Annotated in this window: 167 protein-coding genes, 3 tRNA genes and 2 pseudogenes; 104 read left to right on the forward strand and 68 right to left on the reverse strand. The window is 63.2% G+C overall.

What is annotated here, in order from left to right; genetic code table 11:
• Positions 1 to 12: 12 nt before the first annotated feature.
• Positions 13 to 89 (reverse strand) — tRNA-Met (locus tag N430_RS16220).
• Positions 90 to 297: 208 nt separating this feature from the next.
• On the opposite strand from N430_RS16220, the gene dinB reads away from it, so the two are divergent.
• A complete protein-coding gene (gene dinB / locus N430_RS16225; RefSeq protein WP_165837361.1) occupies positions 298 to 1,356 on the forward strand; it encodes a DNA polymerase IV in 1,059 nt (352 codons plus the stop codon).
• 33 nt (positions 1,357 to 1,389) lie between these two features.
• On the opposite strand, the gene N430_RS16230 is transcribed toward dinB, so the two are convergent.
• The 3 genes from N430_RS16230 to N430_RS16240 form a co-directional block, all read right to left on the reverse strand.
• Positions 1,390 to 2,343 (reverse strand): hypothetical protein, encoded by a 954-nt coding sequence (locus N430_RS16230; RefSeq protein WP_110637220.1) that lies wholly within the window; start codon positions 2,341 to 2,343, stop codon positions 1,390 to 1,392.
• A gap of 20 nt (positions 2,344 to 2,363) precedes the next feature.
• Positions 2,364 to 4,079 carry a proline--tRNA ligase gene (locus N430_RS16235; protein WP_110637218.1) on the reverse strand — a complete coding sequence of 572 codons (1,716 nt, stop codon included), beginning with the start codon at positions 4,077 to 4,079 and terminating at the stop codon, positions 2,364 to 2,366.
• A 160-nt stretch (positions 4,080 to 4,239) separates the two neighbouring features.
• On the reverse strand, positions 4,240 to 5,514 hold the full coding sequence (locus N430_RS16240) for an OprD family porin (protein WP_110637216.1): 1,275 nt from the start codon (positions 5,512 to 5,514) through the stop codon (positions 4,240 to 4,242).
• A gap of 740 nt (positions 5,515 to 6,254) precedes the next feature.
• Between N430_RS16240 and N430_RS16245 the strand changes: the two genes are divergently transcribed.
• Positions 6,255 to 6,674: an HIT domain-containing protein gene (locus tag N430_RS16245; RefSeq protein WP_110637214.1), complete on the forward strand. Its 420-nt coding sequence runs from the start codon at positions 6,255 to 6,257 to the stop codon at positions 6,672 to 6,674.
• 1 nt (position 6,675) lies between these two features.
• Positions 6,676 to 6,882, forward strand: a complete 207-nt coding sequence (locus tag N430_RS16250; RefSeq protein ID WP_110637212.1) for a SlyX family protein — start codon at positions 6,676 to 6,678, stop codon at positions 6,880 to 6,882.
• A gap of 39 nt (positions 6,883 to 6,921) precedes the next feature.
• Here the strand turns inward: N430_RS16250 and N430_RS29845 are convergent, their stop codons facing one another.
• On the reverse strand, positions 6,922 to 7,515 hold the full coding sequence (locus N430_RS29845) for a cold shock domain-containing protein (RefSeq protein ID WP_110637210.1): 594 nt from the start codon (positions 7,513 to 7,515) through the stop codon (positions 6,922 to 6,924).
• 277 nt (positions 7,516 to 7,792) lie between these two features.
• Between N430_RS29845 and N430_RS16260 the strand changes: the two genes are divergently transcribed.
• From N430_RS16260 to N430_RS16350, 18 genes are all read left to right on the forward strand, one after another.
• Positions 7,793 to 8,266 carry a Dps family protein gene (locus N430_RS16260; RefSeq protein ID WP_110637208.1) on the forward strand — a complete coding sequence of 158 codons (474 nt, stop codon included), beginning with the start codon at positions 7,793 to 7,795 and terminating at the stop codon, positions 8,264 to 8,266.
• 150 nt (positions 8,267 to 8,416) lie between these two features.
• The gene (locus tag N430_RS16265; RefSeq protein WP_085675670.1) at positions 8,417 to 8,743 is read left to right on the forward strand and encodes a ribbon-helix-helix domain-containing protein; all 327 of its coding nucleotides are present in this window, start codon (positions 8,417 to 8,419) and stop codon (positions 8,741 to 8,743) included.
• Positions 8,744 to 8,835: 92 nt separating this feature from the next.
• Positions 8,836 to 9,057 carry an FmdB family zinc ribbon protein gene (locus N430_RS16270; protein ID WP_027919960.1) on the forward strand — a complete coding sequence of 74 codons (222 nt, stop codon included), beginning with the start codon at positions 8,836 to 8,838 and terminating at the stop codon, positions 9,055 to 9,057.
• 94 nt (positions 9,058 to 9,151) lie between these two features.
• On the forward strand, positions 9,152 to 10,927 hold the full coding sequence (gene aspS / locus N430_RS16275; protein ID WP_110637206.1) for an aspartate--tRNA ligase: 1,776 nt from the start codon (positions 9,152 to 9,154) through the stop codon (positions 10,925 to 10,927).
• Positions 10,928 to 11,036: 109 nt separating this feature from the next.
• Positions 11,037 to 11,783 (forward strand): YebC/PmpR family DNA-binding transcriptional regulator, encoded by a 747-nt coding sequence (locus tag N430_RS16280; RefSeq protein ID WP_027919958.1) that lies wholly within the window; start codon positions 11,037 to 11,039, stop codon positions 11,781 to 11,783.
• Between the two features lie 140 nt (positions 11,784 to 11,923).
• Positions 11,924 to 12,448, forward strand: coding sequence for a crossover junction endodeoxyribonuclease RuvC (ruvC, locus tag N430_RS16290; RefSeq protein WP_060510186.1), 525 nt, complete (start codon positions 11,924 to 11,926; stop codon positions 12,446 to 12,448).
• A 109-nt stretch (positions 12,449 to 12,557) separates the two neighbouring features.
• Positions 12,558 to 13,175 carry a Holliday junction branch migration protein RuvA gene (ruvA, locus tag N430_RS16295; RefSeq protein WP_110637204.1) on the forward strand — a complete coding sequence of 206 codons (618 nt, stop codon included), beginning with the start codon at positions 12,558 to 12,560 and terminating at the stop codon, positions 13,173 to 13,175.
• A complete protein-coding gene (ruvB, locus tag N430_RS16300; protein ID WP_110637202.1) occupies positions 13,172 to 14,218 on the forward strand; it encodes a Holliday junction branch migration DNA helicase RuvB in 1,047 nt (348 codons plus the stop codon). The genes ruvA and ruvB overlap by 4 nt, the downstream gene beginning before the upstream one ends.
• Before the next feature lie 125 nt (positions 14,219 to 14,343).
• Complete coding sequence (gene ybgC / locus N430_RS16305; RefSeq protein WP_051099709.1) at positions 14,344 to 14,796, forward strand: tol-pal system-associated acyl-CoA thioesterase; 453 nt, start codon at positions 14,344 to 14,346, stop codon at positions 14,794 to 14,796.
• A 2-nt stretch (positions 14,797 to 14,798) separates the two neighbouring features.
• Positions 14,799 to 15,494 (forward strand): protein TolQ, encoded by a 696-nt coding sequence (gene tolQ / locus N430_RS16310; protein WP_110637200.1) that lies wholly within the window; start codon positions 14,799 to 14,801, stop codon positions 15,492 to 15,494.
• Positions 15,495 to 15,508: 14 nt separating this feature from the next.
• Positions 15,509 to 15,961, forward strand: coding sequence for a protein TolR (gene tolR / locus N430_RS16315; protein ID WP_008090221.1), 453 nt, complete (start codon positions 15,509 to 15,511; stop codon positions 15,959 to 15,961).
• The gene (tolA, locus tag N430_RS16320; protein WP_110637198.1) at positions 15,961 to 17,037 is read left to right on the forward strand and encodes a cell envelope integrity protein TolA; all 1,077 of its coding nucleotides are present in this window, start codon (positions 15,961 to 15,963) and stop codon (positions 17,035 to 17,037) included. Before tolR ends, tolA begins: the two co-directional genes overlap by 1 nt.
• A gap of 17 nt (positions 17,038 to 17,054) precedes the next feature.
• Entirely contained in the window at positions 17,055 to 18,335 is a 1,281-nt protein-coding gene (gene tolB / locus N430_RS16325; RefSeq protein ID WP_152955760.1) for a Tol-Pal system beta propeller repeat protein TolB, read from the forward strand.
• A gap of 55 nt (positions 18,336 to 18,390) precedes the next feature.
• Positions 18,391 to 18,888 carry a peptidoglycan-associated lipoprotein Pal gene (gene pal / locus N430_RS16330; RefSeq protein ID WP_023381906.1) on the forward strand — a complete coding sequence of 166 codons (498 nt, stop codon included), beginning with the start codon at positions 18,391 to 18,393 and terminating at the stop codon, positions 18,886 to 18,888.
• A gap of 6 nt (positions 18,889 to 18,894) precedes the next feature.
• Entirely contained in the window at positions 18,895 to 19,710 is an 816-nt protein-coding gene (gene ybgF / locus N430_RS16335) for a tol-pal system protein YbgF (protein ID WP_110637196.1), read from the forward strand.
• Between the two features lie 159 nt (positions 19,711 to 19,869).
• Complete coding sequence (gene queE, locus N430_RS16340; protein WP_079229347.1) at positions 19,870 to 20,517, forward strand: 7-carboxy-7-deazaguanine synthase QueE; 648 nt, start codon at positions 19,870 to 19,872, stop codon at positions 20,515 to 20,517.
• Positions 20,518 to 20,533: 16 nt separating this feature from the next.
• The gene (gene queC / locus N430_RS16345; RefSeq protein ID WP_110637194.1) at positions 20,534 to 21,208 is read left to right on the forward strand and encodes a 7-cyano-7-deazaguanine synthase QueC; all 675 of its coding nucleotides are present in this window, start codon (positions 20,534 to 20,536) and stop codon (positions 21,206 to 21,208) included.
• Positions 21,209 to 21,269: 61 nt separating this feature from the next.
• Positions 21,270 to 21,345: transfer RNA gene (locus tag N430_RS16350), tRNA-Lys, on the forward strand.
• A 91-nt stretch (positions 21,346 to 21,436) separates the two neighbouring features.
• On the opposite strand, the gene N430_RS16355 is transcribed toward N430_RS16350, so the two are convergent.
• The 4 genes and pseudogenes from N430_RS16355 to N430_RS16365 all read right to left on the reverse strand — a co-directional run bounded on the left by N430_RS16355 (position 21,437) and on the right by N430_RS16365 (position 26,025).
• Positions 21,437 to 22,396 (reverse strand): cation diffusion facilitator family transporter, encoded by a 960-nt coding sequence (locus N430_RS16355; protein WP_110637192.1) that lies wholly within the window; start codon positions 22,394 to 22,396, stop codon positions 21,437 to 21,439.
• Between the two features lie 143 nt (positions 22,397 to 22,539).
• Positions 22,540 to 23,295 carry a methyl-accepting chemotaxis protein gene (locus N430_RS29990; RefSeq protein ID WP_371922779.1) on the reverse strand — a complete coding sequence of 252 codons (756 nt, stop codon included), beginning with the start codon at positions 23,293 to 23,295 and terminating at the stop codon, positions 22,540 to 22,542.
• Positions 23,296 to 23,397: 102 nt separating this feature from the next.
• Positions 23,398 to 24,606 (reverse strand): annotated as a pseudogene (locus N430_RS29995) (HAMP domain-containing protein); the annotation flags it as partial.
• Positions 24,607 to 24,672: 66 nt separating this feature from the next.
• Positions 24,673 to 26,025, reverse strand: a complete 1,353-nt coding sequence (locus tag N430_RS16365; RefSeq protein ID WP_110637188.1) for an APC family permease — start codon at positions 26,023 to 26,025, stop codon at positions 24,673 to 24,675.
• A gap of 467 nt (positions 26,026 to 26,492) precedes the next feature.
• Here N430_RS16365 and N430_RS16370 point away from each other — a divergent pair, with 467 nt between their 5' ends.
• A complete protein-coding gene (locus tag N430_RS16370; protein ID WP_110637186.1) occupies positions 26,493 to 28,001 on the forward strand; it encodes a YdgA family protein in 1,509 nt (502 codons plus the stop codon).
• Between the two features lie 216 nt (positions 28,002 to 28,217).
• Positions 28,218 to 29,276 carry a quinolinate synthase NadA gene (gene nadA, locus N430_RS16375; protein ID WP_016711984.1) on the forward strand — a complete coding sequence of 353 codons (1,059 nt, stop codon included), beginning with the start codon at positions 28,218 to 28,220 and terminating at the stop codon, positions 29,274 to 29,276.
• A gap of 123 nt (positions 29,277 to 29,399) precedes the next feature.
• Here the strand turns inward: nadA and N430_RS16380 are convergent, their stop codons facing one another.
• Positions 29,400 to 30,836 (reverse strand): M48 family metalloprotease, encoded by a 1,437-nt coding sequence (locus N430_RS16380; RefSeq protein WP_110637184.1) that lies wholly within the window; start codon positions 30,834 to 30,836, stop codon positions 29,400 to 29,402.
• A 118-nt stretch (positions 30,837 to 30,954) separates the two neighbouring features.
• On the opposite strand from N430_RS16380, the gene N430_RS16385 reads away from it, so the two are divergent.
• Entirely contained in the window at positions 30,955 to 31,194 is a 240-nt protein-coding gene (locus tag N430_RS16385; RefSeq protein ID WP_110637182.1) for a sulfurtransferase TusA family protein, read from the forward strand.
• Between the two features lie 19 nt (positions 31,195 to 31,213).
• Positions 31,214 to 32,284, forward strand: a complete 1,071-nt coding sequence (locus tag N430_RS16390; protein WP_110637180.1) for an AI-2E family transporter — start codon at positions 31,214 to 31,216, stop codon at positions 32,282 to 32,284.
• 119 nt (positions 32,285 to 32,403) lie between these two features.
• Here N430_RS16390 and N430_RS16395 read toward each other — a convergent pair whose 3' ends face one another.
• Positions 32,404 to 32,877 carry a peroxiredoxin gene (locus N430_RS16395; protein WP_110637178.1) on the reverse strand — a complete coding sequence of 158 codons (474 nt, stop codon included), beginning with the start codon at positions 32,875 to 32,877 and terminating at the stop codon, positions 32,404 to 32,406.
• 11 nt (positions 32,878 to 32,888) lie between these two features.
• Positions 32,889 to 33,449 (reverse strand): glycine cleavage system protein R, encoded by a 561-nt coding sequence (locus tag N430_RS16400; protein WP_013973793.1) that lies wholly within the window; start codon positions 33,447 to 33,449, stop codon positions 32,889 to 32,891.
• Between the two features lie 260 nt (positions 33,450 to 33,709).
• On the opposite strand from N430_RS16400, the gene dapA reads away from it, so the two are divergent.
• The 5 genes from dapA (at position 33,710) to N430_RS16425 (ending at position 37,411) form a co-directional block, all read left to right on the forward strand.
• A complete protein-coding gene (dapA, locus tag N430_RS16405; RefSeq protein ID WP_110637175.1) occupies positions 33,710 to 34,597 on the forward strand; it encodes a 4-hydroxy-tetrahydrodipicolinate synthase in 888 nt (295 codons plus the stop codon).
• 15 nt (positions 34,598 to 34,612) lie between these two features.
• Positions 34,613 to 35,731, forward strand: coding sequence for an outer membrane protein assembly factor BamC (gene bamC, locus N430_RS16410; RefSeq protein WP_110637173.1), 1,119 nt, complete (start codon positions 34,613 to 34,615; stop codon positions 35,729 to 35,731).
• Positions 35,732 to 36,490, forward strand: a complete 759-nt coding sequence (locus N430_RS16415) for an MBL fold metallo-hydrolase (protein WP_103446262.1) — start codon at positions 35,732 to 35,734, stop codon at positions 36,488 to 36,490.
• Positions 36,491 to 36,519: 29 nt separating this feature from the next.
• The gene (gene purC / locus N430_RS16420; protein WP_011535129.1) at positions 36,520 to 37,230 is read left to right on the forward strand and encodes a phosphoribosylaminoimidazolesuccinocarboxamide synthase; all 711 of its coding nucleotides are present in this window, start codon (positions 36,520 to 36,522) and stop codon (positions 37,228 to 37,230) included.
• 91 nt (positions 37,231 to 37,321) lie between these two features.
• Positions 37,322 to 37,411 (forward strand) — tRNA-Ser (locus N430_RS16425).
• A gap of 71 nt (positions 37,412 to 37,482) precedes the next feature.
• Here the strand turns inward: N430_RS16425 and N430_RS16430 are convergent.
• Both N430_RS16430 and N430_RS16440 read right to left on the reverse strand, forming a co-directional pair.
• Complete coding sequence (locus tag N430_RS16430) at positions 37,483 to 39,126, reverse strand: hypothetical protein (RefSeq protein WP_256592141.1); 1,644 nt, start codon at positions 39,124 to 39,126, stop codon at positions 37,483 to 37,485.
• A 1,013-nt stretch (positions 39,127 to 40,139) separates the two neighbouring features.
• On the reverse strand, positions 40,140 to 40,757 hold the full coding sequence (locus N430_RS16440) for a LysE family transporter (protein ID WP_110637167.1): 618 nt from the start codon (positions 40,755 to 40,757) through the stop codon (positions 40,140 to 40,142).
• Between the two features lie 317 nt (positions 40,758 to 41,074).
• Between N430_RS16440 and N430_RS16445 the strand changes: the two genes are divergently transcribed.
• Complete coding sequence (locus N430_RS16445) at positions 41,075 to 41,266, forward strand: DUF4223 family protein (protein ID WP_085675695.1); 192 nt, start codon at positions 41,075 to 41,077, stop codon at positions 41,264 to 41,266.
• A 76-nt stretch (positions 41,267 to 41,342) separates the two neighbouring features.
• Here the strand turns inward: N430_RS16445 and N430_RS16450 are convergent, their stop codons facing one another.
• The 5 genes from N430_RS16450 to N430_RS16475 form a co-directional block, all read right to left on the reverse strand.
• Positions 41,343 to 42,212 carry a LysR family transcriptional regulator gene (locus N430_RS16450; RefSeq protein ID WP_110637165.1) on the reverse strand — a complete coding sequence of 290 codons (870 nt, stop codon included), beginning with the start codon at positions 42,210 to 42,212 and terminating at the stop codon, positions 41,343 to 41,345.
• A 60-nt stretch (positions 42,213 to 42,272) separates the two neighbouring features.
• Positions 42,273 to 43,325, reverse strand: a complete 1,053-nt coding sequence (locus tag N430_RS16455) for a proline racemase family protein (protein WP_110637163.1) — start codon at positions 43,323 to 43,325, stop codon at positions 42,273 to 42,275.
• 241 nt (positions 43,326 to 43,566) lie between these two features.
• Positions 43,567 to 46,005, reverse strand: coding sequence for a TonB-dependent siderophore receptor (locus N430_RS16465; RefSeq protein WP_110637160.1), 2,439 nt, complete (start codon positions 46,003 to 46,005; stop codon positions 43,567 to 43,569).
• Between the two features lie 291 nt (positions 46,006 to 46,296).
• Complete coding sequence (locus N430_RS16470; RefSeq protein WP_110637159.1) at positions 46,297 to 47,262, reverse strand: FecR domain-containing protein; 966 nt, start codon at positions 47,260 to 47,262, stop codon at positions 46,297 to 46,299.
• A 4-nt stretch (positions 47,263 to 47,266) separates the two neighbouring features.
• Positions 47,267 to 47,797, reverse strand: coding sequence for a sigma-70 family RNA polymerase sigma factor (locus N430_RS16475; RefSeq protein ID WP_110637157.1), 531 nt, complete (start codon positions 47,795 to 47,797; stop codon positions 47,267 to 47,269).
• 333 nt (positions 47,798 to 48,130) lie between these two features.
• Here N430_RS16475 and mqo point away from each other — a divergent pair, with 333 nt between their 5' ends.
• Entirely contained in the window at positions 48,131 to 49,768 is a 1,638-nt protein-coding gene (gene mqo / locus N430_RS16480; protein WP_110637155.1) for a malate dehydrogenase (quinone), read from the forward strand.
• Between the two features lie 51 nt (positions 49,769 to 49,819).
• Here the strand turns inward: mqo and N430_RS16485 are convergent, their stop codons facing one another.
• The 5 genes from N430_RS16485 to N430_RS16505 are packed head-to-tail and all read right to left on the reverse strand — an operon-like array spanning position 49,820 to position 52,499.
• Positions 49,820 to 50,263 (reverse strand): hypothetical protein, encoded by a 444-nt coding sequence (locus tag N430_RS16485; protein ID WP_110637153.1) that lies wholly within the window; start codon positions 50,261 to 50,263, stop codon positions 49,820 to 49,822.
• A 26-nt stretch (positions 50,264 to 50,289) separates the two neighbouring features.
• Positions 50,290 to 50,610, reverse strand: a complete 321-nt coding sequence (locus tag N430_RS16490) for an AzlD domain-containing protein (protein ID WP_110637151.1) — start codon at positions 50,608 to 50,610, stop codon at positions 50,290 to 50,292.
• Positions 50,589 to 51,290 (reverse strand): AzlC family ABC transporter permease, encoded by a 702-nt coding sequence (locus tag N430_RS16495; protein WP_256592142.1) that lies wholly within the window; start codon positions 51,288 to 51,290, stop codon positions 50,589 to 50,591. Before N430_RS16495 ends, N430_RS16490 begins: the two co-directional genes overlap by 22 nt.
• The gene (locus N430_RS16500) at positions 51,287 to 51,769 is read right to left on the reverse strand and encodes a GNAT family N-acetyltransferase (protein WP_103446304.1); all 483 of its coding nucleotides are present in this window, start codon (positions 51,767 to 51,769) and stop codon (positions 51,287 to 51,289) included. The genes N430_RS16495 and N430_RS16500 overlap by 4 nt, the downstream gene beginning before the upstream one ends.
• Positions 51,753 to 52,499 carry a 2OG-Fe dioxygenase family protein gene (locus N430_RS16505; RefSeq protein WP_110637149.1) on the reverse strand — a complete coding sequence of 249 codons (747 nt, stop codon included), beginning with the start codon at positions 52,497 to 52,499 and terminating at the stop codon, positions 51,753 to 51,755. The genes N430_RS16500 and N430_RS16505 overlap by 17 nt, the downstream gene beginning before the upstream one ends.
• A 204-nt stretch (positions 52,500 to 52,703) precedes the next feature.
• Between N430_RS16505 and N430_RS16510 the strand changes: the two genes are divergently transcribed.
• The 3 genes from N430_RS16510 to N430_RS16520 all read left to right on the forward strand — a co-directional run bounded on the left by N430_RS16510 (position 52,704) and on the right by N430_RS16520 (position 54,986).
• On the forward strand, positions 52,704 to 53,573 hold the full coding sequence (locus tag N430_RS16510) for a LysR family transcriptional regulator (protein ID WP_110637147.1): 870 nt from the start codon (positions 52,704 to 52,706) through the stop codon (positions 53,571 to 53,573).
• Between the two features lie 157 nt (positions 53,574 to 53,730).
• A complete protein-coding gene (locus N430_RS16515; RefSeq protein ID WP_110637146.1) occupies positions 53,731 to 54,369 on the forward strand; it encodes a hypothetical protein in 639 nt (212 codons plus the stop codon).
• Positions 54,369 to 54,986 (forward strand): metalloregulator ArsR/SmtB family transcription factor, encoded by a 618-nt coding sequence (locus tag N430_RS16520; protein ID WP_110637144.1) that lies wholly within the window; start codon positions 54,369 to 54,371, stop codon positions 54,984 to 54,986. Before N430_RS16515 ends, N430_RS16520 begins: the two co-directional genes overlap by 1 nt.
• A 102-nt stretch (positions 54,987 to 55,088) precedes the next feature.
• On the opposite strand, the gene N430_RS16525 is transcribed toward N430_RS16520, so the two are convergent.
• On the reverse strand, positions 55,089 to 55,424 hold the full coding sequence (locus N430_RS16525) for a helix-turn-helix transcriptional regulator (protein ID WP_110637142.1): 336 nt from the start codon (positions 55,422 to 55,424) through the stop codon (positions 55,089 to 55,091).
• A gap of 48 nt (positions 55,425 to 55,472) precedes the next feature.
• On the opposite strand from N430_RS16525, the gene xenA reads away from it, so the two are divergent.
• Complete coding sequence (gene xenA / locus N430_RS16530) at positions 55,473 to 56,564, forward strand: xenobiotic reductase XenA (protein ID WP_110637140.1); 1,092 nt, start codon at positions 55,473 to 55,475, stop codon at positions 56,562 to 56,564.
• Positions 56,565 to 56,595: 31 nt separating this feature from the next.
• Here xenA and N430_RS16535 read toward each other — a convergent pair whose 3' ends face one another.
• From N430_RS16535 to N430_RS16555, 5 genes are all read right to left on the reverse strand, one after another.
• Positions 56,596 to 57,843 (reverse strand): FAD-binding oxidoreductase, encoded by a 1,248-nt coding sequence (locus tag N430_RS16535; protein WP_110637138.1) that lies wholly within the window; start codon positions 57,841 to 57,843, stop codon positions 56,596 to 56,598.
• A gap of 2 nt (positions 57,844 to 57,845) precedes the next feature.
• Positions 57,846 to 59,423 (reverse strand): aldehyde dehydrogenase (NADP(+)), encoded by a 1,578-nt coding sequence (locus N430_RS16540; RefSeq protein WP_110637136.1) that lies wholly within the window; start codon positions 59,421 to 59,423, stop codon positions 57,846 to 57,848.
• A gap of 147 nt (positions 59,424 to 59,570) precedes the next feature.
• Positions 59,571 to 60,518, reverse strand: a complete 948-nt coding sequence (locus N430_RS16545; RefSeq protein WP_110637134.1) for a dihydrodipicolinate synthase family protein — start codon at positions 60,516 to 60,518, stop codon at positions 59,571 to 59,573.
• Between the two features lie 43 nt (positions 60,519 to 60,561).
• Complete coding sequence (locus N430_RS16550) at positions 60,562 to 61,488, reverse strand: 4-hydroxyproline epimerase (protein WP_110637132.1); 927 nt, start codon at positions 61,486 to 61,488, stop codon at positions 60,562 to 60,564.
• A gap of 23 nt (positions 61,489 to 61,511) precedes the next feature.
• Positions 61,512 to 63,122, reverse strand: coding sequence for an APC family permease (locus N430_RS16555; protein ID WP_110637130.1), 1,611 nt, complete (start codon positions 63,120 to 63,122; stop codon positions 61,512 to 61,514).
• A 286-nt stretch (positions 63,123 to 63,408) separates the two neighbouring features.
• Between N430_RS16555 and N430_RS16560 the strand changes: the two genes are divergently transcribed.
• Positions 63,409 to 64,191 carry an AraC family transcriptional regulator gene (locus N430_RS16560; protein ID WP_110637128.1) on the forward strand — a complete coding sequence of 261 codons (783 nt, stop codon included), beginning with the start codon at positions 63,409 to 63,411 and terminating at the stop codon, positions 64,189 to 64,191.
• Here the strand turns inward: N430_RS16560 and N430_RS16565 are convergent.
• Positions 64,179 to 65,066, reverse strand: coding sequence for a LysR family transcriptional regulator (locus N430_RS16565; protein WP_110637126.1), 888 nt, complete (start codon positions 65,064 to 65,066; stop codon positions 64,179 to 64,181). The two genes, N430_RS16560 and N430_RS16565, sit on opposite strands and share 13 nt — an antisense overlap.
• Before the next feature lie 140 nt (positions 65,067 to 65,206).
• Between N430_RS16565 and moaB the strand changes: the two genes are divergently transcribed.
• Positions 65,207 to 65,746, forward strand: a complete 540-nt coding sequence (gene moaB, locus N430_RS16570; RefSeq protein WP_110637124.1) for a molybdenum cofactor biosynthesis protein B — start codon at positions 65,207 to 65,209, stop codon at positions 65,744 to 65,746.
• Between the two features lie 83 nt (positions 65,747 to 65,829).
• Here moaB and N430_RS16575 read toward each other — a convergent pair whose 3' ends face one another.
• Positions 65,830 to 66,729: a bestrophin family protein gene (locus N430_RS16575; RefSeq protein WP_110637122.1), complete on the reverse strand. Its 900-nt coding sequence runs from the start codon at positions 66,727 to 66,729 to the stop codon at positions 65,830 to 65,832.
• Positions 66,730 to 66,749: 20 nt separating this feature from the next.
• Positions 66,750 to 67,754 carry a GTP 3',8-cyclase MoaA gene (gene moaA / locus N430_RS16580; RefSeq protein WP_110637120.1) on the reverse strand — a complete coding sequence of 335 codons (1,005 nt, stop codon included), beginning with the start codon at positions 67,752 to 67,754 and terminating at the stop codon, positions 66,750 to 66,752.
• 354 nt (positions 67,755 to 68,108) lie between these two features.
• On the opposite strand from moaA, the gene N430_RS16585 reads away from it, so the two are divergent.
• Positions 68,109 to 70,439, forward strand: a complete 2,331-nt coding sequence (locus tag N430_RS16585; protein WP_110637119.1) for an FdhF/YdeP family oxidoreductase — start codon at positions 68,109 to 68,111, stop codon at positions 70,437 to 70,439.
• Between the two features lie 100 nt (positions 70,440 to 70,539).
• On the opposite strand, the gene N430_RS16590 is transcribed toward N430_RS16585, so the two are convergent.
• A complete protein-coding gene (locus N430_RS16590) occupies positions 70,540 to 71,001 on the reverse strand; it encodes an Lrp/AsnC family transcriptional regulator (RefSeq protein WP_110637117.1) in 462 nt (153 codons plus the stop codon).
• A gap of 125 nt (positions 71,002 to 71,126) precedes the next feature.
• Between N430_RS16590 and N430_RS16595 the strand changes: the two genes are divergently transcribed.
• Complete coding sequence (locus N430_RS16595; RefSeq protein WP_110637115.1) at positions 71,127 to 72,311, forward strand: PLP-dependent aspartate aminotransferase family protein; 1,185 nt, start codon at positions 71,127 to 71,129, stop codon at positions 72,309 to 72,311.
• A gap of 106 nt (positions 72,312 to 72,417) precedes the next feature.
• Here N430_RS16595 and N430_RS16600 read toward each other — a convergent pair whose 3' ends face one another.
• Positions 72,418 to 72,654 carry a YdcH family protein gene (locus N430_RS16600; RefSeq protein WP_103446325.1) on the reverse strand — a complete coding sequence of 79 codons (237 nt, stop codon included), beginning with the start codon at positions 72,652 to 72,654 and terminating at the stop codon, positions 72,418 to 72,420.
• A 117-nt stretch (positions 72,655 to 72,771) separates the two neighbouring features.
• Here N430_RS16600 and N430_RS16605 point away from each other — a divergent pair, with 117 nt between their 5' ends.
• The 5 genes from N430_RS16605 (at position 72,772) to N430_RS16625 (ending at position 77,390) form a co-directional block, all read left to right on the forward strand.
• Positions 72,772 to 73,137 (forward strand): 5-carboxymethyl-2-hydroxymuconate Delta-isomerase, encoded by a 366-nt coding sequence (locus tag N430_RS16605; RefSeq protein WP_110637113.1) that lies wholly within the window; start codon positions 72,772 to 72,774, stop codon positions 73,135 to 73,137.
• Positions 73,138 to 73,304: 167 nt separating this feature from the next.
• Positions 73,305 to 74,942, forward strand: coding sequence for a phosphoethanolamine transferase (locus N430_RS16610; protein ID WP_110637267.1), 1,638 nt, complete (start codon positions 73,305 to 73,307; stop codon positions 74,940 to 74,942).
• 89 nt (positions 74,943 to 75,031) lie between these two features.
• Entirely contained in the window at positions 75,032 to 76,165 is a 1,134-nt protein-coding gene (rnd, locus tag N430_RS16615; protein ID WP_110637111.1) for a ribonuclease D, read from the forward strand.
• Positions 76,162 to 76,455, forward strand: a complete 294-nt coding sequence (locus tag N430_RS16620) for a YcgL domain-containing protein (protein WP_110637109.1) — start codon at positions 76,162 to 76,164, stop codon at positions 76,453 to 76,455. Before rnd ends, N430_RS16620 begins: the two co-directional genes overlap by 4 nt.
• A 2-nt stretch (positions 76,456 to 76,457) precedes the next feature.
• The gene (locus tag N430_RS16625; RefSeq protein WP_110637107.1) at positions 76,458 to 77,390 is read left to right on the forward strand and encodes a D-2-hydroxyacid dehydrogenase; all 933 of its coding nucleotides are present in this window, start codon (positions 76,458 to 76,460) and stop codon (positions 77,388 to 77,390) included.
• A gap of 107 nt (positions 77,391 to 77,497) precedes the next feature.
• Here N430_RS16625 and N430_RS16630 read toward each other — a convergent pair whose 3' ends face one another.
• Entirely contained in the window at positions 77,498 to 78,091 is a 594-nt protein-coding gene (locus N430_RS16630; RefSeq protein WP_110637105.1) for a nitroreductase family protein, read from the reverse strand.
• 146 nt (positions 78,092 to 78,237) lie between these two features.
• On the opposite strand from N430_RS16630, the gene N430_RS16635 reads away from it, so the two are divergent.
• The gene (locus N430_RS16635; RefSeq protein ID WP_060510309.1) at positions 78,238 to 78,687 is read left to right on the forward strand and encodes a YcgN family cysteine cluster protein; all 450 of its coding nucleotides are present in this window, start codon (positions 78,238 to 78,240) and stop codon (positions 78,685 to 78,687) included.
• A gap of 40 nt (positions 78,688 to 78,727) precedes the next feature.
• Positions 78,728 to 79,936, forward strand: coding sequence for a hypothetical protein (locus N430_RS16640; RefSeq protein WP_110637102.1), 1,209 nt, complete (start codon positions 78,728 to 78,730; stop codon positions 79,934 to 79,936).
• 122 nt (positions 79,937 to 80,058) lie between these two features.
• Here the strand turns inward: N430_RS16640 and N430_RS16650 are convergent, their stop codons facing one another.
• Complete coding sequence (locus N430_RS16650) at positions 80,059 to 80,382, reverse strand: DUF2892 domain-containing protein (RefSeq protein ID WP_110637099.1); 324 nt, start codon at positions 80,380 to 80,382, stop codon at positions 80,059 to 80,061.
• Between the two features lie 262 nt (positions 80,383 to 80,644).
• Between N430_RS16650 and gabP the strand changes: the two genes are divergently transcribed.
• From gabP to N430_RS16685, 6 genes are all read left to right on the forward strand, one after another.
• Positions 80,645 to 82,042 (forward strand): GABA permease, encoded by a 1,398-nt coding sequence (gene gabP / locus N430_RS16655; RefSeq protein WP_110637097.1) that lies wholly within the window; start codon positions 80,645 to 80,647, stop codon positions 82,040 to 82,042.
• Between the two features lie 375 nt (positions 82,043 to 82,417).
• A complete protein-coding gene (locus tag N430_RS16665; RefSeq protein ID WP_110637095.1) occupies positions 82,418 to 83,134 on the forward strand; it encodes a GntR family transcriptional regulator in 717 nt (238 codons plus the stop codon).
• A gap of 60 nt (positions 83,135 to 83,194) precedes the next feature.
• The gene (locus N430_RS16670; RefSeq protein ID WP_110637093.1) at positions 83,195 to 84,514 is read left to right on the forward strand and encodes an FAD-binding oxidoreductase; all 1,320 of its coding nucleotides are present in this window, start codon (positions 83,195 to 83,197) and stop codon (positions 84,512 to 84,514) included.
• A gap of 182 nt (positions 84,515 to 84,696) precedes the next feature.
• On the forward strand, positions 84,697 to 86,025 hold the full coding sequence (locus N430_RS16675) for an MFS transporter (RefSeq protein ID WP_110637090.1): 1,329 nt from the start codon (positions 84,697 to 84,699) through the stop codon (positions 86,023 to 86,025).
• Positions 86,026 to 86,100: 75 nt separating this feature from the next.
• Positions 86,101 to 86,994, forward strand: a complete 894-nt coding sequence (locus N430_RS16680) for a dihydrodipicolinate synthase family protein (protein WP_116583646.1) — start codon at positions 86,101 to 86,103, stop codon at positions 86,992 to 86,994.
• 13 nt (positions 86,995 to 87,007) lie between these two features.
• The gene (locus N430_RS16685; protein WP_110637084.1) at positions 87,008 to 88,498 is read left to right on the forward strand and encodes an aldehyde dehydrogenase; all 1,491 of its coding nucleotides are present in this window, start codon (positions 87,008 to 87,010) and stop codon (positions 88,496 to 88,498) included.
• Positions 88,499 to 88,586: 88 nt separating this feature from the next.
• Here N430_RS16685 and N430_RS16690 read toward each other — a convergent pair whose 3' ends face one another.
• Both N430_RS16690 and N430_RS16695 read right to left on the reverse strand, forming a co-directional pair.
• On the reverse strand, positions 88,587 to 89,057 hold the full coding sequence (locus N430_RS16690) for an RNA methyltransferase (protein ID WP_079229290.1): 471 nt from the start codon (positions 89,055 to 89,057) through the stop codon (positions 88,587 to 88,589).
• Positions 89,058 to 89,131: 74 nt separating this feature from the next.
• Positions 89,132 to 89,503, reverse strand: a complete 372-nt coding sequence (locus tag N430_RS16695; protein ID WP_060510327.1) for a YajD family HNH nuclease — start codon at positions 89,501 to 89,503, stop codon at positions 89,132 to 89,134.
• A gap of 132 nt (positions 89,504 to 89,635) precedes the next feature.
• On the opposite strand from N430_RS16695, the gene N430_RS16700 reads away from it, so the two are divergent.
• Positions 89,636 to 89,914 (forward strand): hypothetical protein, encoded by a 279-nt coding sequence (locus N430_RS16700; RefSeq protein ID WP_110637081.1) that lies wholly within the window; start codon positions 89,636 to 89,638, stop codon positions 89,912 to 89,914.
• A gap of 159 nt (positions 89,915 to 90,073) precedes the next feature.
• Here N430_RS16700 and N430_RS16705 read toward each other — a convergent pair whose 3' ends face one another.
• Positions 90,074 to 92,116: a S9 family peptidase gene (locus N430_RS16705; protein ID WP_110637079.1), complete on the reverse strand. Its 2,043-nt coding sequence runs from the start codon at positions 92,114 to 92,116 to the stop codon at positions 90,074 to 90,076.
• A 91-nt stretch (positions 92,117 to 92,207) separates the two neighbouring features.
• On the opposite strand from N430_RS16705, the gene N430_RS16710 reads away from it, so the two are divergent.
• The 3 genes from N430_RS16710 to N430_RS16720 are packed head-to-tail and all read left to right on the forward strand — an operon-like array spanning position 92,208 to position 94,027.
• Positions 92,208 to 92,708, forward strand: a complete 501-nt coding sequence (locus N430_RS16710; protein WP_110637076.1) for an MFS transporter — start codon at positions 92,208 to 92,210, stop codon at positions 92,706 to 92,708.
• Between the two features lie 14 nt (positions 92,709 to 92,722).
• Positions 92,723 to 93,496 carry a class II glutamine amidotransferase gene (locus N430_RS16715; RefSeq protein ID WP_110637073.1) on the forward strand — a complete coding sequence of 258 codons (774 nt, stop codon included), beginning with the start codon at positions 92,723 to 92,725 and terminating at the stop codon, positions 93,494 to 93,496.
• Between the two features lie 9 nt (positions 93,497 to 93,505).
• Positions 93,506 to 94,027, forward strand: a complete 522-nt coding sequence (locus N430_RS16720; RefSeq protein WP_110637070.1) for a DUF2937 family protein — start codon at positions 93,506 to 93,508, stop codon at positions 94,025 to 94,027.
• 133 nt (positions 94,028 to 94,160) lie between these two features.
• Here the strand turns inward: N430_RS16720 and N430_RS16725 are convergent, their stop codons facing one another.
• Positions 94,161 to 95,072, reverse strand: a complete 912-nt coding sequence (locus N430_RS16725) for a LysR family transcriptional regulator (protein WP_110637068.1) — start codon at positions 95,070 to 95,072, stop codon at positions 94,161 to 94,163.
• 129 nt (positions 95,073 to 95,201) lie between these two features.
• Between N430_RS16725 and N430_RS16730 the strand changes: the two genes are divergently transcribed.
• Genes N430_RS16730 through N430_RS16745 form a run of 4 tightly spaced genes read left to right on the forward strand, consistent with a single transcriptional unit; the run spans position 95,202 to position 98,874 of the window.
• The gene (locus N430_RS16730) at positions 95,202 to 96,488 is read left to right on the forward strand and encodes an MFS transporter (RefSeq protein WP_110637065.1); all 1,287 of its coding nucleotides are present in this window, start codon (positions 95,202 to 95,204) and stop codon (positions 96,486 to 96,488) included.
• Positions 96,489 to 96,497: 9 nt separating this feature from the next.
• On the forward strand, positions 96,498 to 97,277 hold the full coding sequence (locus N430_RS16735) for a 5-oxoprolinase subunit PxpA (RefSeq protein ID WP_110637062.1): 780 nt from the start codon (positions 96,498 to 96,500) through the stop codon (positions 97,275 to 97,277).
• Positions 97,274 to 97,960, forward strand: a complete 687-nt coding sequence (pxpB, locus tag N430_RS16740) for a 5-oxoprolinase subunit PxpB (protein ID WP_110637060.1) — start codon at positions 97,274 to 97,276, stop codon at positions 97,958 to 97,960. Before N430_RS16735 ends, pxpB begins: the two co-directional genes overlap by 4 nt.
• Positions 97,957 to 98,874, forward strand: a complete 918-nt coding sequence (locus N430_RS16745; protein WP_110637057.1) for a biotin-dependent carboxyltransferase family protein — start codon at positions 97,957 to 97,959, stop codon at positions 98,872 to 98,874. Before pxpB ends, N430_RS16745 begins: the two co-directional genes overlap by 4 nt.
• Before the next feature lie 113 nt (positions 98,875 to 98,987).
• Here the strand turns inward: N430_RS16745 and N430_RS16750 are convergent, their stop codons facing one another.
• The 3 genes from N430_RS16750 to N430_RS16760 form a co-directional block, all read right to left on the reverse strand.
• Positions 98,988 to 100,166 carry a VWA domain-containing protein gene (locus N430_RS16750; RefSeq protein ID WP_110637054.1) on the reverse strand — a complete coding sequence of 393 codons (1,179 nt, stop codon included), beginning with the start codon at positions 100,164 to 100,166 and terminating at the stop codon, positions 98,988 to 98,990.
• Between the two features lie 13 nt (positions 100,167 to 100,179).
• Complete coding sequence (locus tag N430_RS16755; RefSeq protein ID WP_060510353.1) at positions 100,180 to 101,025, reverse strand: MoxR family ATPase; 846 nt, start codon at positions 101,023 to 101,025, stop codon at positions 100,180 to 100,182.
• Positions 101,026 to 101,135: 110 nt separating this feature from the next.
• The gene (locus tag N430_RS16760; protein WP_110637051.1) at positions 101,136 to 102,209 is read right to left on the reverse strand and encodes a DUF748 domain-containing protein; all 1,074 of its coding nucleotides are present in this window, start codon (positions 102,207 to 102,209) and stop codon (positions 101,136 to 101,138) included.
• Between the two features lie 135 nt (positions 102,210 to 102,344).
• Between N430_RS16760 and cysK the strand changes: the two genes are divergently transcribed.
• From cysK to N430_RS16780, 4 genes are all read left to right on the forward strand, one after another.
• Positions 102,345 to 103,319: a cysteine synthase A gene (gene cysK / locus N430_RS16765; protein ID WP_110637048.1), complete on the forward strand. Its 975-nt coding sequence runs from the start codon at positions 102,345 to 102,347 to the stop codon at positions 103,317 to 103,319.
• Positions 103,320 to 103,491: 172 nt separating this feature from the next.
• The gene (locus N430_RS16770; protein ID WP_110637045.1) at positions 103,492 to 104,427 is read left to right on the forward strand and encodes an aspartyl/asparaginyl beta-hydroxylase domain-containing protein; all 936 of its coding nucleotides are present in this window, start codon (positions 103,492 to 103,494) and stop codon (positions 104,425 to 104,427) included.
• A gap of 176 nt (positions 104,428 to 104,603) precedes the next feature.
• Positions 104,604 to 104,768, forward strand: coding sequence for a hypothetical protein (locus N430_RS29465; protein WP_158288788.1), 165 nt, complete (start codon positions 104,604 to 104,606; stop codon positions 104,766 to 104,768).
• A 116-nt stretch (positions 104,769 to 104,884) separates the two neighbouring features.
• The gene (locus N430_RS16780) at positions 104,885 to 105,766 is read left to right on the forward strand and encodes a DMT family transporter (RefSeq protein WP_110637042.1); all 882 of its coding nucleotides are present in this window, start codon (positions 104,885 to 104,887) and stop codon (positions 105,764 to 105,766) included.
• Positions 105,767 to 105,769: 3 nt separating this feature from the next.
• On the opposite strand, the gene N430_RS16785 is transcribed toward N430_RS16780, so the two are convergent.
• Both N430_RS16785 and N430_RS16790 read right to left on the reverse strand, forming a co-directional pair.
• Positions 105,770 to 106,228, reverse strand: coding sequence for a DUF4265 domain-containing protein (locus N430_RS16785; RefSeq protein ID WP_110637039.1), 459 nt, complete (start codon positions 106,226 to 106,228; stop codon positions 105,770 to 105,772).
• A 13-nt stretch (positions 106,229 to 106,241) separates the two neighbouring features.
• Positions 106,242 to 107,117 (reverse strand): DMT family transporter, encoded by an 876-nt coding sequence (locus N430_RS16790; protein ID WP_110637036.1) that lies wholly within the window; start codon positions 107,115 to 107,117, stop codon positions 106,242 to 106,244.
• A gap of 224 nt (positions 107,118 to 107,341) precedes the next feature.
• Between N430_RS16790 and aceK the strand changes: the two genes are divergently transcribed.
• The gene (gene aceK, locus N430_RS16795; RefSeq protein WP_110637033.1) at positions 107,342 to 109,051 is read left to right on the forward strand and encodes a bifunctional isocitrate dehydrogenase kinase/phosphatase; all 1,710 of its coding nucleotides are present in this window, start codon (positions 107,342 to 107,344) and stop codon (positions 109,049 to 109,051) included.
• A 116-nt stretch (positions 109,052 to 109,167) separates the two neighbouring features.
• Here aceK and N430_RS16800 read toward each other — a convergent pair whose 3' ends face one another.
• Entirely contained in the window at positions 109,168 to 110,028 is an 861-nt protein-coding gene (locus N430_RS16800; RefSeq protein WP_110637029.1) for a DUF6279 family lipoprotein, read from the reverse strand.
• A 130-nt stretch (positions 110,029 to 110,158) separates the two neighbouring features.
• Here N430_RS16800 and N430_RS16805 point away from each other — a divergent pair, with 130 nt between their 5' ends.
• Positions 110,159 to 110,995, forward strand: a complete 837-nt coding sequence (locus N430_RS16805) for a S1 RNA-binding domain-containing protein (protein WP_110637025.1) — start codon at positions 110,159 to 110,161, stop codon at positions 110,993 to 110,995.
• Here the strand turns inward: N430_RS16805 and N430_RS16810 are convergent, their stop codons facing one another.
• Together N430_RS16810 and N430_RS16820 are read right to left on the reverse strand one after the other, a co-directional pair.
• A complete protein-coding gene (locus N430_RS16810) occupies positions 110,996 to 111,376 on the reverse strand; it encodes a hypothetical protein (protein ID WP_060510375.1) in 381 nt (126 codons plus the stop codon). It abuts the gene before it with no gap.
• A 174-nt stretch (positions 111,377 to 111,550) separates the two neighbouring features.
• Entirely contained in the window at positions 111,551 to 113,020 is a 1,470-nt protein-coding gene (locus N430_RS16820) for a nitrous oxide reductase family maturation protein NosD (RefSeq protein WP_110637023.1), read from the reverse strand.
• Positions 113,021 to 113,242: 222 nt separating this feature from the next.
• Between N430_RS16820 and N430_RS16825 the strand changes: the two genes are divergently transcribed.
• The 3 genes from N430_RS16825 (at position 113,243) to def (ending at position 115,070) form a co-directional block, all read left to right on the forward strand.
• Positions 113,243 to 113,422 (forward strand): CsbD family protein, encoded by a 180-nt coding sequence (locus N430_RS16825; RefSeq protein ID WP_110637020.1) that lies wholly within the window; start codon positions 113,243 to 113,245, stop codon positions 113,420 to 113,422.
• 161 nt (positions 113,423 to 113,583) lie between these two features.
• Positions 113,584 to 114,537: a YihY/virulence factor BrkB family protein gene (locus N430_RS16830; RefSeq protein WP_110637017.1), complete on the forward strand. Its 954-nt coding sequence runs from the start codon at positions 113,584 to 113,586 to the stop codon at positions 114,535 to 114,537.
• Complete coding sequence (gene def, locus N430_RS16835; protein WP_110637014.1) at positions 114,534 to 115,070, forward strand: peptide deformylase; 537 nt, start codon at positions 114,534 to 114,536, stop codon at positions 115,068 to 115,070. Before N430_RS16830 ends, def begins: the two co-directional genes overlap by 4 nt.
• On the opposite strand, the gene N430_RS16840 is transcribed toward def, so the two are convergent.
• Positions 115,025 to 115,474, reverse strand: coding sequence for a GNAT family N-acetyltransferase (locus N430_RS16840; RefSeq protein ID WP_110637010.1), 450 nt, complete (start codon positions 115,472 to 115,474; stop codon positions 115,025 to 115,027). The two genes, def and N430_RS16840, sit on opposite strands and share 46 nt — an antisense overlap.
• Before the next feature lie 276 nt (positions 115,475 to 115,750).
• Between N430_RS16840 and N430_RS16845 the strand changes: the two genes are divergently transcribed.
• Positions 115,751 to 116,008, forward strand: a complete 258-nt coding sequence (locus tag N430_RS16845) for a DUF2790 domain-containing protein (protein ID WP_054885703.1) — start codon at positions 115,751 to 115,753, stop codon at positions 116,006 to 116,008.
• Positions 116,009 to 116,072: 64 nt separating this feature from the next.
• On the opposite strand, the gene N430_RS16850 is transcribed toward N430_RS16845, so the two are convergent.
• A complete protein-coding gene (locus N430_RS16850; RefSeq protein ID WP_110637007.1) occupies positions 116,073 to 117,434 on the reverse strand; it encodes a PLP-dependent aminotransferase family protein in 1,362 nt (453 codons plus the stop codon).
• A gap of 77 nt (positions 117,435 to 117,511) precedes the next feature.
• Here N430_RS16850 and N430_RS16855 point away from each other — a divergent pair, with 77 nt between their 5' ends.
• The 9 genes from N430_RS16855 (at position 117,512) to N430_RS16895 (ending at position 122,978) form a co-directional block, all read left to right on the forward strand.
• A complete protein-coding gene (locus N430_RS16855) occupies positions 117,512 to 118,477 on the forward strand; it encodes a threonine dehydratase (protein WP_110637265.1) in 966 nt (321 codons plus the stop codon).
• A gap of 47 nt (positions 118,478 to 118,524) precedes the next feature.
• A complete protein-coding gene (locus N430_RS16860) occupies positions 118,525 to 118,779 on the forward strand; it encodes a type II toxin-antitoxin system HicA family toxin (RefSeq protein ID WP_110637003.1) in 255 nt (84 codons plus the stop codon).
• The gene (locus tag N430_RS16865; RefSeq protein WP_079229264.1) at positions 118,776 to 119,108 is read left to right on the forward strand and encodes a type II toxin-antitoxin system HicB family antitoxin; all 333 of its coding nucleotides are present in this window, start codon (positions 118,776 to 118,778) and stop codon (positions 119,106 to 119,108) included. Before N430_RS16860 ends, N430_RS16865 begins: the two co-directional genes overlap by 4 nt.
• A gap of 74 nt (positions 119,109 to 119,182) precedes the next feature.
• The gene (locus tag N430_RS16870) at positions 119,183 to 119,830 is read left to right on the forward strand and encodes a LysE family translocator (protein ID WP_110637000.1); all 648 of its coding nucleotides are present in this window, start codon (positions 119,183 to 119,185) and stop codon (positions 119,828 to 119,830) included.
• Positions 119,831 to 119,840: 10 nt separating this feature from the next.
• The gene (locus N430_RS16875; protein WP_110636997.1) at positions 119,841 to 120,317 is read left to right on the forward strand and encodes a GyrI-like domain-containing protein; all 477 of its coding nucleotides are present in this window, start codon (positions 119,841 to 119,843) and stop codon (positions 120,315 to 120,317) included.
• 102 nt (positions 120,318 to 120,419) lie between these two features.
• Positions 120,420 to 120,845 (forward strand): nuclear transport factor 2 family protein, encoded by a 426-nt coding sequence (locus N430_RS16880; RefSeq protein WP_110636994.1) that lies wholly within the window; start codon positions 120,420 to 120,422, stop codon positions 120,843 to 120,845.
• 43 nt (positions 120,846 to 120,888) lie between these two features.
• Positions 120,889 to 121,233 (forward strand): YciI family protein, encoded by a 345-nt coding sequence (locus N430_RS16885; RefSeq protein WP_110636991.1) that lies wholly within the window; start codon positions 120,889 to 120,891, stop codon positions 121,231 to 121,233.
• A 21-nt stretch (positions 121,234 to 121,254) separates the two neighbouring features.
• Entirely contained in the window at positions 121,255 to 121,740 is a 486-nt protein-coding gene (locus tag N430_RS16890; protein WP_110636988.1) for an SRPBCC family protein, read from the forward strand.
• Positions 121,740 to 122,978 (forward strand): RNA polymerase sigma factor, encoded by a 1,239-nt coding sequence (locus N430_RS16895; protein ID WP_110636985.1) that lies wholly within the window; start codon positions 121,740 to 121,742, stop codon positions 122,976 to 122,978. The genes N430_RS16890 and N430_RS16895 overlap by 1 nt, the downstream gene beginning before the upstream one ends.
• 114 nt (positions 122,979 to 123,092) lie before the next feature.
• On the opposite strand, the gene N430_RS16905 is transcribed toward N430_RS16895, so the two are convergent.
• Together N430_RS16905 and N430_RS16910 are read right to left on the reverse strand one after the other, a co-directional pair.
• Positions 123,093 to 123,563 carry a MaoC family dehydratase gene (locus N430_RS16905; protein WP_054885695.1) on the reverse strand — a complete coding sequence of 157 codons (471 nt, stop codon included), beginning with the start codon at positions 123,561 to 123,563 and terminating at the stop codon, positions 123,093 to 123,095.
• 33 nt (positions 123,564 to 123,596) lie between these two features.
• Positions 123,597 to 124,541, reverse strand: coding sequence for an alpha/beta hydrolase (locus N430_RS16910; protein ID WP_110636982.1), 945 nt, complete (start codon positions 124,539 to 124,541; stop codon positions 123,597 to 123,599).
• A 210-nt stretch (positions 124,542 to 124,751) separates the two neighbouring features.
• Between N430_RS16910 and fadD2 the strand changes: the two genes are divergently transcribed.
• Both fadD2 and fadD1 read left to right on the forward strand, forming a co-directional pair.
• On the forward strand, positions 124,752 to 126,440 hold the full coding sequence (fadD2, locus tag N430_RS16915) for a long-chain-fatty-acid--CoA ligase FadD2 (protein WP_110636979.1): 1,689 nt from the start codon (positions 124,752 to 124,754) through the stop codon (positions 126,438 to 126,440).
• Positions 126,441 to 126,797: 357 nt separating this feature from the next.
• Positions 126,798 to 128,495: a long-chain-fatty-acid--CoA ligase FadD1 gene (fadD1, locus tag N430_RS16920; RefSeq protein WP_110636976.1), complete on the forward strand. Its 1,698-nt coding sequence runs from the start codon at positions 126,798 to 126,800 to the stop codon at positions 128,493 to 128,495.
• 108 nt (positions 128,496 to 128,603) lie between these two features.
• Here the strand turns inward: fadD1 and N430_RS16925 are convergent, their stop codons facing one another.
• Together N430_RS16925 and N430_RS16930 are read right to left on the reverse strand one after the other, a co-directional pair.
• Entirely contained in the window at positions 128,604 to 129,911 is a 1,308-nt protein-coding gene (locus N430_RS16925; protein ID WP_110636973.1) for an FAD-binding oxidoreductase, read from the reverse strand.
• A 30-nt stretch (positions 129,912 to 129,941) separates the two neighbouring features.
• Positions 129,942 to 131,306 carry a glutamine synthetase family protein gene (locus tag N430_RS16930; RefSeq protein ID WP_110637263.1) on the reverse strand — a complete coding sequence of 455 codons (1,365 nt, stop codon included), beginning with the start codon at positions 131,304 to 131,306 and terminating at the stop codon, positions 129,942 to 129,944.
• A 522-nt stretch (positions 131,307 to 131,828) separates the two neighbouring features.
• Between N430_RS16930 and hrpA the strand changes: the two genes are divergently transcribed.
• Together hrpA and N430_RS16940 are read left to right on the forward strand one after the other, a co-directional pair.
• Positions 131,829 to 135,734, forward strand: a complete 3,906-nt coding sequence (gene hrpA / locus N430_RS16935; RefSeq protein WP_110636969.1) for an ATP-dependent RNA helicase HrpA — start codon at positions 131,829 to 131,831, stop codon at positions 135,732 to 135,734.
• Positions 135,735 to 135,909: 175 nt separating this feature from the next.
• Positions 135,910 to 137,031, forward strand: a complete 1,122-nt coding sequence (locus N430_RS16940; protein ID WP_110636966.1) for a beta-ketoacyl-ACP synthase III — start codon at positions 135,910 to 135,912, stop codon at positions 137,029 to 137,031.
• Between the two features lie 130 nt (positions 137,032 to 137,161).
• Here the strand turns inward: N430_RS16940 and N430_RS16945 are convergent, their stop codons facing one another.
• On the reverse strand, positions 137,162 to 138,406 hold the full coding sequence (locus N430_RS16945; RefSeq protein ID WP_110636964.1) for a putative porin: 1,245 nt from the start codon (positions 138,404 to 138,406) through the stop codon (positions 137,162 to 137,164).
• Positions 138,407 to 138,667: 261 nt separating this feature from the next.
• Between N430_RS16945 and N430_RS16950 the strand changes: the two genes are divergently transcribed.
• Complete coding sequence (locus N430_RS16950; protein ID WP_110636961.1) at positions 138,668 to 139,795, forward strand: GNAT family N-acetyltransferase; 1,128 nt, start codon at positions 138,668 to 138,670, stop codon at positions 139,793 to 139,795.
• 154 nt (positions 139,796 to 139,949) lie between these two features.
• Here N430_RS16950 and N430_RS16955 read toward each other — a convergent pair whose 3' ends face one another.
• From N430_RS16955 to N430_RS16970, 4 genes are all read right to left on the reverse strand, one after another.
• Positions 139,950 to 141,782, reverse strand: coding sequence for an ABC transporter ATP-binding protein (locus tag N430_RS16955; RefSeq protein WP_110636958.1), 1,833 nt, complete (start codon positions 141,780 to 141,782; stop codon positions 139,950 to 139,952).
• Positions 141,783 to 141,844: 62 nt separating this feature from the next.
• On the reverse strand, positions 141,845 to 142,402 hold the full coding sequence (locus tag N430_RS16960; protein WP_110636955.1) for a peptidylprolyl isomerase: 558 nt from the start codon (positions 142,400 to 142,402) through the stop codon (positions 141,845 to 141,847).
• Positions 142,396 to 143,208, reverse strand: a complete 813-nt coding sequence (locus N430_RS16965) for an alpha/beta fold hydrolase (RefSeq protein WP_110636952.1) — start codon at positions 143,206 to 143,208, stop codon at positions 142,396 to 142,398. The genes N430_RS16960 and N430_RS16965 overlap by 7 nt, the downstream gene beginning before the upstream one ends.
• 13 nt (positions 143,209 to 143,221) lie before the next feature.
• Entirely contained in the window at positions 143,222 to 144,145 is a 924-nt protein-coding gene (locus N430_RS16970) for a LysR family transcriptional regulator (protein WP_027918709.1), read from the reverse strand.
• Between the two features lie 48 nt (positions 144,146 to 144,193).
• Here N430_RS16970 and N430_RS16975 point away from each other — a divergent pair, with 48 nt between their 5' ends.
• From N430_RS16975 to N430_RS16995, 5 genes are all read left to right on the forward strand, one after another.
• Positions 144,194 to 144,508 (forward strand): 3-phosphoglycerate kinase, encoded by a 315-nt coding sequence (locus N430_RS16975; protein ID WP_110636949.1) that lies wholly within the window; start codon positions 144,194 to 144,196, stop codon positions 144,506 to 144,508.
• Positions 144,509 to 144,618: 110 nt separating this feature from the next.
• Positions 144,619 to 145,218: an FMN-dependent NADH-azoreductase gene (locus N430_RS16980; protein WP_110636946.1), complete on the forward strand. Its 600-nt coding sequence runs from the start codon at positions 144,619 to 144,621 to the stop codon at positions 145,216 to 145,218.
• Between the two features lie 321 nt (positions 145,219 to 145,539).
• The gene (locus N430_RS16985) at positions 145,540 to 146,415 is read left to right on the forward strand and encodes a carboxylate/amino acid/amine transporter (RefSeq protein WP_110636943.1); all 876 of its coding nucleotides are present in this window, start codon (positions 145,540 to 145,542) and stop codon (positions 146,413 to 146,415) included.
• 1 nt (position 146,416) lies between these two features.
• Entirely contained in the window at positions 146,417 to 147,352 is a 936-nt protein-coding gene (locus N430_RS16990; protein WP_110636940.1) for an AEC family transporter, read from the forward strand.
• A 191-nt stretch (positions 147,353 to 147,543) separates the two neighbouring features.
• Complete coding sequence (locus N430_RS16995; RefSeq protein ID WP_110636937.1) at positions 147,544 to 148,905, forward strand: cytosine permease; 1,362 nt, start codon at positions 147,544 to 147,546, stop codon at positions 148,903 to 148,905.
• Between the two features lie 49 nt (positions 148,906 to 148,954).
• On the opposite strand, the gene N430_RS17000 is transcribed toward N430_RS16995, so the two are convergent.
• Complete coding sequence (locus N430_RS17000) at positions 148,955 to 150,256, reverse strand: mechanosensitive ion channel family protein (RefSeq protein WP_110636934.1); 1,302 nt, start codon at positions 150,254 to 150,256, stop codon at positions 148,955 to 148,957.
• Between the two features lie 105 nt (positions 150,257 to 150,361).
• Between N430_RS17000 and N430_RS17005 the strand changes: the two genes are divergently transcribed.
• Complete coding sequence (locus tag N430_RS17005) at positions 150,362 to 151,723, forward strand: DEAD/DEAH box helicase (protein ID WP_110636930.1); 1,362 nt, start codon at positions 150,362 to 150,364, stop codon at positions 151,721 to 151,723.
• A gap of 172 nt (positions 151,724 to 151,895) precedes the next feature.
• Here the strand turns inward: N430_RS17005 and N430_RS17010 are convergent, their stop codons facing one another.
• On the reverse strand, positions 151,896 to 152,168 hold the full coding sequence (locus N430_RS17010) for a hypothetical protein (protein WP_110636927.1): 273 nt from the start codon (positions 152,166 to 152,168) through the stop codon (positions 151,896 to 151,898).
• A 156-nt stretch (positions 152,169 to 152,324) separates the two neighbouring features.
• Between N430_RS17010 and N430_RS17015 the strand changes: the two genes are divergently transcribed.
• From N430_RS17015 to N430_RS17035, 5 genes are all read left to right on the forward strand, one after another.
• The gene (locus N430_RS17015) at positions 152,325 to 153,089 is read left to right on the forward strand and encodes an SDR family NAD(P)-dependent oxidoreductase (RefSeq protein ID WP_110636924.1); all 765 of its coding nucleotides are present in this window, start codon (positions 152,325 to 152,327) and stop codon (positions 153,087 to 153,089) included.
• 97 nt (positions 153,090 to 153,186) lie between these two features.
• The gene (gene eutH / locus N430_RS17020; protein ID WP_110636921.1) at positions 153,187 to 154,419 is read left to right on the forward strand and encodes an ethanolamine utilization protein EutH; all 1,233 of its coding nucleotides are present in this window, start codon (positions 153,187 to 153,189) and stop codon (positions 154,417 to 154,419) included.
• Between the two features lie 86 nt (positions 154,420 to 154,505).
• Complete coding sequence (locus tag N430_RS17025; RefSeq protein ID WP_110636918.1) at positions 154,506 to 155,309, forward strand: LuxR C-terminal-related transcriptional regulator; 804 nt, start codon at positions 154,506 to 154,508, stop codon at positions 155,307 to 155,309.
• A gap of 142 nt (positions 155,310 to 155,451) precedes the next feature.
• Positions 155,452 to 155,847, forward strand: a complete 396-nt coding sequence (locus tag N430_RS17030) for a transcriptional regulator (protein ID WP_103446386.1) — start codon at positions 155,452 to 155,454, stop codon at positions 155,845 to 155,847.
• Positions 155,848 to 155,953: 106 nt separating this feature from the next.
• Positions 155,954 to 156,880, forward strand: coding sequence for a DMT family transporter (locus tag N430_RS17035; protein WP_110636915.1), 927 nt, complete (start codon positions 155,954 to 155,956; stop codon positions 156,878 to 156,880).
• 67 nt (positions 156,881 to 156,947) lie between these two features.
• On the opposite strand, the gene N430_RS17040 is transcribed toward N430_RS17035, so the two are convergent.
• A complete protein-coding gene (locus N430_RS17040) occupies positions 156,948 to 158,117 on the reverse strand; it encodes an MFS transporter (protein ID WP_110636913.1) in 1,170 nt (389 codons plus the stop codon).
• Positions 158,118 to 158,223: 106 nt separating this feature from the next.
• Here N430_RS17040 and N430_RS17045 point away from each other — a divergent pair, with 106 nt between their 5' ends.
• The gene (locus tag N430_RS17045) at positions 158,224 to 159,117 is read left to right on the forward strand and encodes a LysR family transcriptional regulator (RefSeq protein ID WP_110636910.1); all 894 of its coding nucleotides are present in this window, start codon (positions 158,224 to 158,226) and stop codon (positions 159,115 to 159,117) included.
• Positions 159,118 to 159,241: 124 nt separating this feature from the next.
• A complete protein-coding gene (locus N430_RS29850; RefSeq protein ID WP_256215799.1) occupies positions 159,242 to 159,370 on the forward strand; it encodes a PA1414 family protein in 129 nt (42 codons plus the stop codon).
• Positions 159,371 to 159,552: 182 nt separating this feature from the next.
• Here N430_RS29850 and N430_RS17050 read toward each other — a convergent pair whose 3' ends face one another.
• Entirely contained in the window at positions 159,553 to 160,932 is a 1,380-nt protein-coding gene (locus tag N430_RS17050; RefSeq protein ID WP_110636907.1) for a sodium:solute symporter, read from the reverse strand.
• Positions 160,933 to 161,064: 132 nt separating this feature from the next.
• Positions 161,065 to 162,015, reverse strand: coding sequence for an agmatinase (gene speB, locus N430_RS17055; RefSeq protein WP_008090804.1), 951 nt, complete (start codon positions 162,013 to 162,015; stop codon positions 161,065 to 161,067).
• Positions 162,016 to 162,239: 224 nt separating this feature from the next.
• Between speB and N430_RS17060 the strand changes: the two genes are divergently transcribed.
• The 5 genes and pseudogenes from N430_RS17060 to N430_RS17075 all read left to right on the forward strand — a co-directional run bounded on the left by N430_RS17060 (position 162,240) and on the right by N430_RS17075 (position 166,270).
• The gene (locus tag N430_RS17060; protein ID WP_110636905.1) at positions 162,240 to 163,133 is read left to right on the forward strand and encodes a LysR family transcriptional regulator; all 894 of its coding nucleotides are present in this window, start codon (positions 162,240 to 162,242) and stop codon (positions 163,131 to 163,133) included.
• Positions 163,134 to 163,271: 138 nt separating this feature from the next.
• Positions 163,272 to 163,568 (forward strand): annotated as a pseudogene (locus N430_RS30000) (PAS domain-containing protein); the annotation flags it as partial.
• 234 nt (positions 163,569 to 163,802) lie between these two features.
• Positions 163,803 to 164,831, forward strand: coding sequence for a methyl-accepting chemotaxis protein (locus tag N430_RS17065; RefSeq protein ID WP_371922780.1), 1,029 nt, complete (start codon positions 163,803 to 163,805; stop codon positions 164,829 to 164,831).
• Between the two features lie 165 nt (positions 164,832 to 164,996).
• A complete protein-coding gene (locus N430_RS17070) occupies positions 164,997 to 165,593 on the forward strand; it encodes a tRNA-uridine aminocarboxypropyltransferase (RefSeq protein ID WP_110636899.1) in 597 nt (198 codons plus the stop codon).
• 449 nt (positions 165,594 to 166,042) lie between these two features.
• Positions 166,043 to 166,270: a hypothetical protein gene (locus N430_RS17075; protein ID WP_110636896.1), complete on the forward strand. Its 228-nt coding sequence runs from the start codon at positions 166,043 to 166,045 to the stop codon at positions 166,268 to 166,270.
• 456 nt (positions 166,271 to 166,726) lie between these two features.
• On the opposite strand, the gene N430_RS17090 is transcribed toward N430_RS17075, so the two are convergent.
• The 3 genes from N430_RS17090 to N430_RS17100 form a co-directional block, all read right to left on the reverse strand.
• Positions 166,727 to 168,079, reverse strand: a complete 1,353-nt coding sequence (locus tag N430_RS17090) for an HlyD family type I secretion periplasmic adaptor subunit (protein WP_110636893.1) — start codon at positions 168,077 to 168,079, stop codon at positions 166,727 to 166,729.
• A 139-nt stretch (positions 168,080 to 168,218) separates the two neighbouring features.
• A complete protein-coding gene (locus N430_RS17095; protein WP_110636890.1) occupies positions 168,219 to 170,354 on the reverse strand; it encodes a type I secretion system permease/ATPase in 2,136 nt (711 codons plus the stop codon).
• A gap of 75 nt (positions 170,355 to 170,429) precedes the next feature.
• Positions 170,430 to 171,803, reverse strand: a complete 1,374-nt coding sequence (locus tag N430_RS17100) for a TolC family outer membrane protein (RefSeq protein WP_110636888.1) — start codon at positions 171,801 to 171,803, stop codon at positions 170,430 to 170,432.
• A gap of 468 nt (positions 171,804 to 172,271) precedes the next feature.
• On the opposite strand from N430_RS17100, the gene N430_RS17105 reads away from it, so the two are divergent.
• A partial coding sequence (locus tag N430_RS17105; protein ID WP_133248856.1) for a retention module-containing protein occupies positions 172,272 to 173,461 on the forward strand: 1,190 nt, incomplete at its 3' end.

Below are 173,461 nucleotides of genomic sequence, written 5' to 3' on the forward strand. Positions count from 1 at the left end.
TTTTCTCGAATCTGGTTGCGGGAGCCGGATTTGAACCGACGACCTTCGGGTTATGAGCCCGACGAGCTACCAGGCTGCTCCATCCCGCGCCTGTGAGATCGAATTCTACGGATTTCCTTGCCCATGTCAAGCGATATTGTAGAAAACCCTTTTTCGTTCAATCCCTTAGCGTCCATGCCTGGCTGCGGCTCAGGCGCGACGGGGCTTTCAAGCCGATTATCGAAGCAGGCTGTCTCAGCGTCAGCGGCATGCGCTACTATCTGTATGAATTTACAGTGGTGGCCGTCATCAATGTCTTTGCGCAAGATCATCCACATCGACTGCGATTGTTTTTACGCCGCCATCGAGATGCGTGACGACCCGCGCCTGGCCGGTCGCCCCATGGCGGTGGGCGGTTCGCCTGACCGTCGCGGGGTGATTGCCACCTGCAATTATGAAGCGCGAGCCTATGGCGTGCGTTCAGCCATGTCATCCCGGCATGCCCTCAAGCTGTGCCCGGACCTGGAAATCGTCAAGCCGCGCTTCGAGGCCTACCGGGAAGCTTCTCGCGAGATTCACGCCATTTTTCGCGACTACACCGAGCTGATCGAGCCGTTGTCGCTGGATGAGGCGTACCTGGATGTCAGTGAAAGCCAGTGGTATGCCGGCAGTGCCACGCGAATCGCCGAGGACATTCGCCGACGGGTCGCCCGCACTTTGCATATAACCGTTTCTGCAGGGGTGGCCCCGAACAAGTTCCTGGCCAAGATCGCCAGCGACTGGCGTAAGCCCAATGGCATCTTCGTTATTACCCCGGAGCAGGTCGAAGCCTTCGTGGCTGCCTTGCCGGTGGCCAAATTGCATGGAGTCGGCAAGGTGACTGCCGACAAGTTGAACCGCTTGGGTATCGACACCTGTCTTGACTTGCGTGAGTGGTCGCGGCTGGCGCTGGCACGTGAATTCGGCAGTTTTGGCGAGCGGCTCTGGGGGTTGGCGCGAGGGATTGACGAGCGTGCGGTGCACAACGATAGCCGCAGGCAGTCGGTCAGCGTGGAAAACACCTACGACAACGACCTGCCAGACCTGGCCAGTTGCCTCGAGCGGTTGCCTGAGCTACTCGAAAGCCTCAACGAGCGGATTGCCCGCATGGACAGCAGTTACCGACCGGACAAGCCGTTCGTCAAGGTCAAGTTCCATGACTTCAGCCAGACCACCATGGAGCAGGCAGGGGCGGGCAGGGACCTGGAAAGTTACCGTCAGTTGCTACGCCAGGCGTTCGCCCGAGGTGGCAAGCCGGTGCGCTTGCTGGGAGTGGGGGTGAGGCTGCGGGATTTGCGCGGGGCGCATGAACAACTGGAGCTGTTCCCAGGCAATTAAAGAGGGGCCGTAAAAACGGCCCCTTCTTTATAGTTACTGCACGCCTGGATCAGCGACCAACCGACCAGTGGCCTTGGTCAGTGCTGACAGGAACTCCTGTTGCAGCTCAGGATCGTTACGTGTCAGCTCGACCAGGCTCTGCTCCATCTCGCTGGCTTCTTCTTCCAGGCCCAGCTCGGACAAGCGCTTGACCCGGTGTACCCACTGGCCGACATCATCATCCTCGAGGTCATCGAAGATCAGCTCATGGGCTTCGCGCAGCTTGTTGCGCAAGGTAGCGCTGACCAGCAGGCTGGCATCGCCACGCACCGCGTTGTCCTCATCGACCACTTGCAGGTGCAAGGTGCCGACGTGGTTCAGGTGCTGCTCCGAGAACGGGCTGTCCAGCAGGTTCAGGCGCAGCACGCCGTTCCTGTCGGTAGTCAGTTCGTGGGTCATCTTGCCCGCCTTGACTTCGACCAGCCGCTCGCTCCAGGGCACGCTGGTGAGCTCCTCGCGCTTGTCCTTCTGCACTTCGCTGATGCCCGCCAGGTTCTGCTGGGCGCGGCCATTGGACGGCGTGTTCATGAACGGGTTGAGGCCATCCATGCCATAGCTCAGCCAGTCGTGAGTCATGCTCTGCGGCAGGTTGCCGAGGGCGAACACGTTGACCACGTTGGCGCCAATCCCGGCCACTACGGCTACCGCACCCAGCGGGATCTCGTAGATTTCCCGCCACGGTTGATACGGGGTGTAGCGGTCGTAGCGGCGGGTGACCTCGTATTCGGTGACCTCGAAACGCTTCTGCTCGTGGATGCGCACACGCCGTTGCGGAAGCTCCATCACCTTCGGCTCGCCAACATCGATCTGCAAGGTGTGTTCGAGCAACTTGCGCTCGACACGCTCCTCATGATCGCTGCGCTGGGACATCTGGTTGGCGCAACCGCTGGCGAGCAAGGCGCCACACAGTGTGGCGCCCCCCAGGGTAAAGGTACTTCGCTTGGACATGATTACTCGTGCATTGATTATCAGCGGCGAACGCGGGCCTGCAGGAAGGTCAGCACTTCATTGAGCGGCAGCGGGTGAGCTTCCGACTCGGTGCGGTGCTTGTACTCCAGGTTGCCGTCGGCCAGGCCGCGGTCGCTGACGACGATGCGGTGTGGAATGCCGATCAGCTCCATGTCGGCGAACTTGATGCCGGGGCTGGTCTTCTTGTCGCGGTCGTCCAGCAGCACCTCGTAGCCGGCCGCGGTCAGTTCGGCGTACAGCTTGTCGGTTGCTTCGCGGACGACTTCGGTTTCGTAACGCAGAGGTACCAGGGCGATCTGGAACGGTGCCAGGGCGTCGTTCCAGATGATGCCTTTGTCGTCGTAGCTCTGCTCGATGGCGGCGGCGACCACACGGGACACGCCAATGCCGTAGCAGCCCATGGACAGGACTACCGGCTTGCCGTTCTCACCCAGTACCTGGCACTTGAGTGCCTCGCTGTACTTGGTACCGAGCTGGAAGATATGGCCAACTTCGATGCCGCGCTTGATCACCAGGGTACCCTGGCCGTCCGGGCTTGGGTCACCTTCGACGACATTACGCAGGTCGGCGACTTGTGGAACCGGCAGGTCACGCTCCCAGTTCACGCCGAAGTAGTGCTTGTCGTCGATGTTGGCGCCGATGCCGAAGTCGCTCATCAGGGCGACCGAGCGGTCGATCACGATTTCCAGTGGCAGGTTCAGCGGGCCGAGCGAGCCGGCACCGGCACCAATGGCCTCGCGCAGTTCGGCGTCGGTGGCCATGACCAGTGGGTCGGCAACCTGTTCCAGCTTGGCGGCCTTGATTTCGTTGAGCTCGTGGTCGCCGCGGACGATCAGGGCGACCAGCTTGCCTTCTTCGGCGCCGCGCACGATCAGGGTCTTGACGGTCTTTTCGATCGCCAGGCCGTGGTTTTCCACCAGTTGGGCGATGGTCTTGGCTTCCGGGGTGTCGACCAGGCGCAGTTCCTCGGTAGGAGCAGGACGCACGGTTTCACGCGGGATGGCTTCGGCCTTCTCGATGTTGGCGGCGTAATCGGAGCTGTCGCTGAAGATCACGTCGTCTTCGCCCGACTCGGCCAGGACGTGGAATTCGTGGGAGTAGCTGCCACCGATGGAGCCGGTATCGGCCTGCACTGGGCGGAAGTCCAGGCCCAGGCGGGTGAAGACGTTGGTGTACGCCTGGTGCATGCGGTCGTAGGTTTCCTGCAGGGAAGCCTGGTCGGCATGGAAGGAGTAGGCGTCCTTCATGATGAATTCGCGGCCGCGCATCAGGCCGAAGCGTGGGCGAATCTCGTCACGGAATTTGGTCTGGATCTGGTACATGTTGAGCGGCAGCTGTTTATAGCTGGACAGCTCGTTGCGGGCCAGGTCGGTGATCACTTCTTCGTGGGTCGGGCCGACGCAGAAGTCGCGCTGGTGGCGGTCTTTCAGGCGCAGCAGTTCAGGGCCGTACTGTTCCCAGCGGCCGGATTCCTGCCACAGCTCGGCAGGCTGGATGCTGGGCATCAGCACTTCCAGGGCGCCGGCGGCGTTCATTTCCTCGCGCACAACGTTTTCGACCTTGCGCATCACCCGCAGGCCCATCGGCAGCCAGGTGTACAGGCCGGAGGCCAGTTTGCGGATCATGCCGGCACGCAGCATGAGCTGATGGCTGATGACCACTGCGTCGGCAGGGGTTTCTTTCTGGGTGGCGAGCAAATATTGACTGGTGCGCATGGTTAGCCGTGTCGATTGCCTAAGACGTTGAAATAGCCCCGCATTGTACGGGGGCGAAACGAAGGCGTACAGAATGCCCCAGGGCGTGGCAGTTGTCAGCCAAGAAAAAGCCCGGCAAGTGTGCCGGGCTTTTTCAGGTGCGGGGCACTATAAGCCAGGCTTACAGGATGCTCAGCGGGTACTCGACGATCAGGCGCAGTTCGTCGATCGAGCTCGAACCGTAGTACACGCCATCGCTGGAGCGGTAGGTGGCCTGACGCACGCGGAAGCTCAGGTCTTTGGCCGGGCCTTCCTGCAGTACGTACTTGACGTCTACGTCGCGTTCCCATTCCTTGCCATTGCTGGTGGAACCGGTGTTGGCATCGCTACCACGCACGTAACGGGTCATGAAGGTCAAGCCTGGTACGCCGAACTCGGCGAAGTTCAGGTCGTAGCGAGCCTGCCAGGATTTCTCGTCTTCAGCGTTGAAGTCGGAACGGGCCACGGAGTTGGCCAGGAAGATGGTACCGCCACCGTCCACGCCGTAACCGTAGTCACCGTCACCGTGGACCTTCTGGTAGGCCAGGGTGAAGGTGTGAGCGCCGATGTTGTAGGCGCCCGACAGGCTGTAGGCCTGGTTGTCGAGCTTGGTCACGCCATCTTTCTCGGCGCGCTGCAGGCCTTGGCCATCGCTCTTGGTGTCATAGATGTTGAAGTCGAACACCAGACCTTGTTTGTCCGAGAGCGGCAGTGCCCAGTTGACGTTGGCATAGTACTTGCGCCAGTAGTCTTCGACCTTCGAGTAGTACAGGCTGGTGGACAGGTTGTCGGTGAAGGCGTAGGTGCCACCGATAACGTCTGCCTCTTTCAGGTGCAGGCTGTCATGGAAGGTCTGGGACTGGGCGTTCAGCGCGGTGAAGCGACCGGCGTTCAGGGTCAGGCCCTTGATTTCGTTGCTGGTGATCAGCGCGCCTTGGGCTACTTCTGGCAGCAGGCGGCTGTCATCGGTCGCGAACACTGGCATGGCGGTGAATTGGTCGCCGACTTTCAGTACGGTATCGGACATGCGCAGTTTGACCGCACCACCGCCTTCGGAGAACTCGTCCTGCGCACGGCCGTCAGCGTCAGTCGGGAACTGACCGGTGCTGTGGCGACCCTTGCCGCTGTCCAGTTTCACGCCGAGCATGCCGATGGCATCGACGCCTACGCCGATAACGCCCTGGGTGAAGCCCGACTCGTAAGTGCCGAGGAAGCCGAGGCCAGTTTCTTCTACGCGGCTCTGGGTGCCTGGCTCGTTGTTACGGAAGTCGCGGCTGAAGTACAGCATGCGAGTCTTGACGTTCAGCTTGCTGTCTTCGAGGAAACCCTTGGAATCGTCCTGGGACGAGGCAACGGCCATCTGCGAGGTCCCTGCCGCAACGGCCAGGGCGATCATGCTCCACTTCATCACGCGCATCGTGATTTGCTCCTTTGGTTTTTAGGAAGAGTACCGCTGCGCCCAAGTCTTTTAGTTATATGGGGCAGCTCTTTCTTGTTATGTCGGCGGAAATGTATAGCACGCTGACTGTTGTTGGCGATATGGCAAAAATCATCCTTTCGGGAACTTTATGGCCATGTCGCTTTTAGGTATTTCCATGTCGCAAATCACGTCCCGATTAACCGGGTCGTACAACGCCAGCGCTGTTCCACTGCCGTAACGATTCTGTAACTACAGATTCTGGCTATGGAAACTCCCTGGTGTACCCAAACTCGCTGTTGTTATTTGTCGCGTCACCGGTCAATGCAGGTGTCGTGCCGACTTGGCGTGAAGAGAATGCAACAAGCGTGCTCAAAATTAACAACGGTTCATGAAATTTTCACAAAGGCTGCTGCCAGAGCTTGGAAAGTGCCGAAAACACGGGGCGGGAGTTGTCTGATGGTGTGCCAACTTCAATGCACAGGCTAAAAGAAAAAGCTGCCATAAAAGTCAACGTGTTACCGACAACTGTTGATCCTGAGTCATTGATGTGGGTAGAAGCGTAGTGCCGCACACTTTTGTGGCCTCATTTTGGTGCGAAAAGTAGCGCTGTGTTACCGCCGTTGTGCAAGTCATGAAGATTCATGGGCTTAAAGCGTGCAGTTACGCGTCTGGCAGCATGCTGGAGCGGGCGAAGCAGAGTATCCTTGGCGCATAGGCTTACTTGTTGGAGATTAATCGTGTTTGATATGGATTCTCGTTTGCAGCAGGACTCCCTGGTGTTGGGTGACTTTCCGCTGTGCCGTCTGCTGCTCAGCAAGGATGCCAATTACCCGTGGTTCATCCTGGTGCCCAAGCGCGCAGGGGTGAGCGAGTTGTTCGACCTGAGCCAGGAAGACCAGGCGCAACTGTGGAAAGAAACCACCTACCTGGCCGAAGCGCTCAAACGCGAGTTCGCGGCTGACAAGATGAATGTTGCCACCCTGGGTAACGTTGTCAGCCAGCTGCACATGCATGTCATCGTCCGCCATCACGGCGATGCAGCGTGGCCCGCACCGGTCTGGGGCAAGGTGCCGGCTGTCGGGTATGCGCCAGAGCAGGTGGATGCCATTCGTCAGCGTCTGCGTGCGCTGCTGAACCACGATTACCAGGAGGCCTGACATGTCGGCAGAGTTGCGCATCATCGAGCTGGAAACCCGTCAGGCGTTCCAGGATGACACGATCCAGGCGCTGAATGATGTGGTGGTCGAGCAGGGACGGGTCATCGAGCGTCTGCAACTGCAGATGGCCGAGCTGATCAAGCGTTATGAAGAGATGGTAGGGCAGTACGGCAGTGAAGGAGAAGAGGCGCCGCCACCTCATTATTGATGAGTGGCCGCCCTGGGCTTGCCCCAGGGCGGCGCAGGGTCAACGGCGGTTTACCGCGACCACGTCTTCGGCCTGCAGGCCTTTGTCACGGTGCATCACCGAAAATTCCACGCGCTGGCCTTCGACCAGGATGCGATGGCCCTCGCCGCGGATCGCGCGGAAGTGGACGAAGATGTCGTCGCCCGAGTCGCGGGAAATGAAACCGAAGCCCTTGGAGGTGTTGAACCACTTCACGGTGCCGGTATCGCGCTTGCTGGCTTCCAGTGGCGCACCTTGGCTGGCGCGCGCCTTCTTGCTGCTGCGGGCGAAGCCAGCCACCAGGTGCAGGGTGACGGCCAGTGCGGCGCAGACCAGCGCCGCCAGGTTGCCCATTTCCGGGCGTGCCAGCAGGGTCAGGGTCTGCAGGACCACGGCCACCACCAGCAGGGCGCAAGCCAGGTATTGCAGCTGTTGCCGCGCGCCGCGGTAATACAGCGGCACGACCGGGGCAAGCAGCAGGTTGAGCAGACCCAGCAGGGCCAGGTAGACCGCGTCGGGTTGCTGCAGGAAGGGTGTTGCGTCGGGTTTGAGGCTGGGCATGAGCGATAGCAGCAAAGCCGCAACGCCCGTCACCAGATGGACGATCTTGAACATGGGTTGGCTCACAGTTGATAAGGCCGATCACAGGAAGAGCTGGCGGCACGGTGCGCATGAGGTGTAAAGCGCGAACACGTGGAGGCCAGCCTATGCACCCGGCAATGACAGTCTGCACGGGTGGCACCGTGCCTATTTAACAGCAAAGGCGGTGGCTTCTCAAACCGCAGGCGGCAGGTGCCAATGGGTTGCCCTGTGTCATGGGCGCGTTGCGCCAGGTGTTGATACAGTGTGTAGGGCCCGCTTGATCATCAAGCCTTATGGAAAGGGGAACTTCATGGCAATCGATATCGGTATCAGTGAAGAAGATCGCAAATCCATCGTCGAAGGGCTTTCCCGCCTGTTGTCGGATACCTACGTGCTGTATCTGAAAACCCATAACTTCCACTGGAACGTCACCGGTCCGTCGTTCCGCACCCTGCACCTGATGTTCGAGGAGCAGTACAACGAACTGGCGCTGGCAGTCGACTCGATCGCCGAGCGGATCCGCGCGCTGGGCTTCCCGGCGCCAGGTTCGTACGCCTTCTATGCACGGCACTCCTCGATCAAGGAGGAAGAGGGTGTGCCGCATGCCGATGAAATGATCCGACAGCTGGTACAGGGTCAAGAGGCCGTGGTGCGCACTGCCCGCAGCATCTTCCCGGTGGTGGACAAAGTCAGCGATGAGCCGACCGCTGATCTGCTGACCCAGCGCATGCAGGTGCATGAAAAGACAGCCTGGATGCTTCGGGTGTTGCTTGACGGTAATTGATCGGCTAATTGTGTAGGACGTGTCTGAAGGCCCGGCTGAACCCATTCCAGTCGGGCCTTTTCGTTTGTACAGGAAGGCTTTGCCGCTGCTTTGGCTGCCTCGCTCAGCGCTTTATTGGGCCCCAGTTGATTGAACTGAGGAAGTGGCGCGATGCAAGCAATCAAGCGTGCGGTGAGGGTGGGGCACTGGCCTGGCAAGCAGTGCATCGACCCGTTCAAGGCCGATTTCGACATGTTGCAGACTCAGCCCGTATCGCGTTCGGTGCGGTTGAACGGTTTTTCCACCTGCCTGCGCCTGGAGGCGGTGTATTGGGGTATCCTCGAGCAGATAGCCGCAGCGAATCAGTGCTCAGTCAGTGCCGTGTTGTCATATGTCGATCGCGAAGTGCACCTGCGCCAGGGGGGCGTGCGCAACTTCAGCGGGTTGATCCGGGTGATCTGTGTCGCCTGGTTGCGCGATCCACCGAGTGCACGCTGATCGCCCGGCGGGCTGCGCAGTGTCGGTTAACCATATATAATCCCGCTTTTTGCTGCCCCGGCAGCCAGCGTTGTGGTTGACGAGAGACGTTCATGCCCCTTTATGACTATCAATGTGCTTCCTGCGATCACCGGATGGAGGCGCTGCAGAAGATCAGCGCCGCGCCGCTGACCGACTGCCCGGCCTGTCAGGCGCCGGCATTGAAGAAACTGCTGTCGGTCCCCGGTTTTCGCCTGAGTGGCAACGGCTGGTACGAAACCGACTTCAAGACCGGGGCGAAAAAGAACCTGGCAGGCGGCGACAAGGCCGACTGAGTTGAATTGCAGTAGCCGGGTCTTGCAGTATTAGCCCTCCGGGCGGCCAAGGCCTCCAACGAATACACGAATCACGAGAAGCGAAACCACCATCATGATGCGCAGCCATTATTGCGGCCAACTGAACGAGAGCCTGGACGGCCAGGAAGTCACCCTTTGCGGCTGGGTCCATCGTCGCCGCGACCACGGCGGGGTGATCTTCCTCGACATCCGTGACCGCGAAGGCATGGCCCAGGTCGTGTTCGACCCGGATCGCGCCGAAACCTTCGCCGCCGCTGACCGCGTGCGCAGCGAGTACGTCGTGCAGATCACCGGCAAGGTGCGCAAGCGCCCGGACGGCGCAGTGAACGCCAACATGGCGTCCGGTGCCATCGAGATCCTCGGCTACCAGCTGAACGTGCTGAACGAAGCGGAAACCCCGCCGTTCCCGCTGAACGAGTACTCCGACGTCGGCGAGGAAACCCGCCTGCGCTACCGCTTCATCGACCTGCGTCGCCCAGAAATGGCCGACAAGCTGCGCCTGCGTTCGCGCATCACCAGCAGCATCCGTCGTTTCCTCGATGAAAACGGCTTCCTCGACGTCGAAACCCCGATCCTCACCCGTGCCACCCCAGAGGGTGCGCGTGACTATCTGGTGCCGAGCCGTACCCACGCGGGCAGCTTCTTCGCCTTGCCTCAGTCGCCTCAGCTGTTCAAGCAACTGCTGATGGTTGCCGGTTTCGACCGCTACTACCAGATCGCCAAGTGCTTCCGCGACGAAGACCTGCGTGCTGACCGCCAGCCGGAATTCACCCAGATCGACATCGAGACCAGCTTCCTCGACGAAGCCGAGATCATGGGCCTCACCGAGAGCATGATCCGCAAGCTGTTCAAGGAAGTGCTGGACCTGGAATTCGGCGAATTCCCGCACATGACCTTCGAAGAGGCCATGCGCCGCTACGGTTCCGACAAGCCTGACCTGCGTATTCCGCTGGAACTGGTCGACGTTGCCGACCAGCTGAAGGATGTCGACTTCAAGGTCTTCGCCGGCCCGGCCAACGATCCGAAGTGCCGCGTTACCGCCCTGCGCCTGCCAGGCGGCGCCAGCATGCCGCGCAGCAAGATCGACGAGTACACCAAGTTCGTCGGCATCTACGGTGCCAAGGGCCTGGCCTACATCAAGGTCAACGAGCGCGCCAAAGGCGTCGAAGGCCTGCAGTCGCCGATCGTCAAGAACATCCCTGAGGCCAACCTCAACAACATCCTCGACCGCGTAGGCGCTGTCGACGGTGACATCGTGTTCTTCGGTGCCGACAAGTTCAAGGTTGTCAGCGAGGCCCTGGGCGCGCTGCGTATCCGTCTGGGTCACGACTTCGAGCTGCTGACCTGCGAGTGGGCGCCGATGTGGGTCGTCGACTTCCCGATGTTCGAAGAGAACGAAGACGGCAGCTTCACTGCGCTGCACCACCCGTTCACCGCGCCGAAGTGCACTCCGGAAGAGCTGGAGGCCAATCCGGCCACCGCGCTGTCCCGTGCCTATGACATGGTGCTGAACGGTACCGAGTTGGGTGGTGGTTCGATCCGTATCCACCGCAAGGAAATGCAGCAAGCGGTATTCCGCCTGCTGGGTATCGAGGCTGCGGAACAGGAAGAGAAGTTCGGCTTCCTGCTCGACGCCCTGAAGTTCGGTGCACCGCCTCACGGTGGCCTGGCCTTCGGCCTGGACCGTTTGGTCATGCTGATGACCGGCGCCCAGTCGATCCGTGAAGTGATCGCGTTCCCGAAAACCCAGAGCGCTGCGTGCGTCATGACCCAGGCCCCTGGCATGGTCGATGCCAAGGCCCTGCGCGAGCTGCACATCCGTCTGCGCGAGCAGACCAAGGTCGAGTAATCGGCCCCGGGCGCATCCCGGCGGGTGCGCCCCGGCGCTTCGGCGCAGTATTCCCACGTTCCGCCCTTCGGGGCGGAACCTGTTTCTGTTTCAAGGATTCGGAGTCGTTATGGCTGGTCATTCCAAGTGGGCGAACATCAAGCACCGCAAAGAGCGCCAGGATGCCAAGAGAGGCAAGATCTTCACCAAGTGGATCCGTGAGCTGACCGTCGCTGCCAAGCAAGGTGGTGCCGACCCAGGCTCCAACCCGCGCCTGCGCCTGGCGCTGGACAAGGCCCTGGGCGCCAACATGAGCCGTGACATCATCGATCGCGCCGTGGCCCGTGGTGCCGGCACCAACGAAAGCGACAACGTCGAAGAGCTCAGCTACGAAGGCTATGGCCCGGGTGGCGTGGCGATCATGGTCGAGGCCATGACCGACAACCGCAACCGGACCGCCGCCGCCGTGCGCCATGCCTTCACCAAGTGTGGCGGCAACCTCGGTACCGACGGCTCGGTCGCCTACCTGTTCGAGCGCAAGGGCCAGATCAGCTTCGCCCCAGGCATCGACGAAGATGCCCTGATGGAAGCCGCGATGGAGGCCGATGCCGACGACGTGGTGGCCAACGACGATGGTTCGTTCGAGGTGTTCACCTCGTTCAACAGCTTCTACGCCGTGCGTAACGCGCTGGAAGAGGCAGGCTTCAAGGCCGCCGACGCGGAAATCGTCATGCAGCCGACTACCAGCGCCGAACTGGACCAGGAGGGCGCCGAGAAGGTGCTCAAGCTGATCGACATGCTCGAAGACCTGGACGACGTGCAGAACGTCTACTCCAATGCGCAGATCTCCGACGAGATCATGGAAAAACTCGGCTAAGGTTCTTCCGTTGGCCTTGAAGGCCTGTTCGCGGGCAAGCCCGCTCCCATAGGTATTGCATCAGGCTCGGGTTTGATGCGCTTCCTGTGGGAGCGGGCTTGCCCGCGAATAGGCCGGTACATTTTGAACATGCAGGCGCTATGACTCTGATTCTTGGTATCGACCCCGGCTCGCGCATCACCGGCTACGGTGTGGTCCGCCAGACCGCCCGTGGTTGCGAGTACGTGGCGTCGGGCTGTATCCGTACCGGCAGCGGTGAGCTGCCTGAGCGGTTGCAGATTGTTTTTCGCGGTGTCAGCGAGATCATCGCCCAGCACGGCCCGGTGACCATGGGCATCGAGCGGGTGTTCATGGCGCGCAACGCCGATTCTGCGCTCAAACTGGGCCAGGCTCGCGGTGCAGCTATCGTTGCTGCCGCTGAAGCCGGCCTGGAAATCGCCGAATACAGCGCCAGCCAGGTCAAGCAGGCCGTCGCCGGCAGCGGCGGGGCGAATAAAGAGCAGGTGATGCTGATGGTCATGCACCTGCTCAAGCTGACCCAGAAGCCACAGATCGATGCCTCGGACGCTTTGGCCATCGCCCTGTGTCATGCCCACACCCGCTCCAGCCTGGTGCCCCACGGCCTGGCTACGGCACGGCGGCGCGGCGGGCGCTTGCGTCTGTAAGCGCTTCATGCGCTGATACACATTTTGTCCGGGTGAAACGTTCACCCGTTGAATTTGCTGATAGGGTTGAGCGGTCTTCGACCGGCTCCCCGAGAGGAAGGATCGGAACGTGATTGGACGTTTGCGCGGCACCCTGGCGGAAAAACAGCCGCCGCACCTGATTATCGACGTCAACGGCGTGGGCTACGAGCTGGAAGTGCCGATGACCACCCTTTACCGCTTGCCCAAGGTCGGCGAGCCGGTGACCGTGCACACCCATCTGGTGGTGCGCGAAGACGCCCATCTGCTTTACGGCTTTGCCGAAAAGCGCGAGCGCGAGCTGTTCCGCGAACTGATCCGTCTGAATGGCGTGGGCCCCAAGCTGGCGCTGGCGCTGATGTCCGGCCTGGAGGTGGACGAGCTGGTGCGCTGCGTGCAGGCTCAGGATGCTGCGGTTCTGGTGCGCGTGCCTGGCGTTGGCAAGAAAACTGCCGAGCGCCTGTTGGTCGAACTGAAGGATCGCTTCAAAGCCTGGGAAACCTCTCCGGCCATGTTTACCCTGGTTTCCGATGGCCCGCTGCCGTTGGCCAGCGAGTCTTCCGCCGAGGCCGATGCGGTCAGCGCCCTGGTGTCCCTGGGCTACAAGCCGCAGGAAGCGAGCAAGGCCATTGCCGCAATCAAGGACAAGGCCGGCCTGAGCAGCGAGGAACTCATTCGTCGCAGCCTTAAAGGGATGATTACCAAGTGATCGAAGCCGACCGTCTGATCGCCGCCAGTGGCCGCGACCGTGAAGAAGTCCAGGACCGTGCGATCCGCCCGTTGCGCCTGGACGAGTACATCGGCCAGCCGGTGGTGCGCGAGCAGATGGCGCTGTTCATCCAGGCGGCACGCGGTCGCGGCGAGTCGCTCGACCACACGCTGATCTTCGGCCCGCCCGGGCTGGGCAAGACCACCCTGGCCAATATCATCGCCCAGGAGATGGGCGTATCGGTCAAGAGCACCTCGGGGCCGATCCTTGAGCGGCCGGGCGACCTGGCAGCGATGTTGACCAACCTCGAACCGCACGATGTGCTGTTCATCGACGAAATTCACCGCCTGTCACCAGTGGTCGAGGAAGTCCTGTATCCGGCCATGGAAGACTTCCAGCTCGACATCATGATCGGCGAAGGCCCTGCGGCCCGGTCGATCAAGCTCGACCTGCCGCCCTTCACCCTGGTGGGCGCCACCACTCGCGCCGGTATGCTCACCAACCCCTTGCGTGACCGTTTCGGTATCGTCCAGCGCCTGGAGTTCTACAGCGACAAGGACCTTTCGACCATCGTCAGCCGCTCGGCCGGCATCCTTGGCCTGGCCATCGAAGAGCAGGGCGCCTATGAGATCGCCCGTCGCGCCCGTGGCACGCCCCGGATCGCCAACCGCCTGCTGCGCCGGGTGCGCGACTACGCCGAGGTGCGCGGCAAGGGCCAGATCACCAAGGCTGTAGCGGACATGGCGCTGAACCTGCTGGATGTCGATGAGCGCGGTTTCGACCATTCCGACCGCCGCCTGTTGCTGACCATGATCGAAAAGTTCGACGGTGGCCCGGTGGGCGTGGATAACCTGGCGGCAGCCATCAGTGAAGAGCGCCACACCATCGAGGATGTGCTCGAGCCCTACCTGATCCAGCAGGGTTACATCATGCGCACGCCGCGCGGCCGTGTGGTCACTCGGCATGCCTACCTGCACTTTGGCTTGAATGTGCCTGGCAGCCTGGGAGGCGCAGGTGAATTTTCCGAGCCAGGCGATGAATGACAGATCAAAACCGACTTTTCGTGGTCCTACCGCTGGCATGCCGATGGCGCGCTGGCAATTCGACATTAATGAAGAAAAAACAGTTGCCGCAGCGGATTGGCAAGCTGAGGAGTAAGCACTAGAGTATGCGCGCGCAAAATGGCCTGGAACCGTTCGCACACCGTTGTCGCGTCTATTACGAGGATACCGATGCCGGTGGCGTGGTGTATTACGTCAATTACCTGAAATTCATGGAGCGCGCGCGCACCGAGCGCCTGCGGCATCTGGGCTTTTCCCAGTCGCAGCTGGCCGAGGACAACCTGCTGTTCGTGGTTCATTCCAGCGAAGCCCGCTATCACGCGCCGGCACGCCTGGACGACGAGCTGAGGGTCACCGCGCAAGTACTTGAACTCAATCGCGCCAGCCTGCGCTTCGTGCAGCAGGTCTGGCGGGAAAAAGATGAAACGCTGCTCTGCGAAGGGCAGTTCCTGGTGGCCGCCGTGCGCGCCGACACTTTCAAACCCCGAGCCATACCCCCCCAGCTGCGCGACGCCTTTGCGGCGGACGGCTCGGGTAATCAATCGAACGCAGGAGAATAAGCGTGGAAGCTAACGTCGTCGACCATACCTCCATGTGGAGTCTGGTCAGCAATGCCAGCGTGGTGGTACAGCTGGTAATGCTGACCCTGGTGGCCGCCTCGGTCACCTCATGGATCATGATCTTCCAGCGCAGCACCCTGCTGCGCGCCGGTCGTCGTGCGCTGGATGCCTTTGAGGAGCGCTTCTGGTCGGGTATCGACCTGTCCAAGCTGTACCGTCAGGCAGGCAGCAACCCGGACCCGGATTCCGGTGTCGAGCAGGTCTTCCGTGCCGGCTTCAAGGAATTCTCGCGCCTGCGCCAGCAGCCGGGCGTCGACCCGGACGCGGTCATGGAAGGCGTGGCCCGTGCCATGCGCGTGGCCATCTCGCGTGAAGAAGAAAAGCTCGAGCAGAGCCTGCCGTTCCTCGCCACCGTCGGTTCGACCAGCCCGTACATCGGCCTGTTCGGTACCGTGTGGGGCATCATGAACTCGTTCCGCGGCCTGGCCAGTGCCCAGCAGGCCACCCTGGCCACCGTGGCCCCGGGTATCGCCGAGGCGCTGGTCGCCACGGCCATCGGCCTGTTCGCGGCCATTCCGGCGGTTATTGCCTACAACCGTTTCGCGGCGCGCAGCGAAGTGCTGATCGGCCGTTACTACACCTTCGCCGACGAGTTCCAGGCGATCCTGCACCGCAAAGTGCACACCAGCGAAGAGTAATCAGGTAGAAGCCCATGGCCCGAGTTCGCCACAAACGCAAGCCCGTCGCCGAGATGAACGTGGTGCCCTACATCGACGTGATGCTGGTGCTGCTGGTCATCTTCATGGTGACGGCGCCCATGCTCAACCAGGGCGTGAAGGTCGACCTGCCCAAGGTTTCCAGCGAAGCCTTGCCGCAGGACAACAACGTCCAGATCCTCACCATCTCCATCAAGGCCGACAAGACCTACTACTGGAACCTCGGCAGCGAAGTCGATACCGACAAGCAGATGGACAAGGCCATGACCTTGCCGGACATGACCAGCGCAGTGACCAAGATCATTGCCGCGGGTCGCGACCAGGGCAAGCAGACCCAGGTCTTCATTCGTGGCGACAAGGCTGTCGACTACGGCGCCGTCATGGGCGCCATGGGCGGGTTGCAGAAGGCCGGTGTCGGTAACGTTGGTCTGATTACCGAGGCGCCCTGATGCAACAGCGAGAGCCATCCGCCTCGGAAAGCTACTTCTGGCCCACTGTCTGGGCCATCGGCCTGCATGTGCTGGTGTTCGCCCTGCTGTTCGTCAGCTTTGCCATGACGCCTGAACTGCCGCCTTCCAAGCCGATCGTTCAGGCTACCCTGTATCAGCTCAAGTCCAAGAGCCAGGCGACCACCCAGACCAATCAGAAGATTGCCGGGGAAGCGAAGAAAACCGCCTCGCGCCAGACCGAAGTCGAGCAGCTGGAGCAGAAGAAGGTCGAGCAGGAGGCCATCAAGGCCGCGGAACAAAAGAAAGCCGACGCCGCTCAAAAGGCTGAAGAAGCACGCGAAGCCGCCGAAGCCAAAAAGGCCGAGGAAGCTGCGAAAGCTGCCGAAGCCAAGAAAGCCGCCGAGTCCAAGAAAGCCGAAGAGGCGAAGAAGGCCGCCGAGAAGCAACAGGCCGACATCGCCAAGAAGAAGGCCGAGGAAGAGGCGAAAAAGCAGGCCGAGGAAGAAGCCAAGAAGAAAGCAGCCGAGGAGGCCAAGAAGCAGGCCGCCGAGGACGCGAAGAAGAAAGCAGCCGAGGACGCCAAGAAGAAAGCGGCGGCCGAGGAAGCGAAGAAGAAGGCAGCTGAAGAGGCCAAGAAAAAGGCCGCTGCAGATGCTCAGAAGAAGAAGGCACAGGAAGCGGCCCGCAAATCGGCGGAAGACAAGAAAGCTCAGGCCCTGGCCGAGTTGTTGTCCGACACCACCGAGCGGCAGCAGGCCCTGGCTGACGAGCAGGGTGACCAGGTGGCCGGCGACTTCGACGACCTGATCCGTATGCGCGCGGCCGAGGGCTGGGCACGTCCGCCTTCCGCGCGTAAAGGCATGACGGTGACCCTGCAGGTCAACATGTTGCCGGATGGTACCGTCACCGGTGTCAGCGTGATCAAGTCCAGTGGCGATGGTCCGTTCGACAGTTCTGCGGTGGCTGCTGTGAAGAACATTGGTCGTTTGACCGAGATGCAGGGTATGAAGCCGAGCGATTTCAATCGTTATCGTTCGTTCAAGATGACATTTACACCTGAGGATCTAGCGTTGTGATTAAACTCCTTCGAGGAATGCTGGTCATGCTCTGCTGCGTGGCTGGCATGGCCATGGCAGAGGAAAAGAACATCCTGGTCACCAGCGGCAGCGATCGGGCCACGCCCATCGCGGTAGTGCCGTTCGGTCTGCAGGGTGGCAGTGTGCTGCCAGAAGACATGGCCGACATCATCGGCAACGACCTGCGCAACTCGGGCTACTACTCGCCGATTCCGCGTCAGAACATGATCAGCCAGCCGACCCAGGCCAGCGAGGTCATCTTCCGTGACTGGAAAGCGCTGGGTGCCCAGTACGTGATGGTTGGCAGCATCGTGCCATCGGGCGGTCGCTTGCAGGTGCAGTACGCGCTGTTCAACGTCGCCACCGAGCAGCAAGTGCTGACCGGTAGCGTGGCGGGCAGCACCGACCAGCTGCGCGACATGGCGCACTACATTGCCGACCAGTCGTTCGAGAAGCTCACCGGCATCAAGGGTGCGTTCTCTACCCGTATGCTGTACGTGACGGCCGAGCGTTTCTCCACCAACAATACTCGCTACACCCTGCAGCGTTCGGACTACGACGGTGCCCGTGCAGTGACCCTGTTGCAGTCGCGTGAGCCGATCCTGTCGCCACGCTTTGCGCCGGATGGCAAGCGTATCGCCTACGTTTCGTTCGAGCAGAAGCGCCCGCGCATCTTCGTGCAGAACATCGACACCGGCCGCCGCGAGCAGGTGACCAACTTCGAAGGCCTGAACGGTGCGCCAGCCTGGTCGCCGGATGGTTCGCGCCTGGCGTTCGTGCTGTCCAAGGACGGCAACCCGGACATCTACGTGATGAACGTGGCCTCGCGCCAGATCAGCCGCGTTACCGCCGGCCCGGGCATCAACACCGAACCGTTCTGGGGCAAGGATGGCAACACCCTGTACTTCACCTCCGACCGTGGTGGCAAGCCACAGATCTACAAGCAGTCGGTCAGCGGTGGTGGTGCCGAGCGTGTGACGTTCGTGGGTAACTACAACGCCAACCCGAAACTCTCGGCGGACGAAAAGACCCTGGTAATGATCCATCGCCAGCAGGGCTTCACCAACTTTAAAGTGGCGGCACAGGACTTGCAGCGCGGAAGTGTAAAGATTCTCTCGGAAACGAGTCTTGATGAGTCGCCCACTGTTGCGCCTAACGGCACCATGCTAATCTACGCCACCCGCCAGCAGGGCCGGGGAGTCTTGATGCTCGTGTCGCTTAACGGCCGTGTGAGGCTCCCACTTCCTACCGCTCAAGGCGAAGTCAGAGAACCGTCCTGGTCCCCTTACCTGAACTGATTGCGGCGTAATACGTTTTTGCTTAACACACTGGGGTTTCATTAGGAGTTTCACGATGGAAATGCTGAAGTTTGGTAAATTTGCTGCGCTGGCTCTGGCCATGGCCGTAGCTGTAGGTTGCTCCTCGAAAGGCGGTGACAACGCTGGTGAAGGCGCTGTTGACCCGAACGCTGGCTACGGTGCCAACACTGGCGCTGTTGACGGTTCCCTGAGCGAAGAAGCCGCCCTGCGCGCAATCACCACCTTCTACTTCGAATACGACAGCTCGGACCTGAAGCCAGAAGCCATGCGCGCTCTGGACGTTCACGCCAAGGACCTGAAAGCCAACGGCAACCGCGTTGTCCTGGAAGGCAACACCGACGAGCGCGGCACCCGCGAGTACAACATGGCTCTGGGTGAGCGTCGTGCGAAAGCCGTTCAGCGCTACCTGGTTCTGCAGGGTGTTTCCCCTGCTCAGCTGGAACTGGTCTCCTACGGCGAAGAGCGTCCAGTTGCCACCGGCAACGACGAGCAGTCCTGGGCTCAGAACCGTCGCGTAGAACTGCGTAAGTAAGTTCTTATGCGTATGTGCCGTCGTGCTGTAACCGTCCTCGCACTCAGCCTGCCGCTTTCGGCGTGGGCTGCGGTTCCTGTAGTTGATGACAACGGGGGTGCTTACCCACCTTCCGGTTATGGCACGAGCGGCGCCTATGCCGGCGCAGGGGCTTCGACCCCTGCCTCGGCACAGGGCCAGCTGTTCATGCAGCTGCAACAGATGCAGGATCAACTTTCCCGCCAGCAAGGCATCATCGAAGAGCTGCAGAACGATGTGTCGCGCATGAAGCAGGAAAACCTGGAGCGTTACCAGGATCTTGATCGTCGCATCAACAGTGGTGGCGCGCCTGCCGCGACCCCCGACAATTCCTCCACCGGTGGTGCATCCAATGCCGCCGCCGGTGCAGCAGCAGGCGCCGCTGGTGCCGCTGCACAACAACCGGCCGCCAGCAGCGAGCCCGGTGATCCGGCGAAAGAAAAGCTCTACTACGACGCCGCTTTCGACCAGATCAAGCAGAAGGACTTCGACAAGGCCAGCCAGGCGTTCAACGCCTTCCTGCGCAAGTACCCGAACAGCCAGTACGCCGGCAACGCCCAGTACTGGCTGGGTGAGGTGAACCTGGCCAAGGGCGACCTGCCAGCGGCCAGCCAGGCCTTCGCTCAGGTCAGTCAGAAGTACCCCAAGCACAGCAAGGTGCCAGATTCGCTGTACAAGCTGGCTGACGTCGAGCGCCGCATGGGCCACACAGACAAGGTCAAGGGCATCCTGCAGCAGGTCATCACCCAGTACCCCGGCACTTCCGCCGCGCAGCTGGCGCAACGCGACCTGCAGAAGCTCTAAGTTGCACCTTTGCAAGAAACCCGCGCCTGCCGCGGGTTTTTTCGTTAGAATCACTGCCCTTTTTTTATAAACACGCTGTAGCGGATAACGCCATGTCGAGTCCGCGACAGTGCCTGACGGAGGCGGACAGCCTGTTTAGCTGTCACGCCCGTGGCGAGCATGCAAGACACATTACGCATCACCGAAGTCTTTTACTCTTTGCAGGGTGAAACACGAACGGCTGGGCTGCCCACGGTATTCGTGCGCCTGACCGGTTGCCCCCTGCGCTGCCAGTACTGCGACAGTGCCTACGCCTTCACCGGCGGTACCATTCGCACCCTCGATTCGATCCTTGAGCAGGTGGCCGGCTTCAAGCCGCGTTACGTCTGCGTCACCGGCGGCGAGCCATTGGCCCAGCCGAACGCCTTGCCACTGCTGCAGCGTCTGTGCGATGCCGGCTACGAGGTCTCGCTGGAAACCAGCGGCGCTCTCGATATCTCGGGCACCGATGTGCGCGTCAGCCGTGTGGTCGACCTCAAGACCCCAGGGTCCGAAGAGTCGCACCGCAACCGCTACGAGAACATCGAGCAGCTGACCCGCAACGATCAGGTCAAGTTCGTCATCTGTTCCCGCGAGGACTATGACTGGGCGGTGTCCAAGCTGATCCAGTACAACCTGGCTGAACGTGCGGGCGAAGTGCTGTTCTCGCCCAGCCACCACCAGGTGAGCGCTACTGACCTGGCCGACTGGATCGTCGCCGACAACCTGCCCGTACGCTTCCAGATGCAGCTGCACAAGCTGCTGTGGAACGACGAACCCGGACGTTGATTGAGGAGTGAAAGAGATGACTGAGAAACGCGCGGTAATCCTGCTGTCTGGCGGCCTCGATTCGGCCACGGTTGTGGCCATGGCCAAGGCCGAAGGTTACAGCTGCTACAGCATGAGCTTCGACTATGGCCAGCGCCATCGCGCCGAGCTGAATGCCGCTGCCCGCGTCGCCCGTGACCTGGGCGTGGTCGAGCACAAGGTCATTGGCCTCAACCTCGATGGTATTGGCGGCTCGGCCCTGACCGACAGCAGTATCGATGTGCCAGAGACCCCGGGCGAGGGCATTCCGGTGACTTACGTGCCGGCCCGCAACACCGTGTTCCTGTCGCTGGCCCTGGGTTGGGCGGAAGTGCTGGAAGCGCGTGATATCTTCATCGGTGTCAATGCGGTGGATTATTCCGGCTACCCGGATTGCCGTCCGGAGTTCGTCGAGGCGTTCGAGCGCATGGCCAACCTGGCCACCAAGGCGGGTGTCGAAGGGCAGGGCTTCCGCATCCAGGCGCCACTGCAGAACATGAGCAAGGCACAGATCGTGCAGGCAGGTATCGCCCGAGGCGTGGACTACAGCCTGACGGTTTCCTGCTACCAGGCCAATGATGAAGGCCAGGCCTGTGGCAAATGCGACAGCTGCCGCCTGCGTGCTGATGGTTTCAAGGCGGCGGGTGTCGCAGACCCGACGCGCTACTTCTGACAAAAGGTTGGCTCGAGTATTGATTTCCCGTTAAAAATCAGTATTATACGCGCCATCCAACGGGTCGTTAGCTCAGTTGGTAGAGCAGTTGGCTTTTAACCAATTGGTCGTAGGTTCGAATCCTACACGACCCACCATATGCAGTAAGACAAAGCCCGCAACCAGTCATGGTCGCGGGCTTTGTCGTTCATGGCTGGCCGTTGCCGGGGCGCAGGGCGCCCCTGCTGATTATTCAGCCCACTCTGGGTCACCGGTGAACACCACGGTAATCCAGCGATCCGGGCCTTCGCCGCCTACCGCATCGCCGATCTCATTACGCCATGCGTCCCATTCATCGATGGTTTTCGCCGCCATGGTCTTCGGCACGATGAAGTACAGTTCGATCTCCCGCGAGCGCCCGACCTTGGCCACATAGGCCCTGTACGACTGCAGGCCGTGCCGCGCCACGAACTCGCGCGCCACTTCGTCAACGTGCAATTTCAAGTCGCCTGGCGTCACCAGGAAGATCTCCGACAGCGCCTGGCGCACGACCGACAGCGGCAGCGGAATGATCACCAGGCACACCAATGCCAGTACCGCCGGGTCGATGTACGGCGATACCCACTCCCACTGTGTGCCCTGCACTGCGTAGCCGAAGCAGAACGCGATCAACAGGGCGGCGGTGATGCTGGCCGACATCACCCAGCCTTTGACGTCCATGCGCACGAAGTCCGACTTCAGCTTGCGGTTGGCACGGTCCTCGACCACGGCGATGGTCGCGCAGGCGATTACGGTCAGCAGCGCATAGACCATGGCGATGCCGAACTCCAGGTGGCGTCCGCCCTGCAGCAGGCTGCTGACAGCGTTGATCAGCGCGTAGATGGCGACGCCGCTGAGCAGGATGCCGTTGAGTGCCAGGACCATCGGCTCCAGGTGCCAGAAGCCCATGGTGAAGCGCTCGCGCAGCTTGCGCGAGAGTTGCAGGCTGGTGGCGTGCGAGGTGATCAGCTTGACCACCACCAGCGACAGGCCGCTCATGCTGGCGTCGACCAGCGAATAGACGCCGTCGAAGACGATCGAGAACGAGCCGGAGGCCAGGCCGAAGCCGATGCCAATGGTGGCGATGAACAGGGTGACGGCGATCGAGGTGCGTAACAGGCCCTGTTCGCTGGTGATGTCGAAGAAAGAAGAACGGGTTGCGGTTTGCATGTGTTTTGCTCGGTCAATAACGATGTTGCTGTGTTGGCTGTGCCGGCCTCTTCGCGGGTCAAGCCCGCTCCTACAGGTATCGATGTGCCCTGTGGGAGCGGGCTTGTCGAGGCGTCGAACCGCCGCGAAGAGGCCCTTGCAGGCTAGACGCGAAACTGCTCCATCAGCGCCTGTTGCTGGTTGGCCAGTCGATTGAGCGCCTGGCTGATGCGTGCCGATTCATCGGCCTGGCCCGACAGCGACTCGGTCACGTCGCGAATCCCGGCCACGTTGCGGTTCACTTCCTCGGCCACCGCACTCTGTTCCTCGGCTGCCGAAGCAATCTGCAGGTTCATGTCGCTGATTACCGCCACGGCCTCACCAATACGCTCCAGCGCCGGTAGCGCCTGCTCCATGCGCGTGGCGCTGGCCTGGGCCTGGCGCTGGCCTTCATGCATGGCGCCGACCACGTCCTGGGTGCCTTGCTGCAGCCCTTCGATCACCAGGCGAATCTCTTCCACCGATACCTGGGTGCGCTGGGCCAGGCTGCGCACCTCGTCGGCAACCACGGCAAAACCACGCCCGGCTTCGCCTGCGCGTGCGGCTTCGATGGCGGCGTTAAGGGCCAGCAGGTTGGTCTGCTCGGCAATCGCGCGGATCACCTCGAGCACCGAGCCGATCTGCTCGCTACGGTGCTCAAGTGCACGGGCCTCGTCCATGGCGGTGTCCATGCCGGTTGCCAGTTGGTCGATGGTCTGGCGGGTGCTGGCGATCAGCTGCAAGCCTTCACGGCTGGCCTGATCGGCACCGCGTGCAGCCTGGGCCGCCTGGGCGGCGTTGTGGGCGACATCCTGGGCGGTGGCACTCATTTCGTTGGCGGCGGTGGCGACCTGTTCGATTTCCCGTTGCTGCTGCTGCATGCCATTGCTGGTCTGGCTGGCGATGGCGGCAGACTGGTCGGCGGTGCCGCGGGCTTCGAGCAGCGAACCTTTGACTTGAGCGATCACTGGTTGCAGCTTGTCGAGGAAGCGGTTGAACCAGCCTGTCAGCTGGCCCAGTTCGTCCTGGCGGGCGTAGTCCAGGCGGCGGGTCAGGTCACCTTCGCCGCTGGCGATGTCTTCCAGGCGGGCGGCTACGGCGAGGATCGGCCGGGTCACGCCACGCGCAGTCAGCCAGACCAGCAGCAGGCCGATGATGGCGGCGCCCAGGCCGATCAGCAGGCTGGTCAGGTTGGCGCTCTGGTTGTGGCTGTCCAGGCGCTGGTTGAGGGCCAGGGCCGGCGCTTGCAACACTGCCTCAGGCAGTTCCAGTTGTACCTGCCAGGGGTTGGCATCAGGAATCGGCGCAAACGGCCGTGTCACGCGCAGCAGGCCCTGATCCACCTCCTTGTCCAGCGGCTGGCCCAGCTTGCTGGCGTCACGGCTATGCCCGGCGAGCAGGCCGGCAGCGCTGACGATGCTGACCTGGCCCTGGCCGTCGAACAGCTCCTGGCGGCCATCCAGGCTCAGTTGCTGGAGGTTGTCCAGGCCGATGTCCAGGCCGACCACGCCGACCACCTTGCCGTTTTCCAGCAGGGGCAGGGCGATGCTGGTCATCAGTACCTGATGGCCATTGACGTCGTCGAGGTAAGGCTCGAGCACGCAGGCCCTGGCGGTTTCCTGCGGGCAGGTCAGCCAGCGGTTCTTGGCCAGGCCATTGGTGCCAGGGCTGTTGTCGTTCAGCATCGATTCGGGCATCGCCTCAAGGTCCAGGGTGCCTGGGCGAGGTTGCGACCAATACAGCGAGAAGCGCCCGCTTTCGTTGCTGCCGCTGGCCTCCTGGCCGATGAACTGGTTATCCAGGTGGTCGAGCGCATTGGGCTGGAACACCAGGTACAGGCCGATCACGTCCGGGTTGCCGGCGAGGCTGGCGTGGGCCTGGCGGGTCAGCTCGGCGCGCAAGTCACTACCGCCCCTGGCCTTGAGCACCTGGACCAGGCGAGCGAAGCCGTTGCCGTACTGGTAGGCATCCATGAAGTAGCGCTGGATGCGCATCGCCTGGGTCTCGGCATGGGCCTGCAGGCGCAGGCGCGCACTGTGTTCGAGCATTTCCGTGCTGGCCTGGTTGACCAGCACCGCGCTACGCCGGGACTGGGTCAGTGAGCTGGCGACCAGCAAGGCGACGATGGCCAGCAGGCACAGGCCGGCGAGCAGGGTGATCTTCCACTGGATGGACAGGCGACGCAGCAGCATGAGGGCTTTCCTTATCGTTCAACAACAACGCCCGCGTTCAGGCGCGGGCGTTGTCGGTGGCTGGAGTCAATCAGCGACGAAGTTCGGTGGCGAAACCCGGAAGGCCTTGGTCAGCCAGGCCAGGTGCAGCAGCCCGGCCAGTGCCCAGAGGCCGCCGAAGATCAACGAATGCTCGTTGAGGTCAAGCCAGAGCTTGGCGATGATGCAGAAGCCGATGGTCGGCAGCACCAGGTACTTCATCTTGTTGGCCAGTCCCTGGCGATTGCCCTCGCGCAGGTAGCAGTGGCTGATCACCGACAGGTTGACGAAGCTGAAGGCTACCAGCGCGCCGAAGTTGATGATCGAGGTGGCGGTGACCAGGTCGAAGAAGATGGCCGAGAGGGCGATCACGCCGACCACGGCAATGTTCACGATCGGGGTCTTGTAGCGCGAGTGCAGGCGGGCGAACACGCTGCTCGGGATCACATTGTCGCGGCCCATCACGTACAGCAGGCGCGACACGCTGGTCTGCGAAGCCAGGCCCGAGGCGATGGTATTGATCACCGTGCAGGCGATGAAGATCGACTGGAACAGCTTGCCACCGACATACAGGGCGATTTCCGGCAATGCCGCTTCCGGGTCCTGGAAGCGTGCGTTGGTCGGGAAGTACGCCTGCATGAAATACGACACGGCGATGAACACCACGCCGCCGATCAGGGCGGTGAGGAAAATCGCCCGCGGGATGGTCTTGCCCGGGTCCTTGGTTTCTTCGGACAGGCAGGTGACGGCGTCGAAGCCCAGGAACGAGAAGCACAGGATGGTTGCGCCGGCAGCCAGGGCGCTGAGTTGCGTCTGCGAGTCGGCGAACGGCAGCAGGCTCCAGGTCGTTCCCAGCCCCTCGCCCTGATCCAGGCCGCGAACGCAGAGGTAGATGAACACCGACATGATCATCAGCTGCACGACCACGAACAGCAGGTTGAAATGCGCGACCAGGTTGATGCTGCGCATGTTGATCAGGCTGATCAGGGTGACGAAGCCGGCCACCCACATCCACGCCGGCACCTCGGGGAACATGGCCGAGAGGTAGAGCTTGGCCAGCAGCGCGTTGACCATGGGCAGCAACAGGTAGTCCAGCAGCGAAGACCAGCCGACCAGGAAGCCCACGTGCGGGTTGATGGCGCGTTGGGTGTAGGTGTAGGCGGAGCCGGACTGCGGGAAGCGGCGGACCAGTGTGCCGTAGCTCACTGCGGTGAACAGAACGCCGGCCAGGGCCAGCAGGTAGGCGCTGGGAACGTGGCCGTTGGTAACGCCGGACACGATGCCGAAAGTGTCGAACACGGTCATGGGCGTGAGATACGCCAGACCGATGATGACTACGTGCCAGAGGCTCAGGGATTTACGGAATTGGCCGTTGCCGGTGGCGTTGTGGTCATGCTGCATGCTGGTGTGGCTCCATGTTGTTCACCTTTTTGTTTGGAGCAGAGATAGGCGCGTGCTAGGCGCCGGCGTCAGGCTGGCAGTGCCTTGGCGAGGAGGTTGAAGCGTGCGGGCAGGGGCATCCGAGCATCATGACGGCGCGACTTTTTCTTCTTCGTGGATCGGGCGCTGGGCGAGGTGGTGAAAATAAAAAACGATTGGTAGGAAGGCGTCAAGTTAAACATGACAAGATGTTGCCGAATTGAAATATTTATCGGGTAAAAAGCCTAAATGTTCGCTTTTTGCGCGCTTTTTTGCGGTTTCGATCGACTTGAATGTTCGTAAAAATTAACGATTGTCGGACATTCTTCCAAATCCAGCCTTTCTGCCTTGGCGTGGGCACCACGCTGTCGCGGCGATGATATCCTTTTGCACCCCTTGCAGCCGTCTGGCTGCGAATCCGCCCATATGGACATCGATCGGTTCTATTCATGAAGAAATCAGTAGGCATCCTTTCCGGCCTGGCTATCGCCATCGCCGTCGTGACCACCGCTGGCGCCTGGTACACCGGCAAGCAACTGCCTGGGGAGCTGGAAAATGCTGTCAGTCGCAGTAACGAGCAGCTCAAGAAGGCGTTGGTCAACTATGGCGGCAGCATGACTGTCGAGCTGGTGTCCCTCGATCAGCACTTCTTCAGCAGCACTGCGCAGTATCGGCTCAAGGCCAAGGACATCAACCTCGGCCATGGCGAAGTGCTCAGCTTCGACCTCGGCATGACCGACCAGATCGAGCATGGCCCGTTCCCGTGGTCGCGGGTCAAGGCGCTGAAGCTGGTGCCGGTGCTGGCCGCGAGCAGCAGCAGCCTGCAGAAGGATGACCTGACAGCGCCGTGGTTCGCTGCGGCAGGTGAGCAGTCGCCGATCAGTGCGCATACCAGCCTGGGCTTCTCCGGCAATGTCGACAGCAACATCACCGTGGCACCGCTCAAGCACACCGAGGCCAATGGCAGCAGCCTGGACTTCTCGGGCATGTCGCTGGAGGTCAGCGGTGATCAGGAAGGCAAGGCGTCGAAGTTCCATGGCAGCGCGGATCGCTTCGTGATGAAGCTGGTCGGCGAGGACCATCCGCCCGCCACGCTCGAACTCTCGGGCTTGAAGGTTGGTGGCAACCTGGCTGCCAGCAAGTATGACGCCGTGTACGTCGGCAACGTCGACCTGCTGCTGGCCGAGGCCAAGGCGACCTTGGGTGACAAGCAGCAGGTGCTGGTGCTCAAGGGTCTTGAGCAGAACCTCCTGCAGACCCTGGACGGCCCGGACACCGTGGGTGGCCGCGTGGACTACCGGGTTGCGGACATCACTTGGGATGGCCGCGCAGTCGGTAACGCGCAGATGGGTGTGACCGTCAAGTCGCTCAATGCACCGGCCTTGCAGTCGCTGTCGAAGTGGTACCAGGCCCACCTGCCGGAGTTCGAAGCGGCTCAGGCTGCCGGGCAGCCGGTGCCGGAAATCCAGATGGATGAGGCGGAAAAGGCCCGCTTCCACGGCGACCTGCAACAGTTGCTGGCCTCCAAGCCCAAGCTGGCCATCGAGAACCTGGCGTTCCGTACCGCCAATGGCGAGAGCCGTTTCGACCTGTCGATGGACTTCGCCAGCCCGGCCTCGTTCGACCTGCCGCCTGACCAGTTGAGCAAGCAACTGATCACCGAGGTGAAGAGCAAGCTGTCGTTGTCCAAGCCGATGATCGGCGACCTGGCGACCTTGCAGGCGCTGCTGGAAGGGCAGACCGATGCCCAGGCCATTGCTTCGCAATCGAGCCAGACTGGGGAGATGGTCGGCATGATGGCGGTGCAGAGCGGCATGGCCACCGTGCAGGGCAACGATGTGGTGTCGAGCCTGCACTATGCCGATGGCATGGTCGACTTCAACGGCAAGAAGATGACCGTCGAAGAGTTCGCCATGCTGCTGGCGGCACATTTTGCCGCCATGCAGCCACAGGGCTGATGTGATGCCCGTGCTGGCCTCTTCGCGGCCAGCACGGGCATCACAAAAACCGCTTTTGAATTCCCCAGATTGTCTGTAGCCTTCGGCGTCCGATAATAATCCGCGCCCGCAGAGGGCCGTGGCGGCACGCCTGCCGTCCGGCACCCCTAGCCGATCTGCCAGGGCCGGGTGATACACTCGATTTGACGCGCACGCGCGCCTGCAGGTCCAGCGATCATGACCCAGATTTCCGAACGCCTGTTGGTTCAGGCCCACCTTGACGCCAAGCAGCCCAACCCGCTGACCGCCGAGCAGGAGGCCGAATACCGTGCGGCCATCGCTGCCGAGCTGAAAGCGCAGAATGCCGTGCTGGTAGCCCACTATTACTGCGACCCGGTCATCCAGGCGCTGGCTGAAGAGACCGGCGGCTGTGTGTCTGACTCGCTGGAAATGGCCCGTTTCGGCAAGAACCACCCGGCCGAGACGGTGATCGTCGCCGGTGTGCGCTTCATGGGTGAAACCGCCAAGATCCTCACCCCGGAAAAGCGCGTGCTGATGCCGACCCTGGAGGCCACCTGCTCGCTCGACCTGGGCTGCCCGGTCGAAGAGTTCTCGGCCTTCTGCGACCAGCACCCTGAGCGTACCGTGGTGGTTTATGCCAACACCTCCGCTGCGGTGAAGGCGCGGGCCGACTGGGTGGTGACCTCGAGCTGCGCGCTGGAGATCGTCGAAAGCCTGATGGACAACGGCGAGACCATCATCTGGGGCCCGGACCAGCACCTGGGTCGCTATATCCAGAAGCAGACCGGTGCCGACATGCTGCTGTGGGACGGTGCCTGCATCGTTCACGAAGAATTCAAGTCGCGCCAGTTGGCCGACATGAAGGCGCTGTATCCGGATGCCGCTATCCTGGTGCACCCCGAGTCGCCGGAAGCGGTGATCGAACTGGCCGACGCGGTGGGCTCCACCAGTCAGCTGATCAAGGCGGCGCAGACCCTGCCGAACAAGACCTTCATCGTCGCCACCGACCGCGGCATCTTCTACAAGATGCAGCAGCTGTGCCCGGACAAGGAGTTCGTCGAAGCGCCGACAGCCGGTAACGGCGCGGCGTGCCGTAGCTGCGCGCACTGCCCGTGGATGGCGATGAATACCCTGGAGCGGGTGCTGCATTGCTTGCGTAACGGTGGGGACGAGATTTTTGTTGATCCGGCGCTGGTGCCGAAGGCGATCAAGCCGCTGAACCGCATGCTGGACTTTACCCAGGCGGCTCGACTGAAGCTCTCCGGTAACGCCTGACGCAGCTGGGGCCGCTTTGCGGCCCTTTCGCGACACAAGGCCGCTCCCACATGTTCGGCGTGCGCTGGACCTTGTGGGAGCGGCCTTGTGTCGCGAAAGGGGCGCAAAGCGCCCCCCAAATTATCAGCGGCCCATCATTTCCTGAACCATGCGCTTCTGCTCCATGATCTCGCGCTGGCGCTGGTCGATCTGCGATGCCAGCGGGAAGTTGCTGCCCGCACGACGCTTGGCGTAGTCCAGTTGCTGTACCGCCTGGTCGAAATCCCCCACCAGGGTGAAATACTCCGCGCGCGCCCGGTGCAGGCCGATGGTGTTGCCCGACAACCCGCGCACTTCCGCCATGTCGTACCAGACGTCCGGGTCATCCGGCCGGCTCTTGAGCAGGTCGTCCAGCACCTTCTCCGCCTCGGCCGGCTTGTTCTGCTTGACCAGCAGGTCGGCACGCACCTGTTTCAGCGGGTAGTTGCCCGGGTACAGCCCCTGCATGCGCTCGGCGCGCTGCTGGGCGTCGGCGAGGCGGTTGTTGGTGATGTCCAGGTCAATCTGCGCCAGGTTGTAGGTGATGTCGTTAGGCGCCTTGGCCAGCAGCGGCTTGAGGTTTTCCCGCGCTTCGTTGAGTTGGCCACCCTTGATCTGCGCCAGGGCCAGGCCATAGCGCGCAGCGTCCAGTTTCGGGTCTTCGTCGAGCTGGGCGCGGAAACGCTTGGCTGCCAGGCCTGGGGTGCCCTCGTAGGTGAGTGCCACGCGGGCGCGGATCAGCTGGTAGCGCTGGCTGTCCTCGACGCCACCCTTGGGTGCCTGTTCGGCACGGTTGCGGGTGTCGGCGATACGCGACTCGGTCACCGGGTGAGTCAGCAGGAATTCTGGCGGCTTGGCATCGAAGCGGTACTGGCGCGCCAGGCGCTCGAACATGGTCGGCATGTTGCGGGGGTCGTAGCCGGCCCGTTCCAGGTTCTGGATGCCGACGCGGTCGGCTTCCTGCTCGTTCTGCCGCGAGAAGCGCCGTTGCTCCTGGATCGCTGCCGCCTGGGTGCCGGCGATCATGCCGATGCCGGCATCGCCAGCGCCGCCTGCCGCCAGCACGATGCCGGCCAGCAGCGCGGCCATCATCGGCAGCTGCATGCGCTGCTGGGCCTCGACGCCGCGGGCGAAGTGGCGTTGCGACAAGTGTGCGAGTTCGTGCGCCAGCACCGAGGCGTATTCGCCTTCGGTCTGGGCATTGAGGAACAGGCCGCCGTTGACGCCGACAATGCCGCCAGGCGCTGCAAAGGCGTTGAGCTCGCGGCTGTCGATGAGGATGAATTCCAGGCGCCGGTCCTGCAGCTGGCTGGTTTCGGCCAGCCGGTACACGGTGGTTTCGACGTAGTCCTTCAACTGCGGGTCATTGAGCTGGTTGACCTGGCCACGCAGCAGGCTCAGCCAGGCGCGGCCGAGGTCATGCTCCTGCTTGGGTGAAACGATCGCGGAACTGGCGTCGCCCAGTGACGGCAGGTCGTCGGCGTGGCCGGGAAGGGCCATCAGGCAGGCCAGCGCCAGCAGGGTGGGGCGCAGTAGATTCATGCAGAAGCTCGCGTCGATGAAAAAGCCTTACTGTAGCCGGGTCGCGCGGAGCCGACCAGTGGCGGTATGCTACCGAGCTTTTCCCAAGACTATCTGCCCGGCTCTGGAGACGCGCCCGATGAGTGACACCCTGACCTGCGACGCCGAACTCGACGCCAGCGGGCTGAACTGCCCGCTGCCGCTGCTCAAGGCGAAGATGGAACTCAACCGCCTGGCCAGCGGGGCGATCCTGAAAGTCATTGCCACCGATGCCGGTTCCCAGCGCGACTTCCGCACTTTCGCCCAGCTTTCCGGTCATACCCTGCTGCAAGAAACGGCCGAGGCCGGTACCTACACCTACTGGCTCCGCAAGGCCTGAGCCAACCCAAGGATCGTCAATGTTCAAAGTGCTTCGCGACTGGATAGAGCGCTACTTCTCCGATGAGGAAGCAGTGGTGCTGGCGGTCTTGCTGTTTCTCGCGTTTACCGCAGTGCTCACCCTCGGCGGCATGCTCGCACCCGTGCTGGCGGGCATGGTCCTGGCGTTCCTGATGCAGGGCCTGGTCAACGCCCTGGAGCGCGTGCGCGTGCCGACCCGGCTGGCGGTGATGTTGGTGTTCGCGCTGTTCATGGGCGCACTGGCGGTGTTCATGCTGGTGCTGGTGCCGCTGCTCTGGCACCAGCTGATCACGCTGTTCAACGAACTGCCGGGAATGCTTGGCAAATGGCAGTCACTGTTGCTGCTGCTGCCGGAGCGTTATCCGCATCTGGTGTCGGATGAGCAGGTGTTGCATGCGATCGAGTCGGTGCGCGGCGAAATCGGCAAGTTCGGCCAATGGGCGCTGACCTTCTCGCTGTCGAGCCTGCCACTGCTGGTCAACGCGATGATCTACCTGGTGCTGGTGCCGATCCTGGTGTTCTTCTTCCTCAAGGACCGCGTGCTGATCGGGCGCTGGGTCAGCAGTTACCTGCCGCGTCAGCGGACCTTGCTGAACCGCGTGGGTAGCGAGATGAACCGGCAGATCGCCAATTACATTCGCGGCAAGGGCATCGAGATCCTGATCTGCGGGATTGCCACCTATATCGCATTCATCAGCCTGGGTCTCAATTACGCCGCGTTGCTGGCGCTGCTGGTGGGGTTGTCGGTGGTGGTGCCTTATGTTGGCGCGGTGGTGGTGACCGTGCCGGTAACGCTGATCGCGCTGTTCCAGTGGGGCTGGGGCGACCAGTTCATCTACCTGATGACGGTATACGCGATCATCCAGGGGCTGGATGGCAACGTGCTGGTGCCGCTGCTGTTCTCCGAGGCGGTGAGCCTGCACCCGGTGGCGATCATCTGCGCAGTGTTGCTGTTTGGCGGGCTTTGGGGGTTCTGGGGAATCTTCTTTGCGATCCCGCTGGCGACCTTGATCAAGGCCGTGCTGGATGCCTGGCCCAGGCAGGAAGCCAGCGTCTCACCGATGCTCTGATGCAGCTGGGGCCGCTTTGCGGCCCTTTCGCGACACAAGGCCGCTCCTACAGAGGAACGTGATCTCCTGTAGGAGCGGCCTTGTGTCGCGAAAGGGCTGCAAAGCAGCCCCTATCAATCTCAGCCTTTATTCAAGGCCTGCGCAGCCGCCAACACGGCATCCACATGCCCGGGCACCTTCACCCCACGCCATTCCTGGCGCAGCACACCGTCCTTGTCGATCAGGAAGGTGCTGCGGTCGACGCCCATGTATTCCTTGCCATACAGCTTCTTCAGCTTGATCACATCGAACAGCTGGCACAGGGCCTCGTCCTTGTCGCTGATCAGCTCGAACGGGAAGCCTTGCTTGGCCTTGAAATTCTCGTGCGACTTGATGCCGTCGCGCGACACGCCGAACACCACGGTGTTGGCGGCGGCAAAGGCGTCATGCTGGTCGCGGAAACCCTGGCCTTCGGTGGTGCAGCCCGGGGTGCTGTCCTTCGGGTAGAAGTACACCACCACCTGCTGGCCCTTGAGTTCGGCCAGGCTGACGGTCTGGCCGCTGGTGGCCTGGGCCTGGAAGTCGGCGACGGGTTGGTCGAGTGCTACTGCCATGGTCGATTTCCTTACATGGGGTTCTGTGGACGCCACGGCTCGATCAGCGCATCGAGGTTCAGGGCATCGGCGAAGTCCAGGAACTGGTCGCGCAGCCAGCTGATCTGCGTGCCGGCCGGCAGGATCACGGTGAACTGGGCGTTGAGCATGCTGCTGCCGGTCTGCGGCGCCAGGTAGGTGTCGCAGGTCATGGCTTCGAGCTCGACGCGGTGGTCGAGGAAGAATTGGCACAGTTCGTTGATGATGTCCGGACGATAGGCGGCGCTGACGTAGGCCACGTAGGGCAGGGCCTGCGGGCGCACTTCCTGGTCGGCGCTGCGCACCACGTCGAGGGTCAGGCCGTGTTTTTTGCCCAGGCCCGGCAGCATGGCTTCGAGGCGCGCCAGGGCGTCCCAGCTGCCGCCTACCTGCAGCACCAGGGCGCTGGTCTCGCCGTGGCGGCTCAGGCGCGAGGTGACCACCGCGCAGCGGTTTTCGAATGCGGCGCGGCTGAGGACGTTGGCCAGCTCCATGGGGTTTGGGCCCAGGGCGCTGATGACAAGGAATTGTTCGCGGACGGTGGGGGTGGACATGCAGCATTCCTAAAGCGATGAGCGGTCGGTGCAGGACGGGCGAAAGCCTCCTGTCGGCAGGGCCCGGGGCTCGCATGCGAGGACGTGGACGCTGGCCGGGGAGCAGGGTCGACGGCCCGGCGGGCCGCGCTGCACCGATCAAAGGATCAAGGGTAGCGAAATAAGGCGCCGAGGGGAATGCTCCGCCCGCCTGCTTCGCTTGTGCAAGGCCGATGCCCCCAGTACCATTACCGCTCTCTTTTTCCGGCAGGAGCAGTTACATGATTGCGGGCAGTATGGTGGCGTTGGTCACACCCATGGATGCACAAGGGCGTCTGGACTGGGTCAGCCTCGACAAACTTGTAGACTTCCACCTGGAAAACGGCACCCACGCGATCGTCGCTGTCGGCACCACCGGTGAGTCGGCCACGCTGGATGTCGAAGAACACATCCTGGTCATCAAGCACGTGGTCGAGCGCGTCAAGCGCAGCAACAAGCCGATCCCGGTGATCGCCGGCACCGGTGCGAACTCCACCACCGAAGCCGTGCACCTGACCCAGAACGCCAAGAATGCTGGCGCCGACGCCTGCCTGCTGGTCGTGCCGTACTACAACAAGCCGACCCAGGAAGGCCTGTACCAGCACTTCAAGCATATTGCCGAAGCCGTCGACATTCCGCAGATCCTCTACAACGTGCCTGGCCGTACCTCCTGCGACATGCAGGCCGACACCGTGATCCGCCTGTCGAAGGTCAAGAACATCATCGGAATCAAGGAAGCCACCGGCGACCTGGCTCGCGCCAAGGCCATCCTCGATGGCGTCGACAAGGACTTCATCGTCATGTCCGGTGATGACCCGACTGCAGTCGAGCTGATCCTGATGGGCGGCAAGGGCAACATCTCCGTCACCGCCAACGTCGCCCCGCGCGAAATGGCCGACCTGTGCGAGGCCGCCCTTGAGGGCAATGCCGAGAAGGCCCGCGCAATCAACGAAAAACTGATGCCGCTGCACAAAGACCTGTTCTGCGAAGCCAACCCGATCCCTGTGAAGTGGGCGCTGGTGGAAATGGGCCTGATGCACAAAGGCATTCGCCTGCCACTGACCTGGCTGAGCGAAGGTTGCCACGAAAAAGTCCGTACTGCCTTGCGCCAGTCCGGCGTACTGGTTTAAGAGGAAGTACACCGCATGAAGCGACTGGCTGGTCTTTCCGCGCTCGCCCTGATTATTTCCAGCACCAGTGGGTGTGGCTGGCTGTGGGGCGAGGATGGCTATTTCCGCGACCGCGGCAGCGATTACCTGCAGGCGCACCCGACTGCGCCGATGCAACTGCCGCCGGACGCCGGCAACGTCAAGCGCCTTGACCCGTTGCTGCCGATCCCGCGCAACGTTGCCGACGATCGCGCCACTGGCGAGTTCGAAGTGCCGCGTCCGCAACCGCTGACCGCTGGCGCCGAAGCCAGCGACTACACCCTGCAGCGCAGCGGCAGCAGCCGCTGGGTCCTGGCCCAGCACTCGCCGGCCGAAGTGTGGCCGGTGGCGCACCAGTTCTTCGAGGACAATGGCTTCCGCATCGCTGAAGAACGCCCGCAGACCGGTGAATTCAACACCACCTGGCAGCGCTTCGACGAACTGTCGGCATCGCTCGGCCAGCGTCTGTCGAGCACCGCCAGCAGTGGCGACAGCGAAGTGCGTGTCCGTGTGCGCATCGAGCCTGGCGTGCAGCGCAACACCTCCGAGGTGTACATCGTCAGCGTCGAACGCCCGGCCGGCAGCACCGCCGACACCGCGTTCCCGTCCACTTCGGCCAACACCGGCGCCGACGCGCTGCTGGTCGACGAAATGCTGGCCAGCATGAGCCGCAGCGCCGAGAAGGGCGGTTCGGTATCGCTGTTGGCTGCGCGCGACTTCGATGCCCCGAGCCGTGTCAGCCTGAGCGAAGACGGCAGTGGCAACCCGGTGCTGTTCCTCGGTTCGGACCTGGACCGTGCCTGGTCCGGCGTGGGCCGTGCGCTGGAGCAGAGCGGCCAGTGGCGTGTCGAGGACATCAACCGCAGCCTGGGCCTGTACTACATCAACCTGTCGGAAAAGCCTGAAGACAAGCAGAACGAGCCTGGCTTCTTCAGCCGCATGTTCGGCAGCGCACCGACCAAGGAAGAGCGTGAGGCCCGCGCCGAGCGTTATCAGGTGCGCCTGAGCAAGGTCGGTGAGAGCGTGCAGGTTACCGTCGAGAAGAACATCAACACCGTGGCCCCGGCCGATGTCGCCCGCCGCGTGCTGAGCGCCATTCAGGACCACCTGGGCTAAGTGCGCTTCGCGGTACTCGGAAGCGGCAGCCAGGGAAATGGCACGCTGATCGCCAGTGGTGACACGTTCATCCTGGTCGATTGCGGTTTTTCCCTGCGTGAGACCGAGCGGCGCCTGGCGCTGCTCGGGGTGTCGGCGGCACAACTGAGCGCCGTGCTGGTCACCCACGAACATGCCGACCACGTGCATGGGGTGGGGTTGCTGTCACGGCGCTACAATGTACCGGTCTACCTCAGCCAAGGCACATTGCGCGGCATGCGCAAGCCGGTGGAGGTGGCCGGTTTTCTCGCTTGTGGCGAGCGGCTGCAGATCGGTGGCCTGGAAGTGAGCGCGGCGCGGGTCGAACACGACGCCTACGAGCCGCTGCAGTACGTGTTCAGCGACGGCAAGCGGCGTTTCGGCATGCTCACCGACCTGGGTTCGTACGATGCGCTGCTGCTCGAGCGCTACCAGGGCCTGGATGCACTGCTGATCGAAGCCAACCACTGCCGCGACTTGCTCGCACGCGGCCACTACCCGGCTTTCCTCAAGCAGCGGGTGGGTGGCATGCAAGGACATTTGAACAACCACCAGGCCGCGCGCCTGGTGCAAGAGTTGGGCTGGAACAACCTGCAGCACCTGGTGCTGGCCCACCTCAGTAGCAAGAACAACCTGCCACACTTGGCCCGCCAGTGCTTCGTCGACACCCTTGGGTGCGACCCGGACTGGCTCCAGGTGGCGAATCAGGAACACGGGCTCGACTGGCGCGAAATCGCCTAGCCCAACACCTCAGCAAGCGGAGCCCAATCATGGAAAAACGCGACGAACTCTACCGCGGCAAGGCCAAATCGGTTTACAAGACCGACGACGCCGACCGCTTGATCCTGCTGTTCCGTAACGACACTTCGGCGTTCGACGGCAAGCGCATCGAACAGCTCGACCGCAAAGGCATGGTGAACAACAAGTTCAACGCCTTCATCATGCAGAAGCTCGAAGAAGCCGGCGTGCCGACCCAGTTCGACAAGCTGCTGGGCGACAACGAGTGCCTGGTGAAGAAGCTGGACATGATTCCGGTCGAGTGCGTGGTGCGCAACTACGCCGCCGGCAGCCTGGTCAAGCGCCTGGGCGTGGAGGAGGGCATCAAGCTGGAGCCGTCCACCTTCGAGCTGTTCCTGAAGAACGACGAGAAGGGTGACCCGTTCATCAACGAATCCCACGTTGTCGCGTTCGGCTGGGGCACCGCCGAGCAGCTGGTCGAGATGAAGAAGCTGTCGCTGAAGGTCAACGAAGTGCTGAGCAAGCTGTTCGATGACGCCGGCCTGCTGCTGGTCGACTTCAAGCTGGAGTTCGGTGTGTTCCACGGCCAGATCGTCCTGGGTGACGAGTTCAGCCCGGATGGCTGCCGCCTGTGGGACAAAGAAACCCGCAAGAAGATGGACAAGGACCGCTTCCGCCAGGGTCTGGGCGACGTGATCGAAGCCTACGAAGAAGTTGCCAAGCGCCTGGGCGTGCCGCTGTAAGCCGCACGTTCACGCAAGCGTCTGATACCACGCGATTTTTTTTGAAAAAAGATTTGCGTTTCAAGAAAACGCTGGTATGATGCGCGGCATTGGAGAGATGCCGGAGTGGTCGAACGGGACGGATTCGAAATCCGTTGTACTGGCAACAGTACCTAGGGTTCAAATCCCTATCTCTCCGCCATACAAGATGAAGCCCCGCAGATTAACGTCTGCGGGGCTTTTTCGTTTTCAGCGTTTTATTTTCGCTTCAACTCACCAAGGCGTTGGTTCCAGCGCGCCAACCCCGGTTGGGGTAGTGCTGCCTTCGCCATTGCGCAGGAACGGCAGGTGCCAGAAGTCATTGGGCACAATCTCGTCCCCTGGCTTGACGTTTTCCGGGAAGATGAACTCGAACACCGGTGCCACGTACTGGCCGGCGGTCAGCCCGTTGGCCACGGTCAGGCGGCTGGCGTTCTGCAGGCAGCTATCGACCCCAGGTTGCGGGAGGGTGTTGGTGGGTACGCACAGTGAGCGAGCGACCACCCGCAAGGTACGGCTTGGCTGGCTGAGCAGGCCGGTCGGTGCCTTGGACGCACGCAACCGTGCGCGCTGTGGTTGGGCGCCAACATTTTGCGTGGTGATCCCGCCGGAAGCACCGGCGCAGGTAGCCGCCAGCACAGTGGCCGGGTCACATTCGCCAGTCATTTCAAACGGCGTGATCCAGCGGTTGCGTTGCACGCCGGTGGCAGGGTCGACATCGATCAGGTAGATGTCCACCGGGGTCTTGACGTCGGTGGTCTCGGCCTCAAGGAAGATGCGGTCCTGGGTTTCCTGAGCCGCGCCGTTTACTGCGACCAGGGCCGGGTCAGCAGTGCCGACGCCGAATTCGCCAATGGCCAGGTAGCTGGGCTGGGAACCCGGCTGGGTGTAGATGCCGAGGTTTGCCTCGATGGTGTGGGCAGAAATGAAGTCCGGCACACCGGCCGTGGTCGATTTGAACAGCGTGCCGGAATAAGTGATGAAGTCGCCGACTTCGAACGGTACTTGTTGCGTCGGGTCCGGATCGGTTGCGGTCCGGGTCGGGTCGCTGAAGCGCTTCATGACGAACTGGCTGCAATACAATTGGCCTGCCTTCGGTGGTGTCAACTCACCTGAGGCTGGCAGCGCCACTCCGGCCTGGGCAAAGTTGCGGCAGTTGTTGGTGGTGGTCGGCGTCACCACTTTCGGCCGGTTTTTCTGTGGGCAGAGCGGGTCGTCACCAGTACGCGGGACGCACATCGGGTAACCCGTGGCCGCGTGAATGGTCGGGTTGGCGTCATCCACCGAGAAGCGCGCATCGGGGCTCTGGGCCCGGCCGAAACGCCCGTTGGGGTCGTTGATCTGCAAGACAGTCGGTTGCGGCGAGTTGGTACTTGTTACTTCAATGTTGCCGGTGGTCTGGTCAATCCTGCTGATATAGCCACTGCCGACCTGGGCCGATTGCTGGGAGACAAAGATCAGCCCGGCAATTTGTTTGCCGGCCACGGTGTTGCCGACAACATGTATTTCAAATGATGGGTAAGTGGCCGGCAGTTGTTTAAGGCCCAGCGGGCCACCGTGTACGAAGTCCGCCCAGTTGAGTGTGTTGGCGGGCATCTGGATGACCGAATTGCAGGGGACAATAATAGTTGTGCCGTTGACGACGACCGTACCGCCTAAACGGTCCGGGCTACTGGTATTCGGGCAGTTGCTGTTGCTGCTGTCGACCGTCATGTCCTGAATGAAACCGGTGATGTCGAAGCCGTGAATGGCCAAGGGGTCGACAAAGATCGGGTCAGGTAACGTGGGCGTAGTGAAGGGTGATGGAGTGCCCTTCACCGGCTTGTCGGTACCGCCCTTGGCCCAGGCATCGCCAGGCCCGGCAATACTTAATGCCATAGCAGCGACTACAGCTCCGGCAAGCAGTGCCGGGCGAGCGAAGAGCGTGCTGAGCCGCGTTTGGGTGGGCGCTACGGCTGAAGTTCTGACTCCTGCAGATGTGCTCATAATGGTCTCCGAAATGCTGCCAGCCTCTTTGCACGCATTCGACCTACCGAGGTTAGGGCTCGTGTTGCACGGCTTGTGCAACAACTACGGAGCGACACGGATATCGAATAAACAGCTCGACCTGAAATACCGGGTTACCGGACTTCCGACGATCTCGAGCGGCGATGTTCTGGCCGGTTCCGGACATGCATGCAAGAGGTCGTTCCTTGAGCCGTAATCGTCAAAGCACGGGTTGTGCCATAGCTGAACTGGCGTAGAGAGCCCCGAAAAACTGTTTCTAATTGTAAAAACGTTATTTGGATCTGAATTATTTGTGAAATGGTCAACCCACGTTTGGGTAAGCATTGCCAGATGTGGGTATTGGGCCCTGATCAGCAATACGGTTGACGGACGACTCAGCTTTGATCGAGATTGCCGGCGAGGGCTCAATAAGAGCAGGACTGATCTGGACCATGGCGCAATCGGCAGATCAGTGTGGATTATGCGAGTCGCCACTCGTACGGTAGCGGTAACCGGCAACAATGGTTAGCTTCCGACCCCTTTCAGGGTTTTTCCTGGACGTGCTAAGCAAGCGCTGCGACTACCAGCACTCATGACTTCCTGAAAAGGCACCTATGGTGCCTTTTTTGCTTTCAGCGTACCGATTCGGGTGGCATTGCGGCGAAAGCACTGCACATCCCCTCGCGCCGCGCACAATAGCCAAGCGATAGCCGTCGCGAGTCTGATGAAACTCGCACAGGACCTGGGCACCTGGGCTGATGATAGTGGCCACGAATGCTGGTACATCCTCAATGCAAGAGCAGCCCCATTTCGGCAGCTCATGGGCATGCCCGGCCCAAATGTGGTTTACGCCAAAGCCGCTGTTGCTTTGTGACCCCCGGCGATTGAGCGTTTTTTGCCAAGCTTCAGCGCATCGCCGCCAGCTTGATGCCGAACCCGACCAGGCAAGCCCCGGCCACCCGCTCGAACATATTGGCAATCCGTGGATTGGCGCGCATGCGCTCCGCCAGCAAGTGCGTCAGCACCACGGCAATCAACCCATAGAGGAAGGTCACCACCGCCACGGTGGCAGCGAGGAAACCGAAGGTCACCAGCCCCTGGTGCTTCACCGGGTCGACGAACAGCGGGAAGAAAGCCATGTAGAACATGATCGCCTTGGGGTTGAGCAAGGTGATCATCATGGTCTGGCGCAGGTAGTGGCCGCTGTCCATGCGGCTGGCGCGGGGAGCGCCGCCGGGTTTGCTCAGCAGCATGCGCAGGCCCAGGTAGGCCAGGTAGGCGGCACCGGCCCACTGCACCACGTGGAAGGCGGCGGGGTAGGCGGCCAGCAGGGTGGCGACGCCGGCCACGGCCAGCCACAACAGCACCTGGTCACCGAGGATCACCCCGCAGGTCGCTGCCATGCCGGCCTTGATACCGCCCTTGCCGGTGGCGGTGATCAGGGCGAAGTTGCCTGGGCCGGGGATGGCCAGGACGATGATGAAGGCGATGACGAACGCGCCGTAGTCGGTGACACCGAGCATGGGGAACTCCTGTTGGGCAGTGCGAAGGCAGGCACGTAGCCTATCGCGCTTTGCATGGCTCGTAAAAACATAGGGGCCGCATGGCGGCCCCAATCACAGGTTATTCCTTGATCTCGCGATCAAGGCGCAAAGACCAACCCCACCGTGCTGTGGAGTTCACGTTTTCAGCACGTGGGTGGCCCGTCGATGTGAGGCACTTCACGGGCACGGCGCATTGGGTCGATGGCTTATTGCGACTTGGATCCAATGCCTGGGTTCTGTATCATCCCGCCGCCATCAGAAAGATGGCCGAAGATGAAGCATTTAAAGGACTTAGTATGAAAAAGCTGTTCAAGGCCACTGTCGCCGTTGCTGTAGTTTCCGGCGTTGCCCTGCTGTCGGGTTGCACTGGCCAAGTCTATAACGCGCAGAAAAACTGCTCGTACGACTACCTGTTCCACCCTTCGGTTTCCATCTCCAAGGTCATCGGTGGCTGCGGCCCGATCGACAAGCTGCCTCAGCAGCAGTAAGCCTGGTGATCCCCAGATCTCGCCGCTAGCGGCCTGATCCGAAGCCCCCGGTCATGCAAATGGCCGGGGGTTTTTGTTAGCTGAAATGTTTGCCCTGGGTGTAGAAGGGGATCGATTGCAGCCCCTCGACCGCTTTCAGCGTTTCCGGCGAACGCTCACGCAAGGTGGAGAACGCCAGGTAAGTACGCACACTGAGCGCCGGCGCAGCGGCCACCACATGCAGGCGCCCCTCGGCGAGCAGGTCCTTGACCATGAACTGCGAGAAATACGCCGAGCCGCCGTGCCTGAGGATGTAGTCGAGGGCGATGGTTTCCTGGGTAATCGACAGGCGATGACGCCGGGCTCCAGGGAAGGCCGCATTGTGCTGGTCGGTGAACGAGCGGCCCCAGCTGATATACACGTACCCCTCGCCATGGCCCTCGAACACGGTGTCGGCCTGGGTTGACACCAGCTGCAGCGGTTCTTCGAGGAAGGGTTCGAGGACCACGTCTGGCCAGTGGTGCGGTTCGTAAAGGATCGCCAGGTCCAGCAAACCCTGGCGCAGCTCGTTCATCAGCAGGAGCGAGTAGTCCGAATGCACTTGGGTGGCCACCCGTGGCTGGTGACGCTCCATCCACGCCACCCAGTCGGCAGTGATGTTACCCCAGTGGTTCATCGGCAACCCCAGGCTGACCGTGCTGCGCATGTCGGTGGGCAACGCCACGTCTTGCTGGGCGCGCTCCCAGGCACTGATCACCGACACGGCGTGGCGGTAGAACAGATTGCCGCCGGAGGTCAACGTCACGCCATGCCGGCTGCGGCTGAACAGCGGGCGATTGAGGCGGTCTTCGAGGGCCTTGATCCGGGCGCTGACCGAAGACTGGGTGATGTGCAGGCGTTCGGCAGCCTTGTGGAAGCTGCCGCTGGCGGCCACTTCGATGAAGGCCCGCAGGTGCTCGATGTTCATGAGAGGCGACCGTCGTCAAAAGGCGAGCCGGCTGGCCCGACTCGCCGATAGTAGCGGCACTCAGGCCCAGATGTCGCCGATGGTAAAACCTTCCGGGAACGGGTCGTCGTGGTCGAGGACGAAGGTGTTCAGGCCGTAGATCCAGCTCTTGCCAGTGATGGTCGGCACCACGGCTGGCTTGTCGCCAATGCGGGTTTCGTCGATCAGGCGGCCGGTGTAGACATTGCCCAGCAGCCCTTGGTGGCGGAAATCGCGGTGCAACGGCAGTTCGCCCTTGGCGTGTAGCGTGGCCATCTTCGCCGAGGTGCCGGTGCCGCACGGGCAACGGTCCAGCGCGCCGGTCCAGGTGGCCGGGTCGTCCCAGGAGAATGCGCCGCTGGCCATGGTCACGGCATTCTTCCAGTCGGCGTTGGGGTCTTCGCTGGGGCCGGACAGCTGGGAAATGGTGATGCCGATGCCAGGGTAGTCGGGGTGGGCGACTGGTAACTGCTCGATGGCAGCCTGGCGGATCATCGACGATACCCGGGCGATTTCGCCGCCATGCTCGGGAATCAGCTCAAGGCCCTTGAACTGGCGCACATCGGCGATCACGTAGAACATGCCGCCCCAGCCCACGTCCACGCGGACCTTGCCCAGGTGCGGCACATCGATGACGGCGTCGATGTGCGCCGCGAATGCTGGCACGTTCTGGAAGGTGACCGCCTTCACCTTGCCGCCCTCGCATTGCGCCTTGATGCGGATCAGCCCGGCCGGTGCCTCCAGCACCAGCTCAGTCAGTGGCTCGCGCATCGGCAGCATGCCCATTTCCAGCAGCACGGTGACCACCGAAATGGTATTGCCGCCGGACATCACCGGGTACTCGATCTGCTCCATGATGATGTAGCCGGCGTCAGCCTCGGGGTGGCTGGGCGGGACGATGATGTTGCAGCAGTGCGCCGGGTAGCCGCGCGGTTCGCGCAGCATCAGCTTGCGCAGTTGGTCGTCGTTGGCTTCAAGCCATTTCATCTTGGCGTGCACGCTGTCGCCGGGGATGTGCGGGATGCCGCCGGTGATCACGCGCATGGGCGTGCCGGCGTGGGTGTCGACGGCGTGGATGGTGCGTTTGAATGACATGCGGGGCGGCCCTTTATTGTGGTGATTGAGCGGGGTCTGGGCCGCAGGATAAAAGGGGCTGGGTGGGGCTGTAAGGCGAATAATTCCGATCGGGTGATCGGTTTCTTCAATGGCAATTGTGGTTGCCTGTACCGGCCTCTTCGCGGGCATGCCCGCTCCCACAGGTACAGCACTGGCCTCAGGCCTGGTGTGATCCCTGTGGGAGCGGGCGAGCCCGCGAAGAGGCCGGTACAGGAGACCGCTACCAGCGCAGTGAAACAGTGCCTAGCAAGGTGCGCTCTTCACCCCAATAGCAACGCCCGGCGTTGTTGCAGCCTGCCACGTATTCCTTGTCGAACAGGTTGCGGGCGTTGACCTCGACCGACCAGTTGTCGTCGATCTCATACCCGACCTTGGCATCCACCAGCGTCACATCACCGGTATCGAGCTTGCCGTACAGGCTGGCCGGCGTATAGGCAAAGGTGCTGTCGAAATGCCGCACACCACCGCCAACCGAAAGCCCCTTCAGCAGCCCGTCACGATAGCGGTAGGTACTCCACACTGACGCCTGGTTGCGCGGCACGCCGGTCATCTGGTGGTCTTCATACAGCGACCCGGCCACGTCCTTGGTGATGCGTGAATCGGTGTAGGTGTAGGCGGCAGTGAGGTTCAGGTTCTCGCTCAGGTCGCTGTTGAGCTCCAGCTCCACGCCCTTGGCACGGCTGGCGCCGATCTGGCGGTAGTCGCCCACGGCCGCGTCGTACAGCACGTCGTCCTTCTTGCGCAGGTCGTACACCGACGCGGTAAACGCGGTGTTCCAGCCCTTGGGTTCGTACTTGATGCCCACTTCGTACTGCTCGCTGGTGGTCGGGTCCAGCGGGCCGCTCTTGCTTTCGGTCTGTTGGGTCGGGGCGAAGGCCGTGGAGTAGCTGAAGTAGGGCGACAGGCCGTTGTCGAACTGGTACATCACGCCGGTCTGCCAGGTGAACTTGCTGTCCCAGCTGTCCATGTCGGCTTCGGCGTTTAGGGTACCGGCCTTGTTGCGGAACTGGCTGTTGACCCGGTCCAGGCGCCCGCCGAGCAGCAGCACCCAGTGGTCGACCTTGGTCTGCAACTGGCTGTACAGGCCGTACATGGTCTGTTCCAGGAGCGCGTTCTGCACATGGAACGGGGTGCTCGGCTTGCCGTTCCACACCGGGTTGAACACGTTGATGGTGCCGCCGTTGCCGGCGTCCCAATCCTGGTTGAACGAAGTGCGGTCCAGGCTCGCGCCCAGCAATAGCGTGTGTTCGAAAGCGCCGTCGATGAAGTGGCCTTCGAACTGGTTGTCCAGCGAGTAGGCGATGGACTTGTTGTAGCGGTCGTAGGCCTGGTTGCTCAGGGTGGTGCCGAAGCCGCCGTTGTTGAGGTTGCCGGGCCACATTTCCTGGCGGTCGATGCGGGACTGCAGGTAGCGCGAGTTCTGGCGCAATTGCCAGGTGTCGTTGAAGCGATGGCTGAACTCGTAGCCCAGGCTCCAGGTTTCGCGCTCGAAGTTGTCCCAGTCCGGGTTGCCGGACAGCTGGTCCTTGTCGATCTTGCCGTTGGGGTTGTGCAGCAAGGTGCCGGCGGCAGGGTAGCCCAACTCCATCAGCGTACGGTCGCGCTGGTAGGTGGCCAGCACGGTCAGGCTGTTGAACTCGTCGAAGTTCAGGGTCAGCGACGGTGCGAGGTACAGGCGGTCGTCGGGCTGATGGTCGATCTGCGTGTCGGACTTGCGGCCCATCATCACCAGGCGACCGAGGATGTTGCCTTCGTCGGTCAACGGGCCGGAGACATCGACCCCGAGCTGGCGGCGGTTGTACGAGCCGTAGCTCAGCTGCACTTCACCACGGGCGTCGGCGGTCGGCTTTTTGCTGACCAGGTTGACCACACCGCCCGGGGCGTTTTCGCCATACAGGATCGAGGTCGGGCCGCGGAACACTTCCACCCGTTCCAGGCCGTAAGGCTCGCTGCTGGTGTCATAGCGGTTGCCCTGCACCCGCAGGCCGTCGCGCAACAGGCCATAGCCGTAGTCGGTGGCGTTGAAGCCGCGGATGAAGAACAGGTCGCCGGCTTGCCCGTCACCGCCGGCGAAAGGTGGCGAGAAGATGCCCGGCACGTAGCCCAGCACTTCGGTGAGGGTCTGCGACTGCTGGTCGTCCATGCGCTGGCGGGTCACCACCGAAACCGAACGCGGCGTGTCGGCCAGGGCGGCACCGGTCTTGCTGGCGGTGTTGCTGGCAACGGCACGGTAGCCGTTGTCGCTCTGGCCGTTGCTGGTGAGCAGGGCGGCGTTCACCGTGGTGGCATCGAGTTGCAGCGCGCTGCCGTCGGCGGCCGGTTGCAGCACATAACCAGCATTGCCCTGGGGCACGGCCTGCAGACCGGAGCCCTGAAGCAGGCGGGCCAACCCTTGGGTGACGCTGTAGCGGCCTTGCAGGCCCTGGCTTGTCTTGCCGGCGGCCAAGGCGTTGCTGCCGGCCAGGTAGATGCCGGCCTGGCTACTGAACTGGTTGAGCGCACCCGCGAGCGAGCCGGGGGCGATGTCGAAGTTCATCTCGGCACTGGCTGCCTGTGCGGCATGCGCTGTTGTGGCAGGCAGCATCAATGGCGCGACTGTGCAGAGCGAAAGCGGCGCGGCTAGCGCCAGGCGGAACGCGGGGTGGAGGGGCTTCGGCATGCTGGTCCCTGAAATCGATACGTTGGGTTGTGAGGTGTCGTATGCGGGGTAAACCGAACGAAACGAGAAAAAGGGAACCAAGTTCGAAATTTTTTATTTGTTCTCACAGGACTGAACACAACGCGTTGACCACGCCAAGCTTGTGGGAGCGGCCTTGCGTCGCGAAAGGGCCGCGAAGCGGCCCCGGCGATATCTGCGTTGAAGCCGAAATCCTGGGGCCGCTTTGCGGCCCTTTCGCGACGCAAGGCCGCTCCCACAAAGTCCAGGCATCCTGCACGACAGCGCGATCAGTCAGGCGGGCTCCACACTCACCCACCAGGGTGTGAGCCGCTGCACACGGACCGGTAAAGCCGCCTGCAACAAGGCCAGTGCGCGGTCGGTGTCGTCGAGCGGGAAGGCGCCCATCACCGATAGCTGCGCCACCGCCGGATGCCAACCCAGATGACCATGGCGATACCGCCCCAGCGTCTGCAGCAACTGCGCCAGCGGCATGTCTTCGGCGTTCAGGCGCCGGTGGATCCACGACTCGCCGGCACTCTGCGCCGGCCGTGTGTCACCCATGCCCTGGGCGCTGAACGCCACCTGTTGCCCAGCCTGGACAATACGGCGTTCGGCACTGCCTGCGGTGCACACCTCGACGGCGCCGGCGTAGACGTCCAGGCGGGTGAGTTCATCTTGCTGGCACACCGCGAAACGGGTGCCCAGGGCCTGCATGCGGCCCTGGGCGGTATCGACGAAGAACGGGCGGCCGGCATCGTTGGCGGTTTCCACCAGGATTTCGCCAAAGCGCAGGTGCAGCACCCGGGCCTGCAGGGTGAAGTCCAGGTCCAATGCGCTCTGCGCGCCGACCCACAACTGGCTGCCGTCGGCCAGGCGGGTTTGCCGGGTTTCGCCGATGCCCGTGGCCAGGTCGGCGCTCCAGCCTTGCAGCGGCGCCCCATGCCAGGCACGCCAGCCCAGCAGTGAGCTGGCGCCCAGCACCAGCAACGACTTGAGCCCGCTGCGGCGCGTCATGCGGCGTGCATCGTGCTCGCGCAGCACCCTGCCTGCCACATTGCCCTCAAGCTGCAGCGGAGCAAAGCGCTGACCAACCCGTTGCACGTAAAGCCAGGCGGCCTGGTGGTCGCCGTGCTGGTCGAGCCAGGCCTGCCATTGCAGCTGCAATTGCGGGGCGACGTCTTCATCCTGCAACTGCACATACCAGTGCGCGGCTTGCTGCAGGCTGGCGTGGCTGAGTTTGTGTGTCGCTTGGGTCATGGCCTCACTCCACCAGCAGGCCGTCGAGTTCGGCTTCGAGGATGGCGCAGTGCAGCAACGCCTGGGCCAGGTACTTCTTGACCATGCGTTCGCTGACGCCGATGTGCACGGCGATATCGCGGTAGGCCAGGCCGTCGATCTGTGCCATCAGGAACGCCTGGCGCACCTTGCCCGGCAAGCGCTGCAGCATTGCGTCGACTTCATGCAGGGTTTCGACGATCAGTGCGTGCTGCTCGGCAGAGGGCTGCAGGGCAGGGGGCTGCAAGGCCAGGTGTTCAAGCCAGGCGTGTTCCAGCTTCTGCCGGCGCCAATGGTCGATGCACAAGCCGCGTGCGATGGTCGCCAGGTAGGAGCGTTCCGCCGACTGGCCGTCGAACTGGCGCGGCCGATGCAGAATGCGCACGAAGGTGTCCTGCACCAGGTCGGCGGCATCCGGCCGGTTGCCAAGGCGTCGATAGAGAAAGCCCAGCAGCCAGCGCGAATGGCTCTGGTACAAGGTATGGATCGAACTGTTCAGCTCAGGAATCGAAACCACGGCGGCATCCGGCGCTAGCGCGTATTGGGTGCGAATGAGAAGTGCTCGCAATACTAGGGGCGCTTGAACGATACTGCAATGGCTTCTCTCGGCGCTTGGCCAGCATGAGACAACCTGTCGTCTTGCCTATTGCCGCGCAATTTGTTTGTGCTGGCATTTCGGTTACAATCGGCGAAACGATTCAGCCTTGTCGGTCAATTCGACAAAATCCTGAGTCGTTTTCTGGTTCTCTGGCTGCTGAACAATCATCTACAACAAGCCTGCGCTGAAGAACAAGGAACCCTCTGGGCCAGCCACAGGCCCTACCTCCGTTCTACTGACTGGAATTGATCAATGTTCAAGAAAGCTGGCAAGACCTTGCTGGGTCTGGCTGTCGCTGCGAGCTTCATGCAAGCGCACGCCGCAGAAACCAAGAAAGTCGATGTGCTGCTGGTCGGCGGCGGCATCATGAGCTCCACCCTGGCCGTGTGGCTGCACGAGCTGGAGCCAAGCTGGTCGATGGAAATGGTCGAGCGCCTGGACGGCGTCGCCGAAGAAAGCTCCAACGGCTGGAACAACGCCGGTACCGGCCACTCCGCGCTGGCCGAGCTGAACTACACCCCGGAAGACAAAGACGGCAAGGTCAACATCTCCAAGGCCATCGAAATCAACGAAGCCTTCCAGATCTCCCGCCAGTTCTGGTCGTGGCAGGTTCGCCAGGGCGTGCTGAAGAACCCGCACTCGTTCATCAACACCACCCCGCACATGAGCTTCGTCTGGGGCGATGACAACATCAAGTTCCTCAAGAAGCGTTACGACGCGCTGCAGGCCAGCCCGCTGTTCCGCCCGATGCAGTACTCCGAGGACCACGCGCAGATCGCCAAGTGGGTCCCGCTGATGATGGAAGGCCGTGACCCGAACCAGAAGCTGGCGGTCACCTGGACGCCTATCGGCACCGACGTCAACTTCGGCGAAATCACCCGCCAGTTCGTTGGCCACCTGCAGACCCAGAAAGGCTTCGACCTGAAGCTGTCCAGCGAAGTGCAGGACATCACCCGCAACAAGGACGGCTCCTGGCACGTCGAGTACAAGAACCTCAAGGACGGTACCGAGTCGGCTACCGACGCCAAGTTCCTGTTCATCGGTGCCGGTGGCGGCGCGCTGAAGCTGCTGCAGAAGTCGGGCATTCCAGAAGCCAAGGAATACGCAGGCTTCCCGGTGGGCGGTTCGTTCCTGGTGACCGAGAACCCGACCGTGGCCATGCAGCACATGGCCAAGGCCTACGGCATTGCCTCGACCGGCGCACCACCCATGTCGGTACCGCACCTGGACACCCGCGTGCTGGACGGCAAGCGCGTGATCCTGTTTGGCCCATTCGCCACCTTCTCGAGCAAGTTCCTGAAGAACGGTTCGTACCTGGACCTGCTCAGCAGCACCACCACCCACAACGTGTGGCCGATGACCAAGGTCGGTATCGACCAGTACCCGCTGGTCGAGTACCTCGCTGGCCAGCTGATGCTGTCGGATGACGATCGCTTCGAAGCCCTGCGCACCTACTTCCCGAACGCCAAGAAGGAAGACTGGAAACTGTGGCAGGCCGGTCAACGCGTGCAGATCATCAAGCGTGACGAAGAGAAGGGCGGCGTGCTGAAGCTGGGCACCGAAGTGGTGGCTTCCCAGGACCGCACCATCGCCGGCCTGCTGGGCGCCTCGCCAGGTGCTTCGACCGCCGCGCCGATCATGCTGAACGTGCTGGAAACCGTGTTCAAGGAGAAGGTCGCCACCCCTGAGTGGCAGGCCAAGATCAAGGAAATCGTACCGAGCTACGGTACCAAGCTGAACGACTCGGCAGCGGCCACCCAGAAAGAGTGGAACTACACCGCTGAAGTGCTGCAGCTGGAGAAGCCACCGGTGATCGACGACAGCGTCGGCACCACCGTGGCGCCGAGCAAGCCGGTTGAAAGCAAGCCAGAGAACGACATGGCGCTCTGATCAGGCGATGTTGCTTCGAGAAAGCCACGGGTGACCCCCGTGGCTTTTTTTTTATTGCGCTTTCGGCAAGGCGCTGTCGATGGCAAGCTCCTGCAACACCTCGCTCAGGTCGAGGTCCACCGCCAGCGCCAGGAAACTCACGTCACCCTCGTCACTGACGGGAAACACCTTCGCCTCGGTGGCGGCCTTGAGTACCACCTGGTCGCCGTGCGTGACGTGCAGTTCCGAACCATCGGGCATTTCCAGCTTCAAGCTGCCGGAGGTGGCGAACAGCAGCAGGTCGTTGCCCGGGCTCAAGTGAGCGGCCGCATGCAGATGGCGATATTCGGCGATCCAGCCATCGCGCAAGAACGTCTTGCTCAAGGCGTAGGCCAGCGAGCATTCCAGCGACAGGTCAGCCATTTCGTCGATGACCCGGTCACGTGGAACCTTGGGCATCAGGCGGGAAAATTCACTCAGGTTGGTCAGGGTGACTTTCCGGCGAACAAGGCTCATAGCGGTTTCCTTTTCAGATCCGGGCCTCAAGCCAGCAGCGTGATCGCCACGTGTCCGGCGACGCCGGCGCACACGCTGTAGATCAGGCTCCTGGACCAATAAGCGACGATGATCACTGGAATCGCAGCCAGCAGGTCGGCATTCAGGCCGATCAGCGAGCCATCCTTGGCCACCAGCAGGGCGGGTACGGTGATGCTGGCGATGATTGCCACCGGCAGGTATTCAATGACGTCATTGAACAGCTTGGGGGACTTCTCCATCTTCAGCAGAAACGGGGTCGCGCGGGTCAGGTAAGTGATGGCAGCCATCAGCATCACCGCTGCGATCAGGTAGTTCTTTTCAGGCATAGCCCTGCTCCACAGCCAACGGCGGTTGCGATGAATACGTTCAAGGGCGAGGGCGCAAACATGTTCAGCAGGCAGGTGGTCACGATCACCACCAGGGCGATGACGGCTTTGGTGAAGGTGCTGCACAGCGATATCAGCACGAAGATCATCATGGCCGTCAGGGCATAGTCCAGCTTGAACTGGGAAAACCGGTTCAATGCATCCGATGCCACCGCGCCAAACACCGCGCCAGCGATCCAGCTGGCATGGCAATAGGTATTGAACTGCAGCAAATAACCCGGTGAGGTCGGCTTGCCGTTTTCCAGGCGTTGGCTATGAAAAGCAAACGACTCATCGGTCAGGCCGAATGCGTACAGCAACTTCTGCGGCTTGCTGATCGGCAGTTGTGCGCTGCGTTTGGACATGTACATCGCCATCAGCATATGCCGCGAATTGATCAGCAAGGTCGACAACGCGATGGTGATCAGCGGTGCGCTGCTGGTCATCAGTGCCAGTGCGGCGAACTGCGCCGCACCGGCGTAGACGAACAGGCACATGGCGGCCGGCAGCCACAAGGGCAGGCCGGCGTTGATGCACATGACACCAAACACGAAACTGACCACGAAGTAGCCGGTAACGATCGGCAGGGCGTCGACCAGGCTTTCCTTGCGCGAGGTGGTTAGCAGTACCGACGAGGTCACAGGTCGACCTCGCAGGTGATTTCACCACGGGTTTGCAGGAAGCCTTGCTTCTGCCAGAAGCTCAGTGCGTTGGTGTTGTCATTCTCGACGAACAGAAACACCCGACGAATACCGTGCTGGCGGAAGTCGCTGAGTATCGAGTTGGCCAATGAGGTGCCGATCCGGCTCTGCCGATAGTCCGGCGCCACCGCCATGTGATTGATGGTGCCCCGTGTGCCCATCAAGCCCCCTGCGACCGCACCGACGATGGTGCCGGTGTGGTTCTCGGCCATGTAGCAATAGGTATGCTCCGAGCCGAGCAAGCCTTTGAGCAGCCCTTCGTCCTGCCAGTCGCAGAACGAGGTCTCCTCGAAGCGACGGAAGAAGTCGACGATCTTGCGGGCATGGAAAGGCGTGGCTTTCTTGATGCTCAGGCCATTGATGTGTTCACTGGGAAACAACTTCGGCACCGGGCCGATGTAACTAGTCGATAATGTCATGCTCGCTGCCCGGTCGAGAGAAGGAAATTGCAATGATCTGCCGATAGCCCATTTCCGAAGGGCTCGGGTTGATCGCCGGAGTGACATAGTGTTGCAGTTCGCGGTCGAGGAAGTAAGTAGTATCGAGAATGTTCAGGTAGGTGCCGGAGTCGATCACATTCGACTGTTTGTCGTAGATGTTGCTGGTAGCACCCTCGACGTTGTGACGGCCCCAGAAGTGCACGCCGCTGAACGGATAACCGTCGCAGTGAATACCTTCAGGGGTGATTTCGATCTGCGCCCCCGGTTTGATCTCGATACGGATCTGGTGCACTTGGCACTGCCAGGTGACCGTGTGCAGTTCTTCAGGCAATACCGCCTTGTACACGTCGAAATCCAGGCGAATCAACGCGCGCAGAATCGGTGAGTTGAACACATCGGCACTGATGTCATCGAAATGCCGTGCCATGCCACCGACATAGTTGTTGTGCGCTTCGGATTGTTCGTAGGCGCGGTGATTGAGTTGGCAAAGTTCGCCGGTGACCGGGTTGAAGTCGAAGTCGCTGTAACGGCGATAGCGGGTGCCTTTTTCGGCCTGGCCGTAATAACGGTCGACGCCCATGGTTTCCCAACTTTTGGAAAACTCGACAAACTCATTGAAGCCCCCGTTCAACGCATAATCGCTGCCCAGGACGTTAACGGTCTTGTTTTGTCGCAGGGCAGTATCGATGTTTCTATTCAGTGTCAGCATGGCAAATCTCTTTTTATGTAAAAGCTGCCAAAAATCTAACAGTTGAATCGTTCGCCGAAACTTCACTTTTTTTTGACGTGCCTCAACCATTGCTTGCTACCCAGACGGCGTGCACCGTTATCGGGCAGACAGTGCCGGCGGTTGTGCGATATCCTCATGCCTTTCGTTGACGGCCTGCGTCAACGGAACGGGGAGGGAGAGTGAATGGACATCAAGGTGCTTAAAAACATCGTGACCGTAGCCCGCACGGGCTCGATCACCGATGCGGCCGAACAGGTACACGTCACGGTCCAGGCCTTGGCTGCTCAGTTGAAAAAGCTCGAAGATCATTGCGGTTTCAAGTTGTTCGACCGGACCAACAAAGGGGTATCGCTGACCCAGGAGGGCATGGGCATCCTGCCGCATGTCCTGGAAATCGTGCGTTCATCCGAGCGCATGCAGCTGAAGATCAATCAGCTGCGCCAGAGCCGCAACCAGCGCCTGCCGTTGCGGGTTGCCTTGAACAGCACGCTGTCGATGGAAATCAACCAGCAGATCATGGGCGCCGTGGTCAGCAAGTTGTCTGGCTACAGTCCGATCTTCAGTTGTTCGGAGTCGCCCGACAACCTGGTCAAGCTGGCCAAGGACGAAGCGGACATGGTGGTGGTGCTGGGCGACAGCATGGGCGAGAACTACCATTCGGTACCGCTGAAGGGCTTGCGCATCGAAGTCGTTGCCTCGTCAACCAGCAATGACCGCTCAGCGCCTTGCGCGGTGATCAAGCCTCTGCCGGAATGCCCGTATCATTCGATCTTTAACCGCTTTGCCGAGCGCCGGCCAGGCATGCTGGACGGGGCAACCGTGTTCCATTCCGGCAGCGAGATCGTCAGCGTGTCGATGATCAAGAGTTTTGGCGGCGTGGGCGTGCTGTCGCGGGCGGTTGCCGAAGCCAACGACCTGTTCATCTGGCCGGGTTTCTCCGACTTTCTCGATGTTTACCTGGTCATGAAAGAACCGTGGATCATCGAAGAGGAGTTCCCGCTGTTCTGTGCGGTCCCCACACCCATCCGCAGCCTGGACGCCATCAGCGCCTGACCTTGCAGCGCCGGGCGCATAAGCCACGGGAAGTCTCCCGTGGCTGTTGTCTTCAATGGGCAAACCATTGATCGGAATTCCGCCGACGGCCGAATAAAAACATATTTTGATGCTTAAATTAATCTTGTCAGTCGATCCCCTCCAGGAGGGTGCCGTCATGAACATCAAGATTGCCGCCTTGTTGCTGCTCGCCCTGTGCGCCCAGCCGGCATGGAGCCAAAGCTACTCCTCCGCAACCCCCGCCGCCAAACCCGCCGAATCCGCTGCGATGACCACGCGCATGGCCCTGCGCGACCTGTGGGTCGAGCATATTTTCTGGGTTCGCAACTATGCCGTCGCCAACCAGACGGGCAACGCCAAGCAGGCCACAGTCGCGGCCAATGAAGTGGTCAGTGATGCCACCAGGATCGCCAACAGCATCGCCCCGCTGTACGGCCAACCCGCCGCTGACCAGTTGTTCAAGCTGCTCGCCGGCCACTGGGGCGCGATCAAGCACTACAGCGATGCCACCGTGGCCAAGGACAAGAAAGGGCAGCAAGCCGCCGTCAATGACCTGGGCAGCAATGCCAAGGCCATCTCCGCCTTCCTGGCCAAGGCCAACCCGAACCTGCCGGAGCAGACCCTGCTGACCTTGCTCAGCGCCCACGGTGGCCATCACGTGGCGCAGATCGACCAGCTGGCGGCCGGTGACTACGCGGGCGAGGCGCGCACCTGGGCGATGATGCGCGAGCATATCCTGACCTTGTCCGACGCCCTCACGGCGGCGCTGGTCAAGCAGTTCCCGGACAAGTTCTGATGCTCGAAGGCCTTGGCCGTACCCAGCAGGACCTGCTCCACGCGTTGCTGCATCAGCCGGCCGGCATGAGCATCGACGAGCTGGCGCAGGCCCTGGCCGTTACCCGCACGGCGGTGCGCCAGCACCTGGCCGCGCTGGAGCGTGACGGCCTGGTCAAGCGCGGCGCCACCCGGCCCACCGGACGTCGTCCGGAGCAACTGCACCAGCTGACCGAACATGGCCGCGAACTGTTCCCTCGGCAGTATCCGCTGCTGGCCAACCTGCTGATTGGTGAAGTGGCGGGCTTGATGGGGCAGGAGGCATTGCTGGCGCTGATGCGCCAACTGGGGCACAAGCTGGCGACGGACATGGAAGCTGAGGTGGTGGATGAGGGGCGGATTGTCGAGCACATGAATGCGGCGGGGTATGAGGCCGAGGTGTTCTTCCGTTCTTCAGGCGAACCGCAGATCGTCGCGCACAACTGCGTTTTCCATCATCTGGCCAAGGCGCATCCGGTGGTGTGTGAGCTGGACCTGGCCTTGATTGGCACACTTGGCGGCGCCGAGGTCAGCCATGAGGAATGCATGCTCAGGGGAGGGCAGGTGTGCCGCTTTGCACTGCGCAAGGATCAGCATTGAGGTTGCCTGTACCGGCCCATTCGCGGGCACGCCCGCTCCCACAGGCTTGACGCTACTCCTGTGGGAGCGGGCTTGCCCGCGAAGAGGCCGGCACAGGAAAAATCAGTTCTGCCGCAGAATACAATCCAGCAACCCAGGAAACCGCTCGCCCAGCATCTCGCTGCGCAGCGAATTCATGTGGGTGGTCCCGACATTGCGGGTATGCACCAACCCCGCATCACGCAACACGCGAAAATGGTGCGACATGCTCGACTTCGGCCGCCCGCCATCGAGCTCGCCACAGCTGGCCTCGGCCACGCCGGCCAGGTGGCGGACGATGCCCAGGCGCACCGGGTCGCTCAGTGCGTAGAGCACGCGCTCGAGAATCAGGTCTTCAGGGTTGGGGTGTTGGTAGGCTCGCATGGCCGACATGATAACGGGGGTTTCATCAATTGCCATAGTTCGATTATGATCGAACAATCGTATCCAGATGATCCGGAGCTGCCCATGTCTGCCCTGTTCCAACCTTACACCCTCAAAGATGTCACTTTGCGCAACCGCATCGCCATCCCACCGATGTGCCAGTACATGGCCGAGGACGGCATGATCAACGACTGGCACCATGTGCACCTGGCCGGTCTGGCCCGGGGCGGTGCCGGCCTGCTGGTGGTCGAGGCCACCGCGGTGGCGCCGGAAGGGCGCATCACCCCCGGTTGCGCCGGGATCTGGAGCGACGCCCATGCCCAGGCCTTCGTGCCGGTGGTGCAGGCGATCAAGGCCGCAGGCTCGGTGCCGGGCATCCAGATTGCCCACGCCGGGCGCAAGGCCAGCGCCAACCGCCCGTGGGAAGGGGATGACCACATCGCCGGCGACGATGCCCGTGGTTGGGAAACCATTGCGCCGTCGGCCATCGCCTTTGGCGCGCACCTGCCGAAAGTACCGCGCGAGATGACCTTGGACGACATCGCCCGGGTCAAGCAGGATTTCGTCGACGCCGCGCGCCGTGCGCGTGATGCAGGTTTCGAGTGGATCGAGCTGCACTTCGCCCATGGCTACCTGGGGCAGAGCTTCTTCTCCGAGCACTCCAACCAGCGCACCGATGCCTACGGTGGCAGCTTCGACAACCGCAGCCGCTTCTTGCTGGAAACCCTGGCCGCCGTGCGTGAGGTCTGGCCGGAGAACCTGCCACTGACCGCGCGCTTTGGTGTGCTGGAATATGACGGCCGCGATGAGCAGACCCTGGAAGAGTCGATCGAACTGGCGCGTCGGTTCAAGGCGGGCGGGCTGGATCTGCTGAGCGTCAGCGTGGGTTTCACCATCCCGGAAACCAGCATTCCTTGGGGCCCGGCATTCATGGGGCCGATTGCCGAGCGTGTACGTCGTGAGGCGGGCTTGCCGGTGACTTCGGCATGGGGGTTCGGCACGCCGCAGCTGGCCGAGAAGGCATTGCAGGCCAACCAGCTGGACTTGGTATCGGTGGGGCGTGCGCACCTGGCCGATCCGCACTGGGCGTACTTCGCGGCGAAGGAATTGGGGGTGGACAAGGCCTCCTGGACGTTGCCGGCACCTTATGCCCACTGGCTTGAGCGCTATCGCTGAGTCGAGAAGGGGCCGCTATGCGGCCCCAACCTCAAAACCGATCCAAGCGATATGCCGATGTCTTCGCCCCGGCCGACTGCTCGGCCAACCGCCCCACCCATTCCGCCGTCACCGCTGCCTGGGTCAAGCCCAGATGCTGGTGCCCGAACGCCAGCAGCACCCGCCCATCACACACCCGGTCGATCACCGGCAACGAGTCCGGCAACGACGGCCTGAAGCCCATCCATGGCGTCGCGCCTTCAACGCTCAGGTCCTGCCGGAACAAGCCCTTGCTCAACCGGTGCAACTGCCACGCCCGCTGCATGCTGGGCGGCGCATCGAGGCCGGCGAACTCCACCGTGCCGGCCAGGCGTAGCCCGTCAGCCATGGGCGTCATGATGAACTTGCGCTCCAGCGAGGTGACCGCGAACGGCAGGCGCTGTTGTTCCTGCGGCAGCATCAGGTGATAGCCGCGCTCGGTGTCCAGCGGTACGCGCTTGCCGGTCAGTGCTGCCGTCAGCTGTGCAGAATGCGCGCCGCAACTGAGCAGCACCTGGCGCGCCTTGAACGTCCCCTGGTCACTGGCCAGGCTGACCCCGTCGCCGTGCAGTTGCCCACCTGAAACCCGCGCCTGGACGAAACGCACACCGCTGGCCCTGGCCGCCTCGAACAGCGCGCAGACCACCCGGTACGGATCGATGAAGTGCCCGGTACGCGGGAAGAACAAACCACCCAACAGCGTAGGGTTTAGCTGCGGTGCCGCGTTGCGCACGTGCTCGGCCGACCAGAAATCCACCGCCACATCCTGTTGCTGCATGCGCGCCTGCAAGGCTTGCAATGCGTGACGCGACTCGGGCCGCTCGAACACCAGCAACGAGCCATCTTCCTTGAACAGCTCGCTGCGCCCGATCGAGCCCAGCAGGCGCTGCCAGGCGCCCAGGCTGCCTTCGTTCAGCGCCCGGATACCGGCCACGCTGCGCTGGAATGGCGCCGGGCGCAGGTTGAGCAGCAGCCGGGTGAACCACGGCATGGCCTTGGGCAGGTACTTCCAGTCCAGGCGCAGCGGGCCCATCGGGTCGAGCAGCATGCGCGGCAGGCGCTTGAGGATCGACAGGTCGGCGATCGGAAACACCTGCTCGGTGGCCAGGTGCCCGGCGTTGCCGTAGGAGGCACCGTGGCCGGGCGCCTGGTGATCGAGCAGCAGCACCCGACGGCCCTGGCGGGCCAGTTGCAGGGCGCAGGCCACGCCGACGATGCCGGCGCCGACCACGGCGATATCGGTTTCAGGGGTGTCGACCATGCTCAACCTTCCCGTTTACCGTCGAGCAAGCGCCGCAGTTGCAGCGGGTTGCCGTGCTGGAGCGCCTGCGGCAACAGGGCATCGGGGAAGTCCTGGTAGCACACCGGGCGCAGGAAGCGCAGGATCGCCGCCGTGCCGACCGAAGTGGTGCGGGCATCGGAGGTGGCCGGGAACGGCCCGCCGTGGACCATCGCATCGCACACCTCGACACCGGTCGGCCAGCCGTTGACCAGGATGCGCCCGGCCTTGCGTTCCAGGGTCGGCAGCAGGGCGCGGGCGCTGTCGATATCGGCATCGTCCAGTTGCAGCGTGGCGGTCAGCTGGCCCTCAAGGTGCTCGGCCACCTGGCGGACCTGCTCGTCGCTGCTGCAGGCCACCACCAGCGAAGCAGCGCCAAACACTTCGGCCTGCAACGCTGGGTCGCTGAGAAACGCTTCGGCCTGGGTCACGAACAGCTGTGCCTGGCATTGGTTCGGCCCTTGCTGCGCCTGGCCGCTGGCGGCAACCGTAGCGTTGGCGTTGTGGGCCAGGGCGTCGACGCCAGCGGCATAGGCGCTGGCAATGCCCGGAGTGAGCATGGTCTGCGCGGCGGCCTGGCGCACGTGCTCGCTGGCCGCCTCGATGAAGCGCTGCAGCGCCGGCCCCTGGCGGGCGATCACCAGGCCTGGGTTGGTGCAGAACTGCCCGGCGCCCTGGGTCAGCGAGGCGACGAAGCCTTGCGCCAGTTTTGCGCCACGGGCCCGCAAGGCGGTGTCGAACAGGAACACCGGGTTGATCGAACTCATCTCGGCGTACACCGGAATTGGCTCTGGGCGTGCCTGGGCCGCCTGGCACAGGGCAATACCGCCGCTGCGCGAGCCGGTGAAACCGACCGCCTTGATGCGTGGATCGCTGACCAAGGCGATGCCGACTTCGCGGCCGGCACCATACAGCAACGAGAACACGCCTTCAGGCAGGCTGCAGTGCTTGACCGCGCGGGCCACGGCCTGGCCGACCAGTTCGCTGGTGCCGGGGTGCGCGGCGTGGGCCTTGACCACCACCGGGCAGCCAGCAGCCAGTGCCGAGGCGGTGTCGCCTCCGGCTACCGAGAAGGCCAGGGGGAAGTTGCTGGCGCCGAACACTGCCACCGGGCCCAGGGCCACCTGGCGCTGGCGCAGGTCGGCGCGTGGCAGCGGTTGGCGCTCGGGCAGGGCGTTGTCGACCCGCACATCGAGCCATTCGCCGCTGCGCACCACCCGTGCAAAGGTGCGCAGTTGCGTGCAGGTGCGGCCACGCTCGCCCTGGATGCGCGCCTTGGGCAGGCCGCTTTCGGCGACGGCGCGGTCGATCAGTGCATCGCCCAGCGCTTCGATTTCGCTGGCGATGGTTTCGAGGAAATGGGCGCGCTGTTCCAGCGAGGTTTCGCGGTAGGCGTCGAACGCCGCCCAGGCCAGTGCGCAGGCCTGGGCCACGTGTTCGCCGGTGCCGCCGGCGTAGGCGGGTTCGAGGGCCTGGTTGGTGGCCGGGTCGATGGCGCGGATCGCGTCGCGGCTGCCGGGTACGGCGCGCTGGCCGATCAGCAGGTTGCCTGTCAGGGTCATGGAGCCTCCTTCGGAATCAGTTTCTGGATCGGGGGGCGCTTTGCGCCCCTTTCGCGACGCAAGGCCGCTCCCACAAAGGACCTGTGTACGCCGGTCAATGTGGGAGCGGCCTTGTGTCGCGAAAGGGCTGCGAAGCAGCCCCGGGGATCAGGCCAGGTTCTGCTCGGCCGACCAGCTTGCGTACCACTTGCGGAACAGCGCGTACTGCTGCTCGGCATAGTTGCGCTGGGCATCGGTGAGTACGTCGGTTTCGTTGAAGTGCAGGCTGTATTCGGTGTCGCCGTTGAGCACCATCAGGTGCTTGTAGTACAGCACCAGGTCGCAGCCTTCATCGAACGACGACAGCACCGCCAACGCCGCCTCCAGTTCACGTGCCAGGCGGCGGGCCTTGGCGTCACCTTTGGCGGCCTGCTTGCTGAGGCTCACCAGCTGCAGCACTTCACGCGGCAGGGCGTTGCCGATACCAGTGATGGCACCGGTGGCGGCGCAGTTGACGAAGCCATGCACCACCTGGGTATCGACACCGACCATCAGGGTCACGTCGTCATCCTTCGAGGTGATGTGCTCGGCGGCGTAGCGCAGGTCGGCACCGCCGCCGAACTCCTTGAAGCCGATCAGGTTGGGGAACTCGCGGCGCAGTTCGAAGAACAGGTCGGCGCGGGTGGCGAAGCCGTAGTAGGGGCTGTTGTAGATCACCGCCGGCAGCTTCGGTGCGGCGGCGAGAATGGCCGAGAAGTGGTGCTTCTGGGCGATCAGCGAAGCACCGCGGCTGAGCACGCGGGGGATGACCATCAGGCCGGCGGCACCGACCTTGGCCGCGTGGGCCGCATGGGACACGGCCTCGCGGGTGTTCACCGCACCGGTGCCGACGATGGTCGGGATGCCGGCGGCCACCAGGCGGGCCACGCCTTCCTGGCGTTCGGCTTCGGTCAGCAGCGGCCAGTCGCCCATCGAACCGCAGTAGACCACGGCGCTCATGCCGGCTTCGATCAGCTCGCGGCCCTTGCGCACCAGGGCGTCGAAGTCAGGCTTGCGCGCGGCGGTGCACGGGGTCATCAGGGCAGGCATGGTGCCGGTGAAGATGTTGTCAGTCATTGTTGTCACTCCTGGCGATATTCAGTGGTTTAAAAAGCCGGGTTCAGATGCCCCAGGCGAATGGATCCTGTTCGTCGATCAGCAGGGTGCTGTCGGCGGTCATGTAGGCGCGGCCGGTGATGAACGGGCGAATGTGCTCGCCGTCGCGCTCGTAGCGGCCGTGGAACTGGCTGCCGGTGATGCTGGCCTGGACCCAGGTCTGGCCTGCTTCGAGCTTGCCGTCGGCGGCCAGGCAGGCCAGCTTGGCGCTGGTGCCGGTGCCGCAGGGCGAGCGGTCGTAGGCTTTGCCCGGGCACATGACGAAGTTGCGGCTGTCGGCATGGGCGTCGTCGGCAAACAGCTCGACATGGTCGATTGGCGCACCGTGCTCGCCGGTGATGCCCTGGGCTTCGAGGGCTTTGAGCATGGCCCAGGTGTACTCGGTGAGGGCTTCGCGGTTGTCCAGTTCGATGCGCTGGCCGTGGTCGGAGACCAGGAAGAACCAGTTGCCGCCCCAGGCGATGTCGCCGCGCACCACGCCATGGCCAGGCACTTCTACCGCCACCTGCTGGCGGTAGCGGTAGGACGGCACGTTGCCGACGGTGATGGCGCCGTCTTCATGCAGGGTGGCGCTGACCTGGCCGACCGGGGTGTCGATCTTGTGCACGCCGGGCTCGATCAGGCCCAGGTGCTGCAGCGAGGCCACCAAGCCGATGGTGCCGTGGCCGCACATGTTCAGGTAGCCGGCGTTGTTGAAGAAGATCACCCCGCAAGTGGCGTCGGCCGACACCGGTGGGCAATACAGTGCGCCGACCAGCACATCGTTGCCGCGTGGCTCCAGCAGGCAGGCGCGGCGCCATTGATCGTGCAGCTCGCGCAGTTCGTCGCGCTGCTCGGCCATGCTGCGCCCCTGTAGTTGCGGGAAGCCTTTCATCACCAGGCGGGTCGGTTCGCCGCCGGTATGCGAGTCGATGACGTGAATCTGTTTCATGGGCTTGTCCATTGCTAAGAGGATCAGGAGGCGACGGCAGGGCGGCCGCTGTAGGTTTCAGCCGAGGCTTCGCTTTCGTCCTCGCCTTCCAGGCGCACCAGGTGAGCCGGCACGCCGGTAGCCGCGCCCCAGTAGTAGATGCCCAGGGCGCAGACGGCCACGGCCAGGGTGTCGAACGGGTGGTCGAGCACGCCGAGGCCGCCGAAGCTGCCCAGCCAGGACAGCAGGATGGTCACGGCGTAGAAGCCGATCAGCCAGGCCGACGAGCGCACTTGCTGGGCCAGCGACAGGTGCTGGGTGGGGACGAAGCGGCCGCACAGCAGGTACAGCACGAACATCACGATCTGCAGGGCCAGCAGCCAGGACACGGTGCTCCAGCCGGACCAGTAGACGATCAGTGCGGCGATGATGAACGACAGCGGGCCGAGCACGCTCATGCCCTTGACCCGGAATGGGCGCGGCATGTCAGGAGCATTGCGACGCAAAGCGGCGACGGTGACCGGGGCCACGGCGTAGCTCAGGACCAGCGCGGCGGACACCACGTTGATCAGCGCCTCCCAGGAGGGGAACGGCAGGGTCCAGAACACCGACAGGCCGAAGGTCAGCCACAGTGCCGGGCGCGGGATGCCGGACTCGGCGTCGATGCGGGTGAAGTACTTGAAGAAGGTGCCGGTCTGCGCCCAGCCGTAGACCACGCGCGGGGTGGCGTTCATGTAGATGTTGCCGCAGCCGCTGGGCGAGATCACCGCATCGGCCACCACCAGGTAGGCCAGCCAGCCGACACCCAGGGCCAGGGCGATGTCACGGTAGGGCAGGGCCAGTTCCTTGGTCACCGCGGCCCAGCCGTTGGTGAGCATTTCGGTCGGCACGCTGCCGAGGAAGGCCAGTTGCAGCAGGGCATAGATCGCGGTGGACAACAGCACCGAGAGGATCAGCGCGATCGGGATGGTGCGCTGCGGGTTCTTCACCTCGCTGGCCACCGAGATGATCGGCGTCAGCCCCAGGTAGGCGAAGATGATGCCACCGGCCGACACCGCCATTTCCACGCCAGACAAGCCGAACGGGGCGAAGCCCTGGACCTCGAAGTTCTCTGGTTTGAAGAAGGTGAACAGCACGCCGATCACCAGCAGCGGCACGATGAACTTGAACACGCTGACCAGGTTGTTGGCCTTGGCGAAGGTCTTCACGCTGCGGTAGTTGAGGAAGAAGAACAGCCCCAGCAAGGCGAACTGCACCAGCCAGCCGAGCACCGTCGGGTCGCTGGAGCCGACCTTGGTCAGACCGGGGAACCACGCCGCGGCGTACTGGCGCGAGGCGACCACTTCGATGGCGATCAGGCTGGAGAAGGCGATCAGGGTGATGAAACCCATCAGGTAGCCGAGCAGCGGGCCGTGGGAGTACACCGGGTAGCGCACCACGCCACCGGCACGCGGCAGGGCGGCACCGAGTTCGCAGTAGACGATGCCCAGCAACAGCACGGCGAAACCGCCGAGGAACCAGGAGAGGATGCCGGCCGGGCCGGCGATGGCCGAGACGTGGCTGGCGGCGAACAGCCAGCCGGAGCCGAAGATGGCGCCGAGGCCGATGAAGGTGAGGTCGAGCAATGACAGCTGTTTCTTGAATTTGCCTGACATGGGTGCGCCTTTTTGTAGGTTTTGGATAGGCAGGTCTGATGTCACGTGGTGCGGCTTTTTACGGCCGCGCTCTTGTAGGTATTGGGCGGCTTGCGTGGGGCATAGAGTGGACCTGAACGGGGCGGGGGTTCTTGATGGTTTTCTGCAGGCAGGATGACGAAATCGGCACAGTTGCAGAAAAGAGTGGCGGGTATGCAAGTTGGATGGGTAGGCTGCAGGCCTTGATGCATAAGGCTTTGGAGATTCATGGGTATTGACGGCCCTTTCGCGGGCAGAGAACCTGAAGATGACTGACACCCCCCTGGCAACCCTGTACCAGTCCCTCGACCAGCACCGCCCAGCCACCCTGGAGGCACTGCTGGCCGGTGTGTCGCTGCTACTGCCGATCCTCGACGCCATCCCCAACGCCGCGATCTTCATCAAGGACCCGGCCGCTCGCTATGTGCTGGCCAACACCACCCTGGTCCAGCGTTGTGGCCTCAAGCGCCTGCAGCCGCTACTGGGCAAGACCAGCGCCGAGGTGTTCCCGGCGCAACTGGGCCCCGGCTACACCGAGCAGGATCGCCGTGTACTGAAGGATGGGCTGGTGCTGGAGGATCAGCTCGAACTGCACCTGTACGGCAGCCGTGAACCGGGCTGGTGCCTGACCCACAAGCGCCCGCTGCGTAATCCGGCGGGCGAGATCATTGGCCTGGTGGGCATCTCCGTCGACCTGCAGTCAGCCGCCGACACCCACCCCGCCTACCAGCGCCTGGCGGCCGTGGACGAGCACATCCGCCGCCATTTCCACCAGCCGATCAGCATGAATGAGTTGACCCGCATAGCCGGCATTTCCGTGGCGCAGCTGGAGCGCTACTGCAAGCGGGTGTTCCACCTCACCCCACGGCAGATGATCCACAAGGCGCGCCTGGAGCACGCCCACCAGCTGTTGCATTCCGATTTGCCGATCACCGAAGTGGCGCTGCGCTGCGGCTACACCGACCACAGCGCGTTCAGCCGCCAATTCAAGCAGCTGACTGGCTTCACGCCCCGGCAATATCGCCAGGCGACGGCGAGTCAGGTGGGCTGAAACAGCGCCTTGGCTTCGGCGAAGCACTGCTCGGCAATCGCCGAGCGCGGCTCGCTGCGGCGCAGCAGCAGGCCGACCGGGCTGTGAATGCTGGCGTCGGTGATGGGGATAATGCGCATGTGCTCGCTGAGGTCTTCCAGGCCGCAGCCCAGCGGCATGATCGCGCAGCACACGCCGGTGTTGATGGCCTGTACCAGCTGGAAGGTCGAGTCGCTTTCCAGCACGGCATTGGGCTCCAGGCTGCGGCTGCGGAAGCTCAGGTCCAGCGACTGGCGGTAGTGCATGCCCTTGCTCAGCAGGCCCAGGGGAATGTCCGCGAGTTCGTCCCAGCGCAGGCTGTCGGTGTCGAACTGGAAGTGCTGGGTGTCGAACAGCAGGCCCATGGTGGTGGTGCCCAGCTCGATCACTTCGAAGAAGTTGGCGTTGACCTGGTCGAGGTAGCAGATGCCCAGGTCGAGCTGGTTGCGGCTCAGGCCGTCCATGATCTGCTCGGTGCTGTGCGAGCTGAGCTGGAACTGCAGTTCGGGGTACTTTTCGCGCAGTGGCAGCAGCAGGTGCATGGGGTTGAAGCTGGCCAGCGGCACGGTGCCCAGGCGCAGGCTGCCGACCACCTGGCCACGGCAGCTGGCGGCCTCGGCCTGCAGGCCGTCATGGGCGGCGAGCAGGGTGCGGGCCCAGGCCAGGATGCGCTCGCCCGCCTCGGTGAAACCCTCGAAACGCTGGCCGCGCTTGACCAGCACCAGGTCCAGTTCGTCCTCCAGGTTGCGCAGGCGCATGGACAGGGTCGGCTGAGTGATATGGCACAGCGCCGCCGCCTGGCCGAAGTGGCGGGTCTGGTCGAGGGCGATGAGGAACTTGAGCTGCTTGATGTCCATGGAAGTGCCTGGCGTCTGGTTGTGCAGACCTTAACCCACGTCTGCGATAGATGTCATTGATCGGCCGGTTCGCCATTTCGATTGGACGCTTGTCTGGCTTGCCTCTAGCGTGACGACAATGCCATTCAAGGAGCTTCACCGTGCGCGTCCAACCCGATGCGGTCTTCGTACCGCTGAACATCGCCGTGCTGACCGTCAGCGATACCCGTACCTACGACAACGACACCTCCGGCGAGCTGCTGGCCAGCCGCTCGGTGGAAGTCGGCCATCGCCTGGTGGCGCGGGCGCTGCTCAAGGACGACCTGTACAAGATCCGCGCCCAGGTAGCGACCTGGATCGCCGATGACGACGTGCAGGTGGTGCTGATCACCGGTGGCACCGGCTTTACCGGGCGTGACAGCACGCCGGAGGCAGTGCAGTGCCTGCTGGATCGGAGCGTCGATGGCTTTGGCGAACTGTTCCGCGCCTTGTCCATTCTCGATATCGGCAGCTCGACCGTGCAGAGCAGGGCGCTGGCAGGGATTTCCAACGGCACCCTGGTGTGCTGCCTGCCCGGCTCGACCGGCGCTTGCCGTACGGCCTGGGAAGGCATTCTGGTGGAGCAGCTGGATGCGCGGCATCGCCCCTGTAATTTTGTGAAGCATTTGAAACTCATCGACGCCTGCGAAAGCCGCGGTTAGCCTGCCCCGGCCTCTTCGCGGGCACGCCCGCACACAGGGATCACGCCTTACCTGTGGGAGCGAGCGTGCCCGCGAAGAGGCCATCAGCTCAGTACATAGTCTACTGGCAGCAACACCGGTGGCAGCGGCTCGACCCCCAGGGCACCCAGCACATCCCGCTCAACCGTCCTCACCATGGCATCCATCGGCAGGTCGTTCTCATCCCGCCCGAACGGGTCTTCCAGTTCGTTGCCAATTGCATCCAGCCCGAAGAAGGTGTAGCCGACGATGGTGGTGAACAGCGGCGCCAGCCAGCCCAGCGGCTCGGCCAGGGCAAACGGCAGCAGCAGGCAGAAGATATAGATGGTGCGGTGCAACAGCAGGGTATAGGGGAACGGCAATGGCGAGCCCTTGATCCGCTCGCAGGTGGCCTGCACCTCGGTCAGCCCGGCCAGGCGTTGTTCCAGCAGGGTATAGCGCCATTCGCTGATCTGCCCCTGCTCTGCCAGCCGCGAGCAGTGGCTGCCAATGTCGCGCAGGATGCCATCGCACACGTTGTACTCAGCCACCGGGGCCGCTGCGTTCAACCACGGGCGTGTGGCGTTCACTTCGTTTTCGTTGCGCAACCGCGCATTCAGCCCGTGGGCAAACCCGCACAGGCTGCGCAGCAGCTCGGCGCGCAGTGTCGGGTCGGTGATCACCAGGCTTTCGCGGATGAACGAACGGGTTTCGATGATCAGCTTGCCCCAGGCCTTGCGCCCCTCCCACCAACGGTCGTAGCAGGCGTTGTTGCGAAAGCTCATGAAGATCGACAGCGACAGCCCGAGCAGGGTGAACGGCGTGGCGCTGACCGGGTAGAAGAATGCCGGGAAATGCCGCTCGACCAGCACGATCAGCGCGGCCAGCAAGGTCACCATCAGGCAGCGCAGGGCAATGCGCTTGACGATCGAGCCCTTGAGGGTGAAAAGCACGCGCAGTACATCGGGGCGGGGGTGGACGATCATGGAAATCCAGAGGCGGCCGATCAGCCGCCGGTCATGTTCATGAAGCGCAGGATCTGCACCTCGCCACCGACCTCGAAATGATGGCGGTAGGGCTTGAGGTGCAGCGAGTCGCGGATGGCCTTGTCCAGCCGTGCAGCATCGCCGGGGTGGGCACGCAGTACCTGCTTGAGGTCCATCGAGTGTTCGTTGCCCAGGCACAGCAGCAGGCGGCCTTCGACGGTCAGGCGCACGCGGTTGCAGGTGGCGCAGAAGTTGTGGCTGTGCGGCGAGATGAAGCCGACGCGGGTGTGTGACGCTTCGGCCAGGCGCCAGTAGCGCGCCGGGCCTTGGGACGATTCGGTGGATTCGATCAGGGTGAAGTGCTCCGCCAGGCGCTCGCGCACTTCATCGCTGGAGCAGAACGACTCGCCGCGTTGATGTTCGTCGATCACCCCCAGGGGCATTTCTTCGATGAAGGTGATATCCAGCTCGCGGTCGATGGCAAAGCGCACCAGGTCGACCAGCTCGTGGTCGTTGCGGCCCTTGAGCACCACGCAGTTGAGCTTGGTGCGCTGGAAGCCGGCCTGGCGCGCGGCGTCGATGCCGGCGATCACCTGGTGCAGGTCACCCGTGCGGGTCAGTTGCTTGAAGCGCCCGGCGTCGAGGCTGTCGAGGCTGATGTTCAGGCGGGTGACGCCGGCGTCGAACAGCGGCTGGGCCAGGCGCCCGAGCTGCGAGCCGTTGCTGGTCATGCACAGTTCACGCAGGCCGGGCAGGGCGGCAATGCGCCCGCACAGGTCGACGATGCCCTGGCGCACCAGCGGCTCGCCACCGGTCAGGCGGATCTTGCGGGTGCCCAGGGCGACGAAGCGCTCGGCCACCTGGAACAGTTCTTCGAGGCTGAGGATCTGCTGGCGCGGCAGGAATTGCATGTCTTCGGCCATGCAGTACACGCAACGGAAGTCGCAGCGGTCTGTGACCGACATCCGCAGGTAGTCGATTTTCCGGTTGAAGCCGTCGATCAGGGCCCGGCTGTTCTGTTCCACGTTGGCGCTCGAAAGGAAATGGGGGCTACAGGATCCAAGCTATCGCCTGTGGCCAGCCCCGTCAAATTGCTTTCCCCGACCGTTTCATCAATGCCCTCTATCACGGCTGCAGGCCCCATTTTTAAAGGGTTGTAACTGCGTCTAGGCCTTCGTGGGCACGCCCGCTCTCACAGGGATTGCGCAGGTTTCGAGTGCGGTGATGTACCTGTGGGAGCGGGCGTGCCCGCGAAAGCCGCGGCGCGGTGCCAGCCCATGATCGAAATTGCTTATCAAGGGGTAAGACATATCGATTGGACGGCTCTATCGCTGGGTCCATACGCTGGAAGAAAGCATCGAAGCGTGAGGATTGACCGCATGAGCCAGGACCAACACATCAGGGACTACAAGGGCCCCGCCGCCGGCTGGGGCGCACTGAAGAGCGTGACCAAGAGCTGGCTGGGCAGCGAAAACGCCTTCAAGAACCTGCGGGCCATGCTCAAGACCAACCAGAACGGTGGCTTCGACTGCCCAGGCTGCGCCTGGGGCGAGTCGCCGGAAGGCGAAATGGTCAAGTTCTGCGAAAACGGCGCCAAGGCGGTGAACTGGGAAGCCACCGGCCGCTCGGTCGACCCGGCATTTTTCGCCAAGTACAGCGTCAGTGCGTTGCTCGACCAGACCGACTACTGGCTTGAATACCAAGGCCGCCTGACCCACCCGATGCGCTACGACGCGGCCACTGACCACTATGTCGAAACCAGCTGGCAAGAAGCCTTCGAGCTGATCGCCCAGCACCTGCGTGCCCTCGACTCGGCCGATCAGGCCGAGTTCTATACCTCGGGCCGGGCCAGCAACGAGGCAGCATTCCTCTACCAGTTGTTCGTCCGCGCTTACGGCACCAACAACTTCCCCGACTGCTCGAACATGTGTCACGAAGCCAGCGGCGCCGGCATGTCGGAAACCCTCGGGGTGGGCAAGGGCACCGTGGTGTTCCACGACCTGGAGCTGGCCGACGCGATCTTCGTCATCGGCCAGAACCCTGGCACCAACCACCCGCGCATGCTCGAACCGCTGCGCGAAGCGGTCAAGCGCGGTGCCCAGGTGGTGTGCTTCAACCCGCTCAAAGAGCGTGGCCTGGAGCGCTTCCAGCACCCGCAGCACCCATTCGAGATGCTCAGCAACGGCTCCGAGCCGACCACCAGTGCCTACTTCCGCCCGGCCCTGGGCGGCGACATGGCGGCTATGCGCGGTATCGCCAAGTTCCTCTTGCAGTGGGAGCGTGAAGCCCAGGCCAAGGGCGAGCCGGCGGTGTTCGACCATGCCTTCATCGCCGAGCACACCAGTGGCCTCGACGACTACCTGGCGGTGGTGGACGGCACCTCCTGGGAGCACATCGTCAAGCAGTCGGGCCTGACCCTGGCCGAGATCGAGTTGGCCGCGCGCATGTACCGCAAGGCCGAGCGGGTCATCATGTGCTGGGCGATGGGCGTCACCCAGCATCGCCATTCGGTGCCGACCGTGCAGGAAATCGTCAACCTGCAGCTGCTGCGCGGCAACGTCGGCAAACCCGGTGCCGGCCTGTCGCCGGTGCGCGGCCACAGCAACGTGCAGGGCGACCGCACCATGGGCATCGACGAGAAGCCCAAGGCGGCCCTGCTCGATGCCATCGAAAAGCGCTTCAAGTTCCGCGTGCCGCGTGCCCACGGGCACAACGCGGTGCTGGCGATCAAGGCCATGGAAGAGGGGAAAGCCAAGGTGTTCGTCGCCCTCGGCGGCAACTTCGCCCAAGCCACGCCGGATACCCCGCGCACCCACGCGGCGCTGCGCAACTGCGCGCTGACCGTGCAGATCTCCACCAAGCTCAACCGCTCGCACCTGGTCACCGGGCGCGATGCGCTGATTCTGCCGTGCCTGGGCCGTACCGAGATCGACATGCAGGCCGAGGGGCCGCAAGGCGTGACGGTGGAAGACACCTTCAGCATGGTGCATATCTCCAACGGCCAGCTGCGCCCGCGCTCTGCGCACATGCGCTCGGAGCCGTGGATCATCGCCGGCATGGCCAAGGCCACCCTGGGCAACCAGCCGATCGACTGGGAGTACGCGGTCGCCGACTACAACCGCATTCGCAGCATGATCGCCGACGTTATCCCGGGCTTTGCCAATTTCAACGAGCGCCTGCAGCACCCGGGTGGCTTCCACCTGGGTAACAACGCGGCGGATCGAAACTTCCGCACGGCCACTGGCAAGGCTCGCTTCATGCCCCATGCGCTGCCGGAGGAGCTGGTCAATGCCAAGGTGCTGGCACGCGGTGACAAGCCGGACCTGATCCTGCAGACCATGCGTTCGCACGACCAGTACAACACCACGCTGTACGGGCTCGATGACCGTTATCGCGGGGTGTTCGGCCTGCGCGAGGTAGTGTTTGTCAGCGAAGCGGACATCCGCCGTCTGGGCTTCGAGCCGGGCGAGCAGGTGGACCTGGTGTCGCTGTGGGAGGATGGCGTGGAGCGGCGGGTTTCTGGCTTCCGCCTGGTGCCTTATGACATTCCGGATGGCCAGGCGGCGGCGTATTACCCGGAGACCAACCCGCTGGTGCCGCTGGAGAGTTATGGCGAGGGGACGTATACGCCGACGTCCAAGTTCATTGCGATCAAGCTGGAGAAAGCCAAGGCCGGGAACCGGATCGAGGCGGTGCTCGCTTCGGATTGATAGGCTGCCTGAGCCGGCCTCTTCGCGGCTGAAGCCGCTCCTACAGGCATCTCGATACCCCTGTGGGAGCGGCTTTAGCCGCGAAGAATCCAGCGCCGATTCAGGATCGATGCACCGGAAGGGCCGTGGTGTACTTCATCTGCTCCATGGCAAAACTGGAGGTGATGTTCGACAGCCCATCGGTGCTGGTGATCAGCTTCTTGTAGAAGCGGTCATACGCCGCGATGTCGCCCACCACCACCCGCAGCATGTAGTCCCAGTCCCCGGACATGCGGTAGAACTCCATCACCTCCTCGAACCCCTTCACCGTCGTCGCAAACTGCTCCAGCCAGGCGCTGTCGTGGCGCTGGGTCTTGAGCTGGACGAACACGGTCAGCCCCAGCCCCAGGCGCTCGGGGTCCAGCAGGGCGACGCGGCCGAGGATGTAGCCTTCTTCTTCCAGGCGCTTGACCCGCTTCCAGCACGGCGTGGTCGACAGGTTGACCGCTTCGGCCAGGTCCTTGAGCGAGATCGAGGCGTCGCGTTGCAGCAGGGTGAGGATGTGTTGGTCGAAACTGTCCATGGCAGGGCAAAACCATCGAGAAAAATTTTCCCCAGATTACCTCAGGCCTAGGAAATTTTCCTGAATTGCCCTGGCATTGCCGCCACGCCAGGTTGTTGCCATAGTTGCAGGCTTGAATCCTGCCAATGGGCCCGACCATGTCCGACAAGCCGCGTAATTTCGCCACCCGTACCATTCACGCCGGCGAGCAGTCCAGCGTTGCCGACAACGCCATCTTCCCGCCCATCTACACCGCCAGTTCCTACATCAAGCGCAGCCTCGACGATAATCCCGAATACGCTTACAGCCGTGTCGGCAACCCGACCCGGCATGCCTATGAAAGCTGTGTTGCTGCGCTGGAGGAGGGCGTCGGTGCGGTGGCCTGTGCATCGGGTGTGAATGCCACCGCCACGGTGCTGGAACTGCTGCCCAAGGACGCCCACGTGGTGGTGATGAATGGCGTCTACGGCGGCACCTTCCGCATCCTCGAGGACTACCGCGGGCGTACTTCGGGCCTGACCACCACCTATGTCGACCTCAATGATGTCGAGGCGGTGGCGGCCGCGATCAAGCCAGAGACCCAGCTGATCTGGATCGAGTCACCGACCAACCCGTTGCTGCACCTGGTGGACATCAAGGCGGTGTGCGACCTGGCCCGTGCCCGCGGCATCCTCACCTGCATCGACAACACCTTCTGCTCGCCATGGAACCAGCGCCCGATCACCCTCGGCGTGGACCTGGTGATGCACTCGGCGAGCAAATACATCGGCGGCCATTCCGACCTCACCGGGGGCGTGGTGGTTGCTGCCAATGACCAACTGCTGGCGCGGCTGCGCAAGATCAGCATGGCGGTAGGCGCGATCCAGGGGCCGTTCGACTGCTACCTGGCCCTGCGCGGGCTGAAGACCCTGGATGTGCGCATGGAGCGCCAGTGTGCCAATGCGCTGCAGGTGGCGCGCTTCCTTGAAGGCCACCCGCAGGTCGAGCAGGTGTTCTACCCGGGGCTGGAAAGCCACCCGCAGCACGACCTGTGCAAGCGGCAGATGCGCGCTGGCGGAGCGGTGGTGGCGATGAAGGTCAAGGGCGCTGACCGGGCAGCGCTCAACCGGCTGGTCGAGGCCCTGCAGATCTTCGTGCTGGCCGACTCGCTGGGCGGCGTGGAGAGCATGATCAACCACTCCTGGAGCATGTCGCACAACTCGTTGAGCCCAGCGCAGAAGGGCGAGATGGGGATCAGCGAGAACCTGCTGCGGTTGTCGGTGGGGATCGAGGATTACCGCGACCTGATCGAAGACCTGGATGGCGCGTTGAAGGCTTCAGCGGCGGTGTAAGGGCTGCTGGCCCTATCGCGAGCTGCGCTCGCTCCTACGGGGCATGTGTAATCCTGTAGGAGCGAGCGCAGCTCGCGATTAGGCCAGTGAATTCAATGAAGGACTATCAGGACTTCGGCGGATGAATGATCCGTTCGATCTTGTCCTTGAGCAGCAATCTTTCCTTGCGCAGGCGGTTGACCGCCTCATCGTTGGTGCCGTTGGCCTCGGCGGCCAGCACCTCCTTGTCCTTGGTGTTGTATTCCTTGTGCAGCTTGTGAAGGTCCTGGTCCTTGTCTATGAGCGCCTGGAATGCGTCAGCGGTAACGTGCAGGTCAGCGAGCAGATCATGCGGAACTGGCATTTCTTCACCTCTGTCAGGGTTGTCGGTAAGGTCCTGACCTATGAGGATAGCCGCCTTTGCGCAGGTGGGGGACTGGGGTAGGCTGTCGCATCCTTTCCCGTGCCTGGAGCCTGCGCCATGCCTCACCTGAACCTGGAATACAGTGACAACCTGCTCGAGATCAACGTCGATGTGCTGTTGCTGCGCCTGAACCACACCCTGGTCGGCAGTGGCCAGTTCGCCGACGAGGCCGACATCAAGAGCCGGGCTCAGGCCTTCAGCCAGTACCGAGTGGGCACCGCGCCGGGTGAGCGGGCTTTCGCCCATGTGCGCCTGGCAATCCTCAGCGGGCGTTCGCCCGAAGTGAAGCAGCAGTTGTCGAACGGCTTGCTCGAGGTGCTGCGCGAAGCGATTCCGGCCAAGGCCGGTGTGGACATCCAGCTCTGCGTCGAAGTGCTCGACATCGACCGCGAACCCTATGCCAAGGCGCGTCTGCGCGGCTGAACAAACGCTGAATGAAGTTAATTTAATGTAAAAAAATGCATCGGCTTACGAATTTGTTACCGTCTTTTTCACGAAAAATTGATGGTGCGCTTTCTAGAGTTCGCCCGACTTTCCCACGGTGCCATCTGGCCTGGGGGGTTGATAACCACTCTTGATTGCGAATGCCGATGCTCAACTTCAAATCCCTGCGGACTGAATGGGTCACGCTGTTGGCCAGCGTTTACCTGCTGGTCGGTCTCAACATGTTCCTCTGGGGGCACCTGCAAGAGGTGGTGCCTGCCGGGATGTCGGGGCTCTGGCTGAGCCTGGCGTTCGCGGTGCTGATGCTGTTCGCGTTCAACCTGGTGTTGACGCTGTTCGCCTTTCGTTATGTCTTGAAACCGTTATTGATCGTGTTGTTCTTGAGTGGCGCGAGTGCCGCTTACTTCATGAACCAATACGGCGTACTTATTGACGCTGGCATGTTCCGCAACATGGCCGAGACCAATGTTGCGGAAGTGCGCGATCTGATGTCGTTCAAGTTCGCTGCCTATATTCTGTTGCTCGGCGTATTGCCGTCGGTATTGCTGTGGAAGGCGCAGATCGCCTACCGCCCGTGGCACCGCGAACTGCTCGGCAAGCTGGTGGTCAGCGGCGCCTGCGTGGTGGCGCTGGGCTCGGTGGCACTGGTCAACTATCAAGGGCTGTCGTCGCTGTTTCGCAACCACCACGAACTGCGCCTGATGCTCACCCCGAGCAATGTCGTTGGCGCAACCATCGGTTATGTCAACGAGCGCGTCGGTACTGCAGCGCGCCCGTTCCAGAACTATGGCGAAGATGCCAAGCGTGACGCGGCCTGGCAGAAGCACGAGCGCAAATCGCTGACCGTGCTGGTAGTCGGTGAAAGTGCGCGGGCCGATCACTTCGGCGTGCTGGGCTATGACCGCGATACCACCCCGAACCTGGCCAAGGAACAGGGCTTGGTGAGTTTCTCCGATGTGCATTCCTGCGGTACCGAAACCGCCGTCTCGGTGCCGTGCATGTTCTCCGGCATGAAGCGCAAGGAATACGACGCCCGCGTGGCGAAGAACCGCGAAGGGCTGCTGGACATCCTCCAGCGTGCCGGCCTGGCCGTGCAGTGGCGCGACAACCAGTCGGGCTGCAAGGGCACCTGCGACCGCGTGCAGTTCATCGATGTCAGCAACCTCAAGGATCCGCAACTGTGCGCCAGTGGCGAGTGCCATGACGAAATCCTGCTGCAGGGCCTGGGCGAGCTGATCGACAACCTCGACAAGGACACCGTGCTGGTATTGCACCAGATGGGCAGCCACGGCCCCGAGTATTTCAAGCGCTACCCTAAAGACGGCGAGCGCTTCACCCCGGTGTGCCAGAGCAACGCGCTGAACCAGTGCAGCGAGCAGGAAATCATCAACGGCTATGACAACACCCTGGCCTACACTGACAAGGTGTTGTCGTCGCTGATCGATACCCTGCGCAGCAAGCAGGACAAGGTCGACACGGCGATGATCTACCTGTCCGACCATGGCGAGTCGCTGGGCGAGTACAACCTGTTCCTGCACGGCACCCCGTATGCCATTGCCCCGGAGCAACAGAAGCATGTGCCGCTGCTGACCTGGTTCTCCGACAGCTACAAGGAGGACTTCGGCATCGACACCGACTGCCTGGCCAAGCTCAGCGATGCACCGTTGTCGCATGACAACCTGTTCCATTCGATGCTGGGCCTGCTGCAAGTACGCACCGAGGTCTACCAGCAGTCGCTGGACATGTTTGCCAGCTGCCGGCCGTGGCTGGCAGCCCAGCGTTGAGGCCGTTCATCTAAACCAGGGATGGCGCAGGTTTCACCAGCAGGGCCCGCGCCGTATATACTGCGCGCCAATGTTTGTGGGAGAGCCTTGTGGCCATCGAAATTCACTGGATCCGTGACGACCAGACCCTGGCCGAACACTGCCGCAAGTGGCGCGAACTGCCGTTCGTGGCGCTCGACACCGAGTTCATGCGGGTCGACACCTTCTACCCGAAAGCCGGTCTGGTGCAGGTCGGTGACGGGCAGCGGGCTTTCCTCATCGACCCGCTGCTGATCGGCAACTGGCAGCCGCTGGGCGAACTGCTCGACGACAGCAACGTGGTCAAGGTGCTGCACGCCTGCAGCGAAGACCTTGAAGTGCTGCTGCGCCTCACCGGCAAACTGCCGCAACCGTTGTTCGACACCCAGCTGGCCGCCGGTTACCTGAACCTGGGCTTCTCCATGGGCTATTCGCGCCTGGTGCAGGAAGTGCTGGGCATCGAGCTGCCCAAGGGCGAAACCCGTTCTGACTGGCTGCAGCGCCCGCTGTCGGAAACCCAGGTCAGCTACGCCGCCGAAGATGCCGTGCACCTCGCCGAACTGTTCGCCGCCTTGCAGCCACGCCTGTCCGGCGACAAGTACGCCTGGGTGCTGGACGATGGCGCCGAGCTGGTGGCCGCGCTGCGCCGTGAAGTCGAACCCGAGACCTTGTACCGTGACGTCAAGCTCGCCTGGAAGCTGGGCCGCCAGCAACTGGCGGTGCTGCGCGAACTGTGCGCCTGGCGCGAGCGCGAAGCGCGCAGCCGTGATGTGCCGCGCAACCGCATTCTCAAGGAACACTCGCTGTGGCCCATGGCCAAGAGCCAGCCGGACAACCTGTCGGCCCTGGCCAAGATTGAAGAAATGCACCCGCGCACCATCCGCCAGGACGGCGCTTTCCTGCTCGAACTGATCAAGCGCGCCGGCAACCTGCCGTCCGAGCAATGGCCACAGCCCTTGCCTGAGCCGCTGCCGATCGAAGCCGCCGGTATCCTCAAGCGCCTGCGTGCCATCGGCCAGGCCGAAGGTGAGCGCCTGGGGATCGCCCCGGAGCTGATGCTGCGCAAGAAAACCCTGGAAGCCCTGCTCAAGAGCGGCTATCCGAACGGCCCTTATCAACTGCCCGATTCGCTGCGCGGCTGGCGCCGTGAGCGGATGGGCCAGGCCCTGCTGGATGACCTGGCAGGTGCCGGAGACAAGCAATGAAACGTATCTGCTCGATCTACAAGAGCCCACGCAAGAACGAAATGTACCTGTACGTGCTCAAGGCCGATGGCCTGGAGCGCGTGCCTGAGGCGCTGCTGCCCTTCTTTGGCAAGCCGGTGCACGCCTTCGACCTGGTGTTGACCCCGGAGCGCCAACTGGCCCGCGAGGACATCGCCAAGGTGCTGGAAAACCTCGAGACCCAGGGTTATCACCTGCAGATGCCACCGGCCGAGGACGAGTACATCGAGCACTTGCCCGAAGAGCTGCTGCGCCGTAACGACCCGGTTTGATCATGCGTGTACTGATTGCTGAGCATGATCATGCTCGATACGCCGAACTGCTGCGCGAAGCCATGCCGGACCTGGAAGTCCTGACCAGCGGCGACTCCGCCGAACTGGCCCGCCAGGCGCCGCAGTGCCCGGTATGGCTGGGCCAGCCGGATTTGCTGGCGAGCTTGCTGCGCCAGGGCCACAAGCCTGAATGGATGCAGTCCACCTGGGCCGGCATCACGCCATTGCTGGCCGAAGGGCTGCCGCGTGACTACCGCCTGACCCGTGCCGTAGGCATCTTCGGCCAGGTGATGGCCGAGTACATGCTGACCTACATGCTCGGGCATGAGCGGGAAGTGCTGTCGCGCCTGGTCAGCCAGGTGGAGCGTCGCTGGGATGACCGCCCGGGGCGTACCCTGGAAGGGCGCAAGGTGCTGATCGTCGGTACCGGCGATATCGGCCAGCGGGTGGCCGAGTTACTCGTGCCGTTTGGCGTGACCCTTTACGGTATCGCCAGCAGCGCACGCGAGCAGGCGCCGTTCGTCGAAGTGGCGGGGCTGGCGGATTTGCCGCGCATGGTCGGGCAGGTGGATTACGTGCTCAACTTGCTGCCGGACACACCGGCCACCCATGACCTGTATGACGCAGCGCTGTTCCAGTGCTTCCAGCCCACGGCGCTGTTCATCAATGCCGGGCGTGGCGCGGCGGTGGTCGATGCCGACCTGGTCGAGGCGCTGAAGCAGGGGCATCTGGCCGGGGCGGTGATCGATGTGTGCCGGCAGGAGCCGCTGCCGCAACGGCATCCGTTCTGGACTGCCTGGGGCTTGTTGCTGACCGGGCACAGCTCGGCGCCCACCTCGCCGGCGGCGATGGTGCGGTTGTTTGCCGGGAATGTGCGGGCGTATGCAGAGGGGCAGGGGTTGCGCGGCGAAGTCGACTTCGCCCGGGGTTACTGACCTCTTTTGCCTGTGCTGGCCTCTCGCGGATAAATCCGCTCCTACAGGGCGCGCGGCCTTGTAGGAGCGGATTTATCCGCGAGAGGCCAGCACAGGCGACACAAGCCTTACAGGCTGAAATCACCCTCAGTCGCCAGCTCGCTCAGCGGCCGACGCGGGCTCGGCACTTCACGCGCCTGCAGCGCCTCGTCCAGGCTGGCCTTGTCGCCCAGCTTGCCGATCGCCACCATGGCATGCAGCTCATAGCCTTCCGGAATCTTCAGCTCCTGGCGTGCCAGTGCCTGGTCGAACCCGGCCATGCCGTGGGTGTGCCAGCCGCTGATACTGGCCTGCAGCGCCAGGTGGCCCCAGGCGGAACCGGTGTCGAAGGTGTGCCACAGCGCCGGCTTTTCTTCGCTGGCGCCAGGTGCTGCGAAGGTGGTCTTGGAAATGATCAGCACCAGCGCCGACGCCTGCTGTGCCCAGCTGCGGTTGAACGGCACCAGCAGGCTCAGGTAACGCTCCCAGCTCGGCGTATCGCGGCGCGCATACAGGAAGCGCCAAGGCTGCGAATTGTAGGCCGACGGCGCCCAGCGTGCCGCTTCGAGGAAGCTCAGCAGGGTCTCTTCGCTGATTGGTTCGGCGGTGAAGGCGCGTGGCGACCAGCGGTTGATGAACTGCTCGTTGATGGCGTAATCGGCAATGCGGGGGGTGGCGCTCATGGCTGCTCCTGCAAGTGGATGGCAAAGCACGCACGCTACTGCGTCCGCCTGGCACTGACAAGCGGTCTGGCGTTGCCGAAGGCCAGGCTCTAGACTGGCGCCGCCGCGCACCGCGGCCACCAAGATGACTGCAGGAAACCCGTGTGATGATCGCTGACAGCGCGCCGTTCTGGCGGCGCAAGACCCTCGAACAACTCAGCCCGCAAGAGTGGGAGTCGCTGTGTGACGGCTGTGGCCTGTGCTGCCTGCAAAAGCTCGAGGATGAAGACGACAACAGCGTCTATTACACGCGCATCGCCTGCAAGCTGCTCGACCTCGATACCTGCCAGTGCAGCGACTATCCCAATCGCTTCGCCCATGTGCCCGATTGCATCCAGCTCACCCCGGGCAAGGCCGACCAGTTCAAATGGCTGCCGAGCACCTGTGGTTACCGCCTGGTCAGCGAGGGCAAGGACCTGCCCGAGTGGCATCACCTAGTGTGCGGTGACCGCAAGCAGGTGCATGAACAGCGCATCTCGCAATCGGGGCGTATGCTCAGTGAACATGATGTGGACGAAGACGACTGGGAAGACCACCTGATTTTCCGCGCCAGCTGAACGGCGCACCCGTCGCCTCTGAGGAACAAGGAGTTTCGCTATGCGTTGCCAGCTGTTGTTGCTCCTGGGGCTTGTGGCCTGTTCGCCGGCCTGGGCAAAAAAAGTCGACCTCGATTACCAGGTGCGCTTGCTGCCTGCCAATGGCCAGGCCGAAGTGCGCCTGACCCTGGCCGAAGGCAGTGCCGTGCGCAGCCTGGATTTCGACCTGGGCAAGGCCGACACCTACAGTGGCTTCCAGGCCGATGGCCAGTGGCAGCAACAGGGCGAACGCGGCGTGTGGCACCCGGCGACGGGCAAGACCAGCCTCAGCTACCGGGTGAAGCTGGACCAGAAACTGCGCAGCGGCGCCTACTCCTCACGCATCACCCCGCATTGGGCGCTGTTCCTCGGCGATCAGCTGGTGCCGCCTGCGCGCCTCGACCAGCAGGACGGCACCGAGCTGGTGGCACGCCTGACGGTCGACTTGCCTGAAGGCTGGAAGAGCATCGAAACGTCCTGGCCACGCATCGGCAAGGACAAGTTCCGCATCGACAACGTGTCCCGCCTGTTCGACCGCCCGACCGGCTGGATGCTCGCGGGCGACCTTGGCAGCCGCCGCGCCCGCCTGGGTGAGACCGACGTGACCGTGGCCGCGCCGGTAGGGCAGGGCATGCGGCGGATGGACAGCCTGACCTTGCTGACCTTCGTCTGGCCGCAATTGCAGGCGGTGTTCCCGCGCAACCCGGCCAAGCTGCTGCTGGTGGGGGCCCGCGATGGCATGTGGCGCGGGGCGACGGTGGCGGAGAGTTCGATCTACCTGCACAGTAGCCGGCCGATGGTCAGCGAGAATGGCAGCAGCCCGCTGTTGCGCGAGCTGGTGCAGCTGTTTGCGCAGATTCGGGTGCGTGACAACAGCGACTGGCTGGGCCAGGGCTTGACCGAGTACTACGCCACCGAGCTGTTGCGCCGTGCCGGTGGCATCAGCGATGACCGTTACGAGGTATGGCAGGCGCGCTTGCAGAAGCAGGGCGGCCAGGTCACCCAGCTGCGTGCCGAGCACGCCAGCCCGGCGCAGGTGGCCCGCGGGGTGATGGTGTTGCAGGCGCTGGACAAGGAAATCCGCATCCATACCCAGGCTAAACGCTCGCTGGATGATGTGACCAGGGCGTTGATGCGCCTGCCCAGCGTGAGCACCGAAGAGTTCGTGCAGATCAGCGAGAACGTATTGGGGCGCCGGTCCGACGTGCTGCAAAGCAAAGCCCTGCGCTAGCCTGCACCGGCCTCTTCGCGGGCACGCCCGCTCCCACAGGTACCGCACAACTCTCAGGACCTGTGGTGATCCTGTGGGAGCGGGCGTGCCCGCGAAGAGGCCGGGACAGGCCAGCCCAAGACTCAGCCACCCGTCACTGTCACCCCCCGGGTAGCCGCCTCGGCACTGGCCTTGAGCACCTCCAGCTCCGCCGCACTGCGCTCGATATCCGAACGCAAGCGGTGATACTCCTTCCGATGCTTCTGCCACCAGGCCTTGGTCGAGCAGTGCCCGCTGAGCCCACGGGCCACCGCCAGGCCACCGACCACCATCTGCAACAGCCCGATCAGCCCGCCGTGGCGTAGCCCCTTGCTGAGCATCAGCGCCCCACCAGCCAGCGACCCTGCGCGTTCCAGGCCATGAACATTGTGCTCCCGCGACCCCGGAGCGTTATGGATATCGAGCATGGCTTGCCCTCCTTGTGGAATGTAAGCAGCTGACCTGCAGCTTGCCGCGAGCGTTCATTCGTTGTGCCGGGCGGTCGCGAAGGCTCTGCAATGGGCATTCCGTCCGTCTCAATGTCCGGTCTGGTCAACTGCCTGGCGGATAGGGGCAACTGACGCGGGCGCCCGCAGGATTAACTTGTCCCCGCGCGAAGCTCATCCACGCTGGGTTTCGACCCAGGAGCTTCACGTCCCCCTCCACAAAAGAACAAAAGCAGGGATCAGGATGACAATGACAAGCGCGATTGGCGCCGGCAATCAGCTGGCGCAAGGCTTCAAGCAACGCCATGTGACCATGCTCTCCATCGCCGGGGTGATCGGTGCCGGGCTGTTCATCGGCTCCGGGCACGCCATCGCCGCCGCAGGGCCTTCAGCCATCGTCGCCTACGCACTGGCCGGTGCGCTGGTGGTACTGGTGATGCGCATGCTCGGCGAAATGGCGGTCGCCAGCCCCGACACAGGCTCCTTCTCCACTTATGCCGACCGCGCCATCGGGCGCTGGGCCGGGTTCACCATCGGTTGGCTGTACTGGTGGTTCTGGGTACTGGTCATCCCCATCGAAGCCATCGCCGCCGGCGTGGTGCTCAACAACTGGTTCCCGCACATCGATGCCTGGTTTTTCGCCCTGAGCATGACCGTGTTGCTGACCGCCACCAACCTGTTCAGCGTGGCCAAGTACGGTGAATTCGAGTTCTGGTTCGCCATGCTCAAGGTCATCGCCATCGTCGCGTTCATCGCCCTGGGCGCCGCAGCATTGGCCGGGGTGTTGCCGGGCCGTGAAGTCAGTGGCCTGCCACGTCTGCTGGAGGAGCAGGGCGGGTTCATGCCCAACGGCTGGACGGCAATCATCGGCGCCTTGCTCACCACCATGTTCAGCTACCTGGGTACCGAAGCGGTGACCATCGCCGCGTCGGAATCCAAGGACCCGGCGCGCAACATCGCCAAGGCCACCCGCTCGGTGATCTGGCGCATCAGTGTGTTCTACCTGCTGTCGATCTTCGTGATCATCTCGGTGGTGCCGTGGAACGACCCGCTGCTGCCGGTGCAGGGCTCCTACCAGCGTGCGCTGGAAATCATGCACATCCCATATGCCAAGCTGCTGGTGGACATGGTGGTGCTGGTGGCGGTGGCCAGTTGCCTGAACTCGTCGATCTACATCTCTTCGCGCATGCTCTATTCGCTGAGCAAGCGCGGTGACGCACCGGGCTTCATTCAGCGCACTTCCCAAGTTGGCGTGCCCCGTGCGGCAGTGATCGGCAGCACGCTGATCGGCATGCTGGCGACCATCGTCAACTACTTCGCGCCAGCCGAGGTGTTTGCCTTCCTGCTGGCCAGCTCCGGCTCGATCGCCTTGCTGGTGTACCTGGCCATCGCCTTCTCGCAGCTGCGCATGCGCGCCATCCTGCAGCGGCAGAACGTCGAGATCGCCTTCAAGATGTGGCTGTATCCGTGGCTGACCTATGCGGTGATCGGCTTCATCGTGTTCGCGCTGGGCACCATGTTCGTGATGCCGCAACACCGGATGGAGGTGTCACTGACCCTGGCCTTGGCGCTGGTGATCCTGGTGCTGGGCGTGATTACCAGCAAGCGGCATGAGCGGCGAGAGGCGTTGGCTGCGGCCTGATTCGGAGTGAAGCGAACAAAGCCATCTGCCTGCAGATGGCTTTTTTGTTTGTGCCGGCCTCTTCGCGGGCAAGCCCGCTCCCACAGATACAGTACAGTCCTCCCGAGCTGCGCGGTCCCTGTGGGAGCGGGCTTGCCCGCGAAAGGGCCGGCACATTTTGCACATTTGTCTGATCTGGATAATTACCTGTCCGGTTTGGCAATGCAGCCTCGAGGGTGTTTAATCTCACCTCTGGAAAGCCCTCAAACCCCTTGAAACACGGGCTCTGAGAGATTTCACCGTTCATCGAAAATGCTGTAGACACATTGTCTAACAGTGCCATATAGTCGTTATACAAATAGTAGACATCGCTCTATGACAACAAAGAAGGCCGCCATGAAAGCCACCGTCCAACCACTCGCTGCAGAAGTGCCGCAGGACCGCAAAGCCGTCCTTGCCGAAGCGCTGCGCCGCCGGATCCTCAGCATGGAACTGGCCCCGGGCGCCGTGGTGGACGAACTGGCGTTGTGCGACGAGTTCGGCCTGTCGCGCCCCCCGGTCCGTGAGCTGCTGCGCCAGATCGCCGCCGAAGGCTACATCGAGCTGGAAGCCAACCGCGCACCTCGCGTCGCCGCCATGAACCACGAGTCGCTGCACAGCTTCTACGTTGCCGCGCCGCTTATCTACGTTGCCACCACCCAGCTGGCCGCCACCTACGCCAGTGCTGATGAAATCGAAGTGCTCAAGGCCATCCAGGCCAAGTTCCGCCAGGCCATCGAAGAGCGCGACGTGGAAAACCGCGTGCTCTACAACGACGCCTTCCACCTGGAAATCGGCAAGATGGCGCACAACGATTACCTGATGCCAAGCCTGCGCCGCCTGCTCATCGACCATACCCGCCTGGGCAAGATTTTCTACCGCCATCCGACTACCGACGACATGCAGCGGGACCTCGAGATCGCCTGTGAGCAGCACGAACAGATCATCGAGGCCATCGAGCGCCGTGATGCGCCAACCGCTGGCCAGCTGGCCCGCGAGCATATGGAGCTGTCGCGTCGGCGCATGGCCGAATACGCAGCACCGCAAGGGCTGGATGTACCGATTCAGATATGAATTACCCGGTCGTCGCCACCCGCGCTGACCACCCGTCGAAACAAGAACCAGGTTAGTGACATGACAAGAATAAGTTCGTTACCTGCCGATGATGCCACCTGTGGCTGGTATCACCTGAGCAAACCTCGCACGCCAAGGCCGGCCCACAGTGGCCACAGCCAGGCGCGCTGGGTGGTGGTCGGCGCCGGCTTCACCGGCCTGGCCGCTGCGCGGCAGCTGGCAACGAACTTCCCTGACGACGAGATCGTACTGATCGAGGCCCAGGAGGTCGGTTTCGGCACCTCCGGGCGCAACGCCGGTTTCGCCATCGACCTGCCGCACGACATCGGCGCCGAGGACTACATCGGCGACATCGACATTGCCAAGACCATCCTCAAGCTCAACCTGGGTGGCCAGTCGTACCTCAAGGAACTGATCGAGCGCTATGACATCGAGTGCCAGTTCCGCCATTGCGGCAAGTACCAAGCCGCCATCGAAGACCGTGGCATCGCTGTGCTGGATGCCTACCGCCGTGGCCTGGACAAGCTCGGCCAGCCTTACGAAGTGATTGAAGGGCGCGACCTGCCCGAGCACATCGGCACCCACTTCTACCGCAAGGGCCTGTTCACCCCGGGCACGGCACTGCTGCAGCCTTCGGCGCTGGTCAAAGGCCTGGCCGACAGCCTGCCAAGCAACGTTTCCCTCTACGAGCACACACCGATCACCGACGTCGAGTACGGCGACAAGGTCGTGCTGCGCCACGCCAATGGCTCGATCACGGCCGACAAGCTGGTGCTCACCACCAACGCCTTCGGCATGAGCTTCGGCTTCCTCAAGGGCCGCATGCTGCCGGTGTTCACCTACGGCAGCATCACCCGCCCGCTGACCGAGGACGAACAGGCACGCCTGGGTGGCAAGCCCTTCTGGGGCGTGATCCCGGCCGACCCATTCGGCACCACCATGCGCCGTACCGTCGACAACCGCCTGCTGATCCGCAACAGCTTCAGCTACAACCCGGACGGGCGCAGCAACCGCAAATACCTGGAGCGCTTCGTCGAGCGTCACCGCGAATCCTTTGCCCGGCGCTTCCCGATGTTGCCCGGCGTGAACTTCGAATATACCTGGGGCGGTGCACTGGCCTTGTCGCGCAACCACATGGGCTTCTTCGGCAAGTTGGCGCCGAATGTGGTGGGCGCATTGTGCTGCAACGGCCTGGGCGTTACCCGTGGCACCGTCACCGGCAAGTTGCTGGCCGACTGGCTGGCGGGTGACAAGAACGAACTGATCGAGTTTCTGCTCAATGCCCCCGGGCCTTGTGCGAACCCGCCGCAGCCCTTGGTTTCCTTGGGCTTGAACGCCAACCTGATGTGGGGGCAGTTCCGCGCTGGCAAGGAAAGCTGACCGTTCTTTGAAGTAGACAGCAAGCAACTTGATGCCGGTGGTTATTTGCCGGCACGGGCGCCCTTTGCCCGAATTTGATGATCGAGATGCGTAGTCCGGTCACCCGGGGCTGAATGTGGTTTTCAGTTTCGCGGATGCGCTCGCCTTGAATATGTGCAAGCAAGAAGTGGTAGGAACTAACAATGACAAGTCCGAATCATTCGATTGAAGAAGTACCGATCAACAACTTCCACCAGTTGCTGACCTTGCGTTCCGGTGGCGGTTCGTTCGTCGATGGCTACGTGCTGAGCATCATCGGCGTGGCCATGGTGCAGATGTCCGCCGGCCTCAACCTGACCAGTTTCTGGCAGGGCATGATCGCCGCCTCGGCATTGATCGGCATCTTCTTCGGTGGCTTCTTTGGCGGCTGGCTGACCGACCGCCTGGGCCGCAAACGGGTGTTCTTCGTCGGCCCGGTCCTGTTCATGCTGGCTTCGGTCGCGCAGTTCTGGGTGGAGTCGGCGCTGGCCTTGTTCCTGTTGCGCTTCGTCATCGGCATCGCGGTGGGCATCGAATACCCGGTGGCGACTTCGCTGTTGGTGGAGTTCCTGCCCAAGAAGAACCGCGGCCCACGCCTGGCCACCCTGACCGTGCTGTGGTTCGCCGGCGCCGCCACGGCCTACATGGCCGGTGAAGCGATCCTGCGCCACGGTGGCGACGATGCCTGGAGGCTGGTGCTGGCCAGTGCCGCAGTGATTGGCGCACTGCTGTTCGCCATCCGCCTGGGCACCCCGGAATCGCCACGCTGGCTGATCAGCAAGGGCCGTTCGGCCGAGGCCGAGCAGGTGATCAAGCAAGTCTACGGCAACGGTTTCAGCCTGAAGAACCTGCCCGAGGAACCCAAGACCCGCAAGCTGTCGTTCCTCAGCCTGCTGCACTCCGGCTACGGCAAACGCATGCTGTTCGTCACCATGTTCTGGACCTGCTCGGTGATCCCGGTGTTCGCCGTCTACGCTTTCGCTCCGAAAGTACTCGGTGCGTTGAACCTGAAAGGGGACTGGGCGGCGATCGGCTCGGTGGCCATCACCTGCCTGTTCGTGGTCGGCTGCATCATCGGCACTCGCCTGCTGAACACCCTCGGCCGGCGCACCACGCTGCTGCACAGCTTCTTCTGGTCGGGGCTGGCACTGCTCGGCCTGGGGGCCTTCAGCAACGGCAACGAGATGCTCATCCTCGTGCTGTTCGGCGCCTACGCCTTGTTCATCGGCGGTGCCCAGGTGCTGCAGCTGGTCTACCCGAACGAACTGTTCCCCACCGAAATTCGCGCTGGCGCCGTGGGCGTAGGCACCTCGATGTCGCGGATCGGCGCCGCCGTCGGCACCTGGCTGGTGCCTATCGCCCTGGACAGCTATGGCATCGGCGCAACCATGTATGCCGCTGCCGCGGTGACGTTCGTCGGCCTGGCCTTCTCGGTTGCCCTGGCCCCGGAAACCCGTTCGCTGAACCTGCAACAGGCCGCTTCGCTGGGCTGAATTGACTGACAACCCGCCACGGCGTCGATCCGTCGTGGCCTTTACAACACTGATCAACGCACTGGAGAACCTACCGTGAAATTCGAAGGCATCTACACCCCGGCAATCACTCCGCTGGCTGCGGACGGCTCGATCGACAAGGCGGCGTTCGCCGAAGTGCTCGAATACCTGGTCGAGTCGAAGATCCATGGCGTCATCATCGGCGGCTCCACCGGCGAGTACTACGCCCACACCACCCAGGAGCGCATCGAGCTGGCCGCCCAGGCCAAGGACGTGCTCAACGGCCGCCTGCCACTGATCGTCGGCACCGGTGGCATCCGCACCGAAGACGCCGTGGCCTTCGCCCAGCACGCCAAGGAAATCAAGGCTGACGCGCTGCTGGTCGGCACCCCGCCGTACGCGCTGCCGACCCAGCAGGAAATCGCCCTGCACGTCAAAGCGGTCGACGCCGCCGCCGGCCTGCCGATCATGCTCTACAACTACCCAGGCCGCATGAGCGTGAGCATGGGTGAGGAGTTCTTCGACGCCGTGGCCGACGTGAAGAACATCGTCGCCATCAAGGAAAGCTCCGGTGACATGGCCCAGCTGCACCGCCTGGCCATCAAGCGCCCGAACATCCAGCTGTCGTGCGGCTGGGACGACCAGGCCCTGGAATTCTTCGCCTGGGGCGCCAAGAGCTGGGTCTGCGCCGGCTCCAACTTCATCCCGCGCGAGCACGTGGCCCTGTACGAGGCCTGCGTGATCGAGAAGGACTTCGACAAGGGCCGCAAGATCATGGCCGCCATGATGCCGCTGATGGACTTCCTCGAAGGTGGCAAGTTCGTCCAGGCGATCAAGAACGGCGTTGCCCTGAACGGCCTGAAGACTGGCGGCGTGCGCAAGCCACTGTACGACCTGGATGACGCCGAGAAGGCCGAACTCAAGCGCGTGGTCAGCGAACTGAAGGCCACCATCGCCCAGATCAAATAAGGAGGCTGGAAAAATGGCTGAATTGCTGAGCAAGGAACAATACGCGGCCATCGCCGCCGACCTGCAGCTGCGCACCAAGGCGTTCATCGACGGTGAATTCCGCGATGCCATCTCCGGTCGCACCTTCGTCACCACCAACCCGGCCACCGGCAAGCAGCTGGCTGAGGTCGCCGCCTGCGACGTCAACGACGTCAACGTTGCGGTGGCGGCGGCCAAGCGCGTGTTCGAAGAGGGCACCTGGTCGAAGATGCAGCCGAACGACCGCAAGCACGTGCTGCAGAAGTTCGCCCAGCTGCTGGAAGACAACGCCCACGAGCTGGCGGTGCTGGAAGCGCTGGACAGCGGCAAGCCGGTCAGCGAGTGCCAGACCGTCGACGTGCCGGAAACCATCCACACCATCCGCTGGCACGCCGAGCTGATCGACAAGATCTACGACGCCACCGCCCCGACCGGCAATGCCGCCGTGACCATGGTAGTGCGTGAAGCCATTGGCGTGGTTGGCCTGGTACTGCCGTGGAACTTCCCGCTGCTGATGCTGGCCTGGAAGATCGCCCCGTCGCTGGCCGCCGGTTGCTCGATCGTGGTCAAACCGGCCAAGGAAACCACCCTCAGCGCCCTGCGCGTGGCCGAACTGGCCCATGAGGCGGGCATTCCTGCAGGCGTGTTCAACCTGGTACCTGGCGGTGGCCGTGAAGTCGGCGAAGCCATTGGCCGCCACATGGACATCCCGATGGTCAGCTTCACAGGTTCCACCGATACCGGTCGCCTGTTCCTGAAATACGCTGCCGAGTCCAACCTCAAACGCATCGTCCTGGAGCTGGGTGGCAAGAACCCGGCCGTGGTCATGAACGACTGCGAAGACCTCGACGAAGTGGCCCAGTTCGTCACCGCCGGTGCGTTCTGGAACATGGGTGAGAACTGCTCGGCGTCCTCGCGCCTGATCGTCCACAAGGACGTCAAGGACGAGCTGCTGGGCCTGATCGCCAAGCACTTGAAGGACTGGAAGCTGGGCGACCCGCTCGACCCGGACAACCGCCTGGGCGCCATGGTCAGCAAGTCGCACTTCGAAAAGGTGAAGTCGTACCTGGAATACGCTGCCGAGCAGAAACTCAGCATCGTTCAGGGTGGCGAGACCGAGGAAGGCGTGTTCGTGCAGCCGACCATCGTCGACAACGTTGGCCGCGACAACAAGCTGTTCGTCGAGGAAATCTTTGGCCCGGTGCTGAGCGTGACCAGCTTCGAGACCATTGACGAGGCGATCGAGCTGGCCAACGACACCGTCTACGGTCTGGCTGCCTCGGCCTACACCGGCAGCCTGCGCAACGCGCTGCGCCTGTCGCGTGAAATCCGCGCGGGCGTGGTGACGGTCAACTGCTTCGGCGAGGGTGATGTGACCACGCCGTTCGGTGGCTACAAGGAGTCTGGCTTTGGTGGGCGCGACAAGTCCATCTGGGCCCACGATCAGTATACGGAGCTGAAGACCATCTGGATCAACGCTTCGTGATCTGAGCAAGACCGGTGCTGTTCTGACGGAGCTCAGCACCTGGCCGCCCTTGCAGTTTTACTGCATGGGCGGCTTTTTTATTTGTCTTTTATTTGAACTTGGGCCCAGAGCGGGTATTCAGCCCCTTGGCCATGCGGTCATACAGCACCACATTCACCGTCGCCGCCAGGTTCATGCAGCCTTCGGTGGGGATGTAGATAGTCTCTTCACACCAGCCCCGCACTTCCTCGCTCAACGAGCCATCCTCAGGCCCGAAGATATAGATCGCCCGGTCCGGGTGGGTGTATTCAGGCAGCGGCCGTGCGCCGTCAACCAGCTCCACCGCTACTGGCGTGCAACCCAGGGGAATGATGCGTTGCAGGTCGTCGATGCCGATCAGCGGAATGTCGTAGTGCACCCGCTTGGTGTCGGTGACGAAGTCACGCGCGCGTTCATAGCGCTTGCCGGTGTAGAACACCGAGTTGACGCCGTAGCAACCCGCTGCGCGCATCACCGAACCGACGTTCTCCGCAGACTTGGGGTTGAACAGGCCGATGCAGCTGTACCGTTTGTTTGCCACGTGCCGGGGCCTTTCGCGAAAAAAAGAGCGCGATTATACGGGCTTGCCGGCGACGAGGGGGATAGTGCTGACGGTCAGTCCTTTTTCAGCATGCCCGCCAGCCCGGCGAACGGGTTGTGGGTAGCCTTGGCGATGCTCGGGGTGCTGGTGGAGCCTTCGCTGAAGTACTGCTGGTCGGTGTAGCGCGAGTGCTCGTTGTCGTGGCAGTACAGGCACAGCAGCTCCCAGTTGGAGCCGTCCTGCGGGTTGTTGTCGTGGTTGTGATCACGGTGGTGCACGGTCAGCTCGCTCAGGCGCTTGCCGGCGAACTCGCGGGCACAGCGGCCGCACACGTGCGGGTACATTTTCAGGGCCTTGTCGCGGTAGCCCATCTCCTTGTCGCGCTTGGCGTCGGCGAGGATGCGATCGAGGCGGGCGGTGGCGGCGGAGGTGGAAGCCGAACTCATGGTGTTTCCTTTGTTCTGATCAGGCAGATGACGGTTATGCCATTGAGTCTAGCGCGCTTGCAGGGCAGGCGGACAGGCGAAAACTCGAATATCGGCGTAGCCTGTAGAGAGGTTCCCGACAGGAGGTTGCTGATGTTCCACGCGATCCTCGCTGCGCTGCTTGTCGCCGCCATGCCCCTGGCTGAAGCGGCAGGCACGCCACCACGGCTGAACACCCCGGTACCCGGTGCGCCGGGCACGCCGACGCCCACGCCTTACCCGCAGATCACCCCGAGCACGCCGCCCAAGGCCTACGACAGCACTCCGGGCGCGCCGCTGCTGCCGCCGATGCCGGTACCGGGGCCGCCCAAGGACCAGGACTTGCCCGGCCTGCACCAGGAACCGGTAAAACCGCCTGCGCAGGATGATTGACTGAAAGTAATGGATTGGCTGCACGATCCTGGGGCTGCTTTGCAGCCCTTTCGCGACGCAAGGCCGCTCCCACAGTTTCAGCGCAGTATTCAGGGCATGTGCAGTACCTGTGGGAGCGGCCTTGCGTCGCGAAAGGGGCGCAACGCGCCCCCGGCATTTTCAAGCAATACCCAACTCGCCGAAGACAAACGCATATTCCAGCGCCACATCGCGCAGCCCCTGGTACCGCCCGCTCATCCCGCCATGCCCGGCACCCATCTCGGTCTTGAGCAGCAGCAGGTTGTCGTCGGTCTTGCGCGTGCGCAAACGGGCGACCCACTTGGCGGCTTCCCAGTACTGCACGCGGCTGTCGTTGTAGCCGGCCACCACCAGCATGGCCGGGTAGGCCTGGGCGCTGACATTCTCATAGGGCGCATAGGCCTTGATGCGCGCGTACACCTCGGGCTCCTCGGGGTTGCCCCATTCGTCGTACTCGGTGACGGTCAACGGCAGCTCGGGGTCGAGCATGGTATTGAGCACGTCGACGAACGGTACCTCGGCAATGGCACAGCGGAACAGCTCAGGGCGCAGGTTGAGCACCGCGCCCATCAGTAGGCCACCGGCGCTGCCGCCGCTGATGGCCAGGCGCTCTGGCGCGGTCACGCCCTCGGCGATCAGGTGTTCGGCGCAGGCGATGAAGTCGCTGAAGGTGTTGTGCTTGTGTTCCTGTTTACCGGCGCGGTACCAGGCTTCACCCAGCTCGCCGCCGCCGCGCACGTGGGCGATGGCAAAGGCCACGCCGCGTTGCAGCAGGCTCAGGCGGGCGTGGGAGAACCACGGGTCGAGGCTTTCGCCGTAGGCGCCGTAGCCATACAGGTAGAGCGGCACGGTCTTGCCCAGGTCTTGGCGGCGGCGCACCAGGCTGATCGGTACCTGGGTGCCGTCTGGCGCGGTGGCCCACAGGCGCTGGCTGACGTAGTCGTCGGCATCGAACTGGCCGAGCACCGGCGTCTGCTTGAGCACTTCCTGGGCGCCCGTGGCCAGCTCCAGCTGGCGCACCTGGGCCGGGCGGTTGAGCGCCTCATAGCGCAGGCGCACGCGGCGGCTGGCGAACTCCAGGCTGTCCTGCACGTACAGGCTGTAGGCCGCATCGGGCAATTCGACTCGGTAGGGGGCCAGGCCCTGCGGGCGCACTTCGATGATTGGCAGGCCGCCTTCACGCAGGCTCAGGGTCAGCGCGTCGGCATTCAGGCTCAGGCCTTCGAGCATGATGTCGTCGCGGTGCGGCACCAGCACCTGCCACTGGTCGCGGCTGGGCACCGGGGTGGCCGGGGCATGGCAGAGAGCGAAGTTGATGCCGTCCTGATTGGTGCGGATGAACCAGCGCCACTGGCCGTCGAGCTGGCCGTGGTCGGGGAAGTACTCGTGGCCCTCGACCCGTGGCGCCAGGCAGGTGAATGGCGCCTGTGGTGTTTCGGCGTCGAGTACCCAGGCCTCGCTAGTGGTCTTGCTGTTGAGCAGCAGCACCAGCTGGCGCTCGGAGCTGGTGCGGTAGCAGTGCAGGAAGAAGCGGCCGTCGGGCTCTTCGAACACTGTGGTCGCGTCGGTCTCGCCAAGGGTGTGACGGCGCAGGCGCCAGGGGCGGTGGGTGTCGTCCAGCTCGGCGAAGAACAGCGTCTGGCTGTCGTTTGCCCAGGTCATGCTGCCGTCGCAGTCGTCGAAGGGCAGGGCGGTCAGGTTGCCGCTGGTCAGGTCCTTGACGTACAGGCTGTAGATTTCGTCGCCGCTGGTATCGAGGCTGTAGGCCAGCAGGTGGTGGTCCGGGCTGACACTGAACGCGCCCAGCGAGAGGAAGCCGCCGTTGGCCAGGGCGTTGGGGTCGAGCAGCAGTTGCTCCTGGCTTTCATCGACTGTGTTGGAATCGTCCGCCGGGCGTGGGCAGCGGTAGTGGCGCGGGTATTCGTCGCCCGCGGTGGTGCGTGTGTAGTAAAGGTACGGGCCCCAGGGCGAGGGCAGCGACAGGTCGGTTTCGAGGATGCGGCCCTTGATCTCTTCGAACAACTGCTCGCGCAGCGGTGCCTGGTCGGCCAGGCAGGCTTCCTGATAGGCGTTTTCCGCTTGCAGGTAATCGAGCACTTCCTGGGTGTCGCGCTGTTGCAGCCAGGCGTAGGGATCAGTGGCCTGGTCCTGGCGGGCAATGGGGGGCTGAGGCTTGGTTGGCATCGGGGATCTCTTGACCGGGACAGGGAGACGCTGTCTGCGCCCTGAAAAGTGTTTATCATAGGCATCTCTTTGCCTGGCTTGCACGAACACCATGATCGAGAACGACTACACCTTCGCCTGGGGCCTCTACGCTGTCGCCGCCCTGGGCTGCCTGCTGGTGGGCTTCAAACTCACCGGCTGGATGTGGCGCTGGCTGCGTGAACCGCTGCGGGTGATCCTGGCGGTGCTGCTGCTGACCCCGACCATCGTCGACCCGGTCAAGGACAGCTTTGCCCCGGCGATTGCCATCACCGCCCTGGACCTTGCGTTCAAGGTCGGCAACAACGCCTGGCGGGCGATTTCCGATTTCGCCATGTACGGCATGATCGCCTTCGCCTTGTACATCGTCTTCGTGCTGATCCGCTGGCCGCTGGAAAAGCGCGCCCGCGAGCGCCGCGCGCAGGCTGAAGCCGCCGCCCAGCGCCGTGCCGCCGAGGACACTGCAGTCACGGCTGGTGCGCCAATGGCCGCCGAGCGCCATGACCGTTACCGCGACGACCCGCCACCGGCCGCACCGAGCGGTGGCCGCGGCCGGGTCGAGCCACGCCTGTAAGCGGAGACACCCCCATGTGCGAACTGCTGGGCATGAGTGCCAACGTCCCCACCGACATCGTCTTCAGTTTCACCGGCCTGATGCAGCGCGGCGGGCGTACCGGCCCGCACCGCGACGGCTGGGGCATCGGCTTCTACGAAGGGCGCGGCCTGCGCCTGTTCCAGGACCCGGCCGCGAGCAGTGAATCGGAAGTCGCCAACCTGGTGCAGCGCTACCCGATCAAGAGCGAAGTGGTGATCGGCCATATCCGCCAGGCCAACGTCGGCCGGGTGTGCCTGTCCAACACCCACCCGTTCGTCCGCGAAATGTGGGGCCGCAACTGGTGCTTCGCGCACAACGGCCAGCTCGGCGAGTTCAAGGGCGAAGCGACCTTCTATCGCCCGGTGGGCGATACCGACAGCGAAGCAGCCTTCTGCGACCTGCTCAACCGCATCCGTGCGGCTTTCCCTGAACCGGTCGAAGTGGAACAGCTGCTGCCGGTGCTGGTCGAAGCCTGTGCCGAGTATCGCAGCAAGGGCGTGTTCAACTGCCTGCTCAGCGACGGCGACTGGCTGTTCTGCTTCTGCTCGACCAAGCTGGTACACATTACCCGGCGTGCGCCGTTTGGTGCCGCCCGCTTGAAGGATGTCGACCTGATCGTCGATTTTCATACCGAAACCACGCCCAACGACGTGGTCACGGTGATCGCCACCGAGGCCTTGACCGAGAACGAGACCTGGCGGCGCTACGAACCCGGCCAATGGGGCCTGTGGCGGCACGGCGAGTGCGTTGTGCAAGGCCAGAGCTAAGGACGCTGCATGTTCAGAAGTTACCTGCGGTTGCTGCTGTTCACCTTCGGCCTGCTGGCCGGTATCCAGGTGCCTGGGCTGGTCAAGGACTACAGCCAGCGGGCCGAGGCGCACCTGTTCGAATCGCGCCAGGCGCTGGATGGCTTCAAGCAGACTGCCGAGCGCTTCTTCAACGGTGATCTGCAGGCCTTGGTGCGGCATTACCGGACCAGTGACGACCCGGTGTTCCTCAGTGATGCCAACAGCATCGAAAGCCTGCTGATTCGTAATCAGCTGCTGGAAGACGAATGGCAGGCGCTGCAAGGGTCGTGGCTGAGCCGCACCTGGCATGTGCTGGTGCAGCCGGAGCCGCAGCTGCGCGAAGAGACGCTCAAGGGGTACAGCTACCAGATTTTGCTGGTGCCCGAGGCGATTGGCTGGGGCGTCGGGGCCGGGTTTGTGCTGGCCTTTGTGGTCGAGAGCCTGCTGCTGGGGATTGGCTGGGTGATCCTTGGCGGGCGGCGCGGGGCGGTGAAAGAGAGCTGGCGCTGATTTTTTGTTGCTTGTACCGGCCTCTTCGCGGGCATGCCCGCTCCCACAGGGATATCGCCGCCTTTGAGCCCTGTGCAGTACCTGTGGGAGCGGGCGAGCCCGCGAAGAGGCCGGTGCAGGCAGTACAAAGCTGTCAGACCAGCACAATCCGCTGCCCACCCACATCCCGGGCATACCGCTCCAGCACCTGCCGGCACACGCCGACCACCTCATCCACCAACGCCACCCCGGTCTGCCACGCCACCACCAACTCCAGGCTCGGCGGTGGCTGTAGGCCTTCCAGCAGCACCAGCTCACCCCGGCTCAACTCCGCATCCACCAAGGCCGGTGGCAAGGCGCCAACCCCGAAGCCATCGCGCAGCAAGCGGGTGATAGCCGCCACCGAGTTCACGCAGTTCAACCGCGGTGTCTCGGCCCCGGCACCCTGCAGCAGGCTGAGCACCTCCTGGTGCGGCCGTGAGTTCTTCGAGAAGGTGACAATCCGCTCGCGGCCCAGCTCGGCCAATGAAGCGAAGTCGCGGTGGTACACCGAGCCTGCCGCCACCACCCAACCCATGGGGTAGCGCGCCAGGTCCTGGCTGCGGATCGATTGTTCGCGCAACAGGTCGGTCTGCAGGATCACGTCGAGAAACCCCTTCTGCAGCTGCTCGCGCAGGTTCAGCGCGGTGTCGGCGACCAGTTCGATCTCCACCTGCGGGTAACGCTCGGTCAGTTCCGCCACCAGCGCGCTCATCCAGGTGTGGATCACCGTGTCCATTACCCCGACGCGAATGCGCCCGACCTTGGCCCGGTCGCTGTCTAGCGACTGCTTCATGGCCTTGGCCGTGTCGAGCATGCGCTCGGCATACTCCAGCACCTTGCTGCCTTCCGGCGTCAGGCTGACACCCCTGGAGTCGCGCAGCAGCAGTTTCACCCCGAGGTCGGCCTCCAGCGCGGCAATGCGGCTGGACACCGAGGCCTGTGTGGTGAACAGCTTCTCGGCGGTAAGGCGGAAGCTCTTGAGGCGGGCGACCCAGACAAAGGTTTCGAGGAAGCGAAGGTTCATGATCAGTTTTTCTTGTTCCAGACCGGCGGTTTTTCTCGTTGGACGCAGGCAGCACGGCCTCTGAACATGACGCCCAGGCCGCGACGCTCGACGTCGCCCATAAAACAATACCAACAAGCCGAGGCAAGCATGAACCCAAGCGGCGTGCAGCAGCAGGTGCAATCCCCCCCTTCGACCGGCCCGTTCGCCTGGTACCGCGACATCGACCAACAACAACGGCGCACATTCTGGAGCTGCAAGATCGGCTATGGCCTGGACGGCATGGACACGCAGATGCTCAGCTTCGTCATCCCGACGCTGATCATGCTGTGGGGCATCAGCACTGCAGAAGCCGGGCTGATCCACACCAGCACCCTGATCGCCTCGGCCGTCGGTGGCTGGGTCGCGGGCATTCTCTCTGACCGCATTGGCCGCGTGCGCACCTTGCAGCTGACGGTACTGTGGTTCGCCTTCTTCACCTTCCTCTGCGGTTTCGCCCAGAACTACGAGCAGCTGCTGATCGCCCGCACCTTGATGGGCTTCGGTTTCGGTGGCGAGTGGACCGCCGGCGCCGTGCTGATCGGCGAGGTGATCCGGGCCCAGGACCGCGGCAAGGCGGTGGGCATGGTGCAGTCGGGTTGGGCCATTGGCTGGGGGCTGACGGCGATCCTGTATGCGCTGCTGTTCTCCTGGCTGCCAGCGGAACAGGCCTGGCGCGCGCTGTTCCTGCTGGGCCTGGTGCCGGCGATCTTCGTGATCTTCGTCCGCCGACTGGTCAAGGACCCGGAGGTGTATCGTCAGGCCAAGGCTGGGGAAACCGCCGAAGCGCCGTCGCATTTCTACGAAATCTTCGCCCCCGGCATGCTCTGGACCACCGTACGCGCCTCGCTGCTGACCACCGGCGCGCTGGGTGGCTACTACGCCATCACTTCGTGGCTGCCGACTTTCCTCAAGAACGAGCGCGGCCTGAGCGTGCTGGGCACGGGCGGCTACCTGGCCATGGTGATTGTCGGGTCCTACATCGGTTATGTGGTCAGCGCGTACCTGTCCGACCTGCTGGGGCGCAAGAAGAACTTCATCCTGTTCGCCGTGGGTTCGTTCATCATCGTGCTGCTGTATACGCAGATGCCAGTCAGCGACGGCGTGATGCTGTGGCTGGGCTTCCCGCTGGGCTTCTTCGCCTCGGGCATCTTCAGCGGCATGGGCGCGTTCCTGACCGAACTGTTCCCGACCCGGGTGCGTGGTTCGGGGCAGGGCTTCTGCTACAACATCGGCAAGGTCATCGCCGCCTTGTTCCCGCTGCTGATCGGCCTGCTTGGCGAGAAGATCCCCCTGGGCCTGGGCATCGGCGTGTTCTCTGCGGTGTCTTATGGCGTGGTGATCGTGGCAGCGCTGAGCTTGCCGGAAACACGCGGCAAACAACTTCAGGCGCGCTAAGGTAGGCCTATGAACATCGACACGGGAGCACGTCAGGTGAAACCCCTGCTACTCAATTGCGACATGGGCGAGAGTTACGGCAGCTGGCGCATGGGCCTGGATGCCGAGGTGATGCCCTACATCGACTGCGCCAACATCGCCTGCGGCTACCACGCCGGCGACCCGAGCATCATGCGCCGCACCGTGGCCATGGCGCTGGAGCACGGCGTGACCATCGGCGCGCACCCGGCCTATCCGGACCTGGTCGGCTTCGGCCGCCGCTCCATGGCCTGCAGCCCTGAAGAAATCCGCGACCTGCTGCATTACCAGATCGGTGCCCTGGACGGCATCTGCAAGGTGCTCGGCGGCCGCGTGGCCTATGTGAAGCCCCATGGCGCACTGTACAACGACATGATGGCCGACCCGCTCAAGCTGCGCACCGTGCTGGAAGCCGTGGCGGCCTATGGCAATGGCCTGCCGCTGATGCTCATGGCCACCGCCGACAACCGCGCGGCCCAGGCCCTGGGTGATGAAATCGGCGTGCCGCTGTGGTTCGAAGCCTTCGCCGACCGCGCCTACACCGCCAGCGGCCACCTGGTCTCGCGGCGCCTGCCGGGCGCGGTGCACCATGACCCGGCGCTGGTGGTGGAGCAGGCCCTGCGCCTGGCCCGCGGTGAAACCCTGGTGGCGGATGATGGCAGCGCGTTGCAGCTGGCCGCCAGCACCCTCTGCGTGCATGGCGACAACGACAGTTCGGTGGCGGCCGTGCGGCAGATCCGCCAGGCCCTCGATGCGCTGGAGGCGCGATGAAGCTGCGTATCGAAGTCGTGGCCATCGACAGCCTGATGGTGCGCTTGTTCGACCATATCGACGAAGCCAACATGCCGTGGATGCTCGCCGCCAGCCAGCGCCTGAGCGCGGCGCTCGGCGAGCACTTGGTCGATCTGGTGCCTTCCTACACCACGCTGATGGTGCAGTTCGATCTGCCACCGGGCGAGGCGCGGGCGCTGATCACCCAGGCGCTGGAAGGCTTGCAGCCGGACACCGGTAGCGCTGGCCGGCGCCATGAAATCCCGGTGTGGTACCACGCCAGCGTCGGCCCGGAATTGCCTGTGCTGGCAGCGCGCAGCGGGCTGAGCGAAGCCGAGGTGATCCGCCTGCATAGCGAACGCGAGTACCCGGTATTCGCCCTGGGCTTCGCCCCCGGTTTCGGCTTCATGGGGCTGGTCGACGAACGCCTGGCCAGCCCGCGCCTGAGCACCCCGCGCAAGCGCGTGGCAGCGGGCAGCGTTGGCATCGCCGAGCGCCAGACTGCGGCTTACCCCGCCGTGTCGCCGGGTGGCTGGAACCTGATCGGGCGCACGCCTGTGCGGCTATTCGACCGCGAACGCGATGGCTACAGCCTGCTGCAGCCGGCGGACCGGGTGCGCTTCGTGGCGATATCGCGTGAGGAATTCCTGGCCCTGGGCGGCGATGTGGAGGCGCAAGGATGAAGCAGTTGAAGATCGAGGCCAGTACTGCGCTATGCCAGTTGCAGGACGCCGGGCGCTTTGGCGTGCGGCACCTGGGCGTGACCCAGGGCGGGGCGCTGGACTGGGTGGCGATGCACTGGGCCAACTGGCTGCTGGGTAACTCGCTGGGGGCGCCGGTGGTCGAGGTGGCGCTGGGTGGTTTTGCGTTGGTGGCCGAGCAGGATTGCGTGCTGGCGCTGGCCGGGTCCGACCTGGAGGCACAGGTGGATGATCAACCGTTGCTACCGTGGCGCAGCTTCGTTCTGGTTAAAGGGCAGCGCTTGACCCTGAAGCAGCCAAAGCAGGGTGTGCGGGCGTATCTGGCAGCTCCGGGCGGGTTTGTCGGCGAGGATGTGCTGGGCAGCTGTGCCACGGTCGTGCGCGAGGAACTGGGAGGGATCGATGGGCGAGGGGCAGCGCTGGGGAAGGGGCAGATGCTCTCCTTTGCCGGTGGTTCGCCGGCCTTGCGCGAAGTCCCGGTAGCGATGCGCCCGAGTTATGCGGTCAAGCCGGTGCTCGACCTGGTCATGGGCGCGCAGATTGGCGACTTCAGCGGGACCAGCCTGTTCGAGGCGTTCAACCGTGACTGGACGCTGGACAGCCGGGCCGACCGCATGGGTATCCGTTTGCTTGGGCCGGAGCTGGTCTATCAGGGCGCGCCGATGATTTCCGAAGGGATTCCGCTGGGGGCAGTGCAGGTGCCGCCGGACGGGCAGCCGATCGTGCTGCTCAATGACCGGCAGACCATTGGTGGCTATCCGCGGCTGGGGGCGTTGACGCCATTGGCGTTGGCGCAGTTGGCGCAGTGCATGCCGGGGGCGGTGGTGCGGTTCAGGGCCGTTGTGCAGGAAGAGGCCTGGCGGGAGCAGCAGGTTTTCCTGGGCCGTTGGTTGTAAGGCTGCTGGCCCTTTCGCGGGCACGCCCGCTCCCACAGGAGATAGTGGTAGCTCAAGCAAACGCTATCCCTGTGGGAGCGGGCATGCCCGCGAAAGGGCCGGTCCAGGCTCCATCACTTGGACAGGTAACGCATCCCTTCTTCCAGCCCCTGCAAGGTCAGTGGATACATCTTGTCCTCGATCAGATCCCGCACCAGGTGGGTCGACGCGGTGTAGTCCCAGGCCTGTTTGGGATACGGATTGATCCAGATGATCTTCCTGAATTTCTCCTTGAAGCGCTGCATCCACACATACCCGGCCTCTTCGTTCCAGTGCTCGACACTCCCCCCCGGCTGGGTGATCTCGTACGGCGCCATGGCCGCATCGCCGACGAACACCACCTTGTAGTCGTCGCCGTACTTGTGCAACAGGTCGAACGTGGAGAAGCGCTCCGAGGTGCGGCGCAAGTTGTTCTTCCACACCGACTCGTACACGAAGTTGTGGAAGTAGTAGTACTCAAGGTGCTTGAACTCGGTCTTGCAGGCCGAGAACAGCTCTTCGCAGACCTTGACGTGGGCGTCCATCGAGCCGCCGATGTCGAACAGCAACAGCAGCTTCACCGTGTTGCGTCGCTCCGGGCGCATCTGGATGTTCAGCAGCCCGGCGTCACGCGCGGTGTGGTCGATGGTGCCGTCGATGTCGAGCTCTTCGGCGGCGCCTTCACGGGCGAACTTGCGCAGCCGGCGCAGGGCCAGCTTGATGTTGCGCGTGCCCAGTTCGACCTGGTCGTCGAGGTTCTTGTATTCGCGCTGGTCCCAGACTTTTACCGCCTTGCCCTGGCGCTTCCCGGCTTCGCCGACGCGGATGCCTTCAGGGTTGAAGCCGCCCGAGCCGAACGGGCTGGTGCCGCCGGTACCGATCCACTTGTTGCCACCGGCGTGGCGCTCCTTCTGCTCTTCGAGGCGCTTCTTGAACTCCTCGATGAGTTTGTCCAGGCCGCCCAGCGACTGGATCTGTGCGCGTTCCTCGTCGGTGAGCGAGCGTTCGAATTCCTTGCGCAGCCATTCATCGGGGATCAGCGCCTCGATATGCTGGTCGAGGTTTTCCAGGCCCTTGAAGTAGGCGGCGAACGCACGGTCGAACTTGTCGAAGTGGCGCTCGTCCTTCACCAGGATGGCGCGGGCGAGGTAGTAAAAGGCGTCCATGTCGGCAAACACCACGCCTTTTTGCAGGGCGTGGTGCAGGTCGAGCAGTTCGCGCACCGAAACCGGCACCTTGGCCGCGCGCATTTCATTGAACAGGTTGAGCAGCATGGCCCGGCTCCTGTCAGCGGTTGCCGCGCCGGCTCATGAAGGCCAGGCGTTCGAGCAGCTGCACGTCCTGCTCGTTCTTCACCAGGGCACCTGCCAGCGGCGGAATGGCCTTGGTCGGGTCGCGTTCGCGCAGCACGGCTTCGCCGATGTTGTCGGCCATCAGCAGCTTGAGCCAGTCGACCAGCTCGGAGGTGGACGGCTTTTTCTTCAGGCCCGGTACTTTGCGCACGTCGAAGAACACGTCCAGCGCCTCGCTGACCAGCGACTGGCTGATATTCGGGTAGTGCACGTCGACGATCTGCTGCAGGGTGCTGCGGTCAGGGAAGGCGATGTAGTGGAAGAAGCAGCGGCGCAGGAAGGCGTCGGGCAGCTCTTTTTCGTTGTTGGAGGTAATGATGATGATCGGGCGCTGCCTGGCCTTGATGGTCTCGTCGATTTCGTAGACGTAGAACTCCATCTTGTCGAGTTCCTGCAGCAGGTCGTTGGGGAACTCGATGTCGGCCTTGTCGATCTCGTCGATCAGCAGGATCACCCGCTCATCGGCTTCGAAGGCTTCCCACAGCTTGCCTTTCTTCAGGTAGTTGCGCACGTCGTGGACCTTGTCCACGCCCAGCTGCGAATCGCGCAGGCGGCTGACCGCGTCGTACTCGTAGAGGCCCTGGTGGGCCTTGGTGGTGGACTTGATGTGCCAGGTGATCAGGCGTGCGCCGAACGAGGCCGCGAGCTGCTCGGCGAGCATGGTCTTGCCGGTGCCGGGCTCGCCCTTGACTAGCAGCGGGCGTTCGAGGGTGATGGCCGCGTTGACCGCCAGCTTCAGGTCGTCTGTGGCGACGTAGTCGCGGGTGCCTTCGAACTTCATGGGTCTGTCCTCTGCGGGGTGCCTATAGTTTGCCAACGACTATAACGCGGGCCCAGGCAGCTGGAAACGCAGACCGGGTATTCAGTCCCTGAATGGCCCGTCACGCAGGCTCAGTCGGAACTGGGCGGGGACTGCTCATAACGTGCATTGAACGCCTGGATGAAGCCATTGCGCAGGATCTGCAGGAACGCCTCGAAAGCACTGATGTTCTGCTGGTGCACGCTCCCGTTCAGATCGACCCGGGTAGCAAACTGGTTTTTCGGCTGGTTCTTCAGCACCGTCTCACTGGCACCCACCAGCGCCTCCCAGATCGAGCGGAAAATGCCCTTGTTCTTGTTCTCCACGTCCTGCTGCCAGTCGAACACATCGACATCGCGCAACAACGGCTTGATGTAGCCGTGCAGCCGGCCCTGTTCGGCCTGGGCCTCGATCACCAGGTCGCCGTGCCCGGCATTGAAGTCGAACTTGCCGTAGGCGCTGGAAAAGTCGTTGAGCCTGCGCAGTTCGATGCCGGTGGCGCGCAGGCGGAATTCGAAGTCGTCGAAATCACTGAACGGGTCGAAGGTGGCGCGGCTTTCGACCTTGGCATCGCCCAGCAGCAGGGCAGTGGCGTCGAAGCTGGCATCGCGGTGGCCCTTTTGGTCGCGCACATTGGTCAGGTTGCGAATGTCCGCATCGAGTTGCGTGGCTTTGAGGTCGACCGGTGGCTTGGAGTTGAAGTTGCGGAAGGTGAGGGTACCGTTTTCGATATGCACTTCGTTGAGGGTGATGGGCAGCAGCTTTTCCAGCTGCTGGCGCCAGTCGGTGCCCCGGCCGGTCTGCGAGGCCTGCTTGCTGCCGCCGTCAACGAAGTTGAGCTCGGGGCGCAGGAAGCTCACCTTGGCCACCACGGCCTTGTCGTAGATCAGCGAATGCCAGCTCACCGACAGGTCGATCAGCGGCGCATCCAGCAATGGCACCGGGACCTTGCCGGAGGTCTTGACGATCTTCAGCCCGTTGATCTGGTAGGCGCCACGCCACCAGGCCAGGTCAACGTCGGCCACCTGGCCGCGGTACTCACCCATATGGGCAAGCTTGTCGTTCAGGTAGTCGCGCATCAGATAGGGCAGGGCCACCTGCAGGGCCACCAGCAGCACGATCAGGCTGGCCAGACCAATCATCGGCCAGCGGTAGCGAGCTTTCATCGCAAGGCTCTCCGCAGCGGGTTGCACGGTTGACCGCAGGCAAAGCCCGGGAGTTCGAACAGGCTTTACTGGCCACCGGGGCGGGCTTACCCTTTAAGTCTTTCCCTGCTGTTTCTCATGTTCAAGGACCCTGCCATGAGCCGTATCTACGCAGACAACGCCCACTCCATCGGCAACACGCCGCTGGTGCAGATCAACCGTATCGCCCCGCGTGGGGTGACCATTCTGGCCAAGATCGAAGGGCGCAACCCGGGCTACTCGGTCAAGTGCCGGATCGGCGCAAACATGGTCTGGGACGCCGAGAGCAGCGGCAAACTCAAGGCGGGCATGACCATCGTCGAGCCGACCTCGGGCAACACCGGTATCGGCCTGGCGTTCGTTGCCGCCGCCCGTGGTTACAAGCTGATCCTGACGATGCCGGCGTCCATGAGCCTGGAGCGCCGCAAGGTGCTCAAGGCGCTGGGCGCAGAGCTGGTGCTGACCGAGCCGGCCAAGGGCATGAAGGGCGCCATCGAGAAGGCCAACGAAATCGTCGCCTCCGATCCTGCCCAGTACTTCCTGCCGGGCCAGTTCGACAACCCGGCCAACCCGGCGATCCACGAGAAGACCACCGGGCCTGAAATCTGGAACGACACCGACGGCGCGGTCGATGTGCTGGTTGCTGGTGTTGGCACCGGCGGCACCATTACCGGCGTGTCGCGCTATATCAAGCACACCCAGGGCAAGTCGATCCTGTCGGTGGCGGTCGAGCCGGTGGCTTCGCCGCTGATCAGCCAGACCCTGGCCGGTGAAGAGCTCAAGCCCAGCCCGCACAAGATCCAGGGCATCGGCGCCGGTTTCGTGCCGAAAAACCTCGACCTGTCGATCGTCGACCAGGTCGAGACCGTGACCGACGAAGAGTCCAAGGCCATGGCCATCCGCCTGATGCAGGAAGAAGGCATCCTCTGCGGTATCTCCTGTGGCGCGGCCATGGCAGCAGCAGTGCGCCTGGCCGAGAAGCCGGAAATGCAAGGTAAGACCATCGTCGTAATCCTGCCCGACTCGGGCGAGCGTTATCTGTCCAGCATGCTGTTCAGCGACCTGTTCAGCGAGCAGGAAAACCAGCAGTAATCCGCCCGGCCGCTGATCCGGCGCAACATTCGGCGACCTGGTTTATTGCAAAATCTTCATGAGTGAGATCCCGCCCAGGTTGTTTTTACCGGGGCGGGATGGGTTTATGATGGCCGGATGATTTTTCTGGGAGCAGGCAGCGCTGGCCTGCTTCCACTCCAAGGAGTGATGCATGACCTTTTCCTTCCTCGCCAAGGCAGGTGTACTGCTGGTGTTCTTCGGCAGCGTGCTGTACGTGCACCTGCGCGGCAAGGCTCGCCTGCCGGTACTGCGCCAGTTCGTCAACCATTCGGCGCTGTTCGCACCTTATAACAGCCTGATGTACCTGTTTTCCGGTGTGCCGTCCAAGCCCTACCTGGACCGCCAGCGTTTCCCCGAGCTGGACGTGCTCAAGGACAACTGGCAGGTGATCCGCGAGGAGGCCATGCGCCTGTTCGACGAGGGCTACATCCGTGCTGCCGAGAAGGACAACGACGCTGGCTTCGGTTCGTTCTTCAAGAAAGGCTGGAAGCGCTTTTACCTGAAGTGGTACGACAAGCCGCTGCCGTCTGCCGAGGCGCTGTGCCCGAAAACCGTCGAGTTGGTCAGCAGCATTCCCAATGTGAAGGGTGCGATGTTTGCCCTGTTGCCTGGCGGCAGCCACCTGAACCCGCACCGCGACCCGTTTGCCGGTTCGCTGCGCTACCACCTGGGCCTGTCGACCCCCAACTCTGACGCCTGCCGTATCTACGTCGATGGCGAGGAATACGCCTGGCGTGACGGCGAGGACGTGATGTTCGACGAGACCTACGTGCACTGGGTCAAGAACGAAACCGACGTGACCCGGGTGATCCTGTTCTGCGACATCGAGCGCCCCCTGAGCAGCCCGCTGATGACCCGCATCAACCGCAAGGTCAGTGCCTTCCTCGGCCGCGCCACCGCGCCGCAGAACACCGATGACGAACGTGTGGGCGGGATCAACCAGGCGTATGCCTGGAGCAAGCGCTTCAGCAACAAGATCAGTACCCGCATGAAGCAGTTCAAGCGTGCCAACCCCAAGGCCTACCGCATCCTGCGGCCGGTGCTGGCGGTGGTGGTGGCTTACTTCCTGTATCGCTGGTTGTTCTGATAGCAGGGCTGGCCTCTTCGCGGGCACGCCCGCTCCCACAGGGATTGCACAGAACCTAATGCTTGTGCAGTACCTGTGGGAGCGGGCTTGCCCGCGAAGAGGCCGGATCAGGCTATTGCCCAACCCTGAATTCACCGCTATATTCCGAAACACTTCTCTTCCCTGAAGACCCGATCATGCCAGCCATCCCTTCCACCGCAAGCTTTGCCATCGCGCCAGTCGCGGGCATGGTCGTGCGTGGCAGTCAGCAGCCGGTCATGATCAGTCACTACCCACCACCACGTGTCAGTGGCGTCGTAGGCGGCGTAGCTCCGCCTCCTTGCGTGGTCGTGCTGGGCTGATCGGCTTCTGGCCGCATCCCTTCGCACCCGCAACCTACTGAACACGGTCGGCACCTTCCCTCGCTGAAGTTCACGCCCGCCGTCTGGCTTACTCGCCTTACATCAGGTGGCAATACATGTCTGTCTTCAACAAAGCATCCGTGGCCTCGGCGGCCACCACCAGCCTGTTCGTCCTGCTCTGGAGCAGTGGCGCGATCGTTTCCAAACTCGGCCTGGCCCATGCCAGCCCTTTCGCCTTCCTGCTGCTGCGCTCGGCGCTGGCCCTGACCGGCCTGCTGCTGATCGGCCCGTTGCTGGGCCTGCGCTGGCCGCGCACACGGGGGGCGATCCTGCGTGCCCTGGGCACCGGTTGCGTGCTGCTTGGCGCCTACCAGATCTTCTACCTGCTGGCGCTCAATACCCACGTCACCCCGGGCGTGATGGCCACGGTGATGGGGGTGCAACCGATCCTCACCGTGGTGCTGATGGAGCGCCAGCGTTCCTGGAGCCGCTTGTTCGGCCTGGGCCTGGGGCTTGGCGGGCTGGTAATGGTGGTCTATCAGGGCATCAACCTCGGCGGGGTGTCGCTGCTCGGCATGCTGTTCGCCTTGCTGGCGCTGGCCAGCATGACCTTCGGCTCGATCCTGCAGAAGCGCATCACCGACAACCCGATGGGCACGCTGCCATTGCAGTACATCGCCGGCTTCGCCATGTGCGCCGTGTTCGCGCCGCTGCAACCGCTGCATGTGGAGTGGACCGGTGGTTTCGTTGGTGCGCTGCTGTGGATGGGGCTGGTGGTGTCGCTGCTGGCGACCCTGCTGCTGTACCGGCTGATCGCCAAGGGTAACCTGGTCAATGTCACCAGCCTGTTCTACCTGGTGCCGGCCGTGACTGCAGTGATGGATTTCCTGATCTTCGGCAACCGTCTGGCGCCGTTGAGCCTGCTGGGCATGGGGCTGATCGTGGTCGGCCTGCTGTTCGTATTCCGCAAGCCGGCGGCGCGGTTGGCTGAGGCGTAAGGCCTAGCGAAACTCTTCGGGGATGGCGTGGCGCAACACGCCTTCCTCGAAGTCCAGGGTGCCGGCTTCGCGCTGGGTCAGCAGGTAGTAGAGCAGGGTGTCGGCCGATTGCGTTGCCGGCACTTCGACTGCCAGCATCCTGACCGCCTTTTCCACCTCGCAGGTGCAGCCGAATTCGGCCAGGGCCGCGTGCACCTGCTCCAGGGTTTCCGGTGGCCTGACGACGACCCGGAACACCGACGCTCCGGCGCTCTGCTGCAAGGCGTCGAACCAGGCCTGGTCGCCTTCGTGGCGAATGCTGATGATGTCACCGGGGGCGATACCGTAGACGTGGAAGGGGATGCTGTCGACCCGATAGCCCCCAGCGACCGCCTGTGTCCACAAGCCTTCCACCGAGGCTGGCGGGTAGCCGCTTGCGTCCTGTTCCAGGCGGAACAGCACCTTCTTGAATGTGTCGCTCATGGTCCGCATCGCCTCACGTGCGCGCCGGGCGCAGTACCAGCCACAGCGCCAGGGCAATCAGCACACCGCCATATACATGGGCCATCGACAAGGGTTCATCGAGCAGCCACGCTCCCCACAATACACCGAACACCGGGATCAGGAAGGTCACGGTGCTGGCCTTGACCGGGCCGATTTCGGCCAGCAGGCGGAAGTACAGGATATAGGCGAAGGCGGTGCATAGCAGGCCCAGGCCCAGCAGCGACAGCCATACCTGCCAGCCGCCCCAGCTTGCCGGAGGCTGGGTCATGGCGCTCCAGGCGAACAGCGGGCTCAGCATCAAGGTGGCGCCGAGCATGCTGCCCAGGGCCGACAGGCGGCTGTCCAGGCCGCTGATCCAGCGCCGCGCGAGGAAGCCGGCGAAACCGTAGCAGGTGGTGGCTGCCAGGCAGGCCAGGGCACCTTGCACCAGGGCCATGTCCAGTGCTACCGGGCCGGCGCCGCTGAGGATGCCGACACCGAACAGGCCCAGGAAGATGCCGCCGAGCTTGGGCAGGGTCATGGCTTCGCGGAAGAACAACGCGCCGATCAGCACGCCCATCAGCGGTGTGGTGGCGTTGAAAATCGCCGAATAGCCGGCGGGCAGCACTTGCGCGGCCACGGAGTAGAAGGTGGCCGGGATGCCCGAGTTGATCATGCCCAGCACCAGGCAGGCGCCAAGCTTTCCGTCGAAGTTCCAGCGCACCCGGGTGGCGGCTAGGATGGCGATCAGGCCCAGGCAGGCGATGGAGACGCGGAAGAACGCGGTAGGGACGGTACCCAGCTCCGGGGCGATGATGCGCATGAACAGGAAGCTCGCCCCCCAGACAGCGGCAAGGGTCAGCAGGCGGGCTAGGGCGATGGGGCTCACAACGGTCTCCGGGTACAGGGCAGGGCGCGAGTGTACGTGACTCGCCTGGGCGATTCTTGTGCTTTCTTGCGCTGTAAACCTGTACTGGCCTCTTCGCGGGCACGCCCGCTCCCACAGGGATATCACAGCGTTCAGTATTGTGGAGATCCTGTGGGAGCGGGCGTGCCCGCGAAGAGGCCAGCACAGGCTAAGCTCATAGCTCACCCAGCCTTGAGGTGTTGTGCATGACCCAGCATTGGCCCGCCGGCGAGATCGCGCGGATGATCCTCGACGGCTTCGACGACTACCGCGAGCACTTTCGCCGTATCACCCTCGGCGCCCGCGAGCGCTTCGAGCAGGCGCGCTGGCAGGACATCCAGCGGGCGTCGGCAGTGCGGATCAACCTGTATGAACAGAAAGTCGGCGAGGTCAACGCCTGGCTGCGCGACGGTTTCGACGAAGAGGTGCTGCTGGATGTGGAACAGTGGCCGCTGGTGAAAAACGCCTACATCCGCCTGATCGACCCACGGCTGGACGACGAGCTGGCGGAGACCTGGTACAACTCGCTGTTCTGCAGCCTGTTCAGCCATGACCAGATCAGCGACGGTTGCATGTTCATCCACACCACCCGGCCTTCGATCCGCACCCATGAGCGCGCTGCGCAGACCCGCACCTACACGCCCGGCGGTAGCCTCAAGGGGCTGCTGCGGGCCATTTTCGCTGACTATGCCTTTGCCTATGGCGATCTCGAAGGCGATGTGGCACGTCTTGAAGAACAACTGAAGGACTGCCTGCCAGACTGGGTGTGCAAGGACCCGGCCCTGGCCGTGGAGCTGTTCGTGCCGGTGTTGTACCGCAACAAGGGCGCCTATCTGGTCGGCCGCCTGTACAACGCTGATGAGCAATGGCCGTTGGCGATTGCACTGCTGCACCGGGAAGGCCATGGCATCGAGGCCGATGCGCTGATCACCGACGAGGCCGAGGTGTCGATCATCTTCTCGTTCACCCGCTCGTACTTCATGGCCGACGTGCCGGTACCGGCAGAGTTCGTCAACTTCTTGAAACGCATCCTGCCGGGCAAGCACATTGCCGAGCTGTACACCTCGATCGGTTTCTACAAGCAAGGCAAGTCGGAGTTCTATCGCGCCCTGATCAACCACCTGGCCGGCAGCGACGACCGCTTCGTCATGGCCCCCGGGGTGCGCGGCATGGTCATGAGCGTGTTTACCCTGCCGGGCTTCAATACTGTGTTCAAGATCATCAAGGACCGCTTCTCGCCGTCCAAGACCGTCGACCGTGCCACGGTGATCGACAAGTACCGGCTGGTGAAAAGCGTCGACCGGGTGGGGCGCATGGCCGATACCCAGGAGTTCGCCGATTTCCGCTTCCCGCGTGGCAAGTTCGAGCCCGAATGCCTGGCCGAGTTGCTGGAAGTGGCGCCCTCGACCGTGGCGCTTGAAGGCGACACGGTGCTGGTCCGCCACTGCTGGACCGAGCGGCGCATGACCCCGCTCAACCTATACCTGGAGCACGCCAGCGAAGGGCAGGTGCTCGAAGCGCTGGAGGACTACGGGCTGGCCATCAAGCAACTGGCGGCGGCGAACATCTTCCCGGGTGACATGCTGCTGAAGAACTTCGGTGTTACCCGGCATGGGCGGGTGGTGTTCTACGACTATGACGAGATCAGCTTCCTGACCGAGGTGAATTTCAGGCACATCCCGCCGCCGCGCTACCCGGAGGATGAGATGTCCGGCGAGCCGTGGTATTCGATCGGGCCGCACGATGTGTTCCCTGAAGAGTTCCCGCCGTTCCTGTTTGCCGATATCGGCCAGCGCCGGTTGTTCAGCCGCTTGCATGGCGAGTTGTATGACGCGGACTACTGGAAGGGGCTGCAGGCGGCGATCCGGGAAGGCAAGGTGATTGATGTGTTTCCCTATCGGCGCAAGGGGCGGTGATCCTGTTTCGCCAGGCCCGGCCTCTTCGCGGGTAAACCCGCTCCCACAGATCCTCCACTGGCTTCAGTATGTGGGAGCGGGTTTACCCGCGAAGAGGCCAGACCTGCTGTTCACATTCAGCTTTTCAGGCACTTCATCTCACTGAAGTCTGTCCTCACCTTGGCCAGCCGCTCCTGCAGGAACTGCCGCTGCGTGGGCGTGCTCAAGTGCATCAGGTCCACAATCAAACTGCGCGCCTGCTGCTCGCTATTCTGATAGGCCGCCCGGTACTCCGGCGTCCACAGGCTTTCCTTGCGTTGCAGCAAGGTCGCCAGGCGCGGCTCGAAGCTGGCGTCGTTGCGCTGGTTCATGGCCAGCATCAACTGTTGCTGCCAGTGCTGGCGGTTGGCGATCCACTGGCGGTTCTGGTCACCCAGCGCCTGCGACCAGACCTGCACACGCTGGCGCTGGGCGGCGTTGAGCTCGCCGAACCAGTTGGTCAGGCGCTTTTCCATGCGCTCGGTGCGGCGTGCAATCTGTTTGGCCACGGGGGTGTCGACGTATTCCTTTTGCCGCTCGCTGATATCGTCGCGGAAGGCATCACGCATTTCCGTGACTTGTTTATCGCTCATGCCGCGCAGTAGCTCGGTGGCCGAGGGCGTAATTTCTTCGGCCACCCGGCCGATCGCCTGGCGCGCCTCGACGGTGCGTTGCTGCAAGGCCTGGTCGGTCACCTGGTCCTCGGCGACCATGTCGCGCACCCGGTCGAGCCAGTCGAGGTAGCCTGGCAGCTGGGTCTTGCAGTGCCAGGCCAGGTGCTGTTTGAGCCGTTCGTCGAGCAATGTCTTCTGCTCACGGTTCATCGCCAGGTAGTCACCCAGCGACCAGGGCACCAGGCGGTCGAGGTTGCGATAGGCCAGGTCGATACGGCTGCAGGCCGCCAAGGCAACGGCGCAGGCGATGGTGATGAGCAGGGCTTTGGACAGGCGTACAGGCATGTGCAGGTCCTGGCTGTGGCCGGCTGATCGGTAGACGCAAGGGGGACGGCGCGGTTCCGCCGCATCAGCGATCAGGCAGCGCAGTGGCTTCAGGTGTAGAATAGCCGCCTTGTCTTGAGGAACATCGGAAATGGCTCTGCTTGGGCGTTACAACAGTTTGCAAATCGTGAAACACGTGGAATTCGGCCTGTACCTGGATGGCGGCTCCGACGGTGAGATCCTGCTGCCAGGGCGTTACATCCCGAAGAACGCCGAAACCGAGATCGACGACTGGCTGAACGTGTTCCTCTATCTGGATAGCGATGACAAGCTCATTGCCACCACCGAGAAGCCCAAGGTGCAGGTTGGTGAGTTCGCCAGCCTCAAGGTCAAGGACATCAACGGTGCCGGTATCTTCCTGGACTGGGGGCTGCCCAAGGACTTGCTGATGCCGTATTCCGAAGAAGCCCGGCAACTGAAAATCGGCGATTATTGCGTCGTGCATGTCTACCTGGACAAGCGCACCCGCCGCATCACCGCCACTTCACGCCTGGACCGCTACCTGGACGTTACCCCGGCTCAATACCAGGTTGGCCAGCCGGTCGAATTGCTGGTGGCTGGCGAGACGCCGATGGGCTTCAAGGCCATCATCAACAACCGCCACTGGGGCCTGATCCACAAGAACGAGGTGTTCAAGTTCCTGCGTTCGGGCATGCACGTGGAAGGTTTCATCAAGGAAGTGCGCCATGACGGCAAGATCGCCCTGAGCCTGCAGCCGGTCGGCAAGGCGCTGGGCGATGACCTGCAGGAGCGCATCATGGCGCGCCTGGAGGCCGAAGGCGGGACGCTGGCGGTGAGCGACAAGAGCGCCCCGGAAGTGATCAGCCAGATGTTCAACGTCAGCAAGGGCAACTTCAAGAAGGCCATTGGCGGGTTGTTCAAGCAGGGCCGCATCGTCATCCATGACGATCGCATCGAAAAGGCCTGATCAGGCCTGCACGAAGGTCCGGAAGTCCAGCTGCTCGCCACCCGGGCGGGTGTCGCGCAGCAGCGAGTCGCGGTCGGCGCTCAGGGCCAGGCTGATGGTCGAGCGGCGCTTGCCGGGGTTGCGCACTTCCATCTGCTCCTGGTGAGCACGGAGGAAGTTGACCGGCACCTTCAGGTGTTGCAGCTCGTCGCTTTCCGGGGTGTGCAGTAGCAGGTTGACCCAGTCGGGCTGGCCCTTGCGCAGCAGTGCCACCGGCACCTCGAACCACCACAGGTTGCGCTTGCGGTCGAGGATGGCGAACAGGGTGTTGGCGCTGGTCAGCACCGGGTTGGCCAGGGCCTGGTTGCGGCGGGCGATGGCGGCGGGTTTGTCGAGTTTCATGCAGGTTCCTGCGGGTTGACGCTTGATTAGGGCTGCATTGTGAGGGGTGGCACCCGGCCTAGCAAGGCTTGAGGGCCTCTTCGCGGGCTTGCCCGCTCCCACAGGTACAGCGCATGCCTCGGGCTGTGCGCAATCCCTGTGGGAGCGGGCAAGCCCGCGAAGAGGCCAGTTGCCTTAACGGCTAATCGGCCTGCTCAACTCGGAAGTAGCGCCATCCGCAGTGGTCACCGTCGCCGTAAAGCTCTTCAGCCCGCCGATATTCCCCAGCACCTGGGCAAACCGCGCCTGCCCCTGCTCATCACTGTTCACCAGCACATCTCCCAGATATTGCTCTGCCTCGGTCCCCTCTGCCTGGGCATTGCCAAACACCTCGATGCGCAACAGGCTCGACACCGGCCCCTGCACCTCGCCTCGCAGCACATTGCCGTCCAGCGCGATCAGCCGTGGCGGTTGCTGGTTGTGGTTGGGCAGCGGCTGGCACGGCTTGGGCTCGCCCTTGGCATCGCAGATGATCGCCTGATCCTTCTTCGGCAAATCTGCGCCGACGCCACGCGAGCCTACATACAAGGCATGGGCTTGGGCCGGTACGCCGAACACGATGGCGCCGGTGCGCTGGTTCGGCACGCACGAACCACCGGCCTCGCAGCGGCGGATGTCCTGGCTGTTGCCCCAGATGCGGTTGCCGCTCAGGCGCGTGGCGGTGACGTCAGGTTCCGGGCGCAGGGCCACGCCGATGCGGTTGCCGTGGATCAGGTTGCCGTCGAGGATGTTGCCTTCGCCGGTGACGCTGACGCCGATCGAGTTGCCGCTGAAGGTGTTGGCGCCGAGGTAGTTGCGCTTGCCCCAGTTGATCTGCAGGCCGTCGGAGTAGTTCTCGAAGCGGTTGCGCACCACGCTGTTGTCGTTGCCCAGCAGGATCTCGATGCCCTGGGACGGCTCGGGGTTGGCCGGGGTCGAGCGGAACAGGTTGTCGGCCACCAGGTTGAATGCTGCGCCACGGGTCAGTTCCAGGCCATCGCCGTTGTCGATCAGCTGGTTGCGCAGCACCTTGTTGTTGACCGTGGTGGTGGCGGTCGGGTTGCCGGCACCATCGTCGCCCGTGAGCATGATGCCGGCGCCGCCTTTGTTGGCGACGATGCGGTTGTCTTCGATGACGTTGCCGCTGGCGCGGTTGACCAGGATGCCGATGCAGAAGTTGCGCACCTCCAGGCCACTCAGGTGCACGCCCTGGGTGTCACGCAGTACCAACCCGGGGTTGGTGGTGGTGCGTACGTTGGTGCCGAACTGGCCGGGCAGGGCGCCGGGGCAGGTGCGCACGCCCTGATCCTTGATGTAACCCGAGCCGTCGATAGCGATGTATTGACCGTCACGGGCCCAGGGCAGGCCGCTGATCTGCACCGGGCCCTTGATTTCCGGCAAGGCGCGGGCCGGGCGAATCACATAGGGCGGCTTGCCTACGGCAGCGATCTCGATGCGGTAGTGGCCGGGGTTCTGGTTGCTGGTTTCGATGGCCCAGCGCAGGGTGCCGGGTTGGCCATCGTCGGCATAGCGCTCGACCTTCAGGGTTTCGCTGGCCGGTACGGCGGCCAGGGCAGGCAAGGGCAACAACGGCAAGAAAGCCGCAAGCAGGGGCATCAGACGCATGGGGCAAATATCCGGAAACTGTTGTTTTTATACGCAGGTTGGCAGCGATTCTAGGGCAGCCGTCGGGCCTTGAGCAGTGAGGTTGGCCTATTCGGTGCGGTATTCGCCCGCTGATTCGCCGTTCGGCTTGGGCCAGGCAAATTGATTGAAACTCTTTCGCAAGGTCCCCGGTCCACCGACTGTCGACACGGTCCACGTGTCTCCATTTGCAGGAGATTTGCCATGAGCGGCACCAAAGACAAAGCGAAAGGCCTGGCCAACGAAGCGATTGGTAACATCAAGCAGGGCGTCGGCAAGGTGACCGATAACGACAAGCTGCGGGCAGAAGGCAAGGCCCAGGAACTGAAGGGCGAGGCGCAGCAGATCAAGGGCAACGTGAAGGATGCTGTGAAGAAGCCTTGATCTGAGGTGGCCTGTTCCGGCCCTTTCGCGCCGAACCGCCGCGAAGAGGCCGGAACAGCTTCAGGCATTTTCTTCTGGCATGTCCGGGAGCAGTACATCATCGGCGTGGTCTATTAGACTTACCCGTTGTACTCAAGAATCAAGCGGCGAAAGGAGACGCTATGATTTTCCCCGACCTGCGCGGCCTGCCCCTGCACCGCGTGCTGGTACGCACCGTCAAGGAATTCCTCGACGACGAGATGTCGACCTATGCGTCCGCGCTGGCCTACCAGATGCTGTTTTCGCTATTCCCGTTCCTGCTGTTCCTGATCGCCCTGATTGGCTTCCTGCACCTGCCGGACTTCTTTTCCTGGTTGCGCCTGCAATCGGAACTGGTGCTGCCGCCTCAGGCCCTGGAGCAGGTGAACCCGGTCATTGACCAGTTGCAGCAGTCCAAGGGCGGGCTGCTGTCGGTGGGTATCGTCATCGCCCTGTGGACCGCTTCGGCCGGCGTGCGCCTGATGATGAGCGCCATGAATGCCGCTTACGACGTGCCCGAGGGACGCCCGGTGTGGAAGCGCATTCCACTGTCGATCATCTACACCATCGGCATCGCCGGCATGCTGCTCTCGTCAGCTGCGTTGATGGTGCTGGGGCCGCAGGTGATGGAGTGGATCGCTTCGCAAGTCGGCCTGCAGGAAGTGATCGTCACCATCTGGACCGTGCTGCGCTGGCCGGCGATCATCATCCTGATGATGGTCGCGGTGGCCTTGATCTATTACGTGATGCCGGATGTGAAGCAGAAGTTTCGCTTCATCACCCCCGGCTCGGTGCTGGCGGTAGTAGTATGGATCATCGCCTCCCTGGGCTTTGCCTACTACGTCAAGACCTTTGCCGACTACAACGCCATGTATGGCAGCATCGGTGCGATCATCGTGCTGTTGCTGTACTTCTACATCTCTGCCGCCGTGCTGTTGCTGGGGGCGGAAATGAATGCGGTGATCGAGCACATGTCGAGCCAGGGCAAGAACCCGGGCGAGAAGGATTTCGAGGGCGTCAAACCTCAGGAAACCATCACCGTGCTCGGCCATGAACACCCGGTCGAGCCTGAACCGACCGAGCCGAACCCGCGATGATCCGTGACATTCTCAAGATGGGCGACGAGCGCTTGCTACGCATTGCCCCACCCGTGCCTGAACATCTGATCGGCAGCGCCGAGCTGCAGCAGCTGATCGATGACATGTTCGAAACCATGCGCCATGTCGGCGGCGTGGGCCTGGCGGCACCGCAGATCGGTATCGACCTGCAACTGGTGATCTTCGGCTTCGAGCGCAGCGAACGTTACCCGGATGCCGAACCGGTGCCGCAGACCATTCTGCTCAACCCGGTGATCACCCCGCTGACCACGGAGATCGAGGACGGTTGGGAAGGCTGCCTGTCGGTGCCAGGCCTGCGTGGTGTGGTGCCACGCTACAAGCACATCAGCTACGAAGGTATCGATCCGCAGGGTAATCCGATCAGCCGGTTTGCCGATGGTTTTCATGCGCGGGTGGTGCAGCACGAATGCGACCACCTGATCGGCCGCCTCTACCCCTCGCGTATCCAGGACTTTGCCAAGTTCGGCTACACCGATGTGCTGTTCCCCGGGCTGGATGACAGCGACGATTGAGCCCGCACCATGGCCAGCAGGCTTTTGCTGCGCTGGTAGCGTTGCAGGCGCGAGGCCAGGGCTTCGGGCAGTTGCTCGGTGATGCTGAAGCCAAGGCGCTGGTAATAGGTTGTGAGGTCGGGGTGGCAGAACAGCCAGGTCGGGCCACTGTGCCCGGCCAGTGCCGCCTCGACCAACTGCGCGGCCACGCCACGCTTGCGCTGCTGCGGGGCGACGAACAGCCCGGTGAGCCAGTGGCCGTCGGCGACGGCACTGAGGCAAAGGCCGGCAACGATCCCGTCGCTGCGCGCCACCCATGATTCACCATCATTGGCTGCGCGCATGCGCGAACCCTGCTGTTTGTAGAAGTGTTCGAGCAATCGACGCTCGGGGCCGATGAGCAGGGTGCAATGCAGGGCAGTCATGGGATGTACCTGGAGCGGATGGCTCTAGCCCGGTGATTCCAGGCTATCGAGCCGTTTGGCTTTGTCGCAGATTGTTGCAAATCCTGCAAGGGTGAATGTCCGAGTTCAGGGTTCAACTATTCCCGGCCAGGAGTAGAATTTTACCTATTCCCACTGGCAGTAGACGAAGCGGGATCGGTACTTCGTGTCATCTTCGCAGTCGATGACAACTTCTCCGCGCCAATGACGGCATCAGAAGTCACGCGATCAGCTGGATTGTTTTAAAGGCCAAACCCCATGAAACCATTACTGATTCTTGCACTGGTCGGTATGTCCTCGTTCGCCCTCGCCGATGAGGCCAAACCGGTCTCCAGCGAGCCTGTGGCCCAGCAGTACGACTATTCCATGAACCTCGACATCAAACGGGTGATCAACCTGTCGACCATCCCCAATGTCTGCGAAGTGGTACCTGCGACCATGACCTATGAAGACCATCATGGCCAGGTGCATACCATTCAGTACCGGGCGATGGGCGAAGGTTGCCAGCAGGGGTGATCGCCCTACGTCAGCGGCCTCTTCGCGTTGAGCCGTAGCGAAGAAGCTGCTTGCGTCCCCTGTTTCATCGGCCCGTCAGTACCTTCTGTACCACCTCCAGGCCTTGTTTCAGCTCAGCTCGGCTACCTGCTGCCGACAGGCTGATGCGCACGGCCTGCACTTCGATCGCGCCAATGGCAAACACACTGGCCGGGACGATCTCCACACCTTGCTCGCGACATTGCCTGACCACCGCCTCGGCGCCCTGTGGCGTGCCCAGCCACGCGTGGGGCGAAGGTTGCCCGGTATTGTGCAGTCCATCACCCAGCAGTCTGCGTGCCAGGCGCCATCGCTCGGTAATTTCCGATTTCTGCCAGGCGAGCCGCCGTGCAGCGGTGCCATCTTCGATCCATTGGCAAGCGATATCCAGGCTCAATGGCGACACCGACCAGTGGCTGGCCTGGGCATGCGGGTCAACCTGTGCCAGCAGCTTCGGGCTGGCCGCAATCCATCCCAAGCGCAGGCCAGCTGCCACTGTCTTGGACAGGCTGTTGATGTAAATCGCCTGCTCGCCCAGTAGTGGATAGAGCGGCGCTTGGTCACTGAATGCGCCATACACATCATCCTCGATCAGCAACAGCCCCAGGCGTTTGACTACCTCGGCAATTGCCGCGCGGCGAGTATCCGTCATGCAGGCGCCCGTGGGGTTGTGCAGGGTCGGTGTGGTCACCAGCACGCGGGCACCGCTGGCGCGCGCCACACGGTCCAGGTCATCGGGCCGCAGGCCTTGGTCGTCAAGTGCCACACCATGCACCGGCAGGCGCAGTTGCCGACAGGCCGCCTTGATGCCCGGTGCGGTCAGGGCCTCGAGCATGACCGGCTCGCCAGCCTGGCAGAACGACTGCAGCACCAGTGTCAGCGCTTGCTGGGCTGCACCACACAGCAACAGCTCGTCCGCTGAAAGGGCCAGGCCGCGGTTTGCCATCCACTGGGCGCCACGAATCCGCCCAAGCAGCAACTGCTCGGGGCCCAGGTAATGATCGAGCAAGTTGTTGTCGGGGCGTTTCAGCAGGCTGCGCAAGCTGTCTTGCAAGTCATGGTTGTGCGGGTCGGCTACCGGGACGTTGGTCGACAGGTCGATCAGCGGGCGCTGCCCGTCGTGATGCTTGATGCGGAACAACGTCGCTTCCTTGCTGCCTGCCAGCACGTAAGTGCCGCGGCCCACTTCGCCAGCCACCAGGTGGCGCGCGGCAGCTTCGCGGTAGGCCTGCTGGGTGGTACTCGGGTTGAGGCCCAGTTTCCAGGCCAGCCGGCGTTGCGGGGGCAGGCGGTCACCCACCTTGAGGGTGCCGCTTTCGATGGCTTGGGCAATGGCATCGACCAAGGCGAGATATCGGGGTTGGTCATCGTCGACCAGCTGCGGGATCCACACGAAATTGCTACCCATGCAATATAAGGTTGTACCCATACAATGCCCGGCGCTTAGGATCGGATCAACCACCTACCGAAGAAGGGATGATCGCCATGTTCGACCTTGTTGCCCTGCGCGAAGCCGCCGATTTCGTTCACCAGCACGTTCCGCCAACACCTCAGCGCGCCTGGCCGCTGCTGGCCGAGCGGGTCGGGTGCAAGCTGTGGGTCAAGCACGAAAACCATGCCCCCACCGGCGCCTTCAAGGTACGTGGCGGGTTGGTGTACGTGCGGTCGCTGCTGGCCACCGGCAAGCCACCGCGGGGCCTGGTCACCGCCACCCGTGGCAACCACGGCCAGAGCATGGCGCTGGCCGCGAGCCAGGCCGGCGTGCCGCTGGTGATCGTGGTGCCCGAGGGCAACTCGAAAGAGAAGAACGCCGCCATGCGCGCACTGGGCGCCGAGCTGGTGGAGCACGGTGTCGACTTCGACGTGGCCCGCGAAGAGGCGGCCCGCCTGGCGGACGAACTGGGCTACGACATGGTGCCGTCGTTCCACCCTGAGCTGGTGCGCGGCGTGGCCACCTATGCCCTGGAGCTGTTCGAAGCCGTGGCCGACCTGGATTGCGTGTACGTGCCGATCGGCATGGGCTCGGGCATCTGCGGGCTGATCCAGGCGCGCAACCTGCTGGGGCTGAAGACCGAAATCGTCGGCGTGGTGTCCAGTGCGGCCGATGCCTATGCGCAGAGTTTCGAGCAGGGCCGCATCGTCACCACGGCCACGGCCGATACCTTTGCCGATGGCATGGCCTGCCGGGTACCGCACCCGGATGCATTTGCCCTGGTTCGCGAGCATGCTGCACGTATCGTGCGGGTCACCGACAGCGAAGTGGCAGCGGCCATGCGCATCTATCACGAAACCACCCACAACACCGCTGAAGGTGCCGGTGCTGCGGCGCTGGCGGCGTTGCTGCAAGAGCGCGAGCGCCAGGCCGGCAAGCGCGTGGCCGTGGTGCTGAGCGGGGCCAATGTGGATCGCGAGCGTTATGCGCAGGTGCTGGCGTGTACTGAAAAATCCTGAATGGATATCGGGGAAAAAGTGCTATCTTAATTTGATAGCATTTTCCGATGAACACTCGATACCGAAAAATCTACGACGCTATCTTCAGGACGCCCACCACGGCCTCATTGGCGTTTGCCGAGGTTGAAGCGCTGGTGCTTCACCTCGGCGGGCAAGTGCTGGAGCGACAAGGCTCCAGGGTCAAGCTGGTGCTTGGCGGCCAGAGCTGGAGGTGCCATCGCCCCCATCCCGGCAAGGAAGCCAAACGGTATCAGATTGAAGAAGCCCGCGAATTCTTGCTGCGGGCAGGAGTCAGCCTATGAGTTGCATGCGCTACAAGGGCTATGCCGCCCGTATCGAATACGATGAGCGTGACGACATTTTTGTGGGGCGTGTGCTGGGCATGCGCGACATCATCAGCTTTCACGCAAGCTCGGTGCCAGAGCTTCATGAAGCCTTCCGTGGGGCGCTGGAGGATTACCTGGCCGATTGCGCCGAGCAGGGCATCACCCCGGAGAAACCCGCGTCTGGCAAGGTCATGCTGCGCATTCGCCCAGAGGTGCATGCGGCTGCCAGTGTTGCCGCCCGCGCTGCCGGCAAAAGCCTTAACCAGTGGGCCGATGAGGTGTTCGAGCAGGCGGCTCTGGCTTGATCGAACACCCTTCCATCCCATGACTGCTCGTGGCAGGCTCTACGGCGCCTGATTGCCCTGACTTCGAGTGTTCAATGCCATTTTCCAACGGTTTCCTCCTCAGCCTGTCGTTGTGCCTCGATATCGGCGTGGCCAACATCGCCATGATCACCCTGGCCATGCAGCGTGGTTTCTTCCAGGGATTCTGGCTCGGCCTGGGGACCTGTGTAGGCGACCTGGTCTATGCCATTGCGGCGCTTGCCGGCATGACCGTGCTGCTGCAGTTCGAGAGCGTGCGCTGGACCTTGTGGCTTGGCGGTTCGGCGTTGCTGGTGTGGTTCGCCATCAAAATGCTGCTGGCTGCCTGGCGTGGCGGGCACATGGAGGCCGGCGCGCAAGTGGTGGTGGAGTCGGGCTGGCGCGAGTTTCTGCGGGGCATCTTCCTGGCCATGTCGTCGCCCAGCGCCATCCTTTGGTTCGCGGCGGTCGGCGGCGTGCTGATAGCCCGCTCCGGCGGTGGCAGCCTGCTGGACGCAGGGCTGTTTCTTGGGGGCTTCTTCGCTGCCGGGCTGGTCTGGTGCATGGGCATTTGTGGCATCGCCAGCCATGGCGGGCGTTTGCTGGGGGACCGCCTGCTGACTTGGTCGTACCTGCTGTCGGCGGCGATTTTCTGCTATTTCGCGGTGTATGTGATCATCTCGGGCTACCGTGAATTCATTCTCGCCAGCCCACCGCTTACCTGAGGCAACGGACATGACGCTGCAACCCATCTCCCCAGCGCGCTACGAAGACGGCCGTCAGCTCAACCTGGCCGGTTTGGCCGAACGTTTCAGCATGAGCGACCTGAGTGGGTTGCCATTGCTCTGGCAACGCTTCGCACCGCACCTTGGGCATGTGCCCGGGCAGCGCGATCATGACAGTTATGGGGTCTGCTACAACCCCGACGAGCAGGGCGGTTTCGACTACCTGGCAGGTGTGGAAGTCAATGCCGACCAACCCATGCCCGACGGGTTCAGTACCTTGACGCTGGCACCCCAACATTACGCAGTGTTCGAGCACCATGGCAGCTTGCAATGCCTGAAGGCGACCTTCGATGGCATCTTCCAGTGGCTGCCACAGTCGGGTGAGCAGCAGGCCGATGCGGCCCTGTTCGAGCGCTACCCGGCCGGGTTCGATCCTGCCGACCCTCAGGCAGTGATGGAAATCTGGGTTCCCCTGCTGCGGAAATAATTCCGGCAGCCTGTCGATCTGCGCGACTACCGTTCGACCATGAGCTGAAGGTACAAGACATCCTTGTGCCGAAACGCTCATGAACGATCGGAGGAACACCCGATGAACACGGCAGCCGAAAACGAAATCCGTCAGCTTATCGAACGCTGGATGCAGGCCGTGCGTGACCGTGACATTCCCGCCATCACCGCGCCCTACGCCGACGACATCGTCGCCTTCGATGCCATCCAGTCACTGCAGTTCAAGGGCAAGGCCGCCTACCAGGCCCATTGGGAAATGTGCATGAGCATGTGCCCCGGGCCCATGGTCTTCGAGCTTGCCCAACTGACCGTGCACGCTGACGGTGACCTGGGCCTGGCGCACTGGCTGAACCGCTGCGGCCCAGGGGATGACGAGAGCCAGTGCGGCTTCATGCGTGCCACCGTCGGGTACCGCAAGGTCGGCGGCCAGTGGCAGGTGATCCACGAACACTGGTCGGCACCGTTCGACATGGAAACCCAGAAAGCACTGTTCGATCTCAAGCCTTGATCGGCTATCGCCAAATGCACGTTGCCAACGCCTGGAGACGACCATGAAATACCTGTGCCTGGTCTATTGTGACGAAGGGCTGTTGCACAGCCTGCCCGACAGTCCGGAAGACGCCGAATGCCTGGCCTACGCCGAATCGCTGCAGAGCTCCGGGCGCATCATCGCGGCGGAGGCGCTGAAAACCGTGCAGACCGCCACCACCGTGCGCATGCGCGCCGGGCGGATGAGCATCACCGATGGCCCGTTCGCCGAAACCAAAGAGCAGCTCGCCGGCTTCTACCTGGTCGATGCCCGCGACCTCAACGAGGCGCTGAACATCGCCAAGGGCATCCCGGCGGCGCGAGTCGGCAGTGTCGAAGTGCGGCCGGTGCGCGAACTGCAACCCTGACAGCAACGGAGAACAACCAGCATGACCCTTGTCCAACCCGCGTCCGCCCAGCACGAGCTGTCCATCAGCCGCTTGATCGATGCCCCGCCTGCCAAGGTGTTCCGTGCCTGGACCGAGCCCGAATGGCTGATGCAGTGGTGGGGACCGCACGGCATGACCACCCCGGAATGCGAGATGCAGCTATGGGTCGGCGGCCTTTTCCGTACCCTCATGCGCGCCCCGGATGGCTCCGAGTTCCCGACCCAGGGCGTGTTCCTGGAAATTGCCGCCCCGCGCCGGCTGGTGTTCACCGATGCCTTCGGGCCGGGTTGGGTGCCGTCGGACAAGGCCTTCATGACGGCGGTGATCAGCTTCGACGAAGAACACGGCAAGACCCGCTACACCGCCCGTGCCTGGCACTGGAATGCTGCCGACAGCCGCGCCCATGAAGAAATGGGTTTCCATCAGGGCTGGGGAGAGAGCCTGGACCGCCTGGTGGAGGTCGTGACCCAGCGGATGCCTGACTGATGGCGGAGCTGGCGCAGGTACGTGCCGAAGTCGAAGCGGTGTACCGGCGTGATTCGCGGCGCATCCTGGCGACGCTGATCCGCCTGCTGGGGGATTTCGACCTGGCTGAGGAGGCCCTGCACGATGCCTTCTTCATCGCCGTCGAGCGCTGGCAGCGCGATGGCATCCCGGACAACCCGCGGGCTTGGCTGGTCTCCACCGGGCGGTTCAAGGCCATCGACGCATTGCGCCGGCGTGCCCGCTTCGACCGCTCCCAGGCCGACCTGATCATGCTGATCGAAGGCCAGGGGCAAGACCCCAGCGAAGAGGAGCTGCTGGCCGATGACCGCCTGCGGCTGATCTTCACCTGTTGCCACCCGGCCCTGGCGGCCGATGCCCAGGTACCACTGACCCTGCGCGAAGTCTGCGACCTGACCACCGAGCAGATCGCCCGGGCCTTCCTGCAAAGCCCCGCGACCATCGCCCAGCGCATCGTCCGTGCCAAGGCCAAGATTCGCGATGCCGGCATTCCTTATCAGGTCCCGGAGCTGCATGAGCTACCCGAGCGCCTGGAGAGCGTGCTGAGGGTGATCTACCTGGTGTTCAACGAAGGCTATTCGGCGTCCTCGGGCGAGGCGTTGCTGCAACAAGACCTGAGTGACGAGGCGATCCGCCTCGGGCGCCTGCTGGTGCAACTGCTACCGGACGCCGAGGCGGTGGGATTGCTGGCGCTGATGCTGCTGCAGGCATCGCGGCAACGCGCGCGCAGCGATGCCGAGGGCAACCTGTTGCTGCTGGACCAGCAGGACCGCAGCCTGTGGGACCGCGAGCTGATTGCCGAAGGTTGCCAGCTGGTGCGCCTGGCCTTGGCCAGTCGCGCTTTTGGCGCCTACACCGTGCAGGCGGCGATCGCCGCCGTGCATGCCGAGGCGGTGACGGCTGAAGAGACTGATTGGGCGGAAATTGTCGGGCTATACGATGTGCTGCAACGGCACTGGCCGTCAGCCGTGGTGGCGCTCAATCGGGCAGTGGCACTGGCCAAACGCGACGGGGCGCAGGCGGGGCTGGACGCGGTGGAGGCGATTCTGGCAGCGGGAGAGTTGCGCGACTATCACCTGGCCCATGCGGCGCGGGCGGAGATGCATCGGCAGCTGGGGAATGTCGAAGAGGCGCGAGTGGCCTGGCAGCGGGCGCTGGAGTTGACTAGCCAAGAGCCGGAGCGGCGGCATATCGAAAGGCGATTGCGCGAACTGATGTAGAGGCTTTGCCGGCCTATTCGCGGGCACGCCCGCTCCCACAGGTATTGCGCTGCCCTCGATAGCTGCATCAATCCTGTGGGAGCGGGCTTGCCCGCGAAGAATCCAACATTGATATCAGCTGGCGACGAAGTTCGGCGGCGATACCAGCTCGACGGTCTGTTGCTTGCGCGGCGCGAGGATCTCGGCCACGCCCTCGACCACCAGCTCATCGTTCTGGTTGTACACGTTGGTGGCGATACGCACCTTGAACTTCGGCAGTTTCTCGAGGATTTCCAGGCGCACGGTCAGGGTGTCGCCGATCTTCACCGGCTTCTGGAAGCTCATCTGCTGGCCCAGGTAGATGGTGCCAGGGCCAGGCAGGGTGCAGGCCACTGCGGCGCTGATCAGGGCACCGCTGAACATGCCGTGGGCGATGCGCTCCTTGAACATGCTCTTGGCGGCGAATTCGGCATCCAGATGCACCGGGTTGTGGTCACCGGACATGGCGGCGAACAACTGGATGTCACGTTCTTCGACGGATTTCTCGTAGGTGGCCTTCTGGCCGACTTCAAGGGCTTCGTAAGGCGTGTTGGTGACCTGGGTCATTGGGTTTCCTTAAGGGGCGGGCGAGGGCGCCTATCATTCACTGCGGGCAGGGCGGCCAAGGGCCAGCGCTTGCGCTAACCAAGCGAGGATATCAGCGGTGACCTCGTCACGGTTGAGTTCGTTGAGTACTTCGTGCCGCGCCTCAGGATAGACGCGCAGCTGTATATGTCGATTACCGGTCGCACGCAGGGCGTCGGCCAGATGGGTGAGACGCTTGCCGGCACTCACCGGATCACATTCACCGCCAATCACCAGCATGGGCAGGTTCGGGTCGATCTGCGCGAGGTTGCGCGCCTGGCTGATCTGCGCCAGCCCGTGAAGCAGGTCGAGCCACAGCTGGTTGCTGCAGCGAAAGCCGCACAGCGGATCGTTGACGTACTTGTCCACTTCCGCCGGGTCACGGCTGAGCCAGTCGAACGCCGTACGGGGGGGCTTGAAGGCGTTGTTGAACGAGCCGAACGACAGCCACTCGATCAGTGCGCTCTTGCCCAGTGGCCCCTGGCGCCAGGCTTCCAGCCGTGCAATCAGGCGCGCCGCCCGATACAACGTGGCGGGCTGGAAGTTGGAGCCGCTGAGGATTGCCCCGTGCAGGCTGGCGCTGTGGTGCATGAGGTAGGCCTGGGCAATGTAGCTGCCCATGCTGTGGCCGAACAGGAACAGCGGTGTGCAAGGGAACTGCTGGCCGATGTGCTGGGCCAGCAGGCCAAGGTCGTTGACCACGGCATTCCAGCCATGTTGCCGGGCGAACAGGCCGAGGCTGCCCTGCTCGGCGGTGCGCCCGTGGCCGCGCAGGTCCGCTGCCAGCAGGGCGTAGCCGGCATCGCAAAGGGCCTGGCCCAGGCGCTGGTAGCGACCGCCATGCTCGGCCATGCCATGCGCCAGCAGCACCACGGCCTTGACCGGTGTGGCCGGCAGCCATTGGTGCACGTACAGCCTGCAATGCTCGCTGGCAGGCAGCCAGAAGGCGTCATGGGGCATGGCGAATCCTTTGCGCGATGGTGACCCGCTCAGTGTATGCACAACCGGCCGAATTGCAGGAAGGGCACAAATAAGATTCACAATGTTAATGGCGGCACTTGGCGTATATGCCACCTCGGGCATACCTGCTAACGTCGATTCAACGCCTTTTTGCCATCAGGCAAACGGGACAAGGAATCCCTACGGGCTCAGGCAGAGGAACAATAATAAATGCAAGCCGACTTCTGGAATGACAAACGCCCCGAGGGCGTGCCTTCCACCATCGACCTTCACGCGTACGCTTCGGTCGTCGAGGTGTTCGAGCGCAGCTGCAAGCGCTTTGCCGAGCGCCCGGCGTTCAGCAACCTGGGCTTGACCCTGAGCTACGCCGAGCTCGAACGCCATTCGGCAGCGTTCGCCGCCTGGCTGCAGCAGCACACTGACCTCAAGCCGGGTGATCGCATTGCGGTGCAGATGCCCAACGTCCTGCAATACCCCATCGCCGTGTTTGGCGCCCTGCGCGCCGGGCTGATCGTGGTCAATACCAACCCGCTGTACACCGAGCGCGAAATGCGTCACCAGTTCAAGGATGCCGGGGCCCGCGCACTGGTGTACCTGAACATGTTCGGCAAGCGCGTGCAGGAGGTGCTGCCCGATACCGGCATCGAGTACCTGATCGAGGCGAAGATGGGCGACCTGCTGCCTGCAGCCAAGGGCTGGCTGGTCAATACCGTGGTCGACAAGGTCAAGAAGATGGTCCCGGCCTATCATCTGCCCCAGGCCATTTCGTTCAAGCAGGTACTGCGCGAAGGCCGCAGCCTGACGCACAAGCCGGTGCCGCTGTCGCTCGATGACATCGCCGTGCTGCAGTACACCGGCGGTACCACGGGCCTGGCCAAGGGAGCCATGCTCACCCACGGCAACCTGGTGGCCAACATGCTGCAGGTGCTGGCCTGCTTCTCCCAGCATGGCCCGGACGGGCAGCGGCTGATCAAGGAAGGGCAGGAGGTGATGATTGCACCGCTGCCGCTGTACCACATCTATGCCTTCACCGCGAACTGCATGTGCATGATGGTGACCGGCAACCACAACGTGCTGATCACCAACCCGCGTGATATCCCCGGCTTCATCAAGGAGCTGGGCAAGTGGCGTTTTTCCGCGCTTCTGGGGCTGAATACCTTGTTCGTTGCGCTGATGGACCATCCAGGCTTCCGTCAGCTGGACTTTTCGGCACTGAAAGTCACCAACTCCGGCGGCACGGCACTGGTCAAGGCCACTGCCGAGCGTTGGGAAACACTCACCGGCTGCCGTATCGTCGAGGGCTACGGCCTGACCGAAACCTCGCCGGTGGCCAGCACCAACCCCTACGGCCAGCTGGCGCGGCTGGGCACGGTGGGCATGCCGGTGCCGGGCACGGTGTTCAAGGTCATCGATGATGACGGCAACGAACAGCCGCTGGGTGAACGCGGCGAGCTGTGCATCAAGGGCCCGCAAGTAATGAAGGGTTATTGGCAGCAACCGGAGGCCACGGCGCAGGCGCTGGATGCCGAGGGCTGGTTCAAGACCGGCGATATCGCGGTGATCGACCCGGACGGCTTCACCCGCATCGTCGACCGCAAGAAGGACATGATCATCGTCTCCGGTTTCAACGTGTACCCCAACGAAATCGAGGATGTGGTGATGGGCCATCCGCAGGTGGCCAACTGCGCGGCCATCGGTGTGCCGGACGAGCGTTCGGGCGAGGCAGTGAAGTTGTTCGTGGTGGCGCGTGAGGGTGGGGTGAGCGTCGACGACCTCAAGGCCTACTGCAAGGCCAACTTCACCGGCTACAAGGTGCCCAAGCACATCGTGGTGCGTGAGTCGCTGCCAATGACCCCGGTGGGCAAGATTCTGCGCAGGGAATTGCGCGACATCGCTTGAGACCGCGCTGGCTTCTTCGCGGGCGAGCCCGCTCCCACAGAGACCGCACATGCTTGAAGGTTGTGTAGAACCTGTGGGTGCGGGCTTGCCCGCGAATGCTTCCGAGGTGCTCTGGCAGGCAGCTTACAGCCCGATTTGCGACATTTTGGTCAATTACTCTAAAAATGACTTGTATCGTTCATTGAGTCATTTTTGTGACCGCGAGGCCGGTCTTGGCCCCTAGGCGACCCCAATCAAAGCTGTTACTCTCGGCGCGCTTTCAGATGATTCGGTTTGCAACGAACCGCCATCGCATATCAATAATAAGCGCATCGACGCGCGAATCGAACTTCGCTGTTGCTGAAGGAGTGGGCTTCCATGATCGAAAATTTTTGGAAGGATAAATACCCAGCCGGGATTACGGCGGAAATCAATCCTGACGAATTCCCCAATATCCAGGCGGTACTCAAGCAATCCTGCCAACGCTTTGCCAATAAACCGGCCTTTAGCAACCTGGGCAAGACTATCACCTATGGCGAGCTCTACGCGCTATCAGGCGCTTTCGCGGCCTGGCTGCAGCAGCACACTGACCTCAAGCCGGGTGACCGCATTGCCGTCCAGCTGCCCAATGTCCTGCAATACCCGGTAGCGGTATTCGGTGCCATGCGCGCCGGCCTGATCGTGGTCAACACCAACCCGCTGTACACCGTGCGCGAGATGGAGCACCAGTTCAACGACTCCGGTGCCAAGGCTCTGGTGTGCCTGGCCAACATGGCGCACCTGGCCGAGAAGGTGGTGCCCAAGACCCAGGTCAAGCATGTCATCGTCACCGAAGTGGCCGACCTGCTGCCGCCGCTCAAGCGCCTGCTGATCAACAGCGTGATCAAGTACGTGAAGAAGATGGTGCCGGCCTACAACCTGCCGCGTGCCGTGCGCTTCAACGATACCCTGGCGCTGGGCAAGGGCCAGCCGGTCACCGAAGCCAACCCGCAAGCCAACGACGTGGCGGTGCTGCAGTATACCGGCGGTACCACCGGCGTGGCCAAGGGCGCGATGCTGACCCACCGCAACCTGGTGGCCAACATGCTGCAGTGCCGGGCGCTGATGGGCTCCAACCTGAAAGAAGGCTGCGAAATCCTCATCACCCCGCTGCCGCTGTACCACATCTATGCCTTTACCTTCCATTGCATGGCGATGATGCTGATCGGCAACCACAACGTGCTGATCAGCAACCCACGCGACCTGCCGGCAATGGTCAAGGAGCTGGGCAAGTGGAAGTTCAGCGGTTTTGTCGGCCTCAACACGCTGTTCGTGGCGCTGTGCAACAACGAGGCATTCCGCGCCCTGGACTTCTCGGCGCTGAAGATCACCCTGTCCGGGGGCATGGCCCTGCAGCTGAGCGTGGCCGAGCGCTGGAAGAGCGTCACCGGCTGTGCCATCTGCGAAGGCTACGGCATGACCGAAACCAGCCCGGTGGCGGCGGTGAACCCGGCCGAGGCCAACCAGGTGGGCACCATCGGCATCCCGGTGCCATCGACCCTGTGCAAGGTCATCGACGACGCCGGCAACGAGCTGCCGCTGGGCGCAACCGGCGAGCTGTGCGTCAAGGGCCCGCAGGTCATGAAGGGCTACTGGCAGCGTGAAGACGCCACCACCGAGATCCTCGACAGCGAAGGCTGGCTGAAGACCGGTGACATCGCGCTGATCCAGCCGGATGGCTACATGCGCATCGTCGATCGCAAGAAGGACATGATCCTGGTCTCGGGCTTCAACGTGTACCCCAACGAGCTGGAAGACGTGCTCGCCGCCTTGCCGGGCGTGCTGCAGTGCGCGGCCATCGGTGTGCCGGACGAGAAGTCGGGTGAAGTGATCAAGGTGTTCATCGTGGTCAAGCCGGGCATGACCGTGACCAAGGAGCAGGTGATGGAGCACATGCGTGCCAATGTCACTGGCTACAAGGTGCCGCGTTACATCGAGTTCCGCGATGCGCTGCCGACCACCAACGTCGGCAAGATTCTGCGCCGTGAACTGCGTGATGAAGAACTGAAGAAGCAGGGGCTGAAGAAGATCGCCTGATCTTCTGGATCTCGGCTGGCTTTACTGGCCTCTTCGCGGGCAAGCCCGCTCCCACAGGGTTTTGCAGTACTTGTGGGAGCGGGCTTGCCCGCGAAGAGGCCGGTGAAATCAGCGCAGCTTCTCAAGCATCTGGTAGTACCACATCCCCGCCGCCAGCAGCGGATTGCCCAGCAAGTCCCCCATCGGCACTCGCACGTGCTTGCACTGCGCAAAGGTGTCGAACTTCTCCAGCGTTCCAGTCAGTGCCTCGGCCATGATTTCGCCCATGATATGGCTGGTGGCGATGCCGTGCCCGGAATAGCCCTGGCAGTACCACACGTTGTCCGACAGCTTGCCCAGTTGCGGGATGCGGTTGACCACGATGCCCATCGCACAGCTCCACTGGAACTCGATCGGCACGCCCTTGAGCGCCGGGAAGGTGCGCTCGATGCACGGGCGCAGCTCGCCTTCGATGTCACGCGAGTCCTTGCCCGAATAGTTGGCGCCGCCGCCGAACAGCAAACGCTTGTCGGCCGTCAGGCGGTAGTAGTCGAGGACGAAACGGCAGTCGTACACCGCCAGGTCCTGCGGGTTGATCTGCTCCGCCAGATCGCCCAGCGGAGCGGTGGTGACGATGCCGCCCATGGCCGGGAAGATCTTGCCCTTGAGCTGGCGCTTTTCCAGCTTGTGGTAGACGTCACCGGCGAGCATCACCTGGCGTGCTTCGACCCGCCCGTGGGCGGTGACGACCGCAGGGCGCGGGCCATGGACGATGTCCAGCACTTCGGAGTTCTCGAAGATCAGCGCGCCCAGGCTGTGGGCGGCGCGGGCCTCGCCCAGGCACAGGTTGAGCGGGTGCAGGTGCAGGTTGCGCAGATTCTTCAGTGCGCCCAGGTACAGCGGGCTTTGCAGGTGCTCGGCGACACCCTTGCGGTCGAGCAACTGTACCTGGTCGCCCATGCCACGGCGCTCGGCTTCGGTCTGGAAGCTGCGTAGCTCCTCCATGTGCGAAGGTTTCATCGCCGCGTGCAGGTGACCGCGCTTGAGGTCGCAGTCGATGCCGTAGCGCTCGACCCGCTGCTCGATCACCTGATGCCCACGCCAGCGCAGGTGCCAGATGAAATCATCGACCTCGGCGCCCAGGTGGTTGCGCATCTGTGTGCGCATGGCCTCGTCACCCGACAGGCTGCCGGTGACCTGGCCGCCATTGCGTCCGCTGGCACCCCAGCCGATGCGGTTGGTCTCGACGATCGCCACCTTCAGGCCGCGTTCGGCCAGCTCCACCGCGGTGGCCACGCCGGTGAAACCACCGCCGATGATTGCCACGTCGACCTGCACCGTGCCCTTGAGCTGCGGGTACTCGGTGTGGTCGTTCAGCGAGGCGCTGTAATAGGACGGCGCGCGCTGGGCCGGGCCGTTGTTCAATGCTGCGTTCATGGGTGTTCCTTGTTCTGAATAGGGTAAGGCTCAGGCCTGGTGCAGGTACCAGCGCCAGTCCTGTTCGCTGACTTCGGCCATGAACTGGCGGTACTCGGCGCGCTTGACCTTCAGGTAGACGCCGAGGAACGCCTCGCCGAGCGCTTCCCGCGCCCAGTGCGAGCGCTCCAGTGCGTCGAGTGCGGTCAGCCAGTCGGTGGGCAGGTGTTCGGTGGCCTGGGCATAGCCGTTGCCTTCCACCGGCGCACCGGGGTCCAGCTGCTCGCGGATGCCACGATGGCTGGCGGCCAGAATGGCGGCAGCCGCCAGGTATGGGTTGGCATCGGCGCCACAGATGCGGTGCTCGACATGCCGGCTGTTGGCCGGGCCACCGGGTACACGCAGGCTGACGGTGCGGTTGTCGACGCCCCAGGTCGGCGCCAGCGGGGCATAGCTGTTGGCCTGGAAGCGGCGGAACGAGTTGGCGTTGGGGCAGAACAGCAGCAGTGAGTCACGCAGGTGGCGGAGCATGCCGGCCACCGCCTGGCGCAACAGCGGGGTGCCGGCTTTGTCTTCGCTGGCGAACAGGTTGTTGCCGGCGCTGTCGGCCAGGCTCAGGTGCATGTGCATGCCGGTGCCGGCGAGTTGCGCGAACGGCTTGGCCATGAAGCAGGCTTGCATGCCATGGGCATGGGCCACGCCCTTGACCAGGCGCTTGTAGCGCACGGCCTGGTCCATTGCTTCCAGGGCATCGCCATGCTCCAGGGTGATTTCCACCTGGCCCGGGGCATATTCCGAGATCGCCGTGCGCGCCGGAATGCCTTGGGCCTTGCAGGCGGCATACAAGTCGGCGAGGAAGGGTTCGATCTGTTCCAGTTCGCGCAGGCCGTAAACCTGGGTCGTGCGCGGCCGGCCACCGTCGTTGTCCAGTGCCGGTTGTGGGCGGCCCTGGGCATCGCGCTGCTGGTCGAGCAGGTAGAACTCCAGCTCGCAGGCCATCACCGGGTGGTAACCGTCAGCCTTGAGTGCTTCGATGGTGCGCAGCAATACATGGCGCGGGTCGGCGACACTGGCTGGCAGGCCTTCGCTCGGGTGCATGCTGACCTGCACGGCGGCTGTCGGCACACGGCGCCAGGGCAGGCGCACCAGGCTGCCTTCAAGCGGGTAGGCGCGGCAGTCGATGTCGCCGACATCCCAGACCAGGCCGGAGTTTTCCACGTCGTCGCCATTGAGGGTCAGGCCAAGGATGGTGCTGGGCAGCGGGCGGCCGCTCTGGTACACCGCCAGCAGTTCCTCGCGGTGCAGCAGCTTGCCGCGTGGCACGCCGTTGGCGTCGAGGATGAACAGCTCGAACAGTTCGATATCAGGGTTTTCGGCCAGGAAACGACTGGCGTGCTCTACAGGTGCAAAGTGCATGATGGGTTCGCTCACAGGCGCACAGGACCTGCGCGCAGGCGCGGTCCAGATGAGACTAACGGCCGTACGGCGGCCGGGTTTGGTCACAAAGGCGTGAGCGAAGCATCCGGTGGGCGTGCGTGGCGGCAATGCCACAGGGCCCAGAAGGCGAGAATGATGTGGACCAGCGGATTTTCACCGGCGCGGGACCGGGCCTTCGCTAGCGAAGGGCGGGACGACGGTGGGGCGATGGTCTGGACGGGAGTCATGCCTTTGATACTCACATGCGGCGTAAGGTTGATTAAAGCAGTGAATGGCAACCTTTACATCGCACCTGGCTAAACATTGTGCGGGCCTTTTCGCGGGCAAGCCCGCTCCCACAGGTACTTTGCAGGGATCAGCCACCACGCGATCCTGTGGGAGCGGGCTTGCCCGCGAAGAGGCCGGTACAGGCAGCAGAGAGCCGGCAAATCTGCGACAATCGCGCATCCTTCGAATGCCGATCATGAAAAAGCAGGCCCACCTGCATCACTAAAAAGCCCCATGACTGACCAAGCCATCGACAAACTGCTGCAAAACCTCGACCACGCCATGATCGCCGAGCGCCACCGCCTGCGCCGGCAGTTGCATGAACTGCGCAAGCGCCCCGACGAGGCCAAGCTGGCGCAGTGGGTAGAAAAGGTCCAGGCCTCTTGCGCCCAAGTCACCGCACGCCAGAACAGCGTGCCGCCGATCCGTTACGACGACAGCCTGCCGATTGCCGCCAAGCGTGACGAGATCAAGAAGGCCCTGGCCGAAAACCAGGTACTGGTGATCGCCGGCGAAACCGGTTCGGGCAAGACCACCCAGTTGCCGAAGATCTGCCTGGAACTGGGCCGCGGCAGCCATGGCCTGATCGCCCATACCCAGCCACGGCGGATTGCAGCGCGCAGCGTCGCCGCGCGGGTTGCCGAAGAGCTCGGCACGCCGCTGGGCGGGCTGGTTGGCTACCAGGTGCGCTTCGAAGACCAGAGCGATGCCAACACCCTGGTCAAGCTGATGACCGACGGCATCCTGCTGGCCGAAACCCAGCACGACCGTTTCCTCGAACGCTACGACACGATCATCGTCGACGAAGCCCACGAGCGCAGCCTGAACATCGACTTCCTGCTCGGCTACCTGAAGACCCTGCTGCACCGCCGCCCGGACCTGAAGCTGATCATCACCTCGGCGACCATCGACCTGGAGCGCTTTTCCAAGCACTTCGACAATGCGCCGATCATTGAGGTGTCCGGGCGTACCTTCCCGGTGGAAACCTGGTACCGCCCGCTGACCAGCGAGCAGGACGAGGAGGGTAACCAGATCGAGGATGACCTGACCGTCGACCAGGCGATCCTCGCCTCCCTCGACGAGATCGCCCAGCATGAACGCAGCGTGGGCAAAGGCCCCGGCGATGTGCTGGTGTTCCTCCCGGGTGAGCGGGAAATCCGCGATGCCGCGGAGATCCTGCGCAAGGCGCAACTGCGCCACACCGAGATCCTGCCGCTGTATGCGCGCCTGTCGCCGGCCGAGCAGCAGCGCATCTTCCAGTCGCACACCGGGCGCCGCGTGGTGCTCGCCACCAACGTCGCGGAAACCTCGCTGACCGTGCCCGGCATCCGTTACGTGATCGACACCGGTACCGCGCGCATCAGCCGCTACAGCTACCGCGCCAAGGTCCAGCGCCTGCCGATCGAAGCCGTGTCCCAGGCCAGTGCCAACCAGCGCAAGGGCCGCTGCGGCCGGGTCGAGCCGGGTATCTGCATCCGGCTGTACAGCGAAGAAGACTTCAACGGTCGCCCGGCCTTCACCGACCCTGAGATCCTGCGCACCAACCTGGCGGCGGTGATCCTGCAGATGCTGCACCTGCGCCTGGGCTCGATCGACGCCTTCCCGTTCATCGAGCCGCCGGATGGCAAGGCCATCAGCGACGGCTTCAACTTGTTGCAGGAACTCTCGGCGGTCAACCGCGAGAACCAGCTGACGCCGATCGGCCGCCAGCTGGCGCGCCTGCCGATCGACCCGCGGCTGGGCCGCATGCTGCTCGAGGGCGCCCGCCAGGGCAGCCTGCAGGAGGTGCTGATCGTCACCAGTGCGTTGTCGGTGCAAGATCCCCGCGAGCGCCCGCCGGAGCGCCAGCAGGCCGCCGACCAGGCTCATGCGCAGTGGAAGGACGCCGATACCGACTTCGCCGCGCTGGTCAATCTGTGGCGTGGCTTCGAAGAGCAGCGCCAGGCGCTGACGGCCAGTCCGCTGCGCAACTGGTGCCGCAAGAATTTCCTGAACTATCTTCGCCTGCGCGAATGGCGCGATGCCCATCGCCAGCTGTCGCTGATCTGCCGCGAGCTGCAACTGACGGTCAACAAAGAGCCGTCCGACTATCAGAAGGTGCACAAGGCGATCCTCAGCGGCCTGCTCAGCCAGATCGGCCAGAAGACCGAGGAAGGCGATTACCAGGGTGCCCGCCAGCGGCGCTTCTGGGTGCACCCGTCTTCGGGCATTGGCCGCAAGCGCCCGCAGTGGGTGATGGCCGCCGAACTGGTGGAAACCACCAAGCTCTATGCGCGCATGGTCGCCAAGATCGAGCCTGACTGGATCGAGCCGCTGGCGACCCACCTGATCAAGAAGAATCACTTCGAGCCGCACTGGGAGAAGAAGCGCGGGCAGGTGGTGGCCTATGAGCAGATCACCTTGTACGGCCTGATCCTGGTCGGCCGCCGCCCGGTGCACTTTGGCCCGATCGACCCGGTCACCTCGCGTGAGCTGTTCATTCGCGAAGGCCTGGTCGGCGGTGAAATCCAGTCGCGGGCCAAGTGCCTGGCTGCGAACAAGCGCCTGCTCGAAGAGCTCGATGAACTGGAGGCCAAGGCCCGTCGGCGCGACATTCTCGCCGATGAAGAAACCTTGTACGCCTTCTACGAAGCACGCTTGCCGGCGGAGATCCATCAGACCGCGACCTTCGATGCCTGGTACCGCATGACCAGCCAGAAGGACCCGAACCTGCTGATCATGCGCGAGGAAGACGTGCTGGCCCGCGAGGCCAGCGAAGTCACCGCCGCGCAGTACCCGGACAGCATGCAGGTGGGTGAACTGCGCCTGCCGCTGACCTACCACTTCGAGCCTGGTCACCCGCGTGACGGCGTAACTGTGCGGGTGCCGGCGCCGCTGTTGCCGAACCTGCCTGGCGAGCGCCTGGAATGGCTGGTGCCGGGCCTGCTGGAGGCCAAGTGCGTAGCCCTGGTGCGCAACCTGCCCAAGGCGCTGCGCAAGAACTTCGTGCCGGTGCCGGACTTCGTCAAGGCCTCGCTGGCACGCATGACCTTCGGCCAGGGCGCGCTGCCCCAGGCGCTGGGCCAGGAGTTGCTGCGCATGACCGGCGCACGGGTTTCCGATGAGGCCTGGGCCGAGTCGGTCAACCTGGTCGAAGGCCACCTGCGCATGAACATCGAAGTGGTCGATGGCCAGGGCAAGTTCCTCGGCGAAGGCCGCGACCTGGCCGAGCTGACCGCCCGCTTTGCTGCCGCCAGCCAGGCCGCGTTGGCCGTGCCGCGTACCGAGAAGAGCGAGCAGCCGGTGCAGGCCAAGGCCTTCAGCGAGGTCAAGCAGACCGCCCAGCAGAAGATCGCCGGCCTGTCGATGACCGTGTACCCGGCACTGGTGGAAGAAAACGGCACTGTCCGCGAAGGGCGTTTCTCGACCCAGGCCGAAGCCGAGTTCCAGCACCGTCGCGCCTTGCAGCGCCTGTTGTTGCAGCAGTTGGCGGAGCCCGCCAAGTTCCTGCGTGGCAAGCTGCCGGGCTTGACCGAGCTGGGCCTGCTGTACCGCGAGCTGGGCCGGATCGAGGCACTGGTCGAGGACATCCTGCTGGCCAGCCTGGACAGCTGCATCCTCGACGGCGAAGCCACGTTGCCACGTGACGGTGCAGCCCTGGCCGGGTTGGCCGAGCGCAAGCGTGGCAGCTGGGCCGAGCATGCTGAGCGCCTGGCCCGCCAGACGCTGGAAGTGCTGAAGCTGTGGCACGGTCTGCAGAAGCGCTTCAAGGGCAAGATCGACCTGAGCCAGGCGGTGGCGCTGAACGATATCAAGCAGCAGCTGGCCAACCTGGTCTATCCGGGCTTCGTGCGCGAAACCCCTGCCGTGTGGTTCAAGGAATTGCCGCGCTACCTCAAGGCGGTGGAACTGCGCCTGGAGAAGCTGGGCGCCCAGGTGCAGAAGGACCGGGTGTGGAGCGGCGAGCTGGGCAACCTGTGGGCGCAATACAAGGCGCGGGCCGACAAGCATGCCCAGGAAGGCAAGCGCGATGAGCAGCTGACCTTGTACCGCTGGTTGCTGGAGGAGTATCGGGTGTCGCTGTTTGCCCAGCAGTTGGGCACCAAGATGCCGATTTCCGACAAGAGATTGAGCAAGCAGTGGAGCCAAGTGGAAGGCTAACTACCTTGATTTGTGGCACACTTCAGGGAATTTGAGGGTCGCTTTGCGGCCCTTTCGCGGGCACGCCCGCTCCCACAGAGTCAGCGTACGTCTTTTAATTGGCACTAAAGTGCCATTAAGTTGCCATATTCCCAGCCAGCGCCTATGGCGATGGCCTTTGAGCAGAGGATCGATCGTGCATAACGTCGTGATCAGCGGCACCGGCCTGTATACCCCGGCCCAGAGCATTTCCAACGAAGAACTGGTGGCCTCCTTCAATGCCTGGTCGCAGCAGTACAACCAGGACAACGCCGCCGCCATCGAGCGTGGCGAAATCGAAGCAGCCCCCATGTCCGACGCCGCCTTCATCGAAAAGGCCTCGGGCATCAAGAGCCGCTTCGTCATGGACAAGGCCGGCATCCTCGACCCACAGCGCATGAAGCCGCGCCTGCCCGAGCGTTCCAACGACGAGCAGTCGATCCTCTGCGAAATGGGCGTGGCCGCTGCCCGCCAGGCGCTGGAACGCGCCGGTCGTACCCCGGCGGATGTCGACGGGGTGATCGTCGCCTGCTCCAACCTGCAACGCCCTTACCCGGCCATCGCCATCGAAGTGCAGCAGGCGCTGGGCATCGACGGCTTCGCCTTCGACATGAACGTGGCCTGCTCGTCGGCCACCTTCGGCATCCAGACCGCTGCCAACAGCGTGCAACTGGGCCAGTCCCGGGCGGTGCTGGTGGTCAGCCCGGAGATCTGCACCGGGCACCTGAATTTCCGTGATCGCGACAGCCACTTCATCTTCGGTGACGCGGCTACTGCAGTGCTGGTCGAGCGTGCCGACCTGGCCACCTCGGCACACCAGTTCGACATCCTTGGCACCAAGCTGAAGACCGCGTTCTCCAACAACATCCGCAACAACTTCGGCTTCCTCAACCGCGCGGCGGAAGAGGGCATCGACGCGCGCGACAAACTGTTCGTTCAGGAAGGGCGCAAGGTGTTCAAGGAAGTTTGCCCGATGGTCGCCGAGCTGATCGGTGAGCACCTGGGCGAAAACGACCTGCAACGGTCGGACGTCAAGCGCTTCTGGCTGCACCAGGCCAACCTCAGCATGAACCACCTGATCGTCAAGAAGCTGATGGGGCGTGAGGTGAACGAGGAGGAGGCACCGGTAATTCTCGACCGGTATGCCAATACCAGTTCGGCGGGGTCGGTGATTGCCTTCCACCTGTACCAGGATGACCTGGCGCCAGGGTCGTTGGGCGTGCTGAGCTCGTTCGGCGCGGGGTATTCAATTGGCAGCGTGATTCTGCGCAAGCGTTGATTGTCGCGTTAGTTGTCAGATCGAGGGGACCGCTTTGCGGCCCCCTCTTTTTTTGCAGGCAAAAAAAGGCGGGAAATGCCGGATGGGGTCGGCATTTCCCGCCTCAGAGTGAAGCAGAGGAGGGTGTCGCTTAGAACTTGGCTTCCAGGTCCACCTGCAGGGTATCTACGCTGGCGTTGCTGTCCGGCAGGTTGGAGTAGTCGGTCTTGGCCATCATGTAGGCCGCGCCGAGGGTGAAGTTCTTGTCGATTTCGTAACCGACCTTGAACTTGTGACCGCGCGAACCGGTGAAGCCGTTACCGAAGTCAGAGTCGGTGAACAGGCTGACTACGCCGTTACGCTGCACGTCGCGGTAGTTGTAGTCCAGGCTCCAGGCGCCGATCTTGGACTTCAGGCCTGCCAGCCAGGCAGTGTCCATGCCGTCGGTGCTTTCGGTGTTCTTGACGTACTGGCCGTAAGCCGACAGTGGGATGGCGAAGCCGGTGAAGTCGACCTGGCCGAAACCTTCAACCAGGTTGAACTCGTCGGTGGTGTTACCCAGCGAACGCAGCAGGGCCGAGGCCTTGTCGTTGTCGTAGCCGTAGAGGCTGGCACCGACGGTGACCTTGACGGTGTCAGCCGCGTTGAACTTGGTACCCAGCTGGGCCGCGTACAGCTGTGCGTCGTGCTTGTACTGCACGCCGTCGCCGTCGACGTTGTCCTTCAGGTTGTAGTGGCCGATGCTGCCGAACACTTCGGCTGGGCCGGCGTTGGTCTTGTAGGTGACGGCCACGCCTTCCGGGTTGATATCGCTGTCCCAGATGATGTCGCCCATGCTCACCCATGGCTGCATCATCTTGCCGCCGATCAGGTGCAGGTTAGGCACGGCAGTCGGGTGCCAGTCGAGGTAGGCCAGATCGACCCACAGCGATTTCTTCTCGAAGTAGTTGTCCAGGCTCTGGTTGGTCGAGCGGGCATCGGCGCTGCTGCCGGTGGCCACACGCACGCCAGCATCAACCTGCGGGTTGATCTCGCTGTAGAAGCCGACGCGGGCACGCACCCGCTCGCGGTCCTGGTTGGGGCTGCGGGAGATCGGGTTGTCGACGTTGACGTCTTCGTAACGCAGGCGCACATCACCCTTGATCTGGGTCTTGGCGGCCCATGCCACTTTTTGTTCGAAGGAGCTCATCCGGTCGGACTGAGCTTTCTGAGCGGCCTTTTCCTTGGTTTCCTGAGCCAGGTCGCCCTGCAGTTCGTTGTACTGCGCCTGGTTGATCGAGCCATTGGCGCGGAGCATTTCGAGCAGCTTGGCGTCGACGGCAGCACTGGCCGGAGTACTCATAGCCAGCATCATGCCGGTGAGGCTCACTCCGGTAAGTGTAGAAACAAGACGCATAAGGTTCTCCCTACTTAAAAGATTTGGGGAGGCTCAGCGCCCGCCCCCATGTTGGCATGTCTTCGGAAAGGGCCTGACTAGACAGGTTCTGGGGTTCCGGAAAACAGGCGCAAGTATTGCGGGGGCCAATGACAGATTAATGTCTAATTAGTGGCACTGCTGTTAAGTAATTGAGAATGAAAGGCGAAACGGGCCGATCCGCATTTGAGCGACGGGCCTCTGTTCGCCGATACTGATGGCCTTGCACAGTGAGTCGAAAACGTGACCAGTCTCTACAGCCTTGCCCATCTGCGTGACCTGCCAGCGGCGACCTGGGATGCCCTGGTCCCCCCTGGCCAACCGTTCCTGCGCCATGCCTTTCTCAGTGCCATGGAAGACAGCGGCAGTGTTGCCCGCAACACCGGCTGGGCAGCCGAACACCTGGTGCTGGAGCGCGACGGGCAGGTGCGTGCGCTGTTGCCGGCGTACCGCAAATGGCATTCGTATGGCGAGTACGTGTTCGACCACGGCTGGGCTGATGCCTGCGAGCGCGCCGGAATCGCCTACTACCCCAAGCTGCTCGGCGCCGTGCCGTTCAGCCCGGTCAGCGGGCCGCGTCTGCTGGCGGCCGACCCTGCCGATGGCCTGCTGGTGCTGCAGGCATTGCCCGAGTATCTGGGCAAAGCCGGGCTGTCCGGGGCGCACATCAATTTCACCGACCCACAACTGGATGCGCAGATGGCGGCATTGCCGGGCTGGATGGAACGGCTGGGTTGTCAGTTCCATTGGCGCAATCACGGTTATCGCGACTTCCAGGACTTTCTCGACAGCCTCAGCTCACGCAAGCGCAAGCAGATGCGCAAGGAACGTGAGCAGGTGGCGGGGCAGGGCATCGATTTTCGCTGGTATCGCGGTGATGAGCTGGACGAAGCGCAGTGGGACTTTGTTTTCCTCTGTTATGCCAACACCTATGCGGTGCGCAGGCGCTCCCCCTATCTGACCCGGGAGTTCTTCAGCCTGTTGGCCGAGCGCATGCCCGAGGCCGTGCGCGTGGTGATGGCGCGCCAGGGCGGGCGTGATGTGGCCATGGCCTTGAGCCTGGTCGGTGGCGACAGCCTGTTTGGCCGCTACTGGGGCTGCCTCGATGAGTTCGACCGGTTGCATTTCGAGACCTGCTTCTACCAGGGCATGGACTTTGCGATTGCCGAGGGGCTGCAGCGTTTCGATGCCGGGGCGCAGGGCGAACACAAGCTGATTCGCGGGTTCGAGCCGGTGCTGACGCGGTCGTGGCATTACCTGCTGCATCCGGGGTTGCGGCGGGCGGTGGAGGATTTTCTGCAGCAGGAGCGGGAAGGGGTGCGGGGGTATGCCGAGGAGGCAAGGGGAATGTTGCCCTACCGCCAAGGCTAAAGCCTGACGCAAATCCTTGTGGGAGCGGCCTTGTGTCGCGAAAGGGCCGCACAGCGGCCCCGGCAATTTCAGCGGAGAAACTGCAATCTGGGGCTGCTATGCAGCCCTTTCGCGACACAAGGCCGCTCCCACAAGAAGTGCGTGGCCGCGAGGTTCAGTCGACCCCGACAAACCCCCCGGTCTGGTGATGCCACAAGCGGGCATACAACCCCCGCTGTTCCAGCAGCTCGCTGTGGCTGCCACTTTCGACGATCCGCCCCTTGTCCAGCACCACCAGGCGGTCCATCCGGGCAATGGTCGACAGCCGGTGAGCGATGGCGATCACCGTCTTGCCCTGCATCAAGGTCTCCAGGCTTTCCTGAATGGCCGCTTCGACCTCCGAGTCCAGCGCCGAAGTGGCTTCGTCCATGATCAGGATCGGCGCATTCTTCAGCAGCACCCGGGCAATCGCGATGCGCTGGCGCTGGCCGCCAGAAAGCTTCACGCCACGCTCGCCGACATGGGCATCGAAGCCGGTGCGGCCCTGGGCATCCGACAACTGCGGAATGAACTCGTCGGCCCGCGCCCGGCGCACGGCTTCGTGTAGCGCCGCGTCACTGGCACCGGGGCGGCCATACAGCAGGTTGTCGCGGATCGAGCGGTGCAGCAGCGAGGTGTCCTGGGTGATCATGCCGATCTGTGCGCGCAGGCTGGCCTGGCTGACCTCGGCGATGTCCTGGCCGTCGATCAGGATGCGCCCGCCCTGCACGTCGTACAGGCGCAGCAGCAGGTTGACCAGGGTCGACTTGCCCGCGCCGGACGGGCCGATCAGGCCGATCTTCTCGCCCGGGCGGATGTCCAGGTTGAGCCCTTCGATCACGTTGGCGGCCTTGCCATAGTGGAAGTCCACGTCGTCAAAGCGCACGGCGCCGCGGCTGACCTTGAGGGGCGGCGCCTGGGGCTTGTCGGTGACGGTGACCGGCTGGGCGATGGTCTGCAGGCCGTCCTGGACCATGCCGATGTTCTCGAAGATGCCGTTGACCACCCACATGATCCAGCCCGACATGTTGACGATGCGGATCACCAGGCCGGTGGCCAGGGCGATGGCACCGACGGTAATCAGCGACTGGCTCCACAGCCACAGCGCAAGGCCCGTGGTGGTGACCACCAGCAGGCCGTTGAGGGTGGTGATGACCACGTCCATGCTGGTGACCACGCGCGAGGCCAGCTGGGTTTTCTCGGTCTGTTCGCGAATTGCTTCGCGGGCGTACTGCTGTTCATAGTCGGTGTGGGCGAACAGCTTGAGGGTGGCGATGTTGGTGTAGCCATCGACGATCCGCCCCATCAGCTTGGAGCGGGCGTCGGAGGAAATCACCGAGCGCTCCTTCACCCGTGGCACAAAGTAATACAGCGCGGCGATGTAGCCGACGATCCACACCAGCAGCGGCAGCATCAGACGCCAGTCGGCCTCGGCGAACAGCACCAGCGAGGTGATGGCGTAGATCAGCACATGCCACAGCGCATCCACCGCCTGCACGGCAGAGTCGCGCAGCGAGTTGCCGGTCTGCATGATGCGCTGGGCGATGCGCCCGGCGAAGTCGCTCTGGAAGAAATTCAGGCTCTGCTTGAGCACATAGGTGTGGTTCTGCCAGCGGATCAGGCTGGTCATGCCGGGGTTGATGGTCTGGTGCACCAGCAGGTCGTGCAGGCCGAAGAACACCGGCCGCAGCAGCAGGATCACCACCAGCATCCAGATCAGCTCGCCGCTGTGTTCGCTGAAGAAGTTGACGTTGGGCGTACCCTGGGCCAGGTCGATGATGCGGCTCAGGTAGCTGAACATCGCCACCTCGATCAGCGAGGCGAACAGGCCCACCACCAGCAGGGCGAGAAAACTCGGCCAGACCTGGCGCAGGTAGTACAGGTAGAACGGCCAGACCTGGCCGGGTGGCGACTCGCTGGGCGCGTCGCGGAAGATGTCGATCAGTTGCTCGAAACGGCGGTACAGCATGGGTGACAAGACTCCTGTGCTACCCGACCCCGGAAGGTTTCACGTCCCTGTGAAACCGGCGGTCAGTCGATGCGTTTGGCGGACTTGATGTACACCGGATCGGCCGGGACATCGCGCATGCCTTTTTTCACCGTGGTTGGCGAGTTGACGATCTGGTCGACCACTTCCATGCCCTGGGTCACTTTGCCGAACACGGCGTAACCGGCGTCGCGGCCCGGGTTGAGGAAGTCGTTGTCGGCGACGTTGATGAAGAACTGGCTGGTGGCCGAGTTCGGATTGGAGGTGCGTGCCATCGACAGGGTGCCACGGGTGTTCTGCAGGCCGTTGCTGGCCTCGTTCTTGATCGGGTCCTTGGTGTCTTTCTGCACCATCTGGTCAGTGAAGCCGCCGCCCTGGACCATGAAGCCCGGGATCACGCGGTGGAAAATGGTGTTGTTGTAGAAACCGCTGTCGACGTAGGCCAGGAAGTTCTTGGTACTGATCGGCGCTTTTTCTGCATTGAGCTCGATGGTGACCTGGCCGAAGCTGGTGTCCAGCTGAACGTGCGGGGTCTTGTCGGAAGCCATGACGCTGGTGGCGAAGGCGACCGAGCAGGCGGTGAGCAGGAGTTTTTTCAGCATGGGCTCAATGATCCTTGAGAGGTGGAAGCGGCTGCAAGGAACTGCAGCAGGGTCTGGTTGAAGACCTCGGGTTGATCGAGGGGTGTAGCGTGCCGGGAATCGTCGATGACCACCAGCCTGGCGTGGGGCATCAGGGCGACGTAGCGCTCTTTAAGGTGTATCGGCGTGTAATCGTGGTCGGCGGCAATCACCAGCGTGGGACAGCGGATCTGCCCGATGCGTTCCTGCACGCCCCAGTCGACGATGGCGTCGAAGCTCTTGAGGTAGGCGCGCTTGTCGTTGCGTGCCCAGCGTTCGGCCATCTTCTTGCGCAGCTCGGCCTGCCCCGGCTTGGGGAACAGCCGCGCGGCCAGGCCCTGGCCGACCGTCTCGACGCTGAGGATGCGCGCCAGGCCCCAGCGCTTGAGCCACCACAGCCAGTCGCTGCGGGTGCGACGCTTGACCTCGGGGGCGCTGTTGACGATGCACAGGCTGCGCAGCCATTGCGGGTGGTCCACGGCGAACTGGAACCCGATCATGCCGCCCATGGACAGGCCGACGAAGTGCACCGGGCCGGTCTGCAGGTGCTCGAGCAGGGCCAGCAGGTCTTCGCTGAAGGTGGCGATCTGGTAACCGTCGCGGGGCTTGTCGGAGCGGCCGTGGCCGCGGATGTCCATGAGGATCACCCGATAGTGGCGGCTCAGCTCGGGGACCTGCAGCTCCCAGTCCTGGCTGCTGGAGCCCAGGCCGTGCAGCAGCATCAGGGGTTCGCCCTGGCCATATTCCTGATAATGCAGCGAGCATCCTTCATGTTCGAAATAGGCCATGGGCGCGGTCCTCTCAGGCTTGTGGGGGGGCTGCGAAGGGCACGTCCAGCGGCGCGGTGTCGAAATTGCGCAGCAGGTCGATGAGAATCTGCGTGGCCGGGCCCAGGGTCTTCTCTTTGCTCGAATAAAGGTAGAACAGTGGGTGGCGGCTGCCACCCTGATCGAGCGGCAATGGCTTCAGCACGCCGTCGTGCAGCTCCCGTTCGATCATGTGCCGTGGCAACCAGGCAAAGCCCAGGCCGCTGCCGACGAAGGTGGCGGCGGTGCCCAGGCTGCCGACCGTCCAGCGCTGCTCGGCGCCGAGCCAGCCGACATCACGGGGCTGGGCGCGGCCGGAGTCGCGGATCACCACCTGCAGCTGGCTTTCCAGGTCCTGGAAGGTGATCTCCCGGCCCAGGCGGTGCAGGCTGTGTTCCGGGTGGGCGACGGCGACGAACTCCACCGAACTCAGCTCGGTGCCCAGGTAGCCGCCGATGCTGTAGCTGCTGATGGCCAGGTCGGCGATGCCTTCGTGCATCACTTCCTCGACGCCCGACAGCACCTCTTCACGCAGGCGCACCCGGCAACCGCGGCTCTGTGGCATGAACGCAGCCAGGGCGCGCACCAGGCGGGCGCTGGGGTAGGCGGCATCGACCACCAGGCGCACCTCGGCCTCCCAGCCTTGCTCCATATGGTGCGCCAGGTCTTCCAGCTGGCTGGCCTGCTTGACCAGGTGCCGCGAACGGCGCAGCAGCACGTTGCCGGCCTCGGTCAGCACGGCCTTGCGGCCATCGATGCGCAGCAGCGGCACGCCCAGCTGCTCCTGCATGCGCGCCACGGTGTAGCTGACCGAAGACTGCGAACGGTGCAGGGCTTCGGCGGCCTGGGCAAACCCGCCATGGTCGACCACTGCTTGCAGGGTCCGCCATTGATCCAGGGTCACGCGCGGCGCTTTCATGTTTGGCTCCTGTTGTCCTAAGCTGCGCTCTTTCAAGGAGAGCGCCCCATGAAGAAATGTTGTGCGGCAATTCTGATGTGCCTGCCCCTTGGGGCCATGGCTTACCCCATCGACGTGGAGAAGGAACTGACCGGGGTCAAGCTGGACTACACCACCTATGACACGGCCTACGACATCGGGTCCATTACCCTGAACAACTATGGGCAAGTGCCGGCAGCCTGCAAGGTGACCTTCCGCAACGGGCCCGAGGCACCGCGGGTGCGTCGGGTCAACGTACCGGCTGGCAAGCGTGTCGATGTGACGGCCAATTTCAATCGGCAGATCATCAAGCTGCGCATCGCGCTGGACTGCAAAGCGCAATAAAACGGATTAATCGATAGATTGAACCCACTTTTTACGCTTTTTTATCGATAGGTCAAGCCTTAATCTCACCTCCATCGAATCGCAACCCTTTATGCCGATGGAGGCACCCCATGTCCCGCGTACTGATCATCGAAAGCAGCGCCCGCCAGCAGGATTCCGTTTCCCGTCAACTGACCCGTGACTTCATCCAGCAGTGGCAGGCCGCGCACCCGGCTGACCAGATCACCGTACGCGACCTGGCGGTTAACCCGGTGCCACACCTGGATGCCAACCTGCTCGGTGGCTGGATGAAGCCTGAAGAACAGCGCAGCGCCGCCGAACTGGAGGCCCTGGCCCGTTCCAACGAGCTGACCGATGAAGTGCTGGCTGCCGACGTGCTGGTGATGGCCGCGCCGATGTACAACTTCACCATCCCCAGCACCCTCAAGGCCTGGCTGGACCACGTGCTGCGCGCCGGCATCACCTTCAAGTACACCCCGACCGGCCCGCAAGGCCTGCTCACCGGCAAGCGCGCCATCGTCCTGACTGCCCGTGGCGGCATCCATGCCGGTGCCACCAGCGACCATCAGGAACCGTACCTGCGCCAGGTGATGGCCTTCATCGGTATTCACGATGTCGACTTCATCCATGCCGAAGGCCTGAACATGAGTGGCGAGTTCCACGAGAAGGGCCTGAACCAGGCCAAGGCCAAGCTGGCCGCGGTGGCCTGAGCTTCAACGAATTCCCATCCCTGACACCTGTTGTAGCTCCTTTGGGTGTACCTGCCCGGCCTGATGGCCGGGCTTTTTTATGCCTGGCACACGCGATCTGCTTTTGCTTTATGTGGGAGCGGCCTTGTGTCGCGAAAGGGGTGCGAAGCGCCCCCAGGATCTCAGCGCAGTTGCACATATTGTTGGGGCTGCTCTGCAGCCCTTTCGCGACACAAGGCCGCTCCCACAAAGACCGAGTATCCAGCCACCCCACATTCCTCATGGTTGAATACACGCGCCGCAACCCGCTAAGGTCGCGCCCTTGATCCACGAGAGGCAACCATGGGCTACCTGATAATCGTCGCGCTGATCCAGGCGTTCTCCTTCAACGTGATCGGCGAATACCTGGCCGGCCACGTCGACAGCTACTTCGCCGTGCTCGCCCGTGTGGTGCTGGCCGGCCTGGTTTTCCTGCCGCTGACCCGCTGGCGCCAGGTGGAGCCGCGCTTCCTGCGCTCGATGCTGCTGATCGGCGCGCTGCAATACGGCATCACCTATGTCTGCCTGTACCTGAGCTTCCGCGTGCTGACCGTGCCGGAAGTGCTGCTGTTCACCATCCTCACGCCGTTGCACGTGACTTTGATCGAAGATGCCCTGAATCGCCGCTTCAACCCCTGGGCGCTGCTCGCGGCCCTGGTGGCCGTGGCGGGGGCGGGGGTGATCCGCTTCGACAGCATCAGCGGCGACTTCTTCATCGGCTTCCTGCTGCTGCAACTGGCCAACTTCACCTACGCCGCCGGCCAGGTGCTGTACCGCCACTTGGTCGCCCGTAACCCTAGCGACCTGCCGCACTACAAGCGTTTCGGCTATTTCTACCTGGGCGCGCTGATCGTGGTGTTGCCGGCGTTCCTGATGTTCGGCAATGCCCAGCACCTGCCGACCACCAACGTGCAGTGGTTGGTGCTGCTGTTCCTCGGCCTGTGCCCGACGGCCCTGGGCCTGTACTGGTGGAACAAGGGCGCGTGCCTGGTCTCCGGCGGCACGCTGGCGGTGATGAACAACCTGCATGTGCCGGTGGGGCTGCTGCTGAACCTGCTGATCTGGAACCGCGATGAGCCGCTTGGCCGGTTGTTGCTCGGTGGCGCGATCATCCTGGCATCGGTATGGCTGAGCCGCCTGGGTAGCCGTGCGCAGGCGCCTGTGACAGGCAAGGCCTGACATGCACACCATCTTCGTCATTGTCGCGCCGATCTTCGCCCTGATCCTGGTCGGCTTTCTGTGCCGCAAGACCAACAAGCTGGGCGACAAGGCCGCCGCCGAGATCAACAAGATGGTGGTCTGGCTGTGCCTGCCAGCGCTGCTGTTCAAGGTCACTGCCACGGCGACCTGGAGCGAGATTTGGCACCCGGGGTTCATCGTCGCCTTCGGCGCCGGAGCACTGGCGATGTTCGTCGTGACCCTGGCCTGGCGCCTGTACAGCGGCCACGGCCTGGTGGCGGCGAGCATCGACGGGCTCAGTGCGGGCTATGCCAATACCGGCTATATCGGTATCCCACTGTGCCTGCTGCTGTTCGGCCAGCCGGGGCTGCAACCGGCGCTGATCTCGTCGCTGATCGTGGTCTGCCTGGTGTTCGCGATTTCCCTGACGCTGATCGAGATCGGCCTGCAGGAAGAGCGGCAGATCGGCCGTGCGATGCTGCTGGTGAGCAAGGCCCTGGCGAAGAACCCGCTGGTGATTTCGCCGCTGGCGGGAGCGGGCTGGGCCATTGGCGGCCTGGGGTTGGCCGAGCCGGTGATGCATTTTCTCGACATGCTGGCGCTGGCGACCACGCCTTGCGCATTGATCTCGCTGGGGGCGTTCCTGGCCGAGAAGCGTACTGGTTCGCAGGCCAGCCCGTGGCCGCTGGTGGCGTTGAAGCTGGTTGGGCAGCCGGCGCTGACCTGGGTATTGGCGTTCAAGGTGTTCAGCCTGCCGACCATGTGGGCGGCGTCGGCGGTGTTGCTGGCGGCGCTGCCGACCGGTACCGGGCCGTTCATGCTGGCGGAGTACTACAGCCGCGAGGCGGGGTTGATTTCGCGGACGATCCTGTTGTCGACCGTGGCCTCATTGGTGACCTTGACCGGGCTGTTGTACCTGCTGGGGTATGCGGGGTAGCTACCGGCCTCTTCGAGGAGCAAGCCCACAATGACGGGGCGCTGATCCTGGCGTCGGTGTGGATGAGCCGCCTGTGTAGCCTGACGTTATCAAGCAAGGCATGGCGCAGCTAGCTAAGACGCGTTCGTTAATGAACCCAAACCTGGCCGGCGGCTACCCGATAATCATGAAAACAAAATCGGGAGACCGGCGTGAAGCTAGAAACGCGAAGTATCGAATTCGTCCCACACGCTGAGCGTTATGGCACGCCTAAACGGTTGTTCACCATCTGGTTCAGCTCCAACTTCCAGATTACCGCACTGATGGTCGGCACCCTGGGCGTTGCGTCGGGGCTGAGTTTTGCCTGGACCCTGCTGGGCCTGTTGGTCGGCAACCTGATCGGCACCGTGTTCATGGCCGCGCACTCTGCCCAAGGGCCGCACCTGGGCGTGCCGCAAATGATTCAGAGCCGGGCCCAGTTCGGTGTCCATGGCGCGGCGCTGCCTTTGTTGGTGATGGTCACGGCCGCTGTACTGTTCCTTGCTGCCAGCGGCGTGCTGATGCGTAACGCCGTGCAGGCACTGCTGCCCATGAGCGACGACCAGGCCATCGTGGTCGTCGGCGTGCTGACCTTCATCATCGGCTTTGTCGGTTACGAACTGATCCACCGCCTGGGGGCGTGGATGAGCCTGCTGTCCACGCTGGTGTTTGCCGGCGCACTGGTGCTGATCCTGCTGCACCCCGGTGACACGGCAGGCACCACGGCAGTGACGACGGGCTTTTCATTCACCGCCTTCAACCTGATCGTGGCCCAGGCCGCCTCCTGGACGTTGGGCTATGGGCCCTATGTGGCGGATTACTCGCGCTACCTGCCGGCCAACGTCAACCCACGCGCCACGTTCTGGGCCACCTATTGCGGTTGCGCGCTGGGCTCCTTCGCCATGATGGCGCTGGGCGCGCTGGTGGCTGTGCAATTACCCTCGGCACTGGGGCATGACCCTGCGACGGCAATTGCCGGGTTGTTTGGCCCTTGGGCACCGTTGGCACTGGCCGTGATTGCGCTGGGGGTGATCCAGTACAACGTCTTGTGCCTCTATAGCGCCTACATGTCATCGGTCACGATCTTTGGTGCCTTCAAGACCATCAGGCGCGTGACTGCGACGGCCAAGGCGCTGGTGATGGCGGGCCTGACTGCCGCGGCAACGCTGATTGCCATCGCTACCCAACACAATTTCGATACGTTCTTTGCCGACATCCTGATCGGCCAGCTGTACCTGTTGATCCCCTGGAGTGCGATCAACCTGGTGGATTACTACTGGGTGTGCCGGGGGCAGTATGACGTGGGGGCGCTGTACGATGCCAAGGGCCGTTACGGCTGCTTCAATCGTCGAAGCCTGGCGGTGTATGCCGTGGCAATCATCGGCATCATCCCGTTCATGAAGCTGTCGTTCTACACGGGCTTCGTGGCCGAGTGGCTGGGGGCGGATATCAGCTGGGCGATGGGCTTGATCCTGGCCGGTGCGCTGTACAGCATGGTCAACGCCCGGGAAAGCAAAGCGCTTTTGGCAAACTAGGCAACTGACTCGGCCCTGAGATGGGAAGGGGCTGTAACGCCCCGTAAGCTCAAACCTCGTTCATTTCTTCAAGGCGACGCGGCATCGGCTCGGGTGCCGGGCGCCCCGCCAGCCCTATGCGCATGTCATTGCCACTCGGCTGCTGATACAGACTCAAGCCAAACTCCGGCAACACCGCCAGCAGATAATCGAAGATATCCCCCTGAATCCGCTCGTACTCCGCCCACAACGTGGTGGTGGTAAAGCAGTAGATCTCCAGCGGCACACCTTCGGCCGTGGTTTGCATCTGCCGCACCATGCAGGTCATGTTCGGGTGCACGTTCGGGTGGTTCCTCAGGTAAGCCAGAGCAAACGCCCGGAACGTGCCGATATTGGTCAGCTTGCGGCGGTTGGCCGACAGTTCGGGCACGGGCCCCAGCGCCTCGTTCCAGGCCAGCAGTTCCTGGCGCTTGCTGGCCAGGTAGTCGCCAAGCAGGCTCACCTGAGTGAGGCGCTGCTCTTCGTCCGGGGTGAGAAAGCGTACACCCGCAGCGTCAATGAACAGACTGCGCTTGATCCGCCGCCCGCCCGACTGCTGCATGCCGCGGTAGTTGCGGAACGACTCGCTCATCAGGCGCCAGGTGGGGATGGAAACGATGGTCTTATCAAAGTTCTGCACTTTTACGGTGTGCAGGGTGATATCGACCACATCGCCATCGGCACCCACCTGCGGCATTTCGATCCAGTCCCCGACGTGCAGCATGTCATTGCTGGTCAGCTGCACACTGGCGACGAACGACAGCAGGGTGTCCTTGTACACCAACAGCAGCACCGCCGACATCGCACCCAGGCCCGACAGCAGCAACAGCGGCGAGCGGTCGATCAGGGTGGCGACGATGACGATCGAGGCGAAGATCCACAGCATCATCTTGGCCAGTTGCACGTAGCCCTTGATCGAGCGGGTGCGGGCGTGTTCGGTGCGGGCGTAGATGTCCAGCAAGGCATCGAGCAGGCACGACAGGGCCATGGTCATGAACAGCAGGGTGAAGGCCAGGGCGAGGTTGCCAAGGAAGTGCTGGCTGGTGTCGGACAGCTCCGGCACCAGTTTCAGGCCGAACTGGATGACCAGTGACGGGATGGTCTGGGCGAGGCGATGGAAGACTTTGTTGTGGCGCAGGTCGTCCAGCCACTTCAGTGCCGCCTGCCGGGCCAGCAGGCGGGCGCTGTGCAGCACCAGGAAGCGCGCCAGGCGCCCGAGCACCAGGGAAATCAGCAGCAGCACCGCCAGGCCGATAGCGGCGTGCAGCAGTGGATGTTGGTCGAGGGTGCCCCACAGGTCGAGGCTGTCACGCCAGATGCGTTGGATGTCCATAAGCTTGAAACCAGTCTTTTACAGCGAAACGAAGCGCTATTAGAGCGCGGAAGCCGACCAAGTTGCTAAAAGAAATTCGGCTAAAACGGCAGAAAACGTTACCCTATGCAACTGAATTTCCCGCACTTGCCTGAGGTTACCTCCGTGTTCTCCCAATTCGCCCTGCATGAACGCCTGCTTAAAGCCGTGGCCGAGCTTAAATTTGTCGAGCCAACCCCGGTGCAGGCCGCGGCCATCCCCCTGGCCCTGCAAGGGCGAGACCTGCGTGTGACCGCGCAGACAGGCAGCGGCAAGACCGCCGCGTTCGTCCTGCCGCTGCTCAACCGCCTGGTTGACCTGAAGGGCGGGCGCGTCGAGATCCGCTCGCTGATCCTGCTGCCGACCCGCGAGCTGGCCCAGCAGACCCTCAAGCAAGTGCAGCTGTTCTCGCAGTTCACCTACATCAAGGCCGGCCTGGTCACCGGCGGTGAAGACTTCAAGGAACAGGCCGCCATGCTGCGCAAGGTGCCGGACGTGCTGATCGGCACCCCAGGCCGCCTGCTCGAGCATCTGAACGCCGGCAACCTCGACCTGTCCCACGTGCAGGTGATGATCCTCGACGAAGCCGACCGCATGCTCGACATGGGCTTCGCTGAAGACATGGAGCGCCTGTGCAAGGAGTGCGAGAACCGCGAGCAGACCCTGCTGTTCTCGGCCACCACTGGCGGCGCGGCCCTGCGCGACATCATCGGCAAGGTCCTGAAAGACCCTGAGCACCTGATGCTCAACAGCGTCTCGCAGTTGGCCGAAGGTACCCGCCAGCAGATCATCACCGCCGACCACGACCAGCACAAGGAAGCCATCGTCCAGTGGCTGCTGGCCAACGAGACCTTCGACAAGGCGATCATCTTCACCAACACCCGCGCCCTGGCCGACCGTATCTACGGCCACCTGGTGGCCAAGGACGTGAAAGCCTTCGTGCTGCACGGCGAAAAGGACCAGAAGGACCGCAAGCTGGCCATCGAGCGCTTCAAGCAGGGCAGCTCCAAGGTGCTGGTGGCCACCGACGTGGCGGCTCGTGGCCTGGACATCGACGGCCTGGACCTGGTGATCAACTTCGACATGCCACGCAGCGGCGACGAGTACGTGCACCGTGTGGGCCGTACTGGCCGTGCCGGTGGCGAAGGCCTGGCGATCTCGCTGATCACCCACAATGACTGGAACCTGATGTCCAGCATCGAGCGCTACCTCAAGCAGCAGTTCGAGCGCCGGGTGATCAAGGAAGTGAAGGGCACCTACAGCGGGCCGAAGAAGGTCAAGGCCTCGGGCAAGGCGGTGGGTGCCAAGAAGAAGAAGGTCGACAAGAAGACTGGCGAGAAGAAGGCCGCTGCCAAGCGCAAGCCGACCGCCAAGCCACGGCCGAACGCGCCGCTGGCCAGCTCCGATGGCCTGGCGCCGCTGAAGAAGCGCAAGCCGGCTGCTGAGTAGGCTATTGCTTCTCAGGCCCACGCGCTCAGTGTGGGAGCGGCCTTGCGTCGCGAAAGGGCCGCAAAGCGGCCCCAGGCAATCTCGACTTGACGCATCAATCCGGAGGCTGCTCTGCAGCCCTTTCGCGACGCAAGGCCGCTCCCACAATTACCGCGTCTGAGGGTAGAGCGATTTAATCAGCCTTTTTCTCCGCTTCTTTCAACTCCTTGATCCGCTTGTCGATCAGTTGACATTTATCAGGCAAATCCTTGCTCGCCGTCCCCAGCTCCATCCCCTGGAGCTCATCATTGATCTCCTTGGCCTTCTGCGGGTTCTGCTCGGTCAACTGACTGACCAGCCCGGCCAGCTCCTCACGTTTCTGTGTAGCCTCCTCCGGCGTGCAAGCCCAGGCGGGCAGGGCGCAGCACAGGGCGGTGGCACAGGCGATGCGCAGCAGCGGTTTCATCCTTTCTACCTCCGGCGGTATTGATGCCCGGTGGAGGCACGCGCGCGGCGGTTGGTTCAGCGCCTGCGACCGGCGGCTATACCCCTGGGTATATTTACCGCAGCCATCCTCGGCTCTAGTTTGAGGCCACAACCACAACAACCGAGGAACACACCCATGGATCGATTGAAAGGCAAGGTGGCACTGATTACCGGCGGCGCAGGCGGTTGTGGCCTGGCCGCGTCGGAGCTGTTCGCCGCCGAGGGCGCCAAGGTGGTGATCCTCGACTTGCCGACCAGCCAGGGCGAAGCGGTGGCGGCACGCATCAATGCTGAAGGCGGGCAGGCACTGTTCGTCGCCGCCGATGTGTCGCAGGCCGACCAGGTGCACCGTGCCGTGGCCCAGGGCCAGGCACATTTCGGGGCGATCACCGTGCTGATGAACCACGCCGGGATCATCGCCGCCGGGCCGTTCCTGGAGACCAGCGAAGCCGACTGGGACCGGCTGATGAGCGTCAACGTGAAAAGCATGTTCCTGGTCACCAAGGCCGTGCTGCCAGGCATGCTCGCTGCAGGCGGCGGCAGCGTGATCTGCACTTCGTCGATTTCCGCCGTGGTCGGCACGCCGATGGAGGTGCTGTATTGCACCACCAAGGGCGCGTGCCACATGTTCGCCCGCGCCCTGGCCGTGGAGTACCGCGACCAGAACATCCGCAGCAACGCCATTTGCCCGGGCTTCATCGGCACCGCCCATGGTCGCCGCGAGCTCGACCTGCTGCGCGGTTATGGCGTGGATGCTTCCGACGAAGCGATCAAGACCATGCAGGGGCGCCTGTGCGATCCGAGCGAAGTGGCCAACGCCGCACTGTTCCTGGCCAGCGACGAGTCGAGCTTCGTCAGTGGCTCGCACCTGTTCGTCGACAACGCCTACACCGCGATGTAATACCCGGCCGGCAGCGCGCTGCCGGCTACCTACAAGAAGAACAGCTGCACCCTTCAATTCTGCCCCCAAGCCAATTCCAACAAGACAGAGGCAGCAGATGGAAAACATAGGTACTTACGTCATCTACGTGATCATGGTGTGCGCCGTGATCGGTGCGATCGCCTCGATCGTCAACGCAGAATCCGAGCTGGCCAAGGAATTCACGGCCGGCCTGCACAGCATCGGCCCGATCTTCATCCCGGTGGCCGGGATCATGGCCGCCATCCCGTTCATTTCCAGCTTCATCAGCCACGTCATCGGCCCGCTGTTCCTGGCCATGGGCGCTGACGCCGGCATCGCCGGGCCGATCTTCATTGCTTCGGACCTGGGCGGCTACCAGCTGGCCCAGGCGCTGTCGCACAGCCCGGAAGGCTGGATTCTCGGCCTGATCACCGGCTTCCAGTGCGGCTCGACGGTGATCTTCGTCATCCCGGTGGGCCTGGCCATGCTCAACAAGGCCGACCACAAGTACATGGCCCTGGGCATCATGGCCGGGTTGCTGAGCATCCCGATCAGCATCGTGTTCATCGCCATGGGCATGCAGGCCATGGGCCTGGGCGTGCGCCCGGACATCGCCACGGCAGGCGCCGCGACCCAGGCGCTGCACTTCACCTTGCCGACCCTGTTGCGCAACCTGTCGCCGCTGATCCTGTTCTGCGTGGCGCTTGCTGCAGCCCTGCGCTACTTCCCCAACCTGATGGTCAGCCTGTTCCTCAAGCTGGGGCAGCTGATGTACGCGGCAGTGACCCTGGTGCTGGTAGCCTCGATCGTCGAGTACTTCACCGGTGCCTTCACTTCGCTGTTTGGCGGCTGGGGCTTCGCGCCGATCATCGCCGACAAGGCCGACCAGTTCCGCGCCCTGGAGATCGCAGGCTACGTGGGCATCATGCTCTGCGGTGCGTTCCCGATGGTCTACCTGATCAAGCGCTTCCTGTCGCGGCCGATCGAGAAAGTGGCCTCGAAGCTGGGCCTGTCACCCGTGGGCGCCGCCGGCATCCTCGCGGCCTCGGCCAACATCCTGGCGATGTTCCGCCTGGTGGCCGACATGCCGCCGAAGGACAAGGTGCTGGTGATTGCCTTCGCCGTCTGTGCGGCCTTCACCTTCGGTGACCACCTGGCCTACTCGGCCAACTTCCAGCCGACGCTGATCGGGCCGCTGATCATCGGCAAGCTCGCCGGTGGCCTGCTGGGCATGGGCCTGGCCTACTGGCTTGCGGTGCCCAAGGCGCTGGAGCTGGGCCGCCAGGAGGAAGAGAGCGAACTGCTGCCTGCCAGCCCAGCGTTGCACTGACAGGGCCTGGCATCGTTCAATGCCGCTCGGGCTTCTACAGCCGGGCGGCATTCGCGTTTTCTTCCCACACCGCACAGGCCATCGCCATGAACAGCGACAACGCCGACCGCTTGGGCGCGGTCATCCGCAGCATCGGCAGCGACACCCTGGGCCCGGCCCTCGACACCGCGCTCAAGGGCGTGGTCGATTTCGACATGAGCTGCGCCTACCTGTTCCGCTTCAACCAGCCGGCGCTGCTGATCCACGACGGCTACCAGCAGCGCGTGGCCGAGCGCACGCTCAAGGCCTACTTGCGCGGTGGTTACCTGCTCGACCCGTTCTATGTCGCCTGTACCAACAACCACCCGTCCGGCCTGTGGCGCATGAGCGAACTGGCCCCGGACAGCTTCTTCGCCTCGGGCTTTTCCATCTCCCACGACATCCACCCCTGTGTTTCCTCGCACCACGGCAGCCTGATTGAAGAAATCGGCTTCATCGTCCCGGTGCGGTCACGTACCGCGCTGGTGTACTCGCTGATGCGTGGCTTGGACAAGGGCGCGTTCGAGGTTGAGGAAGCACAGCGGCTGGCAGCACTGACACCGGTGATCGATGCCATTTTCAGCCAGCACCTGCGCCTGGCCCATGCCGATGACCTGGCCGACCCGCAGGAGTCGGACAGCCAGCTGGAAGATGCCTTCGTCGACATCCTTCAGGGCCAGCTGACCGAAACCCAACGGCATGTGGCCAAGCTGATCCTGCAGGGACACAGCAGCCAGTCGATCTCCCGTGAGCTGGGAATCTCCGAAGGCACAGTGAAGGTGCATCGTCACAATATCTGGCAGCGGTTGGGGATTTCCGGGAATGCGGAGCTGTTTCGGTTGTTTATCAATTATTTAGTGAAGAACAGTTAGTGGCGCTTTTCTAGCTGATCCCCTTCAGCTAAGCGAAGATTTTTTTCGCCATGCTCAAGTCCTGCGATCTTTCGGAACGCCTGCGGCTGCCAACAGGTCCCAACCTGTGTACCCCCTTCGTCCACAGCAGGAGGCCATCTCCATGAGCAGCACCTACGACTGGGACCTGATCGAGCGTTTGCTGCACGAGGTGCAGAACGGCGCCGGTCACAGCTTCACGCCACGCCCCTATGCCGAGCAGCACGCTGCGGCGCTGGCCGCCAAGGGCCAACCGGTGGGTGATCTGGACCACCTGAAAACCCGTGCCTGCGAGTACGAAAAGCTGCTGTTTGAGCGCGGCTTCATCGAGAGCCGTGAGCAGGAGGAGGGCGGCAACGGCGAGAATTTCGTGCTCACCGAGCGCGGTTCGCGTTTGCTCAGCCTGATCGACAGCAGTATCCCTGGCTTCGAACACCCGCGTCAGGTGCTCGATGAGCAGGAGGATGGGCTGGACGAAACCACCTTCGAGCAGGTGTCGGCCAAGGCACAGATCGCTTGAGGTCGTTTTGAGGCTGGCAAGGGCAGGCCAGGAAACCCGATAATCGGTATTCCTTGACCACTGCCGAGCCCTTGCCGATGCCCTCGACCACCCAAAAGGCCCGCCCATGAGCGCGGCCCGCAAGAACCCCGACGCCTTTGCCTTCCAGGTGATGCTGGGCCTGTGCCTGATCTGGGGTTGCCAGCAGGTGCTGATCAAGACTGCGGCGGTGGATATCGCACCGGTGATGCAGGCCGCCCTGCGCAACTGCATCGCCGCCATGCTGGTGGGTTTGATGATCTGCTGGCGCGGTGGCTGGGAACAGGTGGGCAACACCTGGCGGGCCGGGCTCGTGGCCGGCGGCTTGTTTGGGCTGGAGTTCCTGTTCATCGCCGAGGGCCTGAAGCTGACCTCGGCGGCGCACATGTCGGTGTTCCTCTACACGGCGCCTGTGTTCACTGCACTTGGCTTGCACTTCATGCTCCCCAGCGAACGGCTGCGGTTGCTGCAGTGGCTGGGGATCTTGCTGGCCTTTGCCGGGATTGCGATGGCCTTCGCGGGGGGCATGTCGTTCGTCGAGATGGATGGGCGCATGCTGCTGGGCGATGCCTTCGGCGTGCTCGCCGGGCTGGCCTGGGGCGCGACCACGGTGGTGGTACGTGGCTCGCGCCTTTCGGAGGCCCCAGCAACCCTGACCTTGTTCTACCAGTTGGCGGTGGGCTTTGCCGGCTTGCTGTTGATCGCCCTGGTCAGCGGGCAAATCGGCGATGTGACCTTGACGCCGCTGGCGGTGGGCAGCGTGCTGTTCCAGGGGATCGTGGTGTCGTTCGTCAGTTACCTGACCTGGTTCTGGCTGTTGCGCAAGTACCTGGCCTCCAACCTGGCGGTGTTCTCGTTCATTACCCCGTTGTTCGGGGTGACGTTCGGTGTGGTGCTGCTGGGTGAGCCGTTGAGTGCGAATTTCGTGATCGGTGCGCTGATGGTATTGCTCGGCGTGATTCTGGTGAGTGCCGAGCCTTGGGTGAAGCAGCAGCTGCGCAAGTTTGTGGGTTGAAGGTTGCCAGTACCGGCCCCTTCGCGGGCTTGCCCGCGAAGGGGCCGGTACTGCAAACCTTGTAAGTTCAGGCTACCCGAGTTGCCGCCGGGCAACCCTGAAGGCTGCGGCCACTGGTGATCACCAGCACGCCCGCTACTCCCAGGCCCACCGCAGCCAACACAAGCGCCGCCTGCAAACTCCCGCTGTAATGGTTGCTCAACGCCGCCAGCAATGGCCCACTCAACTGCCCAAGGGCAAAGCATGCAGTCAGCAGCCCGGCATTACGCTGTGTGGCATGCGGCGCCAGTTCCCGCGAGCGCTGCATCACCAGCTGCATGCACGCCAGGAATGGCCCACCGCACAGCACCACGCCCAAGGTCAGGCCAACACCACCGCCCATCAGGCAGGCCAGTACCCCCAAGCCTTGCAACCACAGGGTGACCGTCAGCCATGCCGAAGTCCGGCCAGCCCGACGCAGGCTCACCAGCACCACACCGAGCGCCGCCGCCAGGCCGAACGCCGGCCAGAACAGGTCGGCCATCCAGTTGCCGCGAAACTGCTGGTTGGCCATCTGCGACAGGAAGGTGGCCGGCAGGATGTAGCCCACGCCGTACAGGGCATAGACCAGGCCCAGGCGAGCAATGCCGACGCTGCGGGTCGGGCCCTGCTGCGAGGCCGCGGGGAGCACGGCAGGTTGCAGGGCGCGAGGCAGCCAGGGGCGCACGGCCAGCAGCATGACCAGGGCCGCAACGGCATAGACCAGCCACAGTGCCGCTGAACCCAGCCCCAGCAGATGCGCAGCCAGTGCCAGCAAACCAGTCAGCGCGATGCCCAGCCCAGGCCCGGCGAACACCATCGCCCCCAAGCGCTGGCGGTTGTGGGCATTGGCCACTTGCTGGCTGAGGCTGGTGATCATCACCAGCACCCAGGCGCTTGCCACGCCGGTGCCGAAGCGCAGCAGCAAATGGCTCCAGAAGCCGTCCGCAGCCCAAGAGGCCAAAGTCAGCAGCACGCACAACCACAGGCCACCGTGCAGGCGCAGTTTCACCTGGTTTGGCCGACGGGCGTACATGGCGTCCACGGCGCCAAGGAAGTAACCCAGGTAGTTGGCAGCCGCCACCAGCCCGGCGGCGGTCAGGTCGAACTGGCCTTCGGCGATCAGTTGCGGCAGTTGTGGGGTGAGGGCGAAGCGGCCGATGCCCATGGCCATCATCAGGGCCACGGCGCTGGCCAGCAGTTGTACGAACGGCGACATGAGGACTCTCCTGCGCGAATTAATGCGATGAATGGCAGGTTAGGGCGAGTTGACTTTCAATAAAATTGAATAATGATGATCAAGTTGTTCTGTTTTGGAGAATTTCATGGAGTTCAGCCAACTGCGCATCTTCCAGGCCGTCGCCGAGGAAGGTTCGGTCACCCGCGCTGCCGAGCGCCTGCACCGGGTGCCGTCGAACCTCTCGACGCGCCTGCGCCAGCTTGAGGAGCAGCTGGGGGTGGAGCTGTTCCTGCGCGAGCGCCAGCGCTTGCAGCTGTCACCCGCCGGCAAGGTGTTGCTGGATTACGCCAGCCGCCTTTCGGCACTGCGTGACGAAGCCGTGGCGGCGGTGCAGGGCGGCCAGCCGGCCGGCGATTTCGCCCTGGGCACCATGTACAGCACGGCCGCGATCCACTTGCCGGCGCTGCTGGCGCGCTATCACCAGCAGTACCCGGCGGTGAACCTGCAGGTGCAGGCGGCCCCCAGCGGTGACCTGCTTGAAGGCCTGCTCAGCCATCGCCTGGATGCCGCACTGGTGGACGGCCCACCAAGCCTGGCCGGGCTGGATGGTGTGCCGCTGTGCGATGAAGTGCTGGTTCTGATTACCAGCCCGGAACACCCGGTGGTGCGCAGTGCCAAGGACGTGGCCGGCAAGGCGGTGTTCACCTTCCGCCAGGGCTGTTCCTACCGCATGCGCCTGGAAGCCTGGTATGCCCATGACCACACGCCGATGGGGCGAGTGATGGAAATCGAGTCGTACCAGAGCATGCTGGCCTGCGTGATTGCCGGCGCGGGGGTGGCCTTGATGGCGCAATCGATGCTCGACAGCCTGCCCGGGCGTGACCGGGTTAGCGCCCATCGCTTGCAGGCGCCATTCGATCACGCGGAAACCTGGTTGATGTGGCGCCAGGGCATGCGCGGGGCGAATTTGCAGGCCTGGATCGACGTGCAACAAAGCGAAACGATTAACCAGTCGTCGGAATACGCCGTTTCCACTTGATCCGCGTCAAACTAGCCCATATCTGTAGGAACAAGAGCATGCGTAGTACAGGACATCGGACTATGATCTGTATGAAACATCGCAGGATTGAATTGCCGTGAGGCTGACCCGTCAAGGGGGCATTATGAAAAACCAAATGTTCAACTGGCTCCACGACCTGGCCGTCGCTTTGGGGCTGATTCCACCACCCTTGCAGCCGGTGCCGATCCCGACTGATGAAGAGCAGCGCAAGCGCCAGCCGCGTCGTCGCTGAAATGAAAAAAGGCCGCAGCATCTGTCAGATGCTGCGGCCTTTTTGTTTCTGCTGTATTTGCATTGCCTGGGCCGGCCCTTTCGCGGGTGAACCCGCTCCCACAGGAATCGCACAAGGCTCAACGATGTGCTGACACTGTGGGAGCGGGCTTGCCCGCGAAGAGGCCCGCACAGGCTGACAAGTCAGGCCAGCTTCACTTCACCCACCGGCTTGCGCGACAGCACGCTCACCAGCACGAAGCTCACCAGGCCGACCGCCAGGCTGTAGTAGATCGGCGTGTTGGCATCCAGGCCGTCCTTGAACATGAAGAACAGAGCGGTGGCAAAACCCAGCGACATGCTAGCGATGGCGCCTGCGGTGGTGGCGCGCTTCCAGAAGATCGCACCGATCAGCGGGATCAGCATGCCGCCAACCAGCAGGTTGTAGGCCAGGGTCAGGGCACTGATTACATCGTTCACCGCCAGGGCGATGCCCAGCACCACCAGGCCGGTGATCAGGGTGAACAGGCGGCTGACGCCCAGGCTCGACTGCTTGCCGCCGCGCAGCTTGGGCAGCAGGTCTTCGGTCAGGGTGGTCGAGGCTGCCAGCAGGCCGGCACTGGCGGTGGACATCATGGCCGCCAGGGCTGCCGCCATCAGCAGGCCGCGGATGCCTTCCGGCAGCTGGCCTTTGATCATCTCGGCGAAGGCATTGTTCGGGTTGGCCAGGTCCGGCATCAGCACATGGGCGGACATGCCGATCAGGGCGCACGCCAGGCCGTACAGCACGCAGTACACACCGGCGGTGGTGCCGGCGCGCTGGCAGACCTTCTCGTCACGGGCGGTGAACACCCGCTGCCAGATGTCCTGGCCGATCAGGATGCCGAAGAAGTAGATCAGGAAGTAGGTGATGATGGTGTCCCAGCCGATGGTGGTCCAGCTGAAGCTGGCCGCCGGCAGCTTGGCTACCAGGGTGTCCCAGCCACCGGCCTTGTACAGGCACACCGGCAGCAGGATGAACATCAGGCCAACAGTCTTGATGACGAACTGGACGATGTCGGTGAGGGTCAGCGACCACATGCCGCCGATGGTCGAATAAACCACCACCACACCGCCGCCGAGCAGCAGCGACGCCCAGAACGGCAAGTCGAGCAGCACTTGCAGGACGGTGGCCATGGCCAGGGTCGAGGTCACGCCGATCATCAGCGCATAGGCCAGCATGATGGCCGCGCTGGCCTGGCGGGCCATCGGGTTGTAACGACGTTCCAGCACCTGGGTGACCGTGAAGATCTTCAGGCGCAGCAGCGGTTTGGCGAGGAACAGGTTGAGGGCGATGATGCCCAGGCCCAGGGCGGCACAGAGCCAGAAACCGGAGATGCCGTGGACGTAGCCCAGGCGTACGGTGCCGACGGTGGAGGCGCCGCCGAGCACGGTGGTGGCCATGGTGCCCATGTACAGAGTCGGGCCGAGGTTACGCCCGGCCACCAGGTAGTCTTCCTGGGTTTTCGCGCGCCGCATGCCATACCAGCCCAGCCCTAGCATGCCGACGGTATAGATCATTACAACAATGATGTCCAAGGCCATTGGGGGTCTCCCGATTATCTTTATTATGGCGAGATCGACCGCGCAGGCGTGTTCACGGCGCCCGGCGGTCTTGTCTTGTGTTGGCGGGCCTCTATGGCCCTCCCTCATGGCTCCTGCCGGGGTGTAGCGGTATCAGCGACGCACGACGCCCGGTAGCACGCAGAGCATCTCGAACAACAGGTTGGCGCCAAGCAGCGAGGTGTTGCCGGTGGTGTCGTAAGGCGGGGAGACTTCAACCAGGTCACAGCCGATCAGGTCCAGGCCGTGGCAGCCGCGAATGATCTCCATCGCCTGGATGGTGGTCAAGCCGCCAATTTCCGGGGTACCGGTGCCTGGGGCCCAGGCCGGGTCGATGCCGTCGATGTCGAACGACAGGTACACCGGGCCACCGCCGACCTTTTCACGCACTTCGGCCATCAGCGGTTCCAGCGACTTGTGCCAGCACTCTTCGGCCTGGACCACGCGGAAGCCCTGGCGGCGGCTCCAGTTGAAGTCGTCGGCGGTGTAGCCCTGGGCGCGCAGGCCGATCTGCACCACGCGGTCGCAATCGAGCAGGCCTTCTTCCACGGCGCGGCGGAAGGTGGTGCCGTGGGCGATCTTCTCGCCGAACATGTGGTCGTTGACGTCGGCGTGGGCATCGATGTGCACCAGGCCGATCTTGCCGTGCTTCTTGTGCAGGGCACGCAGGATCGGCAGGGTGATGGTGTGGTCGCCACCCAGGGTCATCGGGATGACATTGTGCTCGACGATCTCGTCGTAGGCTTCTTCGATGATGCGCACGGCGTCGAGCAGGTTGAAGGTGTTGATCGCCACGTCACCGATGTCGGCCACCGACAGCGAGTCGAACGGGGCGGCACCGGTGGCCATGTTGTACGGGCGGATCATCACCGATTCGGCGCGGATCTGGCGCGGGCCGAAACGGGTGCCGGAGCGCAGCGAGGTGCCGATGTCCAGCGGTACGCCGATGAACGCGGCGTCCAGGCCTTGGGCACTTTGCAGGTGGGGGAGACGGAGCATGGTGGCGATGCCGCCGAAACGCGGCATTTCGTTGCCGCCCAGTGGTTGGTGGAGAACTTTGTCCACGGTGGGCCTCATCAGTCGGTCGATTGTTCTGTTTGTTCGAACCTGTGCCGCCGCACGCCTTTCAAGTCTGGATCGCTGGCGGGCAGGGACATTTCGGCCAAGTCTGCGCAAGGTAGTGCGTGGGAAAAATCGCTACCGGCAAATACTTACTTCAGGAATTTCTGAACTAAAGGCCGCAGGAGCGGTTAGACTGCGCGCAAATACCCCTGCGGACCCGTTGCACCATGGCCTCGACCTTGCCCGACCTGAAACTGCTGCGCATCTTCGTCAGCGTGGTGCGCCACCAGGGGTTCGCCAATGCCCAGCGCGAGCTCAACCTGTCGACCTCGGCCATCAGTACCTACATGAGCCAGCTTGAAGGTGGCTTGGGTATCGTCTTGTGCCACCGTGGCCGCGGCGGCTTCAGCCTGACCAGCAAGGGTGAGCTGTTCCACCAGGAGACACTGCGCCTGCTGGCCGAGCTGGATGGTTTCGAACAATACGCCGCAGCGCTTAAGGGCGAGCTGCGTGGCACCCTCAACCTCGGCGTGATCGACTCCACCGTAGGCGACCAGGCGCTGCCCTTGGCCGAGGCCATCGGGGCCTATAGCCAGGAACACCCGGCGGTGCACCTGCACCTGTCAGTGTCCAGCCCCTACGAGCTGCAGCTCGGCGTGCAGGACAACCGATTGGACCTGGCCATTGGTGCGTTTTCCTCGCGCATGAGTGGCTTGCTTTATCAGCCGCTTTACCGCGAACAGCATTGGCTTTATTGCAGCAGCCGCCACTCGTTGTTTGCTGAGCGGCGCATCCCCGAACAGGTGGTGACCCAGCAACGCATGGTGGGGCGTGGCTACTGGAGCCAGGCCGAACTGGCCAGGCACGGCTTCAAGCACAGTGCGGCGACGGTGGAAAGCATGGAGGCGCAGCTGATCCTGATTCTCTCGGGCGCCTACATTGGCTACCTGCCCGAGCACTACGCCCAGGCATGGGTCGACAAGGGTGACCTCAGAGTGCTATCGCCGGCCACTTTCGGGTACCAGGCGCCATTCTCGCTGATCGTCCGCAGGGGGCGTAGTCGAGAGCCGTTGATTCAAACATTCCGAGATCTGCTCAAGAGCCAGTTGAATGTCGGTTGAAGGGTGAAATTTTGTAGGACAATCCGACTGGATGCCCTAAATAAAATTTCAAATTAGCCGCTAACCTTCCCACGCTCTGCTAGTTATTTAGTTGTGCTGCCCCTCACATCCCTCTTCGAAGGACCGTTCAAGATGCGCATGAACTTGCCCGTCACTGAGCACGAAAGAACTTTTACCCAAGAGCAGCGCCTGATCTCCACCACGGATCTCGACAGTCGCATCACCTACTGCAACGACGCCTTCGTCGCGATCAGCGGTTTTACCTACGACGAACTGGTCGGCCAGACGCACAACCTGGTGCGTCACCCAGACATGCCCCCCGCCGTATTCGGCCATATGTGGGAGACCATCAAGCAAGGCAAACCCTGGATGGGGGTGGTCAAGAACCGCGCCAAGAATGGTGATCACTACTGGGTCAGCGCCTATGTCACGGCGATCTATGAGAACGGCCGCATCAGTGGCTACGAGTCGGTGCGCTCGGTACCGACCCGCGAGCAGATCCGCCGTGCCGAAGCCCTGTACGCACGGCTGCGCGCAGGCAAGTCGCCGACGCCCTGGGCAGCCCGGTTCGGGCGCGGCCTGGCCAGTGGCGGGCCATTGATCGGTGCTGGCCTGTTGTCGGCTGCCGGCTATCTCTGGCTGCCACCTTATCTGGCTCTGGGTGTGCTGATGACCAGCTTGCTGGTGGCCTGGTACCTGATCGAGCGTCAGCAAAACCAAAGGATTCGCCGCACGCTTGCTGAACACCCGAAGGCGTTCACCAGCCCCCTGGTGGCCCTGACTTACAGTGACAATCCTGGCCTGCTGGGCCAGCTCGACCTCGCCATCATCAGTGAAGAAGCGCGCCTGCAAACCGCGCTTACCCGCCTGGTGGATGCTGGCGTCGGGGTAAAGTCTCGCGCCGCGCAATCGGCCGACCTGTCCGATGCCCAGGCGCAGATGCTCGACCGCCAGCGCAGCGAGACCGACCAGTCGGCCACGGCCATCGCGCAGATGGCCGCGACCATCCAGGAAGTCACCCACAACGTGCAAAGCACGGCGCATGCTGCAGGTGACGCCGACCAGTTGGCCCAGCAAGGCAGCGAGCTGGCGCAGCAGAGCCTGAAGGCCATGGGCAGCATGAACGAGGCGGTGAGTGACATCGGCCAGGCGGTCAATGCCCTGGCCGAGCAGACCCAGTCGATCGGCAGCGTGGTTGACGTGATCACCTCGATTGCCGAGCAGACCAACCTGCTGGCGCTCAACGCCGCGATCGAGGCGGCACGCGCTGGCGAGCAGGGCAGGGGCTTTGCCGTGGTCGCCGATGAGGTGCGTTCGCTGGCCCAGCGCACACGCTCCTCTACCAATGAGATCCATCAGATCATCGCCTCGCTGCGTGCCGGTGCCGAGCGGGCGGTGAGCACCGCCAGCCACGGCGAGCAGATCTCGCGGGACAGCGTGCAGAGTGTCGAGGCAGTGCAGACGGCGCTGGCCGGGATCGCCCAGGCGGTCAGCCGCATTACTGGCATGAGCCAGCAGATGGCCACGGCGTCGGAGCAGCAGAGCCATGTGGCCGAGGACATCAACCAGCAGATCGTGCGGATTGCCCAGCTGTGCGACCAGTCGGCGGGGCAGGCCAAGCAAGGGGCCGAGATCAGCCAGGACCTGGAGCGGATGGCCGAGTACCTGCATAGCCTGGCGGAGCGGTTCAACCGATAGATCCAGGTTTGCAGGCCCATTCGCGGGCACGCCCGCTCCCACAGCTACTGCACAAATTTCGCGCCCTGTGCGATGCCTGTGGGAGCGGGCAAGCTCGCGAATGGCCCGCAAAGCGGGCCCAAACTTCCGGCCTGTGGCAAAATTCTCCTACCAACGGAGAACCCCATGCCCAGACCCCGCTGCGAACGCTGCCAGCGCCCGCTCGACCATTGCCTTTGCCCGCTGATTTCCAGCCTCGACAGCCGCACCCGCGTGGTTCTGCTGCAGCACCCCAGTGAAACCAGTCACGCGCTCAATACCGCCCGCCTGGCCGCCCTGGGCTTGGTCAATGCCGAACTGCGGGTCGGGGAAGTCTTCGCTGATCTTGCCGAACTGTTGGCGACCCCAGGCTATCGCCCCGTGCTGCTGTTCCCGGGCGAGCAGGCGCAAGCGCTGACAGCCTACGGCGAAACGGACGACAAGCCGTTCATGTTGATCGTCCCCGACGGCACCTGGCGCAAGGCACGCAAGCTGCTGTACCTGAACCCGCTGCTGGAGGCGCTGCCCAGGGTGACGCTGGCGCAAGTGGCGCCTTCACGCTACCGCCTGCGCAAGGCGCCGGAGCCGGGGGCGGTGTCGACTATCGAGGCGGTGGTGCAGGCGTTGAATGTGCTGGAGCAGCCCGAAGGTTTCAATCAGTTGCTACGGCCGTTCGAGGCGCTGATCGAAGGGCAGATCAGGGCAATGGGCGCCGATGTGTTCGAGCGGAACCATTCTGAATGAAGGCCATTTCCTACAGGTTTAGTAGGCAATCCGGGTGGTTACACCGCTTGCGGTAAAGCCTTTGGAGAGATAAATTCCCTCTGTCGCGGCAAACTCCGCGATCGGGTTTGGCGACCCGGATAACTTGGCGTAACAGCGCCCCACACGATTGCAGGCGCTTTTTTTGCGCCCGCAGCCTCGTGCCATGGCGGCTGTGCGTGGGAGACCTTCGGGTCTGCCGGGTTCCAAGTTCCCGGTTCGCCAACCTGCGTACAGCTGCCACCCAATTGTTTGGCGACGATACGTGGTAGCTCCAACCTAACTTGGAGTTTCATGCATGCTTACCTTGAGCCCTGCCAGGATCCTCGCATTCGTTCTCCGCCGGCGTGATTTGCCAGCACTAGCCCACCACCGTTTCTGTCCGGTCTGTAGTCGATTTTGTTCCGCTTGCGCAGCGAGGAGGGGACTCGATGACTGATCAGGAGCTTCTGCTCAACATCCGAAGCTATGCCTGGACACTCGAACTGCTTGGCGAGGCGCTCGTTCAGCATGATGAAGTGCTGGAGTGTGAGCACAATCCTCAGCTGAGTTTTCGCAATACTGCGGGGATTCATCAGGCAATCCGTATTATCAGTCGATTGGCCAGTGAGCATTGTGGGAAGTTGAGCCAGTTGCAGGAAGACTTTGGTCCGGATTGAACGCTTTTGCGGTGAGAGGGGGCGAGTGAGGGCATCTAAGTGTATGCCTTGGCATCTTCAGCGCCTGTGAGATCGAGCGCCGCCCGCGCGGCGCATCGCGGGCAAGCCCGCTCCCACATCTGTTTCGGGCCAGTCACTCCTGTGAAGCCAACAGGGACCGCCTTGTTGGCATGGCAATGCATCTCGGTGGACGCTGATGCTGCTCCACCTGTCTCCAGTCATGCACCCAGGCGGTCAGTGGCGACCTCACAGGAGTAACTGGCCCAAAACAAATACTGCTCCACCTTTCTTCAGTCATGTACCAAGGCGGTCCCTGTTGGCGGCACAGGAGTGACTGGCCCGAAACAGATGTGGGAGCGGGCTTGCCCGCGATGCGCCGCGCGGGCGGCGCTCGATCTCACAGGCGCTGAGAATCTCAAGGCATGCACCTGGCAGCCCTCACACAATCCAAACCAGTCACCGTTCCCGCAGCGCCTCGGTCCGTGCCTTGAGCACCGGCTTGAGCAGATAATCCAGCACACTCTTCTGCCCGGTGATGATATCCACCGTGGCCACCATCCCGGGGATGATCAGCAACGGCTTGTTGTCCCCGCCCAGGTGGTTCTTCTCGGTCCGCACCTGGATCAGGTAGAACGCATTGCCCTTGTCGTCGGTGACGGTGTCGGCGCTGATCAGCTCCAGCTTGGCCTTGAGCCCGCCGTAGATGGTGTAGTCATAGGCACTGAACTTGACCATCGCCGGTTGCCCGGGGTGCAGGAAGGCCACATCCTGCGGCCGCACCTTGGCCTCGATCAGCAGGTTGTCCTCGATCGGCACGATCTCTACCAGGTCGCTGCCTGGCTGCACCACGCCGCCGATGGTATTGACCTTGAGCAGCTTGACGATGCCGCGCACCGGCGAGACCACGGTGGTGCGGTTGACCCGGTCGTCGATGGCGATGCTGGTGGCGGTGATCTTGGAAAGCTCGGTGCGCTTGTCGTTCAGCTCCTTGGCCGCGTCCGAGCGGAAGCTGGCGTCGGACTCCTCGATCTTGCTCTTGATCTCGGCGATCGCCGCTTCGGCGCGGGGGATGGCCAGGCTGGTGGCATTGAGCTGGCCGCGGGCTTCCACGGTGCGTTGCTTGAGGCGCAGGATCTCCACCGGGGAAATGGCGCCCTTGCTCACCAGCGGCGCCGACATGTCCGTCTCCTGCTGCAACAGTGCCACGGCCGAGCGGTACTGATCGACCTTGGAACGGAACTCGGCCAGCTCCTGGTTCTTCTGCCGCAGCTGCTCGTTGAGGGTCTGTTTTTCGCTGGCCAGGCGCCGTTGGCGCGAGCCATACAGGGCCGTCTCGTCTTCGGCGACCTGGGGCGCCTTGCTGCGCACTTCGTCCGAGAGCACGAACGGGCGGCCTTCGGCTTCCGCCGACAGGCGCTCGACCTGGGCGGTCAGGGCATAACGGTCAGCCTCGCTCTCGCCTTTGTTGGACTTGAAGCGGGTGTCGTCCAGGCGGAGCAGGGTGGCGCCTTTCTCGACCATCTGGCCTTCGCGCACGAAGATCTCGGTGACGATACCGCCTTCGAGGTTCTGCACCACCTGGACCTTGCTCGACGGTATCGCCTTGCCTTCGCCGACCGTCACTTCGTCGAGCACCGCCAGGCTGGCCCAGACCAGTGCCACCAGCAACAGCGCGGCGGCCAGCCACACGGTCAGGCGCGACAGGCGTGGCGAGTCCTGCAGGGTGGCGCCGGCCAGTTCCGGCATGTAGTCGCGTTCGGCCCGTTTGTCGGCGCCATGGTTGCTGCGGATGTTGTGGCTAAAGGACATGCCTACCTCACTTGTCTCAGTGGCAAGGCGCGGTCCCTGTGGGAGCGGGCTTGCCCGCGAACACCGGCAAAGCCGGTGCCACACACCGCGGTGTCTGCTTCGCGGGCACGCCCGCTCCCACAGGGTTGAGTATGTTGAGTCAAAGGGCCGAGCCGATACGGCCCTTGCGCAGGGCGTCGACAACCGAATCCTTCGGCCCGTCGGCGACGATCTTGCCGTTGTCGAGCACCACCAGCCGGTCGACCAGGCTGAGCATCGAGGTGCGGTGGGTGACCAGCAGCACGGTCTTGCCCGGCACCCAACTCAGCAGGCGCTGGCGCAGTTGCTCTTCGCTGCTGTTGTCCATGTGGCTGGTGGGTTCGTCGAGGATCAGGATCGGCGGCTCCAGCAGTAGCGCGCGGGCCAGTAGCACCGCTTGGCGCTGGCCGCCGGAGAGCAGCTGGCCGCGCTCGCCCACCGGGCGGTCGAAGCCGTTCGGGTGCTGCCGGGCCAGCTCGCTGACGCCGGTCAGTTCGGCCACTTCGAGCATGCGCGCATCGCTGATGTGGCGTGCGCCGAGGGTCAGGTTGTCGCGCAGGCTGCCGGCCAGCAGCGGCAGGTCGTGAGCCACGTAGCCGATCTGGCTGCGCAGGTCGGCGATGTCCAGTTGGCGCAGGTCGAGGTTGTCCAGCAGCACCTGGCCTTCGTCGGGGTGATGGAAACCCATCAGCTGGCGCCCGAGGGTGCTCTTGCCCGAGCCGCTGCGGCCGATGATGCCGATGCGCTCGCCGGGGGTGATGGTCAGGTTCACATCGTGCAGTGCCGGGCTCACTTGCCCTGGATAACGGAAAGTGATGTGGCTCAGCGCCAGGCCGCCCTTGAGCGTGGTGTGCTCCAGGGCCTGCTGGTCGAGTTGACGTTCCTGGGGCAGGGCCATCAGCGCATCGGTGCTGCGCATGGTCAGCTGCGCCTGCTGATAGCGGGTGATCAGCCCGGCGATCTGGCCGAGCGGGGCGAGCACCCGGCTGCCGAGCATGTAGCTGGCGACCAGGGCGCCGACGCTGAGGTTGCCGGCGATGATGCTGTACACCCCGGCAACGATGGTCGCCATGCCGCAGAACTGCTGGATGAACAGCGTGCCGTTGCTGGCCAGCGACGACAGGTTGCGGGCGTGGGCGTCGAGGCGGGCAATGGCGGCGTTGGTGTGCTCCCACTGGTACTGGCGTTCGCTTTCGGCGCCGCAGGCCTTGAGGGTTTCCAGGCCGCCGAGGGTTTCGATCAGCAGGGCCTGGCGCACGGCACCGAGGCTCAGGCTCTTCTGCACGGTGTCGCGCAGGCGGGCCTGGATGAACAGGGCAAAGCCCACTGCCAGCGGGAAGGCGATCAGCGGGATCAGTACCAGCCAGCCACCGAGCAGGCCGATCACCAGCAGCATCAGGGCGACGAAGGGCAGGTCGATGATGCTGGTCAAGGTGACCGCGGTGAGAAATTCACGCAGGCCCTGGAAGTCATGGATGCTCTGGGCGAAACCACCGATGGTGGCGGGCTTGGCCTTCATGGCCATGCCGGTGATGCGCTCGAACAGGGTGGCGGAGAGGATCAGGTCGGTCTTCTTGCCGGCCTGGTCCAGCAGGTGGGCGCGGACCATGCGCAGCACCAGCTCGAAGGCAGTGCCGATGAACAGGCCGGCAACCAGTACCCACAAGGTCGACAGCGCCTGGTTGGGCACCACGCGGTCGTAGGTCTGCATGACGAACAGCGGCACCATCAGGCCGAGCAGGTTGATCAGCAGGCTGGCCAGCAGGGCGTCGCCGTACAGCCAGCGGGAATGGCGCAGGGTGTCGCGGAACCAGGCGTTGACCCGCGGCAGCAGCGGTGAACGCACGTCTTCCAGGGTATGGCGAGGGCGGGCGAACAGGGCGTTGCCGCTATAGGCCTGTTGCAGTGCTTCACGTTCGACCCATTGCTCGCCGCCCTCAGCTTCGCAGGGCAGGATCAGCGCACGGCCGTCATCGCCCCAGCGTTGCAACACCGCGCTGCGGCCATTGTCGAGCAACAGCAGCACGGGCAGGTTGAGCGCCGAGATGTCATCAAGGGCTCGCTCCAGCACCCGCGCTTGCAGGCCGGCACGCGCCGCAGCCCGTGGCAGCAAGTCTACGCCCAGGCGCTGCTGGGCCAGGGGCAGGCCGCTGCACAGGCTGGCACGGCTGGCCGGGCGACCGTGCAGCCGGCACAGGATCAGCAAGCCATCGAGCAGTGGGTCATCGACATCCGGACGCGGTTGCGCGCTTTGCATACTGGTCACGATGGCCTACTCCCGCCAGGGTGGATGGGTTGCTGTGCAGGCGATCCGTGCCAGTGCGTGCGACGCTTAGCGCATCTCGGGCAATCTGGCTTCGGTCCGGACCTCGTTGTTGGCGATAGCCTCTGGTGGCAGTGAAATGCGTTGCTTGCTCAGCAGTTCACCCATGGTCGCCAGTACCCGGTACATCGAAAACTCTTCGGTGTAACGCACTTCGGTGTAGCGGCGGTTGGCGTTGTACAGCTCGTTTTCGCTGTCGAGCACGTCGAGCAAGGTACGCTGGCCCAGGCCGAACTGGTCCTGGTAGGCCGCGCGCACGCGTTGGGTGGTCTCGGCGTACTCACGGGCGGTCGGGGTCTGCTTGCGGGCATTGTTCATGGCGTTCCAGGACAGGCTGAGGTTTTCGGTCAGCTCGCGCAGGGCATTGTTGCGGATGTCCAGGGCCTGGTTGATCTTGTGCGCATCGGATTGCAGCCGGGCCTTGTCACTGCCGCCACGGAACAGGTTGTAGCTGAGCTCTACGCCGGCCTGCCAGTCGTTGTTGGCGTGGCCCGGCTCGCCGCCGATGTTGTTGTTGGCACCGGTGGCCAGCACCGCGTCCAGGCGCGGGTAGAACGGCGACTTGGCCACTTCGTACTGCTGCTCTGCGGCATTGACGTCGGCCTGGGCCGATTTGAGGTAAGGGTTGTTCTGGCGCATGCCTTCGCGTGCCTGGTCGAGCGTGCCGGGTATTTCCACCTTGATCGACTGTGGCCCTTCCAGCTCGTCAGGCACGCGACCGACCACGCTGTAGAAGTTGGCCTCGGCATCGGCAAGGTCGACTTCGGCGGTATCCAGGTTGTTTTCTGCCAGGGCGCGACGGGCGCGGGACTGGTCGAGGTCGGCGGTGCTACCAACGCCACGCTCGCTGCGCAGGCCGATCTGGTCGTTGACGCGCAAGTGCGCCTGCAGGTTGTTCTTGGCCAGGTCCACCAACTCTCGACGCTTGAGCACCTCCAGATACACCTCGACGGTGCGCAAGGCGACGTCCTGGGCGATGGCCTGGGTGTAATAGGCGCGCGAGGTCGCCACAGCCTCGGTGCGGCCTACCTCATTGGCGGTGTTGAAGCCGTCGAAGATCATCTGCCGCAGGCGCAGTTCCGACTGTGTGTAGTTGAGGGTTTCCTTGTTGTGGTTGCTCGTGCCGTCCGGGTTGAGGCCGCGGGTATTGAGGTTGTCCGAGCGCTGGCGCCCGTAACCTGCGACGAGGTCCACCGTCGGGTAGTAGCCACCACGGGCGAATTTCACATCCTCGTCGGCGGAAAGCTTGCTGTTGCGATTCGAGCTGATTTGCGGGTGGTAATCCACGGCACTCTGGATTGCCTCGTTGAGGGACATTGCCTCGACGTTCGTGCATGCCATGGCTACCAGCATTGCGCTGGCGAGGGGTGTTAGAACGCGCATGGGGGTACTTCTCCCTGGTCACAAAAATTCCTGCTTTTTCGCCAATAAAATGACGATATTTATAGTTCGAATCGTTTCACGTTTGTAACAACAGAGCTAAGAACATTTAACGCGCGAGCTAAGAATATTTTTTCATAACGCCTATGCGAAAAAAAACTTATGCGGTCTATGCAAAGCAAGACATTGTTTCATTCAGGTGGATTTGCGAGCCGCTGCAAGGCGCGGCTTACAGGCACTTCAGGATATTCCAGATTTTTTACAGCTAAGGACATGGATCGGATAGGTGAAAGCAGTATTTGGCGACAAAAAATTGGCATAAATTGATGGCCAACTTACATTATTCCTATCGCCAAAATAGTGCCTGAGAGAACGATTCTCACCGTTGAGATTTTTCGGACTCCTTGCCCACACCTGCCTGCGTAATGTCAGTGGCTGATGTAGCCGATCAGTTAGGGGAGGCGTGCGCTCATGGCTAAGTTAGTCGGTGTGGTCAGCAAGGTGATTGGTCAGGTTTTCGCAGTTGCCAGCGATGGTAGTCGGCGAGCCTTGATCGAAGGTGACCGCCTGTTCGCTGGCGAGCAACTGGAAACGGGGGCTGCGGGGGCCGTGGCAGTGCACCTGCAGAACGGTGCCGAGCTGACCCTGGGCCGTGACAGCAGCCTGGAGATGACCCCGGACCTGCTCGCCAGCCGGGCGCCCCATGCGCAGGGCCACGACGTCGCGCCAAGCGACGCGCAACTGAGTGATGTGGCGCGCATCCAGCAGGCGATTGCCGCTGGCGACGACCCGACCCAGAGCGCCGAGGCGACCGCCGCCGGGTCAGGCAGCCCGAGTGTTTCCGGGGCGCTGGGCGGTGGCCACAGTTTCGTCATGCTCGATGAAGTCGGCGCCCGTGTCGATCCCGTGGTGGGCTTCCCGACGGCAGGCTTCAATGGCTTTCCCGAGCTTGCCAACCGCGAAGTGGGCGGCCTCGACCCCAGCAATGGCAGTTCGCTCAACGGTCGGCCGGTTGGCGGCGGCAATGGCGGCACGGGGCCTACGGAGCCGTCCATCCCGACGGTAGACGAAAATCATCCAGTCACTTTGCTAGGCCTGAATATCGCCCCGGGTGAACTGAGCCTGAACGAGGCGAATCTGCCACTGGGCTCTGCCAGTAACGCCGCGGCGCTGACCCAGCAGGGCAGCTTTACCGTGGTGGCTCAGGATGGCGTGTTCAACCTCAGTGTCGGTGGCATCAACGTGGTGACGGGCGGTGTGGTGACCGGCGTTGGCCAGTCGATCACCACCGGCTTGGGCAACATCCTGACGATTACCGGCTATAACCCGAGCACTGGCGTGGTGAATTACAGCTACACGCTGACTGCAACCGGGCAACATATCGAGGACGATGGGGCCAAGTCGCTGAGCGAGCACTTGCCGGTGCTGGTCAGTGACAGTGACGGCGATGTCGCCCAGGGCTCGCTGGATGTGATCATCCACGATGATGCGCCGCAGGCTTTCGATGATGGCAACGTGGTCACGGCGACCGAGCAGCATGTCGAGCTGACCGGGAACGTGCTGACCAACGACGTGCAAGGCGCCGACCGCGTGGCCGGCGGCCCGGTGATCGCCGGTACGTTCACTGGCACCTACGGCACGCTGGTGCTGGCCACAGACGG

Source organism: Pseudomonas sp. CC120222-01a, assembly GCF_003097235.1.
In the GTDB taxonomy this organism is placed as follows: Bacteria; Pseudomonadota; Gammaproteobacteria; order Pseudomonadales; family Pseudomonadaceae; genus Aquipseudomonas.

Bases quoted from the DNA above. Each gene is read 5' to 3' on its own strand.
- cysK (WP_110637048.1), top strand. From the start codon at position 102,345: ATGAGCCGTATCTACGCAGACAACGCCCACTCCATCGGCAACACGCCG.
- N430_RS16720 (WP_110637070.1), top strand. From the start codon at position 93,506: ATGTTCAGAAGTTACCTGCGGTTGCTGCTGTTCACCTTCGGCCTGCTG.
- N430_RS16235 (WP_110637218.1), bottom strand. From the start codon at position 4,079: ATGCGCACCAGTCAATATTTGCTCGCCACCCAGAAAGAAACCCCTGCC.
- N430_RS16665 (WP_110637095.1), top strand. From the start codon at position 82,418: ATGAAAGCCACCGTCCAACCACTCGCTGCAGAAGTGCCGCAGGACCGC.
- N430_RS16770 (WP_110637045.1), top strand. From the start codon at position 103,492: ATGACCTTTTCCTTCCTCGCCAAGGCAGGTGTACTGCTGGTGTTCTTC.
- N430_RS17095 (WP_110636890.1), bottom strand. From the start codon at position 170,354: ATGCAAAGCGCGCAACCGCGTCCGGATGTCGATGACCCACTGCTCGAT.
- queC (WP_110637194.1), top strand. From the start codon at position 20,534: ATGACTGAGAAACGCGCGGTAATCCTGCTGTCTGGCGGCCTCGATTCG.
- mqo (WP_110637155.1), top strand. From the start codon at position 48,131: ATGTTCAAGAAAGCTGGCAAGACCTTGCTGGGTCTGGCTGTCGCTGCG.
- N430_RS16520 (WP_110637144.1), top strand. From the start codon at position 54,369: ATGCTCGAAGGCCTTGGCCGTACCCAGCAGGACCTGCTCCACGCGTTG.
- N430_RS16430 (WP_256592141.1), bottom strand. From the start codon at position 39,126: ATGGCATTAAGTATTGCCGGGCCTGGCGATGCCTGGGCCAAGGGCGGT.
- N430_RS16930 (WP_110637263.1), bottom strand. From the start codon at position 131,306: ATGCACTTTGCACCTGTAGAGCACGCCAGTCGTTTCCTGGCCGAAAAC.
- N430_RS16470 (WP_110637159.1), bottom strand. From the start codon at position 47,262: ATGACCCAAGCGACACACAAACTCAGCCACGCCAGCCTGCAGCAAGCC.
- N430_RS29465 (WP_158288788.1), top strand. From the start codon at position 104,604: ATGCCAGCCATCCCTTCCACCGCAAGCTTTGCCATCGCGCCAGTCGCG.
- N430_RS16695 (WP_060510327.1), bottom strand. From the start codon at position 89,503: ATGAGTTCGGCTTCCACCTCCGCCGCCACCGCCCGCCTCGATCGCATC.
- fadD1 (WP_110636976.1), top strand. From the start codon at position 126,798: ATGATCGAAAATTTTTGGAAGGATAAATACCCAGCCGGGATTACGGCG.
- N430_RS16925 (WP_110636973.1), bottom strand. From the start codon at position 129,911: ATGAACGCAGCATTGAACAACGGCCCGGCCCAGCGCGCGCCGTCCTAT.
- N430_RS16485 (WP_110637153.1), bottom strand. From the start codon at position 50,263: ATGAGCCTTGTTCGCCGGAAAGTCACCCTGACCAACCTGAGTGAATTT.
- N430_RS16625 (WP_110637107.1), top strand. From the start codon at position 76,458: ATGCGTGTACTGATTGCTGAGCATGATCATGCTCGATACGCCGAACTG.
- N430_RS16885 (WP_110636991.1), top strand. From the start codon at position 120,889: ATGAAATACCTGTGCCTGGTCTATTGTGACGAAGGGCTGTTGCACAGC.
- N430_RS17090 (WP_110636893.1), bottom strand. From the start codon at position 168,079: ATGTCCTTTAGCCACAACATCCGCAGCAACCATGGCGCCGACAAACGG.
- N430_RS16445 (WP_085675695.1), top strand. From the start codon at position 41,075: ATGAAAAAGCTGTTCAAGGCCACTGTCGCCGTTGCTGTAGTTTCCGGC.
- ruvC (WP_060510186.1), top strand. From the start codon at position 11,924: ATGACTCTGATTCTTGGTATCGACCCCGGCTCGCGCATCACCGGCTAC.
- N430_RS17035 (WP_110636915.1), top strand. From the start codon at position 155,954: ATGAGCGCGGCCCGCAAGAACCCCGACGCCTTTGCCTTCCAGGTGATG.
- N430_RS16585 (WP_110637119.1), top strand. From the start codon at position 68,109: ATGAGCCAGGACCAACACATCAGGGACTACAAGGGCCCCGCCGCCGGC.
- N430_RS16240 (WP_110637216.1), bottom strand. From the start codon at position 5,514: ATGCGCGTGATGAAGTGGAGCATGATCGCCCTGGCCGTTGCGGCAGGG.
- N430_RS16280 (WP_027919958.1), top strand. From the start codon at position 11,037: ATGGCTGGTCATTCCAAGTGGGCGAACATCAAGCACCGCAAAGAGCGC.
- N430_RS16635 (WP_060510309.1), top strand. From the start codon at position 78,238: ATGATCGCTGACAGCGCGCCGTTCTGGCGGCGCAAGACCCTCGAACAA.
- N430_RS16620 (WP_110637109.1), top strand. From the start codon at position 76,162: ATGAAACGTATCTGCTCGATCTACAAGAGCCCACGCAAGAACGAAATG.
- N430_RS16730 (WP_110637065.1), top strand. From the start codon at position 95,202: ATGAACCCAAGCGGCGTGCAGCAGCAGGTGCAATCCCCCCCTTCGACC.
- N430_RS16710 (WP_110637076.1), top strand. From the start codon at position 92,208: ATGATCGAGAACGACTACACCTTCGCCTGGGGCCTCTACGCTGTCGCC.
- N430_RS16390 (WP_110637180.1), top strand. From the start codon at position 31,214: ATGTTCAAAGTGCTTCGCGACTGGATAGAGCGCTACTTCTCCGATGAG.
- N430_RS16670 (WP_110637093.1), top strand. From the start codon at position 83,195: ATGACAAGAATAAGTTCGTTACCTGCCGATGATGCCACCTGTGGCTGG.
- N430_RS16980 (WP_110636946.1), top strand. From the start codon at position 144,619: ATGTCCCGCGTACTGATCATCGAAAGCAGCGCCCGCCAGCAGGATTCC.
- N430_RS16630 (WP_110637105.1), bottom strand. From the start codon at position 78,091: ATGAGCGCCACCCCCCGCATTGCCGATTACGCCATCAACGAGCAGTTC.
- N430_RS17070 (WP_110636899.1), top strand. From the start codon at position 164,997: ATGCCCAGACCCCGCTGCGAACGCTGCCAGCGCCCGCTCGACCATTGC.
- N430_RS17000 (WP_110636934.1), bottom strand. From the start codon at position 150,256: ATGGACATCCAACGCATCTGGCGTGACAGCCTCGACCTGTGGGGCACC.
- N430_RS16945 (WP_110636964.1), bottom strand. From the start codon at position 138,406: ATGCGTCTTGTTTCTACACTTACCGGAGTGAGCCTCACCGGCATGATG.
- N430_RS16675 (WP_110637090.1), top strand. From the start codon at position 84,697: ATGACAAGTCCGAATCATTCGATTGAAGAAGTACCGATCAACAACTTC.
- N430_RS16820 (WP_110637023.1), bottom strand. From the start codon at position 113,020: ATGCGTCTGATGCCCCTGCTTGCGGCTTTCTTGCCGTTGTTGCCCTTG.
- N430_RS16450 (WP_110637165.1), bottom strand. From the start codon at position 42,212: ATGAACATCGAGCACCTGCGGGCCTTCATCGAAGTGGCCGCCAGCGGC.
- nadA (WP_016711984.1), top strand. From the start codon at position 28,218: ATGACCCAGATTTCCGAACGCCTGTTGGTTCAGGCCCACCTTGACGCC.
- N430_RS16745 (WP_110637057.1), top strand. From the start codon at position 97,957: ATGAAGCAGTTGAAGATCGAGGCCAGTACTGCGCTATGCCAGTTGCAG.
- N430_RS16985 (WP_110636943.1), top strand. From the start codon at position 145,540: ATGGGCTACCTGATAATCGTCGCGCTGATCCAGGCGTTCTCCTTCAAC.
- N430_RS16845 (WP_054885703.1), top strand. From the start codon at position 115,751: ATGAAACCATTACTGATTCTTGCACTGGTCGGTATGTCCTCGTTCGCC.
- N430_RS17060 (WP_110636905.1), top strand. From the start codon at position 162,240: ATGGCCTCGACCTTGCCCGACCTGAAACTGCTGCGCATCTTCGTCAGC.
- N430_RS16575 (WP_110637122.1), bottom strand. From the start codon at position 66,729: ATGATCGTCCACCCCCGCCCCGATGTACTGCGCGTGCTTTTCACCCTC.
- def (WP_110637014.1), top strand. From the start codon at position 114,534: ATGATCCGTGACATTCTCAAGATGGGCGACGAGCGCTTGCTACGCATT.
- N430_RS16955 (WP_110636958.1), bottom strand. From the start codon at position 141,782: ATGCTGTACCGCCGTTTCGAGCAACTGATCGACATCTTCCGCGACGCG.
- N430_RS16735 (WP_110637062.1), top strand. From the start codon at position 96,498: ATGAACATCGACACGGGAGCACGTCAGGTGAAACCCCTGCTACTCAAT.
- N430_RS16825 (WP_110637020.1), top strand. From the start codon at position 113,243: ATGAGCGGCACCAAAGACAAAGCGAAAGGCCTGGCCAACGAAGCGATT.
- N430_RS16505 (WP_110637149.1), bottom strand. From the start codon at position 52,499: ATGCTGACACTGAATAGAAACATCGATACTGCCCTGCGACAAAACAAG.
- N430_RS17040 (WP_110636913.1), bottom strand. From the start codon at position 158,117: ATGTCGCCGTTCGTACAACTGCTGGCCAGCGCCGTGGCCCTGATGATG.
- tolR (WP_008090221.1), top strand. From the start codon at position 15,509: ATGGCCCGAGTTCGCCACAAACGCAAGCCCGTCGCCGAGATGAACGTG.
- N430_RS16370 (WP_110637186.1), top strand. From the start codon at position 26,493: ATGAAGAAATCAGTAGGCATCCTTTCCGGCCTGGCTATCGCCATCGCC.
- N430_RS16860 (WP_110637003.1), top strand. From the start codon at position 118,525: ATGAACACTCGATACCGAAAAATCTACGACGCTATCTTCAGGACGCCC.
- queE (WP_079229347.1), top strand. From the start codon at position 19,870: ATGCAAGACACATTACGCATCACCGAAGTCTTTTACTCTTTGCAGGGT.
- N430_RS16490 (WP_110637151.1), bottom strand. From the start codon at position 50,610: ATGCCTGAAAAGAACTACCTGATCGCAGCGGTGATGCTGATGGCTGCC.
- N430_RS16395 (WP_110637178.1), bottom strand. From the start codon at position 32,877: ATGGCAGTAGCACTCGACCAACCCGTCGCCGACTTCCAGGCCCAGGCC.
- N430_RS16875 (WP_110636997.1), top strand. From the start codon at position 119,841: ATGACGCTGCAACCCATCTCCCCAGCGCGCTACGAAGACGGCCGTCAG.
- N430_RS17030 (WP_103446386.1), top strand. From the start codon at position 155,452: ATGAGCAGCACCTACGACTGGGACCTGATCGAGCGTTTGCTGCACGAG.
- N430_RS16715 (WP_110637073.1), top strand. From the start codon at position 92,723: ATGTGCGAACTGCTGGGCATGAGTGCCAACGTCCCCACCGACATCGTC.
- N430_RS17025 (WP_110636918.1), top strand. From the start codon at position 154,506: ATGAACAGCGACAACGCCGACCGCTTGGGCGCGGTCATCCGCAGCATC.
- N430_RS16810 (WP_060510375.1), bottom strand. From the start codon at position 111,376: ATGAAACTCGACAAACCCGCCGCCATCGCCCGCCGCAACCAGGCCCTG.
- N430_RS16605 (WP_110637113.1), top strand. From the start codon at position 72,772: ATGCCTCACCTGAACCTGGAATACAGTGACAACCTGCTCGAGATCAAC.
- N430_RS16380 (WP_110637184.1), bottom strand. From the start codon at position 30,836: ATGAATCTACTGCGCCCCACCCTGCTGGCGCTGGCCTGCCTGATGGCC.
- N430_RS16540 (WP_110637136.1), bottom strand. From the start codon at position 59,423: ATGACCCTGACAGGCAACCTGCTGATCGGCCAGCGCGCCGTACCCGGC.
- N430_RS16365 (WP_110637188.1), bottom strand. From the start codon at position 26,025: ATGCAGCATGACCACAACGCCACCGGCAACGGCCAATTCCGTAAATCC.
- N430_RS16855 (WP_110637265.1), top strand. From the start codon at position 117,512: ATGTTCGACCTTGTTGCCCTGCGCGAAGCCGCCGATTTCGTTCACCAG.
- N430_RS17005 (WP_110636930.1), top strand. From the start codon at position 150,362: ATGCAACTGAATTTCCCGCACTTGCCTGAGGTTACCTCCGTGTTCTCC.
- N430_RS16600 (WP_103446325.1), bottom strand. From the start codon at position 72,654: ATGCCAGTTCCGCATGATCTGCTCGCTGACCTGCACGTTACCGCTGAC.
- N430_RS16870 (WP_110637000.1), top strand. From the start codon at position 119,183: ATGCCATTTTCCAACGGTTTCCTCCTCAGCCTGTCGTTGTGCCTCGAT.
- N430_RS17010 (WP_110636927.1), bottom strand. From the start codon at position 152,168: ATGAAACCGCTGCTGCGCATCGCCTGTGCCACCGCCCTGTGCTGCGCC.
- N430_RS16805 (WP_110637025.1), top strand. From the start codon at position 110,159: ATGGCTCTGCTTGGGCGTTACAACAGTTTGCAAATCGTGAAACACGTG.
- N430_RS16515 (WP_110637146.1), top strand. From the start codon at position 53,731: ATGAACATCAAGATTGCCGCCTTGTTGCTGCTCGCCCTGTGCGCCCAG.
- gabP (WP_110637097.1), top strand. From the start codon at position 80,645: ATGACAATGACAAGCGCGATTGGCGCCGGCAATCAGCTGGCGCAAGGC.
- N430_RS16850 (WP_110637007.1), bottom strand. From the start codon at position 117,434: ATGGGTAGCAATTTCGTGTGGATCCCGCAGCTGGTCGACGATGACCAA.
- N430_RS16780 (WP_110637042.1), top strand. From the start codon at position 104,885: ATGTCTGTCTTCAACAAAGCATCCGTGGCCTCGGCGGCCACCACCAGC.
- ybgF (WP_110637196.1), top strand. From the start codon at position 18,895: ATGCGTATGTGCCGTCGTGCTGTAACCGTCCTCGCACTCAGCCTGCCG.
- eutH (WP_110636921.1), top strand. From the start codon at position 153,187: ATGGAAAACATAGGTACTTACGTCATCTACGTGATCATGGTGTGCGCC.
- N430_RS17050 (WP_110636907.1), bottom strand. From the start codon at position 160,932: ATGGCCTTGGACATCATTGTTGTAATGATCTATACCGTCGGCATGCTA.
- tolB (WP_152955760.1), top strand. From the start codon at position 17,055: ATGCTGGTCATGCTCTGCTGCGTGGCTGGCATGGCCATGGCAGAGGAA.
- N430_RS16230 (WP_110637220.1), bottom strand. From the start codon at position 2,343: ATGTCCAAGCGAAGTACCTTTACCCTGGGGGGCGCCACACTGTGTGGC.
- N430_RS16555 (WP_110637130.1), bottom strand. From the start codon at position 63,122: ATGTCAGGCAAATTCAAGAAACAGCTGTCATTGCTCGACCTCACCTTC.
- N430_RS16385 (WP_110637182.1), top strand. From the start codon at position 30,955: ATGAGTGACACCCTGACCTGCGACGCCGAACTCGACGCCAGCGGGCTG.
- bamC (WP_110637173.1), top strand. From the start codon at position 34,613: ATGAAGCGACTGGCTGGTCTTTCCGCGCTCGCCCTGATTATTTCCAGC.
- pxpB (WP_110637060.1), top strand. From the start codon at position 97,274: ATGAAGCTGCGTATCGAAGTCGTGGCCATCGACAGCCTGATGGTGCGC.
- tolA (WP_110637198.1), top strand. From the start codon at position 15,961: ATGCAACAGCGAGAGCCATCCGCCTCGGAAAGCTACTTCTGGCCCACT.
- xenA (WP_110637140.1), top strand. From the start codon at position 55,473: ATGTCTGCCCTGTTCCAACCTTACACCCTCAAAGATGTCACTTTGCGC.
- aspS (WP_110637206.1), top strand. From the start codon at position 9,152: ATGATGCGCAGCCATTATTGCGGCCAACTGAACGAGAGCCTGGACGGC.
- N430_RS17065 (WP_371922780.1), top strand. From the start codon at position 163,803: ATGACCAGCTTGCTGGTGGCCTGGTACCTGATCGAGCGTCAGCAAAAC.
- N430_RS16895 (WP_110636985.1), top strand. From the start codon at position 121,740: ATGGCGGAGCTGGCGCAGGTACGTGCCGAAGTCGAAGCGGTGTACCGG.
- N430_RS16265 (WP_085675670.1), top strand. From the start codon at position 8,417: ATGCAAGCAATCAAGCGTGCGGTGAGGGTGGGGCACTGGCCTGGCAAG.
- N430_RS16725 (WP_110637068.1), bottom strand. From the start codon at position 95,072: ATGAACCTTCGCTTCCTCGAAACCTTTGTCTGGGTCGCCCGCCTCAAG.
- N430_RS16905 (WP_054885695.1), bottom strand. From the start codon at position 123,563: ATGACCCAGGTCACCAACACGCCTTACGAAGCCCTTGAAGTCGGCCAG.
- N430_RS16785 (WP_110637039.1), bottom strand. From the start codon at position 106,228: ATGAGCGACACATTCAAGAAGGTGCTGTTCCGCCTGGAACAGGACGCA.
- N430_RS16525 (WP_110637142.1), bottom strand. From the start codon at position 55,424: ATGGCAATTGATGAAACCCCCGTTATCATGTCGGCCATGCGAGCCTAC.
- N430_RS16565 (WP_110637126.1), bottom strand. From the start codon at position 65,066: ATGGACATCAAGCAGCTCAAGTTCCTCATCGCCCTCGACCAGACCCGC.
- N430_RS29990 (WP_371922779.1), bottom strand. From the start codon at position 23,295: ATGCAGCAGCAGCAACGGGAAATCGAACAGGTCGCCACCGCCGCCAAC.
- N430_RS16455 (WP_110637163.1), bottom strand. From the start codon at position 43,325: ATGTCATTCAAACGCACCATCCACGCCGTCGACACCCACGCCGGCACG.
- purC (WP_011535129.1), top strand. From the start codon at position 36,520: ATGGAAAAACGCGACGAACTCTACCGCGGCAAGGCCAAATCGGTTTAC.
- N430_RS16700 (WP_110637081.1), top strand. From the start codon at position 89,636: ATGTTCCACGCGATCCTCGCTGCGCTGCTTGTCGCCGCCATGCCCCTG.
- N430_RS16760 (WP_110637051.1), bottom strand. From the start codon at position 102,209: ATGAAAGCTCGCTACCGCTGGCCGATGATTGGTCTGGCCAGCCTGATC.
- N430_RS16465 (WP_110637160.1), bottom strand. From the start codon at position 46,005: ATGCCGAAGCCCCTCCACCCCGCGTTCCGCCTGGCGCTAGCCGCGCCG.
- aceK (WP_110637033.1), top strand. From the start codon at position 107,342: ATGACCCAGCATTGGCCCGCCGGCGAGATCGCGCGGATGATCCTCGAC.
- N430_RS16830 (WP_110637017.1), top strand. From the start codon at position 113,584: ATGATTTTCCCCGACCTGCGCGGCCTGCCCCTGCACCGCGTGCTGGTA.
- fadD2 (WP_110636979.1), top strand. From the start codon at position 124,752: ATGCAAGCCGACTTCTGGAATGACAAACGCCCCGAGGGCGTGCCTTCC.
- N430_RS16260 (WP_110637208.1), top strand. From the start codon at position 7,793: ATGGCAATCGATATCGGTATCAGTGAAGAAGATCGCAAATCCATCGTC.
- N430_RS17100 (WP_110636888.1), bottom strand. From the start codon at position 171,803: ATGCGCGTTCTAACACCCCTCGCCAGCGCAATGCTGGTAGCCATGGCA.
- N430_RS16970 (WP_027918709.1), bottom strand. From the start codon at position 144,145: ATGAAAGCGCCGCGCGTGACCCTGGATCAATGGCGGACCCTGCAAGCA.
- dapA (WP_110637175.1), top strand. From the start codon at position 33,710: ATGATTGCGGGCAGTATGGTGGCGTTGGTCACACCCATGGATGCACAA.
- N430_RS16865 (WP_079229264.1), top strand. From the start codon at position 118,776: ATGAGTTGCATGCGCTACAAGGGCTATGCCGCCCGTATCGAATACGAT.
- N430_RS16890 (WP_110636988.1), top strand. From the start codon at position 121,255: ATGACCCTTGTCCAACCCGCGTCCGCCCAGCACGAGCTGTCCATCAGC.
- N430_RS16270 (WP_027919960.1), top strand. From the start codon at position 8,836: ATGCCCCTTTATGACTATCAATGTGCTTCCTGCGATCACCGGATGGAG.
- N430_RS17045 (WP_110636910.1), top strand. From the start codon at position 158,224: ATGGAGTTCAGCCAACTGCGCATCTTCCAGGCCGTCGCCGAGGAAGGT.
- N430_RS16550 (WP_110637132.1), bottom strand. From the start codon at position 61,488: ATGAAACAGATTCACGTCATCGACTCGCATACCGGCGGCGAACCGACC.
- N430_RS16595 (WP_110637115.1), top strand. From the start codon at position 71,127: ATGGGCCCGACCATGTCCGACAAGCCGCGTAATTTCGCCACCCGTACC.
- N430_RS16975 (WP_110636949.1), top strand. From the start codon at position 144,194: ATGAAGAAATGTTGTGCGGCAATTCTGATGTGCCTGCCCCTTGGGGCC.
- N430_RS16755 (WP_060510353.1), bottom strand. From the start codon at position 101,025: ATGAAGTTCGAAGGCACCCGCGACTACGTCGCCACAGACGACCTGAAG.
- N430_RS16400 (WP_013973793.1), bottom strand. From the start codon at position 33,449: ATGTCCACCCCCACCGTCCGCGAACAATTCCTTGTCATCAGCGCCCTG.
- N430_RS16800 (WP_110637029.1), bottom strand. From the start codon at position 110,028: ATGCCTGTACGCCTGTCCAAAGCCCTGCTCATCACCATCGCCTGCGCC.
- ybgC (WP_051099709.1), top strand. From the start codon at position 14,344: ATGCGCGCGCAAAATGGCCTGGAACCGTTCGCACACCGTTGTCGCGTC.
- N430_RS16560 (WP_110637128.1), top strand. From the start codon at position 63,409: ATGACTGACACCCCCCTGGCAACCCTGTACCAGTCCCTCGACCAGCAC.
- N430_RS16500 (WP_103446304.1), bottom strand. From the start codon at position 51,769: ATGACATTATCGACTAGTTACATCGGCCCGGTGCCGAAGTTGTTTCCC.
- hrpA (WP_110636969.1), top strand. From the start codon at position 131,829: ATGACTGACCAAGCCATCGACAAACTGCTGCAAAACCTCGACCACGCC.
- N430_RS16250 (WP_110637212.1), top strand. From the start codon at position 6,676: ATGTCGGCAGAGTTGCGCATCATCGAGCTGGAAACCCGTCAGGCGTTC.
- N430_RS16650 (WP_110637099.1), bottom strand. From the start codon at position 80,382: ATGCTCGATATCCATAACGCTCCGGGGTCGCGGGAGCACAATGTTCAT.
- N430_RS16510 (WP_110637147.1), top strand. From the start codon at position 52,704: ATGGACATCAAGGTGCTTAAAAACATCGTGACCGTAGCCCGCACGGGC.
- N430_RS16840 (WP_110637010.1), bottom strand. From the start codon at position 115,474: ATGACTGCCCTGCATTGCACCCTGCTCATCGGCCCCGAGCGTCGATTG.
- N430_RS17075 (WP_110636896.1), top strand. From the start codon at position 166,043: ATGACTGATCAGGAGCTTCTGCTCAACATCCGAAGCTATGCCTGGACA.
- N430_RS16910 (WP_110636982.1), bottom strand. From the start codon at position 124,541: ATGCCCCATGACGCCTTCTGGCTGCCTGCCAGCGAGCATTGCAGGCTG.
- N430_RS16590 (WP_110637117.1), bottom strand. From the start codon at position 71,001: ATGGACAGTTTCGACCAACACATCCTCACCCTGCTGCAACGCGACGCC.
- N430_RS16750 (WP_110637054.1), bottom strand. From the start codon at position 100,166: ATGCTGCTCAACCTGTTCAATGAAATGCGCGCGGCCAAGGTGCCGGTT.
- N430_RS16960 (WP_110636955.1), bottom strand. From the start codon at position 142,402: ATGCTGAAAAAACTCCTGCTCACCGCCTGCTCGGTCGCCTTCGCCACC.
- N430_RS16640 (WP_110637102.1), top strand. From the start codon at position 78,728: ATGCGTTGCCAGCTGTTGTTGCTCCTGGGGCTTGTGGCCTGTTCGCCG.
- N430_RS17015 (WP_110636924.1), top strand. From the start codon at position 152,325: ATGGATCGATTGAAAGGCAAGGTGGCACTGATTACCGGCGGCGCAGGC.
- N430_RS16610 (WP_110637267.1), top strand. From the start codon at position 73,305: ATGCTCAACTTCAAATCCCTGCGGACTGAATGGGTCACGCTGTTGGCC.
- N430_RS29845 (WP_110637210.1), bottom strand. From the start codon at position 7,515: ATGTTCAAGATCGTCCATCTGGTGACGGGCGTTGCGGCTTTGCTGCTA.
- N430_RS16705 (WP_110637079.1), bottom strand. From the start codon at position 92,116: ATGCCAACCAAGCCTCAGCCCCCCATTGCCCGCCAGGACCAGGCCACT.
- pal (WP_023381906.1), top strand. From the start codon at position 18,391: ATGGAAATGCTGAAGTTTGGTAAATTTGCTGCGCTGGCTCTGGCCATG.
- N430_RS16685 (WP_110637084.1), top strand. From the start codon at position 87,008: ATGGCTGAATTGCTGAGCAAGGAACAATACGCGGCCATCGCCGCCGAC.
- N430_RS16990 (WP_110636940.1), top strand. From the start codon at position 146,417: ATGCACACCATCTTCGTCATTGTCGCGCCGATCTTCGCCCTGATCCTG.
- N430_RS16355 (WP_110637192.1), bottom strand. From the start codon at position 22,396: ATGCAAACCGCAACCCGTTCTTCTTTCTTCGACATCACCAGCGAACAG.
- N430_RS16440 (WP_110637167.1), bottom strand. From the start codon at position 40,757: ATGCTCGGTGTCACCGACTACGGCGCGTTCGTCATCGCCTTCATCATC.
- N430_RS29850 (WP_256215799.1), top strand. From the start codon at position 159,242: ATGAAAAACCAAATGTTCAACTGGCTCCACGACCTGGCCGTCGCTTTG.
- N430_RS16880 (WP_110636994.1), top strand. From the start codon at position 120,420: ATGAACACGGCAGCCGAAAACGAAATCCGTCAGCTTATCGAACGCTGG.
- N430_RS16965 (WP_110636952.1), bottom strand. From the start codon at position 143,208: ATGGCCTATTTCGAACATGAAGGATGCTCGCTGCATTATCAGGAATAT.
- N430_RS16545 (WP_110637134.1), bottom strand. From the start codon at position 60,518: ATGACTGACAACATCTTCACCGGCACCATGCCTGCCCTGATGACCCCG.
- N430_RS16535 (WP_110637138.1), bottom strand. From the start codon at position 57,843: ATGGTCGACACCCCTGAAACCGATATCGCCGTGGTCGGCGCCGGCATC.